196 protein-coding genes, 1 tRNA gene and 1 pseudogene (2 of these 198 cut by a window edge) are annotated in these 229,808 nt (G+C 61.7%); 93 read left to right on the top strand and 105 right to left on the bottom strand.

Features of this window, described 5'->3' with window-relative positions:
- Positions 1-1,231, top strand: partial view of a glycoside hydrolase family 28 protein gene (locus E4631_RS11195; RefSeq protein WP_133655326.1) — the 3' portion only. It extends 329 nt beyond the left edge of the window; 1,231 of the gene's 1,560 nt are visible here — the last part of the coding sequence; its start codon lies off the left edge, out of view; its stop codon occupies positions 1,229-1,231.
- A 129-nt stretch (positions 1,232-1,360) separates the two neighbouring features.
- Here E4631_RS11195 and E4631_RS11190 read toward each other — a convergent pair whose 3' ends face one another.
- Together E4631_RS11190 and E4631_RS11185 are read right to left on the bottom strand one after the other, a co-directional pair.
- Positions 1,361-2,797, bottom strand: coding sequence for a DEAD/DEAH box helicase (locus tag E4631_RS11190; protein WP_133655327.1), 1,437 nt, complete (start codon positions 2,795-2,797; stop codon positions 1,361-1,363).
- An 80-nt stretch (positions 2,798-2,877) separates the two neighbouring features.
- Positions 2,878-3,822 carry a YihY/virulence factor BrkB family protein gene (locus tag E4631_RS11185; RefSeq protein ID WP_133655328.1) on the bottom strand — a complete coding sequence of 315 codons (945 nt, stop codon included), beginning with the start codon at positions 3,820-3,822 and terminating at the stop codon, positions 2,878-2,880.
- A gap of 133 nt (positions 3,823-3,955) precedes the next feature.
- On the opposite strand from E4631_RS11185, the gene E4631_RS11180 reads away from it, so the two are divergent.
- Positions 3,956-4,519 (top strand): DUF2062 domain-containing protein, encoded by a 564-nt coding sequence (locus tag E4631_RS11180; protein WP_133655329.1) that lies wholly within the window; start codon positions 3,956-3,958, stop codon positions 4,517-4,519.
- A 130-nt stretch (positions 4,520-4,649) separates the two neighbouring features.
- Here E4631_RS11180 and E4631_RS11175 read toward each other — a convergent pair whose 3' ends face one another.
- The 4 genes from E4631_RS11175 to E4631_RS11160 all read right to left on the bottom strand — a co-directional run bounded on the left by E4631_RS11175 (position 4,650) and on the right by E4631_RS11160 (position 7,531).
- A complete protein-coding gene (locus E4631_RS11175) occupies positions 4,650-5,621 on the bottom strand; it encodes an enhanced serine sensitivity protein SseB C-terminal domain-containing protein (protein ID WP_133655330.1) in 972 nt (323 codons plus the stop codon).
- Positions 5,622-5,825: 204 nt separating this feature from the next.
- The gene (locus E4631_RS11170) at positions 5,826-6,269 is read right to left on the bottom strand and encodes a cytochrome c (protein WP_133655331.1); all 444 of its coding nucleotides are present in this window, start codon (positions 6,267-6,269) and stop codon (positions 5,826-5,828) included.
- A 17-nt stretch (positions 6,270-6,286) separates the two neighbouring features.
- Positions 6,287-6,988 carry an SCO family protein gene (locus E4631_RS11165; protein WP_240734827.1) on the bottom strand — a complete coding sequence of 234 codons (702 nt, stop codon included), beginning with the start codon at positions 6,986-6,988 and terminating at the stop codon, positions 6,287-6,289.
- Positions 6,989-7,093: 105 nt separating this feature from the next.
- Entirely contained in the window at positions 7,094-7,531 is a 438-nt protein-coding gene (locus tag E4631_RS11160) for a hypothetical protein (RefSeq protein WP_133655332.1), read from the bottom strand.
- A gap of 90 nt (positions 7,532-7,621) precedes the next feature.
- Here E4631_RS11160 and E4631_RS11155 point away from each other — a divergent pair, with 90 nt between their 5' ends.
- The 6 genes from E4631_RS11155 (at position 7,622) to E4631_RS11130 (ending at position 12,199) form a co-directional block, all read left to right on the top strand.
- A complete protein-coding gene (locus E4631_RS11155) occupies positions 7,622-8,620 on the top strand; it encodes an aldo/keto reductase (protein ID WP_133655333.1) in 999 nt (332 codons plus the stop codon).
- Positions 8,621-8,862: 242 nt separating this feature from the next.
- Entirely contained in the window at positions 8,863-9,633 is a 771-nt protein-coding gene (locus E4631_RS11150) for a prolipoprotein diacylglyceryl transferase (RefSeq protein WP_133655334.1), read from the top strand.
- Positions 9,634-9,658: 25 nt separating this feature from the next.
- Positions 9,659-9,916: a hypothetical protein gene (locus E4631_RS11145; RefSeq protein ID WP_133655335.1), complete on the top strand. Its 258-nt coding sequence runs from the start codon at positions 9,659-9,661 to the stop codon at positions 9,914-9,916.
- Complete coding sequence (locus E4631_RS11140) at positions 9,897-10,334, top strand: putative toxin-antitoxin system toxin component, PIN family (RefSeq protein ID WP_133655336.1); 438 nt, start codon at positions 9,897-9,899, stop codon at positions 10,332-10,334. Before E4631_RS11145 ends, E4631_RS11140 begins: the two co-directional genes overlap by 20 nt.
- 156 nt (positions 10,335-10,490) lie before the next feature.
- The gene (locus E4631_RS11135) at positions 10,491-11,897 is read left to right on the top strand and encodes a radical SAM protein (protein WP_133655337.1); all 1,407 of its coding nucleotides are present in this window, start codon (positions 10,491-10,493) and stop codon (positions 11,895-11,897) included.
- Positions 11,894-12,199: a hypothetical protein gene (locus E4631_RS11130; protein ID WP_135318606.1), complete on the top strand. Its 306-nt coding sequence runs from the start codon at positions 11,894-11,896 to the stop codon at positions 12,197-12,199. Before E4631_RS11135 ends, E4631_RS11130 begins: the two co-directional genes overlap by 4 nt.
- A gap of 92 nt (positions 12,200-12,291) precedes the next feature.
- On the opposite strand, the gene mutM is transcribed toward E4631_RS11130, so the two are convergent.
- Entirely contained in the window at positions 12,292-13,119 is an 828-nt protein-coding gene (mutM, locus tag E4631_RS11125; protein ID WP_133655339.1) for a DNA-formamidopyrimidine glycosylase, read from the bottom strand.
- A gap of 87 nt (positions 13,120-13,206) precedes the next feature.
- Positions 13,207-14,172, bottom strand: coding sequence for a membrane-binding protein (locus E4631_RS11120; RefSeq protein WP_133655340.1), 966 nt, complete (start codon positions 14,170-14,172; stop codon positions 13,207-13,209).
- A gap of 156 nt (positions 14,173-14,328) precedes the next feature.
- Between E4631_RS11120 and E4631_RS11115 the strand changes: the two genes are divergently transcribed.
- The gene (locus E4631_RS11115) at positions 14,329-15,153 is read left to right on the top strand and encodes a polyphosphate kinase 2 family protein (RefSeq protein WP_133655341.1); all 825 of its coding nucleotides are present in this window, start codon (positions 14,329-14,331) and stop codon (positions 15,151-15,153) included.
- A gap of 151 nt (positions 15,154-15,304) precedes the next feature.
- Here the strand turns inward: E4631_RS11115 and E4631_RS11110 are convergent, their stop codons facing one another.
- Together E4631_RS11110 and E4631_RS11105 are read right to left on the bottom strand one after the other, a co-directional pair.
- Positions 15,305-15,553, bottom strand: a complete 249-nt coding sequence (locus E4631_RS11110; protein WP_133655342.1) for a hypothetical protein — start codon at positions 15,551-15,553, stop codon at positions 15,305-15,307.
- A 246-nt stretch (positions 15,554-15,799) separates the two neighbouring features.
- Positions 15,800-17,140 (bottom strand): DUF5103 domain-containing protein, encoded by a 1,341-nt coding sequence (locus E4631_RS11105; protein WP_133655343.1) that lies wholly within the window; start codon positions 17,138-17,140, stop codon positions 15,800-15,802.
- A 29-nt stretch (positions 17,141-17,169) separates the two neighbouring features.
- Here E4631_RS11105 and E4631_RS25905 point away from each other — a divergent pair, with 29 nt between their 5' ends.
- Positions 17,170-17,346, top strand: a complete 177-nt coding sequence (locus tag E4631_RS25905; RefSeq protein ID WP_167797032.1) for a hypothetical protein — start codon at positions 17,170-17,172, stop codon at positions 17,344-17,346.
- 167 nt (positions 17,347-17,513) lie between these two features.
- Positions 17,514-18,416, top strand: coding sequence for an alpha/beta hydrolase (locus tag E4631_RS11100; RefSeq protein ID WP_133655344.1), 903 nt, complete (start codon positions 17,514-17,516; stop codon positions 18,414-18,416).
- A 202-nt stretch (positions 18,417-18,618) separates the two neighbouring features.
- Here E4631_RS11100 and E4631_RS11095 read toward each other — a convergent pair whose 3' ends face one another.
- Positions 18,619-20,529: an ABC-F family ATP-binding cassette domain-containing protein gene (locus E4631_RS11095; protein WP_133655345.1), complete on the bottom strand. Its 1,911-nt coding sequence runs from the start codon at positions 20,527-20,529 to the stop codon at positions 18,619-18,621.
- Between the two features lie 221 nt (positions 20,530-20,750).
- On the opposite strand from E4631_RS11095, the gene E4631_RS11090 reads away from it, so the two are divergent.
- The gene (locus tag E4631_RS11090) at positions 20,751-22,127 is read left to right on the top strand and encodes a sigma-54 dependent transcriptional regulator (protein WP_133655346.1); all 1,377 of its coding nucleotides are present in this window, start codon (positions 20,751-20,753) and stop codon (positions 22,125-22,127) included.
- A gap of 60 nt (positions 22,128-22,187) precedes the next feature.
- Here E4631_RS11090 and E4631_RS11085 read toward each other — a convergent pair whose 3' ends face one another.
- Positions 22,188-22,499, bottom strand: coding sequence for a hypothetical protein (locus E4631_RS11085; protein WP_133655347.1), 312 nt, complete (start codon positions 22,497-22,499; stop codon positions 22,188-22,190).
- Positions 22,500-23,123: 624 nt separating this feature from the next.
- On the opposite strand from E4631_RS11085, the gene kdpF reads away from it, so the two are divergent.
- The 10 genes from kdpF (at position 23,124) to E4631_RS11035 (ending at position 37,734) form a co-directional block, all read left to right on the top strand.
- Positions 23,124-23,204: a K(+)-transporting ATPase subunit F gene (gene kdpF, locus E4631_RS27040; RefSeq protein WP_133655541.1), complete on the top strand. Its 81-nt coding sequence runs from the start codon at positions 23,124-23,126 to the stop codon at positions 23,202-23,204.
- Between the two features lie 167 nt (positions 23,205-23,371).
- A complete protein-coding gene (kdpA, locus tag E4631_RS11075) occupies positions 23,372-25,072 on the top strand; it encodes a potassium-transporting ATPase subunit KdpA (protein WP_133655348.1) in 1,701 nt (566 codons plus the stop codon).
- A 114-nt stretch (positions 25,073-25,186) separates the two neighbouring features.
- Positions 25,187-27,235, top strand: coding sequence for a potassium-transporting ATPase subunit KdpB (gene kdpB, locus E4631_RS11070; RefSeq protein WP_133655349.1), 2,049 nt, complete (start codon positions 25,187-25,189; stop codon positions 27,233-27,235).
- A gap of 90 nt (positions 27,236-27,325) precedes the next feature.
- Positions 27,326-27,880, top strand: coding sequence for a potassium-transporting ATPase subunit KdpC (gene kdpC / locus E4631_RS11065; RefSeq protein WP_133655350.1), 555 nt, complete (start codon positions 27,326-27,328; stop codon positions 27,878-27,880).
- A gap of 126 nt (positions 27,881-28,006) precedes the next feature.
- Entirely contained in the window at positions 28,007-29,110 is a 1,104-nt protein-coding gene (locus E4631_RS11060; RefSeq protein WP_133655351.1) for a porin, read from the top strand.
- Positions 29,111-29,126: 16 nt separating this feature from the next.
- The gene (locus E4631_RS11055; protein ID WP_133655352.1) at positions 29,127-31,103 is read left to right on the top strand and encodes a KUP/HAK/KT family potassium transporter; all 1,977 of its coding nucleotides are present in this window, start codon (positions 29,127-29,129) and stop codon (positions 31,101-31,103) included.
- Between the two features lie 139 nt (positions 31,104-31,242).
- Entirely contained in the window at positions 31,243-32,412 is a 1,170-nt protein-coding gene (locus E4631_RS11050; protein WP_133655353.1) for a universal stress protein, read from the top strand.
- A 196-nt stretch (positions 32,413-32,608) separates the two neighbouring features.
- Complete coding sequence (locus tag E4631_RS11045) at positions 32,609-34,375, top strand: ATP-binding protein (RefSeq protein ID WP_133655354.1); 1,767 nt, start codon at positions 32,609-32,611, stop codon at positions 34,373-34,375.
- A 199-nt stretch (positions 34,376-34,574) separates the two neighbouring features.
- Positions 34,575-37,037: a bifunctional YncE family protein/alkaline phosphatase family protein gene (locus tag E4631_RS11040; protein ID WP_133655355.1), complete on the top strand. Its 2,463-nt coding sequence runs from the start codon at positions 34,575-34,577 to the stop codon at positions 37,035-37,037.
- A 103-nt stretch (positions 37,038-37,140) separates the two neighbouring features.
- Positions 37,141-37,734: a PPC domain-containing DNA-binding protein gene (locus E4631_RS11035; protein WP_205704229.1), complete on the top strand. Its 594-nt coding sequence runs from the start codon at positions 37,141-37,143 to the stop codon at positions 37,732-37,734.
- Here E4631_RS11035 and E4631_RS11030 read toward each other — a convergent pair.
- Positions 37,731-39,914 carry a hypothetical protein gene (locus E4631_RS11030; protein WP_133655356.1) on the bottom strand — a complete coding sequence of 728 codons (2,184 nt, stop codon included), beginning with the start codon at positions 39,912-39,914 and terminating at the stop codon, positions 37,731-37,733. The genes E4631_RS11035 and E4631_RS11030 overlap by 4 nt on opposite strands.
- A 129-nt stretch (positions 39,915-40,043) precedes the next feature.
- Here E4631_RS11030 and E4631_RS11025 point away from each other — a divergent pair, with 129 nt between their 5' ends.
- Together E4631_RS11025 and E4631_RS11020 are read left to right on the top strand one after the other, a co-directional pair.
- Positions 40,044-41,045: a hypothetical protein gene (locus E4631_RS11025; RefSeq protein ID WP_133655357.1), complete on the top strand. Its 1,002-nt coding sequence runs from the start codon at positions 40,044-40,046 to the stop codon at positions 41,043-41,045.
- 162 nt (positions 41,046-41,207) lie between these two features.
- On the top strand, positions 41,208-41,747 hold the full coding sequence (locus E4631_RS11020; protein WP_133655358.1) for a 2'-5' RNA ligase family protein: 540 nt from the start codon (positions 41,208-41,210) through the stop codon (positions 41,745-41,747).
- A gap of 154 nt (positions 41,748-41,901) precedes the next feature.
- On the opposite strand, the gene E4631_RS11015 is transcribed toward E4631_RS11020, so the two are convergent.
- Positions 41,902-44,904 (bottom strand): putative LPS assembly protein LptD, encoded by a 3,003-nt coding sequence (locus E4631_RS11015; RefSeq protein ID WP_135318604.1) that lies wholly within the window; start codon positions 44,902-44,904, stop codon positions 41,902-41,904.
- Positions 44,905-44,998: 94 nt separating this feature from the next.
- Between E4631_RS11015 and E4631_RS11010 the strand changes: the two genes are divergently transcribed.
- The 5 genes from E4631_RS11010 (at position 44,999) to E4631_RS10990 (ending at position 50,665) form a co-directional block, all read left to right on the top strand.
- Positions 44,999-45,880, top strand: a complete 882-nt coding sequence (locus tag E4631_RS11010) for an N-acetylmuramoyl-L-alanine amidase (protein WP_240734825.1) — start codon at positions 44,999-45,001, stop codon at positions 45,878-45,880.
- Positions 45,881-46,018: 138 nt separating this feature from the next.
- The gene (locus E4631_RS11005) at positions 46,019-47,029 is read left to right on the top strand and encodes an MlaD family protein (RefSeq protein WP_166647907.1); all 1,011 of its coding nucleotides are present in this window, start codon (positions 46,019-46,021) and stop codon (positions 47,027-47,029) included.
- A 93-nt stretch (positions 47,030-47,122) separates the two neighbouring features.
- On the top strand, positions 47,123-48,751 hold the full coding sequence (locus E4631_RS11000; RefSeq protein WP_133655361.1) for an acyl-CoA carboxylase subunit beta: 1,629 nt from the start codon (positions 47,123-47,125) through the stop codon (positions 48,749-48,751).
- Positions 48,752-48,853: 102 nt separating this feature from the next.
- Positions 48,854-49,399 (top strand): transposase, encoded by a 546-nt coding sequence (locus E4631_RS10995; protein WP_133655362.1) that lies wholly within the window; start codon positions 48,854-48,856, stop codon positions 49,397-49,399.
- A gap of 108 nt (positions 49,400-49,507) precedes the next feature.
- Positions 49,508-50,665, top strand: coding sequence for a J domain-containing protein (locus tag E4631_RS10990; RefSeq protein WP_133655363.1), 1,158 nt, complete (start codon positions 49,508-49,510; stop codon positions 50,663-50,665).
- A 128-nt stretch (positions 50,666-50,793) separates the two neighbouring features.
- On the opposite strand, the gene E4631_RS10985 is transcribed toward E4631_RS10990, so the two are convergent.
- Genes E4631_RS10985 through coxB form a run of 7 tightly spaced genes read right to left on the bottom strand, consistent with a single transcriptional unit; the run spans position 50,794 to position 57,038 of the window.
- Entirely contained in the window at positions 50,794-52,185 is a 1,392-nt protein-coding gene (locus E4631_RS10985) for a cytochrome b N-terminal domain-containing protein (protein ID WP_133655364.1), read from the bottom strand.
- 13 nt (positions 52,186-52,198) lie between these two features.
- A complete protein-coding gene (locus E4631_RS10980) occupies positions 52,199-52,765 on the bottom strand; it encodes a ubiquinol-cytochrome c reductase iron-sulfur subunit (protein ID WP_133655365.1) in 567 nt (188 codons plus the stop codon).
- Positions 52,758-52,976, bottom strand: a complete 219-nt coding sequence (locus E4631_RS10975) for a hypothetical protein (protein WP_133655366.1) — start codon at positions 52,974-52,976, stop codon at positions 52,758-52,760. The genes E4631_RS10980 and E4631_RS10975 overlap by 8 nt, the downstream gene beginning before the upstream one ends.
- A 33-nt stretch (positions 52,977-53,009) precedes the next feature.
- Positions 53,010-53,855, bottom strand: coding sequence for a cytochrome c oxidase assembly protein (locus tag E4631_RS10970; RefSeq protein WP_133655367.1), 846 nt, complete (start codon positions 53,853-53,855; stop codon positions 53,010-53,012).
- Positions 53,852-54,424, bottom strand: coding sequence for a cytochrome c oxidase subunit 3 (locus E4631_RS10965; protein WP_133655368.1), 573 nt, complete (start codon positions 54,422-54,424; stop codon positions 53,852-53,854). The genes E4631_RS10970 and E4631_RS10965 overlap by 4 nt, the downstream gene beginning before the upstream one ends.
- The gene (gene ctaD, locus E4631_RS10960) at positions 54,399-56,108 is read right to left on the bottom strand and encodes a cytochrome c oxidase subunit I (protein ID WP_133655369.1); all 1,710 of its coding nucleotides are present in this window, start codon (positions 56,106-56,108) and stop codon (positions 54,399-54,401) included. The genes E4631_RS10965 and ctaD overlap by 26 nt, the downstream gene beginning before the upstream one ends.
- 3 nt (positions 56,109-56,111) lie before the next feature.
- Positions 56,112-57,038, bottom strand: coding sequence for a cytochrome c oxidase subunit II (gene coxB, locus E4631_RS10955; protein WP_133655370.1), 927 nt, complete (start codon positions 57,036-57,038; stop codon positions 56,112-56,114).
- 241 nt (positions 57,039-57,279) lie between these two features.
- On the opposite strand from coxB, the gene E4631_RS10950 reads away from it, so the two are divergent.
- Positions 57,280-57,681, top strand: coding sequence for an STAS/SEC14 domain-containing protein (locus E4631_RS10950; protein ID WP_133655371.1), 402 nt, complete (start codon positions 57,280-57,282; stop codon positions 57,679-57,681).
- A 139-nt stretch (positions 57,682-57,820) separates the two neighbouring features.
- Here the strand turns inward: E4631_RS10950 and E4631_RS10945 are convergent, their stop codons facing one another.
- Both E4631_RS10945 and E4631_RS10940 read right to left on the bottom strand, forming a co-directional pair.
- Positions 57,821-58,558 (bottom strand): SDR family NAD(P)-dependent oxidoreductase, encoded by a 738-nt coding sequence (locus tag E4631_RS10945; RefSeq protein WP_133655372.1) that lies wholly within the window; start codon positions 58,556-58,558, stop codon positions 57,821-57,823.
- 15 nt (positions 58,559-58,573) lie between these two features.
- Positions 58,574-59,896, bottom strand: coding sequence for a family 1 glycosylhydrolase (locus E4631_RS10940; RefSeq protein ID WP_133655373.1), 1,323 nt, complete (start codon positions 59,894-59,896; stop codon positions 58,574-58,576).
- A 343-nt stretch (positions 59,897-60,239) separates the two neighbouring features.
- Here E4631_RS10940 and E4631_RS10935 point away from each other — a divergent pair, with 343 nt between their 5' ends.
- The 5 genes from E4631_RS10935 (at position 60,240) to E4631_RS10915 (ending at position 63,637) form a co-directional block, all read left to right on the top strand.
- Complete coding sequence (locus E4631_RS10935; protein ID WP_133655374.1) at positions 60,240-61,103, top strand: ATP-binding cassette domain-containing protein; 864 nt, start codon at positions 60,240-60,242, stop codon at positions 61,101-61,103.
- Entirely contained in the window at positions 61,087-61,863 is a 777-nt protein-coding gene (locus tag E4631_RS10930; RefSeq protein ID WP_133655375.1) for a hypothetical protein, read from the top strand. The genes E4631_RS10935 and E4631_RS10930 overlap by 17 nt, the downstream gene beginning before the upstream one ends.
- Before the next feature lie 3 nt (positions 61,864-61,866).
- Positions 61,867-62,265 (top strand): GntR family transcriptional regulator, encoded by a 399-nt coding sequence (locus tag E4631_RS10925; protein WP_133655376.1) that lies wholly within the window; start codon positions 61,867-61,869, stop codon positions 62,263-62,265.
- Positions 62,255-62,977: a hypothetical protein gene (locus E4631_RS10920; RefSeq protein WP_133655377.1), complete on the top strand. Its 723-nt coding sequence runs from the start codon at positions 62,255-62,257 to the stop codon at positions 62,975-62,977. The genes E4631_RS10925 and E4631_RS10920 overlap by 11 nt, the downstream gene beginning before the upstream one ends.
- A 204-nt stretch (positions 62,978-63,181) precedes the next feature.
- Positions 63,182-63,637, top strand: a complete 456-nt coding sequence (locus E4631_RS10915) for a hypothetical protein (RefSeq protein ID WP_133655378.1) — start codon at positions 63,182-63,184, stop codon at positions 63,635-63,637.
- On the opposite strand, the gene E4631_RS10910 is transcribed toward E4631_RS10915, so the two are convergent.
- The 5 genes from E4631_RS10910 to E4631_RS10890 all read right to left on the bottom strand — a co-directional run bounded on the left by E4631_RS10910 (position 63,634) and on the right by E4631_RS10890 (position 70,504).
- Positions 63,634-65,772, bottom strand: coding sequence for a DEAD/DEAH box helicase (locus E4631_RS10910; protein ID WP_133655379.1), 2,139 nt, complete (start codon positions 65,770-65,772; stop codon positions 63,634-63,636). The genes E4631_RS10915 and E4631_RS10910 overlap by 4 nt on opposite strands.
- Positions 65,773-65,815: 43 nt before the next feature.
- Positions 65,816-66,160, bottom strand: a complete 345-nt coding sequence (locus E4631_RS10905) for a hypothetical protein (protein ID WP_133655380.1) — start codon at positions 66,158-66,160, stop codon at positions 65,816-65,818.
- Positions 66,161-66,336: 176 nt separating this feature from the next.
- A complete protein-coding gene (locus E4631_RS10900; RefSeq protein WP_133655381.1) occupies positions 66,337-67,650 on the bottom strand; it encodes an ATP-binding protein in 1,314 nt (437 codons plus the stop codon).
- Positions 67,644-69,041 carry a tellurite resistance TerB C-terminal domain-containing protein gene (locus E4631_RS10895; protein WP_133655382.1) on the bottom strand — a complete coding sequence of 466 codons (1,398 nt, stop codon included), beginning with the start codon at positions 69,039-69,041 and terminating at the stop codon, positions 67,644-67,646. The genes E4631_RS10900 and E4631_RS10895 overlap by 7 nt, the downstream gene beginning before the upstream one ends.
- Positions 69,041-70,504 carry a tellurite resistance TerB C-terminal domain-containing protein gene (locus tag E4631_RS10890; RefSeq protein ID WP_133655383.1) on the bottom strand — a complete coding sequence of 488 codons (1,464 nt, stop codon included), beginning with the start codon at positions 70,502-70,504 and terminating at the stop codon, positions 69,041-69,043. Before E4631_RS10890 ends, E4631_RS10895 begins: the two co-directional genes overlap by 1 nt.
- Positions 70,505-70,816: 312 nt before the next feature.
- On the opposite strand from E4631_RS10890, the gene E4631_RS10885 reads away from it, so the two are divergent.
- Complete coding sequence (locus E4631_RS10885; RefSeq protein WP_133655384.1) at positions 70,817-71,689, top strand: transglutaminase-like domain-containing protein; 873 nt, start codon at positions 70,817-70,819, stop codon at positions 71,687-71,689.
- 91 nt (positions 71,690-71,780) lie between these two features.
- On the opposite strand, the gene E4631_RS10880 is transcribed toward E4631_RS10885, so the two are convergent.
- Entirely contained in the window at positions 71,781-72,344 is a 564-nt protein-coding gene (locus tag E4631_RS10880; RefSeq protein WP_133655385.1) for a redoxin domain-containing protein, read from the bottom strand.
- Between the two features lie 63 nt (positions 72,345-72,407).
- Entirely contained in the window at positions 72,408-73,094 is a 687-nt protein-coding gene (locus E4631_RS10875; RefSeq protein ID WP_133655386.1) for a 4'-phosphopantetheinyl transferase superfamily protein, read from the bottom strand.
- Between the two features lie 190 nt (positions 73,095-73,284).
- Here E4631_RS10875 and E4631_RS10870 point away from each other — a divergent pair, with 190 nt between their 5' ends.
- The 10 genes from E4631_RS10870 (at position 73,285) to E4631_RS10825 (ending at position 85,191) form a co-directional block, all read left to right on the top strand.
- Positions 73,285-74,205, top strand: coding sequence for a WD40 repeat domain-containing protein (locus E4631_RS10870; protein WP_133655387.1), 921 nt, complete (start codon positions 73,285-73,287; stop codon positions 74,203-74,205).
- Positions 74,206-74,333: 128 nt separating this feature from the next.
- Positions 74,334-75,401, top strand: coding sequence for a DivIVA domain-containing protein (locus E4631_RS10865; protein ID WP_133655388.1), 1,068 nt, complete (start codon positions 74,334-74,336; stop codon positions 75,399-75,401).
- 158 nt (positions 75,402-75,559) lie between these two features.
- Positions 75,560-75,934, top strand: a complete 375-nt coding sequence (gene folB / locus E4631_RS10860) for a dihydroneopterin aldolase (protein WP_133655389.1) — start codon at positions 75,560-75,562, stop codon at positions 75,932-75,934.
- Between the two features lie 212 nt (positions 75,935-76,146).
- Positions 76,147-76,575, top strand: coding sequence for a BlaI/MecI/CopY family transcriptional regulator (locus tag E4631_RS10855; protein ID WP_133655390.1), 429 nt, complete (start codon positions 76,147-76,149; stop codon positions 76,573-76,575).
- The gene (locus E4631_RS10850) at positions 76,553-78,943 is read left to right on the top strand and encodes a M56 family metallopeptidase (protein WP_133655391.1); all 2,391 of its coding nucleotides are present in this window, start codon (positions 76,553-76,555) and stop codon (positions 78,941-78,943) included. The genes E4631_RS10855 and E4631_RS10850 overlap by 23 nt, the downstream gene beginning before the upstream one ends.
- A 128-nt stretch (positions 78,944-79,071) precedes the next feature.
- Positions 79,072-79,686 carry an RNA polymerase sigma factor gene (locus E4631_RS10845; protein WP_133655392.1) on the top strand — a complete coding sequence of 205 codons (615 nt, stop codon included), beginning with the start codon at positions 79,072-79,074 and terminating at the stop codon, positions 79,684-79,686.
- 66 nt (positions 79,687-79,752) lie between these two features.
- Entirely contained in the window at positions 79,753-80,655 is a 903-nt protein-coding gene (locus E4631_RS10840; protein WP_133655393.1) for a HEAT repeat domain-containing protein, read from the top strand.
- Between the two features lie 154 nt (positions 80,656-80,809).
- Complete coding sequence (locus E4631_RS10835) at positions 80,810-81,583, top strand: DUF4097 family beta strand repeat-containing protein (protein WP_166647908.1); 774 nt, start codon at positions 80,810-80,812, stop codon at positions 81,581-81,583.
- A gap of 44 nt (positions 81,584-81,627) precedes the next feature.
- The gene (locus tag E4631_RS10830; RefSeq protein WP_133655395.1) at positions 81,628-82,497 is read left to right on the top strand and encodes a DUF4097 family beta strand repeat-containing protein; all 870 of its coding nucleotides are present in this window, start codon (positions 81,628-81,630) and stop codon (positions 82,495-82,497) included.
- A 99-nt stretch (positions 82,498-82,596) separates the two neighbouring features.
- Positions 82,597-85,191 carry a DUF5916 domain-containing protein gene (locus tag E4631_RS10825; RefSeq protein WP_133655396.1) on the top strand — a complete coding sequence of 865 codons (2,595 nt, stop codon included), beginning with the start codon at positions 82,597-82,599 and terminating at the stop codon, positions 85,189-85,191.
- 8 nt (positions 85,192-85,199) lie between these two features.
- Here E4631_RS10825 and E4631_RS10820 read toward each other — a convergent pair whose 3' ends face one another.
- Entirely contained in the window at positions 85,200-85,850 is a 651-nt protein-coding gene (locus E4631_RS10820) for a YoaK family protein (RefSeq protein ID WP_166647909.1), read from the bottom strand.
- Positions 85,851-86,034: 184 nt separating this feature from the next.
- On the opposite strand from E4631_RS10820, the gene E4631_RS10815 reads away from it, so the two are divergent.
- Positions 86,035-87,459: a polysaccharide lyase family 1 protein gene (locus E4631_RS10815; protein WP_133655398.1), complete on the top strand. Its 1,425-nt coding sequence runs from the start codon at positions 86,035-86,037 to the stop codon at positions 87,457-87,459.
- Positions 87,460-87,557: 98 nt separating this feature from the next.
- On the opposite strand, the gene E4631_RS10810 is transcribed toward E4631_RS10815, so the two are convergent.
- On the bottom strand, positions 87,558-89,015 hold the full coding sequence (locus E4631_RS10810; protein WP_133655399.1) for a carotenoid oxygenase family protein: 1,458 nt from the start codon (positions 89,013-89,015) through the stop codon (positions 87,558-87,560).
- A gap of 75 nt (positions 89,016-89,090) precedes the next feature.
- Between E4631_RS10810 and E4631_RS10805 the strand changes: the two genes are divergently transcribed.
- Together E4631_RS10805 and E4631_RS10800 are read left to right on the top strand one after the other, a co-directional pair.
- On the top strand, positions 89,091-89,744 hold the full coding sequence (locus E4631_RS10805) for an MOSC domain-containing protein (protein ID WP_133655400.1): 654 nt from the start codon (positions 89,091-89,093) through the stop codon (positions 89,742-89,744).
- Positions 89,745-89,862: 118 nt separating this feature from the next.
- Positions 89,863-90,747: a DUF2806 domain-containing protein gene (locus tag E4631_RS10800; protein WP_133655401.1), complete on the top strand. Its 885-nt coding sequence runs from the start codon at positions 89,863-89,865 to the stop codon at positions 90,745-90,747.
- A 154-nt stretch (positions 90,748-90,901) separates the two neighbouring features.
- Here the strand turns inward: E4631_RS10800 and meaB are convergent, their stop codons facing one another.
- Entirely contained in the window at positions 90,902-91,885 is a 984-nt protein-coding gene (meaB, locus tag E4631_RS10795; protein ID WP_133655402.1) for a methylmalonyl Co-A mutase-associated GTPase MeaB, read from the bottom strand.
- A gap of 156 nt (positions 91,886-92,041) precedes the next feature.
- On the opposite strand from meaB, the gene E4631_RS10790 reads away from it, so the two are divergent.
- Positions 92,042-93,463, top strand: coding sequence for a DUF5723 family protein (locus E4631_RS10790; protein WP_133655403.1), 1,422 nt, complete (start codon positions 92,042-92,044; stop codon positions 93,461-93,463).
- 202 nt (positions 93,464-93,665) lie between these two features.
- Here E4631_RS10790 and E4631_RS10785 read toward each other — a convergent pair whose 3' ends face one another.
- Positions 93,666-94,604: an FKBP-type peptidyl-prolyl cis-trans isomerase gene (locus tag E4631_RS10785; protein WP_133655404.1), complete on the bottom strand. Its 939-nt coding sequence runs from the start codon at positions 94,602-94,604 to the stop codon at positions 93,666-93,668.
- Between the two features lie 87 nt (positions 94,605-94,691).
- On the bottom strand, positions 94,692-95,810 hold the full coding sequence (locus tag E4631_RS10780) for a YncE family protein (protein ID WP_133655405.1): 1,119 nt from the start codon (positions 95,808-95,810) through the stop codon (positions 94,692-94,694).
- A 221-nt stretch (positions 95,811-96,031) separates the two neighbouring features.
- On the opposite strand from E4631_RS10780, the gene E4631_RS10775 reads away from it, so the two are divergent.
- Positions 96,032-97,576 (top strand): SulP family inorganic anion transporter, encoded by a 1,545-nt coding sequence (locus E4631_RS10775; protein ID WP_133655406.1) that lies wholly within the window; start codon positions 96,032-96,034, stop codon positions 97,574-97,576.
- Positions 97,577-97,661: 85 nt separating this feature from the next.
- On the opposite strand, the gene E4631_RS10770 is transcribed toward E4631_RS10775, so the two are convergent.
- Positions 97,662-99,269 (bottom strand): glycosyltransferase family 39 protein, encoded by a 1,608-nt coding sequence (locus E4631_RS10770; RefSeq protein WP_133655407.1) that lies wholly within the window; start codon positions 99,267-99,269, stop codon positions 97,662-97,664.
- Between the two features lie 146 nt (positions 99,270-99,415).
- The gene (locus tag E4631_RS10765) at positions 99,416-99,610 is read right to left on the bottom strand and encodes a hypothetical protein (protein ID WP_133655408.1); all 195 of its coding nucleotides are present in this window, start codon (positions 99,608-99,610) and stop codon (positions 99,416-99,418) included.
- A gap of 40 nt (positions 99,611-99,650) precedes the next feature.
- On the opposite strand from E4631_RS10765, the gene E4631_RS10760 reads away from it, so the two are divergent.
- Positions 99,651-100,325, top strand: a complete 675-nt coding sequence (locus E4631_RS10760; RefSeq protein WP_133655409.1) for a DUF2461 domain-containing protein — start codon at positions 99,651-99,653, stop codon at positions 100,323-100,325.
- A gap of 140 nt (positions 100,326-100,465) precedes the next feature.
- Here the strand turns inward: E4631_RS10760 and E4631_RS10755 are convergent, their stop codons facing one another.
- The 3 genes from E4631_RS10755 to E4631_RS10745 form a co-directional block, all read right to left on the bottom strand.
- Complete coding sequence (locus tag E4631_RS10755; protein ID WP_133655410.1) at positions 100,466-100,972, bottom strand: DUF6702 family protein; 507 nt, start codon at positions 100,970-100,972, stop codon at positions 100,466-100,468.
- Between the two features lie 152 nt (positions 100,973-101,124).
- Complete coding sequence (gene rseP / locus E4631_RS10750) at positions 101,125-102,468, bottom strand: RIP metalloprotease RseP (protein ID WP_133655411.1); 1,344 nt, start codon at positions 102,466-102,468, stop codon at positions 101,125-101,127.
- A 99-nt stretch (positions 102,469-102,567) separates the two neighbouring features.
- Positions 102,568-103,743, bottom strand: a complete 1,176-nt coding sequence (locus tag E4631_RS10745) for a 1-deoxy-D-xylulose-5-phosphate reductoisomerase (protein ID WP_133655412.1) — start codon at positions 103,741-103,743, stop codon at positions 102,568-102,570.
- 135 nt (positions 103,744-103,878) lie between these two features.
- Here E4631_RS10745 and E4631_RS10740 point away from each other — a divergent pair, with 135 nt between their 5' ends.
- Complete coding sequence (locus E4631_RS10740) at positions 103,879-104,883, top strand: SDR family oxidoreductase (RefSeq protein WP_133655413.1); 1,005 nt, start codon at positions 103,879-103,881, stop codon at positions 104,881-104,883.
- A 165-nt stretch (positions 104,884-105,048) separates the two neighbouring features.
- Here the strand turns inward: E4631_RS10740 and E4631_RS10735 are convergent, their stop codons facing one another.
- From E4631_RS10735 to E4631_RS10720, 4 genes are all read right to left on the bottom strand, one after another.
- Positions 105,049-106,308, bottom strand: coding sequence for a pyridoxal phosphate-dependent aminotransferase (locus E4631_RS10735; protein WP_133655414.1), 1,260 nt, complete (start codon positions 106,306-106,308; stop codon positions 105,049-105,051).
- Between the two features lie 79 nt (positions 106,309-106,387).
- The gene (locus E4631_RS10730) at positions 106,388-107,353 is read right to left on the bottom strand and encodes a pectinesterase family protein (RefSeq protein WP_133655415.1); all 966 of its coding nucleotides are present in this window, start codon (positions 107,351-107,353) and stop codon (positions 106,388-106,390) included.
- Positions 107,353-108,171, bottom strand: a complete 819-nt coding sequence (locus E4631_RS10725) for a rhamnogalacturonan acetylesterase (RefSeq protein ID WP_133655416.1) — start codon at positions 108,169-108,171, stop codon at positions 107,353-107,355. Before E4631_RS10725 ends, E4631_RS10730 begins: the two co-directional genes overlap by 1 nt.
- Before the next feature lie 31 nt (positions 108,172-108,202).
- Positions 108,203-108,988, bottom strand: coding sequence for a rhamnogalacturonan acetylesterase (locus E4631_RS10720; RefSeq protein ID WP_133655417.1), 786 nt, complete (start codon positions 108,986-108,988; stop codon positions 108,203-108,205).
- Between the two features lie 277 nt (positions 108,989-109,265).
- Between E4631_RS10720 and E4631_RS10715 the strand changes: the two genes are divergently transcribed.
- Positions 109,266-110,570 (top strand): zinc dependent phospholipase C family protein, encoded by a 1,305-nt coding sequence (locus tag E4631_RS10715; protein ID WP_133655418.1) that lies wholly within the window; start codon positions 109,266-109,268, stop codon positions 110,568-110,570.
- A gap of 408 nt (positions 110,571-110,978) precedes the next feature.
- Here the strand turns inward: E4631_RS10715 and rplS are convergent, their stop codons facing one another.
- From rplS to E4631_RS10695, 4 genes are all read right to left on the bottom strand, one after another.
- A complete protein-coding gene (gene rplS / locus E4631_RS10710; RefSeq protein WP_133655419.1) occupies positions 110,979-111,359 on the bottom strand; it encodes a 50S ribosomal protein L19 in 381 nt (126 codons plus the stop codon).
- A 230-nt stretch (positions 111,360-111,589) separates the two neighbouring features.
- Positions 111,590-112,264: a tRNA (guanosine(37)-N1)-methyltransferase TrmD gene (trmD, locus tag E4631_RS10705; RefSeq protein WP_133655420.1), complete on the bottom strand. Its 675-nt coding sequence runs from the start codon at positions 112,262-112,264 to the stop codon at positions 111,590-111,592.
- A gap of 73 nt (positions 112,265-112,337) precedes the next feature.
- Positions 112,338-112,904, bottom strand: coding sequence for a ribosome maturation factor RimM (rimM, locus tag E4631_RS10700; RefSeq protein WP_133655421.1), 567 nt, complete (start codon positions 112,902-112,904; stop codon positions 112,338-112,340).
- A 185-nt stretch (positions 112,905-113,089) separates the two neighbouring features.
- Entirely contained in the window at positions 113,090-113,644 is a 555-nt protein-coding gene (locus tag E4631_RS10695) for a 30S ribosomal protein S16 (protein WP_133655422.1), read from the bottom strand.
- A gap of 287 nt (positions 113,645-113,931) precedes the next feature.
- On the opposite strand from E4631_RS10695, the gene E4631_RS10690 reads away from it, so the two are divergent.
- The 3 genes from E4631_RS10690 to E4631_RS10680 are packed head-to-tail and all read left to right on the top strand — an operon-like array spanning position 113,932 to position 117,804.
- Positions 113,932-115,527: a flavin monoamine oxidase family protein gene (locus E4631_RS10690; protein ID WP_174805423.1), complete on the top strand. Its 1,596-nt coding sequence runs from the start codon at positions 113,932-113,934 to the stop codon at positions 115,525-115,527.
- Between the two features lie 58 nt (positions 115,528-115,585).
- Positions 115,586-116,758, top strand: coding sequence for a histidinol-phosphate transaminase (locus E4631_RS10685; RefSeq protein ID WP_133655423.1), 1,173 nt, complete (start codon positions 115,586-115,588; stop codon positions 116,756-116,758).
- Positions 116,759-116,811: 53 nt separating this feature from the next.
- A complete protein-coding gene (locus E4631_RS10680; RefSeq protein WP_133655424.1) occupies positions 116,812-117,804 on the top strand; it encodes a hypothetical protein in 993 nt (330 codons plus the stop codon).
- Between the two features lie 77 nt (positions 117,805-117,881).
- Here E4631_RS10680 and E4631_RS10675 read toward each other — a convergent pair whose 3' ends face one another.
- The 3 genes from E4631_RS10675 to panB all read right to left on the bottom strand — a co-directional run bounded on the left by E4631_RS10675 (position 117,882) and on the right by panB (position 120,593).
- Positions 117,882-118,655, bottom strand: a complete 774-nt coding sequence (locus E4631_RS10675) for an acyl-CoA desaturase (RefSeq protein ID WP_133655425.1) — start codon at positions 118,653-118,655, stop codon at positions 117,882-117,884.
- A gap of 191 nt (positions 118,656-118,846) precedes the next feature.
- A complete protein-coding gene (locus E4631_RS10670) occupies positions 118,847-119,557 on the bottom strand; it encodes an RluA family pseudouridine synthase (protein ID WP_133655426.1) in 711 nt (236 codons plus the stop codon).
- A 220-nt stretch (positions 119,558-119,777) separates the two neighbouring features.
- Positions 119,778-120,593: a 3-methyl-2-oxobutanoate hydroxymethyltransferase gene (gene panB, locus E4631_RS10665; protein ID WP_133655427.1), complete on the bottom strand. Its 816-nt coding sequence runs from the start codon at positions 120,591-120,593 to the stop codon at positions 119,778-119,780.
- A 148-nt stretch (positions 120,594-120,741) separates the two neighbouring features.
- On the opposite strand from panB, the gene E4631_RS10660 reads away from it, so the two are divergent.
- Positions 120,742-122,220, top strand: a complete 1,479-nt coding sequence (locus E4631_RS10660) for a redoxin family protein (protein WP_133655428.1) — start codon at positions 120,742-120,744, stop codon at positions 122,218-122,220.
- Between the two features lie 167 nt (positions 122,221-122,387).
- Here the strand turns inward: E4631_RS10660 and E4631_RS10655 are convergent, their stop codons facing one another.
- The 7 genes from E4631_RS10655 to E4631_RS10625 form a co-directional block, all read right to left on the bottom strand.
- Positions 122,388-124,211 (bottom strand): lytic transglycosylase domain-containing protein, encoded by a 1,824-nt coding sequence (locus E4631_RS10655; RefSeq protein ID WP_133655429.1) that lies wholly within the window; start codon positions 124,209-124,211, stop codon positions 122,388-122,390.
- Between the two features lie 154 nt (positions 124,212-124,365).
- Entirely contained in the window at positions 124,366-127,275 is a 2,910-nt protein-coding gene (locus E4631_RS10650) for a TonB-dependent receptor (RefSeq protein WP_166647910.1), read from the bottom strand.
- Positions 127,276-127,297: 22 nt separating this feature from the next.
- Entirely contained in the window at positions 127,298-127,942 is a 645-nt protein-coding gene (locus E4631_RS10645) for an O-methyltransferase (protein ID WP_133655431.1), read from the bottom strand.
- Positions 127,935-128,408, bottom strand: a complete 474-nt coding sequence (locus E4631_RS10640; protein WP_133655432.1) for a YDG/SRA domain-containing protein — start codon at positions 128,406-128,408, stop codon at positions 127,935-127,937. Before E4631_RS10640 ends, E4631_RS10645 begins: the two co-directional genes overlap by 8 nt.
- Positions 128,409-128,416: 8 nt before the next feature.
- Positions 128,417-129,322, bottom strand: coding sequence for a YDG/SRA domain-containing protein (locus E4631_RS10635; protein ID WP_133655433.1), 906 nt, complete (start codon positions 129,320-129,322; stop codon positions 128,417-128,419).
- A 2-nt stretch (positions 129,323-129,324) separates the two neighbouring features.
- Positions 129,325-130,563 carry a pitrilysin family protein gene (locus E4631_RS10630; RefSeq protein WP_133655434.1) on the bottom strand — a complete coding sequence of 413 codons (1,239 nt, stop codon included), beginning with the start codon at positions 130,561-130,563 and terminating at the stop codon, positions 129,325-129,327.
- Positions 130,564-130,777: 214 nt separating this feature from the next.
- Positions 130,778-133,363, bottom strand: coding sequence for a M1 family aminopeptidase (locus E4631_RS10625; protein ID WP_133655435.1), 2,586 nt, complete (start codon positions 133,361-133,363; stop codon positions 130,778-130,780).
- Between the two features lie 16 nt (positions 133,364-133,379).
- Here E4631_RS10625 and pxpB point away from each other — a divergent pair, with 16 nt between their 5' ends.
- The 4 genes from pxpB to E4631_RS10605 are packed head-to-tail and all read left to right on the top strand — an operon-like array spanning position 133,380 to position 137,114.
- Complete coding sequence (gene pxpB / locus E4631_RS10620) at positions 133,380-134,147, top strand: 5-oxoprolinase subunit PxpB (RefSeq protein ID WP_240734822.1); 768 nt, start codon at positions 133,380-133,382, stop codon at positions 134,145-134,147.
- Positions 134,144-135,148 (top strand): biotin-dependent carboxyltransferase family protein, encoded by a 1,005-nt coding sequence (locus E4631_RS10615; protein ID WP_133655436.1) that lies wholly within the window; start codon positions 134,144-134,146, stop codon positions 135,146-135,148. Before pxpB ends, E4631_RS10615 begins: the two co-directional genes overlap by 4 nt.
- Positions 135,142-135,915, top strand: a complete 774-nt coding sequence (locus tag E4631_RS10610; RefSeq protein WP_133655437.1) for a LamB/YcsF family protein — start codon at positions 135,142-135,144, stop codon at positions 135,913-135,915. The genes E4631_RS10615 and E4631_RS10610 overlap by 7 nt, the downstream gene beginning before the upstream one ends.
- Positions 135,912-137,114: an NRAMP family divalent metal transporter gene (locus E4631_RS10605; RefSeq protein WP_133655438.1), complete on the top strand. Its 1,203-nt coding sequence runs from the start codon at positions 135,912-135,914 to the stop codon at positions 137,112-137,114. Before E4631_RS10610 ends, E4631_RS10605 begins: the two co-directional genes overlap by 4 nt.
- Before the next feature lie 117 nt (positions 137,115-137,231).
- Here the strand turns inward: E4631_RS10605 and E4631_RS10600 are convergent, their stop codons facing one another.
- The gene (locus E4631_RS10600; RefSeq protein ID WP_133655439.1) at positions 137,232-138,350 is read right to left on the bottom strand and encodes a glycosyltransferase family 9 protein; all 1,119 of its coding nucleotides are present in this window, start codon (positions 138,348-138,350) and stop codon (positions 137,232-137,234) included.
- Between the two features lie 88 nt (positions 138,351-138,438).
- On the opposite strand from E4631_RS10600, the gene E4631_RS10595 reads away from it, so the two are divergent.
- Positions 138,439-138,678 (top strand): DUF433 domain-containing protein, encoded by a 240-nt coding sequence (locus E4631_RS10595; RefSeq protein WP_133655440.1) that lies wholly within the window; start codon positions 138,439-138,441, stop codon positions 138,676-138,678.
- 220 nt (positions 138,679-138,898) lie between these two features.
- On the opposite strand, the gene mdh is transcribed toward E4631_RS10595, so the two are convergent.
- From mdh to tilS (E4631_RS10580), 3 genes are all read right to left on the bottom strand, one after another.
- The gene (gene mdh, locus E4631_RS10590; RefSeq protein ID WP_133655441.1) at positions 138,899-139,837 is read right to left on the bottom strand and encodes a malate dehydrogenase; all 939 of its coding nucleotides are present in this window, start codon (positions 139,835-139,837) and stop codon (positions 138,899-138,901) included.
- 104 nt (positions 139,838-139,941) lie between these two features.
- Positions 139,942-140,262: a hypothetical protein gene (locus E4631_RS10585; protein ID WP_133655442.1), complete on the bottom strand. Its 321-nt coding sequence runs from the start codon at positions 140,260-140,262 to the stop codon at positions 139,942-139,944.
- Between the two features lie 321 nt (positions 140,263-140,583).
- On the bottom strand, positions 140,584-140,727 hold the full coding sequence (gene tilS, locus E4631_RS10580; protein ID WP_133655443.1) for a tRNA lysidine(34) synthetase TilS: 144 nt from the start codon (positions 140,725-140,727) through the stop codon (positions 140,584-140,586).
- Between the two features lie 356 nt (positions 140,728-141,083).
- Here tilS (E4631_RS10580) and E4631_RS10575 point away from each other — a divergent pair, with 356 nt between their 5' ends.
- On the top strand, positions 141,084-143,624 hold the full coding sequence (locus E4631_RS10575) for a T9SS type A sorting domain-containing protein (protein WP_133655444.1): 2,541 nt from the start codon (positions 141,084-141,086) through the stop codon (positions 143,622-143,624).
- A gap of 87 nt (positions 143,625-143,711) precedes the next feature.
- Here the strand turns inward: E4631_RS10575 and tilS (E4631_RS10570) are convergent, their stop codons facing one another.
- Positions 143,712-145,040 (bottom strand): tRNA lysidine(34) synthetase TilS, encoded by a 1,329-nt coding sequence (gene tilS, locus E4631_RS10570; RefSeq protein WP_133655445.1) that lies wholly within the window; start codon positions 145,038-145,040, stop codon positions 143,712-143,714.
- Between the two features lie 76 nt (positions 145,041-145,116).
- Between tilS (E4631_RS10570) and E4631_RS10565 the strand changes: the two genes are divergently transcribed.
- The 8 genes from E4631_RS10565 to E4631_RS10535 all read left to right on the top strand — a co-directional run bounded on the left by E4631_RS10565 (position 145,117) and on the right by E4631_RS10535 (position 153,166).
- Complete coding sequence (locus E4631_RS10565) at positions 145,117-146,892, top strand: OstA-like protein (protein WP_133655446.1); 1,776 nt, start codon at positions 145,117-145,119, stop codon at positions 146,890-146,892.
- An 83-nt stretch (positions 146,893-146,975) separates the two neighbouring features.
- On the top strand, positions 146,976-147,824 hold the full coding sequence (locus E4631_RS10560; protein WP_133655447.1) for an outer membrane protein assembly factor BamD: 849 nt from the start codon (positions 146,976-146,978) through the stop codon (positions 147,822-147,824).
- 49 nt (positions 147,825-147,873) lie between these two features.
- Positions 147,874-148,212: a DNA-directed RNA polymerase subunit omega gene (locus E4631_RS10555; protein ID WP_133655448.1), complete on the top strand. Its 339-nt coding sequence runs from the start codon at positions 147,874-147,876 to the stop codon at positions 148,210-148,212.
- Positions 148,213-148,251: 39 nt separating this feature from the next.
- The gene (locus E4631_RS26945) at positions 148,252-148,836 is read left to right on the top strand and encodes a flavoprotein (protein WP_166647911.1); all 585 of its coding nucleotides are present in this window, start codon (positions 148,252-148,254) and stop codon (positions 148,834-148,836) included.
- A 69-nt stretch (positions 148,837-148,905) separates the two neighbouring features.
- Complete coding sequence (locus tag E4631_RS26940; protein WP_166647912.1) at positions 148,906-149,559, top strand: phosphopantothenoylcysteine decarboxylase; 654 nt, start codon at positions 148,906-148,908, stop codon at positions 149,557-149,559.
- Positions 149,552-150,463 carry a DUF4835 family protein gene (locus E4631_RS10545; protein ID WP_166647913.1) on the top strand — a complete coding sequence of 304 codons (912 nt, stop codon included), beginning with the start codon at positions 149,552-149,554 and terminating at the stop codon, positions 150,461-150,463. Before E4631_RS26940 ends, E4631_RS10545 begins: the two co-directional genes overlap by 8 nt.
- A gap of 126 nt (positions 150,464-150,589) precedes the next feature.
- A complete protein-coding gene (gene recN / locus E4631_RS10540; protein WP_133655450.1) occupies positions 150,590-152,263 on the top strand; it encodes a DNA repair protein RecN in 1,674 nt (557 codons plus the stop codon).
- A gap of 81 nt (positions 152,264-152,344) precedes the next feature.
- Positions 152,345-153,166 (top strand): enoyl-ACP reductase, encoded by an 822-nt coding sequence (locus E4631_RS10535; RefSeq protein WP_133655451.1) that lies wholly within the window; start codon positions 152,345-152,347, stop codon positions 153,164-153,166.
- Positions 153,167-153,258: 92 nt separating this feature from the next.
- On the opposite strand, the gene E4631_RS10530 is transcribed toward E4631_RS10535, so the two are convergent.
- The 4 genes and pseudogenes from E4631_RS10530 to E4631_RS10515 form a co-directional block, all read right to left on the bottom strand.
- A complete protein-coding gene (locus E4631_RS10530) occupies positions 153,259-156,492 on the bottom strand; it encodes an efflux RND transporter permease subunit (RefSeq protein WP_133655452.1) in 3,234 nt (1,077 codons plus the stop codon).
- Between the two features lie 177 nt (positions 156,493-156,669).
- A complete protein-coding gene (locus E4631_RS10525) occupies positions 156,670-157,821 on the bottom strand; it encodes an efflux RND transporter periplasmic adaptor subunit (protein WP_133655453.1) in 1,152 nt (383 codons plus the stop codon).
- A gap of 16 nt (positions 157,822-157,837) precedes the next feature.
- Positions 157,838-159,220, bottom strand: coding sequence for a TolC family protein (locus tag E4631_RS10520; protein ID WP_133655454.1), 1,383 nt, complete (start codon positions 159,218-159,220; stop codon positions 157,838-157,840).
- 163 nt (positions 159,221-159,383) lie between these two features.
- A pseudogene (locus tag E4631_RS10515) lies at positions 159,384-160,187 on the bottom strand (SDR family NAD(P)-dependent oxidoreductase).
- A gap of 185 nt (positions 160,188-160,372) precedes the next feature.
- Between E4631_RS10515 and E4631_RS10510 the strand changes: the two are divergent.
- Both E4631_RS10510 and E4631_RS10505 read left to right on the top strand, forming a co-directional pair.
- Positions 160,373-161,947 carry a M20/M25/M40 family metallo-hydrolase gene (locus E4631_RS10510; protein ID WP_133655455.1) on the top strand — a complete coding sequence of 525 codons (1,575 nt, stop codon included), beginning with the start codon at positions 160,373-160,375 and terminating at the stop codon, positions 161,945-161,947.
- A 180-nt stretch (positions 161,948-162,127) separates the two neighbouring features.
- The gene (locus E4631_RS10505; protein ID WP_133655456.1) at positions 162,128-164,332 is read left to right on the top strand and encodes a xanthine dehydrogenase family protein molybdopterin-binding subunit; all 2,205 of its coding nucleotides are present in this window, start codon (positions 162,128-162,130) and stop codon (positions 164,330-164,332) included.
- Between the two features lie 126 nt (positions 164,333-164,458).
- On the opposite strand, the gene E4631_RS10500 is transcribed toward E4631_RS10505, so the two are convergent.
- The 8 genes from E4631_RS10500 to E4631_RS10465 all read right to left on the bottom strand — a co-directional run bounded on the left by E4631_RS10500 (position 164,459) and on the right by E4631_RS10465 (position 173,353).
- A complete protein-coding gene (locus tag E4631_RS10500) occupies positions 164,459-165,316 on the bottom strand; it encodes a dienelactone hydrolase family protein (RefSeq protein WP_133655457.1) in 858 nt (285 codons plus the stop codon).
- 61 nt (positions 165,317-165,377) lie between these two features.
- On the bottom strand, positions 165,378-166,250 hold the full coding sequence (locus tag E4631_RS10495) for a helical backbone metal receptor (protein WP_317129129.1): 873 nt from the start codon (positions 166,248-166,250) through the stop codon (positions 165,378-165,380).
- Between the two features lie 69 nt (positions 166,251-166,319).
- Positions 166,320-167,390, bottom strand: coding sequence for a M42 family metallopeptidase (locus E4631_RS10490; protein ID WP_133655458.1), 1,071 nt, complete (start codon positions 167,388-167,390; stop codon positions 166,320-166,322).
- A 138-nt stretch (positions 167,391-167,528) separates the two neighbouring features.
- The gene (locus E4631_RS10485; RefSeq protein ID WP_133655459.1) at positions 167,529-169,103 is read right to left on the bottom strand and encodes an acyl-CoA carboxylase subunit beta; all 1,575 of its coding nucleotides are present in this window, start codon (positions 169,101-169,103) and stop codon (positions 167,529-167,531) included.
- A 155-nt stretch (positions 169,104-169,258) separates the two neighbouring features.
- Positions 169,259-169,942 (bottom strand): DNA-3-methyladenine glycosylase, encoded by a 684-nt coding sequence (locus tag E4631_RS10480; protein WP_133655460.1) that lies wholly within the window; start codon positions 169,940-169,942, stop codon positions 169,259-169,261.
- A gap of 41 nt (positions 169,943-169,983) precedes the next feature.
- Positions 169,984-170,655, bottom strand: a complete 672-nt coding sequence (locus tag E4631_RS10475; protein WP_133655461.1) for a metallophosphoesterase — start codon at positions 170,653-170,655, stop codon at positions 169,984-169,986.
- Between the two features lie 66 nt (positions 170,656-170,721).
- Entirely contained in the window at positions 170,722-171,993 is a 1,272-nt protein-coding gene (locus E4631_RS10470; protein WP_133655462.1) for a sodium:proton antiporter, read from the bottom strand.
- 328 nt (positions 171,994-172,321) lie between these two features.
- Positions 172,322-173,353: a low specificity L-threonine aldolase gene (locus E4631_RS10465; RefSeq protein WP_133655463.1), complete on the bottom strand. Its 1,032-nt coding sequence runs from the start codon at positions 173,351-173,353 to the stop codon at positions 172,322-172,324.
- Between the two features lie 171 nt (positions 173,354-173,524).
- On the opposite strand from E4631_RS10465, the gene E4631_RS10460 reads away from it, so the two are divergent.
- Positions 173,525-174,067, top strand: a complete 543-nt coding sequence (locus E4631_RS10460; protein ID WP_133655464.1) for a hypothetical protein — start codon at positions 173,525-173,527, stop codon at positions 174,065-174,067.
- A 61-nt stretch (positions 174,068-174,128) separates the two neighbouring features.
- Here E4631_RS10460 and E4631_RS10455 read toward each other — a convergent pair whose 3' ends face one another.
- Positions 174,129-174,650, bottom strand: a complete 522-nt coding sequence (locus E4631_RS10455) for a metallophosphoesterase (RefSeq protein ID WP_133655465.1) — start codon at positions 174,648-174,650, stop codon at positions 174,129-174,131.
- Between the two features lie 143 nt (positions 174,651-174,793).
- On the opposite strand from E4631_RS10455, the gene E4631_RS10450 reads away from it, so the two are divergent.
- Positions 174,794-175,489, top strand: a complete 696-nt coding sequence (locus tag E4631_RS10450) for an NUDIX hydrolase (RefSeq protein WP_133655466.1) — start codon at positions 174,794-174,796, stop codon at positions 175,487-175,489.
- Positions 175,489-175,980, top strand: coding sequence for a hypothetical protein (locus E4631_RS10445; protein ID WP_133655467.1), 492 nt, complete (start codon positions 175,489-175,491; stop codon positions 175,978-175,980). Before E4631_RS10450 ends, E4631_RS10445 begins: the two co-directional genes overlap by 1 nt.
- Positions 175,981-176,133: 153 nt before the next feature.
- Here E4631_RS10445 and pckA read toward each other — a convergent pair whose 3' ends face one another.
- Positions 176,134-177,750, bottom strand: coding sequence for a phosphoenolpyruvate carboxykinase (ATP) (gene pckA / locus E4631_RS10440; RefSeq protein ID WP_133655468.1), 1,617 nt, complete (start codon positions 177,748-177,750; stop codon positions 176,134-176,136).
- 365 nt (positions 177,751-178,115) lie between these two features.
- Here pckA and E4631_RS10435 point away from each other — a divergent pair, with 365 nt between their 5' ends.
- Positions 178,116-179,681: a peptide MFS transporter gene (locus tag E4631_RS10435; protein WP_133655469.1), complete on the top strand. Its 1,566-nt coding sequence runs from the start codon at positions 178,116-178,118 to the stop codon at positions 179,679-179,681.
- 150 nt (positions 179,682-179,831) lie between these two features.
- On the opposite strand, the gene groL is transcribed toward E4631_RS10435, so the two are convergent.
- From groL to E4631_RS10415, 4 genes are all read right to left on the bottom strand, one after another.
- Positions 179,832-181,478: a chaperonin GroEL gene (gene groL, locus E4631_RS10430; RefSeq protein WP_133655470.1), complete on the bottom strand. Its 1,647-nt coding sequence runs from the start codon at positions 181,476-181,478 to the stop codon at positions 179,832-179,834.
- Positions 181,479-181,535: 57 nt separating this feature from the next.
- Complete coding sequence (gene groES / locus E4631_RS10425) at positions 181,536-181,826, bottom strand: co-chaperone GroES (protein WP_205704228.1); 291 nt, start codon at positions 181,824-181,826, stop codon at positions 181,536-181,538.
- Positions 181,827-182,078: 252 nt separating this feature from the next.
- Positions 182,079-182,453 carry a preprotein translocase subunit SecG gene (secG, locus tag E4631_RS10420; RefSeq protein WP_133655471.1) on the bottom strand — a complete coding sequence of 125 codons (375 nt, stop codon included), beginning with the start codon at positions 182,451-182,453 and terminating at the stop codon, positions 182,079-182,081.
- Positions 182,454-182,467: 14 nt separating this feature from the next.
- A complete protein-coding gene (locus tag E4631_RS10415) occupies positions 182,468-183,598 on the bottom strand; it encodes a hypothetical protein (RefSeq protein ID WP_133655472.1) in 1,131 nt (376 codons plus the stop codon).
- 712 nt (positions 183,599-184,310) lie between these two features.
- Between E4631_RS10415 and E4631_RS10410 the strand changes: the two genes are divergently transcribed.
- Positions 184,311-185,777 carry a DUF4394 domain-containing protein gene (locus tag E4631_RS10410; protein WP_240734820.1) on the top strand — a complete coding sequence of 489 codons (1,467 nt, stop codon included), beginning with the start codon at positions 184,311-184,313 and terminating at the stop codon, positions 185,775-185,777.
- Positions 185,778-187,120: 1,343 nt separating this feature from the next.
- Here the strand turns inward: E4631_RS10410 and E4631_RS25900 are convergent.
- Positions 187,121-187,291 (bottom strand): hypothetical protein, encoded by a 171-nt coding sequence (locus tag E4631_RS25900; protein ID WP_166647914.1) that lies wholly within the window; start codon positions 187,289-187,291, stop codon positions 187,121-187,123.
- Positions 187,292-187,789: 498 nt separating this feature from the next.
- Between E4631_RS25900 and E4631_RS10405 the strand changes: the two genes are divergently transcribed.
- The 4 genes from E4631_RS10405 to E4631_RS10390 all read left to right on the top strand — a co-directional run bounded on the left by E4631_RS10405 (position 187,790) and on the right by E4631_RS10390 (position 192,073).
- The gene (locus E4631_RS10405; protein ID WP_133655474.1) at positions 187,790-188,974 is read left to right on the top strand and encodes a cytochrome-c peroxidase; all 1,185 of its coding nucleotides are present in this window, start codon (positions 187,790-187,792) and stop codon (positions 188,972-188,974) included.
- A 372-nt stretch (positions 188,975-189,346) separates the two neighbouring features.
- A complete protein-coding gene (locus tag E4631_RS10400) occupies positions 189,347-189,613 on the top strand; it encodes a hypothetical protein (RefSeq protein WP_133655475.1) in 267 nt (88 codons plus the stop codon).
- A 44-nt stretch (positions 189,614-189,657) separates the two neighbouring features.
- The gene (locus tag E4631_RS10395) at positions 189,658-191,589 is read left to right on the top strand and encodes a gliding motility-associated C-terminal domain-containing protein (RefSeq protein ID WP_133655476.1); all 1,932 of its coding nucleotides are present in this window, start codon (positions 189,658-189,660) and stop codon (positions 191,587-191,589) included.
- A 76-nt stretch (positions 191,590-191,665) separates the two neighbouring features.
- Positions 191,666-192,073, top strand: coding sequence for a hypothetical protein (locus E4631_RS10390; RefSeq protein ID WP_133655477.1), 408 nt, complete (start codon positions 191,666-191,668; stop codon positions 192,071-192,073).
- 175 nt (positions 192,074-192,248) lie between these two features.
- Here the strand turns inward: E4631_RS10390 and E4631_RS10385 are convergent, their stop codons facing one another.
- The 9 genes from E4631_RS10385 to E4631_RS10345 all read right to left on the bottom strand — a co-directional run bounded on the left by E4631_RS10385 (position 192,249) and on the right by E4631_RS10345 (position 204,791).
- Positions 192,249-193,727: a hypothetical protein gene (locus E4631_RS10385; protein WP_133655478.1), complete on the bottom strand. Its 1,479-nt coding sequence runs from the start codon at positions 193,725-193,727 to the stop codon at positions 192,249-192,251.
- 53 nt (positions 193,728-193,780) lie between these two features.
- Complete coding sequence (locus E4631_RS10380) at positions 193,781-194,971, bottom strand: FecR family protein (RefSeq protein ID WP_133655479.1); 1,191 nt, start codon at positions 194,969-194,971, stop codon at positions 193,781-193,783.
- Positions 194,968-195,714 (bottom strand): sigma-70 family RNA polymerase sigma factor, encoded by a 747-nt coding sequence (locus E4631_RS10375; protein ID WP_166647915.1) that lies wholly within the window; start codon positions 195,712-195,714, stop codon positions 194,968-194,970. Before E4631_RS10375 ends, E4631_RS10380 begins: the two co-directional genes overlap by 4 nt.
- Positions 195,715-196,052: 338 nt before the next feature.
- Positions 196,053-198,347, bottom strand: coding sequence for a catalase/peroxidase HPI (gene katG, locus E4631_RS10370; protein WP_133655481.1), 2,295 nt, complete (start codon positions 198,345-198,347; stop codon positions 196,053-196,055).
- Positions 198,348-198,519: 172 nt separating this feature from the next.
- A complete protein-coding gene (locus E4631_RS10365) occupies positions 198,520-199,179 on the bottom strand; it encodes an aquaporin (protein ID WP_133655482.1) in 660 nt (219 codons plus the stop codon).
- 650 nt (positions 199,180-199,829) lie between these two features.
- A complete protein-coding gene (locus tag E4631_RS10360; RefSeq protein WP_133655483.1) occupies positions 199,830-200,375 on the bottom strand; it encodes an LptE family protein in 546 nt (181 codons plus the stop codon).
- Positions 200,356-201,681, bottom strand: coding sequence for a sigma-54-dependent Fis family transcriptional regulator (locus E4631_RS10355; protein WP_133655484.1), 1,326 nt, complete (start codon positions 201,679-201,681; stop codon positions 200,356-200,358). The genes E4631_RS10360 and E4631_RS10355 overlap by 20 nt, the downstream gene beginning before the upstream one ends.
- Before the next feature lie 104 nt (positions 201,682-201,785).
- Positions 201,786-203,222, bottom strand: a complete 1,437-nt coding sequence (gene miaB, locus E4631_RS10350; protein ID WP_133655485.1) for a tRNA (N6-isopentenyl adenosine(37)-C2)-methylthiotransferase MiaB — start codon at positions 203,220-203,222, stop codon at positions 201,786-201,788.
- 153 nt (positions 203,223-203,375) lie between these two features.
- On the bottom strand, positions 203,376-204,791 hold the full coding sequence (locus tag E4631_RS10345; protein ID WP_166647916.1) for a DUF389 domain-containing protein: 1,416 nt from the start codon (positions 204,789-204,791) through the stop codon (positions 203,376-203,378).
- 648 nt (positions 204,792-205,439) lie between these two features.
- Here E4631_RS10345 and E4631_RS10340 point away from each other — a divergent pair.
- Positions 205,440-206,123 (top strand): haloacid dehalogenase type II, encoded by a 684-nt coding sequence (locus tag E4631_RS10340; RefSeq protein WP_133655548.1) that lies wholly within the window; start codon positions 205,440-205,442, stop codon positions 206,121-206,123.
- A gap of 56 nt (positions 206,124-206,179) precedes the next feature.
- Here E4631_RS10340 and E4631_RS10335 read toward each other — a convergent pair whose 3' ends face one another.
- Positions 206,180-207,346, bottom strand: a complete 1,167-nt coding sequence (locus E4631_RS10335; protein WP_133655487.1) for a TIGR03364 family FAD-dependent oxidoreductase — start codon at positions 207,344-207,346, stop codon at positions 206,180-206,182.
- Positions 207,347-207,485: 139 nt separating this feature from the next.
- Positions 207,486-208,061: a helix-turn-helix domain-containing protein gene (locus E4631_RS10330; protein WP_166647917.1), complete on the bottom strand. Its 576-nt coding sequence runs from the start codon at positions 208,059-208,061 to the stop codon at positions 207,486-207,488.
- A gap of 117 nt (positions 208,062-208,178) precedes the next feature.
- On the opposite strand from E4631_RS10330, the gene E4631_RS10325 reads away from it, so the two are divergent.
- Positions 208,179-208,916, top strand: coding sequence for an HAD family hydrolase (locus E4631_RS10325; protein WP_133655489.1), 738 nt, complete (start codon positions 208,179-208,181; stop codon positions 208,914-208,916).
- Here E4631_RS10325 and E4631_RS10320 read toward each other — a convergent pair.
- The 7 genes from E4631_RS10320 to E4631_RS10290 all read right to left on the bottom strand — a co-directional run bounded on the left by E4631_RS10320 (position 208,913) and on the right by E4631_RS10290 (position 219,784).
- Positions 208,913-210,184, bottom strand: a complete 1,272-nt coding sequence (locus E4631_RS10320) for an alkaline phosphatase family protein (RefSeq protein ID WP_133655490.1) — start codon at positions 210,182-210,184, stop codon at positions 208,913-208,915. The genes E4631_RS10325 and E4631_RS10320 overlap by 4 nt on opposite strands.
- A 30-nt stretch (positions 210,185-210,214) precedes the next feature.
- Positions 210,215-211,318, bottom strand: a complete 1,104-nt coding sequence (locus E4631_RS10315; RefSeq protein ID WP_133655491.1) for an alkaline phosphatase family protein — start codon at positions 211,316-211,318, stop codon at positions 210,215-210,217.
- 174 nt (positions 211,319-211,492) lie between these two features.
- Complete coding sequence (locus E4631_RS10310) at positions 211,493-212,596, bottom strand: sulfatase-like hydrolase/transferase (RefSeq protein ID WP_133655492.1); 1,104 nt, start codon at positions 212,594-212,596, stop codon at positions 211,493-211,495.
- A 65-nt stretch (positions 212,597-212,661) separates the two neighbouring features.
- Entirely contained in the window at positions 212,662-214,263 is a 1,602-nt protein-coding gene (locus E4631_RS10305) for a SusD/RagB family nutrient-binding outer membrane lipoprotein (RefSeq protein ID WP_133655493.1), read from the bottom strand.
- A 20-nt stretch (positions 214,264-214,283) separates the two neighbouring features.
- The gene (locus E4631_RS10300) at positions 214,284-217,574 is read right to left on the bottom strand and encodes a SusC/RagA family TonB-linked outer membrane protein (protein WP_133655494.1); all 3,291 of its coding nucleotides are present in this window, start codon (positions 217,572-217,574) and stop codon (positions 214,284-214,286) included.
- A gap of 43 nt (positions 217,575-217,617) precedes the next feature.
- Positions 217,618-218,211 carry a phosphonate degradation HD-domain oxygenase gene (locus E4631_RS10295; protein ID WP_133655495.1) on the bottom strand — a complete coding sequence of 198 codons (594 nt, stop codon included), beginning with the start codon at positions 218,209-218,211 and terminating at the stop codon, positions 217,618-217,620.
- A 304-nt stretch (positions 218,212-218,515) separates the two neighbouring features.
- Positions 218,516-219,784: an MFS transporter gene (locus E4631_RS10290; protein ID WP_166647918.1), complete on the bottom strand. Its 1,269-nt coding sequence runs from the start codon at positions 219,782-219,784 to the stop codon at positions 218,516-218,518.
- A gap of 467 nt (positions 219,785-220,251) precedes the next feature.
- On the opposite strand from E4631_RS10290, the gene E4631_RS10285 reads away from it, so the two are divergent.
- The gene (locus E4631_RS10285; RefSeq protein ID WP_133655497.1) at positions 220,252-220,710 is read left to right on the top strand and encodes a hypothetical protein; all 459 of its coding nucleotides are present in this window, start codon (positions 220,252-220,254) and stop codon (positions 220,708-220,710) included.
- 185 nt (positions 220,711-220,895) lie between these two features.
- Here E4631_RS10285 and E4631_RS10280 read toward each other — a convergent pair.
- Positions 220,896-220,969 (bottom strand) — tRNA-Asp (locus E4631_RS10280).
- Positions 220,970-221,255: 286 nt separating this feature from the next.
- Between E4631_RS10280 and E4631_RS10275 the strand changes: the two genes are divergently transcribed.
- From E4631_RS10275 to E4631_RS10260, 4 genes are all read left to right on the top strand, one after another.
- Entirely contained in the window at positions 221,256-222,203 is a 948-nt protein-coding gene (locus E4631_RS10275) for an acetyl-CoA carboxylase carboxyltransferase subunit alpha (RefSeq protein ID WP_133655498.1), read from the top strand.
- 87 nt (positions 222,204-222,290) lie between these two features.
- Complete coding sequence (locus tag E4631_RS10270; RefSeq protein WP_133655499.1) at positions 222,291-223,139, top strand: MBL fold metallo-hydrolase; 849 nt, start codon at positions 222,291-222,293, stop codon at positions 223,137-223,139.
- Between the two features lie 41 nt (positions 223,140-223,180).
- Positions 223,181-223,990 (top strand): patatin-like phospholipase family protein, encoded by an 810-nt coding sequence (locus tag E4631_RS10265; RefSeq protein WP_133655500.1) that lies wholly within the window; start codon positions 223,181-223,183, stop codon positions 223,988-223,990.
- 100 nt (positions 223,991-224,090) lie between these two features.
- Positions 224,091-224,663, top strand: a complete 573-nt coding sequence (locus E4631_RS10260) for a 1-acyl-sn-glycerol-3-phosphate acyltransferase (RefSeq protein ID WP_133655501.1) — start codon at positions 224,091-224,093, stop codon at positions 224,661-224,663.
- Positions 224,664-224,808: 145 nt separating this feature from the next.
- On the opposite strand, the gene E4631_RS10255 is transcribed toward E4631_RS10260, so the two are convergent.
- The gene (locus E4631_RS10255; RefSeq protein ID WP_133655549.1) at positions 224,809-225,477 is read right to left on the bottom strand and encodes a DUF4159 domain-containing protein; all 669 of its coding nucleotides are present in this window, start codon (positions 225,475-225,477) and stop codon (positions 224,809-224,811) included.
- Positions 225,478-225,505: 28 nt separating this feature from the next.
- Between E4631_RS10255 and E4631_RS10250 the strand changes: the two genes are divergently transcribed.
- Positions 225,506-226,219, top strand: a complete 714-nt coding sequence (locus E4631_RS10250) for a hypothetical protein (protein WP_133655502.1) — start codon at positions 225,506-225,508, stop codon at positions 226,217-226,219.
- Positions 226,220-226,243: 24 nt separating this feature from the next.
- Here the strand turns inward: E4631_RS10250 and E4631_RS10245 are convergent, their stop codons facing one another.
- A complete protein-coding gene (locus tag E4631_RS10245; RefSeq protein WP_133655503.1) occupies positions 226,244-226,951 on the bottom strand; it encodes a 16S rRNA (uracil(1498)-N(3))-methyltransferase in 708 nt (235 codons plus the stop codon).
- Between the two features lie 135 nt (positions 226,952-227,086).
- On the opposite strand from E4631_RS10245, the gene E4631_RS10240 reads away from it, so the two are divergent.
- The gene (locus E4631_RS10240; RefSeq protein WP_133655504.1) at positions 227,087-227,437 is read left to right on the top strand and encodes a hypothetical protein; all 351 of its coding nucleotides are present in this window, start codon (positions 227,087-227,089) and stop codon (positions 227,435-227,437) included.
- A 24-nt stretch (positions 227,438-227,461) separates the two neighbouring features.
- On the opposite strand, the gene E4631_RS10235 is transcribed toward E4631_RS10240, so the two are convergent.
- Positions 227,462-227,875 carry a hypothetical protein gene (locus E4631_RS10235; protein WP_133655505.1) on the bottom strand — a complete coding sequence of 138 codons (414 nt, stop codon included), beginning with the start codon at positions 227,873-227,875 and terminating at the stop codon, positions 227,462-227,464.
- Positions 227,876-228,078: 203 nt separating this feature from the next.
- Here E4631_RS10235 and E4631_RS10230 point away from each other — a divergent pair, with 203 nt between their 5' ends.
- Positions 228,079-228,894, top strand: a complete 816-nt coding sequence (locus E4631_RS10230) for a M48 family metallopeptidase (RefSeq protein ID WP_133655506.1) — start codon at positions 228,079-228,081, stop codon at positions 228,892-228,894.
- 535 nt (positions 228,895-229,429) lie between these two features.
- On the opposite strand, the gene E4631_RS10225 is transcribed toward E4631_RS10230, so the two are convergent.
- Positions 229,430-229,808, bottom strand: the 3' portion of a protein-coding gene (locus tag E4631_RS10225) for an LON peptidase substrate-binding domain-containing protein (RefSeq protein ID WP_133655507.1). The gene runs 254 nt beyond the window's last position; the window shows 379 of its 633 coding nt (coding positions 255-633); its start codon lies off the right edge, out of view — the gene reads right to left on this strand; its stop codon occupies positions 229,430-229,432.

Here is a 229,808-nt window from a genome sequence, read left to right as displayed (position 1 = left end):
TTTCACCGAAAACGCGGAAAACGTGACCATTACCGGCCAGGGCACCGTGGACGGCAACAACCCGGTATTCTACGATTTTACCCAGGCTAAGACGCTGGACAGCGTAACTACGCGCTACACGCGCCAGAAAAACAACTACCGCCACGTAGCCAGCGGCATCGGCGATGGCCCGGTGGTGCCTAAGGACCGGCCCCGACAAATGGTGGTATTTTCGGATTGCAAGCACGTGATGGTCAGCGACGTGTCGCTCATTAACTCGCCGTTCTGGACGATGCACTTTGCCGACTGCACGGGCGTGAACGTGACGGGCATCCGGCTGTACTCGGGTATTTTGGTGCCCAATGCCGACGGCGTGGATTTTACTGATTGCAGCAATGTAGCGGTCAGCAATTGCGATATTCAAGCCGGCGACGACGCGCTGGTGGTGAGCGGCTACAACCACCACTTCGAGATTGCGGGCTTTCATAACCTGCGCCGCATCTCGGAGAATATCGTGATTACGAACTGCAACTTGCAGTCGGCTAGCAGCGGTATCCGCATCGGCTACCTCGACCAGAACACCGTGCGCAACGTGACGGTGAGCAACTGCAATATCACCAATTCGACGCGCGGTATCAACATTTCGCTGCGCGACGAGGGCTCGCTTGAGAATTTAACTTTCGATAATATCCGCATCGAAACCAAGCTGCGTACCGGCGACTGGTGGGGCAACGGCGAGCCGATTCACATCTCCGCCATCCGGGGCAACGCCGATAAAAGCGTGAAAATGGGCCGCATCAAAAATGTACGCTTCAGCAACATCACCTGCCGGGGCGAAAATGGCATCTTGCTCTACGGCACCGCCGAAAGCCCGCTCGAAAATGTGGAGTTTCACAACCTCACCTTCGATTTCGTAGACAGTCCGCTCAACGTCGTGGCCGGCGGCAATGTGGACCTACGCGGCAACCTCGACCCCCGGTTCGGCCTCTTCGCCCGCGACATTCCCGGCCTGCTGGCCGAGCACGTCAACGGCCTCGCCATTCACGATTTCAAGCTGAACTGGGTCGGCGTGAAAGCACCGTATCTGTCCAATGGCCTTGAGGTCAACCACTTCACTAACTTGCGCATCAGTAACTTCCAGGGCACTGGCGCGCCCACCAACCCGAAAGCTGTATCAGTAGCGTTAGCCGATGGAACGGGGGTAGGGCTGGATGTGCCCAAGGGCCAGGTAACCCGTAAGAACGTAAAGTAACCCACGGCCCAAAATAGAAGGAACGTCATGCTGAGCTTGCCGAAGCATCTCGCTTGCGCCGTTTGATTACTAATCCAACGAGGCGGTAGAGATGCTTCGGCAAGCTCAGCATGACGTTCTTTTTACACTTTACGCCACTTCTGTCACGCGCACTTTCACGCCTTTTATCTTGGCGCCGTTCAGCTTTTCGAGGATTTCGGCGGCCTGTTTGCGGGGCACGGCCACGTAGGAATAGAAGTCGAATACCTCGATGCGACCTACGGTGTGGCGTTCCAGCCCGCCCACGTTGACGAAGGCGCCAACCAGGTCGTGGGCACTGACTTTGTGTTTCTTACCGGCCGTAACGTGCAGCGTGATGGTTTCGGGGCGGGGCAGCTTATTGGCGGCGTTGGCGGGGGGCATGGCCGGGGGCACCAGGCGTTTCCATTGTGCGCCCTGGGCCGAGGGCCAAGCCTGCACGCGGGCTTGCTCGGGGGGGGTAGCGAGCAGGTGGGCGGTGCCGGCTACGCCGGCCCGCGCCGTGCGGCCGGCCCGGTGCTGGAAGGTTTCAGCATCATGCGGCAGGTCGTACTGGATAACCGTGTCGAGGGCCGGTACATCGAGGCCGCGGGCGGCTACGTCGGTGGCTACCAGGGCCTGGGCCGAGTTATTGCGCAGCTTCATGAGGGCTTTGTCGCGCTCGGGCTGGGGCAGCTTGCCGTGCAGCACCTCGGCCGCCACGCCGCGCCCGCGCAGGAACTGGGCCAGCTCCTCCACCTTATCGCGCGTGTTGGCGAAGATGAGCGTCTGGCCGGTTTCGGGCTGTTGCAGCAAGTGGTAGAGCGCGGCGGGTTTGTCCTCCACGGCATTGAGCACGTGGCCGCGTAGCGTGAGCGAGGCGGGTAGGGCCGCGCCGGTTATCTCGCCGTTGAGGCCACCGGCGGCGGTGAGCATGCGGGGGCGGGTGAGGTAATCGCGCACCAGCGCCATCACCTTATCGGGCATCGTAGCCGAAAACAGCAGCGTCTGGCGCCGGCGTGGCAGGCGGCTGATAATAGTCGCCATCTCTTCCTGAAACTTGAGGTCAAGCAGCTTGTCGGCCTCGTCCAACACTAATACTTTCAATTGGTTAGGAATGATGTTACGCTTTTCGAGGTGGTCGAGCAGGCGGCCGGGGGTAGCCACCACCACGTGCGGCGTTTGCTGCAAGGTCTGCACTTCGTCGCGCATGGCGTGGCCGCCGTAGAGGGCCGCCACGCGCAGGCCGGGGGCTGGCATATATTTGCCCAATGCCTTGAGTGCGTCGCGCACTTGCAGGGCCAGCTCGCGGGCCGGTACCAGCACAATGGCCTGTACGGCCTTGGCGGCTGGGTCAACCTGGGCCAGAATGGCGAGGCCGTAGGCGGCGGTTTTGCCCGAGCCGGTGGGCGCCTGGCCGGCCACGTCCTGCCCGTCGAGGGCGGGCTGGAGCACGAGCGCCTGCACGGGGGTAGGCTGGGTATAATTCAGCTCGGCCACGCCTTGCAGGAGCTCGGGCGAGAGTTTGAAATCAGAAAATGAGGCCGGAGCGGCGGGGTCAGCTTGCATCCGGCAAAGGTACGACCGGCATGTAGGGTAAGCTTTAGCTTGCCGCCAGTAACTACGGCAAGCTAAAGCTTACCCTACCCTCACTCCGCCACATTCACCAGCCTATATCGCACGGCGGTTTTCTTAGGCCTAATATCCAGCCCCACGTGGTGGGCGTACACTTTGGTAAATGTGGCCCCGAAGTAGAAAATCATCGCCGAATAAAACACGAACAGCAGCACCAGCACCGAGCTGGCCGCCGGCCCGTAGATGGGCCCGAGGTCGCGGCCTACCAGCAGTTGGCCCAGCAGGTGCTCGCCTACCTCAATGAGCACCGCTGTGAGCAGCGCCCCGCGCCGCACGGCCCGCCAGGGCACTTTGGCCGCGCTCAGGGTGCGAAATACGAAGCCGCACCAGGTGGCCAGAATGAGCAAGCTCACCAAAAAATTCAGCACCCAAATCACGTAGAACGCAAACGTAACGTCGAAATCGGATACAAAATCGGCAAACAGCGCCAGGGCGCCATCGGCCGAAAAAGCCAGTACCGACAGCGCCGCCGTGGCCAGTAGCACCCCCGCCGAGCGCAGCCGCTCGCGCATGGCCACCGACACCTGGCTCACCTGCCGGCGCGGGCGTACGTGCCACAACTGGTTGAGCGAGTGCTGGATAACAGTGAATAGCGTGGTGGCTACAAACAATAAAAACACGAAGCCCAGCGCAGTGATGAGCCGCGTGCGGCCCGCGTGCGCCACGTTGTGCACCGTTTGGGCTACCAGGCCGGTGGCGGTGCTGCCAATCACTTCGCCGAGCTTGGTGAGCAGCATCAGGCGCGCGCCCCGCGCCGAGTAGAGCGAGCCCAGCAGCTGCACCAAGATGAGCAAAATGGGCGGCAGCGCAAACGACGTGAAAAAGGCCGTGGCCGCGCCCAGCCGCAGCGGGTCGTTGGCGGCCAGCTCGCGGGCGGCGCGGCGCAGCAGCAGCCACTGCTCAACCCACCAGGGCCAGTGGTGGGGCAGCGGAGGAGGGGGAGGGAGGGTTTTAGACATGAGAAACTTAACGCGGGCGCGACAACATTTTGCTCCCAATTGGGTACAATGGGGCGGCCGCCAGCAAGCCCGACTCTACGCCCGCCCAGCGGCGGGGCGCGCTACTAACAAGTATTCTCCCGGCTAGTTACGCATGACAGTTACTTCCATTTCCGCCACCGGGGTGCGGGCCGTTCCCGAAGCCCCGCCCCGCACCTGGATTCAGCGCCGCCTCGTCGACCCGTTTATGAGCTTGCTCAAGGCGGGCCTGGCCCCCAGCAGCCTGGCCCTCACGGCCGGCCTGGGGGTAGCGTTTGGGCTGGCGCCCACCTTTGGCATTACTACCCTCGTGAGCACGGCCGTGGCCCTGCGCCTCAAGCTCAACGTGGCGGCCATGCAGCTGGTGTGCCACGTGCTAAGCCCGGTGCAACTCATTCTGCTGCTGCCTTTTCTGCGTTGGGGGGCCACGCTGCTGGGCCAGGGCCGCGAAGTAACGCACCTCAGCCTGGACCAGATAAAGGGCATGGTTAAAACCGATGGCTGGGGCAGCGTGCTGCACCTGCTGTGGCGGGCCGAGTTGGGCGCCCTCATGATTTGGGCTGTGGCGGCCGTGCCGGTGGTGCTGGCGCTTTATTTTGGCCTGCTCCCGCTGTTTAGGCGCTTCATCAGCCGCTACGAAGAGGCCGAAGCCGCCCAGACCGCCTCCGTAGTCGGCTAATACTTCGGCAGACTTTACGGACGGTGCCTCAGAATAAATTTCGCAGCTTCACCCAAAACAGGAGGGGTAGGAACCACAAAGCTCAGTGCCTCGTGGGTTCCTACCCCTCCTGTTTTAAGCCGAGCTGCGCTTACGCCTCGTACAGCGGCTGCACGTCGGGCTGGCGGAAATACGGGTTCACGCCTTCGTCCGAGTTTGGGTCAATCAGCATCAGGTCCACGTGCTGAAAATCGCCGGTGCGGCCTTCCAGCGCGGGGCCGAGCTCCTGCATAAAATCGGGGTTCTGGTCGGTGGTGTCGAAGCCCAGCAACAAGCGTGGCGGCTGGCTCTCGTTGCCCAGTAGCTGCATCTGCGCCAAGTATATTTTGCGAATGCTGGGCGTTGCCGCGCCAAAATCGGTCAGCGATTCTACCAGGCCCTCGGGCAGCGCGGCGGGCACGCTCAGCGTCACCTGCGCATCGGCGGGTAGGGCGCTGCCGCCCCCGGCCAGCTGGCCTTCCAGCAGGGCCTGAATCTCGGCCGCCGGCAGCAGCTTGCCCGCCGGCGAGAAGGGGTTCAGCACGCAGTCCTGTCCCTGGGTCATGCCAAAAAAGGCCTGGCCCGGAATGGTCACCCAGCTCACGGTACTGGCATCCATGCCGCCGTCGCTGAGGCGCGCCTCGGAGGTGAAGATGGGCAGGCGGCCATCCTGCAATACTTGCAGCTGAATCTGCTGGCCCTCCGTGAGTTGCACTTCGCCCAGGCCGATGTTCTCGTCGGGCGCCAGCACCATCAGAATGTTCTCTTGCAGCAGCGCCTGGTAAAAGGCGGGGCGGGCATTCTCGTCTACCGGGGCCAGCAGCAGCAGGTGCTCCAGCACGTTTTGCGGCTCAAAAGGAAACTCCTGCATGGGCGGCGGCGGGGCCAGCGGGCCGAGGTCATCCTGGGTAGCCGGCAGGGGGGTAGGCACTGGCGCGGCCGGCACCACGTGGGCCGAGCCTTGGTAGCGGGGGCCGCTTTTGGCGGGCGCCGCCCCTTGGTTGGGGGTAGCAGCGGCATCGCTGGCCGGGGTGGGGGTAGGAGCCGACTCCGGCTTGTTTTTCAGAAAGTCAAAGAGACCCATAGAAATGATAGTTGTTGGTTGTCAGTTGGTAGCCGGCCGTTGGTCATTGCCGGGCAAGTGAGCCCTGGCGCCTGGCAACTGGCTGCTAACAGCTAAGTAGTCGTTTAAAAGTAAGCGGGTTGTCAGCTGCTGGTTGTCAGTTGTCAGTCAGAAAATCATTCAGTACTTAATAACTGACAACTGAAAGCCGAAAACAAAGGTAGGCTAGCGCTCGCTACAGGCGCGCAGCTCGGCCTCGGTGCCGGCGATGGTGCGCACGCCGGCGGGGCCGGGGTGGTTGCCCCAGTGGCTTTCCACAAAGTTGAGCAGGTTGGTAATCTGGGCCGGCGAGAGGTGGCGGTGGGTGGTTGTGTCCTGCACGCCCAGCATCAACTGGTTGTAGCTCACGCCATTCACCATAAGCGGCCCGCGCAGCCCCTGGCGCACAATGCACGCCAGCTGGCCAGCGTGCGGCGCCAGGTAGTCGGAGCCCGCCAGCGGCGGCACCAGCTGCCCAATGCCCTCGCCCTGCTCGCCGTGGCAGCTGGCGCAGTGCTGCCCATACAGCCGCTCGCCCTGGTGCCCCTTATTGGTGAAGCAGGAGGGTAGAGCCAGCAGCGCCATCGCCAGCAGGCTTAAGGGTAGATAACGAGAGCCCGGAGCAGCCATAATAGAGTGCTAAAGAGCTAGCGCTGAGCGGTGGCCGGCTGGCCCTGGCGGGTTTTTACCTCGGCCAGCAGCACGGGCAGCTCCTTTTGCAGGCGGGTTACCTCCTGCGGATTCAGGCTGTCGTAGAGGCCGCGCACGTGGCCCTGGTCGTCTACGAGGGCAAACGTGCCGCTGTGGGCAATGCCGCCGGGCGCCTTGGCATCGGGCATGGCGCCGGTGAAGTAGGCGGCGGCCAGCGCGTAGGCCGTGTCGCGGCTGGCACGCACAAAGCGCCAGCTGCTGCCGGGCGTGCCTACCCCCAGGCGGCGGGCGTAGTCGCGCAGTACGGCCAGGCTATCGTGTTCCGGGTCAATGGTTTGGGAGATGAAGCGCAGGTTGGGCGTGGTGCCGTACTGCTTATACACCTTCAGCATCTCGCTCTGCATTTTGGGGCAGATGCCGGGGCAGGTGGCGAAGAAAAAGTCGGTGAGGTAGACTTTGCCCGCCAGGCTTTGGTTGGTCACGAGCTGGCCGTCCTGGTCGTGCAGCCGGAAGGCCGGCACCGTGGCGTGCGTCGCCGCCGAGTCTTGGCCGGGCGCCGCCGGCTCCGAGTTGCCGATGTAGGGCAGGGTAGTGGAGGCATCGGGCTGGGCATCGCTGCCCATGTCGGCCGTGGGGCCGGTGCCGCAGCCAGCCAGCGCGAGCAGCGCAGCCAGGGGCAAAAATTTTAAACGCATCATAATCAATCCAAAAGCAAAAGCGACCGGCCAGGCACTAGCCCCGCCAGGTAGTAAACCGCTGGCGGCGCCTAGTCGTTCGCCAAAAAAGGAGGGGGTAGGGCGCGGCTAGCGGCCGGCCCGGCGCAGGGTGGCCTGGGCCGAGTCGATGGCCACGCGCAATTGCTGCTCAATGCTGTTGAGCTGCTGCTGCTGGTCTTTGAGGTAGGCCACACGCTGCGGGGCGGGCGCGGTGCTGTCGGGGGCGTGGTAGCTGTGCATCCAGGTCATCATGGCGCGGTCGGCGGTCTGCATGCGCGCTACTACGGGCGCGCTGGCGGGCACTTTGGCGGCCGTGAGCTGCGCTTTGAGGGCAAAAAGCTGCTCAGTCTGGCCCATTGCCACATCGTGGCGCGCCATCAGCGTGTCTTCGAGGGCGTGCGCCTGGCCGGAGAAATTAGTCGCTTCGGCAGTGGCCGTCGTCTTCGAGTCGGAGCCGCAGCCCGGTAGGCCCAGGCTTAGTAAGCCAAACGCCGCACCCAGCGGCAAAAGCAGCATTTTTTTCATGTCGCAAAGGTCGGGGGGAATGAGCAATGAACAGTGAACAATGAGCCCGCCAATTGTTCATTGCTCACTGTTCACTACTCATTGTTCCCCATGAATTCTCGCCAACTCGGCCGTTCCGGCCTCACTGTTTCCGCCCTCGGCCTTGGCTGCATGGGCATGTCTGACTTCTACGGCCAGCGCGACGACGACGAAAGCCTGCGCACCCTGGCCCGCGCCCTGGAGCTGGGCGTAACGTTTTTCGACACCGCCGACATGTACGGTCCCTACACCAACGAGGAGCTGCTCGGCCGCTTTTTCAAAGGCGATAAAACCCGTCGCGATAAGGTGGTGCTGGCCACCAAGTTCGGCATTGTGCGCGACCTCAACGACCCCAGCAAGCGCGGCATCAGCGGCCGGCCTGAGTACGTGCGCCAGTCGGCCGAGGGCAGTCTCAAGCGCCTCGGTACCGACCACATCGACCTCTACTACCAGCACCGCGTCGACCCCACCGTGCCCATTGAAGAAACCGTGGGCGCCATGAGCCGCCTCGTGGAAGAAGGTAAAGTTCGCTCCCTGGGCCTCAGCGAGGCCGGCCCCGATACCATTCGCCGCGCTCACGCTACGCACCCCATCTCGGCCCTGCAAACCGAATACAGCCTCTGGAGCCGCGACGTGGAGGCGGAAACCCTACCCCTGCTGCGCGAGCTGGGCATTGGCCTGGTGCCCTACTCGCCGCTGGGCCGGGGCTTCCTCACCGGCGAAATCCAGAAGTTCGAAGACTTCGCACCCGACGACTACCGCCGCCACTCGCCCCGCTTCCAGGGCGAGAACTTCGACAAAAACCTCAAGCTGGTGGGCCACCTGCGCGACCTGGCCCAGAGCAAAGGCGTTACTGCCAGCCAACTAGCCCTGGCCTGGGTGCTCGCCCAGGGCGATGACCTGGCGCCCATTCCCGGCACCAAACGCGTCAAATACCTCGAAGAAAACGTGGGTGCCGTAGCAGTGCAGCTCAGCACCGATGAGCTGCGTCACCTCGACGAGCTGCTGCCGCTGGGCGCCGCCGCCGGCACCCGCTACCCCGAGGCCATGATGGCTGCCGTAGGCCGCTAAGACCACTGATTGGCGCGGATTTAAACGGATTTCACGGATTTTGTAGACTATTAAAATCTTCGACGACGGCATTGGGCTGCGTATCTGTCCCGGCATTTTATGATTTCTGAAGATAATTAAAACGACAAAGACCGCCTACCGAGGCGGTCTTTGTCGTTTCTTTGAACGCCTAGGGTGGTGAAGTTGCGCAGACGCTAACCGTCCACAAAATCCGTGAAATCCGTTTAAATCCGCGCCAATCAGTGGTCTACCCCGTCGAGCTGGCCTGGAGCCATTTCCGCCTGCCCGTGCACCTGCTGTGTGAGGTGCTGGCCTACTCGCTGGGCTACCGCTTCTACACGTATCTGCGCGCCCGCACTCCCGACCGCATCAGCGACCAGGGCCGGCAGTTTATTTTCATTGGCGCGGCTGCAGGCGCGCTGCTCGGCTCGCGCCTGCTGGGCCTGCTCGAACACCCCGAGCTGCTGCTGCACCCGCCCGGCGGCTGGCTCTATTACACCACCAATAAAACGATTGTGGGCGGCTTCCTGGGTGGTTTAATAGGGGTAGAGCTGACCAAAAAACGCCTCGGCATCCGCAGCAGCAGCGGCGACCTCATGGTCTATCCCATCCTGCTGGGGCTGGCCATCGGCCGGCTCGGCTGCCACTTCAGCGGCCTCACCGATGGCACCTTTGGCACCGCCACGCGCCTGCCCTGGGGCATAGATTTTGGCGATGGCATCCATCGCCACCCTACTAACCTCTACGAAATAAGCTTTTTGGTACTGCTCGGTGGGCTGCTCTGGCTGCTGGGGCGCCGCCGCCCGCTGCCCGATGGCCGCCGCTTCGAGCTGTTTCTAGCGGGGTATCTATTGTTTCGCCTGCTGGTCGAGTTCGTAAAGCCCACGCCCGCGCTAGCCGGCCTGGGTCTCACAGCGATACAGTGGGCTTGCGTAGGGGGGGTAGGGTACTATGTTTGGGTGTGGTGGCGGGGCGGTACCCGTAGGACAACTGTGGCGTTGGAAGTACATTAGGCCGTTCAATTAATTAAGCAGCGATATGCAACCCATTCCTGAAACCTCGCCCCGCTTTAGTAACCTTCAATTAGAACTATTGCGGTTGTATTCACGCGATTTGCCGGAGGAAGAATTGCTAAAGATTAAAGACCTGCTAGCCGATTTCTTTGCTGAACGCGCTATTGCCGGTGCCAATGCTTGGTGGGAGGCCAACAACTGGACGGAAGCCGACGTGGAGCGAATGCTAACCACCAAGATGCGTGCGGGTAAAACAGAAGATAATGCCACGCTACGTCATTGATACGAACGTACTGCTCGTTTGTGTGTCAAATAAGTCGTCGTTGCACTGGATTTACAGCAGCTTTCGAACAGGCGCTTATGAGCTGTGCGTAACCACCGAGATTCTCGCTGAATACGCGGAAATATTGGAGCGACACATGGGGCCAGTAGTAAGCCGGGATGTTCTTAATTCACTCACTACCCGGCACAATCTTATTGAGATAGAGCCAACTTACCGCTTCAACCTGCTCAACGACCCCGACGACAATAAATTCGTGGATTGCGCCATTGCCGCCAATGCCGTGTGCATCGTCAGTCACGACCGGGATTTTTTGCCACTGCGGTCTATTGAGTTTCCGAAGGTAGTAGTAGTGGATACGGTGAAGTTTAACGAGTTATTATCGGCGCAAACCATTCAGCAAAAGGGTGAGGACAACTAAATGCTGCCTGACATAATCGTTAAATAGCAAGTGCCGAGCAATTAAAAATGCTTAGCCAGATTATTCATTTTGCATTAACTTATTGCTAATATGCTGTAGAATAAATAGTGGAGAATCTCAGAAAATAAAAATTAAAATACCTGCTCAATAGCGCATATGCCCGAACGCCTCTACACCTACTACGACTTCACCCTGAGCCTGTGCCCGCAGTGCCTGCGGCGCATTGAGGCCAAAATTGTATTTGAGGACGGCAACGTGTTCATGCTCAAGCGCTGCCCCGAGCACGGGCGGCAAAAGGTGCGCATCGCCACTGACATCGAGTACTACAAAAGCATTCGCAACTACGTGAAGCCTAGCGAAACGCCGCGCCGCTTCAACATGGCCACGCACTACGGCTGCCCCTACGACTGTGGCCTCTGCACCGACCACGAACAGCACTCCTGCCTCACCGTGATTGAGGTGACGGACCGTTGCAATCTCACCTGCCCCACCTGCTACGCCGAAAGCAGCCCTACCCATGGCCGCCACCGCACCCTCGAAGAAATTGAGGCGATGGTGGACCTGGTAGTGGCCAACGAAGGCGAGCCCGACGTGGTGCAGATTTCGGGCGGCGAGCCCACGCTGCACCCGCAGTTCTGGGAAATTCTGGACATGTGCAAGCGTAAGCCCATCAAGCACTTGATGGTGAATACCAACGGCGTGCGCCTGGCCAAAGACGAGGCGTTTGTGGCGCGGCTGGCTACCTACTCGGGCGCGTTTGAGGTGTATCTGCAGTTCGATTCGTTCCGCGAAAACGTGCTGCTGGCCATGCGCGGCCGCGACCTGCGCGAGGTGCGCCAGCAGGCCATTGCCAACCTCAATAAATATAACCTCAGCACCACGCTGGTGGTAACGCTACAAAAGGGCCTCAACGACGACGAGATGGGCGCCATCATCGACTATGCCTTGCAGCAAAAGTGTATTCGCGGCGTCACGTTCCAGCCCACCCAGGCCGCCGGCCGGCTCGATAATTTCAACCCCGAAACCGATTCGTTTTCGCTTACCGAAGTGCGCCAGGGCATCATCGACCAAAGCCCGGTTTTCACGGCCGCCGACCTGCTACCCGTGCCCTGCAACCCCGACGCGCTGGCTATGGCCTACGCCCTGAAGCTCGACGGCGAAGTGTTCCCGCTCACCCGCTATATCGACCCCGCCGACCTACTCCAGAGCGGCGGCAACACCATTGTGTACGAGCGCGACCCACGCCTGCGCCAGCATCTGCTCAAATTATTCAGCACCGCCAATACCGTCGATACGGTGGTGCCCGAAATCAACCAATTATTGTGCTGCCTACCCCAGGTTTCGGCGCCTAACCTGGGCTATGATAATTTATTTCGGGTAATTATTCTGCAATTCATGGACGCCTGGAATTTTGACGTGCGCGCCGTGAAAAAATCGTGCGTGCACATCGTGAGCAAGGACCTGAAAATTATTCCCTTCGAAACGATGAATATTTTTTACCGCGACCAGGAAAAACTGGCGCGGCTAGAGGAATTACGCGGCGAACGCCTCGGAATTATATGAGCGAGCCCCAGCTTCCGCCCCCCGCGCCTGAGGAGAAAAAGGCGGTTTCCTGGCCGTTGGTGCTTAATCTGGGCTTGCTGTTGGTCGTAGCTGGCTTCAGCGGCGGTGATGTAGGGGCAATTTCGAGCAGCGTGTTTGGGCTGGTAATTATCAACGGACTGGCGGCGCTTATCGTGAGTATTTCTGGTGGCCGGATGCACTATGTTATCGCCTTTGTGCTCTCGTGCCTAGCCCTGCTCCTTATTGGGTTGGGCGTGTGCGCGCTAATAATTTCAAACGCAGGTTTTGGTGGTGGTCATTAATTACCCATTTTACGCTGAGTTTGCGAATACCTTTTTGCAGCTGCTTTTATAGTGACTACACCTCGGTTTATAGGCAGGAGTAAGCCTGGTAATTAATTGCCTAGCGCCGGCTGGCATTTGGGGCAGATGTAGGTAGCCCGGCCACCCACGTAGAATTTCTCTATTTTTAGCTTCGGGTGGCATGGGCAAAAGGTATGGGCGTCGCTACCAAGGGTAGCTGAGTCGTCCCACTCTCGGGCGTGAATGAGAAACGATTTCGGGAAATGCCGGTAATTCGCCTCGTGCTGAATGGCAGTCGTCAACACTAATTGAATCGCCGTGTGCAGCGCCGTGGTTTCTTTCTCTAATAGCGAGTTACCCAGCCGCTCGGGATGAATTTTGGCCTGAAATAAAACTTCGTCCACAATCCAGTTGCCGAGGCCGGCGGTGAGGCTTTGGTCGAGCAGCAGCGGTTTCACAAATACCTTGCGGCGGCTAAGCTTCTGGTGCAGCTCAGCGGCGGTTATCTGCAGCGCGTCGGGCCCCAGCTTCTTGGCCTTTTGATAGGCTTCGGCGCTATCGGCCAGCCGGATACGGCCAAATTTGCGCGGGTCGATAAACGCCAGGTTCAGGCCCGAATCGCTGAGCTGCCAGGCCACGCGGGTGAAGCGCGGGGCATCGGGCGCGTCGCGGTAGGCGCCAATGTCGCCGGTCATGCCAAAATGCAGCACCAGCAGGCGGCCGTTATCGAGGTTCAGAAAGCAGTTTTTACCCAGCCGGCCGGTGCCGGTAATGGTGCGGCCAAGTAGGGCGGCGCGTAGCTCGTCTTCGGGCACGGCCAGCACATGCGCGTCGCGCACTTCGAGGCCGGTAATCGTCTGGCCCACGGCCACCTCATTGATGAAACGGCGGTAGGTTTCGACTTCGGGTAATTCGGGCATCTTTAATAAATGAGCAATGAATAATGAGCAGTGAACAGTTGAGCCCTGGCCCATTGTTCACTGCTCATTATTCATTGCTCACTGAAATTAGTCGTGCAGCTTGGCTACGCGCTGGCCGGCCTGGTCGTATACGTCGCCGCCCGGCGTCACGAACAGCGAGCGCTGCTGGCCATCTTCGAGCACGAAGGGAAAGGCCGCGTTGCCGGTGCGGCGCAGGCGGCCCACTACTTCGGCATCGCGCACGGCCTCGTCGTCGTCGGTGCTGCTTTCGTCGGCCAGGCGCACCACGTTCAGGGCGCTGGTAAGGTAAAAGGGCACATCGGGGTTATCGCGGAAAGTAAGCTGGCCCACTAAGCGCACGGGTGCCGTGCTGGCGCTGCGATTTGTGGTAGCGTACGTGGCTTCGGCCGCGGGGCGGGGGGTAGGGCGCGGGGCCAGCGCAATTGGCTGGGCCGAAGGTTGCGCGCTACCCGCCTGGCTGCTGGCCACAATCTGGGCCGTGGCGCGGCTCCAGCCGCGGCTGATGGCGGCCAGGCGCGGGGCCAGGCCGGGGTGGGTGGCCGAGCCTTCATCGGGCGATACGGCGGCCATAGCGGCCTGCGCCTGGGCTAGGCTGGCACCCAGGCGGCGCAGCACAAAGCCCGAAAACTCATCGGCCTCCAGCTCGTCCTGCGGCTGCGAGCCACCGCCGCGCAGCGTGTGGCCGTTGAGGTGGTGGCCCATCTCGTGCGCCAAGATGCTGATGCCCGCCCAGTCGGTGTGGCCCGCGCGGTTGATAGCTGCCAAAAACTGCGGGTTATAGAGCAAATAGCGCTTGCCGCCATACACCACGGCCGCGGCGTTATCGACCTGGTCGGTGGCGCGCAGCTCGAAGCGCGGCTGCAAGCCCACCGCGTTGGTGATTTCGCGGATAATGCCAGCCGCTTGGCTGGCTGGCATATCGGTGGAGGGGGTAGTCTGCGCAGTGGCAGGCCCGATGGCCAGGCCGAGCAGCAGCGTCGGCAGGCCAATAACAGCGGCCAGCCGACGAAAAAACCGGGGAAGAATAGTCATGGCGAGAAGCGGAAAAAGAGACGGCTGAAGAAGGCACTTTCGCCGCCGGAAAAACGGGCTGGCGGCGAGTAAAACTTTATGAATACAACGTTACCGACCACCTTTTTCGTTTAATAAATCTGCGGCCGCTGCTGGTCGTTTTTTTGTTCTTTTTCTATGGCATCTGCCACCGCCGCCACTACGCCTGCTGTGCGTGTTCAACCCCGCACACTCCTGCGCCTTTCTGACATCGACCCGGACGACAACAAGCCGTTCGACCACAAAAAGAAAGTTGAAAAGCGCCTCGATGACCTGCGCGAGCAACTCAGCGATTACCAGGAAAAGCTCTACGCCGAGCACCGCCAGAGCCTGCTGCTCGTGTTTCAGGGCATGGACACCGGGGGTAAGGACGGGACCATTCGGGCGTTGTTTACGGGCGTGAACCCGGCCGGCGTGGAAGTAGCGGCTTTCAAGCAGCCCAGCGCCGAGGAGCTGAACCATGATTTTTTGTGGCGCATTCACCGGCATACGCCCGGCCGGGGCCACATCGGCGTTTTCAACCGCTCGCACTACGAAGACGTGCTCGTGACGCGCGTACATGGCCTCATTCAGCCCTTCACCTGGCAACAGCGCTACCAGGACATCCTTAACTTCGAGCAATTGCTAACGCGTAACGGCACGCGGGTTATCAAATTCTTCTTGCACATTTCCAAGGAAGAGCAGGCCGAGCGCCTGCAAGCCCGCCTCGACAACCCCAAAAAGCGCTGGAAATTTGAGCCCGGCGACCTCAAAGAGCGTCAGCTATGGGACGCCTACCAAACGGCCTACCAGGAGGCGCTGGCCTCCACCTCCACGGCCGAGTGCCCGTGGTACGTCATCCCGGCCAATGATAAGCGGGCCCGCGACCTGGCCATCGCCGAAATCGTGGTAGCCGCACTGGCCGACATGAACCCCCAGCCCCCCGCCGCCACCTTCGACGTGGCCGCGCAGGTGATTGAGTAAAGAGGGCTAAAAAGCGTCATGCTGAATAAAGTGGCGCATCTTGGTCGAGTCATTGGAATACTAATCCCAACGCCTCACCAAGATGCGCCACTTTATTCAGCATGACGCGCTATCGAAACGCAACAAGGCAGCCTGGCGCGCCGAGGTCTTATTAATTCATCCAGAGCGTGGCAACCGGCTCGAAGCGGTGGGCGGCGAAAGCGCCGTAGGGGCGCTCGGCATAAAAGCCCAGCACGTGCACATGGGCTTTGCCGGTTTGGGCGTGGGGTAGCACGCGCACCGAGTACACGCGGCCAGCCGTGGGCCAGTCGCCAATGTAGCCCTTGGGGCAGGCCGTATCGTCGATGCAGCGGGCGAATTGCTGCACGGGAAGGGGGGTAGGGAGCTGTGTCTTACGCATGACCAAAGATACGAAAAAAAAGTATGATAAACTAAAAATTTTGGCAAAAAGAGTCGTGCGTAAAATCTCCCATTCAATGGCGCTAATGAGGTTAAAACAAAATGAGTTAGTTGCTTGTTGGGGCCCGCCCAAAGGTTACTAATATGGCTGGCTAACAATTGTTAGCCACGCAGGCTAGTTACGCGAAAACCATGCCGACCAGATTCAGGGTCAGCACGGTTTTTTTGTGCGCTGCACAACGGGCGCTTAGCGCTTGTTCAAATCCAGCGCCTGGTAGGCGATGAGCAGGTCGGTGCGGGTGCCCGGCGGGCGGTAGTACACCAGCAGGTCGTACTGGTTTTCGGTTTCCTGGTGGGTGCCTTCGAAGTAAATTTCGTCGGGCGCGGCACCGGCGCGCTTGGGGGCCACGGCGTAGTCGTAGTTGTAGTAGCCCTGCTTGAGCAGCGCGTGGCCGGTGTAGCGCTGCTGCAACGAGTCGTATGTCAGCCGAAACTCGTCCTTGAGCTGCCAGTCGCTGAGCGCGCCAAACACGTACACCGGGCCGGGCGCGGGCGTTGTGGCCTTCAGGTTGAAGGTGACCTGGGCATAGTCGCCGTTGTAAGCGCCGTTGCCATACTCGCGGTTTTCGAACACGCGCTGGCCGTTGGCGTCTACGTACTGGTTGTAGGCCAGGCCGTTGCGCGTAGTTTCTTCGAGCAGCTCGACCTGGGTAGGAGTAGTTTGGCGCAGCAGGCGCGCCACGCCCAGCCCATTGGCTTGCAGCGAGCGCGCGTCAAAATAACGGTACTCGCTGAGGCCCGCAAAGGCATTTTCGTAGTTGAAGTACTGGTATTCGAGCCGCCGCTCGGCGTCGCGCACAAACGTGGGGGTAAGGTTATAGTGCGCATTATCCCAGCGAAAATTCTGGCGCAGCACCACCTTCACCTCGGCGGCCGGGTTCACCAGCTCCACGGCGCTGTAGTTGATGTTGAAGTTGAGCTGCTGGTAGGCGTAGCGCGCATCGATGCCGCCGGCCAGAATACCCTGTTGCAGATTCGCAACTACCTGGCTCTCATATACCAACACGCGGCGCGAGAGCAGCGGCACGCCCGCCTGGTTTTGCACCACCAGCAAGTAGTTGCCGCTAAGCTTCACGCGCGGCACCTGCAAGGTGTAGTGGTAGTAGGGCATTTTGGTATTGACTGAGGTTTGGTAATTGGTGAGCGTGAACTCGTTTATCTCGCTCAAAAACTGCATGTCCGTGATTTGCGAGGGCGTCCAGTTCAGGTCGCAGTGAATGAGCTTGGCCGTGAGGCGCGGCGCCTGCTCGCCCAGCACGTCAAACTCCAGCGTCACGGGCTGCTCTTGGCTCAGCGGCACGATGGGCGGGTTAAAAATGGCGTTGGCCTGGCCCGTGGGCACGTAGCACTGCACGCTGCGCACGCTGGGGTCATAGATGTAGTCGAGGTAGCGCAGCGTGCGGTCGGCGTAGTATTCGGCCGGCTTTTGCTGGCTCACGGGCGCGTTGGGGTTCGTAATGGGGGTGCCCAGCGGCACACAGCCGGCCGCCAGCAGCAGGAAGGGGTAGGAGAGAGGGCGAAAGCGCATAAGGACGAAAGTACGGCCAGGCCTGCCGATTGAGTTGGGACAATGTTTGCGGCAGCCTGCAGGCACTTCCCTCTTTCTCTTCACCCATCATTCCCTCAACTTCCTTTATAGAAGAGACCCTACCCCCCAATCACAACGTGGTAACCCAAGACGCCATTATCTTCGGCGGCATCCAGTTTTTCAAGGGCGTAGCCAGCCTCAAATAAAGCGCCGTTGCCGCAGCGCGGCCGGTTAGGTTTTGAGCGCACGCAAAATAGGCGGGGGTAGCACGCAGAAATGTGCGCTACCCCCGCCTATTTTGCGTACCGTATGTTGCTTATTTGCCTGGTAAGTGGCTTTCTATTGCCAGCAATTAGCGTCAAAACTTCCCTTTATGAACAGAAATCTCCTTTCCCTCGGTCTATTCGCTTCGATGGCCCTGAGCTCGTGCTCCGTACAATTAGCTTCAGTAGCCGACAAGACTGCGGAACAAGTGCAAGCCACTTATAAGGTGACAAAAGATGTATCCTATGGCGCTGACAAAGAGCAGGCTATGGATATTTATCTGTCGTCGGCAGCCCAAAAGTTAAAGAATAAGGACTACACCATCGTCTTTCTGCACGGCGGCGGGTATTACATCAGCGACAAGTCGCGGGAGGAGCGATATATTCAGCCGTATTTGAAAAAAGGGCTAAATGTGGTGAATATGAATTACCGCATTAAGCGCGGTATTCCCATTGCCTCGGAAGATTTAACCTATGCGCTGAATTTTTTGAAAGCGCACAACGACACGTACCACCTGAATTTAGACCGAATAATTCTGACGGGCTTTTCGGCCGGCGCGCACATTGCCAGCCTGGTAGCAGTGACCGCCAACGATCCAACTTATGCCAACAAGCTAGCTGCGGGAATCAAGATTGCCGCAGTTGTCAACTTCTCCGGTCCCGTTGATGGGTTAGACGTAGTAGAGAAGGTATTTATGGGCAACGAGGTGCCAGTAATGAAGGCAATTGGCGTCGCATTGTTTCCCGAAACCACGGAGTATGCGCCCAAAGAATACATCCAGAAATTCGAGCCTATTACCTACTTCGACAAAAACGACCCGCCATTTTTCATCTGGCAAGGCGGCAAAGATGACCAGGTTCCACCCGTAACCTTCGAGAAATTTGTGGCGCTACTTAAGCAGGAACCGCAAAAAAACGAAGTGCTATTTGTGCCGGAAGGTCAGCACAGCCCAAGCGCGAGTGAACTGAAAGAGGCTTACCAGAAAATTTTTGATTTTCTAGATAAAAAGTAAGCTGATAGGACCAGTATTAAATTATTCTATTTTTGGGGTCCTAAGCAATCGGTCAAAAGTAAACGAATGCAAAATAGATAGCAAGTAAGCGGATTATTTTTGCGTGCTTTATATTGATGATTAACAGATAGTATGCCTAATAAAAAGCCTCTCCCAAAGCAATTGCTTCTGGAGAGGCTTTCATTTTCTCTGGCTTTCAGAACTACATCTCGGCCAGCATTTCCCAGCGGTCATTCTGGCGGGCCAATTCCTTTTTAGTTTGCTCAAATTTGAGCGTGGTATCTTTTAATTGCGAGGCGTTTTGGTAGATTTTGGGGTCGGCTAGCTGCTTTTCGTAGATGGCCAATTCCTTTTCTAATTTGTCAATGTTGGCTTCTACTTCGGCTATTTCGCGCAGGGCTTTCTTCTGGTCGGGTGAGGGCGTTTTGGCGGGGGTAGGGTCAGCTTTAGGCTCCGTTTTGGGGGCGGGCTTTGATGCGGAAGGGCTGGGTAGGCCGGCTTTTTTGGCGGCTTTCTCGCGGTCTTCCTGCCACTGCTCATACTCGGCGTAGGTGCCGGGATATTCTTTGAGCTGGAAGTCTTCGATGTACCAGATTTTGGTGGCCACGTTTTCTACGAAAAACCGGTCGTGGCTGATGACGATAAACGTGCCTTCGTACTGCTCCAGGGCCTGAATGAGGATGTTTACCGACACCATATCCAAGTGGTTGGTCGGTTCGTCAAGCAACAGAAAATTGGCTTCCGAAATCAGGGTTTTGGCCAGCGCTACGCGGCTTTTCTCGCCGCCGCTCAGCACCTTGATTTTCTTGAATACTTCCTCGCCGGTGAAGAGGAACGAGCCGAGCACCGAGCGCAGCTCCATGTCGTTGCGCTTCGAGCCGGCCTCACTCATCTCCTGAAGTATCTCATTGTCAAGCGTCAGGCTTTCGAGCTGGTGCTGAGCGTAGAACGACATGATAACGTTGTGGCCGAGCTGGTGCTTGCCATCGGTAGGGGCTTCGGTGCCGGCCACGAGGCGCATGAGCGTCGATTTTCCTTTGCCATTGGCGCCAATGAGTGCGATTTTATCGCCGCGCTCGATGTGCACGTTGGTATCACGAAAAATCAGCTTCTGGTCGTACTTCTTCGTCACGTGCTCCATGCGCAGCACGTGGCGGCCGGGCTCCACCTTGAAGGTGAATTTCATGTTGATTTTGGCCGCGTCCTGGGCCACGTCCTCGATGCGCTCCAGCTTGTCCAGCGCCTTCACGCGGCTTTGGGCCTGCTTGGCTTTGCTAGCTTTAGCCTTGAAGCGCTCGATGAAGCGTTCGGCCGCCCGGATTTGCGACTGCTGGTTCTCGAAAGCGCCTTTTTGGATGAGGTTGCGCTCCTCCTTTTCTTCGAGATAATACGTGTAGTTGCCAGCGTAGGGCACGAGCTTGCCACCCAGCACCTCCACGGTGGTATTGGTGGTGCGGTCCAGGAACTCGCGGTCGTGGCTCACGATAATCACCGCGCCCTCGTAGTCGGCCAGGTAGTTTTCTATCCACTTGATACTGGGTAGGTCCAGGTGGTTGGTGGGCTCGTCGAGCAGCAGCAGCGAGGGCTTTTGCAGCAGGATTTTAGCCAGCATCACGCGCATGCGCCAGCCGCCCGAAAACGACTTAAGCGGCTTTTGTAGCTCCTCGGTCGAGAAGCCCAGGCCTTCCAGAATTTCTTCGGCGCGGGCCTGCATGGTGTAGCCGCCCAGCGCCTCAAAGCGCTCCTGCAAGTCGGCCAGCTTGTTCACCAAATCGTCGGTGTAGTTGGTTTCAAACTCGACCAGAATCTCGTCGATTTTCTTTTGCAAATCCAGCGCTTCCTCGAAGGCTTGCAGGGCCACGTTGAGGATGGACTCGTGGGTGTCGTAGCTGAGCAAATCCTGGTTGAGGAAGCCCAGCGAGACTTCCTTGCTCATCGAGATGGAACCCCCGTCGGCCTTGTACTCGCCCACCATGAGGCGCAGCAAGGTCGATTTGCCGGTGCCATTCAGCCCGATAAGGCCGATTTTATCCTTGGGTTTGATGTGCAGGCTGGCCTTGTCGTAAAGGGTACGCGAGCCGAAATGAAAGTCGAGGTCAGAAATGGAAATCATGGCGGGGCCGGCAGGGGCCACTAAAAGCAAGTGAGGCGTGAAGCGGGGGTAGGGCGGAAATCAGCCGCTGGCCCGCGCACAAGTGGCAACGCAAAGGTACGGCCCAGCCGGGGCTGGGCGTAATACCTAACAACCGGAAGTAGGTCGCGTGTTCGCCGTTTGGCCAGAAAATAGGGGGTAGGGAACTGGGCCCTTGCCCCCGCCCGCCCGACCTTTGCCCCATGCCGCACGCGCCCAGCTCCGAAATCATCCTGCTCATCGACGACGAAAATCACCTGCGCGGCATCACGGCGCGGCTGCTGGAGCTGGAGGGCTACGCCGTGCTGCAAGCCCCCGACGCCTACCGGGGCCTGGCCCTGCTAGCCGAGCACGCCGACGATATTACCCTCATTCTCTGCGATGTGAAGCTGCCCGATGCCAACGGCGTGGAGCTGCTGCCGCGCCTCAAGCAGAAAGCCCCGCTGGCCGAAGTGGTGCTGCTGACCGCCTATGGCACCGTGCCCGACAGCGTGCGCGCCATGAAAGCCGGCGCCTTCGATTACCTCACCAAGGGCGACTCCGACGACCAGCTGGTGGTGGTAGTGGACCGCGCCGTGGCTAAGGCGCGCCTGCAGCGCCGGGTGGCCGAACTCGAAAAGCAGGTGGGCCAGCGCCATACTTTCGACACGATACTGGGCCACGCCCCGGCCCTGGAAGCGGCCAAGCACCTGGCCCGGCAGGTGGCGCCCACCGAGGCCACGGTGCTGCTCGAAGGCCCTACCGGCTCGGGCAAGGAGCTGTTTGCCGAGGCCATTCACCAGGGCAGCGGCCGCGCCGCCAAGGCGTTTGTAGCAGTCAATTGCAGCGCCTTTGCTAAAGATTTGCTGGAGTCGGAGCTGTTTGGCTACAAGAAAGGCGCCTTCACCGGGGCAATGGCCGACAAGAAAGGACTGCTAGAAGAGGCCAGCGGCGGCACGCTCTTCCTGGACGAGATAGGGGAGCTGGAGCTGAACCTGCAGGCTAAGCTGCTGCGGGTGCTCGAAAGCCAGGAGTACATCAAAGTGGGCGACACGCGCCCTACCCGTGCCAACGTGCGCCTCATCGCGGCCACCAACCGCAACCTGCGCCAGGAGGCCGCCGAGGGCCATTTTCGGCCCGATTTGTACTACCGTCTTTCGGTGTTTGTGGTGCCGGTGCCACCGCTTAGCGCCCGCCGTACCGACGTGCCCGAGCTGGCCGGCTTCTACCTGCAGTACTTCGCGGCCAGGCTGAAACGGCCGCCGCTGGCCCTGGCCCCCGAGGCCCTGGCCGCCCTGCAAGCCTACCCCTGGCCCGGCAACGTGCGCGAGCTGCGCAACGTGCTGGAGCGCGCCGCCATCCTCACGCCGCCCGGCCAGGCGGTGGAGGTGGCCGGCCTACCCCTCGAAGTGCAGCTGGCCGCCGCGCCCGGCCCCAGCGCCAGCCTGGCCGCCGAAGACGAGCGCAGCCTGCGCAACGCCGAAATGCAGCACATCCGGCGCATCTTGCTGGAAGTGGGCGGCAACAAGGCCGAGGCGGCGCGGGTGCTGGGCATCGCGCACACTACGCTGTACCGCAAAATTCAGGAGTACGGACTGTAAAACGGAGTGGCACTCCGTTTATCGTTGAACGAGTCGCATAGCCGGAAACGGAGTGACAGGCTAGCGGCTGACCGTGTGCGCCGGCAGGTCGCCGTTGAACTCGCCGTGGGCAGCCCACAGCAAGTAGGCGTCTACCGAGAGGCGCTCGGCCATGAAGGGGCGCATGGCGTAGCCCCGGCATTCGAGGCAGTAGCGCAGAAAGTCGGGCTCGGCCTGGCTGGTGATGAAGCCGCGCGCCAGCACCTCGGCTTGCCGGGCGTCGGGCAGCGCCCCCAGCCAGTCGTAGAAGTCGGTGGCCGTGAGGGGAAAGTCGTTGGTTTGGGCGTAGTACGCCTTGGCGGCGTGGGTGATTTCGGTGAGTAAATCGGGCATGGAACAGGAGGCCCCGGCTAGGGGAGGGGCTCGGCCTACCCTGCCAAAGCGGGGCCAACCGACCCAAAACCCGCCTGGCGGCCCTGTAGTGGCCCTGGCAGGCGGTGAGTGCCCTAGCACTTTGCACAGCACCCTAGTGAAACGCTAGTTGAGCGCCGCCGTGCCATAACTGATAGCCTGCGGCGCCCCGCCGACTACTACCTCGCCAACGCTAGTAATAACGCGTCCCGCCGCGTCCTACCCCTCCACGGCAGCCCCACCGGTGCGCACTAGTCCGCCAGCTTATGCCGGCCGGCCACTACCAGGCGTGCTGCCGCGCCAGGCTAGCGTTTTGCAAAGTGCCCTAGCAAAACGCTAGTCCCGACTGCGGGGTAGGGCTTGCTGAAAGCAACGCGAGTAAAAATTTACTAATTGACAATGAGTTAGTTGGCCCTTTGCTGTGCGGGGCGGGGGTAGGCGGGGCTGGGGTTTGCCAAGAGGAGGGCACACCCATTCATAACCCCTTTTCTTGCTGCCATGTCTGCTGCCCTTCTTGCCCCGCTGCTTGCTTCTGCTGGTATTGGCCTCTTCTGGCTCTGCTACAAGTCGGTTGATTTTTTCGATAACATCTAATCCCTTGCTGCCATGATGCTTGCCTTGCTATTGCTCTCCCTGGCCACGTTTGGCTACCTCAGCTATGTGCTGCTGAAACCGGAGAAATTTTAACGGATTTCGCGCTGCGCGAACCAATTGTCATTGCGAGCGCAGCGCGGCAATCGCACCAGAACGATGAACGAACGACTGGCGCAGGTTTCGTCCGGATGCGATTGCCGCGCTACGCTCGCAATGACAATTGGCGCTAATAAGCCATTCGTCCTCAAGCTACTACAACCATGAACAAAGAACTACTCGGTATTGGCGTCATTTTTCTGACGACGGTGCTGCTGGCCGTGCCGCTCGGCCGCTACCTGGCTACCATTTACCGGGGCGATAAAAGCTGGTCTGATTTCCTGCTGCCTTTCGAGCGGCTGCTCTACCGCCTAGGCGGCGTGCGCCCCGAGCGCGAGATGACCTGGCAGCAGCACCTACTGGCGCTGCTGGCCATCAACATCGTGTGGTTTGGCTGGGCCATGCTCGTGCTCTGCACCCAGGGCAGCCTACCCCTCAACCCCGACCACAACCCCAGTATGACGCCCGACCAGGCGTTTAACACGGCCATCTCCTTCCTGGTCAACTGCAACTTGCAGCACTACTCGGGCGAGTCGGGCGCTACGTACTTCTCGCAGGTGTTCTGCCTGATGTTCTTGCAGTTTGTGACGGCCGCTACGGGCATGGCCGCCTGCGTGGTCGTCTTCAACGCCCTGCGCGAAGGGGCCGGCGAGAAGCTCGGCAACTACTACGTGTACTTCGTGCGCAGCATCACGCGGGTGCTGCTACCCCTCTCGCTCATCGTGGCGCTGGTGGTGGCTTTCCAGGGCACGCCCATGACGTGGCTGGCCAAAGCGCCGGTGATTACTGTGCAGGGCGACAGCACCTTCGTGAGCCGCGGCCCGGCCGCCGCCATGATTGGCATCAAGCAAATCGGCACCAACGGCGGCGGCTACTACGGCGTCAACTCGGCCCACCCGCTCGAAAACCCGACCTTCCTCACCAATGCCGTGGAGAATGGCGCTATCGTGCTCATTCCCATCGCCATGGCCCTGGCTTTTGGCTACTACCTGCGCCGGCCCCGGCTGGGCTGGATGGTGTTTGGGGTGATGACGGCCGGCTACCTGCTGCTGCAAGTACCCACCGTGTACCTCGAAATGCACGGCAACCCCGCCATTACCCACCTGGGCGTCGACCAGAGCCTGGGCTCGCTCGAAGGCAAGGAAATGCGCCTCGGCGCGCCGGCCTCGGCACTCTGGGCCATCCAAACTACCGTCACCTCCAACGGCTCGGTCAATGCCATGCACGACTCCCTCACACCCTTATCGGGCATGAATACGCTGCTCGGCATGATGACGAACGCCTTCTACGGGGGGGTAGGGGTCGGCTTTCTCAACTTCTTCGTGTTCATCATCGTGGCCGTGTTTATCTCGGGGCTGATGGTGGGGCGCACGCCCGAGTTTTTGGGCAAGAAAATCGAGGCCCGCGAGATGAAAATCGCCATCCTCATTGCCCTGCTGCACCCGCTGCTCATCCTCACGGGTACCGCCCTGGCCGCCCACCTCTACACCGGCAACCCCACCGCCTACGCCGGCTGGCTGGCCAACCCCGGCTACCACGGCTTCTCCGAAATGCTCTACGAGTACACTTCCTCGGCCGCCAACAACGGCTCGGGCTTCGAGGGGCTGGGCGACAACACGCCCTGGTGGAACATTTCGACGGGGGTAGTGCTGCTGCTGGCCCGCTACCTGCCCATCATCGGCCCGGTGGCCATCGCTGGCATCCTGGCCCGCAAAAAGTACGTGCCCGAAAGCGCCGGCACCCTGCGCACCGACACCGGCACCTTCGGCATCATGGTCTTCTTCGTGATTTGGATTATCGCCGCGCTGGCCTTCTTCCCGGCCCTCGCGCTGGGGCCGCTGGCCGAGCATTTTACGCTGTATTAGTTTTTAAGCTGTTGGCTATCAGCTGTTAGCTGTTAGCCGTCGGTCAAATTATACAGCCCATTCCACTTGTTAAAAAGCTAACAGCTAGCAGCTAAAAGCTAACAGCTGATACCAATGGCAACCCAATCCCAATCTCTCTTCCAACCCGCGCTCGTGGCCGAGGCCACCAAGCAGGCTTTCGTGAAGCTCGACCCGCGCATCATGTTCCGCAACCCGGTGATGTTCACCGTGGGAATCGGCACGGTGGTCATGTTCCTCGTTACCATCGGCTTGCTGCTCAAGCCCGACGCGGCGCAGGGTAGCTTCGGCTACAACTTCACGGTGTTTATCGTCCTCTTTCTCACCCTTCTTTTTGCAAATTTTGCCGAGGCCATTGCCGAGGCGCGCGGCAAGGCCCAGGCCGACTCGCTGCGCAAAACCCGCCAGGACACCCCCGCCAAAGTGCGCCAGCCCGACGGCAGCTTCACCAGCGTCAGCTCGGCGCAGCTCCAGAAGGGCCAGGTATTCGTGGTCGAGGCCGGCGAAATCATCCCCACCGATGGCGAGATTATCGAGGGCTTGGCCACCATCGACGAGTCGGCCATCACCGGCGAGTCGGCCCCGGTTATCCGCGAGGCGGGCGGCGATAAGTCATCCGTGACGGGTGGCACCAAGGTGCTCTCCGACCGCATCGTGGTGCTGGTGACCACGGCGCCCGGCGAGTCGTTTCTGGATAAGATGATTGCGCTGGTGGAAGGCGCCTCGCGCCAGAAAACGCCCAACGAAATTGCCCTCACTATCCTGCTGGCCGGGTTTACGCTGGTGTTCGTGATTGTGTGCGTCACCTTGCAGCCCTTCGCCGAATACTCGCACACGCCCATCGCGGTGGCCTCGTTCATTGCCCTGTTTGTGTGCCTGATTCCGACTACCATCGGCGGGCTGCTCTCGGCCATCGGCATTGCGGGCATGGACCGCGCGCTGCGGGCCAACGTCATCACCAAGAGCGGTAAAGCCGTGGAAACGGCCGGCGACATCGACGTGCTTTTGCTTGATAAAACCGGCACCATCACCATCGGCAACCGCAAGGCGACCCACTTCTGGCCCGCGCCCGGCGTCTCGGAGCACGAGCTGGTGGAGGCCGCTACCCTCAGCTCCTTGCACGACGAAACGCCCGAGGGCAAGAGCATTGTGGAGCTAGCCCAGCAGGTGCGTCGCCTCGATAATACCGACCTGCAAAAGCGCGCCCAGGGCAGCGAGGCCATCAAGTTCACGGCCGAAACCCGCAGCTCGGGCGTGACGCTGGCCGATGGCGTGCGCATCCGCAAGGGCGCTTCGGATGCCATTCGCAGCCTGGCCAATGCCGCCAGCCAAGAGTTTCCGAACGAGACGACCCAGCAGGTGGCCGCGGTAGCCAACAACGGCGGTACGCCGCTGGTAGTGAGCCAGAACGACCGCATTCTGGGCGTGGTGGAGCTGCAGGACATCATCAAGCCCGGCATTCAGGAGCGCTTCGAGCGCCTGCGCCGCATGGGCATCAAAACCGTGATGGTGACCGGCGACAACCCCCTCACCGCCAAGTTCATCGCCGAAAAAGCCGGCGTGGACGACTACATCGCCGAGGCCAAGCCGGAGGACAAGATGAAGTACATCCGCGCTGAGCAGCAGGCTGGCAAGCTGGTGGCCATGATGGGCGACGGTACTAACGACGCCCCCGCCCTGGCCCAGGCCGACGTGGGGGTAGCCATGAACTCGGGCACCCAGGCCGCCAAGGAAGCCGGCAACATGGTGGACCTCGACAACGACCCTACCAAACTCATTGAGGTAGTGGAGATTGGCAAGCAGCTGCTCATGACGCGCGGCACGCTCACCACCTTCTCCATCGCCAACGACGTGGCCAAATATTTCGCCATCGTGCCGGCCTTGTTTATGGTGGCCATCCCGGCCCTGGGCGCGCTGAATATCATGGGGTTGAAGTCGCCGCAGTCGGCCATTCTCTCGGCCGTCATTTTCAATGCCCTCATCATCCCAGCGCTGGTGCCACTGGCCCTGAAGGGGGTAGCCTACACGCCGGTGGGCGCCTCGGCGCTGCTGCGCCGCAACCTGCTCATCTACGGCCTGGGGGGGGTAGTGGTGCCGTTCATCGGCATCAAAGTCATTGACCTGCTGGTGGGCGTGTTTTTGTAAAACGGAGTGGCACTCCGTTTCCGTCCGCGCCGGTAGCGCCTTGTTAACCAACGACAAACGGAGTACCACTCCGTTTTACATACTAATATCATGAAATCCCAATTCCTTCCCGCCCTGCGCCTTACGCTTGTGATGATGGTGCTGTGCTGCGGCATTTACCCGGCCCTGGTGTGGGCCGCTGCCCAGCTGGCCCCCGGCCACGGCGAGGGCGTGCAAGTGCACAAAAACGGCCGCCTCGTGGGCTTCGCCAACGTGGGCCAGCGCTTCGATAAACCCGAATATTTCAGCTCGCGGCCCTCGGCGGCCAGCTACCACGCCGATGGCTCCAGTGGCTCCAATAAGGGGCCCAGCAACCCCGATTATCTGAAGGAAGTGCAGGCTCGGCTCGATACCTTTTTGGTGCACAACCCCGGCGTGAAGCGCGCCGACGTGCCAGCCGAGCTCATTACGGCCAGCGGCTCGGGCCTCGACCCCGACCTCTCGCCCCAGGGCGCGGCGGTGCAGATTCCGCGGGTGGCCAAGGCCCGCGGCCTGGCGCCGGCCCAGGTGCGGGCCCTGGTGCAGCAGCACACGGAGCTGGTGCTTTTTGGGCCTGATAAGGTGAATGTGCTGGCCCTCAACCTGGCTCTTGATGCGCTGCGCTAAGCCCGTCTCCAACGGCAAAAATTATCTTTCGGCCGTAATATTTCGCGGCTGTTAGCGAATCACCAGTCACTTCGTGCGACAAACAAACGGGCCTTTACCGGTCGCCACGTTGGCGACCCGCTTCTCATGAAAAAACTACTTGCTACCGGGCTGCTGCTGAGCACGCTCGGCCTCGCCCACGCCCAGGCGCCTACCCCCCTCGATACGGCCAAGGCCGCGCCGGCGCCCAATCCGCTCAGCTACTACGGCTTCGTGGATGCCTACTACGGCTTCGATTTCAACCACGACAACACCAACGTGCGGCCCTACTTTTTGTACGCCCACAACCGCCAGAACGAGTTTACGGTGAACAACGCCGTGCTCGGTGCGCGCTACGACGACGGCCGCGTGCGCGGCAGCCTGGCCCTGCACGCCGGTACCTACGTGAGCGCCAACTACGCCAGCGAGGACCCCGTGCTCAAGCACATCTACGAGGCTTACGCCGGCTTCCGGCCCTTTAAGAAAGCCTGGCTCGACCTCGGGATATTTACCTCGCACATCGGGTTTGAGTCGGCGCTGAGCAAGGACAACTGGACGCTGACGCGCTCCATTATGGCGGAGAATTCGCCGTATTATGAGTCGGGCGCGCGCTTCACCTACGAGGTCGGGCCCAAGCTCACGCTCACCGGGCTGGTACTGAACGGCTGGCAGAACATTCGCGAAAACAACCAGGCCAAGGCCCTGGGTACTCAGATTCAGTGGCGGCCCACGGCGAAGATTTTGGTTAATAGCAGCACGTTCTACGGCAACGAGCAGCCTACCGACTCGCTCATCCGGCGGCGCTACTTCCACGATTTTTACATCACCTACGCCGCCGCCGAGCGCCTGAATCTGGCGCTGGTGTTCGACGTGGGCAAGCAGCAGAGCGCCGACCAGCACGGCTACGATACCTGGCACACAGGCTCGGCCTTCGTGAAATACAAGCTGGCCGAGCAGTTTTCGACCACCCTGCGCGGTGAGTATTACTACGCCCAGCGCGGGGTGTTTATCAACGGTATTTCGCCCGGCCTGGCCGATGCCGATTTCAAGGCCGGTGGCACCTCGCTCAACTTCGATTACCTGCCCACGGCCAACGTGGCCTTTCGCATTGAGGGGCGCTATTTGCGGTCGCAGAACGCTATTTTTCAGCACGACACTGGCCCGAGCCGCAACTACGGCAACCTGACGACCAGCGTCGCGCTCTCCTTCTAACCCCGTCTTTCCTGGCATGATTTCGCCCAGCCCTACCCCCGTACTCGGTGCCCACGCGGCAGCTGCCTCGGCCCACCAGCGCCTCACGGCGGCGGGCCTGCTGGTGGCGCTGGGCATCGTGTACGGGGACATCGGCACCTCGCCGCTCTACACCGTGCGCGGCGTGTTTGTGACGCAGCCCGTGACCGAGCCGGTGGTGCTGGGCACCATCTCGTGCATTATCTGGACGCTCACGCTGCTCACCACGGTCAAGTACGTGCTGATTGCGCTGCGGGCCGACAACCACGGCGAGGGCGGCATCCTGGCGCTATACGCCCGGCTGCGGCGGCTGCCGCTGCGCCGCCTCTACCTGCCGGCCATGGTGGGGGCGGCGGCGCTGCTGGCCGATGGCCTCATCACGCCGCCCATCTCGGTGGCTTCGGCCGTGGAGGGGTTGCGCATCCTGAAGCCCGACCTCGATACGGTGCCCATTGTGGTGGCGATTCTGGTCGGGCTGTTTGCATTTCAGCAGTTTGGTACCCAAATAATTGGCAAGCTGTTTGGGCCGGTAATGACCGTGTTTTTCGCGATGCTGGCCGTGCTGGGCGTGGTGCACCTGGTGCAGGAGCCCAGCATTTTGCGGGCGTTTAGTCCGCACTACGCCATCATGATGGTGACGCGGGTGCCGGGGGCATTCTGGCTGCTGGGGTCCATTTTTTTGTGCAGCACCGGGGCCGAGGCGCTGTATGCCGACATGGGCCACGTGGGCCGGCAGAACATCTACGGCTCGTGGGCTTTTGTGAAAACCTGCCTCATTCTCAACTACCTGGGGCAGGGAGCCTGGCTGCTGCGCCACCTGGGGCCGCCGCTGGGCGAGCAGAATTTGTTCTTCCTGCTCATGCCCAAGTGGGCGCTGCTGCCGGCCATCGGGCTGTGCACGCTGGCTACTATTATTGCTTCGCAGGCCCTCATTTCGGGTTCGTTTACGCTTGTTATTGAGGCGCTGCGGCTGCGCTTCTGGCCCAAGGTGAAGGTGCAGTACCCCACCGAGCTGCGCGGCCAGGCCTACGTGCCCAGCCTCAACTGGCTGCTGTGCGCCGGCTGCGTGGGGGTAGTGCTGTACTTCCGCGAATCGGGCCGCATGGAGGCGGCGTTTGGGCTGGCCGTGACTATAACCATGCTCATGACCACGCTGCTGCTGGGCTACTACCTGCGCCTGCGCCGGGTGGCGGGCATCTGGATAGCGCTGCTGGTGGGCACCTACGTGCTCATCGAGGGCTCGTTTTTGGTGGCTAATCTGGCCAAGTTCACCCACGGCGGCTGGCTGAGCGTGCTGCTGGCGGGCCTGCTGCTGCTGGTGATGCTGAGCTGGGTGGCCGGCCAGCGCATCCGCAATGAGCTGACCGAGTTGGCGCCCCTGGCCGAGTGGCTGCCGCTGCTCCAGCGCCTCAGCCACGACGAAACGGTGCCCAAATACGCCACCCACCTGGTGTACCTCACCAAGTCGGAAAACCCCCAGCAGGTCGAGAACGCCATCGTGCACAGCATCTTCCGCAAGCGCCCCAAGCGGGCCGACGTGTACTACCTGGTGCACGTGACGACCACCGATGAGCCGTATACCCGGCGCTACCACGTCACGCACGTGCTGCCCCACGAGCTGGTGCGCATCGATTTCTACCTGGGCTTTCGGGTTGACCACGCCCTCAACTACATGTACCGGCAGGTGGTGGCCGACCTGGTGCAGCGCGGCGAAATCGATATTACCTCGCGCTACGCCTCGCTGCGCGGGCAGGACATGACCGGTGATTTTCAGTTTATTATCCTCAATAAAACGCTGCCCTACCAGTACCTGCTACGCGGCTGGCAGCGCCTGGCCCTGCGCCTGCACGACGGGCTGAAGTGGCTCGGCGCCTCCGAAACCGAAAGCTTTGGGCTGGACAACAGCACCTACGTGGTCGAAAACGTGCCGCTGCAAATGCCCCCGCGCCCCGAGCTGCTGCTCACCCGCGACTAGGGCGCGTGGCCCGGTCCGCCGGCGGAGCCGGCCGACCGATTGACTCTGCTAAGCCCGCGCCGCTATTGTGCAACGACAACCGGTCGGCCGGCTAGCGCCGGCGGACCGGACCAACGTCCTAAAATTTCTCCCTACCCCCATGCCTGCCGCCGAAACCGACCTGCGCGACCAATCTGCCGAGCGCTTCCTGCGCCTGGTGCGCGAGAAGCGGCGCGGCACGCTCAAGGTGTACCTGGGCCTGGCGGCGGGGGTAGGGAAGACCTTCCGCCTGCTGCAAGAAGCTCATGACCTGCACCAGCAGGGCGTGGATGTGCTGCTCGGCTACGTGGAAACCCATGGCCGGGCCGGCACCGTGACCCAGCTACGCGACGTGCCGCTGCTGGCCCGCAAGCAAGTCTTTTACAAGGGCCACGCGGTGGAAGAAATGGACCTCGATGCCATTGAGAAGCGCCGCCCGCAGGTGGTGATTATCGACGAGCTGGCCCACTCCAACGTGCCCGGCTCGCGCCACGCCAAGCGCTGGCAGGATGTGGAGGAGCTGGTGAAAAGCGGCATTTCGGTGATAACCGCCGTGAACGTGCAGCACCTGGAAAGCCTGCACGACCAGGTGCTGAAAATAACCGGCACCGACGTGACCGAGCGCATTCCGGACCAGCTCTTGCGCGAGGCTGACGAGGTGGTGAACGTGGACCTGACCGTGGGCGAGCTGCGCACCCGCCTCGAAGAAGGCAAAATCTACGACGCGGCCAAGGTGCCCACCGCGCTGGCCAATTTCTTCCAGCCCGAAAACCTGCTGCAATTGCGCCGGCTGGCCGTGCGCGAAGTGGCGCAACTGCTGGGCCGCCAGGTCGAAACCGATGCTGGCGGCGCGCTGGCCATCGCTACCCCCCGCCGCAACGACGACCGCCTGCTGGCCTGCATCAACTCCAACTCGGATGCGGCCAAGGAGATAATCCGCAAGGCCTCGCGCCTGGCCGACCGCTTTGGGGCCACGGCCTGGTACGTGCTCTACGTGCAGACCGGCCGCGAAAGCGCCGACCGCATCGGGCTGGCTACGCAGCGGCATTTGCTGAATAATTTACAATTGGCAGTGGAGCTGGGTGGGCAGATTCTGCGGGTGAAGGACGACGATATCGTGGCTGCCATCCGGCGGGTGGCGCAGGAAAAAGCGGCCACGCTGCTCGTGTGCGGCATCACCCGCGAGAAGGGTGTGTGGCAGCGCCTCAGCCGCGGCGGCGTCACGCACGACCTGCTCACGGCCGTGGCCGGCGACGGGAGCGACGTGGATGTGTATTTGGTAACGTATTGAATTTAAGTTGAAAATGTTGCGCTGACGTGGCGCCTCACCCCCTAGCCCCCTCTCCGAAAAGGAGAGGGGGGACTAGTCTTTAGTTTTAGATTTAGTTGTTTGTTAAAGCGAAGACTAAAGCTAGAAGCTAGTTCCCCCTCTCCTTTTCGGAGAGGGGGCTAGGGGGTGAGGCGCCCGCCAGAACGAGCCCCTACCCATGAACCTCAAAACCAAAATTACCCTCGGCTTCGTGGCCATGCTGGCGCTGCTGCTCAGCATCGGCGGCTACGCGTTCTACACGGTGCGTCAGCTCGATGAGAAGTCGCGCAATATCTTGAAGGACAACCTGTACTCGGTGAATCTGGGCCAGCAGATGCTGCGTGGCCTCGATGCGCTGGGCCGCGAGCCGGGCAGTGTCGCCGGGCTACGCCTCTTTCGGGAAAGCCTGACCAGGGAGGCAGGCAACATTACGGAGCCCGGCGAGCGTGAGCTGGTAGATTCGCTTACGCAGCAATCGGCTGCTTATGAACGGGATATCAGCCGCGATGCCCGCGCCCTACCCCCCGCCTGGACGCCCTTGCGCGCCCAAACCCTGCGTATGATGGAGCTGAATACGGCCGTCCTCATTCGCAAAAACAACCTGGCCAACCACTACGCCGAGCAGGCCAACCGCAACCTGGTGCTCTGCATCACGCTGGCCGCGCTGCTGGGGCTGGGCTTTGTGGCCAGCGTGCCCGAGGCGGCGGTGCAGCCCCTGCGCAAGCTAAGCGCGGCGCTGGCCCACGCTACGGCCCGCGATTTTGCAGCCACCATTCCGCAGGAAAGCCAGGACGAGTTTGGGGCGGTGGCGCAGGCATTTAACAAGATGCTGAGCGAGTTGCGCGCGTACCGTAGCTCCACGGCTGCCGAGCTGCTGACCGCCCGCAACCGCGCCGCCAGCATCATCAATACCCTGGATGAAGGGCTGCTGGTGCTCGATGAAAACCGCCACATTCTGCTGGCCAACCCCGTGATGTGCGAGCTGCTCGGCCTACCCCCCGATAAATTGGTGGGCCGCCCGGCCGCCATTGTGCGCCTCGAAAACGACCTGTTTCAAACGCTGCTTCAGCCCCTGGATGCGCCCAACCGCGAGCAGGCCGTGGCCGAGGCGCCGGTGCTCACCATCACGCAGCGCGGCGAGGAGGCGTTTTACCGCCTGGCGGTGCAGGACCTGGTTTCCTTCAACGAGGCCAGCGACAAAACCGAGCTGGTGGGCCAGCTGCTGACCCTGCGCAACGTGTCGGACTTCAAGAAGCTCGACCAGGTGAAGTCGAATTTCCTGGCCACCGTGTCGCACGAGTTTAAAACGCCGCTTTCCAGCATTAACCTCAGCCTGAAAGTGTTGCAGAAGGACAACCTGCCACCCGAGGAGCGCCAGGATATTACGGTGGGTATTCAGCGCGAAACCCAGCGCCTCCAGCGCCTGGTGAGCGAGCTGCTCGACGTGTCGCGCCTCGACTCGGGCCAGGGCATTCAGCTCAACTTTGTGCCCACCCAGCTCGCCGACGTAGTGCATTTTGCCGAGGCCACAGTGCAGGCCCAGCTGGCTAATAAGCAGCTCACGCTGCACCTCGCCCTACCCCCCGACTTGCCGCCCGCCCGCGCCGACGTGGAAAAAACCACCTGGGTCCTCATCAACCTGCTAGCCAACGCTATCCGCTACTCGCCAATCGGTGAAAGCATCGGGGTGCGGGCCGCCCGCGCCGGCAAATTTGTGCAGGTGACGGTGCAGGACCACGGCCCCGGCATTGCGGCTGAGCACCACGACAAGATTTTCCAGCGCTTCGCCCAGCTGCCCGATAAGGCAGGCTACACCGGCGGCTCGGGCCTGGGCCTGAGCATTGCCCGCGAATTCATCACTACGCAGGGCGGCCGGCTGTGGGTGGAAAGCGAGCTGGGCAGCGGCAGCGCGTTTCACTTCACGCTGCCGGTGGTGGTGGGATAGCAGTGAGCAGTGAGCAAAAGAACGTCATGCTGAACGCAGTGAAGCATCTCGCCAGGGGTAGTAATTCAATCGTTGGGTACTGCTGCCCGCGAGAGGCTTCACTGCGTGCAGTATGACGTTTTTTACAGCACTTCACGACTCCCGGCGGAGTTAACCTAGGCGTAACCCAAAACTCACCCGGCAAGCAGACCTTTGCGGTATGCTGATTTTTACCCGAATCGTGATGAAGCGCCTGCTGGCCGTGGCTGCCCTCAGCCTGCTGGCCGGCGCCGCCCAGGCCCAGCGGCCGACTAACAACCTGCACGCCGAGAAGATACTACTCCCCAACGGCTGGAGCCTGACGCCGGCCGGCCGGCCGCTCCAGCTCGGCGACCTGCCCCTGAACATGCAGCTCGCGCCGGGCGGCAAGATGCTGGCTGTCACCAACAACGGCCAAGGTAAGCAGAGCATCCAGCTCATCGACCCCGGCACCGAGAAGCTGCTCGATGAGCGGCCCATTGGCAAGGCGTGGTACGGGCTGGCGTTTGATGCGAAGGGCGAGCGGCTCTACGCTTCGGGCGGCAACGATAACATCATCTTGAGCTATCCCACGGCCGGGCGCAAGCTTGGCGCGCCTGATACGCTGCGCCTCGGCCGGCCCTGGCCCAAGGCCAAAATCAGCCCAACCGGCCTGGCCGTGGACGCGGCCGGCCAGCGCCTCTACACCGTCACCAAGGAGGACAGCGCCCTCTACGTGCTCGACCTCCAAACCAAGCGCACGCTGGCCAAGGTGAAGCTGGGCGCCGAAGCCTACGGCTGCTTGCTGTCGGCCGATGGCAAGCTGGTGTACATCACGCTGTGGGGCGGCGACAAACTGCTGGCCTACGACCGCGCCACCGGCCGCCTGCGCCCCGCCCTACCCACCGGCAGCCACCCCAACGAGGTGATTGAGAGCAAGAACGGCCGTTACCTGTTCGTGGCCAATGCCAACGATAACTCGGTATCGGTCATTGATGCGAAGAGCTGGAAGGTGCTCGAAACCATCTCGACCTCGCTCTACCCCACGCGCCTCACGGGCTCCACCACCAACGGCCTGGCCCTGAGTGCCGACGAAAAAACGCTCTACATCGCCAACGCCGACAACAACTGCCTGGCGGTGTTCGACGTGAGCCAGCCCGGCCGCAGTGCCAGCCGGGGTTTCATTCCTACAGGCTGGTACCCCACCTGCGTGCGCGTGCAGGGCAATAAAATACTGGTAGCCAGCGGCAAAGGCCTCACCAGTCTGGCCAATCCCAACGGCCCGCAGCCGGTGAAGAAAAAAGACGACAGCGGCTACCAGCTGGGCAGCGCCGAGCAGCGCGAGGTGCAGTACATCGGCAGTCTGTTTAAGGGCACGCTGCTGTTCATCCCGACGCCCGACGCGGCCCGCCTCAAAGCTTATACGCGGCAGGTGTACGACAACACGCCCTTCACGCTGGCGCGCGAAAAGCTGGCGCCCGGCGAGGCCGGCAACCCCGTGCCGCGCCGCGTGGGCGAGCCGTCGCCCATCAAGCACGTGTTCTATATTATCAAGGAAAACCGCACGTATGACCAGATTTTGGGCGATGTGCGCGCGGGTGAGGGCGACACGGCGCTGTGCATTTTTGGCCAGAAAGTGACGCCCAACCACCACGCGCTGGCTGCCGAGTTTGTGCTGCTCGACAACTTTTACGTGAATGCCGAGGTGAGCGCCGACGGCCACAACTGGAGCACCGCTGCCTACGCCACCGACTACGTGGAGAAGTCGTGGCCCATCAGCTACGGCGGCCGCGGCGGCACCTACGACTTTGAGGGCACCCGCAAAATCGCCTACCCCCGCGACGGCTTCATCTGGGACTACTGCCAGCGCGCGGGCCTGAGCTACCGCACCTACGGCGAGTTTGCGGACTACGCCAAAACGTCGCTCAAGTCGCTGCGGGGGCACGCGTGTCCGCGCTCGCCGGGCTTCGATATGGACATCCCCGACCAGGAGCGGGAGCGCGCCTGGGCCCAGGACTTTGACTCGCTGCTGGCCCTGAATGCGGTGCCGCAGCTCAGCACCATCCGCCTCAGCAACGACCACACCAGCGGCCAGCGCCTGGGCAAAGTGAGCCCCACGGCTGCCGTGGCCGACAACGACCTGGCCCTGGGCCGCCTCATAGAGCACCTGGCCAACAGCAGCATCTGGGGCGAATCGGTGGTTTTCGTGCTCGAAGACGACGCGCAAAACGGCTCCGACCACATCGACGCCCACCGCTCACCGGCCTTCGTCATCGGCCCGCACGTGCGCCGCAATTTCGTGGACCACACGCTCTATACCACGGCCGGCGTGATGCGCACGATAGAATTGCTGCTCGGCCTACCCCCCATGAGCCAGTACGATGCCGCCGCCCGGCCGCTGTTCGGCGTGTTCCAGCCCGCACCCAACCTGACGAAATACCAGGCCAAGCCCAACCAGATTGCGCTCGATACCCGCAACACCGCCTGGAACCACAGCGCCGAGCGTTCGGCCAAGTTCGACTTCGCTCACGAAGATGCCGTGCCTGATTTGGACCTGAACGAGGTAGTCTGGAAGTCGGTGAAGGGCGAAAATTCGACCATGCCCGCGCCCCGGCGCGGCGCGTTTTTGCAGCTCACCCCCAAGCGCAAGGACGACGACGACTAGCGCCGTAGCGCTACGGTGTAAAAAATGCTTCTGGGGTATGCCCTACCCCCCGCCGGTTCCGTAAACGGGGGCGGCTGGGGGTTATCCTTAGTCACCCTAGCCCATGCGTTTCCCTCTCCTTTTCCCGCTGCTGGCGGCCGGCCTGGGGCTGCTCCTCAGCCCCGCTGCCCACGCCCAAACCAAAAAAGTTATGCACGCTATCGAGTATCAATCGCCCGACAAGCCCGTGGCCAAGGGCCAGGCGCCCGGCCTGCAATCCAAGCTGCTGAGCGACCAGAACGGCGTTAAAACCTACCTGCTCGTCTTTGCCAAGGGCGACGAGGTGCTGAGCGGCCTCAGCGACTTTGTGGCGGCGCAGCAGGTGCAGGCGGCCCACTTTTCGGCCATTGGCGCGTTTTCGAAGGCGACCACGGCGTGGTTCGACCCGCAGAAAAAGCAGTACCGCCTCAACCACGTGGCCGGCCCCATCGAGCTGGTGTCGCTGCTCGGCGACGTGGCCCTGTCCGATGGCAAGCCGGTGGTGCACGCCCACCTGGCCGTGGGCTATCCCGATGGCCGCGTGGAAGGCGGCCACCTCATCGAGGCCTACGTGTTTCCGACCGTCGAGCTGGTGCTAACGGTCTATACCACGCCGCTTTACAAGAAAGCTGACCCCGAAACCGACCTGCACCTCATCGACCCCGCCGCCACCCACTAGCGGGCGCCGGCGGGGGGTAGGGGCGTGGGGTCCGACGACTGGCTGAACTGCTGGGCCAGCTTGTCGGGCACGCCCACGCTTTGCAGCAGCCCGCACAGCAGCCCCTGCCGCCAGGCCGTGAAGGTCGAAAACTGCAGCTCGCGCTTGGAGGTCATCTGGCCCACTACGAAGCGCCCGCCGGGCCTCGGGTTCTGGTCGCGAATGACCAGGCTATTGACCAGCCCGCTCTTAATACGGTTGAGAAAGGTCTTCTTTACCTGCCCGTCTTTATAGCCCAGGTAATTGATTTTCAAATCAGTATACGTGGCCCGAAGGGGGCCGCTGACGCGCTGCCGGTCGAGGTGCTCATCAAACGTGATGCGCTGCACCTGGCCGCTTTTGAAGGTGATGAGGCGGGTAGGGGTGACGATGGAATTGAGTAGGCTGAGCGGGGCCGCTTCGAAGCTGCCCCACAGGTGCTGCCGCCCTTGTGGGTCGAGCAGCGAGGTAGTGAGGTGAAGCTGCGTCCGGCACTGGTTCTGTAAGTAGCCGGTGGCCTCGCCGGTGAGCGGGTGGGCCAGGCTCATGCGCTGCGGGTCGTTGCTGACGTTGTGCAGCGTGGCGTTCAGGCGGTTGATGACGAAGGTGCCCAGCAGTGGAGTGCGCGGGCTGCGGTACACCGCCGCGATGGTGCCGTTGCGCACGTCGAGCTGCCGCACGTCGAGGTGGGCCCGCAGGCGGCGCATGGCCTCGGGCGTGAGAATAGACGGCGTTTTATTGATGGGCCCGCGGCCGTCGCTGCGCGCTTCGAGGTAGGGCCGCTCGGCCACCACGCGCGCAATCTGGATGTGGCTATCGTCGGAAAGACGGTAAAAATCAAAGCCTTCCGCCCGCAGCTCCGGCATCAGCACGCGCAGCTGCGTGGTTTGGTAGCCGCTGCGGCGGTTGAGTTGGGCCGCCGACAGCGTGGGCCGCAGCGCCAGTCCGGTAAAGCGCAACGACTTTTTATCCGTATTCAGCAGCGCGTGCTCGATGCTGGTGGGGTACACCGGCGCCTGAAACGTGGCCGTGATGCGCCCGGTGTGCCCCATCCAGTTGCGGGCGTAGAGCACGCGTTTCGCCCCCGGATGTGCCGCCGCCGAATCGATGCGTAGGCCCCGTGCCACTCCATACATGTGCCGCACGGCCGGTTTCTCACTCACGCCCACCACGGCCAGGTAGCCGTCGCTGATGGCCAATTGCCGCACATCGGCCTGGTCAAACAGCGGCTGCAGCAGTTTCCAGACCGGCGGCGGCGCCTGCGCGGGCGGCTTAAATGTGAGGTGAGGAGTAACGAGCAGCGCCGAGTCGGCGCGCAGGCGGTGCAGGTGCTGCCAGGCCGCCGCCCGCAGCCCGCGCACCCACAGGCCGGGCATCGTAAACGACACCTGCACCGCGCCCGGCTTGCCCTGGCCGGCCGCGGGCGGCACAATGCGCAGCGAGTCGAGCCCAAAAAACTGCCGGTCGCTGGAAAAATCAACGAGCTGCGCCGTAATGGTATGCCCGCCCAGCTTGCCCATGGGCTGCCGCAGCACCGCCCGCCACCCCGCCGCGAAGGCCAGCCGCTGGGTATCGGTTGCGCCCGCGCTGGTGAAAAGCAGGTCGCGGGCGCTCACCGTGGCCTCGCGTAGCTGGCCCGTGGGCGCGCCGGCCGGGCCAAAGCTGCCGCCCGCGTGGCGCAGCGCCAGGTAGCCCAGCCGCAGCGGGCGTTGCTGGTAAAAAGGAGGGGTAGGGTGCGGCGCGGGCCGCCGGGCCAGGGCCGCCACGTCGAGGCGCAGCGAGTCGAGGGTGAGGCTGTCGATACCGGCGGTGCGGCCGCGCAGCAGCGCCAGCAGGCCCACGCCACTCAGGTCGAAGCGGGCCAGGCGGGCCGTGAGGCGAGGCAGCGTATCGGCCAGTTGCTCAGTGGAAGGGCGTAGCACAACGCCCCGCAGGTGCAGGCTGCGCGCCAGCAGCTCGGTGCGCAGGCCGGCCACGTGCAGCGCGTACTGGCCGTGGGTTTGGGTGGTTACCGTTTTTTCCAGCTTGCCACGCAGCCAGGGGTCAAGGCCCCATTTCAGCCAGCCCAGGGCGGCCAGCACGAGCAGCGCTAAGCTGAGCAGCACCCAGCGGCCCCAGTGGTGGGTAGCAGGCGAAGTAGGAGGGGTAGGAGAGTCAGACACGGTGCCAGGTTGAGCCATTCCTAACGGAAAAGCGGGGGGTAGGGGTTGCCCAACGCCCAACCCTGCCCCCCTGGCAGCCCGTACAGGAGCCAGCTTCAGCTGTTCTTAATCTACCTAATTTCTTTTTCCATGCGATTCTTCTCCCTCTCTCACTTCACCTGCCTCGGCTTGCTGGGTGGCACCCTGGCCCTCACGGCCTGCGACAAAGACAGTGATACCACACCCGCGCTGCCGGCCGCCATCACCTTCACTCAGGCGGGCCTCTACCCCGAAGGCACGCAGTACGACGACCAGCAGGCGCATTTCCTGGTCAGCTCCCAAACCGCCGGCCGCATCGGCCAGGTCATGGATGATGGCACCTACGCCAGCTTTGCCGACGACCCGCAGCTGATTTCGACCATCGGCCTCAACCTCGACGCGGCCCGCAGCCGCCTGCTCGTGGCCGTGTCCGACCCCGGCTACAACGCCGCCCGCACCACCGCCGCCACCAAAGGCAAGCTGGCCGCGCTGGCCATCTTCAACCGCAGCACCGGCGCCAAAACCGGCTACGTGGACCTCGGCGGCCTGCGCCCCGCCTACGCCGCCCACTTCGCCAACGATATCGCCGTTGATGACCAGGGCAATGCCTACGTTACCGATAGCTTCGCGCCCATCATCTATAAGGTTGATGTCCAAGGAGTAGCCACGGTTTTTCTGGAAAATGCGGCCCTGGCCGCGCCGGCCGGCAAGTTTGGCCTCAACGGCATCGTGTACCACCCCAATGGCTACCTGCTGGTAGCCAAGTCCGACGAAGGCGCCCTCATCAAGGTGCCGCTGGCCAACCCTAACAGCTTCAGTAAAGTGACCCTCACCGGCGTAGACCTCACCAACGACGACGGCCTACAGCTCCTTGATAATACAACCCTGCTGGCCTCCTGCAACTCGCAGGGCAAGGTGTACCGGGTCGTCACAACTAATGATTTCAGCAGCGTGAGCGCGTCGGGTAGCTTCGCTACCGGCGCGGTGTACCCCACTACCCTGGCCCGGCGCGGTGGCGTGGCCAGCTACGTGCTCGCCTCGCACCTCGACGCCCTGCAAGCCATGCAAACGCCGCCCGTGGCGCAGTTTGCCCTTAGCAAGGTTGCGTTTTAACGATTTTTGCGGGGGTAGGCGGCAGTTTTTAGCTTGTTTGGGGTGCGAGCTACGTACAAGCCAACGCGCCGCCTACCCCCAAACAATGGTTGAGCTACGTAGCTTTAGGGCTGGTAGCTCCGGCTGCGCCCGCGCCCCTCTTTTCGCCCCGTCCTTCGCGTCATGCTTGCCATCACTTCGCTGCTGCCTTCGCCGGCTTCCGACCACATCAATGCCCTCATCAAAAGCCTGGAAACGGAATTCGGCCTGACCGATGTGCAGGCCACGCCCGAGCCGCACCTCACCTACCAGATTGTGGAGCCCACCAATATGGAAACGCTGAAGGCGGCCCTGCGCGACATCGCGGCTACTACCCCCCCCTTCATCGCGCACACCACCGGGCTGGGCATGTTTCCGGGCGACAGCCCCGTCATCTACATCCCCGTGCTGCGCTCCGACGCCCTCAACGAGCTGCACCACCAGATATTCAACATCGCCGGCCCGCTGTGCTCGCGCACCGACAAGTTCAGCGCCCCCGACCTGTGGCTGCCCCACGTGTCGCTGGCCCTGCACGACACCACGCCCGAGCTGCTGGGCCCGGTGCTGCAATTCCTGAATAACCAGACTTTTAACCTGGAATTAGCCATTAATAACCTCGCTATCCTACGCCCCGAAGGCGACATGTTCGTGCGCGAAGACGTGTTCGAGTTCGGCGGGAAATAGGGGGGTAGGGAATCTGGCTGAAGGGCCAAAAGAACGTCATGCAGACCGAAGGGAAGCATCTCGCTGGCATCGTTGGATTACTACCCTACGATGCCAGCGAGATGCTTCCCTTCGGTCTGCATGACGTTCTTTTTGTTTCTAGAGTTCTCCCCGCCTACCTATTCAGAATCGTCTTGTTCCGGTTCAGCTTCAGGTCTTGCAGCAGGCTGCTCTTGGCGGCGATGGTGAAGTTGTAGCCCCGATACGGCCCCACGGGTATCCAGAGGCCCGAAATCTGCCAGCAGTGCAGGTCGCGGGTGAAGTTGACGGTGGGGTACACCAGCGTATTCTGGGTGAAGTTGTAGTTGAGACTGGTACTCAGGCGCAGGTTGGGCGTGAGCTTGACCGAGCCGCTGGCCGTGACGGAGCTGCCCGAAAGCAGCGGCAGCGAGCCGTATAGAATGGGCCGAATGGGCGCATTGGCCGTGTTGTAGCTGGCCGTGTACTGCAGGTTGGCCTCCCACGGAATGTCAAAGTCGAGGTAGTCGGCGTAAATCTGCTGCTGCAAGGGTGAGCCCAGCACCGGGTCGTTGCTGGGCGCCGTAGCCCGCGGAATGTTGGCCGCGCTCTTGGGCCGGGCGGCGGGGTTAAACTGGTAGCCCAGGCTCAGGTTGGCGTTGAGAATACGCGCCAGGCGAATGTTGCGCACGCTCTGCTGCTGCTCAAACAAATAGCGGTTGAGAATACGCCCGGTCGAGTCGCGCTGGTAAAACGAGAAGGTACTGCTCACCACCACATTCAGCTTTTTGGCAATCTGCACGCGGTAGCCCAGGTTCAGGTTCGAGAGCTTAAGCGAGTCGGCCGCGAAGTTGTAGCCCAGGTTCAAGTCGATGCCGTCGGCCAGGCTCACCTTGCGGTAGGGGTCGGTGCCGGTGGTGTCGCGGTTGTTGCGCACCTTCATCTCGATGCTGTTCTGAATACTCAACGACACCTGGCTCACGCGGGCCGAGGCCGAGTTATTATACGCTCCCTGGTAGCGCGTAAACTGGCGCGGGTCCAGAAACTGCGTCGAGTAGGCGCTCTGCAAGTTGGTGTAGTCGGCCTGGGTGGCAAAGGCATCGTACTGCGTGCGCGTGGCCAGGTCGGGCGAGTAAGCGTAGCTCAGGCTGGGCGTCACTTTGTGCCGAATGGCCTTCACGTAGTGGTCGCCCTTGAAATTGAGCTGCCCATAAAAGTTAGTAGTCGCCGACAGGTTGGCCGAGTACGAATACGCCCGGCTGAAGCCAAACGTGGTATCAACCCGCACCGCATTCACCGGGGCTCCCACAAACGAGTATTTCAGCTGCTGCGAATACCAGGTTTCGCCGTAATTCACCGAGGGCGTAATCTGGATGTGGCGGCTCAGTATCGCCGCCGAGGGCAGCGTTATCTGAAACTGGTGCTGCATCCCGTTCTGGGCATTGCGCAGCAGCTGATTGATATTCTGGAAATTGACCGGAATATTATAGGCCGTGCTACTGCCGCCCAGCAGCGGGATGTTGCCGGCGAGCGAGCGGGCCGGCACCAGGCTGCTGATGCGGTTTTGGGCCACCAGGTTGTAGCTCACCGCAAACTGCTCGTACCAGGCGCCCGTCGATTGCTTCTTAAATAGCTGGTACGGGTACTGCCGCGCCAGGCCCACGTTCACCGAAGGCAGCGTAAAATCCATCACGCCCGTTTGCACGTTCTGGCTCTGCGCCAGCTGAATGGAGTAGTTGATGGGCAGCCGCCGCGAGGTTTTGCTGTAGCTGACCGTCGAGTTGAACGTGGCCGACAGCAGCTGGCGGGCGTTCAGCGTATTTACCTTGTTATACGAGCTGCTGCCCGCCTGCACGCTGGCCGAGAACACGCCGCCGCCCGGCAGGGGGGTAGGCGAATGGCTCCAGCTTATCCAAAACGTATTGATGGAGTTGGAATACAAATAATCGCTATTCGCAATAGTCGTGGTGCTGAGAATGGGCGAGACCGGCTGCTGCGCATACGTAAACCGGAAGCTGCCCTGGTACTTGTAGCGCTTGCGGTAGGTCAGCTCCGACGATAGGCCCCAGCCGCCAAAGCGGTCGGCGTTGCCGGCGTAGATATCGCCCGTCACGCGCAGCCCGATGTAGTCGTTGGGCGCCCAGTAGTAGCCGCCATTCGTGAGCGAGTAGCCCCGTTGCGCTCCCTGCCCAAACGTGGGGATGATGAAGCCCGACCCGCGCCCCGCGTGGGGGGTAGGGAAGTAGCCAAACGGCAGCCCGATGGGCAGCGGCACGTCGGCAATGACCATGTGAAACGGCCCGGTAATCACCTTCTGGCCCGGTACCACCTTCATGCGACCCGCCTGAATGTAGAAGTGCGGGTGCTCCAAGTTGCAGGTAGTGTAGCGCCCATTCAGGCCGTAGAAGTCGTTGTCGGGCAGCTTCTTCACCACCTCGGCGTGAATGTAGCCCTCGCCCTGCTGGGTTACTACCTCCGCAATTTTGCCCTTCTTGGTTTTGAAGTTGTAGTTAATCTTACCCGCCGAGTACGTGCCCTCCGCGTCCTTAAACAGCGGCTGGTCGGCCATCCGGTTCTTCACCGAGTCGCGGCGGCCCACGGCCTGCACCGTGCTGTTGCCGTAGTTCACGGTAATGAGGGCGGCCTTGATGCTCATCTGGCCGTAGTCTATCGCCGCCTTGTTGTACAGCTTGGCAACCTTCTCCGTCACGTCAAACTGAATCGAGTCTTTGGCCACGTACTTCACGGTGGTTTCGACCTGACTGCGGCGGCGCAGCACCACCAGGTTCAGCGAGTCGCGCACGCGGCGGCTGGTGTCGGCCAGCAGGCCGGTACTGTCGGGCGTAAGGCTGGGCGCTGGCTTGCGCGACACGCCCGGCATGGAGGGCTGGCCGGGGTTGGCCACGCCGGGCGGCGGCGGGCTCTGGGGCGCGTTGCGGTCGTAGTTGAGGTTACGCAGCGGCTGAGTCGGCACCGAGCCGGGCCGCCGGGTATTGCTCGGGTCGATGCCCGGCGAGCTGGTGGGGGTAGTGGTTTGGGCCAGGGCCGGCGCCAGGCCGGCCAGCAGCCACAGCAGCAGCCCGGCCACTAAGCCCGAGCGGCCGCGGCAAAAAAGACCCGAAAACAGCGTGTTGAAGAAAAGCAAGTTACCTAAAGCCACCGAGTGAATTACTTTTGAGGCTTACTACAAAGATAAGAGGCCGCCTACCCTCCCAAGGGTTGCCAGGGGCCTGGTTTTTTCCCCAACGACCAACGTGCGAATTATTGCACCCTTCCTGCTTGCGCTGGGCTGCCAGCTGCTCGCCGCCAGCTCACCCGCTGAGCGGCCAGCGCCTGCCCAACGGCAGCTCCCCCAAACGGTGCAGCAGGATAGCGCGCTCAACCAGGAAGGCACTCCCGATAGCCTGCCTGGCTACGACCGCAATCGCTACCGCCTGCGCACCGTGGTGCTCGATGCCGGCCACGGCGGTAAAGATATTGGCTGCAACGGCGCCGACGCCCACGAGGCCGACGTGGCCCTGGCTATTATCAAGGACCTGGGCCACCAGATTGAGACGAGTATGCCGGGCGTGCGGGTTATCTACACCCGCAAAACCAACGTGTTTATCGAGCTCGATGAGCGCGCCGCCATCGCCAACCGCAACCACGCCGACCTCTTCATCTCGGTGCACTGCAACGCCGGCCCCCGCGGCTCGCGCGGCACCGAAGTCTGGACCATGGGCCTGCACAAAACCAACGCCAACCTGGGCGTGGCCCAGCGCGAAAACTCGGTTATTCTGCAAGAAAAAAACTACAAGCAGCGCTACGACGGCTTCGACCCGCGCTCGCCGCAGTCGCACATCCTGTTTTCGCTTTTTCAAAGCGCCTACATCACCAACTCGCTGCGCCTGGCCCAGCGCATCGACCGGCAGTTTCGCACCAGCGTGGGTCGCAACTCGCGCGGCGTGAAGCAAGCCGGCTTCCTGGTATTGTGGAAATCTACTATGCCCTCCGTGCTGGTCGAGGCGGGCTTTCTGACCGACCCTTCCGAAGAGAACTACCTGAATAACAGCACTGGTCAGCACGCTATTGCCAATGGCATCTACCACGCCTTTCGCGAGTATAAGCGCGACCTGGAGGGCACGCCGGCCGGGTAAGCTACGGCTGGGCTTACTTATTGCCCCAACATACGGGCGCAGTTTGCCGTTAAGGGCAATATTCCGCGCGCCCGCTGCAACCATCCGGGCCGCCCATCCATCCGTAAGTGGCTTACATCAGCTTAAATCTACCTTCCTGTGTCTAAAGAAATAAAAGTCGGCCTATTGGCCGTAGTGGCACTTATCGCCCTGGCTATAGGGTTTAACTTTCTGCGGGGCAGTAACTTGCTATCCAGCGACCGCACCTACTACGCTATTTACCCCAAGGTCGATGGGCTCAATGTGGGCGCCCCCGTTATCCTCAATGGTATTAAAGTGGGCCAGGTAAAAAACCTGGAGCTACAACCCGATAAGAATAATTCTATTAAAGCATCGCTGGAGCTGGAAAAAGGTATTCAGCTCGGCGATTCTACCAAGGCGGGCCTGAGCGGCTCGCTGCTCGGCTCTAAAACCATTACCCTGATTCTGGGCCCCAACTCTAAGGAGTTTAACGGCGGCGAAACACTGAAAACAACCACCGCCGTGAGTATTACGGACATCGTGCAGCAGCGTGCCCAAAGCGTGCTCGACACCGTGAACGCCACGCTCTCGAACATCAACGGCTTCCTGAATAAAGATGCCCAGACCAACATCCAGGGTACGCTGGTGGGTGCCCGCGAAAGCACCGTGGCCTTGCAGCACCTCATCGTTGCTAACCAGGCCAATATCAATCAGATTACCCGCAACTTTGCTCAAATGAGCGCGGCCCTGAATAAGACTACCGGCAAGCTCGACCGCATCGTTAGCAATTTCGGGCAGCTTTCCGATTCGCTTAAGACGGCGCCCGTGGGCCCGGCCTTGCGCAACCTGAACACGACCCTGTTAGAAGCCCAAACTTCCCTGAAAGGCGTGAGCACTGCCCTGAACGACAAAACGGGCTCGCTCGGCAAGCTTATCAACGATACGTTGCTCTATAACAACCTCAATGCCACCGCCGCCAGCTCCAACGCGCTGATTTCGGATATGAAGGCCAACCCCAAGCGCTACGTGCACTTTTCCGTATTTGGCGGCGGCAAAGACAAAACCAAGAAGGAAACCACCAAGAATCCCGATGGCTCGGTAACTACCGAAACCAAAAAGGTGACTACTACCCCCGCCATCACCAACTAGGCGGTCAGTTGGCCCACCTAGTATCTTTGAAACCCGCCCCGTCAGGGGCGGGTTTTTTGTTCTCCCTACCCCTCCCCACCCAGCCTACTGGTTATGAATATCGAGTTTAATCGCAACGAAGACCACCTCAAGCAGCTCACCTACCAACTAGGCCAGAAGCTGGCCCGCGTATCGCTCGGCGGCGGTGAAAAACGCATTGCCGCCCACAAGGCTAAGGGCAAGCTCACCGCTCGCGAGCGCATTGATTACCTGCTCGATAAGGGCGCGGCGCAGGTCGAAATCGGCGCCTTCGCTGGCGAGGGCATGTACCAGGACGAAGGCGGCTGCCCCGGCGGCGGCGTGGTCGTAATAATAGGCTACGTGCAGGGCCGGCAGTGCGTGGTAGTGGCCAACGACGCCACTGTGAAGGCGGGCGCCTGGTTTCCCATCACCGCCAAGAAGAACCTGCGGGCCCAGGAAATCAGCCTGGAAAATAAGCTGCCGATTATCTACCTCGTCGATTCGGCGGGCGTGTACCTGCCCATGCAGGACGAGATTTTTCCCGATAAAGAGCACTTCGGCCGCATCTTCCGCAACAACGCAGTGATGAGCAGCCTGGGCATTGTGCAGATTTCGGCCATCATGGGCCCGTGCGTGGCCGGCGGCGCCTACCTGCCCATCATGAGCGACGAGGCCATGATAGTGAGTGGTACGGGCTCGGTATTCCTGGCCGGCTCGTACTTGGTGAAGTCGGCTATCGGCGAAACCATTGATAACGAGGCGCTCGGCGGTGCGGCCATGCACTCGGAAGTGTCGGGCGTCACGGACTACAAGTTCGATACCGACGAGGAAGCGCTCGACCACATCCGCAACATCTTCGACAAGCTGGGGGCGCAGCCCACCGCCGGCTTCAGCCGCAAGGCGCCTACTCCCCCCGCGCTGCCCGAAGCCGAGCTCTACGGCCAGCTGCCCGCCGACCGCGCCAAGCCCTACGACATGATGGAAATCATCAACCGCTTGGTCGATAACTCGGAGTTTGAGCCCTACAAAGACCTCTACGGTCAGACGCTTATCTGCGGGCTGGCCCGCATCGACGGTTGGGCCGTCGGCATTGTGGCCAACCAGCGCAAAATCGTAAAAAGCAAGAAAACCGGCATGCAGATGGGCGGTGTCATCTACTCCGACTCGGCCGACAAGGCCGCCCGCTTTATCATGAATTGCAACCAGAAGCGCATTCCGCTGGTGTTTCTGCACGATGTGTCGGGTTTCATGGTGGGCTCGGCCAGCGAGCAGGGCGGCATCATCAAGGACGGCGCCAAGATGGTCAACGCCATGGCCAACTCGGTGGTACCCAAGTTCACGGTCATCATCGGCAACAGCTACGGCGCGGGCAACTACGCCATGTGCGGCAAGGCCTACGACCCGCGCCTCATCGTGGCCTGGCCCAGCGCCCAGCTCGCCGTGATGAGCGGCGCCGCCGCCGCCAACACGCTGTTGCAAATCCAGGTCGCCTCGCTCAAAGCGAAGGGCAAGGAAATCACGCCCGAAGCCGAAAAGGAGCTGCTGGATACCATTAAAGCCCGCTACGAGGAGCAATTATCGCCCTACTACGCGGCGGCCCGGCTGTGGGTCGATGCGGTGATTGACCCGTTGGAAACCCGCAAGGTTATTTCGGAGGGCATAGCGGCGGCGAACAATGCGCCGATTGAAAAGGCGTATAACGTGGGGGTTATTCAGGTGTGAGATGCCGTGCTGCTGGCCGCCGTTGCGCGCTGCGCGCTAAACGGCGGCCAGCAGCACGGCAGGCTAGCTTTAAATAGATAGCGGCAGCATAGCTTTGTTGCTATGGCCTACCCCATCCGCGACCAGCAGGGCTTGTATTTTCTCACCTTCACTGTGGTGGAGTGGCTCGATGTGTTTACTCGGCCCCTGTACAAGGACATCGTGCTCGACAGCCTGCGCTATTGCCAGCAGCACAAAGGGCTGGAGCTTTTCGCCTACTGTTTGATGACCAATCATTTGCACTTGATAGCGCGGGCCGCAGATGGCCATGAGCTGTCTGATATCGTGCGCGACTTCAAGAAATTTACCGCCCGGCGGGTATTTGATGCTATCTGTACCAATCCGCAGGAAAGCCGTCGGCAATGGATGGAGTGGACCTTACGCAAGCAAGGCGAGTTCAACCCCAAAAACACGTTTATACAGCTCTGGCAGCAGCGCAGCCACGGTATTGAGCTGAAGACGGCAGCCGTGACGCAGCAAAAGCTAACCTATATCCACCAGAACCCGGTGCGGGCAGGTATTTGCTACCGGCAGGAAGACTACGTGTATTCAAGCGCGTCATTTTATGCTGGGCTGGAAGCAGTGTTGTCGGTGAGCCTGTTATTTTAATTCGTTTTGCGAATCTGGCAATCTGCCGCGTAAGCAATTTTATGCCCGTAGTAAATATTTTTGCGGGCGACCAAGCATCAACGACGATGCGGTCGCTGATATAATTCGATGGCTAAAAAGAAGCCCGCTGCTCCCAAGCCCCAACTCGTGCACATTGCCGCGGCTGGTACCGACAACTCGGCGCTGTCCAAGGCGCAAAAGGAGTTTAACCGCCTCACCAAGCGCATTGCCAAGCGTGAGCAGGAGGTGCATGAGTTTCGGGAGGCGGCGACCCGGCTGCGGCAGCGGGTGCAAACCGAATACCGGCCGCTGCAAGACAAGCACAATAACGTGCGCGCCGACCTAGTGCGGGTACTCGACCACGCCCACGACACCTACAAGCTGACCAAGGGCGAGCGGGCCAAAATCGTGTCGCTGCTGCTCGATGGCTGCTACGACCTGCCCCAAAAAGGCCACCCCGAGATTCAGGCCATCCTTGACAAGTACGAGGAGCCCGAAACGGCCGAGGAAGCCGCCGCCGCCGATGCCGAAACGGCCGAGATGATGAAGCAGCTGTTTAGCCAGCAGTTCGGTATCGAGTTCGATGCCGACGCCGACGTGAGTACGCCCGAAAAGATGCAGGCCTACCTGCACCAGAAAATGGCTGCCGAGCAGGCTGCCTACGAACAGGAAGCCGCTCAGCAGGCCGAGCGCCGGACCCAACGCAAAAAAACGCCCAAACAGCAGGCGGCCGAGGAGAAAAAGCAAGCCGAAGAACAGAACATCACCCAGGCCGTGCGCACGCTCTACCGCGACCTGGTAAAAGCGCTGCACCCCGACTTGGAGCCCGACGAAACCGAGAAAATCCGCAAAACGGAGTTGATGAAGCAGGTCACGACTGCCTACGAGGCCGGCGAGCTGCTAACCTTGCTGCGCCTGCAGTTGGAGCTCCAGCGCATCGACCAAAGCCACCTCGAAAACCTAGCCGAAGACCAGTTGCGCTACTACAACAAGTTGCTCAAGGAGCAGGCCCGCGAGCTGGACGAGGCCATGTTTCGAGAGCAGGAAATCCTGTCGGGCTTTACTGGTAAGTCGTATTACTACATGCCTACCCCTGCCGCGCTGGACTACGATTACCGGCTGCAAAAGCAGCAGCTGGAACATAAAATCAAGCAATTAGCCGCCGAAGTGCTGGCCTTCGAGCACGACCCGGCCGCAGTGAAGGCCTTTTTGAAGACGTATAGCGTGCCAAAGGCGGGGCCAGGACCCATGTTTATCCAACTGTAGGGTAAGCTTTAACTTGTCGCAGGGGGGGTAGGGAAGGTTGCGCATTAGCCTAATGCGCAACCCCAACCGTTCAACGACGAGGCGCAAAATAGTGCGTTTCTACCCCCCATTCTGCTGCGCAAACCACGTTACTTGCGCGTTTCCAGAAATGCGATAACGGCCGCCAATTCCTTTTCCGAAATCACGCCGCCGTAGGCGGGCATGTTGCCGCCGCCATTCACGATGCGGATGCGCAGCTCGCCGGGCGTGAGGCGGCGGCCTACTTCCGTAAGCTCGGGGCCGCGGTGGCCGCCGTGGCCATTCACGAGGTGGCAGTAGAGGCAGCCTTTATTGGCGAAGAGGCCAGCGCCCTTTAGTACCAGCGGGTCGGCGGAGTGGACGAGGGTAGGGGGCAGGGCTTTGGCGTCGAACTTGGGCGACCACGGCGCCTGCAGGCCCAGCCGCAGCAGCGCCACCATAAACACCACCACGCACACCGAGCCAAACACCGCCCAGGGTCGCCGCAGGGGGCTGCGCTCGCCGCTACTGGCCATAAAGGGCAGCGCCAGCAGCACCAGCACCGTGAGCACCGGCCCCACAAAAATGACCACCGACTCAATTTTGGCCGGCATCAGGGCAAACAGCGCGAACACGGGCAGCAGGTACCAGTCGGGCGCGGGATTGGTGTAGATGGTGGCCGGGGAGGGCGGCTGCGTGAGCTCGGGCGGACCATAGATGAGGGCCAGGCCGATGATGGCAATGATGGTGGCCGACCCGAACAGAATGTCGCGCCAGGCCGCGTAGGGCCAGAACGGCACGCCCACTTTCTTCAGCATGGCCTGGTACTGCTGGCGGTAAGTTTTGGGGTCCACGAGGCGGCCGGGCACCGGCGGCTCCGACACGCCGTTGCGCAGCACCAGGTACAGGTGAAAGCCCACCAGCCCAAACAGCAGCGCCGGAAATAGCAGCGTGTGGTACGAGTAAAACCGGCTCAGCGACTGCCCCCCGATGGTGTCGCCACCCAGTAGCAGCCGCGCCGCGTAGGTGCCGATAACCGGGACGCGCCCCACCTGCTCGGCCGCCACCACCGCCGACCACACGCCGTTGGAATCCCAGCGCAGCAGTTGGCCCGTGAAACCCATCGCCAGGGTCAGAAACAGCAGGAAAACCCCGCTAATCCAGCTCATCTCGCGCGGAAACTTGTACGAGGCCGTGATATACACCCGCAGCATGTGGATGCCCACCATCAGCACCATGCCCGACGCCCCAAAGTAGTGAATGGCCCGCAGCGAGCGCCCAAAAACCGCCTGGTGGCTAATGAATTGCAGCGACTTATACGCCTCCGACGAGGTGGGCTGGTAGAGCAGCGTGAGGGCTACCCCCGTCACCACCTGCAGAATGAGGCAAAACAGCGTGGCGCTGCCAAACACGTAGCTCCACTTGGCCCCCGGCGGCACGGGGTGGCGCGCCAGCGGCAGTAGCGTATCCGAAATACCCAGGCGGTCGTCGAGCCAGGCCCAAATACTGCGTAAAATCTTCATCGGACGGCGGGGCTCAGGAGGTAATATTGGTAATTGGAATTGGGGCCGTCAGCAGCTCCACGTCGTGGGGGCCGTTGACCCGAATCTTGTATTGCGTAAGGCCCTGCGGCGGCGGTCCGGCGGCCACCGAGCCGTCTTTATAGTAGATGCCGCCGTGGCAGGGGCACATAAACAGGCCGGCGCCCTGCTCCCAGCGCACTGGGCAGCCCAGATGCGAGCAGTTGACCGAAAACGCCGTGAACGTCGTCTCCGAGTCGCGCCGCAGCCACGCCGCCGACTCGCTCGACACGCCCGACCACGCCACCGGGTCGGCATTCTCAAACTTGACCAGGTGCGTGGAGCCCACCGGAAAATCGGTGAGCGTGCCCACCTTGCGCCAGGCTTGCGGGTTCTTTTGCAGCAGCGGCGCCAGCACGGCGCTCACCACTGGCACGCCCACGGCCAGGGCCGCCACCCCGCCCAGCCCCAGGCTCAGCTTGATGAGAAAGTCGCGCCGCGGCTCGTCGGGCACGTGGGCTTCGGCCGCGTCGGGGGGGGTAGGGGCCGCGTCGGGGGCGGCCGCGTTCGCCTCGTTACTCATGGCGCAAAATGTTAATCCAGCCCGCGAGGGCCACGGTGAAAATAAGGCCGCCCGCCGCCAGGATAATCCAGGTCGTGAGCAGCCCCCAGAACATAAACGCCAGCCCCACGGCCAGAAAAAACGGCCAGTACGTGGGCTTGGGCAGCTTTTCGGGGCGGGCCTTGGGCCAGTGCAGCGGCGGCGGCGGTGCCTCGGGTTGGGGAACGGACATGGGGGTAGGAGATTAATAAATTAACCAGGCGGGTCACCTCACGGGCTCCGTGAGGTGACCCGTTTGCGCCGAAGCAGAGACAACATCCGGCGCGCCGAAGTAGCGCGCCAGCAAAAACAGGCAGCCGCTGAGGTAGATGAAGCAGCCCGGCACCCACATCAGCAGGCCCGCCACCTGCTGGTCGTCGGCTAGGCTGAGGTGCCAGGGGTTGGCGGCGTAGTCGGGGGCCAGGCTGGGGGTGCCGCACCAGGCGGCGCGGGCGTAGTGCTGGTAGGTATCGGCCGGGGCAAAGGTGATGAGCAGGCCCAGCAGCGAGCAGCCCACGCAGGCCGTCACGAGGTAGATAACGCCCGTGAGCGGGTGCAAATGGTAGCCCGGCACCGGCCCAAACAGCGGCCAGCTAAACAGCGCGCCCGCCGCCAGCATGGCCCCCGCGTGCAGCGCCGGCAGCGGGCTGAAGCCCGCGTGCGCGCTGGCCAGCGCGGCATCGAACACGGCCGGCACGTGCAGCAGCCACATAATGCCCACACCCGCCGCCCAGGCCAGCCAAGTGCGCCCGCGCAGCCAGCCCGAGAAGCCGCCCAGCAGCCGGGCGGGCGTCGGGGCCAAGTGGGGGGGTAGGCCCAGCACCAGCAGCGGCCCGCTCAGCAGCAGCACCACGATGTGCCCCACCATGTGGGCGCTGAATAATTCGTGCGTCCCCAGATAGTGCAGCGGCGACAGCTCGGCCAGCGCAAACAAAGCCAGGCCCGCGAAGTAGGCGCCGCCCCGCGCCTGCCAGCGCCCGCCCGCTAGCCAAAAATAGGGCCCCGCCAGCCCCGCCAGCAGCAGCAGCAGGGCCGGGTCGGCATTCCACGGAAGACGAAGGAGCGCGCTCATGAGCCAAAGTGCGTAAAGTGAGGCAGCACGTACACCACCGAAAAAACCACCGCCCACACCACGTCCACGAAGTGCCAGTAGATGCCCACCGCGCTCAGCACCGAGGAGTTGGGCCGGTCGCGGTCAAAATCGCCGGCGAAGGCCATCGCCGCCAGAATGCCCAGCACAATCAGCCCCACCAGCACGTGCAGCCCGTGAAAGCCGGTGAGCGTAAAAAAACTGGTGCCAAACGTGTTGCTGGCCAGGTCGATGTGCCGCGCAAACAGCCCCCGAAACTCGCGCGCCTGCCCCACCAAAAACGCGCCGCCCAGCCCGATGGTAGCCAGCAGCCAGCCCTTGACCCCGCCCGCCGCCCCGCGCCGGTAGCTGGCCTCGGCCCGCGCGTAGGTGAAGCTGCTGGCAAACAGCAGGAGCGTAAACAGGCCGGTGGTGCGCAGGTCGAGTGCCGCCAGCTGCTGCGCCCGGAAGCCCGGCGCCAGCGAAAAGTACACGAAAGCCAGCAGTAGCGACCCGAAAAAGAAGGTTTCGGTCACTACCACCAGCTTAATCAACAGCTTGTTCTCGCGCATGATAGCCTTGTTTTTTACCCGGTTTAAGCCAGTCCGCGTCGTTGGGGCGCTTGAGGTCGCGGAAGGGGCGGGCGCTGCGCACAGGCACCACGCGGTCGAAATTTTGGAGGGTAGGGGGCGAGGTGGGCGTGCTCCACTCCAGGGTGTAGGCGTCCCAAGGGTCGGCCGGGGCGGCGTGGCCGCTGCGGATACCCTTGATAATAATATACAAAAGCAGCAGCGTAGCCGCGCCCATCAGAAAGCCGCCGATGCTCGAAATCATGTTCAGCGTGCCCCAGCCGGGCAGGTCGGGGTAGGTGTACACGCGCCGCGGCATGCCCAGCGTGCCCAGCACGTGCTGCACCAGAAAGGTGGCGTTGAAACCGATGACGAACAACCAAAAAAACCAGTTGCTCAGCCGCTCGTTCAGCAGCCGGCCGCTCATCTTCGGAAACCAGTAGAATAAGCCCGCCAGCAGCCCGAACAGCGTGCCGCCAATGAACACGTAGTGGATGTGCGCCACCACGAAGTAGGTGTCGGTCAGCTGCAAATCAATCGGCACGATGGCGAACGCGATGCCGCTGAGCCCGCCAATGGTGAACTCGACCAAAAAGGCCACCGCAAACTTCATGGCCGTGCTGAAACGCAGCGAGCCGCCGTGCATGGTGGCCAGCCAGTTGAAGATTTTGATGCCCGTCGGGATGCCGATGAGCATGCTGCTGGCCGAGAAAAACCCGTTCACCACGTTGCCCAGGCCCACGGCCAGCATGTGGTGAATCCAGACGCCAAACGCCAGAATACCAATGGTAATACCCGAGCCCACGATGAAGGCGTAGCCAAACACCGGCTTGCGCGAAAACACCGCGAACACCTCCGACAAAATACCGAACGAGGGCAGAATAAGAATGTACACCTCAGGGTGCCCAAACAACCAGAACAAGTGCTGCCACAGTACCGCCGAGCCGCCCGCCTGCGTATCAAAAAAGTGCGCGTGCAGCTGCCTATCCAGCAGCAGCATGGCCAGCGCCGCGTTCAGGGCCGGGAAGGAGGCGATGATGAGAAAGGCATTAATCAATATCATCCACACAAACACCGGCATCTGCTTGAGGCCCATGCCCGGCACCCGGTAGCGCAGAATGGTGACCACGAAGTTGCACGCCGCCGACACCGTGCCGATACCCGCCAGCAGCAGCCCCGCGCAGTAATAGTCGATACCCGGCTGAAAGGAGTAGTTGTACTGATTCAGCGGCGCGTAGTTGAACCAGCCCGCATCGGGCGCGCCGCCCGCCAAAAAGCTGAAATACAGCAGCAAGCCGCCAAAAAACGTCAGCCACAAGCTCAGCGCGTTCAGCTGCGGAAAGGCCATGTCGTTGGCCCCAATCATGAGCGGCACGAGGTAAGTCGCGAAGCCGAAAATGGCCGGCATGGCCACGAAGAATATCATCGTGGTGCCGTGCATGGTAAAGAGTTGGTTGTAGACCTCGGGCCCCAAAAAGGTGTTATTGGGCACCGCCAGCTGCACCCGAATGAGCAGGATTTCGACCCCGCCCACGAACATGAACAGCATCGACATCCACAGATACATCAGGCCAATCTGCTTGTGGTCGACCGACGAAATCCATTGCAGCAAGCCCTGGCTGCTGTTGATGTCGAGGTCGGGGAGGGCCTCCTGGGGTTCGGGAACGAGTACGGGGTGCGCCGCCATAGTCTACTTGAGCTGCGTGAGGTAGGCCGTGAGGGCCCGAATGCTGTCCTGCCCGAAGATGAAGCGCGGCATGTGCGCGCCCGGCTTCACAGCCTGCGGGTCGGTGAGCCAGCGGTTGACGTTGGCGGGCGTGTTTTCGAGCAGGCCGGCCAGCATGGTGCGCCGGCTGCCAAAGTGCGTGAGGTCGGGCCCCTGCTGGCCCATGGCCGCCGTGCCCCGTATCTGGTGGCAGCTGCTGCAGGCGTAGTGCGCAAACAGCGCGCCGCCGGCCAGGGCCTGGGCCTCGGTGGGGGGGGTAGCGGGCCGGGCGGCGGCGGCCAGCCAGCGGGTGTAGTCGGCCGGCGTCTGGGCCACCACCCGAATCCGCATCCAGGCGTGCTGCTGCCCACAGAACTCGCTGCACGCGCCTTCGTAAATACCAGGTTTTTTAATAGTTATCCACACGTGGTTGCGGCGGCCGGGTATCACGTCCATCTTTTCGCCAAAGGCCGGCAGCCACCAGTCGTGAATCACGTCGGCCGAAGTGCCCACGATGAGCAGGCGCTGGCCCACCGGCAGGTGAATCTCGTTGGCCGTCTTCACCTGGGTGCCGGGGTAGGCGGCCTCCCACCACCACTGGTGGCCCGTGACCACCACGGCCGGCGTAGTTTCACCGGCGGGCGGCAAAATGGCGCTGCTGGTGCGAATAGTCAGGAAGAAAAAGATGACGACCAGCACCGCCGGGCCACCAATCATCAGCATCTCCAGCGATAGGTTGGTCGATTCCTGGGGCGGCTCCACGCCGTCGCCCTTATCCCGATACTTGAGGGACGTGTACACCACCAGGCCGGCCACCAGCAGCAGCACGGCCAGCGCCGCCAGCATGAAGTAGAGGTCAAGCGCGTGCAGGCGCTCGGCCTCCAGGGTAGCCGACGAAAAAATGGAGCGCATGGGCAAAAAAGGGAAAAACGGACGGGCTGGCCTAGGGGCCGATAGCCGCAGCAGCCTGAACGTTTGCTACCCCGTTACTACGGCAAGATAAGCCGTAAGTATTCACTATCAATTGATTAAGTTTTGATGAAGACGGGTAGTATCCTGGCATTCAGGCAACCCGCGGCGGCCAGGTGGGGTATGAAAAAAAGCGAGGCCCGAGATTGGGCCGCCAGATTTTTCTTTTCCTACCCCCCTCTCTATGTTCAACGCTGTTGATTATCCCGACCAAAACCTGCTGAGCCTCACCATCGCCGGGCACCTCACCAAAGAAGACTACGCCGGCGTCGAGCCAACGCTCGCCGCAAAAGTGAAGCGCTACGGCAAGGTCAACGTGTACCTCGAAATCGGCAAGATGGACGACGCAACGCTGCCTGCCCTCTGGGAAGAAATTAAGCAGGACGTCAAGCACTTCACTGATTTCAACCGGGCCGCCATCGTCAGCAATGGCAATGCGCTGCTCAAAGCCGCTGCCGGCGTCACCAATACCCTCACACCCGCCGAAGTCAAGCACTTCACCGAAGACCAGAAAGCCGAAGCCCTGCGCTGGGCCCTTGGCGCCGACCCCACGCAGGAAGAAACCAAGCAGATTTATAATTCTTGATTTGTAAGCACAAACAGAGCCGTCTGTCATGCTGAGCTTGTCGAAGCATCTTGGCCGCTTCATTCAACGATGCGGCCAAGATGCTTCGACAAGCTCAGCATGACAGACGGCTTTACGTTAAATAATTCAGTACAAAGCTCTACAAGTGGTCGAGTCGGCCGCCGTCCACGCGTAGCTCGGCGCCCTGCACAAATACCGAGTCGTCGGAGGCCAGGTAGGCGATGGCGGCGGCCACGTCTTCGGGCTTACCCACGTCGCTGGGGTTGATTTTTTCGACGCCCGACTTTACGTTCGGGTTGTCCCAAAGCATGGGCGTGTCGATGGCGCCCGGTAGCACGGCGTTGATACGGATGCCCTTGGGGCTGCCCTCGATGGCGGCCGAGCGCGTGAGCGACAGTACCGCGGCCTTGGCCGCGGCGTAGGGCGTCACGAGCGCCTCGGTTTCGATGGCGTGAATGCTCGATACATTCACGACCGTGCCGCCGGGCTTCATGTGCAGAAACGCCTGCTTCACGAAGTAGAACGCACCCAGTAAATCCACGTTCAGCACCCGCATCCAGTCGTCGCCGGTCAGCTGTTCCAGGGCCTTAAACTGCATGAGGCCCGCGTTATTAATAATCGAATCGAGGCGGCCAAACTTGTCGAGCGTGGCCTTCACGGTGGCGATAACGTCCTCTTCCTTCGCCACGTTGCAGATGGTGGGTAGCACCTCGGGCGCGCCGGCCTTCTGCACTTCCGGCACGGCCTGGTTGAGGTTATCCTGGTTGATGTCGGCCAGCACCACGCGGGCACCTTCCGAGGCCAGGCGCTTGGCCGTGGCTAGGCCGATGCCGCTGGCGCCACCGGTGATAATGACGACTTTATCCTGAAAACGCATGGGGTAGGAAGGGGGTTATTGGTTGTCTTGAAGCGGCGTGTTAGCCGTGGTAGCCGAGGGTTTGCGCAGGGTGGCCTTGGCCTCGGCCTGCTTTATCTGTGCCCATTCCTTGTGGCTGTCCTGGGGCATCACGAGCGGCATTTGCAGGCAGGCGGTCTGGGTCGGTAGCACCTGCTTCCACTGGCTGATGAGCTTCTTGTAGGCCTCTCCCACGGGCCGGATGTTGCGGTTTAAGTCGTAGAGGCCCAGGGGGTTCAGATTGCCGTGGTTTTCGCGCAGGGCGGTGTCCCAGTCTACCTGGTCGGTGAGCGAGTACCAGGTAAAGCCCACGATGGGCACGCCGTCGTTGCGCACGCGCAGCACGTTGGCCCATTCCTTCCAAAGCCAGTTTACGGCCTCGTCGCCGTTGGGGCCCTGCCAGAGGTTGGTTTCGGTGTGCATCACGGGCAGCTGGTAGCGGTTGTGGTATTGCGTGGTAATGACGTGGTAGCCAAATATTTCGCCCGAAGCCACGGTGCTGCCGTCTTCCCGCACGCGGTGCTCGTTGGTGCGGTAATAATCGTTGCCCATGATGCACTGGTGGCGCACGTCATTTTCCAGAAAAAAATGATACTCGGCGCGGGTCATGCCCCCGTCCATCAGGTATTCGTACATGTCCGAATCTACCCGCCGGCCGTAGTTCAGGTCCAACGACAGGAAGCGCCGGGCGTTCAGTAGCTCGGCGGGCTTAATGGCGGCCGGGTTCGAGGCGTGGAAATACTCGCTGCTCTCGCTCTGAATAAACAGCGCGTCGGGCCGCACCGCCAAAATGGCGTGCATGGCCAGCACGTTGGCCTTCACGATATACTTGAGCGCCGTCACAAACGCCTTGTCGCTGGCCAGCTGCTCGTTCCACCAGCCATACAAAGCCGAAAACTCGGCGCAGATGTACATCTCATTCACCGGCGTGTAGAGCTGCACCCACGGAAAGCGCTTGGCAAAATCGCCGGCGTACTGCGCAAACAGCACCGGAAAATCAGGATTCTGAAAATTGCCCAGCCAGTCGGGCACTCCAAAGTGGCACAGGTCCACGATGGGCATAATGTTGCGCTTCAGCAGGTCGTTGAACGTAGCATCGGCAAAGTCCCAATTGTAGGTGCCCGGCCCCGTCCAGGTGGTGTGAATGGGCGGGCCGTAGCGCAGGTACTCAATGCCCAGCTCCTGCACCAGGTCAAAATCCTTCTGCCAAAACTTGTAGTGGCCGCATTTCTCCATCTCGTCCTGGCGCACGGTGCCGTTCTGAATGGTCGGGTAACTGTTTTCGATGCCGGTGGCAAATAAGAATTGGGAAGCAGCCATACAAAGTGAGCAGGTGGAAGAAGAAAGAGCGAAGCCAAAAACCGGCGTGCGCCGACGCGAAAAACCAATGGGTAAGTCATACGATAACTTGCGGGGTAGCGCCGACTAAAATCGCGCTTTTCTTTGCGTATGAAGCCTTTATGAGCATGCGTGGGCCAGCTGGCGGGTGGGCTGCTTACCAGTAAAAGGCTTCAGTAATAAGAAGAAAGCCGCGCTGGCAAGGGGGTAGGAAACGGCCTTGCGCAAAAAAAACAGGAGATTTTCTGCTCAGCTATTGTGCGGGCCACTGCGGCGTATACATTTGTAGTGTACTAGTTTAGTAATACACTAAAACGCCTGCCTCATGGTCCGCATCCGCAACCTGCATTTTGGGTACTCGCGCCGGGTACTTCAGTTGGAAAACCTCAGCCTGGACCTGCGTCGGGGCCGCATCTATGGCCTGCTGGGCAAAAACGGCGCGGGCAAGTCCACGCTGCTCAAAAACATGGTGGGGCTGGCCTTCCCGCTCAGCGGCACCTGCGAGGTTGAGGGCTACGCGGCGGCCAGGCGCCGGCCCGCCACGCTCGAAGACCTGTTTTTTCTACCCGAAGACGTGCAGGTGCCGCCCGTATCGGCCACGCAGTTGGCGGCCAGCACGGGCGTGTTCTACCCCCGTTTCGACGCGGCAGCCTTCCACGAGTACCTGCGCGAGCTGGAAGTGCCGGCGCTCACCAAGCTCACGGCGCTCTCCTACGGCCAGCAGAAAAAGGCGCTCATCGCCTTCGCCCTGGCCACTAATACTGGCCTGCTGGTGCTCGACGAGCCCACTAACGGCCTCGATATTCCGAGCAAGGCGCAGTTTCGCAAGCTGGTGGCCGGTGCGCTGGGCGAGGACCGCTGCGTCATCATCTCGACCCACCAGGTGCGCGACCTCGACAGCCTGATTGACACCGTGTTGGTGCTGCACCAGCGCCGCATCGTGCTAAATGAAACCATTGATAACCTGGCCGAAAAGCTCCACTTCGGCACCGCGCCGGTGGGCGCCGCCGTGCCCGAGGCGCTCTACGCCGCCCCGTCGGTGCGCGGCCAGCAGGTTATCCGCCCCAGCCACGGCGAGGGGGGTAGCAAAGTCGATTTGGAGCTGCTGTTCAACGCCCTCACCGGCCCCGATACCACCCTGGCCACCTACCTCACCCAACTTCAGCTGCAACATGAGCCAGTACTTTAACCTCGTGCGCTTCGGGCGCTTGTTGCGCAAGCACGCCGCTGAGCACGCCCGCCGGTATTTGCTGGGAATAGCCGTGCTGGGGGGCGGCATTCTGGTGGTATTGGGTGGCCTGAGCTACTTGATACACCGGCCACTGGACAACGAATTGCAAACGGTGCTGCTGCTAGCTGGCTTGCTCACGACGGGCCTGCTAGCCACGGCCACGGCTTTTACTGACCTCGGCGACGTGCGGCGGGCCGCGCCGGCGCTGCTGCTCCCGGCGTCACACCTCGAAAAATACCTGGTGGCCTGGCTGTTTTCGCTACCGCTGTTTCTGGTGGTGTACCTGGCGTTGTTTCTGGCCCTGGATGCGGTGGTGTTGCAATGGGCCAGTCATAGTCACCCGCAGTTGCCGCATGCGCTTCTGGACCTTACCAGCAGCGCCCGGCCACTCCTCACGGTGGTAGCCAGCTACGCCCTGATTCATGCCTTGGCGCTGTTCGGCGCTGTTTATTTCCGCAGCCTACACATCATCAAAATCAGCTTTGCAGTGTTCGGGCTGGTTGCGTTGGTGCTCGTGCTCAACTCCCGGATGTGGAAGCTACTGGCGCCGGAACTGCGGCCGTCGGTACCCTTTGGGGACGTATTTGTGGCGGGGAAGGACCAGCTGGCCAGGGTCGAACTGCCGCACCAGTTGCAATTGCTGGCGGTATTGCCGCTGGCCCTGGCCGCGCTGCTGTGGGTGGCGGCCTACGCCCGCCTCACCGAAAAACAGCTCTAGCGCATGGAATTCAATGATAACGAGGCCATCTACCTCCAGATAGCCAGCTACGTGGGCGAACAGGTGCTGCGCCAGCAGTGGCCGCCCGACCAGAAAATCCCGTCGGTGCGCGAGCTGGCCGCCGAGCTGCAAGTGAACCCCAACACCGTGATGCGCACCTACGAGCTGCTGCAAAGCCAGGGCGTGGTGTACAACCGGCGCGGGCTGGGCCTGTTTGTGGCGCCGGCGGGTGCCGAGCAGGTGCGCGCCGTGCGCCGCGAGCGGTTTTTGCAGCACGAGCTGCCCGCGTTTTTCAACACCATTTCGCTGCTCGATATCAGCCTGGCCGAGCTGGCCCAGCGCTACGAAGCCTTCAAAACCGCCCAAGCCGCCACCCTGGCGCCTACCCCCCATGAAAACTAGCACCACCCTTTTGCTGGCCGCCCTGCTCGTGCTGCTGGCCTCGCTCACGGCCTACAACATGGCCCTGCGCGCCGAGTATCGCTCGGGCACCTACAAAGACCCGCTGCGTAACTACCAGACCCTGGCCTTGCGCAACTTCGATGCCGTGCGCGTGCCTTCGGCCAGTGGGCTTAATGTTAAAATTGTGGCTGGGCCGTTTGGCGTGCATGTTGGTAAGCAAGCAGCTGCTTACGTGCGTATTACGCAGCAGGGGCAGCAGCTGCGCGTAGCGCTGGCGTACCCGCAGCAACCCGAGCCGCTGGGCCGGGGGGAAACGGTGATTATTTCCTGCCCCCAACTCGCGGCCCTCACGATTGAAGGCACCTATTCGGTAGCTGGCAAGCCCCAGTTCAACCAGCTTCAGGCGGGCGGCACGGTGCTGGTGCAGGGTTTTCGGCAAGACAGCCTGGCGCTGCGGCAGGACCAGAGCAACCAGATTCGGCTGGCGGGCAACACCCTGAACCAACTGCGCGCTTTAGTGGGTACCCAGGCCGGCAGCAGCCCGGAGTTGGAAATTGGCCCCGACAACCGCATCCAGGCGGCCAGCCTGACGGTGAATCACCAAGGGCGGCTCGACCTGAAAACGGTCATTCCGCACCTCCGCTACCACTTTTCGGATAGTGCCACGGCCGTGTTTTCGGGCCCAGCCACTCGCCGCCTGAACGCCGAGTAAACCGCTTGATTTTTGTAGTCCGGTACTATGAGCTACGACGCGCTAAGGCAACGGTTACTGCCCCAGTTGTTCATCATTTATACCCGTTACCTGCTGGGGGGCGCGTTCGTATTTGCCAGTATAGTTAAGATAAAGGGGTTGCGGTTTACGAGCCTAAGCGGAACTGATGCAGCCATTCACAGCCCCCTGCACTTTTTCGAAACCATGTACCAGTCGGGGCTCTACTGGCAGTTTATTGGGGTAGCGCAGTGCGTGGTGGGGCTGCTGCTGCTCACGCAGCGCTATGCCACGCTGGGGGCGGTGCTGTTTCTGCCTATTATGACCAGTATTTTCGTCATCACCATTTCCTACGACTTTGCTGGCACGCCCATCATTACGGGCCTCATGCTGCTGGCCAATCTGCTGCTGCTGGCCTGGGACTGGCCCACGCTGCGGGTGTTGGTCAACCTGCCAGTCCAGGCTGTGCCCGCGCCGCCGCGGGCCACTACCCGGCTGTGGGAGGGGGTAGGGGCAATGCTGTTTGCCTACACGGCGGGCTACCGGGTTTACACCGAGGCCTACAATTTTTTGGTGTGGGCGGGTATTTGTGCGCTGGTGGGTGGGCTGGGGCTGCTGACGGCCTGGTGGCTGCGCCGGAATGGTGGCCAGCACCAGGATTAAACCCCCGGCCACACCAGCACAGTATCGCGCAAAAACTCCTTCGCTGCCTCGAAATCAAAATACCGCTCTTTCAAAATTTCGCACTGGTAGGGCAGGGGTAGGGCCACGCTCCACTTGGCAAAATCCAGCAGCGCGGGCGTTTCGGCCACGGCGGTTTGCAGGTGAAAGTCAACGTCTTCGGCATACAGCCGCAGCTGCTCGAACAGCGCCGGTAGCAGCGCCGGCTCTACGGCCAGCGTGAGGCTGCTCTCGGCCTCGTCGGCCAGAAACTCCACGTCGAGGCAGCGCAGCAGAAACACCAAGCTGCGGTTGAGGCGCGTGCCGGTGAAGGTGTAGAGTATCAGTTTATTGTCCTTGACGACTACGGGGCGCTCGGGGCCAGGCAGGGGGGGTAGGGCAAAGCCGGCAAACTCGCGGCGCAGCTGACGCAAGACTTCCTGGCTGGCGGCGTCCAGCTCGGGCGCGGGGCTGCCATCGGCCAGCAGGCGCAGCATCTCCTCTCGGATGCGCGGATGCACCACACCGCCGCCGCCGAAAAAAAGCGGCTTCTTGCCATCATTAGCGGGCACTACCTCGATGCGCTTGGCGGCCAGGTCCACAAACTGAATTTTCCAGGTGCGAGCCGCCAAAAACAGGTTTTCGCCGTCCTGCACCTGCGGCGAATACGGGATTTCGCCGACTGTTTTGCCCGCGTGCACCACCTTGAACGCCGGCTCCGACCGGAACACGCTGTAAAACTCCCGTGAATTTACCGTAAACTCGCCTTCAACCCCGATAATTAGTTCGTTGCCAATTACTTCCACCCAATTAAGCTGAAGTAGCTCGGTCAGAATATCATCGGCGGACGCCGGCGCTATTTCGCTGAACGCGGCGTTGCGGTGCAGCTCCCGCAGCAGCGCCGCGCGCGCAATGCCGCCGCGCTCCTTCACGATGGACAGCGCCTGGTGCAGCAGTAAGTCGTAGGGCTGCCGGGCCTGCCGCAGCGGCTCCACGAAGCCCTCCTGGTAGAGCCGCCAGCAGGCCAGCGATTGCAGCAGGCTCCACGGATTGGTGGCATAGAGCAGCAGCTGGCTGGCCGCGTCGTCGCGCCGGCCGCTGCGCCCCACCCGCTGCACCAGTGCCGCCACCGACTGCGCCGCGTCAATCTGCACCACCTTATCGACCGAGCCGATGTCAATGCCCAGCTCCAGCGTGGAGGTGCAGGCAATGCAAAACGGCTGGCGCTCATTGGTTTTAGCAAAGTGCTCCACGTATTCGCGCACCTCCTTGTGCACCGATGAGTGGTGCGAAAAGTAGTTGGCGTGGCCGTTCACGCGGTCGGCAATCAGGCGCAGCTTCACGGCCACCACCTCGGCCAGCCCCCGGCTATTGGGGAAAATGAGGGCCTTGCTCCGGCTGGTTTGCTTGTATAAGTCCTTGAGCAAATCGAGCGGTAGGTCGCTGCCGATGCGGGCCGCCGGAAAGTACCGGAACTCCGCCTCGATTTCCTTATGGGCCTTGTCGAGCAGCACCTTCGTGCGGGCCGCGTCGCCGGTAAAGCGCTTGGCCTCCGCATAGTCACCGATGGTGGCCGACAGCCCCACCACCGCAAACCGCCCTCGATTGACCCCCGCCAGCCGCGCCAGCAGCGACATCAATTGCACGCCCCGGTCGGTGCCCAAAAAGGAGTGAATCTCGTCAATCACCACATATTCTAAGCTGGCAAACAGCGCTTTCACGCTGTAGGGCGAATGCACAAACATGGCTTCCAGTGACTCGGGCGTGATGAGCACGAGGCCCTCGGGCTGCTGCACGAGCTTCTTTTTGTCGGCCCGGCTGGCCTCGCCGTGCCACTTGGTCACGCGCACATCGAGGTACTGGCACAGCGCCTCGATGCGCCGAAACTGGTCGTTAATCAGCGCAATGAGCGGCGACACGTACAGCACCCGCACGCCCGGCCGCCGAAAATCGACCTTCGACAAAATGGGCAAAAACGCCGCTTCCGTCTTGCCCGACGCCGTGCGCGAAGCCAGAATAAAGTTGTCGTCGCTGGCCAGCACATGCTGAATCGTCGCCGCCTGAATGGGCCGCAGCGCCTCCCACCGCTGGTCGCGCACGTAGCGCCGGATAGGCTCAGCTAACAGGTCAAAGGCCATGAAGTAGCGCGGACTTTCAGTCTGCGAGGGGGGTAGGAGGATGTCACAAGTTGTCTTTTGCGGAGCCGCTTTTCGAAATATAGCGGTCATAAAAAGCGCCGGTCCCCTTGGCATCCAGCCTCCCCACAATTACTTCCACCGAACTATTACTAATGTCCAGGCAGGGTCGTAGAGAAACGTGTTCTCGTGCGCCAAAGGGCAGGGCCGGTAGCTCGTCTTGCTTGAGTTCAGCTAGTCGGAGCAAGAGCCGTGCAAATGATTTGAGGCCCTCCGAATCACCATGTATCAAGAGGGTTTGCCATTTTTCGGTTGCCCCTCCGAACTCATCTTCATTGTCCGCAGTGAAGAAGTCCAAATGCCCGGTGATTTCTGATTGATACGGTTTCATAATTATTGGTGCCTTTGAGCCGGTCACAAGGCACCTGTTACTGCTACGTTCCGATTATAAAACGGAAAAGTAAGTAAAGCAAAGCCCTCTTATATGTTATGAACCACTATGTTGTAATGCGTGGAAAGCTTGTCTCGTAAGCCCAATACCTCCTTCGCGGACTCGCAGAATCAGCGCTACAGCACCTCAATCGCATCCACTGCCGCCTCATCGGGCCGCTCGTCGCGAATTTGCACCTCGCTGAACAGGCGGCGTTTGTCGAGCCCAGGGTTTTGGCGCAGCAGACTCAGGATGTTGAGGAAGTCGCGGATAACCTCGCGGGGCGTAAGGAACTCGCTGGCCCCCGGCTTGTTAAACATCTCCTCCATGAAAGCCTGAATGTCGGCCTCCGAGATGTCGAGCTGAGTTTTGTAGTTGAAATCGAAGATTTCCTTCAGCTTTTGCAGCAGCACGAACACCTCGTTGTGCGAAAGTGGGTGCAGCCGGATAACGGGCTGCGCGAAGTCACGCAACTCGCTGGTTTCAAATTTGTTGGTTTCAAGCCGCGATTTCAGCGCCTGGTAGCTGAAGAGGCCCCGTCGCTCGTTTTCGAGCACCTCGCGGGTGCCGGCAAAGTTGAGAAAGAAGTTACTGATTTTGCCCTGCAGGCAGTCGTTATAGATGCTCAGAATCTTCTCGTAGTTCTTCTCGCGCATCGTCGAGGTCGAGATTTTATACAAATTGATGGCCTCATCCAGGTTCACCATAAACCCGCTGTAGCCCATGCTCACAAACAGCCGGCAGAAGTTCTTGAGCATGTCGTAGTAGTTGAGGTCGTTGATAACCTCGCGCACGCCCAGGTCCTGCCGGGCCTCGGTTTTGGTACGGTACTCGCCCTTGAGCCACTTCAGGGCATTGCGGCGAAGTATGTCATTTTCAGTGATATATCCTTCGTAATACTTCATCACCACCGTGCCGAAGTCGAAGCCGCCCACGTCAGTCAGCTCCTGAATGGTAGCCATGATGGCAGCCTGCACCTTGGGTAGGTGCTTTTCGTCGCGGATGGCGGTGAGCGGAATCTGCTGCTCCTCGGCGGTTTTGGTAAGTACCTGTTCAATCCATTTTTCGAGCAGCGTGGCCAGCGCGCCACCTTCGGGCTTGGTCTGAATCGCGATATTATCCATAATGGCCGCGTAGAGCGCTACCCCCTTGCCGTCGTTGGCATACAGGCGGTTGTCGGGCGTGAAGTCGGCGTTGGCCACCACAAATTTTTGCTTGAGCGCCACCGTATTCAGCAGGTGCAGCATAAACGACTTGCCCGAGCCAAAATCGCCAATCCAGAACTTGACCAGGCTGTGGCCGTTCTTCACCTCATCGAGCGCCTGCACGAAGGCCGCAATCTCGGGCGAGCGCCCCACCGTGATGTGCTGCACGCCCAGCTTGGGCACCACGCCGCCCAGCAGCGAGTTGATAATAGCGGTGGCTTCCTTGGGTTTAACGTTGTCTAGCATGGGGTAGCAAGTCGCTGGTAATAAGCTTCGTAAATGGTGTAGTCGTCGCCGCTCTCCTCAATCAGCACGTCATCCAGCAGCGCGTAGCACGCCTCGTTCAGCCCGTCGATGAGCTGGTTGCGCAACGTGCCGTGGGCCTTGGCGAAGGCTTCGACTTCTTCCTGCGGTAGCGTCAGCGCTCGCTCGCTAAAGAGCGCCAGCAGGGCCCGCTGCGGAGGGGTAAGGCGCAAGGCTGGCGCAAAAGTACTGGCCGCGCCGGCTGTAGCAGCGGGCGCGGCTGCCGGGCGCAGCAGCTCCGGCACCACGGTTTCAGGCGTTTTGGGGGCCGGAGCCAGGCGTTCGGGCGCGTCCTGCAAGTACTCATTCAGCAGCTCTACGGTGCCGGCGTGCTGCTGGCGGGCGGCCCGCACGGCGGCGGGCTTCAGCTCAATTTTGCGCCGCTCGCGCTGCCATATGTTAGGCACCCCCTCGCTAGCCGAGGCCAGGTCGCGGCTACGTAGCAGCTCCCGGCTCAGGATTTCGAAGCGGGCCAGCTGCTCGGGCAGCGGGAAGAGCTTCTTTTGTAGGCGCTTAAGCAGCGGCTTGGGCTTGAAGGAGTGGCGGTACTTGATGCCGTAATACAGGTAGTTGAAGTAGAGGCGCACCACCGCCTCGGGGTCGTGGCCCAGCTCGGCCAGCAGCCGGTGCGCCTCCAGATACAGGGGCGCGATGGCGGGGTTGCGCTCGTTGAGGCGGCCCAGCGCCAACACGCCGCTGGCGAAGCCGGCCGGGTCGGTGGGCAGCAGGGCTTGCAGGGCTTCGTAGCGCGGCTCCCAGCGGGTGGTTTCAAACTGGTTGAGGGCTAGCTCGGTGGCCTCGTCGGGCGGTGGGATGGCTGCGACCAGCGGCGGCAGCAGCTCGCGCAGGTAGTCGCCAAAATAGGTGTCGAACGACTCGTCGGCATCGGCCAGGACGGTGAAGTAGCTGTCGGGTACCTCTGCCATATCGAAGCGCTCGCGCACGGCATTTTGGCAGCGCTCAAAAATGGTGTAGTACACCGTGGCCCCGGCCCGGTGGCCCGCCAGGCTGCGGCTGGCATAGCGGCCGCCCCAGCGGTGGTGGTAGGCATATTCCTTGTCCAGGCTTTCCAGGGCCTTGGCATCTTTGGGCAGCGTCGAGCCGGCAACCTTGCTTTGGCGCTCCAGCTCGGGCAGCACGGCCAGGTAGAGCCGCACCACGGCATCGCGGGCCACCGCGAGCTGCAAAAAGTGCGTATACGGCGCCTGAAACTTGTTGAGCCAGCTTACCTCTTTGGGCTGCAAGCCGCCCCATTGCTCTTCATAAAAGTCACCCAGCCGCGAACGGTTGTACTGATACGACTTGAAGTAATCGGCAGTGAAATACCCGGACATTACTGGCTGATTTTTTGATAATAGGCTTCGTAAATCGTGTAGTCGTCGTCGCTTTCCTCAATGAGCACGTCATCCAGCAGCGCGTAGCACACCTCGTTCAGGCCGTCGATGAGCTGGTTGCGCAGCACGCCGTGGGCTTTGGCTAAAGCCTCGATTTCGGCCTGGGGCAAGGCCAGCGCCCGCTCGCCAAACAGCTGTAGTAGCGCCTGCTGCGGGGCAGTGAGGCCCAGGCCGGGGGCAAAGGGGTAGGCGGCCGGGGCTGCTGGATTGAGCGCTTTGGCGGGCCGGGCCGCCTGAGGGCGGCGGGTAGCTTTGGCGGGCTTGGCAGTGGGCGGGGGGGTAGGGGCCGGCGCATCCTGCAAATACTCATTGAGCAGGGCCACCGTGCCGGCGTGCTGGTCGCGCACGGCGTGAATGGCGCTCCGGTTCAGCTCAATTTTCTTGCGCGGCTGCACGTACACGGTGGGCACTTTGGCCAGGGTTCCGTCCAGGTTTTTATAAAAAGCCAGCTCATTCACCAGCCCCTGAAACCGCGCGGCCTGCTCGGGCAGCGCAAACAGCTGCTTGTGCAGGGCCTTGGGCAGCGGCTTGGCCTCGGCAAAGCGGGCTTGCAGCTGGTGCAGGTAGCGCAGGTGGTAGCGCAGCGCCTCCTCGCGGTTGGTGGGGGCCAGCCGCCGGGTGGCCTCCTGGTAGAGCGCCCCGAGGGCTGGGTTGCGGGCATTGCGGGCGGCCAGCGCGGCCAGGGCCTTTTCGAGAGCGGGGCCAGTGGTGGTCAGTTGTTCGAGTTCGGCTTTCCAGCGGCCGGTATTCTGCTCATTGAGTAATAGCTCAGTTTTGTGGTCGGGCGCGGGCACCAGGGCCAGCAGCGGCGGCAGCAATTCCTCCACCCGCCGGCCCAGCAGCTCCCGAAACACGGGTGCCAGCTCGGCCAGCGCGCCCCCAAACACGCTGCTCATCTTGCGCTTGTGGCCAAAGCGCTCACGCACCGCATTTTCGCAGAGCCGGAAAATAGCTAAGTAGGTATCGGCCCCGGTTTTGGGCGCCGCCGGGGTATACCACGAGGTATTGGCGTAGTAGCGCAGCGACTTGGCGCGGCTATCCAGGGTTTTCACCGTTTGGGCCAGGGTGCTGCCCTCGGCCTTAAGCTGCTGCTCCAGCAGGGGTAGCAGCGCCAGGTAGAGGCGCACCGTGGCCTCGCGGCCGGCCTCCATCGTATCCAGAAACGAGTTGGTCGGCAGCGGAAAGCGGTTGACCCAACTCACCTGCCGGGGTGTCAGCCCAAGCTTTTCGCGGTAGATTTTGCCCAGGCTCGGCGGCTCGTAGTCGTAATAGGTGTACGTTGACGCGGGCGGCGTGGTGGGCCTGGTAGATGGCAGGCTCACTATCTCTCTTTCGATGGCTCGCTTGAGCTTAAAAAACAAGCCGGTTACGTCAATAATGGAGTCGTCGGCGGAATCAGGCATACAAGCAAAAACGAGTAGTGAGCAGCGGTTGGCAGCTACAAATTACGGCAACGCTTCTTGTAGCGCCGCCCGCTGCTACTGCTTCAGCCCGGCGTTAATGGTCAGCAGGTGTGGTAGAGCTGCATTGGCGGCGGCGGCCTGCTAGGAGGTTTAGCCACTGCCAGGCCACGATGCTAACCCGCCCGCAATCAGGGGGGTAGGGCCTGGCTGGCGCTTAAAAGCGCGCCGGCCGGGCCATTTGGCTGAACAAAAAGCCGTTTGGCGGGTGTTAAATTTAGCCCCGGTACCTGCCCTGGGGCCTCTTTTACCCGCATGACTACCAACGAAATCAAAGCCCTCATCTCGCTGCTCGATGACCCGGAAATTGCCCCCCAGATTCAGGGCGAAATCCAGAACCTGGGCGAGGCCATTATCCCTTTTCTGGAAGAGTCGTGGGAGGAAACCCTCGACCCCCAGCAGCAGAGCCGGCTCGAAAACCTCATTCACCAGCTCCAGTTTGAGGGCTTGCAGCAGCGCCTGCGGGTGTGGCGCGACTCCGACGAGCCCGATTTGCTGGAAGGCATGTGGCTGCTGAACTCGTACCAGTACCCCGATGCTGACTTACAGGCCCTTAACCGCGCCATTGAGCAGCTGCGCTTTGAGGCCTGGACGCTATTGCGCCCCGAGATGCACCCCGCCGACCAGGTGCAGGTGCTCAACCACGTTATTTTTCGCAACCATAAGTTTTCCGCTAATACCCAGCACTTTCACTCGCCAGCCAACTCGATGCTGCACCGGGTGCTCGAAACCAAGCGCGGCAACCCGTTGTCGCTCTGCGTTATCTACCTGCTGGTAGCTCAGCGGCTCGATTTGCCGGTATTCGGCGTGAACCTGCCCAACCTGTTTGTGCTGACGTACCTGGTGAAGAAGGACGATGACGACCAGGCGGTGCTGCCGTTCTACATTAACTGCTACAACCGGGGCATCATCCTCTCCAAATCCGATATTGAGCACTACGTCGGCCAGCTCGGCATTACTTCGCAGGATAGCTTTTACGAGCCCTGCACCCACCTCGACATCATGCGCCGCGCTATGCGCAACCTGCAAGTAGGCTTCGAAAAGCTTCAGGAACCCGCTAAGGCCGAAGAAGTTGCGCAGCTATTGGCCATTTTGCTAGAGAAGGGTGAGGCGGGGGATGAGGAATAGTTTGAAATAAGAATAGAATAAAAGAAAAGAACGTCATGCTTCGACAGGCTCAGCATGACGTTCTTTTTTACTCAACTACTCACTTACCCATTTACCGCTTAATGAGGCAGCCGGCGGCGCGCTTGTCGGCCACGCCGGCGGGGCGGCCAGCCAGCACGTTATCGAGTACCTGCTGGAGGTAGTGCTGCTGCACGCCGCTGGCAATCTGGGGGTTATCGTCGATGGCACCGCGGTAGCGTACCGCGAAGCCCGAGCCGGCGGGCTGGAGCACCACGGCCTCGGTGGTTTTGCTCACGCCGAGGGCCGCGCTGGCCGCGCCGTCGTCGGTGAAAGTGGCCAATGAGCCGCCGCTGCCCTCGGCCGCATCGAGGTTGATGGGCACGTTGACGAACATAAACTGCACGCCCCGGCCGCCGTAGGCACTTTGCAGGGACGCCAGGCGCTCCTGGTAGAGGCGGGTGTAGGCGCAGGCGGGGTTCATAAACACCACTACTACTGCTTTTTGGCCATTGTAGGCGCTGAGCGAGGTGCTGCCGCCGCCGGATTTTTGCACGGTAAAATCACCCACCGTGCCCTGGGCGCGGGCGATGCCCAGCGTAACGGTAGCCAGCAGCAGGGCGGCTGCCAGCAGAACCGGGAGTTTGCGAAAAGACATGGCAAGGGTAGAAAAAACCAAGGAAAAAGGCGGGTCGGCCCGCTGGCTGGAAGTACGTAAAAACTAGTAGCAGTAGGTGAGCACGTAGCCCGCTACCGGCCGAAGATAGCAAACCTGGTGCCGGGAACTGCTGCCTGCCAGGTGCAGCCGCGCAGGCAGCGTGCCGGGCTGGGGCCAGGTGCCGGAAGGCAGGTCGAGCAGCAGATTTTCGCGGAAGAGGATGCCGCGCCGGCCGGCCAGCTTAAAGAGCGTTTCCTTGGCGCTCCAGAGCAGGCTGAACAGCTCGTGGCGCGGCTCGACGCCAGGCAGGGGGGGTAGGGATGCGTATGCTATATCAGTTAATTCCCGCTCGTTGAGAAACTTGCGGGCAATGCGCTGGGCCTTATCGCGCACTACTTCTACGTCAATGCCCAGGGCCGTGCCGGGCGGGGCCAGCAGCGCCGCCACCCACTCGCCCGAGTGCGAGAGCGACACGGCCGGCGCGGGCCCTACCCCCTCCAGAAAGGGCCGGCCGGCCTCGTCGTTGCGTAAGCGCAGCGGGGGCGCGCCGGCCGCGGCCAGCAGCCGTTGCACCAGCAGCCGGCCGGCCAGCCACTGCGCCTGGCGCGGGCCATCGGCGCGGGCGGGCAGCAGCGGGGCGTAGGTGGGCGCATCGGCGAGCTGGGGCCAGAGGGCGGCGGGCGTTTCGGTGAGGTGCCAGCGGCCCAGCGTGACCCCGCCGGGCAGGGGCGTGAGAGAATGAAGCGGCATGGGGTGTGCGGGATGCTTTAGCTTGCCGGGTGGGGTAGGCTTTAGCCTGCCGCGAGGCAGTTTTTAGTACGCTGGATTACCCTGCCTCGCCCGGTGCCGCAAAGGTCGGTACTACCTTCGTCTCTTTCGGCAGGCTAAAGCCTACCCTACGCTGTTCACGGCAAGCTAAAGCTTACCGCACTTTTTTACTATGCTCCACCGTCCCACCGCTACTCGCCTCGGCACCTTGGCGGGCCACTCCGACGCGGTGTACGCGCTGGCTGGCCGGCCCGGCGCCGACCAGGTTTTTTCGGGTAGCGCCGATGGCATGGTAGTGGCCTGGGACAGCACCCGGCCCGAGGCCGACGGGGAATTGCTGGCGCGGGTCGAAAACTCGGTGTATGCCCTGCGTGAGCTGCCGGCGCGTGGGCTGCTGCTGCTGGGCCACAACTTCCAGGGCGTGCAAGCCATTGACTTGCAGACCCGGACGCTGGCTTTTGCCACGGCCCTACCCCCGGTCGCCATCTTCGACCTGGTATACTCCGAGAGCCGGCAGCGCGTGTACTGCGCCCTGGGCGATGGCACGCTGGCCGTGCTGCACGGCGATGATTTTCGGCTCGAACACCTGCTGCGCCTCAGCGACAAAAGCCTGCGCTGCCTGGCCCTGCACGAGAGCCGGGGCGAGCTGGCCGTGGGCGCGTCGGATTGGAAAACCTATATTCTCGACCTTGACTCGCTGCTGGTTAAAACGACGCTCACCGATGCCACCAACTCCGTTTTTACCGTGGCCTACTCGCCCGATGGCCAGCACCTGCTGGCGGCGGGCCGCGACGCCCACCTGCGCCGCTACGCCGCCCACGACGGCTACCCCCTCCTCGACAGCGTAGTAGCGCACATGTACGCCATCAACCACTTGGCCTTCAGCGGCGATGGGCGCTACCTGGCCAGCTGCTCGCTCGATAAAAGCATTAAAATCTGGGACCCCACCAGCCTGGCGCTGCTGCGCGTGCTGGACAAGGCGCGGGCCGCCGGCCATGGCACCTCGGTGAATAAGCTGGTTTGGCCGGGCACCCAGCAGCGGCTAGTTTCGTGCAGCGATGACCGCAGCCTGGCCGTGTGGCAGGTTATTTGAGCCATTAGCTGTTTTAAGCTATTAGCTACTAGCTGTTAGCTTTTTCGTTCAGACGTAGCATTCCGGTCCGCTTTCAATTAATTCAAAAAAGCTAACAGCTAGCAGCTAATAGCTAACAGCTTAAGACAATGAAAATCACCGCCCTCGATATTCGGCAGAAAACATTTGAAAAGTCCTTCCGGGGCGTGGATAAGGACGAAGTGCAGGCCTTCCTGAACATGGTGTCGCAGCAGTGGGAGCGCATGGGCGATGAAAACCGCGAGCTGCGCCTCAAGCTGGAGCACGCCCAGCAGGACGTGCAGAAGATGCGCGAGGTGGAATCGTCGCTCTACCGCACCCTCAAAACGGCCGAGGATACCGGCAACGCCATCACCGAGCAGGCCCAGCGCGATGCCGACCTGCGCCGCCGCGAGGCCCAGCTGCTGGCCGAGCAAACTCTGGCCGAAGCCCGCCAGCGCTCCCGCACCATCGTGGAAGAAGCCTACCAAACGGCCGAAAAAACCGTGGCCGACATGCAGAAGGAAGTCACTGGCCTGGGCCAGGAGTGCCAGCGCCTCGAGCAGCAGCTCGATACCCTGGTGCGCGACCTGCACCACCTGGCCTCCGACGCGCTGGAAAAAGTGGAGCGTGCCCGCGCCCGCCCCAAAAATGCGCCGGCGGCCATCCTTTCGCGGGCCGCGAGCGTACAGGTAAAGCGGCCGGCCGATGCGCCGGCGCCCGAACCTAGCCCCGCCCCCGCCATGAACGTCACCACCGATTCTGCCCGCTCTACGGCCGCCGCCGTGGCGCCTACCCCCCCTGCCGCCGCCAATGGCTCCGCGCCCGCGGCTCGCACCGCGCAGCCTACCCCCGGCGCGGCCACCAGCCCCACCGCCTACAACCCCAAGCCCGGCCAGCAGCCCGACCCCGGCCAGTCGCCCACGCCCGATATCGAGCGCCCGCAGGCTCCGCGCGAAAACCCCGGCATCGCGCCCGCTCCGCACATCGACCAGCCCGGCCCCGAAACGGTACCTTCGCCGCCCGCGCCCTATGTGGAGCCCACGCGCCCCGAGATTCAGCCCATCGGCCCCAGCCGCCCCGAAATTCAGCAGCCCGAGCCCATGACGCATCCCGGCATGAAGGCTCAGGCAGCTCAACCCACTCAATCTACTCAGCTGGAGCCGGTAGGAGAAAAATCATTCTTTGACGAAATCTAGACCGCGGATTTATCGGATTAACCGGATTCGTCGGATTTTGGAGACGTAGAAAGGGCTGCCCAGCGGGCAGCCCTTTACTTTTACGGCCTACTACGGCAAGCATTCGTCCCCAAAATCCGATTAATCCGACGAATCCGATAAATCCGCGGTTTAGACAAATGGGACAAATTGCACTTGAAGGACTGGAGTTTTTTGCCTTCCACGGCTACTATGATGAGGAGCAGAAAATCGGCAATAAGTACGGCATCGACCTTCATCTTAAGACGGACCTGCACGCCGCCGGCGCCTCCGACAAGCTGGCCGAAACCGTGAACTACGAGGTGCTCTACCGCATGGTGCTCGAAGAAATGCAGCACCCCGCGCGCCTGCTTGAGCACCTGGCCCACCGCATTCTCGACCGCGTGATGCAGGAGTTTGGGCAGGTGCGCCGGGCTGAGGTGAGCGTGTCGAAGTTCAATCCGCCGCTGGGCGGCATTTGCCAGCGGGCGCGCGTAACGCTGGTGCGCAAGCGCAAAGTGGGGGTAGGAGCTTAAGCCGCACGTAAGAATTGGAGCGCCGCGAGGGGTCGCGACTCTCCAATTTGTATGTCAAGCTAGTGAGACGCAAATAAAAATAATTTCGCTGACTACTAGGAGTTTGCGTCTTATTACGATAAATTTCGTACATTGTTTTTGCAATTACGAAGTCTCTCGTATAACCTTTGGTCTACGAAATAATTCGTACTGAACTTTTCCTCGCCTGACTCATGCCTAAAGCGCCCCCAAAACCTACGGATTCGGAACTGGAGATTCTGCACGTGCTCTGGCAGCACGGCCCCGCCACGGTGCGCACCGTGAACGAGCAGATGAGCCAGCAGCGCGAAATCGGTTATACCACGACCCTAAAAATCATGCAGCTGATGCTAGAAAAGGGCCTAGTGAGCCGCGACGACGAAGGCCGCAGCCACGTGTACCGGGCCGCCGTGCGCGAGCAAGACACCCAGGGGCTGCTGCTCGATAAGTTCGTGGCCGCCACCTTCGGCGGCTCGGCCCTGAAGCTGGTGATGCAGGCGCTGGGCAACCGCAAAACCTCGGCCGATGAGGTGGCCCAGATTCGCCGCTTGCTCAATGACATTGAGATTCAGAATGCTAACTCTTCACCTTCTCCTTCCGATGACAACGCTCCCGCTGTTTAACGATGTCGTATCGCCCGCGCTGGTGCGGGGGGTAGGGTTTGCGCTGCTGCATTCGCTGTGGCAGGGCGGGGTGCTGGCGCTGCTGCTGACGGGCGTGCTGCCGCTGCTGCGCCGCCAGCGCGCCGAGCTGCGCTACGCCGTGTCGGCCGGCGCGCTGGGCACGCTGGTGCTGGCTGTGGGGCTCACGTTTAGCTGGTATTACTACAGCGCGCCGCCCGTCGGGGCCGCGCCAGTGGCCGCAGCCTACGCGGCGAGCCAGCCGGCTGCGGTCGTTACGGAGGGGGTAGGGGCGATGCCCGCCGCCGCAACGTACGCCAGCAGCACGCCAGCCAAGTCGCTGGCCTGGTTGCAACTATCTGGCAGTAAGATAGAGCGTTACCTGCCCATGGTAGTAATTGCCTGGCTGCTGGGTTTGCTGCTGATGAGCGGCCGACTGGCGGGCGGCCTGCTCTACGCGGGCCGGCTGCGCCGGGCGGGTACCCAGGCGCTGGGGGCCGAGTGGCAGCAGCGCCTGGCGGCGCTGGCGAGTCGTGCGGGCCTGCGCCGGCCGGTGGCTTTGCTGGAATCGGCGCGGGTGGCGGGGCCGTTGGTGCTGGGGCACTTGCGCCCGGTAATTCTGCTGCCGCTGGGCGCGGTAGCGGGCCTCAGCCCGAGTTTGCTGGAAGCGCTGCTGGCGCACGAGCTGGCCCACATTGTGCGGCGCGACTATTTGCTGAACCTGGGCCTGGCGGTGGCCGAGGTGCTATTTTTCTACCATCCGGCGGTGTGGTTTATGGCGCATTGCCTGCGGGCCGAACGCGAAAACTGCTGCGATGACCAGGCCGCGGACCTCTGCGGCGGCGACCGCCTGCGGGTGGCCCGCGCCCTGGCCGCCCTGGCCGAACTCGAAACGGCCGCTACCTCGGTGCCGCGCCTGGCGCTGGCCGCGGCGGGTGGCGGGCGCGGCTCGCTGCTGGCGCGGGTGCGCCGGCTGGCCCTCAACCGGCCCCAGGCGCCCACCTTGAACGAGCGGCTGCTGGCCGGCTCGCTCACGCTACTGGGCTTGCTAGGCCTGAGTACCGGAGTAGTGCTGGCGGCTCGCCCCGCCCAAACGGTGCCCAACCAAACAGTACCGGCCGCTAGTTCGGCCGATACGGCGCGCCGCGTGGTGGTGCTGCCGCCGCTGCCTCCCGCGCCCCCGCTACCTCCCGCGCCGGCCGACGCGCCGACGCGCCTGGAACGCACGGTGCAAGTGGAAGTAGATGATGCCGCCTCGGCGCCGCGTCTGCGCCGCCTGCGTCCGGTACCTCCGCGCCGTGGCGAGGCTAGCACAGTCGTTATGGAGAAAGACAAGAAAGGCCGCATCGTGCGCCTGACTGTGGACGGCCAGCCCATCGAAACCGCTACCCCCGGCAAAAAAGCCAAGCGTGCCAAGGCCGTGCGCACCGTAGAAGTAGTGCGCGTACCTGAGCGCCCGGAACGCATGGAGCGACTAGAACGCATCGAAATGTCCGAACGCCCCGAGCGTCCCGAGCATCGGTCATTCAGCTTTAATTTCTCCGCGACCGGCCTGGACGGCGAGGCGCGCCGGGCCGCTGAGCAGGCCCTGAACGAAACCTTGCGCGACCCCAACCTCAACGCCGAGCAGCGCCGCGAGATAGAGCGGGAGCTGGCGCGCGTGCGGAAGCAGGGCGTGAAAGTAGATGTGCGCCCCATGCTGCGCGAGCTGCACCTGGATATTGATGGCATAGCCGATAATGACCGCAACACCGCTCGCCGCCACGTGCGCTACGATGTGCAAGCCCGGGTGGTAACCAGTGGCGCCGCCCATTCACCTCATCCCCGTTTTTATATAAAAAATGGCAAGATGAAAGTCTATAAGTCAGATTCTCAGGAAAGCGCCGAGGCCGACCGGGCCGCTGAGCAAGCCGACCGCGATGCTGCCCAAGCCGACCGCGCCGCCGAGCAGGCCAACCGCGAGGGCGACCGCGCCGAGCTAGCCGCCCGCCGCGCCGAGCTGCGCGCCCGCTTGGCCGCCGATGCCGCCGAGCTGCGGGCCCTGGAGCGCAGTGAGAGCCGGGGCCCCCGCCTGCCTACCCCCCCTCGCGCCCCGCGTGCGCCATTGGCGCCAATGATGCCGCAGACGCCGCCACCCCCACCGGCCCCGGCCGCTCCCAAAACGGCAGAGCTACGCGCCGCGCTGCGCAGCGATGGGTTGATTGGCAAGAACGACCGCAGCTTTTCTTTCCAGCTCACCGACAAGGGGGGCAAGGTGAATGGCCAGGCCCTCACGCCGGCCCAGGTGGCGCGCTACCGCCAGCTGCTGGACCAGCCGGCCAGTGGCAAGGGCAAAACCTCGACGTTTAACATTACTGTGAATGAGAATTAACTGATTGGTTGCTAGGGTAATGAATTGCGGGTTGGTCGTCTGGAAAGCAGATGGCTGGCCCGCTTTTTTGTGCCCGGCGCGGCCGTTTATTGTCTTTTTGTAAATTATTTTACTCCCCAATGTAACGTATGGCCACCCCGCCGGTACTCCCTACAAACCCCCTTACTACCGACCACCTTACCGCCGCCCGGATGCCCGCCGTCTCCGCCCCCACGTTCAGCGATGAAGCCCTGATGGCCCAGGTGCAAGCCGGCGACCTCGACCAGCTAACCGGGCTGTTTGAGCGCTACCACGGGCCGCTGTTTGGCTTCCTGGCCCGCCTGGCTAATGGCGACCGCGACCTGGCCCAGGACCTAACCCAGAACGTATTCGTGCGGGTGCTGCGCTACCGTACCAGCTACCAGCCGGGCCAGCCGTTTCGGGCCTGGGTTTACCAGATGGCCCGCCACGTGTGGTCCGACCACTACCAGCGCCAGCGCCCCACCGCCGACCTGGAAGAGGTCGAAAAAACGGCCAGCCACGGCCGCGCCGCCCACGCCCAGCGCGCCGCCACCGACCAGCACCAGGCCCTGCACGAAGCCCTGGCCCTGCTGCCCGCCGCCCAGCGCGAGGTGCTGGTGCTACACCGCTTCCAGGGCTTCGACTACGCCGAAATCGGCGAGCAGCTGGGCTGCACCGCCGGCGCCGCCCGCGTAAAAGCCCACCGCGCGCTGGATGCCCTACGTAAGATTTATTTGAGCTAAACAATTAACAATTAACAATTAACAATTAACAATTAACAATTAACAATTAACAATTAACAATTAACAATGAGCTTCTCTAACAATCTTCCACCCACCGACCCGGCTTGCGCCGAGCTGCGGCTCTGGCTTCCCGAGATGGCCGAGGGCCAGCCACTGCCGCCCGCGGTGGCCCACCTGGCCGCGCACCTGCCCACTTGCCCCGCCTGCCAGGCCGAGCTGGCCGAATTGCGCCAGCTCTTCAACGACCTCGACGCCCTACCCCCCGAACTGCCGCCCCTGGCGATGCGCGACGACTTCCAGGCCATGCTGGAGCAGGAAAAGGCGAAGCTGGCCGCAGCTTCGCCCACCGGCCTGACCATGCAGCGTGGTGCGCAGCCGCTACCGGTGGTTACTGCGCCACCAGCCACCAGCCACGCGCAGCCCACAACGAATAGCGACCAACGCGCTACGTTTACCTGGCTCCGCATTGCGGCCAGCGTGGCGCTGGTAGCCATTGGGGCGGTGCTGGGGCTGCTGCTGCGCGGCGGCCAGCCCACCGCGCCGCTGGCCCAAAATACCCCGGCGGAGCAGCCAACGCTCTCCATGAAGCTGGCCGCCGCCCGGCAGCAGCCGGCCACGGCCAGCCAGCGCCTGCAACTGGTGAGCCAGGCCCCGGCCCTGGTGACGGAGCCCAACGACCCGGCCGTGCTCACCCTCATCCACACCCTCGACACCGACCCCAACCCCAGCGTGCGGCTGGCCGCCTGCGAGGCCCTGGTGCGCCTGCGCGCCGACCCCCGCGTGGGCCCCGCCCTGGTAGAAGCCCTACCCCTCCAGACCGACCCCAACGTGCAGATTACCCTCATCGACGCCCTGGTGACGCTGCGCGAAAAACGCGCCGTGCCCGGCCTCGAACAGCTGGCCAAAAAGCCCGATGCGCTGCCCGCCGTGCGCCAGCAGGCCGAGAGCGGCTTGGGTCAGTTGATTTAATGAATGCCAGGAGGCGATTGTCATGACGAGCGAAGCGCGGCAATCGCCCCAGAACGACACCCACGCCGCTTGTTCGTCCATCGTTCGGATGCGATTGCCGCGCTTCGCTCGCCATGACAACCTTCTATTACGCCCGCTTTGCCTTCGTCTTATTATGAAAAAAATAGCTCTTCTCCTCCTGCTGGCCCTGCCGGCCGCCCTGCGCGCTCAGGAATTCAAAATGAAATTTACCAGCGCGACCAACCGTAAAGTGGTGCTCGACATGCGCGGCTCCGACGTGACGGTGGAGGGCTATGACGGCGACGAGCTACTGATTCGCGGCTCGGGCCACTACGAGGCACCGCCGGCCCTGGCCAACGGCCTGCGCGCCATCTACAGCGGCGGGGCCAGCGACAATACCCGCCTGGGCGTGTCGGTGGTGCCGGGCGATAATAATACCATTCGCATCACGGGCCTCACGCACGGCGACGACCGGTACACGGTGCGCCTACCGCGCCAAACCGACGTGTCGTTTGAGCAGATTACTTGGGGCGGCTCCGACGACCTGACGCTGCGCGACCTGGCCGGCCGCATCGAGGTTAGCCTCAAATCGGGCGATATCCGGCTGCTGAACGTGAGCGGCCCGGTGGTGGCCAACACCATCAGCGGCGATATTAAGGTGCAGTTTAGCGCCACGCCGACGCAGCCCAGCGCCGTGACTTCGGTGAGCGGCGACGTGGACGTGACCCTACCCCCCTCGGCCAAGGTGAGCCTCTCGATGCGCTCGATTTCGGGCGAAATCTACACCGATTTCGACCTCAACCTAGGCGGCGGCAACGGCCTGCGCCACGTGGGCGGCCAAACGGTGGAGGGCCGCGCCAACGGCGGCGGCGCCACCTTCTCGCTCAAGACTATTAGCGGCGACATTTTTGTGCGCAAAGCCAAGTAAATCAGTTAAATAAAGTCTTTAAATTCAGTTTAACGCGCTTTTTTATGAACCGCTTTTTACTCGCCGCCGGGCTACTGCTGGGCAGTTGGACTTCGGCCCAGGCCCAGCGCCTCGTGACCCAAACCGCTACTTTGGCTGCCGGCCAGGGCGTGTTTCTAGACCTAAAATTTGCCCACACTATCCGGGTGCGGCCGGGGGCCAGCCTAAGTGTGCAGGCCAAGGTCAGCATCAACGACAACCAGCAAAACGACCTCTACAACCTGGCGCTGGAAAAGGATGGCGCCGAGCTGAGCGTGGTTGAAAAGCTGGACGAAGACAAGCTGCGCGAAAGCCACTATACTGGTGATTGCGAGGGGGGTAGCCGCAATAACTCCGGCGGCGGCGTGCACGGCGGCTACACCCGCTCTAGCAAGACAGGCGGGATGCGGCCCACCGTGAGCTACCACAAAGGCGAGTACAGCTATTGCATGAAAATCGACTACGAGGTGACGGTGCCCGCCGGCGCGGCCCTGCGCATCAACACCCTCAGCGGCGACATCGACCTGAGCGGCCTGAGCGGGACCATCGCGGCCAAAACCGTGAGCGGCGACCTGCTGCTGAGCGCCCTTGCCGGGGCCGTAACGGTGCGCAGTGTGAGCGGCGACGTGAAGCTGAATAACCTCAGCGGCAATGCGATAGAAGCCAAAAGCGTGAGTGGTAACGTGGACCTGACCTGGCCCCCCGCCCAGGCCGCCCGCCTGAGCCTGCACACCGTGACGGGCGAAGTGTACGCCGACCCGGCCGTGAGCTTCAGCAACCTGAAGCAGCGCACCTACGTGGGCTACGAGCTGCACGGCAGCTACGGCAATGGCACCGGCCCGCTCGTAAAGCTGGAATCAGTGAGCGGTGACGTATTTTTCAGGAAAGATAAATAGGACGTAGAGAAGAATAAAAAAATAGTCGCGGAGCTAGACAACGGCTGGCATTGGCCAAGCGTCTATGGCCCGATTGTGCTTCTGCTTCACCCACCCATCATGTTGTTTGTTCAAGCTAAGCGGCTGCTTTTTGGCCTGCTGCTGGGCTGCCTCTACCTGGCCGGCCCCCCGCGGGTAGTCGCCCAAAAGAGCCTGACCGGCGCGGCGGCTGCCACCGCCATGCCGCGCCGCCAGCTGGCAGCCCAGCGCCCCGCTACCCCCCTCAAAATCGACGGCCTGCTCGACGATGCGGCCTGGCAGGCGGCCCCGGTAGCCAGCCAGTTCATTGAGCGGCGGCCCAGCCCCGGCCGGCCCGAGCGCCTACCCACCGAGGTGCGCGTGCTCTACGACGACGCGGCTATGTACGTGGGTGCCAAGATGATAGAAACAAGGCCCGACAGCATCAAGCGGGAGCTGACGCAGCGCGACAACGTGGGCAATACCGACTTTTTCGCGCTGTTTCTGGACCCGTACCGCGACCACCTCAACGGCTACGGGTTTTTCGTGATGAGCACCGGCGTGCAGATGGACACCCGCTACTCGCCCGCCAATGGCGAAGACGGCGCCTGGAACGCGGTGTGGGAAAGCCATGTGGCCCCGCTGCCCGACGGCCGAGGCTGGAGCGTCGAAATCCGGATTCCGTACTCGGCCATCCGGTTTGCGCAGGCGCCAGTGCAAACCTGGGGCGTCAATTTTATGCGCCAGCGTAAGGCCAGCAACCAGCAGTTTTTCTGGAACGCTATTCAGCCCAGCGTCGATGGCTTCGTGAACCAGTGGGGCGAGCTCACCAGCCTCGAAAACCTGCACCCGCCGCTGCGCCTTTCGCTCACGCCCTACGTGAGCGCCTACGCCAACCACTACCCCTACGACCTGGAGGGCAAGCGCAACACCAGCACCAGCTTCAACGCCGGCGCCGACATCAAATGGGGCATCAACGAGAGCTTCACGCTGGACGCCACGCTGATACCCGACTTTGGCCAGACTATCAGTGATAACCAGGTACTTAACCTGTCGCCCTTCGAGGTGCAGTACCAGGAAAACCGGCCATTTTTCACCGAGGGCACCGAGCTGTTTAACAAGGGCGGCTTGTTCTATTCGCGGCGGGTAGGGGCGCAGCCGCTGGGGTTTGGCGACGCGGAAGGGCAGTTGGCCAAGGGCGAGTTTCTGTACCAAAACCCCGGCGTGACGCGGCTCATTAATGCCACCAAGGTGTCGGGCCGCACCAGCAAGGGCCTGGGCATTGGGGTGTTCAATGCGGTGTCGGCGGCCAGCTACGCTACCCTGCAAGACTCGGCCAGCGGGCGCCAGCGCGAGCTGCTGACCCAGCCGCTGACCAACTACAACATTGTGGTGCTCGACCAGAGCCTACCCCACAATTCGTACGTGTCGCTCATCAACACCAACGTGACGCGCGTCGGCACGGCCTACGACGCCAACGTAACGGCCGGCCTGTTTCGCTTTGTGGATAAAAAGAACCAGTATGCCTTCAACGGCCAGCTCAACTATTCGCAGCGGCGCGGTAAAAACCTGTACTCCGAAACGCCGGTGAGCGACCAGAACGGCTACAAGTACTACCTCAACTACGGCAAGATTTCGGGCAACTGGACCTGGAACGTGGACCACGGCATCGAGTCGGATACCTACAACCCCAACGACCTGGGCATCCTGTTTGGCAACAACAACGTGAGCCAGTCGGCCACCGTCAACTACAACAAGTACGAGCCCTTCTGGAAGGTGAACAACCTCTACACCACGCTGGGCGCGTACCAGTCGCTGCTGTTCCGGCCGCTGCTGTATCAAGATGCGGGCATCTACGGCAGCCTCAGTACCACCTTCACCAAGAGCTTCTTATCGACCGGGTTTAACCTAAACCTGGACTTGGCCAAGCACGACTACTACGAGCCGCGCACCGCGCCGCTGGGCGGCTACTTCGTGCGGGTGCCCACCAGCTTCAACCTAGGCTACTACGCCTCGTCGGACTACCGCAAGAAGCTGGCCTACGACGTGAACATCGGCATCCGGCCCTACGCCCTCGACGACCGTTTTGAGCGCCCGCGCCGCTACGGCTTCGGCCTTACCCTGAGCCCGCGCTACCGGGTGAGTGACAAGCTGAACTTTCGCTATTCGTTTGATTATAGCCTGAAGGTGAATCAGATAGGCTACGTAAACGATGGCTTCGACCTGAGCCAGCCCATCGACCAGCTCTACAGCGACCTGCTGGGCCCCGACGTGCTGCTGGGCCGCCGCCGCGTGTCCACGTTCACCAACACGCTGACTACCAACTACACCTTCACCAACCGGCTCTCGTTCACGATGCGCGTGCGGCACTACGTGAGCACGGTGCACTACCTCGACTTTGCCCGCCTGCACCCTGGCGGGGTCGAGGAGCTGCTGCCCGGCTACCAGCGCAGCCACGACACCAGCTTCAACGCTTTCAACGTGGATGCCGCGCTGGTGTGGTGGTTTGCGCCCGGCTCGCAGGTAAGCCTGGTGTATAAAGACGCCACCGCCTCGTACCTGCTCGGCAACGAGGCTACCCCCCTCTATTTTGATAACCTTACCAACGTGGCCAACACGCCGCACAATAATAACGTGTCTATTAAGGTCTTGTATTACCTTGATTACCTGAGTCTACGGGCGCGCAGCAGGGGGTAAGACCCCGGCTACCGCACGCCGCCCACGCGCCGGGCCACCGTGGCCAGCGCCAGGCTGAGGCCAGCGGCGAGGGGTAGGGCGCCCGGCAGCCAGTGCAGCCAGGCTGCGCCGCCGCCCAGCGTCCCAGCCCCAAATGCCAGCCACAGCGCCACGGGCCACAGCCAGTCCTGGGCCGGGGCGGCGCCACTGAGCCAGTCGGCCAGGCCCGTGCCAAAGCGCACGAGTGTGCCCGTCACGAAGGTGAGGCTGACTTTGACGCTCCCCACCTGGTGCACGCTGGCATTGAGTGCGCCCATGGCCAGCACGAGGCTGGCGATGGCGGCGGGGGGTAGGAAGTGGGCCAGCAAGAGCAAGGCGGCTATTAAAATCAAAATCAGGGTATTGCCCCACGCGCCGGCGCGGCGGTGCAGCAGGCTGCCCCCGGCCACGCCCGCCACAAACAGGGTTATCACGCCGTCCACTTCGCCGGCCTTGGCGGCGTTTTCATGAGCCACGGCCACGCCCAGCGCCGTGGTGTTGCCGCTCATAAACGACACGAATAACCCCGCAAACCGCAGGTAGCTCACGGCATCGACGTAGCCGGCCAGCGCCACCAGCGCCAGCGTAAAGCTGAGCGCCGGCAAAGGAAGCGCAGGCGGGGTAGGAGCGGGGGTAGGCATGGGGCGAAAGCAACAAACCGGCGCGGACGCTCGGCAACGTTGCCGACAACGATTGCGCAAAGAAAAGCGCGGGCACGGGCGCATTGGCTGCGCAGGCGGGGCATATTTGCGGCTTCCCACCCTTTTTGTTCCGAATTGTATGCTGTTAGGTTTTGGACTGCGCCACGCGTTTTTATTAACCACAATGGCCACTAGCTGGGCCCTGCACCCCGGCGAGCCGGCGGCACCCGCGCCATTGCTGGCCTACCCCGGCGCCGAGGGAGCAGGGCGCTTCACCACGGGTGGGCGCGGCACGGCGGCCATGCCTACCACGGTGCTCGAAGTCACGAATCTGAAAGATGATAACCTGCCCGGCAGCCTGCGCTACGCCGTGCAGCTCAGTGCCAAAAAAGCCCCGGCGCGCACCATCGTGTTTCGGGTGGCGGGCACCATTCACCTGCTTTCACCGCTGACTATCAATAAGCCCAACACGACTATCGCGGGCCAAACGGCCCCCGGCGGCGGCATTTGCCTGGCCGACTACCCCGTGACGGTGCACGCCAACAACGTGATAGTGCGCTTCGTGCGGTTTCGCATGGGCGACAAGAACCAGAACCAGGGCTTCAAGGATGGCGCTGGCGGCGACGATGCCTTCGGCGGCAACCGCAACCATCAGCTCATCATCGACCATTGCTCGATGAGCTGGAGCACCGACGAGGCGTTTTCGGTGTACGAGGGCGACAGCACGACCCTGAGCTGGAACCTCATCGGGCCGCCGCTCAACTACTCGTATCACTTTGAGGAAGGCGACAAGGATTATGAGCACCACGGCTACGGCGGCATCTGGGGCGGGCAGCACAGCAGCATGCACCACAACCTGTTTGTGCACTGCAACAGCCGCACGCCGCGCTTCAACGGCAGCCGCTACACCCACCCGGCGGGCTTCGAAAACTGTGACTTCCGCAACAACGTCATTTACGACTGGGGTGAGAATAACGTGTATGCTGGTGAGGGCGGTAACTACAACATTGTCAACAACTACTATAAGCCCGGTCCCAGTACCAAGCCCGCCGTGCGCGCCCGCCTGCTGAACCCCTACAAGCTCGAAAAAGGCAGCAACCCGCTGCCCTACGGCAAATTCTACGTCACCGGCAACTACCAGGAGGCCAGCGCCGAAGTAACCGCCCACAACTGGCGCGGCGTAGACATGAACGACGGTACCCGCGCCGATACGGCCCTCTCGAAAGTCACCACGCCTTTTGACCTCGGCCCCGTCAGCACCCAGCCCGCTCAGGAAGCCTACAACCTGGTGCTGGAGAAAGCCGGTGCCAGCCGCCCCCTGCGCGACACCCTCGACCAGCGCATGGTGCGCGAGGTGCGCACCCGCACTGGCCGCATTATCGACGTGCAGGGCGGCTACGCCCACGGCACGCCCTACGAAGTTTCGCAAAAGGCTTGGCCCGTATTGAAAGCCGGCCCTACCCCCCCCGATACCGACCACGACGGCCTGCCCGACGCCTGGGAAACCGCCCACAAGCTGAACCCTAAGGACGCGGCTGACCGCGGTAAAATTGGCCCCGGCGGCTATCCTATGCTGGAAGTGTATCTGGCTGAATTGGCGGGCCAGTAGCGTAGACGGTTCGCCATTCGCGTTCACCTCACCCCCTATCCCCCTCTCCCGTGGAGAGGGGGATAGGGGGTGAGCGGCTGCGCTGGAAAGGCAATAACTTATCCCTTCTGCCACAGCCCATGAAAGCCCAGCGGAATATTATGCGGCAGCCGCAGCCGGGCCAACGTGCGCAGGTCGGCGGCGTCGGCCACGAGTAGGTCGGTGGTGCTGGTGCTGGCATCGAAGCGCAGGTAGGCCAGGTAGCCGTCGTCCTCGCGGGTCGAGCCGGCACGCGGCACCACCACGGGCTCGCTGCACAGCGTGTCGGGCGCGTGGGCGTGGCGCACCTCGCCGGTGTGCACATCGAGCTTAAGCAGGTGGTCGAGCAGGGGTAGGGGCGAGCTGGCGGGCCGCCCGATGGTCCAGGTGTAGCGGTAGGGCTGGCCCAGGTGGCCGGGGTGAATCTCGGGCAGCTCGCCCTCGCAGTCGCCCAATGATTGCCGCGTCACGGCGCCAGCCACCAGGTCGAGGCGGAAGCGCACGAACCGCGCCTGCGGCTGGTCGTCGGGCAGGTTGCCGGCCAAGTAGGCCTTGATGGCGGCCGAATCGGGGTAGTTGCCGAGCAGTAGCGCATCGACTACCAGCGTGCCGTCGGCGTCCTGGTAGCCATTCACGAAGTGAAAGGCGAAGCCAAACGCGGTGTGCAGCCGGTGCACGGTGCCGTCGGGGGCCACCACCACAATCTGGGTCGGCTGGCCCGTATCGACCTTAATGGAAGCCGCCGGCGAGGTCAGCCCCGCGAAAGCCCGAAACACATCAAACGCCACTGGCGTGAGGAAGAAAATCTGGTGCCCGCTGGCCGTCAGCACAAAGTCGTGGGCGAAGTGAGCGTCGGCCAGTGGCAGCACGTGGGCCACGCGCGCCGCGCCGGCCGGGCTCACTTCGTAGAGCACCAGCCGGTGCTTGCTGCCCGCCACGGTGCCGAAGTTGTGCAGCACGCCGGTGGTGGGGTGCACCTTGGGGTGGGCCGAAAAGGGCATTTCGGGCGTGATGCGCCGGTCGAGCCAGCCAAACGGATTGCGCAGCACCCCGCCGTAGTCGAAGCGGCCCAGCGTGGCCAGCGACTCGGGGTCGAGGGCGTGGGGTAGGCCGCCTTCCCACAGCGCCAGCAGGTGGCCGCCGTGCTCGATGAGGCTGGTATTGGCAGTATTTTTAAACTGCGTTTTGCCAAAATTGGCCCGAAGCCCGCCCGGCAAATTGGTGCCGAAGCTGCGGTAGAGCATCTTGTCGGCGGCTTCTTCGGCCACAAACTCGTCGGTGCGCACGTAGCGGTTGCGGTAGGTTACGCGCTGGCCATCAAAGCGAAACCGCGCCACCATGCCATCGCCATCGAAGAGGTGGTCGTAGAGCACGCCGTGCTGCTCAAAGTGGCCGTTGCCGTTGCGCAGCAGCGTGCCCACCAAATCGGGAGGTAGGGCGCCCTCCACCAATTCCAGCGCCACATCATCAAATTCGGGCGTGCGGCGGCGGTTGCCTTCCAGGTAAGTGAGCAGGGTAGGGTAGTGGCGAACGGGCATTGGGCGCGGGCTAGGGTGCGCGCAGCTAACGAGCGCCGGCCGCAATAAGTGACACCCGCGCCCGTACTTCGCGCCATGCAGCTCATCTCCGTCAATACCGCCCTGCCGCAAGATGTGGCGTGGCAGGGCAAAACCATCCGCACCAGTATCTTCAAGCAGCCCGTGGCGGGCCCGGTAGCCATGCTGGCCCAGCACCTGGCCGGCGATGGCCAGGCCGACCTGCGCGTGCACGGTGGCCCCGACAAAGCGGTGTACGCCTACCCGCAGGAGCATTGGGACTACTGGCGGCAGCTCCTACCCCCCGCCCAGCTAGTACCCGGTGCCTTCGGCGAAAACCTGACCACGCGGGGTTTGCTCGAAACGGAGGTGCGCGTGGGCGACTGCTTCCAGCTCGGTACGGCAGTGCTCATGGCTGTGCAGCCCCGCCAGCCCTGCTTCAAATTGGGTATCCGTCTGGCGCGGCCGGGCATCGTGCGCGAATTCGAGCTGGCGCGCCGCAGCGGCATCTACTTTCGGGTGCAGCAGCCCGGCACGTTGCAGGCCGGCGATGCTATTACGCTGGTGCAGCGTTCAGCCTTTGCGGCTACCATTCAGGATATGGCGGACTGCCTCGCGCCCGGCCCGCATGATTTGGAGAAGGTACGGTCGCTGCAGGCCACGCCTTATTTGTCTGCTTCCTGGCAGCAGCGGCTAAGTGCTCTGTTGACCAAGTCTACTCCGCTAGACTAATAGCCGGGTGGGATAGGAAAGGGTTCAATACCTCTATAGACTGACTGCATTTTCTTTTAGTTTGCTGGAAGATTACATCTGCGTGATAACTTGCATGAAGTAATGTAATCGCATATTTATGACTCCAACTGAGGGAATCTTAGGCTTGCTCACAGCTGCCGTGGCAGGTAATCCGGCATCCGTGTTTATAGAGAAAGTTTCTGCCGCAATTGAAGGTGGGCTAAAACCGTGGCAACTCCGCAGAGTAGCATCAGCAGAGATGGATGCTTCTGTAATTAAGGCCGAAGGAGATGGAAAGATTGCCGAAATACAGCAGCGAGCTGCACTTCGTGTCGCTGCTGAAGAGGTGCGTAATCAACAAAATATTGAAGCAGCAATAATTAAAGCATTACCAAATATTAAAGCGGATGCTAAACCGGAAGAAATGGACAATGATTGGCTTGCCAATTTTTTTGATAAGTGTCGATTAATTTCGAATGAAGAAATGCAAAAACTCTGGGCGCAGGTGTTGGCGGGTGAGGCTAATAGTCCAGGTTCTTTTTCGCATAGAACTATAAATTTTCTATCTTCTATGTCTCAAAAGGATGCTGAAGATTTTAGGCTATTATGTTCATACGGTTGGTATAATGAAAATGGAAGTATGACCCCTGTAATATTTAAGATAGAAAGCGAAGATTTACCCATAAAAATATCATTCAACCAATTTCAACACCTTGAAGACATTGGATTGATAAAATTTCAATCAGGAATGTTTAGCAATAGTTATTCATTGCTGAAAAATTGCAATACTTTCTCATATTTAGGAAGAGTATATGAAATAAAATGTAAGTCTGATTCTGATGCTAGCGAAAAGGATAGAGGAGTTTCAATTGGTAAAATTATTCTCACAAAATTAGGCGATGAATTGGCTTTAGTTTGCCAGCCAGTGCAAGATGAAAAAGTAGTAGAATATACTTTCAAAGTGTGGGAGCATAATCATATAATAACAGAAGTTATAAAATAGTTACTTAATATTCAGCAATTCAAAACTTATCCCCGAAGATTCCTTTCAGTATTAGTTCTTTCGCCTCTATAAGATTTCTTTAAAAACAAGCTAGCTAAAATAAAGGCATTAGCTAAGCTCAGATGCTAATTAATTACCCCGATTTAGCTAAACCCTACCCCCGCCCCAGCAGCTGCCCCGCCGCCGCCCACGGCGTGAGCTGCCCCGCCGCCACCGCCGCCCGCACGCCCGGCAGCGCACTTTGCACGCCCGTCCGGCCGTAGAACTGCGCCTCCAGCGCCTGGCGCACCGCTTCTTCCAGCCATTGGAGCTGCTGCTGGGCGCGGCGCTGCTGCCAGTAGCCGCTGGCCTGGGTTTGGGCGGCGTACTGCTCCACCAGTGCCCAGGCCTCGGGCAGGCCCGCGCCGCTGAGGGCCGAGCAGGTGCGCACGGGCACCGTCCAGCCCGAGGCGGCGGGCGGGAAGAGGTGCAGCGCGCCTTCGTAGTCGCGGGCGGCGCGGCGGGCGGCCTGCTCGTTGCCGGCGTCGGCCTTGGTAATAAGCAGGGCATCAGCCATTTCCATAATGCCGCGCTTCACGCCTTGCAGCTCGTCGCCGGCGCCGGCCAGCATGAGCAGCAGGAAGAAATCGACCATGCCGTGCACGGCCACTTCGCTCTGGCCTACCCCCACGGTTTCAACGAAGATGACGTCGTAGCCGGCCGCCTCGCACAGCAGCAGCGCCTCGCGGGTGGCGCGCGCTACCCCCCCCAGGCTGCCCGACGCCGGCGAGGGCCGAATGAACGCCCGCGGGTGCAGCGTAAGCTGCGGCATCCGAGTTTTATCGCCCAGGATGCTACCGCCGCCGCGCGGCGAGCTGGGGTCCACGGCCAGCACGGCCAGCTTCTTGCCCAGCTTTTCGACCAGATGCAGCCCCAGCGCCTCAATAAAGGTGCTTTTGCCCACGCCCGGCACGCCCGTGATGCCCAGCCGCAGCGCGCCGCCGGTGTGGGGCAGCACCGCTTGCAATACCTCCTGCGCCAACGCCTGGTGCGCAGGTAAGGTACTTTCTACTAAGGTGATGGCGCGGGCCAGGGTGCCGCGCTGCCCGGCAGCGAGGCCCTGGGCGTAGTCGGCGGCGGAGAGAGGGGGAGCAGGCACGGCCGCAAAATACGCATTGCCCCAAGCTTAGGCCAGCGAGTGGGGCGGGCCGCCGGGGTAGTAAATGGTGCCGTTGGGAGATAAATTGTGTTTTGGGAAGAAGGGTGGCCCTGTCTTTGTCTACGCCTGCCCATTCTACCGGCTTTTCTTATTTCTGTGAAAAAGTATATTTCCTGGCTGCCTGCGGCGCTGGGCCTGCTGGCCGCCACGCCCGCGCTGGCCCAGAACGAATTGAGTAATTTCTCGGCCACCGGCCGGGGCGGGGTCGTCAACACCTTTGCCACCGACTACCAGGCGCTGGGCATCAACCCGGCCAACCTGGGCCGGCAAAGTACCAGTCTGGTAGCCTTTACCGTGGGTGAGGTAGGGGCCGGCGTGGGCTCGCAGTCGCTCACCAATAGCCAGCTCAAGCAGCTCATCTTTCACCCTAACGCTACCCTCCCGGCCGCCGAGCGCACCGCGCTGGTAGCCAACCTGAATAGCCCAAACGCGTTGAATATCAACGTAGATGCCACGGCCCTGGGCCTGGCCTTCACGCTGCCGCCCGGCCTGGGCAGCGTGGCCGTGTCGATGCACCAGCGCCTGAGCGGCCACCTGGCCCTCAACCAAAACAGCGCCGACCTTATGGTGAATGGCCAGAACGCGGCCCTCGTGCAGCAGTACTACGACGCGGCTGGCAACCCGCGCCGCGGCACTACGCCGCCGCTGCTCTCGGCCGCGCTCGACGGCACGGCCATGCAGCTGGCCCTCACCAACGAGTTCAATATTGGCTACGGCGTGGAGGTGCTCGACGTGCCGGGCGTGCTCACCGTCACGGCCGGGGCGGGCTACCGCTACCTGCAGGGGGTAGGGATTGCCGACGTGCGCAGCAGCGGCGGCAGCCTGTCGGCGTACTCGTCGCTGTCGCCGATTTTCAGCATTAACTACGGCACCCTGGCTGGTAATTCCAATTTTAACTACCAGAATGGCAGTGGCTTGCAACCGGTGGGCCACGGCAATGGCTTCGACCTGGGCCTGGCTGCCGAAGTGGGCAAGGTGGTGCGTCTAGGCGTATCGGTAACGGACCTCGGCTCGATGACCTGGACCGGCAACGTGCTCACGGCCACGGACCAAAACCTGGCCTACCCCCAGTACAGCGGCCTCACGACCTACAACGTGGTGCAAAACGTCGTCAACCAGTTTGGCGACGCTGGCCAAACACTTCTCACCTACCAAACGGCGCAGGAACGCCGCGCCGACCTGCCCACCAAGCTGCGCCTGGGCGGCGGCGTGCGCATCTCGGAGCTATTTGAGGCGGGCCTCGACGTGACGGTGCCGCTCAACCAGGTGGCCGGCAACCTCCCTACCCCCTTCGTGGGCGCCGGTCTCGACTTCAAGCCCGTGCGCTGGGTGCGCCTGAGCACCGGCGTGAGCGGCGGCGCCGGCTACAACGTGAGCCTCCCGCTGGGCATCACGTTCGTGACGCCGGTGTGGGAAGCGGGCCTGAGCACCCGCAGCGTGCTCGGCTATTTCTCGGAAAATAACCCGTATGCCTCAGTGGCGCTGGGCTTTCTGCGCTTTCGGGTCGGTAAAAGCTAAACTTTTTCAATCATCAATTATCAGTCATCAATTATCAATCATCAGAACGCCTGTCATCCTTAATCTGGTGTCCGCTCACGAAGAACCTTGTCACGCCCGAACGACTCGTTCACGGGCAAAAGGTCTTTCGCAAGCGGACGCCAGACAAGGATGACAGGCGTTCTGATGATTGATAATTGATGACTGATAATTGAATTAAACCCTACTTCACGTCGGTCACTTCCACATCGAAGCGCAGCACGGAGTTGGCTGGTACGCTGGTGCCCGCGCCGGTGAGGCCGTAGGCGAGGTTGGAAGGAATGAGCAGCGTGGCTTTATCACCCTTGTGCATCAGGGCAATACCTTCGTCGAAGCCAGGGATAACCTGCTTGGGCGTGGCGCCTACGACAAACTGCAGGGGCACATTGCCGTGCTGCGACGAGGCGTCGAACACGGTACCGTCGAGCAGCTTACCGGTGTAAAGCACCGATACCGTTTTGCCGGTCGTGGTGGCGGCCGTGGCATTGGTGATGCCCGGCACGAAATACAGGCCCGAGGCCTGCTTCTGGGCCGTCGTGATGGAGTTGAGGGCTATGTAATTCTTGATGAGCTTGTCGTCGGTGAGGGCGAAGTTGATGTCCGTCAGCTTCACGTTGAAGCGCACCACCGAATTGGCCGGAATGGCCGAACCACCGCCGTTGGGGCCATAGGCCAGGCCTGACGGGATGATGAAAATGGCCGAGTCGCCGAGGTGCATGAGCGCGGTACCCTCATCAAAGCCCGGAATGACCTGCCCGGCCCCGAGCTTAAAGCTAACGGGCACATTGTTGTGCAGCGAAGAGGCGTCAAACGTGGTGCCGTCGAGCAGCTTGCCGGTGTAGAGCAGCGATACTGTGTTACCGTCCACTTTGCCGGCCACGGGCTTGGCGGCCGAGGCATTAGTCACCAGCGGCACGTAGTACAGCCCCGAGGTTTGCTTCTGGGCGGTAGTTAGTGAGTTGGTGGCCAGGTACTTGGTGATGGTCGCGTCGTCGGTCGCGGTATAGTCGGGGGTAGCGGTGGTATCGTCCTTCTTGCAGGCCGTAGTGAGCAGGCCGGCAGTCAGCAACCCCAGCAGCGCCACGGGCAAGCGGCGCAATTTTCCCGAAAAAAATGTTTTCATACGTGGTTTTTTTGTGCAAAACTAACTCCGCCGGGCTGCAGGTTCCGCAGTTGGTCAAATAAAGGTTGCCCAAACTAACGCCCTACCTTATGGCTCGGTGATGAAGGCGGGCAGGCCAAGCTTGCTGCGGCGGCCGCCCAGGTTCAGGCCGTCGTCGACGTAGTTACAGGCCGGGCCGCTGGCATTGGGGCTTTGAATGACGCCCAGGAAGGAGTTATCCTCGCGGGCCACGTAGATTTTGCCGTCGGGCGCGCGCTGCAAGGCCCCGATTTTGTGGTTGGAAGAATGGCCCACTACCTCGGCTTTCTTGGTTTTAAGGTCGATTTGGATGAGCTGGGTTTGGCTGGCTTTGGCCTGGCCGATGGCCCCGGCGCTGTTGCCGTTGCAGGTGCCGTAGAGCTTGGTGCCGTCGGGCGAAAACTCGACGCCGTAGGCCTCGGCGTAGGGCCCGAAGCCGCGCGGGTTGCTCACTTTGCCGGTGCTGCGGTCAAAGTCATAGACCTCAAACTTGTTGTTGTCGCGCCAGAGCGCGGCGGCCAGCTTGGTGCCGTCGGGCGAGAATTTGAGGGCCCCAATAGCGTTGCCGCCGGGGCCGGCGTTCATGCTGCCCACGTTGCTGAGCAGCGGCTTGCCGGCCTGCACGCCCTCGGCCGTGACGAGGTAGCTCACGAAGGCGTTGGAGTTCCAGCGGTGGGCCACCACCCACACGTCGCGGCCGTTGGGGTGGCGTACGGCGGCCAGCTTCTCGGCTACCGGCGTCAGCAGTAGAATGTTAGCGCGGGGTACGTCGCCCATGCCATCGGCGCGGGTCATGTCCACTACCGAGTAGCGCAGGCCGTCGTGCCCGCCCTGGGCAGCCACCGTGAAGACGTAGAAGATATTGCCCGAGCCGGGGTCGGGCACGATGAGCGCCGACTGCGTGCTGCTGCCGCTGCCCATGAGGTGGCGGCCGCTGGGCATGGGCTGGTGCAGGCGGTTCCACACGGTTTGGCCGTCGGTGTAAAAAAGCAGCTCGCCGCGCTTGGTGGTGGCCACGGCGCAGCCCTCGTAGGTGGTCATCTTGCCGTTGAGCAGGGGGGTAGGGGCACCCTCGGCAAAGCTCAGGCCGGCTTGCTGTCCAAAATACCAGGCGTCGGTAGGCCGCTGGGCAGCAGCGGGTTGCAGCAGGAAAAGGAGGGCGAAGAACGCCAGGAAAAGACGGGACATAAGCGGAAGAACAAGAGGGTAACGCCCCCCTAAACGAAAAAACCGTGCCGATAGCATGGGCGCCTTCCTTCCAGGCCGCCGTACCTTTGCGGCCACGTATGCCCCTCTTTTCCCCCTTCATCTTCCAGCTCACCCCACCCTGAGTATTGGCCGGAATACCGTTTGCCGCCGCTTCCTGCCGGGAGCGTGCGGCTTTTCTTTTGCCTTTACCTCAGTTAGTTATGCAGTTTTCGCTTGCTTATTTCACTCAATATAAAGTCAACGTTAAAGATGAGGTGCTAGCCGGCCTCACCACGGCGCTGGCGCTGGTGCCGGAGGTGGTGGCCTTTGCGCTGCTGGCCCACATCAGCCCGCTGGTGGGCATTGGGTCGGCGTTTATTATTTGCCTCGTCACGAGCGTGGTGGGGGGTAGGCCGGGTATGATATCGGGCGCGGCCGGCTCGGTGGCGGTGGTTATCGTAAGTCTGGTGGTGCAGCAGGGCGTTGAATACCTGTTTCTGGCCGTGGCCCTGATGGGCATTATTCAGGTGGCGATTGGGCTGCTGCGGCTAGGTAAGTTTATCCGGCTGGTGCCGCAGCCAGTGGTGTATGGCTTCGTCAACGGCCTGGCCGCCATTATTTTCATGGCGCAGCTGGAGCAGTTCAAAACGCACGATGCGGCCGGGGCCGAGCACTGGCTCACGGGCTCCGCGCTGCTGATAATGAGTGGGCTGGTGGCCCTCACGATGGCCATCGTGTACTTCCTGCCCCGCCTCACCAAGGCCGTGCCGTCGTCGCTGGTGGCCATTGCGGTGGTGTCGGCGCTGGTTATTGGCGGCGGCCTGCAGACCAAGGCGGTGGGCGATATCGCCTCCATCGCGGGTGGCCTGCCCACGTTTCACCTGCCGCAGGTGCCGCTGAGCTGGCACACGCTGGCCGTGGTGCTGCCCTACGCCTTCATTATGGCGCTGGTGGGCCTCACCGAAAGCCTGCTGACCCTGACCGTGGTAGACGAAATGACCGACACCCGCGGCCGCGGCAATCAGGACTGCGTGGCCCAGGGCCTGGCCAATATTGCCTCGGGCCTGACCGGCGGCATGGGCGGCTGCGCCATGATTGGCCAAACCATGGTTAACCTCGAATCGCGGGGTAGGGGCCGGCTCTCGGGCGTGGTGGCGGCGGGGGCGCTGGCCCTGTTTGTGGTCGCCGGCTCGGGGCTGATTGAGCGGCTGCCGCTGGCGGCGCTGGTGGGCGTGATGTTCATGGTCGTTATCGGCACCTTCGAGTGGGCCAGCCTGCGCATCCTGCGCCGCATGCCGGCCTCCGACGTGTTCGTGATGCTGCTCGTGACGCTTGTGACCGCCATCTCCCAAAACCTGGCCCTGGCCGTGCTGCTGGGGGTAGTGGTGTCGGCGCTGTCCTTTGCCTGGGAAAACGCCAAGCGCATCCGGGCCCGGCATCACCTCGATGCGGCTGGCGTGAAGCACTATGAGCTGTACGGCCCGCTATTTTTTGGCTCGGTGCAGGCCTTCGGCGAAAAGTTTGACGTGGCCAACGACCCGGCCGAAGTTATCCTCGACTTTCGCGAAAGTCGGGTGGCCGATATGTCGGCCCTCGATGCCCTGCACAAGCTCACCGAGCGCTACCACCGCGCCGGCAAAACCCTGCGCCTGCGCCACCTCAGCCCCGACTGCCGCCACCTGCTGGGCCGCGCCGGCGCCCTGGTCGAAGTCAACGTGCTCGAAGACCCTCTTTACACCGTGTCCGGCGCCAACGTGGCGTATTAACCTGTTAACCTGGCGCACTAAAAAGGCCTCCCTACCCCCAGCTTCAGCTCGAAGTAGGGGGTAGGGAGGCCTTTTGTTGATGCACTTAGGGCCGTTGAAAGACGGACAAAATCTTGACGCCGCCGGCCCGGATGGCAAATACCTCGTAGCCCACGCTATCGGCATAGGGCACCCCCAGGCTGCGGTAGGCCGTGATGAAGTAGCGGCCGGGCGCGCGCGGCGCTATTACTAGGCGCGCCCGGTCGGCGGGTGTCAGCCAGGCCTCGTTGTTTCGGAGTGGCGGCAGGTGCGAGGCGGCGAGGTAGATGGGCCCCGTAGGCTGGTGTGCCACCAGGTATTCAAGCCCCCGCCGGTACGACAGCGCCCAGTAGTCGCGCTCAAATGAGCGCTCTATCACCCGGCTCGGCAGGTAGCTGAAATAAACCTGCTGGTATGGGTGCATGGCCACCATGCGCCCGGCCGTGAGCACCAGCTCGGCCACCGCCAGCCCGCCCAGCGCCAGCGCTACCCGGCGCCAGGTGGTGCCCAGGCGGCCTAGCCGCGCCACGGCCCGCCCGCCCTCCACGGCCAGTAGCAGCAGCGCGGGGTAAATAAAGTAGAGGTGCCGCCAGCCGTCGTAAAGTACCGATTGCAAGCCCATTACCAGTGCCACCGGCACCAGTAGCCAACCTGCCACCAGAAAGTCAAAGCGGCCCGTTGCCGTGCGCAGTTGCGCGCCGGGCTGGCGCAGCAGCTGCACCGCCACCACGCCCAGGCCCACTAGGCCCGCCAGCTGGTAGGCCACGGGGGTAGTAATGCTAATCCACACCAGCGGGTAGTGCCAGGGTAGGTCGGTGGCCTTAACGAGCTGGCCCATGTATAGCACCACGCCCGGCCACTTAAAGTGGCCCAGGCTCACGAATACCTCGGCCAGGTGCCGGTGCGGGTGCTCCCAGAGGTAGGGCCAGCCGGCCAGCATGCCCGCCGCCAGGGCTGGTAGGTAGGCCAGGCCGGCCCGCACCAGCGGCCCGCGCGGCTTGGAGGCGTCTTGGCCAGCAGCTTGCAGCGCCAGCAGCGTATAAGTGAAGGGTAGCAGCAGCAAGCCCAGCACGCGTACATCGGTGGCCGCGGCCGTTACCAGGCCATGCACGGCGGCCCGCTGCCACGAGGGGCGCTCCAGCAGCCGCACCAGGGTATAGATGCCGAGCGTAAAAAACGCTACGAATACCAAATCCTTCCCGTTGTAAAACGACTCGGCAAAAAAGCGGGGCGACAGCACCAGCAGCGCCGCCGCCGCCAGCCCCAGGCGCTCGTCGCGGAAGCGCCACGTGCCCAGCCTGAACAGCGCCCACACCCCCAGCAGGCTCACCAGGTAGGTGGCCGCGTGCCGCACCAGGTAGTAAGTGTGCGGGTCGTGGCCGGGCCGCAGCACGTCAAACAAGGCCAACGGCAGCTCAAACACTACCCCGTGGTCGTTGTCGGGGTGGCTGCCCAGGGCGGGCACGTGTTGCAGCAGCGGCTGCCGGGCGCCCCAGTCGGGGGCAAAAATGTGCGCCGCATAGTTCAGGCTCACCAGGCCATTGAGGCGGTCGATGGGCTCGTCCCAAGAAATGCCATAATCGGCGAATAGTAGGCCGCCCAGTACGAGTAAAAAGCCGAAAAATAGCCCGACCACATAGCGCGGAGCCCGGCGAATAGAAAGTGAAGCATGCATGAGTAGCGCAAAGCTAATTCCATGAAGCTATTGCTCTGCTGTAGTCTTCAGGGCATAATGCATTTCAAAATATACGTAAAACGCTGGTAGCGAGCGTCAAAATGCTAGGTGTGGGTTGCCAGAGCGCTTGCCCAGCGCACTTTCAGTTAGCGGAAAGGCGAAGATGTGCCCGCCGATGCCGGCCTGCCCAGCCGCGTCGCCACGGCCGGCAGATATGCTTCCTCAATGCCCGCGTCGGGGAGGGGTAGGCGGCCATCCAACGCGTTGGCGCCGGGCAGGAAGATATTGCCGTCGGAGTCGGCCAGGCCGGTAGCCAGACTATGTATAGGAAAAAAATACACAAGCAGTTGAGCCCGCAGGCCCCGCCGCATCTTTGCGGCTATGAACCCCGCCGCCCTCCTCACTTTCCTCGAAAACCTGGCCCAGCACAACGAGCGCGACTGGTTCCAGGACCACAAAGCCACCTACGACCACCTGCGCGCCGACTTCGAGCAGGACGTGGCCTACTGGCTGCGCGAACTAACCGCAGCCGAGCCCGCCCTGGCCGGCCTGGAGCCCCGCAAGTGCATATTTCGCATCTACCGCGACGTGCGCTTCTCCAAGGTGAAGGTGCCCTACAAAACGCACTTTTCGGCCTATTTCGCCGTGGGTGGCAAACAAAGCGAAGGCCCCGGCCGCTACATACAAATTGGCCCCAATGGCCAAACAATAGTAGCCGGCGGCATCTACGAGCCCACCAAAGAGCAGCTGGCCGCCATCCGCCAGGAAATCGACTATGCGCCCGACGGCCTGCACACGCTACTGGCCACGCCAGCAGCCCGGCAGTTTTTCCCTCGCGGCCTGGCCGGCGACCAGCTCAAGAAAATGCCGCCCGGCTACGACGCCGCTCACCCCGAAGCCGGCTGGCTGCGTCACAAGCAGTTTTTGCTCCTGCACAGTATCCCCGATGCCGAGGTGCGCCACCTTTCGCCCGAGGCCTTGCGAGCGCACATCCTGGCCGCGCTGCAAGCGCTGGGGCCGTTTTGCGAGTGGCTGACTGCCACAAATGACAGGTAAGTGGTTGACACATTAACCGAAAGGACGGCATTCCGAGCTTGCCGAGGAATCTCGTCCGCGTCGTTAGGTTACTACCCTTCACGGCGCGAGCGAGATTCCTCGGCAAGCTCGGAATGGCGTTCTTTTGGTGCTAAATAAGCCTAGAAATTCAGTACTTCCTCTTCGTGGCCGTTGCGCAGCAGCGCGCTGATTTTCTTGCCGTTGCCCTCGGCGTTCACGATGTTCATCTGGTCTGAAAATACCTCCAGCAGCATTCCCTGGTTGATAAGAATTTCTTTTGTGGGATGGGGTAGGGGCACTTTAGCATAGAGCCAGTAGGCATCTTTTTCGGCTTGCAGGCCCACGAACTGCACGTCGAGGGGTAGGCGCGGCTGGTGCGGCCCCGCCGGAATGCTGAGCTTAAGGTGCTGGTGCAGATACAGCTCGGCCAGCGGTAGGGAGCTGGGCTGCTGCAAGTCTACGGCCTTGGGCCGGCCCTGCGAGAGCGCCCGGCTGAAGTCGTCGGTAAATATCTTCAGGGCCAGCTCTACCTGCTGCTGCTGGGGGTTGAGCTTGAGCTCCAGAATGCTGGTGTGGTAGGCGTGGCGCGTGCCCGCCACGCCCGGCAGCCCCAGCAGCAAAAGAGAAAACAGGGTGAGGTGACGCATCGTATTAGCTAAGTAGAGAAGTCTTAAAAGGCGTTTGTCATTGCGAGCGAAGCGCGGCAATCGCACCAGAACGATGCCCAAACGACTCGTTCTGGTGTGATTGCCGCGCTTCGCTCGCAATGACAAACGATTCGGGATAGCAAGCAAATAGCTTAAAACAGCTTCATTACCTGCTTAATGACAATGACATACGCCATCAAAGCCAGGATAAGGACCGTGCCCACGCGCTGCGCGCCTTCGAGGAATTTCTCCGATGGCTTGCGGCGCAAAATCATCTCGTAAAGCAGAAACAGCACGTGCCCGCCATCGAGAGCCGGAATGGGCAGCAGGTTCATAAAGGCCAGCACCATGCTCAGCGTGCCCACCAGGGTCCAGAAGTGCGGCCAGTTCCAGACGCCGCCAAACTGCTGGGCAATCTCGACCGGGCCGCCGAGGCTTTCCGAAGCCGAAGCCTCGCGCTTCAAAATCTTGCCAAATGCTTTGGCTTGCAGCGAGATAACGCTGAATGCCTGCTTGGTGCCCTGCGGCACCGACTGGCCCAGGCTATAGTAGCGAGTGCTGAAATTCAGCTCGGGCTTGGGGCGCACGCCGATTTTGCCGGCCGCGCTCACTGCCACGGGCAGCGTTTGGGCCTGGCCGTTGCGCTCCACCGTAATGGGCACCGTCTGGCCCTTGAAGCGGGGTAGGGTGCGCAGCAGCTGGTCGTAGTACTTGATGGGCGTGCTGCCAATCTGGGTGATACGGTCACCAGCCTTGATACCCGCCTTGGCGGCCGGGTTGCCGGCCACTACCTCGGCCAGCGTAAAGGGCGAGCGCGCCTCCACAAACAGGCTGTCGCCCTGGTGGTTGAGCTGGTCGAAGAACGTGCGCGGCAGCTTGGGCAAGTCGATGAGCTGGCCGCCGCGCTCCACGGTGTAGTAGCTCTCGTTGCCAAGCAGCACGTCGGGGTTGTACACGTCGTTGAACTCGGTGAACGGCCGGCCGTTGATTTTCACAATCTGGTCGCCATCGCGGAAACCGATGTCGCGGCCCAGCTTGGTCGTTACCACGCCGTAGCGGGTTTCCGAGGCGGGCAAGTAGCTCTCACCCAGCTTATAAGTAAGCGCGGCGAAGATAACGATGCCCGTAATCACGTTCATGATAATACCGCCCAGCATTACCAGCAAGCGCTGCCAGGCTGGCTTGGCCCGAAACTCGTCGGGCTGCGGCGGGCCGGCCAGCGCGTCGGCGTCCTGCGTCTCATCCACCATGCCGTGAATGGCCACGTAGCCGCCCAGCGGAAACCAGCCAATACCATATTCCGTCTCGCCTACTTTCTTCTTAAGCAGGCTGAAGTTCCAGACGTGGGGTAGGGGGAAGAGGAAGTCAAAAAAGATGTAAAACTTCGTGACTTTTATCTTAAACAGCTTCGCGAAGGCAAAGTGTCCAAACTCGTGTAAGCCAACTAGTAGCGATAGACCCAGCACTAGCTGGCCAATCATAATGAGAATTTCCATGCGTAGGGTAAGCTTTAGCTTGCCCGGTGAAGTGTGAAGTAAAAAGTACTGCAACCCGTAACGTACTGGCTGCGGACGACCGGCAAGCGAAAGCTTACCTTACAATAACCCCGCCGCCACGCGCCGCGCTTCGGCATCGGTAGCGGCGTAGTCGGCCAGGGTTGGGGCTGCAAGATACGGCACCCTTTCCAGGCTCTCGCCCACCACGTCGGCCATGCCCAGGAAGCTCACCTTATCCTGCAAAAACGCCGCCACCGCCACCTCGTTGGCCGCGTTGAGCACGCAGGGGGCAGTGCCGCCGCGCCGCATGGCCCCAAAAGCCAGCGGCAGGTGGCGAAACGTATCCAGGTCGGGCGCCTCAAAGGTGAGGGTGGGGTAGGCTAAGAACGAAAACCGCGGAAATTCATTCCGCAGCCGGTGCGGATAGCCCAGCGCGTACTGAATGGGCAGCTTCATATCGGGCAGCCCCAGCTGCGCCTTCAGCGAACCGTCCTCGAACTGCACCAGCGAGTGCACGATGCTCTGTGGGTGCACCACCACGTCAATCTGGTCGTTGCGGAGGTCGAACAGCCACTTGGCCTCAATCACTTCCAGGCCCTTGTTCATGAGCGTGGCCGAGTCGATGGTGATTTTGGCGCCCATCGTCCAGTTAGGGTGCTTCAGCGCCTGCGCCTTCGTAATGTGGGCCAGCTCGGCGATGTTGCGCCCCCGAAACGGCCCGCCCGACGCCGTGAGAATGACCTTCTCAATCGGGTTCAGCTCTTCGCCCGCCAAGCACTGAAAAATGGCCGAGTGCTCTGAGTCGACGGGCAGCAGGCGCACGTTGTATTCCTGCACGAGCTTGGTAATCAGCTCGCCGGCTACTACCAGCGTCTCCTTATTGGCCAGCGCAATGTCTTTGCCGGCCTGGATGGCGGCCACCGTGGGGGGTAGGCCGGCGTAGCCGACCAGCGCCGTGAGCACCACGTCCACGTCGGGGCGCTGCACCACTTCGAGCAGGGCGGCGTCGCCGGCCAGCACCTGGGTTTCGGGCTGGCTGGCCAGGGCGGCCCGCACTTCCTGGTAAAACTCGTCGCCGATGACCACGGCCGCCGGCCGAAACTCCTGGGCCTGCTGCACCAGTAGCTGCCACTGTCGCCCGGCCGTAAGCACTGCCACCCGAAACCGGCCCGGCTGCTCGCGCACCACCTCCAGCGCCTGCGTGCCGATGGAGCCCGTGGAGCCCAGCAGCGCCAGCGATTTTTGCGAAGTATCAGGTAATAAAGAATCCGTCATCAAGCAGGGTTGGGAATAGAGCTGTAAAGGTAGCGCCGGCCCGCCGGGCCTAACCTGCGCCTTATCCATTCGGGCGGCTAGCTCGTACAGTCAGGCCCGGCGTGACCGGTTATTCTTCTCCCTACCCCCTTTTCCATGTCCATCAAGCTCAAACCGCTCGACCAGCAAATAATCGTCATCACCGGTGCTACCAGCGGCATTGGCCTCGCCACCGCCCAGGCGGCTGCCAAGGCCGGCGCCCGCCTCGTGCTGGCCGCCCGCTCGCAGGCCGACCTCGACACCGTGGCCCGGCAGCTCGGCAACCACAATGTGGCCACTGTGGCCGCCGATGTGGCCGACCCCGCCGCCGTGCGCCGTATCCACGACGCAGCCCACGCCCACTTTGGCGGCTTCGATACCTGGGTCAATAATGCCGGGGTAGGGATGTGGGGCAAGCTGGAACAAGGCAACCTCGAGGACTTTAAGCGCCTCTACGACACCAACTTCTGGGGTATTGTGAATGGGTCGCTCGAAGCCATCAAACACCTCAAGAAGCACGGCGGCGCGCTCATCAACCTGGGCAGCGTGGTATCGGACGTGTCGGTGCCCATTCAGGGCATGTATGCCTCCAGCAAGCACGCCGTGAAGGGCTTTACCGATGCCCTACGCATCGAGTTGGCCGATGAGAAAGCGCCCGTATCGGTCACGCTCATCAAGCCGGCCGCCATCAACACGCCCTTCCCCGAGCACGCCCGCAACTACCTGCCCGAGAAGCCTAAGCTGCCCCAGCCCGTGTACGCCCCCGAGGAAGTGGCCAATGCCATTCTGCACGCCGCCACTACCCCCATGCGCGACATTTTCGTGGGCGGCGGCGGCAAGGTGATGAGCAGCATCAATAAATACATCCCCGGCGTAATGGACTGGATGGAGGCCAAAACCGGCGTAGCCCAGCAAAAACAAGACGGCACCCGTGCCGTGGACCCCGCCGGCTCGCTGCACCGCCCCAACGGCCCCCACGCCCAGGTAAGCGGTCACAACCCCGGCCACGTGATGCAGACCAGCCTCTACACCCGCGCCCGCCTCAATCCGCTGCTGGCCGGCGTAATAGCCGCGGCTAGCCTAGGCGCCACCATCGCGCTGCTCACGGGCAAAAAGCAATAGCGCAAGGTCTCGCGCAGATATGAATAAGTAAAAAAGAACGTCATTCTGAGCTTGCCGAAGAATCTCGCTCGCGCCGTAAGGAGTAGTAATCCAACGGCGCGGGTGAGATTCTTCGGCAAGCTCAGAATGACGTTCTTTTTTAGTCAATCGCCTATAAATGACCGCTTACGTGAGCTTATCCAGCGCCGCTTTCAAACGCGGCAGCGCCGCCTGAATGGAAGCCAGCGACTCGGCTCCCACCGATAGGCGGAACCACGGGTCCGTAGCAGCCGTGCCGAAGGCGCTGAACGGCACCACCGCCAGCCCGGCCTCGGTGAGCAGGTAGGACGTGATTTCCTTGGTCGTGGCCAGTACCTCGCCGGTGGCCGTAGTGCGGCCCAGGGCGTCGATTTTGGCGGTGAGGTAGATGGCGCCGGCCGGCACAATGGCATCGACGGGGTAGCCCTGGGCGCGTAGGTCTTTCAAGCCGTCGTAGGCAGCGTTGAGGCTGGCTTGCAGGCCGGTTTTGAGGCCGGTGAGGTAATTATCTACGGCGGTTTGCTGAGGTAGGAGCTTGGCGGTGGCTACCTGCTCGGCCTTGGGAGCCCAGGCGCCGATGTGGCCCAGCAGCGCTTTCATCTTATCAAGCACCACTTTGGGGCCGAAGGCGTAGCCCACGCGCACGCCAGTGGCGGCAAAGCACTTCGAAATACCGTCGATGTACACCACGTAGTCGCGCAGGGCGGGCCGCAGGCTCACGGGGTCATAGTGCTGGGTTTCGCCGAAGGTCAACAGCCAGTAAATCTGGTCGTACAGGATATAGAGCGGCTTCTCATCGGGCCCACGGCGCTGGTTTTCGGCCAGCACCAGGTCGCAGATTTCTTCCAGGTCTTTCTTGGAAAATACCGTGCCCGTGGGGTTGAGCGGCGAGCACAGCGCCAGCAGCGTCGCGCCCTTGAGCTGCGGCGCCAGCTCGGCGGCGGTGGGCATAAAGTCGTTTTCGGGCTGGGTCGGCACCATCACCGACTCGGCGCCCGAAAGGTGGCAATAGTGGTTGTTGTTCCACGACGGCACCGGGAACACCACGCGGTCGCCGGGGTCTACCAGCGCCAAGTAGGCGGCGTAGATGAGCGGGCGCGAGCCGCCAGCTACGAGAAACTCATCGTTGGGCGAGTAGCTGAGGCCGAGGCGGTTCTTCAAGAAATCGGCGGCCGCCTGGCGCATGTCGGCGATGCCGGCGGCGGGCGGATAGTTGGTCTGGCCGGCCTGGTAGGCGGCTATTACCCCGTCGCGCAGCTCCGCCGGAATGGGGAACAGCTTGGGGTCAAAATCGCCAATAGTGAGGTTGCAGATGGTTTCGCCCTGGCGAATCTGTTCGCTCACGGCATTGCCAATTCGGATAATTTCGGAGCCGCTCATCTGGTCGGCCAGCCGGGAAATACGCATGGGGTAGGAGGTAGGGGGAGAGAGCACTAAAGACCCCCAAAGGTACCAATTGTTGCAGTGGCGGGCCGGTTTATCGGTGCTAGCGCTTCGGCTCCCAGGCTTCCCTACCCCCAAAAATCTGCTTCAAGGTGTACTTTTTGGCCTCCTGCGTTGTGAGCTGGTGGCTCCACGGCACGCGGGCCGCCGGGTTGGCGCCGGGGCCGGTAGACTTATACTCAGCGTAGAAAGCCGTTTTCTCGTTCTCCGCGTTCTTCCAGTTGTCCCAGCCGGCCGGCACAATGTGGCCGCCCAGCGCGCAGCGCAGGTACACCACCTGTGCATTGGGCCGCCAGGGCCGGCCGAGGTACACCTTTTTGGCCAGGGCAGTGTCGGCTACCAGCTGGCAATCCATAAATACAAAGCCAAACGCCTGCCCCGCCGGCGTGGAAGCGGCCGTCACAAACGAGTTTTTCTTGCTCTTAATCACGCAGTGGTCGAAGACACCGGTGCTGGCCCCGAAAATAAAATCGGTCGTGCCCTCGATGTAGCAGTCCTGGTAATACTGCCGGCTGCCGCTGGTGGCCAGCAGCAGCACGTCCTGGTTGCCCACCATCCGGCAGTGCCGGAAAATGGCCCGGTCGCCCTCCACGTTCAGCGCCACCGCCTGGCCCGCCGTGTAGCCCGCCGCATTCTCAAACGTTACATTCTCCGCCGTAAAATCAGTGGCCTGTACCAGTACCGAGTACGAGGTGGGGGTAGTGATGCCGGGCATCCCCACGTGGTCGCTGTAGGTGATAATCGTGCCGGCTGCCTCGCCCGTGCCGCGCAGCACAAGGTGCGTTTTCAGGGTCGGCACCGTCACCTTTTCGTGGTAGGTACCCGGTTTGAGCTGGATAACGACCGGCCGTTCCGACTGATTAGGCGCGGCATCAATGGCCGCCTGCACCGTGCGGAACTGCCCGCTGCCGTCGGCCGCCACCACGAGTGGACCGGTGGGCGCAGTAGTTTGGGCCTGGCTAAACAATGCGCCACCGCTCAGGCCGAGGAGTAAAAATAAGGTTTTCATCAGGGGGTAGTGGGTTGGGCCGCAGCGCCGGTGGGCGTGGCTACGGCGTTCTTAGGCAATGGTTTAGCCAGATGTTCTTCAACCAGCGCTACGTGTTGGGCTTGTAGGTTGTGGATGACCAGCTGCGCCATCAGGCGGGCGCCCAGCTCGTTGAAGTGCGTGTTGTCGTTGCGGCCCAGCGGGTAGTTGGGGTGGTCGCCAGGCGCGAGCTGCATAAAAAGGAGCTTTGATTTCTCGTCGCCCAGCTTTTGCAGCAGCGTGCGGCTCAGCTCGTCCATGTCTACCAGCAGCACGTTGCTCGCCTTTGCCACTGCCCGCGTGGTGGCCGAGTACGCCACGTGCGTTTCCTTGATGCGCCCGTCCTGGTCAAAATACCGGCGCGAAACCGGCGTCAGCAGCACCGGAATTCCCTTCTTGCCGCGCGTCTCAGTCACGAATTTGACGAGGTTTATGCGGTAGTCCTCGGGCGAAGCATAACGCTCTGGGTTAGCCACCGACTCGTCATTATGCCCAAACTGAATGAACACGTAGTCGCCGGGCTGCAAGGCCTGCACCACCGGTTGCCAGCGATTCTCAGCCAAAAACGTCCGGGTGCTGCGCCCATTCTGCGCCCGGTTATCCACGACTACCGTCGAGTCAAAAAACGTTACCAGCGGCATTCCCCAACCCGTTTCCGGGAACGTCGCCGGAATCTTCCGCGCCATTGTCGAGTCACCGATGAGGTAAACCTTGGTCTTGTGCGGGGGGGTAGGGGGCACCGCGGCCAACCAGCCCAGCAGGGCTAGCGGCAGGGCTTTGGTCAGCAGAGAAAATACCATGGAGTATAATTAAGAAGCTAATAGCCAGGTGCTAGCGGGCCTGTGCATCCACAGTAGCCTTCACCGTGCCCCGCACAATGTGGTCGGCCAACCCCAGCTTCAGGGCCCGAATGTCGGCCAGCACCAGCTCGGCCATGCGGCGTGCGCCCAATTCGTTGAAGTGCGTGTTGTCCTCGCGGCCGTCGGGGTAGTTGGGGTTTTCACCGGGCGCCAAGTGGTTGAATAGCAGCTTAGAATTTTCCGGGCCAAACTGCTGAAGCAGCGCCTGGCTGCTGCGGTCGAGGTCGATGAGGGGGGTAGCAGTTTCGCGGGCCACGGCGCGCACCAGCTCGGCGTAGGCGGCGTGGGTTTCCTCCACTTTGCCGGCGGCGTCGAATTTGCGGCGGGCCACCGGCGTCAGCAGCACGGGCTGGGCTTGGTGGGCGCGCGTTTCGGCCACGAAGCGCTTGAGGTTGGCCGTGAACTCGGCCTCGGGCGTGTAGGTCTTTTTGGTCGGCACCTCGTCGTTGTGCCCAAACTGAATGAACACGTAGTCGCCGGGCTGCAAAGCGCTGGCTATGGGCTGCCAGCGGTTTTCGGCAAGGAATGATTTGGTGCTGCGTCCATTCTGCGCCCGGTTGTCCACGGTTACCGCTTCGTCAAAAAACGCCGTAAACGGCATTCCCCAGCCCGTTTCGGGGTAGGCTTTCACCTGCTTTATCGACACGGTAGAATCACCAATCAAGTACACGTTGAGCTTGGCGGGGGCGGCGGGCATAAATGCCAGCAGAGCCCCCATACTCAGCGCCGCCACGGCGGCGGCTAGTCGGGATAACATTGGGAAGCGGGTGGGGAAGGTGGTAACTGCTGGGGCGCCGCATACTCGCTGCCGCCCCTCGAAGAGGCAAACGTACTGGCCAGGCTGCGGCGGCACCAGGTTTTTCTACGCAATCGTTGCCGACCTTCGGCCGCGCCAACTGCCTGATGCAGTCGCGCCCAGCCTATTTAGCAGGGGTAGGGAAAGGGCTGGCTTGCCCACATAAGTTGCGGCCAAGCCAAACGGCCCGCCGTTTATTCCGTTGACTGCTCAGCTTTATCTCCGAGTTTTTTATTTCATGCGCTTTCTCCTCCAGGCCATCCTTGTCATCGTGTTACTTGTGCCGGCTGTGCCGGCAGCGGCCTATTCGGTGCTCACTCACCAGGCCGTTATCGACTCGACCTGGGATAAAACCCTGCTGCCGCTGCTCAGCCAGCGCTACCCCGGCGCTACCCCCGCCGAGCAGGACGACGCCAAGAGCTACGCCTACGGCGGCGCCATTATCCAGGATATGGGCTACTACCCGCTGGGCGCCGAGTTCTTTACCAACCTCACGCACTACGTGCGCGCCGGCGACTTCGTGCGCAACCTGCTGCGCCAGGCCCACAACCGCAACGAATATGCCTTCGCCCTGGGCGCGCTGGCTCACTACGCCTCCGACAACTTGGGCCACCCCGAGGCGACTAACCTCATCCTGCCCGACGTATACCCCAAGCGCAAGGCCGCCTACGGCCCGGTCGTGACCTACGAGCAGGCGCCCATCAACCATACCGAGGTCGAATTTTCGTTTGACGTGGTGCAAATCGCGGCCGGCCGCTACCGCTCGCAGGACTATCACAAGTACATCGGCTTTCGAGTAAGCAAACCGGTGCTGGATCGTGCCTTTCTGCAAACCTACGGGCTGGAGCTGGGCCAGGTGCTATTCAATGTGGATGCGGGGGTAGGGGCTTTTCGGTTGGCTGTCAATCAGTTGCTGCCAGCCGCTGCCCGCGCCGCCTGGGTCAATAAGCGCAAGGAGATTCGTAAAATAAGCCCCAAGGCTCGCCGCCGCGACTACGTATTCCGCATGAGCTCCCGCGAGTACCGGGAGGAGTTTGGCGAAAACCACGAGCGGCCGGGCTTCGGTGCGCGCATCCTGTCGGGCATCCTCAGCATTCTGCCCAAGGTCGGGCCCCTCAAGCCCTTCGCCTTCAAAGTGCCTAGTGCCGCCGACGAGGCCAAGTTCCGGGCCAGCTACCGCGATGCCTTGGTGCGCTACAGCACCCTCGCAAAACGCCAGCACACCGACACCACGGCCGCGCCGTCCTACCTGCCCAACACCAACCTCGATACCGGCCGCCCTACCCACCCCACCGACTACATCTTGGCCGACCAAACCTACGCCCGCCTCCTGCGTGAGCTGCGCGACCATAAGTTTGAGCACCTGACGCCCGCTCTGCGCCAGAATATCCTGGCTTTCTTCGCCGCCGGCCCACCGCCATCCGCGCCGCCCGCCCGCTTCACCGAGGCCACCGAAGACGCGCAGAAAGACTCTGCTAAAAACCGCAAAAAGCGGCAGGAAGCGCAAGAAGCCTTTGAAGCGATAAAAGCCAGGAAATTCTAGTGCAATTCCCAAGTCAGAGGTCAAGGTACGTGCGCCGGTCCGACGGCGAAGCCGTCCGACCGGTTGACGCTGAAACGAGGACTGAACGACTGGCCAAACGGCGCGCCCGGCAACCGGTCAGACGGCTCCGCCGTCGGGCCGGCGCACGTACCCTGACCTGGGAACCACTGTAAGTTGAGAGTTGCTAATAGTTAACTGTCCGCTCTTTTCTTTGCGAGAACGAGCGGCGAGAATGAGCGGCGCGAACGACGAGCGAACAGCCGGCTCAACGCCGGCAGCCCGCACCAGCCAATCTGCACACGGACTTGGCCTCCGCTCTGAGTGACCACCTAACCCGAGCTAAACCAAAAAAAGCCGGCTTCCCACGTAGGGAAGCCGGCTTTTTTAAGCTATTTGGGAAAGCGCAGCTTATGCAGCTACTTCCTTCACGATTTCGCGACGACGCTCTTTGATACGAGCAGCTTTGCCCGACAGGCCGCGCAGGTAGAACAGACGGGCGCGACGCACCTTACCGCGACGGATTACTTCGATTTTGTCGATGTTAGGCGACAGCAGCGGGAAAATCCGCTCGGTGCCTATCTGGTTCGAGATTTTGCGCACGGTGAAGGTCTCACCGTTGCTGCTGGGGTTGCGACGCTGGAGAACCACGCCTTGGAACTGCTGAATGCGCTCCTTGTTGCCCTCGCGGATTTTTACGTGCACGTTGATGGTGTCACCGGCAGCAAACTTGGGAAAGCTGGCGCGGCGCTCCTGGCCTTCGGCATTGATAAAGTCGAGTAGTACGCTCATGGCGAAAAAAAGAATTACAAAGTGGACAGCGCCGCTGCCCGCTGATGGGTATTTTGCGAAACGGAGCGCAAAGATAGAAAATTAACCGCGCAAATGCAAACGCGGGTAGTGGTAATCAAGTTAAAAGAACGTCAGGCTGCGCTTATCGAAGCATCTCGCGTGCTGCCAAGGGTGGTTTACCTGTAGCACGTCATGCTCCGCGGGGCTCAGCTTGACGTGCTACAGGGTTATTACCCCAGCAAGTCGGGTCGGCGGGCCTGCGTGCGGGCCAGTGCCTGCTCGTGGCGCCACTCCTCAATCAGGGGCGTATTGCCCGAAAGTAGAATCTCGGGCACGGCCCGGCCGCGCCATTCGGCGGGACGGGTGTACACGGGCGGCGCCAGCAAATCATCCTGAAACGAGTCGGACAAAGCCGATTCTTCGTTGCCTAGCACGCCGGGCAGCAGCCGCACCACGGCATCGACGAGTATTGCGGCGGCCAGTTCGCCACCGCTCAGCACAAAGTCACCCACGCTTATTTCGTGCGTCACGTACTGGTCGCGAATGCGTTGGTCTACCCCCTTGTAATGGCCGCAAAGCACGATAACGTTGCCCAGCAGCGACAACCGGTTAGCCAGCGGCTGGCGCAGCGTCTCGCCATCGGGCGTGAGGTAGATGATAGCGTCGTAAGGCCGCTGCGCTTGCAGCTCGTCAATCCAGGCCGCGATAGGCTCGACGCGCAGCACCATGCCCGCCCCGCCGCCAAACACGGCATCGTCAATCTGGCCGTGCTTGTTGATGGCCCTATCCCGCAGCTGGTGCAGGTAGATTTCAACTATACCCTTGTCCTGCGCCCGCTTCACGATGGAATGGGCAAACGGGCTTTCGAGCAGCGCCGGCTGGCAGGTAAGAATGTCGATACGCACCGCAGATTTAACGGATTAAACGGATGGAACAGATACGCCCGCCGCGCGGGCTGGCTAGGGTAGTGAACCGGCGCTAGTCGGCGTTTGGGTTTTTGTGCGCGCCGGGGTTCAGGTAGATGTCCAGCAAGCCCTCGGGCATGTTCACAAAAAGCTGCTTGGCTTCCATATCGGCGTGGCTCACCAGCTCATCAACCACCGGCAAGAGCACCTCCTGGCCTTTGTAGCGCATGGCCAACACGTCTTGCTGCGGTAGCTCGTAGAAGTTCTCCACCACGCCCAGCGCGCCTTCCTTCTCGTCAATAACCTGGAAGCCAATGACGTCGTGGAAATAAAACTGGTGCTCCTGCAGCTCCGGCAGCTCGCTCAGCGGCAGCCACAGCTTGGCGCCCCGCAGCGGCTCGGCCTCCTCAATGCGCTCGATGCCGCGCAGCTTGAGCAGCACGCGCTGCCCGACCTGTGGGTTCACACGCTCCACCTGGTAGGCGGTGAGCTTGGTGGGCGCGGTGGCCAGGGCCAAGTACACCGTCTTCAGCTTATCGTAGGTGGCGGCGTTGTCCACATCAAGTTGGGCCGTCATCTGGCCTTTCAGCGCGTGGGGCTTCACAATGAAGCCTAGCTCAAAGCATTCGTCAAGCGTCATGGGGTAGGGATGCTATGATTAAAGAGGAAACTAAAAAAGAACGTCATGCTGAACCTGTCGAAGCATCTCTACCGCGTAACTAACCTCAGTAATTGAGTTTACTACCCGGTAGAGATGCTTCGACAGGCTCAGCATGACGTTTTTTAAAGCCAAATCAGGCGTTAGATAGCCTGATTGCCCGAAAACTACGCGGCAGCTTCGGCCGAAGTTTCGGCGGTTTCCGTCGAGCCTTCGGTAGCTTCCTCAGCTGCCGGAGCGGCGGGGGTAGCGGCGGCCAGGGCGGCAGCCTGCTTCTGCGCCAGGGCAGCAGCGCGGGTTTCCTTCACTTTGGTTTCGGCGGCAAGCTGCTGCTTGCGCGTCTCGGCCTTAGTGTCAACCAAGCCAGTCTTCTTAGCTTCGATTTTAGCGTCTTTCTCGCTCAGCCAATCCTGGTAGCGCTGGTCGGCCACGTCCTGGGTCAGGGCGCCTTTCGTAACGCCAAGCTGCAGGTGACGACGCAGCAATACGCCGCGGTAAGCGAGCATAGCCCGTACCGTTTCGGTAGGCTGTGCGCCATTCATTACCCAGTAAAAAGCGCGGTCACCATCGTATTGAATGGTGGCGGGGTTGGTATTGGGATTGTAGGTACCGAGCTTCTCGATGAAGCGGCCATCGCGGGGAGCGCGGGCGTCGGCTACTACGATGTCGTAAGTCGCGGCCTTTTTGCGGCCACGGCGGGCGAGGCGGATTTTAACTGCCATAAACCTTGGGGGTTGTGCGACGCAACTCGTGCGTCTGGTGAAGTAGGATTTCGGGCCGCAAAGGTACGGAGAAAGTAAGGCAAACCACCCAGGAAGCTTAACTATTTGCTGGAAGCAGGTAGATGACTTCTGCTCAAGCTGATTAAATGCCTTGTCAATAAAAGGGGGGTAAGGAATAATTTTACTAAAGAATTCGACTTAGTACCCTTGTCTGAATAGTCAAAATTCCAAAAAGTGCTTGTTTTACGAAAAATTAAGCTTAAATTTTGGGGTCATATTCTGGTTTGATGAAAAACGTTATCTCCCGCCGGGGCTTCCTGGCCAAGAGTGCCACCCTGGGAGCCGGAGCTTATCCGGCTATGCTGGCCCTGAACCTGTTACCCGCCGCGCCAGTCCATGCGTTCGATTTGCGGCCGGGTAGCGGGCAGGGTAAGCACGTCGTTATTCTGGGGGGCGGGCTGGCGGGCCTCACCTCGGCCTATGAGCTACGCAAGCTGGGTTACCGCTGCACCATTCTGGAGGCGCGGGAACGCAGCGGCGGCCGTTGCTGGAGCGTGCGCGGCGGCGCCACCACCGCCGAAACCACCAACCTGCGGCAAACGGCGGGCTTTGACAAAGGGCTGTATTTCAACGCGGGGCCTTCGCGCATTCCGCATCACCACCTGCTCACCATGCACTACTGCAAGGAGCTGGGCGTGCCGCTGGAGGTGTATAATAACGTGAACGAAGGCAGCTACTACTTTGCCGAGGGCAAGGGGCCGCTGTCGAACAAGAAGGTGCGCGCCCGCGAAATCCACAACGATATGCGCGGCTACATGAACGAGTTGCTGGCTAAAGCCGTGAGCCAGCAGCAGGTAGATACCGCCCTCACGGCCGAAGATGGCGCCAAGGTGCTGGAATACCTGCGCGCCGAGGGTGGCCTCGATATCGATAAGCTCTACAAGGCCTCGGCGCGGCGCGGCTACGTGGAAGCGCCGGGCGCGGGCAACCAAGCTGGCAAGCTCACCAACCCGCACCGCCTGGCCGATATCGTGAGCTCGGGCCTGCTCGACCCCGATTTCTACAACGTTGCTGAATACACCTATGAGCTACAAATGACGATGTTTCAGGCCGTGGGAGGCATGGACCGCATTGCGCAGGCGCTGGAGCGCCGCGTGGCCGATTGCCTCAAGCTGGGCGCGCAAGTGACGACCATTCAGAACCAGCCCGACGGCGTGAAGGTCATTTATACGGACCAGCAGGGCACGCACGAGCTGGGCGGCGACCTGTGCATCTGCACCCTGCCGCTGCCAGTGCTTAGCAATCTGAGCCACAACTTCTCGTCCGATGTGAGCCGGGCTATTGATTACGTGCCCTACATCCAGGTCGGTAAAATCGGCTTGCAGTTCAAGCGCCGCTTCTGGGAGGAAGATGAGCAGATTTACGGCGGCATTACGCACACCAATAATGAGTTGACGCAGATTTTCTACCCCTCCTACGACTACCTGAGTCCGAAAGGAATTCTCATTGGCTACTACAATTTCAACGAGAAGGCCCAGCGCGTGGGTGAGCTTACCTACGCGCAGCGCGAGCAGCTGGCGCTGCAAAAGGGCCAGCTCATTCACCCACAGTACCCGAAGGAGTTTGAGCAGTCGTTTTCGGTGAGCTGGCACAAGCAGCCTTACAGCCTGGGCGGCTGGGCGCTGTACTCGCCCGAGGAGCGCCAAACCATTTACCAGGCCCTGCTCAAGCCCGAGCACAACGTCTATTTCGCCGGCGAGCACACCACCTACCTCACCGCTTGGATGGCGGGCGCTTTTGAGTCGGCGCGCAGCACGGTGGCGGCCGTGCACAACCGCCTGAGCGCGCAGCGCGTGGTCTATCCCACCGTCAAAAACAATTAACAACGAACAGTGAGCAATCAAACAATGAGTAACCTTTAATCAATAATCCCTACCCCTCATGAAAACTCTGATGAACCGCCGCAACTGGCTGAAATCGGGTGCGTTGCTGGCCGGCAGTGTATCGCTGCTGCCCACCAGCCTGCCCGCCCTGGCCGCCCCGCGCCCGCCGGCCCCCGCCGCGCCCCTACCCCTGGCCAACGGCCTGACCGATGAGGAGGTACTACGCGCCGCGCCGGTGCAGCTGCGCGCCCGGCTCTCGGCCAACGAGAACCCGTTCGGGCCCTCCGACAAGGCCAAGCAGGCCATTACGGAGTCGATGGCGAGCTGCTACCAGTACCCGATGCAGGCCAGGGACCTGATTCAGAAAATCGCCGATTATGAGGGGCTTACGCCCGAGCACATCATGCTTGATGCGGGCTCTAGCCCGCTGCTGCTGGCGGCGGCCATGCACTTTGGGCAGCAGGGCGCCATTATCACCGGCGACCCGTCGTACGCTGACCTGCCCCGCAAGGCAGAGAAGTTCAAGGCGCCCATCGTGGCTGTGCCGCTGACCGCCGACTACAAGCTGGACCTGGAGGCGATGGAGAAGAAAATTGACAGCCGCACGGCGCTGGTGTACCTCTGCAACCCCAACAACCCAACCGGCACCGTGCTCGATACGGCCAAGCTGAAGGCATTTACGGCGCGGGTTTCCCAGAAAACGCCCGTCTTTATCGACGAGGCTTACATCGACTACCTGCCCGACCCGCGCGGCACTACTCTCATCGCGGCCGTGAAGCAGGGCCAGAACGTAATGGTCGCCCGCACCTTTTCCAAGCTGTACGGCTTCGCGGGGCTGCGCGTGGGCTACCTCGTGGCCCAGCCGGCCATGATAAAGACGCTGAGCCAGTACGCGCAGGGGCCGATGAGCATTTCGGCCCCGGCCATTCGGGCGGCGGTGGTGAGCTACCAAGACCAGGCTTTTATGCAGGATGCGCTCAAGAAAACACTGGCTTCCAAGCAGTTTCTCTACGATACGCTCAAGCGCGAGGGCTACGAGCCCATTCCGTCGGTGACCAACTTCGTGATGTTTCCTATCAAAATGGACGGCAAGCGCTTCGTGGAAGAAATGGGTAAGCGCGGCGTAAGTATTCGCAACTGGGAGTTCAATAACCAGCACTGGTGCCGCGTCAGCATCGGGCGCATGGATGAGATGCAGGCCTTTGCCGAGGCCTTTACGCAGGTGTCGTAGGTGGATGATGATAAAATTCTAACAATCAACACGTAGCAATCAACAATCACCCAATGCGAAATTCACTGCTTACCGCAGGCCTATTCCTGCTGGGCAGCGGCGGCGCGCTGGCTCAAACCAACCCGCGCCCGCTTACCCTCGACGAATACCAGAAAGCCAAAGGCTTTCAAATCAAGGACCTGGACACAGAGAGCTACGTCAAGTTTGACAACGCCTACATTCTCGACCGCTACGAGGCCCGCAAGCCCTACTTCATCACCGGCGACGATGGCCTGAAAAAGCGCATCGACCTCTACAAGCTGGTGGCCAAGACCGGGATGCAGGAAATCGGCACCATGATTTTCTACACCACCGAGAAAGGCAAGCGCTACCAGGCCCTGCTGCCCGACTTCACGGCCGATGGCAAAGTGTGGGAAAAGTACTTCGAGGACATTCACGCCATCGACAAGGAGGAGAAAAACTTCGTGCTGAAGCTGTCCTACGTGCTCTCTAAAGAGATGAGCTTCCAGCAGTTCAAGAACCTGAACCAGGGCAAAGACCTGCACGCCGAAGCCGGCACCTACGGCAGCGATATCTGCTTTCCGGGTTACCAGCTGGTGGCGCTGGCCGCGGGCGGCCACAAGCAGCTGCGCGACATTCGGCCTGGCGACCAGCTCACTACCCTCGACCTGGCGACCCAACTGCCCGCCACGGCCACCGTGCAGGAGCTGGTGGTACACGCCGCCCAGAACTACGCCCTCACGCGGCTCGATGTAGTGGCGGTGCGCGAGCAAGCAGGCCCGGCCGCCACCCACGCCCACCTCATCAGCCAGGTGCTGGAAGCCACGCCCAACCACCCCATGCATACTGCCACCGGCCCCCGGCCGGCCGGCGAAGTGGGGGTAGGCGAGCAGCTGCTGTGCCTCAACCCGCACACGCAAGCCTACGAAGCATACACTGTGCTGCGCACCCGCGCCTACGCGGGTGGTGAGCAGGCTGTGTACAACGTGGTGACGGAGCAAGGCAACCCATTTCTGCTGAATGGGGTGGTAGTGCTCCAGAAGTAGCTTACCAATTACGACGCAAAAAGAAAGGGTATCCTCGGCCGAGGATACCCTTTCTTTTTGCGTCGTAATCGGTCGGTTTAAGCTGCTTGTGCCAGCTTTTTGCTGCGCTGCTTGGGCTGCACGTTTTTGCGCTTAATCTTGATAATGCGGGCCTTATCCAGCGTCCAGATGGCCACGTAGGTCGGGTCAAACTCCCACCACTTCACGCCGAAGTTGACGCGCATGGGCAGCTTGTGGTGATTATTCTGAAACAGCTCGCCGAATGCCAGAAAGTCCAGGGCCAGCGTGTTCTTGCTCTTGTCGTGGTTGTCGAAGTTCTGGTAGCCGTATTTGTGGCCGCCCCAGTTCACGATAGCGCCGTGAATCGGGCCCATCAGGAAATGGATGGGTAGGAGCAAATACTGCCACCAGGCGGTAGCAAAGCCGATGTAGAACAGCACGTAGGCCGTGCCCCAGCCCAGGCGCGAGTACACGGTGCCGCCAAAAGTCTCCAAGGCTTTCCACTCCGGAATGTCGCCCTCAAAGCGGGTAGCCAACTCGTGGCGGTCGTTCACCACATCGTTGTATATATTCTTGGTCTTCCACATCATGTCGAACGCATTGTTCGAGAAGTGCGGCGAGTGCGGGTCCAGCTCCGTGTCGGAGTAGGCGTGGTGCATGCGGTGCAGCAGCGCATAGGCGCGCGGCGACAAAAAGCTGCTACCCTGGCAGATGTAGGTGAACAGGAAGAAAAATTTCTCCCAGAACTTGTTCATTGTAAACATCTTGTGCGCCGCGTAGCGGTGCAGGTAAAATGTCTGCGTGAAGAGCGACAGGTAGTAGTGCGCAACGAAGAAAACCAGGATGGCCATTCAGAAATGAAATAAGCGTGAGGATTGCGCTGCCCGCACAAGTTATTCCTGTGGGGCATAGTTCACCGTTAAGACAAAATTACGGCCGTTGTTTAGCCAAAATTGCCCCAGAGTTGCACAATGCCATAATGTTACACCGGTGGTGAATGAGTAGCTGAGTAAGGTATTCACTTACTCAGCTACTCATTTACTCACTTGCTGAACGCCCGTGCCGCGTCCCAGTGCTGGGCATCGGGGAGGGGCGCCACTAGTTTCAGCGCTTCTTTCGTGACGGGGTGCTGCAGCTCCAGCTGGCGGGCGTGCAGGGCAATGCTCACGTCGGGCAGCGGGTTGAGGAAACCGTACTTTACGTCGCCCACAATGGGCGTGTGCAGGCCGGTAGCCAGCTGCACCCGAATCTGGTGCGGCCGGCCCGTTACGGGGTTCACCTGCAGCAGGTAGCGGTTGGCCGCCGGGCCCAGCAGCTCGTAGCTCAGCTCGGAGCGCTGGCCCTGGCCGTGCTTATCGGAGTAGGCCTTCGTCACGTTGCGCATGGGGTCTTTCACCAGCCAGTGCACCAGCTTGCCCTGCTCGGGCACCGGCGGCTTGCCCGTAAGCGCCCAGTAGGTCTTCTTCATCTGGCCATCCCGAAACATCTCGTTCAGGCGGCTTAGGGCCTTGCTCGTTTTGGCCAGCACCACAATGCCCGACACCGGCCGGTCGATGCGGTGGCACACGCCCACGAAGGCCGCGCCCGGCTTTTTGTACTTGAATTTCAGGTACTCCTCGGCTTTTTTGGAAAGCGGCTCGTCACCGGTTTCGTCGCCCTGCACCAGGATGCCAGCGGGCTTATTAATCACCAGCAGGTGATTGTCTTCAAAAATAATTTCCTGGCCTTCGGCCCACAGGTTCGGACGATTCACGCAGCAAAAGACCCGCAGCGCACGCTGCGGAAAAAGTAATTCTAATCACCAAAAAGCAAGTAGCAGCCTGGCCCGCGCCAAGGCGGGCGCGTTCAGCGCCGGTGGCAGTACCCGAACGATTTAGCTGGCTGTCGGCGAAGGTAAGGCCGCGCGCCCAAAGCACCTGGCCGGCGAGCAGGGGGGTAGGAAAGGTAATTTGCGTTAATTAGCTGGCTAGCAATTAATAGCCTTCTTCCTTGCTGGGAAAATCTCGGCTCTTCACGTCGGCCACGTAGTGCTGAATGGCCTCCGTCATGATATCGTGCAGCTCGGCGTAGCGGCGCAGGAAGCGCGGCTTAAACTCCTTGGTGATGCCCAGCACGTCGTGTACCACCAGCACCTGGCCGTCTACGTCGGGCCCGGCCCCGATGCCGATGACCGGAATGGTCAGCTCCTCGGCCACACGCTTGGCCAGCGTGGCGGGTATTTTCTCCAGCACCAGCCCAAAGCAGCCAATCTCCTGCAGCAGGTGGGCATCTTCAATTAGCTTCTGCGCCTCGGCTTCCTCCTTGGCTCGCACGTTGTACGTGCCAAACTTATAGATACTTTGGGGGGTAAGGCCCAGGTGGCCCATCACCGGAATGCCAGCCGTGAGAATGCGCACGATGCTGTCTTTAATCTCGGCGCCGCCTTCCAGCTTTACGCCGTGGCCACCGCTCTCTTTCATAATGCGGATGGCCGAGCGCAGCGCCTCGCTGCTGTTGCCCTGGTAAGAGCCAAAGGGCATGTCGACCACCACAAAGGCCCGCTTCACGGCCCGCACCACGCTCTGGGCGTGGTATATCATCTGGTCGAGCGTGATGGGTAGGGTAGTCTCGTGGCCCGCCATCACGTTGGAGGCCGAGTCGCCCACGAGCAGCACATCGACCCCGGCGCCATCCAGAATCTGTGCCATCGAGAAGTCGTAGGCGGTGAGCATGGAGATTTTCTCGCCCCGCTGCTTCATGGCCAGCATCTGGTGGGTAGTAACGAGTTTGACTTCTTTGTGCTGCGACATCGGGTCGAAATAAAGGATTGGGGCCGCAAAGCTGGCAAGAAATTTGGAAATGCCTACGGTTTTGGAACGGCTGGGGCCGAAATGACGTATCCTAGAGCGGCAGTTAGTAACTTCGCCGCCAGGTTGCCCTTTCCCTTAACCCTTCTGAATGAAAGTACTACCTCTCTGGCTTACAGGTCTTATTCTCTTGGCCGGACCAGCAACTGCGCAGACTACTGCCAAGCTGCATGGTCACTTAGTAAATACGGGTACCGAAAAGCTGCTGGTAAGGTGGTGGGGGCAGCCCCTTGCCACGCATGAGCAGCAACGTGCCGTGCACGTAACGCCCGAAGGTGAGTTTGACCTGACGGTGCCCGTTACCCAGCCCACGCTGGCGCAGCTAAGCTACGGCGATGAGGAGCTGACCGTTTTCCTGGAGCCCGGCGATGTGCTCGACCTGCACGGCGATGCCCCCGACTTGGTTGCCACGGCCAAGTTCGACTCGGGCGATGGTGCGGCCCACCGCCCCGCCGCCGCCGCCAACAACTACTTGCAGGAATACAGCCGCCGGTTTGTTAACAACGACGACTACCAGATTCTGCCCGAGAACATTAAGCTGCTGGAGAGAGGCTTCCTCACTTTTCTGGACTATCGGCGCGACCGCGAGCACGCGTTGCTCAAGCAAGCCGACCGCCGCGGCAACCTGACGCCCACCTTTCGGGCCTACGCTGAGGCCGATATTGCTTACACTTACGCCGAAGACCGTCTCACCTACGCCGACCTGCGCGAGCAAACGGTAGCTGGCCAGCCCCGCCTCCAGCTATCGCCGGAGTACTATAGCTTTTTGACGGAACCCGGTTTGCTGCCCGGCAATGAAGTAGCCGTTACGAGCCCGCACTACCAGGATTTTTTGCTCGACTACGTGCACTACCAGGCCCGTGCTAGTGGCCAGCAGCCCACCAGCCCCGCATATTTTCCGACCTGCTACCACCTGGCCGACAGTCTGCTGCACGCCGAAGCCCGGCCCGTAGTGCTGGGGCGCATTGTGCTCGAAACTATCCGGCAGGGCCACGTGGCCCACGCTCAGGCTTTGCTGGCTACCTACGCCGCCACTGCTAACGCTCCCGCCAACTGGATAGCCCTATTGCGTACCGACCTGGCCGACCACCAGTCGTTTGCCATTGGCAGCCCGGCGCCCGAACTGCCGCTACGCCTAGCCAACGGCCAGCCCCTGACGCTGGCCAGCCTCCGGGGTAAGCTGGTGTATATGATGTTTTGGGACAGCCGCTACCCCGCTGGCCAGCGTGAGATTCCCTACCTGAAAGAATTAACTGCTGCTTTAGCCAACAAGCCCGTAACCGTGCTGATGGTAGCGCTGGACGAAAACCTCTCCACCTGGCAGCAGACCGTGGCCGGCGCAAGCCCCGCGCTCACGGGCGTGCAGGCCTACCTGCCCGCCAGCCACCAGGCCGAAGCTCGCCAAGCCTATGGCATCGACCGGCTGCCCGCCGCCGTGCTGCTGGCCGAAGATGGTACGCTGCTCGACCTGCACCCGCGCAACATTAGCAGCCGCCCCTTGCAGGATGACCTGAAGGCCGCCATTGGCCGGGCCGCTGCCTACCGCGCCGTGGCCCTCAACAAGCTCTAAAAGAGGGGGTAGCAAGCAACTAAACAAGAGGGCCGCCGACGCTAGCTAGCGTCGGCGGCCCGCTTGTTTTTGTATTATAGGATAGTTCGTATATTACTCACGAAGTGCCCTGTAAAAAGAAAGTCATTCCTTAGCAAGCCTGGAATGACCTTCTGCTCGCAACCCGCTTATTGCAGCGGCACGCGTAGCGTTTCACCCACATGCAGCGTCATATCGGGGCGGTCATTGTGAGCCAATAGGGCCGTTACGGTGCAGCTGTAGCGGCGCGCGATGCTATAAAACGTATCGCCGCGCGACACTACATAGGAGCCGTTGGGCGCATCGGCCAGCACTGGCTCGGCGGCAGGCGGGCTCAGGTGCAGGGCCTGGCCCGCCCGCAACGGGGCCGTGGGTGGCAGGTTGTTCCAGGCCGCCAGCTCGGCGGGCCGCACGCCTACGCGCCGGGCCAGGGCATACAGCGTTTCGCCGGGTGCTACCAGGTACGGGTGCGAAAAGTCGGGGCTAACCCGCGCCGGGGGGGTAGGGGCCGGGCGCATGGGCACCGGCGGCACGGCTGCCGGCCGCGAGGGGTAGGCTACCGCGGCCACCACGGGCCGGGGCGTAGGGAGGCTTTGCACCGGCGGGCCAGGCACTTCAGTAGGTAAGTCGTTTATTCTGGCCAGCTCCTCCGCAGTAGTGTCTTCTTCGGCCGCTGGCGGGGGGGTAGGGCGGGCCGGCGCGGGGCGCGGGGCCGCCGCCATGGGCCGGGAGGCAGGCACCGATTGGTACTCGGCCGCCACGCTGCGCGGGCGCACGTGGCTGAGCCATAGGACCAGGCCGGGCTGCACGGCCTCATCGTCGGCCAGGTGGTTATACTGGCGCAGGGCGTGGCGCAATACGCCGTAGTGCTGCGCCACGGCGGCCAGCGTCTGGCCGGGGGCTACTACGTGGTAGTCCTCGTCGCACGTTTCCTTCTTGCGCTGGAAAAAGTAGGGTGCGCCGGGCTGCAGCACCTCGTTAGTGGCCAGCTCATTTACTTTTTGAAAGAAGCCCAGGCTGGCCCCACCGCGCCGGGCCAGGCCAGCGGGCGTTTCACCGGGCTGGGCCAGCAAAGCTTTTATCCCGTTGATGCGCAAATAAGTAGGGGTAGGGAGCGCCGTTGCTGGCAGCGTGGGCGTATAGGTTGCGGCCACCGGCGCGGCCCCGGCCAGGGGCACCAGCAGCGTGTAGCTGTGGCCATCTTCGGGCACCGTGCGGGCCAGCAGCCAGGGGTTGAGCTGGGCCACAGCCGCCGGGTCGGCGGCCAGCGCGGCGGCTTGCTGCGCCAGGGTTTGGCCGGCGGCGGCGGGCACTTCGCGCCACGGCACGAAGGCCACGGCGCGCTGGGCGCAGGCCGGCTCAAACACGACCTTCTGGGCCACAAAATCCAGCAAATACTGGCTGGTGCGGCGCGTAAAGTGCATGTCATGGGCATCGGCGTCGGCAGCCTGGATGTAGGGGCGCACGCCGCCCAGGCCGGTGTTGTAGCTCAGCAGGGCGTTGGCCCAATTGTGCAAAGTCGCGTTGTTGCGGTTGAGGTAGCGGGCGGCGGCGCGGGTGCTGGCCGTGAGGTGGCGGCGCTCGTCGATGCTGCCGTTCACGGTCAGGCCCAGGCTCAGGGCTGTTTCGCGTTTGAGCTGCCAGTAGCCCACGGCCCCGTGGGCACTCTCGGCATTGCCCTGCAGCGCGCTTTCCTGCAGGGCCAGGTAGCGAAAATCGCCCGGTAATCCTTCCTCAGCCAGCACCTGGTCGATAAGCGGAAAGGCTGCCTCGGCCAAAGCTACGCGTGCATCTAATGAGGCTTGGTGGCGGCACAAACTGTTCACTTTGGCTTGCACCAGCTGCCGGGCATCTTCATCAAGCGTGAGGCGCAGGCCCACCATTTCGAGCGTGGCAGGCACGTTGGGCGGAGTGGCCGTCAACCCCGACCGGCCGGCTAGCCCCAACAGCAAAGCCGGGAACAGTTTTTTCATAACGAGAAGCCAGTCAAGGTTTTCCTGAGGCGCACGGTGGCAAGTTAGTCCAGAAAAGTGAAATATTACCCGAACACCGGCTTCAAGCAGTTAGCCTACTGGCTTCGCCAGGCTGGTATTATTCCCTCTTTTCTCCAGGCTTATTCGGCTGTGCCTAGCCGCCGGGCGGACCACCAAAGCCGCCCCCGCCACCGGGCCTGCCCCCGCCGGGTGGGCCGTCGAAGCCACCGCGCCCGCGCCGACCTTCTTCGGGCGCGGTAGGTAGGGCCGTCATATTGGCCGAGCGGATATTATAGGTAAACATGAGCATGACATACTGCTGAAGCACGGTGGTTTGCACGTCCTCGTAATAGGCCACGTTCACGTTGCGCTGAATGGCGCGGTTCTGCTTGAGGATATCAAACGCGTAGAGCTTAATTTCGCCGCGCTGGCCGGGAAAAATCTTCTTGCCAATCGAGGCGTTCCAGAGCACGTAGTTCTGGTTGTAGGCGCTGCTTAAGCCGCGGTACAACTGGTGGGCTACGTCGGTCTGAAACGAGATACCCGGCCCCACTATCCAGCTCAGGCGCAGGCGGGTGAGCTGGTTGAAGTAGTTGTTGTTCAGCTGCGTGCTGAGCGTATTGCGCACGTAGCTCTGGGTCGAGGTCGACGACAGCGTGAAGTCGAACTGCGGGCTGATGTTGCTGCTCAGCGTGAGGCCGCCGGTCAGGGCTGGGGTGCGGGCGTAGTTGAGCGCATCGTTCACCAGGCCAGGGTTTTGGCTGAACGTAGCGCCGGCCGACACGTTCACGTTCGACTTGATGAAGGTGAGCGGCCGCCCGTAGTTGGCCAGCGCCCGCAACGTGTACTGCTCCTGCAGGTTAGTCGATTGCGTGAGCTGCGCGCCGGCGGGTAGGCGCACGGCCCGGTCGGTGCCGGTGGGCACCACCGTGGTGTCGCGGATAGCTACCAGCGTGCGATTCGAAATCGGGTTTTGAGTATAGCTGCCCGAGAGCAAGGCGAAGAAATTGCTGTTCTTATCGGCGCGGGCGGCCGTGTAGCGGGCCACCAGGTTGTGGGCGTATTCCTGGCGCAGCGCCGGGTTGCCGATGGTCAATTGCAGCGGGTTCGAGTTATTCACTACGGCCTGCAACTGGTTGATGCTCGGCGCGTTGGTGCTGGTGCGGTAAAACAGCCGCACGTTGTGCGAGCGGTCGGGCCGCCAGGTCAGGTTGGCCTGGGGCAGCACATTCCAGAACGTATAATCCACCGGGCCGGGGCGCGGAAACGTTTGGTCGCCCTGCAGCCGCGCCACCTGCGCGCTGGCCCCGATGGAGGCCTGCAACGTGCGCGTGTTGTAGCGGTAGCTCAGCCCGCCGCCCTGCGTGAGGTAATAGTTATTGAACACGTTACTCAAGGCCGTGTCGAGGCGCGAGTAGCGCTGGTCGCCGGTGTTGAAGTCGTAAGTGCGCTTGTCCGAGTTGTTGGGCGCGTAGCTCAGCGAGTAGTTGGCTTGCAGCTGGGCATGCTGGCCCACCGGCTCAGTGTAGGCCAGGTTACCGGCCAGCGTGCTGCTGTGCTGGGTCAGCAGCGACTGCTGGTTGAGGTTGGTGCTGGTGCCGCCCACGCTGGTCGTGTTCAGCAGCGAGGTGCCGGTGCGCGAGTTGTACGAGCCGTTGAGGCTCAGCGAGAGCGTGCGGCCGGCGCGGCGGCCCACCTTGCGGCGCAGCAGCAGGTCGCCGGCCGGGTTAACGGCTTGGTTGTTGGAGCCATATAAGGTGTTAATCTGGCTCTGCGTCAAGCCCTCGCGGGCCGTGAGGCCGTTCAGGGTTTGGCTGGCGTCGTTTTGCTGCCACGACAGCCGGGGCCGGAATAGCACCGACGTCATCGAGTCGATTTTCTGGTCGAATCGGACATTCGCCCGGTGGTTGATGTTGGTGCTGCCCGAAAGCGAGTTTTCGCTGTACGTGGTATTGCTCTGGGAAGGCAATACGTACTGGCGAAAAGTATTGCTATTGAGCGTGTTATTAGAGTGGTTGAAGAAGTAGCTGCCCGTCAGCTCGGTCTTTTTATTCCAGGTGTTGGAGTAGTTGAGGCCCGCCGCCGTGGTCTTGCTGATGCCGCCGTTCTGGCTCACCAGAAAGTCGCCGGGATTCGAGCCCGAACCGCCACCCCCGCCGCCGCCCCGGCCGCCCCTACCCCCCCCGCCGGGGGCCGAGTTGCCGATGACGCCCAGCAGGTCGTCGGTGCCGAAGTTCTGCTCGTTCACGTTGTTGCTCTGGGCCAGCACCGTGGTGCGCCGGTCGCCGTGAAAGTCGTTGAGGTTCAGGCTCGCCTTGTAGCGCTGGGGCCCGGCGCCCACCACGGCCCGCCCAAACTGCCCGTTGCGAAACGAAGGCTTGGTAATGATATTGAGCGTCTTCTGGGTGTTGCCGTCGTTGAAGCCCGAGAAGCGGCTCTGCTCGCTCTGCTGGTCAAATATCTCGACCCGGTCGATGGCGTCGGCCGGCAGGTTTTTGAGTACCGCGTCGGGGTCGGTGCCGAAGAAAGGCTTGCCATCCACGAGCACCTGCTGCACCTGCTCGCCCTGGGCCTGTGTCTTGCCCGAGGCATCGACCGAAATGCCCGGCATCTTGCCAATAAGGTCGCCAGCCGTGGCATCAGGGTTGGTTTTGAAGGCTTTCGCGTTGAGGCTGGTGGTGTCGCCACGCTGCACCACCTGCACCTCCTGGCCCGTTACCACCACCGTTTTCAGGGCCACACCGCCGGTTTGCAGGGCCACGTTGCCCACCGTCACGGGCGCGCCGCCCTCTGGCACGGTCACCGGCTGGCGCTGGTCCTGGTAGCCGAGGTACGACGCCACGAACACGTAGCGGCCCGGCGCCACCTTATCCAGCTGAAAGCTGCCATCGGGCCCCACCGCTGTGCCCGTGCGCACCGAGTCGGGCAGGTGAATGAGCACTGCGTTGGCCCCGATAAGCGGGCTCTGGTCCTTGCCATCGAGCACCTTGCCGCGCACGGCACTTTGCGCAAATGCGCTGAAGGTCAAGAGCCATGCTAGGCCGGTAAGGAGTAAAAAGCGCATAAGTTGTAAAAAAAGCGAAAGTCTAATTTTTGCGGAGCAGCAGCAAGCCATCGCGCACGGGCAGCAGCAGCGGCACCACGCGCGGGTCGCGTTGCACCTGGTCGTTAAAGGCGCGCACGGCCCGCGTATCGTGGTCGTTGGCCTTGAGCGGATAAGTCGATAGTGCCTTACCCCCCCAAAGTACATTGTCCACGATGAGCAGCCCACCCGGCCTCACCTGGTTGATTACGAGTTCAAAGTACCGGCTATTGTTGATTTTATCCGCGTCAATAAAGACTAAGTCCCACACTTCGCCGACCAACCCGGCCAAACTATCGCGTGCGTCGCCGAGGTGCAGCGTTACGCGCTCGGTGAGCCCCGCCGCCGCCACGTAGCGCCGGATGCGCGCCTCGCGCTCGGGGTTGATTTCGAGCGTGTGCAGGTGCCCGCCTTCGGCCATTCCCTCGGCCAGGCACAGCGTAGCGTAGCCCGTAAACGTGCCGATTTCCAATATCTTATGCGGCTTTATGAGGTGCGAAAGCATACTCAGCAGCCGGCCCTGCCAGTGGCCAGTAGCCATGCGCGGCATCAGCAGCTGCAAGTGCGTTTCGCGCCAGAGCTGGTGCAGCAGCGGCGGCTCGGGTTCGGAATGCTGGTCGGCGTAGGCCTGGATGTCGTCGTCAATCATAAGAAAGGGGGGTAGGGGCCGCCGGCCACGGCTCCAGCCGAAAGCGATACACCCGGAAGCCCGATTTGCCAGTTACGTACGCGTGCGCCACCACGCGCCACAGCCCTTCGTAGCGAAACTGCCACGGCGCGGGCGCCACCTCAATGCGCCGAAATACCCGCACCGGCCGGCCGGTTTCCTGGCTGCGCCGCAAGCCCTGGTTGCGGTAGTCGAGCTGCTGGTCGGCTACCTGGCGGCCGGTTTTAGCCGCGCGCCCGCCGTGGCCGGCATACCAGAAATAGTCCGCGTGAATTTCATCGTCTTCGTACTGGTCGGCCAGAATAATACTCTCCGCGCCGTGCGCCATTGTGGCGCACACGCCCGCCCGCCGCGGCCGGTGCTGCCTAAGCAGCGATAATTCCAGCCGCGAGTGAAACAGGTCGCCCGGCTGGGCCAAGCCCACGTGGCCAAAGGGGGGTAGGGGCATGGTAAAACTCAGCGCTGGCTAGCTGCCAGCGGCCGGTAAATATGTTGCCGATGGTAGGCTAGCTGGCCCATGTCAGGCTGGTGATTGGCCTGGGTGCGCAGTTGGCCCGGCAAGCCAAGCAGCGCGTAGTTGTCGGCAATACCAAAGCTGCCAAAGTCGAACAAGGCGTGGTGGTTGGGGCACAGGCACAGCACGTTGTCTAAGGTGTCGGGGCCGTGGTGCGGCGCGCCCAGCGGCCTGATGTGGGCAGCTTCGGCGTAGAAGCCGCCTGGGGTAGCCAGCTGCTCGCCGCACACCTGGCAGCGGTAGCCGTGCAGGGCTTTTACCTGGCGGGTGACCGCCGTATCGCGCACCAGCCGCGACACGGTGGCTTCGTAGCGCGGCGTTGGCTCGGCGGCTTCGGCCGGCCGGTCAAATAAGCCGGGTTGGGCGTAGGGCCGCGCCGGGATTGGCGCCTCCACCGTGGCTATTATGGGCTCTAATCGAAAGAGGAACACCAAAAAACCCGAGCGTCCCGGCCGGCAGTCGCGGCTTACCACCCGAAATAAACCTTCGTAGCGAAACGCCTGGCTGCCGGCCGGGGCGGTGACTTTGCGAAAAACGCGCACCGGCAAGCCGGTTACCTGGCTGCGCACCAAGCCTTTGTTGGCCTTAGTCAGGGTTTGGTCGGCTACCTGCTGGCCGGTTTCCTCGCTGCGGCCCCCGTGGCCGGTGTAAAGCAGGTAGTCGTCGTGCACCTCATCGTCTTCATACTTGTCGGACAGCACAATGCTTTCGGCGCCCTGCTCCTGCGTGGCGCAAATGCCAGCCTGCAACGGCCGGTGCTGCCCACGCTGCGCCAGCTCGGCCCGCGAGGCGAATAAGTCGCCGGGCTGGGCCGAGCCGACGTGGCCGAAAACCGGGGGGGTAGGCATGGCTACTTTTCTTCCGGCACGTATTGCAGAATGCTCAGGTTGTCCTCGGTCAGCACCTCGTTGGCCAGCTCGCGCAGCTCGGCGGCCGTAACGCGCTCGATTTTGCCAAAAATCTCGGCCAGCGGCTCCACGCGGCCCAGGTCGAGGGTGCTCTTGCCCAGCAGCTGCATCAGGCCCGAGTTGCTTTCCTCGCTCATAGCGAGCTGGCCCATGAGCTGGTTTTTGGCCACGTGCAGCTGGCTGGTGGTCAGCTGTTTGTCGCGCAGTAGCTTCAATTCTTTCTGCACCAAGCCCAGCGTGCGGTTGAGCTGCTTGGCCTCGGTGCCGAAGTAAATGCCAAACAACCCCGTGTCGGTGTAGGGCGAGTACGAGCTGTCGATGGTGTACACGAGGCCGTACTTCTCGCGCACGGCCAGGTTGAGGCGCGAGTTCATGCCGGGGCCGCCCAGGATGTTATTGAGCATAAAAAACGGCACCCGTCGGTCGTCGGTGAGGGGGTAGGCGGGGCCGCCCACCAGGCAGTGCGCCTGCGAGATGGGCCGCATTTCGGTGCGGTCGCGGCGCACGTAGCCGCTGAACGGCAGCCGCGCCCGCGGCCCCAGCCGGGCCGGAATGGGCGACAGAAACCGGTCGGCCAGCCGCTTCACTTCCTTAAACGGCAGGTTGCTGACCGAACTGAAAATCAGCCGGTCGGTGCGCACGTTCTCGTCGTAAAAAGTGTGAAAATCAGCCGTTTGGAAGCCGCTTACGCTCTCGCGGGTGCCCAGGATGTTGATGCCCAGCGGGTGCTCGCCATATATCACGGCGTCGAAGTCGTCGATGATGGCATCCTCGGGCGCGTCCTGGTACATGCTCATCTCTTCGAGAATTACGCCGCGCTCCTTTTCGACCTCCTTTTCGGGAAATATCGAGTTGAAGGTCAGGTCAGTAAGTAGCTCAAACGCCCGCTCGAAGTGCGTGCTCAGCAGCGTGGCGTAAAAGCAGATTTTCTCCTTGGTGGTGTAGGCGTTCAGCTCGCCGCCCACGGTTTCGAGACGGTTGAGAATGTGAAACGACTTGCGCTTGTGCGTGCCTTTGAAGGCCATGTGCTCCCAAAAGTGGGCCAGGCCCTGCTGGTGCGCCTGCTCATCGCGCGAGCCGATATCGAGCAAAAAGCCGCAGTGCGCAATCTTGGTATGCGGCACTTCCTTGTGCAGTAGGCGAATGCCGTTGGGATATTCGAATTGGTGGTAATCAGACATGGATGCTATAAATCAGAAACTGGCTACAAAGTTCGCGCAGACGTGGCGGGCGCTGGCCGCCGTTTAGCGCGCAGCGCGCAACGGCAGGCCAATGAGTGAGGTGAGTCTCCAGACTCACTTGATGGAGCCTAGTTCATTACGCGAGTTTGGAAACTCGCACCATTCAGCAGCCTGCCGTTGCGCGCTACGCGCTAAACGGCGGCTAGCGGTGTTGCTACATTGCCAGCTTCTCGGCCCGAAACAGGTCGTCGGCGGCTTGCAATAGCTTGGCGCGCAGCTGCGGGTTGTAGCCGGGGGTAGGGTGGGCGGCTAGAAACTCGCGCACCACCCGCGCCGCCGCCGGCGACTGGTAATAGCCGAGTGTACTCTGCAGCCACGAGGCCGGGAAAAAGATGTCGCCCGTCAGTTGAATTTCGGCCAGCAGGTCGAGGCTTTCGGGTAAATATTGTTCCGATGTGGCCTGGCGCAATGGATGATGCAGGTAGCCGAGCGCGGCCGTGACCCAGGCCTCTTTTTCGCGGTTCTTCTCGTCTTTGAGCGCGGCAAAAAAGGCGTCGCGGGTGGCCACATCGGGCGAAAGCGCGGGCATCATAAATTGCAGGCGCTGGCGGCGGTCCACGTTAGTAATGCGCGCTAATTGCTGGTTCAGAATAGGTTGCGGCGCGGCGTAGTCGCGCACGGCCATGGCCAGCGCCAGGCTGGTGTAATCATCCTCGGTCAGCTTCACCAGGCCGGGCGCTCGTTGCGAAAGCCAGATTTGGTAAAGACGTTTTTGCGCTTCGGGCGTGAGCGCAATGTTTTGGTAGGCTTTGAAATAGAGCTTCTGCTCGCCGGGGCGCGGCTGGGTTTGCATGGCCTGCCAGAGCGCTTTTTCCATAGCCGGGGCCAGCGCCACGCGCTCGGCGGGGGGTAGGAACTTCCAGAAAATATCGCTCAGCTGAGTGGTCAGGAGCTTGATGTTGAGGTCGTTGGTTTCGTGGGCAGTTTGGGCCAGGTAGCGGTCGAGCAGCGGGCGCGGGGCCAGGCCGCGGCCGGCCAGCATGTTCTCGTAGAGGGCGATGTAGGTGCTGGCCCGCGCCACCGGGTCGGCGAGGCTGGCGAGGTGGTCGGCCGCAGCCGGCGCCACCGGAAACACGCCGTAGCCGAGGCCCTGCGCGTTGAGCAGCACGTAGCTGGGGGCGGCCTGGCCGGCGGGCAGCGCCACGCGCACCTCGCGCTGGGTCATGTTCACGGTCAGCTCCTTGGGGCCGCCGGGGTACATAGCCGTCACCTCAAACTGCTGGGGCCAGAGGCGGTCCGAGCCATCCTCGGCGTGCTGCCGGATAACGAGCTGGTTGGTTGCGGATTGCAGCTCGTAGTCGAACACCGGGCGGCCGGGCTGGTTCACCCACACCTGGTTCCAGGCCACGAGGTCGGCGGGCGTGTGAGCGTCCAGAATGGCGATGAGGTCGGGCCAGGTGGCGTTGCCGTGAGCGTACTTCTGGAGGTATTCCCGGATGCCGTCCTGGAAGGGTTTCTCGCCCATCAGCCGCTCCAGCTGGCGCATCATAATGGGAGCCTTGTGGTAAATAATGTTGCCGTAAAGCGAGCCCGCGTCCTGCAGATTTTCGAGCGGCTGCCGGATGGGGTTGGCCCCGGCGGTGCGGTCCACGGCGTAGGCGGCGGGGTAGTGGTCGGTCACGAACTTGAGCAGCTGCGCCGGGCCGGCCGACGCCTCGGGGTTCATCTTATCGGCCATGAAATTGGCGAATACCTCCTTCATCCACACGTCGTTGAACCACTGCATGGTCACGAGGTCGCCAAACCACATGTGGGCCGTTTCGTGGCCGATAAGGTTTTGGCGGGCCAGTAGCTGGTCCTTGGTCGCGCCCTCGTCCAGAAACAAGCTGGAAGCCTTGTAATCAATGTTTCCCACGTGCTCCATGCCGCCGTACTGAAAGTCGGGGATGGCCGTAAAATCGAACTTCTGGAAGGGGTAGGGCAGGCCCGTATAGTTCTCCAGAAACGCCAGCGCCTCGCCGTGCAGCCGGAAAATAACCGGCATACTGAGGCGGATTTTGGTCGAGTCCGTTTCGCGGTGCAGGAAACTCATCGGCCGGCCATTCACCGGCTTCGCCACCCGCGTAAACCTGCCCGCCGCGAACGAAAACAGGTAGGTGCTGATGGAATCGGAAGGCAGAAAATGATAGGTCGTTTGCCCTTCGGTGCGCAGCGAGTCGTGAAGCGGGCCATTGGCCACGGCTTGCCACGCCGCTGGCACCGTGAGCGACAGTGTAATGGTCGCTTTCAGATTGGGCTGGTCGAATACCGGCACCACCGTGCGCGCCCGGTCGGGCACGAGCAGCGTGTAGAGGTAATCGGGATTGCGATTCAGCGATAAGTCACCGGCATCCAGGTCAATATGCACTACGTTGTGGCCAACCCGCAGCGCGGCGGCGGGTAGCACCAGGTGCTCCTGACGGTGGTCGAGGGCGGCGGGCTGGCCATTAATCGTGAGGCTACGCAGCTGGCTGGCCTGGCCCTTGAAGTCGAGCTGCACCGGGTTGCGGTTATCGCGCAGCTGAAAGCTGACGACTTCCTCGGCGCGCACCGGGTCGGCCTTGCTGGCCGGCACGGTCAGGCTCAGGTCGTAGGCCACGCGGCTAATAGTTTGCTTGCGAAACTCGGCCAGCTCGCGGCTCACGCCGGTCACCACCGGTGGCGCGGGGACCATGGCAGCTGTGGTGGGGTAGGCAGCGCGCTGGCAGGCGGCGGCCAGCAGCAGGCCGCTGAGCGCGGCGTAAGTAGGGAGCGAAGGCATAAGCAGGGAGAATATTATGCGCAATTTCGCCCTGCGCGCGCAACCCCACCGCAACTTTCTCCGCATGGCCGACCCTACCCCCCTCATCCGCCTCTACCCGCTCGGCGACGCGGCCGTGGTGCTGGAGCTGGGCCACAGCATCGCCCCGGCCACGCACCAGCTCCTCCAGGCGCTGGCCCGGCTGCTCGACCAAAGCCCGCCGCCCGGCCTGCGCGAGTACGTGCCCGCCTTCACCACGCTCACCGTATATTATGACCCGTGGGAATTAAGCCAAAATAGTGAGGTGCCGCCCTACGAGCAGGTAGCCAGCTACTTGCAAGGCTTGCTACCCGCCGCCCAGGCCGCCACGGTCGACTACGTGCCCGGCCCGCTGGTGGAAATTCCAGTGTGCTACGGCGGCGAGTTGGGCCCCGACCTGGCGGCCGTGGCGCAGCACACGCAGCTAAGCGAAGCGGAAGTAATTCAACTCCATTCGGTGGCCGAATACCTGGTTTATATGGTGGGCTTCGCGCCCGGTTTTCCCTACCTCGGCGGGCTGGATGCGCGGCTGGCTACCCCGCGCCGCGCCGTGCCCCGGCCGTTGGTGCCGGCCGGGGCGGTGGGCATCGCGGGGCTGCAAACGGGTATTTATTCGCTGCCCACGCCGGGTGGGTGGCAGCTCATCGGCCGCACGCCGCGCCGGCTGTTCGATGCCGGCCGCGCTCAGCCCAGCCTGCTGCAAGCCGGCGACCGGCTGCGCTTCGTGCCCATTTCGGCGGCTGAATTTCATCGTCTGAACGCATGAGCATCCGCGTTCTGAAACCCGGTCTGCTCACTACCGTGCAGGACCTGGGCCGCTTCGGCTACCAAAAAACAGGCCTTGTAATAAGCGGCGCGCTCGATGCCGTGGCCCTGCGCACCGCCAACCTGCTGGTGGGCAATGCCGAAAACGCGGCGGGTTTGGAGTGCACCCTGCGCGGCCCTACCCTCCGTTTTGAGGCCGATGCGCTGCTGGCCCTCACCAGAGCCGACCTGGCGGCTACTATCAATGGCCAGCCGGTACCGCGCGGCCGGCCGGTGGCGGTGCGGGCCGGCGCGGTGCTGGCATTTGGGGCCGCGCCGGCCGCCGGCCGGGCCTGGCTGGCGGTGGCGGGCGGCGTAGCCGTGCCGCTCGTGCTGGGCAGCCGCGCCACGTACCTGCGCGCCGCGCTGGGCGGGCTTAATGGCCGGGCTTTGCAAGCCGGCGACGCGCTGCCAGTGGGCGAGTGGTCGGCCCTGAGTCGGCGGCTGTTTGCCCAAATTGCTCCAGCGGAAGCTGCCGGCTGGGCCGCCGCGCCGTGGCGCACCGCAGTGGCCCCTACCCCCCAGCCGGGCGCCGAAGTGGTGGTGCGCGCCCTTCCTGGCCCCGAATACGCACAGTTTACGCCGGAGAGCCAGCGGGCTTTTGGGGAAGAAATTTTCACCGTGACTACCGAGGCCGACCGCATGGGCTGCCGGCTCAGCGGCCCGGCGCTGCGCCGCGATTCGGATACGGAGCTGCTGTCGAGCGCCGTCACCTTCGGCACGGTGCAGGTGCCGGCGGGCGGGCACCCCATTGTGCTGCTGGCCGACTGCCAAACCACCGGCGGCTACCCCCGCCTGGCGCAGGTAATCGCTGCCGATGTGGGCCGGCTGGCCCAGGCGCTGCCGGGCACGCGGCTGCGCTTTCAATTGGTGGCAATGGCCGAGGCGCAGGCGCTGTATCTTGCGCAGCAACAGCGCCTGCGGGACTTGACGCGCGCGGTTGACCTGAAATCACTATGCTAAAACCACCCGCTACCGTCGATTTAAACTGCGACATGGGCGAAAGCTTCGGCGCCTGGACGCTGGGCCAGGACGCCGACCTCATGCCCCTCATCACCTCCGCCAACGTGGCCTGCGGCTTCCACGCCGGCGACCCTGGCGTGATGAAGCAAACGGTGCGCCTGGCCCTGCGGCAGGGGGTAGCAATTGGCGCGCACCCCGGCCTGCCCGATTTGGTGGGCTTCGGCCGCCGCAACCTGGATATTTCGCCCGAAGAAGCCTTTGATATGACGGTCTACCAGCTCGGCGCGCTGGCCGCCGTGGTGCGCGCCGAGGGCGGCCAGCTCCACCACCTCAAGCCCCACGGCGCGCTCTACAACATGGCCGCCACCAACGCCCAGCTAGCCGAGAGCATTGCCGAGGCCATCTATAAGGTGCAGCCCGAGCTGACGCTCTACGGCCTAGCCGGCTCCGAATTGACCCGAGCTGGCGAGAAAATCGGTCTCAAAACCGCCCACGAAGTATTTGCCGACCGCACTTACCAGGCCAACGGCACGCTCACGCCGCGCCGCCAGCCCGATGCGCTCATCACCAGCGCCGAGGTGGCCATTGCCCAGGTGCTGCGCATGGTGCAGGGCGGCTGGGTGCGCACCCAGCAGGGCCAGGAGGTAGCCATCCGGGCCGATACGGTGTGCCTGCACGGCGACGGCGCGCACGCCCTCGACTTTGCGCGGCAGTTGCGCACGGCCCTAGCCAGCGCCGCCGTGGACGTGCGCGCCACTGGCTTATGAGCGCGCCTACCCCCGCCAAAAATTGGGGCGTGCTCCTCGGGGCCGCTTTTCTGATGGCCACTTCGGCCGTTGGCCCCGGCTTCCTCACCCAGACCACCGTTTTCACCCAGCAGCTCGGGGCCAGCTTCGGCTTCATTATTCTGGTGTCGATTGTGATTGACCTCGTGGTGCAGCTCAACATCTGGCGCGTGATTGTGGTGGCCGAACGCCGGGCGTCCGACATTGCCAACGCGGTGCTACCCGGCCTGGGCGGCCTCGTGTCGGGGCTGATTGTGCTGGGCGGCCTAGCCTTTAACATCGGCAACGTGGCCGGCGCGGCGCTGGGCCTGAACGTGCTATTTGGCCTGGCGCTGCCGGTGGGCGCGCTGCTCACGGCGGGCGTGGCCATCGCCATTTTTCTGGTGAAAGAAGCCGGCCGGGCCATGGACCGCTTCACCCAGGCCATGGGCGCGCTCATGCTGCTCGCCATTGTGTACGTGGTAGTTACCTCGCACCCGCCCGTGGGCGAGGCGCTGCGCCGTACGGTGCTGCCCACCCGTATCGACCTGCTGGCCATCATCACGCTGGTGGGCGGCACGGTGGGCGGCTACATCACGTTTGCCGGTGGCCACCGCCTGCTTGATGCCGGCGTGCGCGGGCCAGCCGCCGTGCCGCAGGCCACGGGCAGCGCCATTATGGGTATTTCGGTGGCGTCGGTTATTCGGGTGCTGCTGTTTCTGGCGTCGCTGGGGGTGGTAAGCCAGGGGCTGGCTATCGACAAGGCTAATCCGCCGGCCTCGGTGTTTGGGCTGGCGGCCGGGCCGTTGGGTTACAAATTGTTTGGGGTCGTGATGTTTTCGGCGGCCATTACGTCGGTTATCGGCTCGGCCTACACGTCGGTGTCATTTATGAAGTCGCTGAGCCCGGTCGTCAGCCGACAGGAGCGGCTTGTTACCCTCGCTTTTATCCTGGTTTCGACGCTGATTTTCATCACCATCGGCAAGCCAGTCAGCCTGTTGGTACTGGCCGGCGCGCTCAATGGCTTCATCATGCCGCTCACGCTGGGCCCTATTCTGATTGCGGCGTATCGGCCGGGTATCGTGGGCAGCTACCAGCATCCGTGGTGGCTGGCCGCGCTCGGTGGGGTAGTGGTGCTGGGCTTGGCCTGGCTGAGCTTGGTGGTGTTCCGCGAGCAACTGGGCGTATTGTTGGGTTCATAAATCGGCGGGCGCAAATTCGGCTGTCCTTGCGAGCGAAGCGAAGCAATCGCATCCGCACTACACCCGAACGACTTGTTCTGGTGCGATTGCCGCGCTTCGCTCGCAAGGACAATGATTTTAGACTGCCTCCGCCCGCCACGCCCGGGCCTCGGCCAGCGCCGCCAGCAGCTGCGGCGTCTCTATCTCCAGTGCGCAGCGGAAATGCCCCAGTGGGCAGCGGGCGTGCCCGTGCAGCCCGCACGGCCGGCAGGCCAGCGGCCCCGGATGCTCGACCACCCGCGAAAACGTGCTCAAGGGCCCAAACCCAAACCGCGGCACCGTGGAGCAAAAAATAGCGCACACCGGCGCATCCACCGCCGAGCATAAGTGCAGCGGCGCCGAGTCGTTGACGTAGTTCAACAGCGCCCCGCGCATCAGCGCCGCCGAGGCGGGTAGGGATAATTTGCCCGATAAATTAACCAGCCCCGGCCGGCCCGCCGCCTGGGCCAACTGCTCGCAGGCGGCCGTGTCGGGCGGCCCACCGAGCAGATACACTGGCAAATGGGGGGGTAGGGCGGCCAGCAGCTCCAGCCATTTTTCCTCGGGATATTGCTTGGTAAACCACACCGACGTGGGCGCCAGGCAGATATACTCGCCCACGGCCGCGTAGGGCGCAGCGGCTGCTTCATCGGCCGGGGTAGGGTAGAGACAGGGCTTGGTTGAATTAAAAATTAAAAAGGAAGAATTAAAACTTTTGCCTTTACCACCAGCGATAATAGAATTATTATTATCACCCACTGGCTCATTTTTGCTTTTTAATTTATCATTTTTAATTAAAGATAAATTTCGCTCTACCTCGTGCGTGCCATCGCCAATAACGTGCGGCTCGCGGCGCGTAAAAAACCGGCTGAACGGATTCTCCGCAAACCCTACCCGCTCTGCCGCGCCCGAAAAGGCCGTGAGAAACCCCGTGCTGGCAAAGCGCTGCAACGTGACGACGCGCCCGTATTTCGCCTGTCGAACCTGCCGCAGCAGGCGCAGCAGATTCGGGTATTTCTTATCCTTCTTATCCCAGATTAAAACCCGCCGAATGTGCGGGTTGCCGGCCAATAAACCTTCGTTGCCGCGCCGCACCAGCACATCGAGTGGCGCACCAGGCTCGTGGGCGGCTAGGTATTCGACCAGCGCCGTGGCCAGGATAACGTCGCCGATGAAGGCGGTTTGAATGAGCAGGGTGGCGGGAGCAAAAGCAGGCATGGGGGGCTTCAAAGGTAGGCTAAGCCAGTAAAATTGCCGAAATAGCGAAGTGCGCGGTTGTCGCCTGAAATTCGTGAATTCGTGCCGTATGAATTACCTCGAACGTATCACTGTAAACCCGGAAATCTGCCACGGAAAGCCAATTGTGCGCGGTATGCGCTGGCCAGTAGTTGTACTGCTGGATTTACTGGCTTCGGGGCTGACAAACCAGGAAATCCTGGAAGACCACCCCGAGCTAGAGCGCGAGGATATCTTGGCCGTGCTGCAATACGCGGGGCTGCTGGCTAGCGGGCGGCCCTTGGGCGAAGTATTGGCCCGGCCTCAATGAAGGCACTCTGCGATGTGCACCCGTCGATGCGGCTGGTAAAGTTTTTGGCGGCCAACGATATCGATGCCCAGCATTTAGAGTAACTAAAGCAGCTTGACAAGTGCACCAGTTTCTACCTCGAAATGAATGCGCAACAGCTAGCCGTTATCATGGTGACTTAACGCAAAAAGGCCCGCTAGTAACAGCTAGCGGGCCTTTTTGCGTTAAGCATAAACCACGGCTACGCCGCGGCGCTCATCTTATCCAGCGCGTCCATCACCTCTTTCACGTGGCCGCGCGAGGTTTCGAGCATCGCTTTTTCTTCGTCGTTGAGCTGCAGTTCAATCACGCGCTCCACGCCGTTTTTGCCCAGGATAACCGGGGCACCGAGGTACACGCCGTTGATGCCGTACTCGCCTTGCAGCTCCAGGCACACCGGAAACACGCGGCGCTGGTCGCGCACGATGGCCTCCACCATTTGCGCAGCCGCCGCGCCGGGCGCGTACCAGGCCGAGGTGCCCATGAGCTTCACCAGCTCGCCGCCGCCGTTCTTGGTGCGCTCCACGATGGCGTCGAGTTTAGCCTTGTCAATCAGCTCCGTAACCGGGATGCCGCCCACGGTAGTGTAGCGGGGTAGGGGCACCATAGTGTCGCCGTGGCCACCCATAAGTACTGCCTGAATGTCTTTGGGGCTCACATTGAGGGCCTCGGCCAAAAAGGCGCGGTAGCGGGCCGTGTCCAGGATGCCGGCCATGCCGAATACCTTTTCGCGGGGCAGCTTGGCGGTGAGATGCGCCTGGTAGGTCATCACGTCGAGCGGGTTGCTCACGATGATGATGATGGCGTTGGGCGAGTGCTTTACTACCTGCTCGGTTACCGATTTTACGATGCCGGCGTTGGTGGCAATCAGGTCGTCGCGGCTCATGCCGGGCTTGCGGGGCAGGCCCGACGTAATAACCACTACCTCCGAGCCGGCGGTGCGGGCGTAGTCGTTGGTGACGCCCACGGTGCGGGTGTCGTAGCCGATAATGGGAGCTTTCTGCCAGATATCGAGGGCTTTGCCTTCGGCGAAGCCTTCCTTGATGTCAACCAATACAACTTCGTTGGCAATTTCACGGGTGGCGAGCACGTCGGCGCAGGTAGCGCCCACATTGCCAGCCCCAACTACGGTAACTTTCATGGGGTAGGAATGAAGGTAGGAGGGAACATTGCCAGTAAGTCTGGCGCGGTAAAAGTACACCCGAAAGTCGGGCGGCATACCTTAAATTGGCATGAAGCGCGGTTTTACAGCGAGAGCCGCACTAGGGCCAGCACCTGTGCCGGCCGCAGCTGGTAGGTATTCTGCACCAGCGCAAACTGGCTCACCGAGCCATACTGATATTGCCGGGTGTCAAAAATATTATTCCAGCGCACCTCCAAATCGATTTTGCGGGCCGTGGGCAGCGTGTAGCGGTAGGTGAGGTCGGCAAACACGGCCCGCACCGGCGCGGCCGGCCCCCGGCTGGCGTAGTAGTCGGCCGCGGCCGTGAGGGCGTGGCGGCCCACCGGAAACACGCTCACGCTGGCGTGGTGGTCTTGCAGCACGGCCAGCGGGGGGCGGGCCATTCTCCACGGTGCTGCGCAGGGCCGTGAGCGTGGCGCTGTAGTCGAGGCTACCCCAATCAAAAGCCGAGCATCTTGTAAATATCGTAGTGAAATCGGCTGTGTGGTATCGCCAAGGACTGCTGCCAGAGAAGGTCTGAAGTTTCCTGGTTGAGTGGCATTTTATGCGCCTCAACAAGCAGCGAGTCACTAAGCTGCTCGCCTTAACTATGAAACTGCGACAGCGTTTTACCCAGTAGCAAGTACGTAATTTCCGAGCGCGGGGCCGGGTTCGTAGAGTCGGGCTAGTAGGTGAGGCGATAGGGGCCCACCAGCACGGTGGCTTTAGGCCTCGTCCTTGAGATTGAGGGGCGCTTTTTGGCCGATGAGGAAGTAGCTGAGCAGTTTTTTACTTTTCAGGCCGCGCGGCATAAACGAGTCGCCCGCCTGCCAGCGGCGCAACGTGAGCGGAAACCGGAGCTTGTCCATAGCCAGTGCCGCTGGCGGAAACAGTTGGCCGGTGCAAGTAAGGTGAGCGTTTGATTAAGATACTGTAAAATAAGGGGATAGGGCATAAGGAGGGCTAGCATATGCAGTGATGCCGATAAATTTATTAAGGGCTTGCGGAAGGTTAGTATAAGCTCAGCATTAACTACTACTACTTAACTCTTAATGTTACTATTATTGATTCAAAAACAGCATTTTCAGGCTGCTGAGAACAAGGCGGCTTGCCAGGCATCAGCACGCGCAGTCTCTTCCCATTTAAAGTTTCCTCTTATTTTCACGGAGGTGTCAGCGCATGCTGATACGCAAACCACTTTTCCCACCCATCTCAACATTTCCACATGAAAAAAAATGACGCATTCTGGTGCGCTGCACTACTGGGCGCGGGCCTTGCCGCCGGCCCGGCCGGTGCCCAAACCGCTCCTGCCTACACCTGGAAAAACGTGAATATCCAGGGGGGCGGCTTCGTCTCGGGCATCATCTACAACCCCGCGCAAAAGGATGTGGTGTACGCCCGTACCGACGTGGGCGGGGCCTACCGCTGGAATGCCGTGGCTCAGACTTGGATTCCGCTCAACGACGACATCTCGCGGGTCGATATGAACATGATGGGCATTCGCAGCATTGCGCCCGACCCTTCGGATGCCAACCGGGTGTATTTGGCTACCGGCACCTACACGCAGACCTACGCTGACAATGGCGTTATTCTGTCTTCCAACGATAAGGGTGCCACCTGGGCCCGGTCTAACCTAACCTTTCGGCTGGGGGGCAACGAGAATGGGCGGGGCTCGGGCGAGCCGCTGCAGGTAGACCCCAATCTAGGTACTACCCTGTTCTTAGGCTCCAGCGTCGATGGGCTCTGGACGAGCACCGACCGGGCCGTTACTTGGGCGAAGGTTGCCAGCTTCCCAGTAGCTACTACGCCCATTGGCAGCAATGGTATCAGCTTCGTGCTGTTTGATAAAAGCAGCAGCCCGGCCGGCACGGCCACCAAAACTATCTATGTGGGGGTGCTGCGCACGGGCGCGCCTAACCTCTACAAAACCACCGACGGCGGGGCTACCTGGGCGCCGGTGGCCGGGGCTCCCACCAACCTGATGGCCCACCACGCCGCCCTGGCCGCCGATGGCACGTTGTACCTGGCCTACAGCAACGGCCCAGGCCCCAACGACGTGACCGTGGGGGATGTGCTGAAATACGTGCCTGCTACCGGGGCTTTTACCAGCATCAAGCCCACGCTACCCGGTACGGAAGCGGCCGGGGGCTATGCCGGGCTGTCGCTCGACCTGCTGAAGCCGGGTACTATTTTCGTGAGTACCATTGACCGCTACGCCAGCGGCGATGAAATATTTCGGAGCACCGACGGGGGTGCCACCTGGAAGGCCATCCTGAACTGGCGGGCCACCAACAAGGCCAACCTGGACCACTCGCTTTCGCCGTCCAATGCCGCATCGGACCCCCACTGGCTGGCCGATGTAGACGTGGACCCCTTCGACTCGAACAAGGCTTGGTTCGTGACGGGCTATGGGGCCTTTTCCAGTGCCAACGCTACCGCCGCCGACCTGGCCACGCCCACTACCCCCACCTGGAAGTTCAACAACCAAGGCCTGGAAGAGCTGGTAGCCCGCGGGTTGATATGCCCGCCCACCGGCGCCCCGCTCCTGAGCGTGGTGTATGACCTGGATGGCTACCGGCACGATAACCCCGACGTGGTGCCCACCACGCGCTTCATGCCGTCGCACAGCAACAACCTAGATATCGACTTTGCCGAGCTGCAGCCCAGCTTCATTGTCCGTTCGTACGGCGTCAGCTACCAGACCAACGTCATTAAAATGGGGGCCTACTCCACCGATGGCGGCACCACGTTCACCGAATTTGCGGGTTTGCCGCCCAACGCCGCCACCGGCGGGTCAATAGCCACTTCGGCCGATGGCAGCCGCATTCTGTTGCAGCCGGCCGCCGCCAACAACGCCGCGAGTGGCCTGTATTACTCCACCGACCGGGGCGCGACCTGGACGGCCTCGACGGGCATTACGGCCAACAACGTGCCGGGTAGCCTGCGCCCCATCGCCGACCGGGTAAACCCGCTGAAATTCTACGTGTACGACGCTATGAATGGGCAGGTGTTGGTCAGCACCAATGGCGGGGCGGCCTTTACTGTTGCCACCACGGGCTTTATTCGCACGGATGGCTACTTGGTTGGCGATGCGCAGCTCGGGGCCGTATTCGGCAAAGAAGGCGACCTCTGGCTGACTTGCCCCGGCGCATACCGCAATGACCCCAACGCGGGCCTGTACCGCTCGACCAACTCGGGTACTTCTTTTCAAAAAGTGACGGGGGTAGATGCCATTGCCGTAGGCTTTGGCAAATCCGCCACGGCTACCGGCTACCCGGCGGTTTACATCATGGGCAAGCAGAACAACGTCTTTGGCTTCTACCGCTCCGACGACACGGGTGCCACCTGGAAGCGCATCAACGACGACAAGCACCAGTACGGCTTCGTGGGTATCATCGCCGGCGACCGCCAGACCTACGGCCGCGTGTACCTTACTACCGGGGGTAGGGGCATCATCTACGGCACCGACCAGAGCGTGGCGCTGGCCACCACCCAAAGCAAAGCCGTGGCGGCGGGCCGCAGCATCAGCGTGTACCCCAACCCGGCCGGCCCCGAGTTTGTGCAAGTCGCCCTGGCTGGGTTTACGCCCGGTACGCTCCTCAAAATCAACGTGCTGACGCTGCTGGGGCAGCCTGTTTACCAAGGCACTGCCACCGTCGGCGCTACTGGCACTACCCGCCTCACGCAGCGCCTCAAGCCCGGCGTGTATCTGGTGCAGGCCGCCGACCAAACGGCTACGATTACCACCCGGTTTGTGGTGCAGTAGCCGTTGGTTTGCCAGGCTTATCGGGGCCGGGAAGCAAGTTGCTTCCCGGCCCTTTGTCTTTGCTAGAGGGGGTAGTACTACGCGCACTCACAGCCGCTGCACAGCCAGCACGCGGGCGGTTTCCTCGTCCACCTTGAAGCGGTCATCGACGCGGAAGCCCACGACCCAGCAGATTTTGCCGTCGGCCGAGGTTAGCACGCGCACATCATCCTTGAGGTTGAGGGGCACTTTCTGGTCGATGAGGAAGTCGCTGAGGTGCTTCTTACCCTTCAGGCCGAGTGGCATAAACGAGTCTCCCTCCTGCCAGCGCCGCAGCGTGAGCGGAAATTTTAGCTTGTCCATATCAAGTGCCGCCGTGCTGCGCGAGCGCGGAATTTCGTAGCCTGCGCCCTCGTGCTGGCTGGCGCGCAGGCGCAGGCCATCGGCCAGCAAGTCTTCCTGGCCCTCAGCCAGCTGAAAGGTACCGTACTGGGCCAGCCGGCGCGGGGTAATCACGAGCTGGTCGCGGTCCTTCACCAGGCGGTGGGTAGGCGAATCGAACTGCTTGCCCGACAGCCCCTTAAAGCTGGCCACGACTTCCTTGGTCACGGGCCACGAGAAGCCGAAGGGTCGCAGCAGCTCGTGCAGCACCAGGGTAGTGGCGGCCGTGTTTTGCAGCAGTCCAATGTTGAAATACGTGGCCTCGGGCGCGTCGCGGCGGGCCTGGGCGGCGGTGTCTTCCACGTAGCGGCGTACTATTTCTTCGGCGCCGCCCACGCGCTCGGCGGTGGCGGCCAGCGTGTTGTCGAGGTTGGGATTAATCTCGCGCAATACCGGCAGCACCTGCTGGCGCAGGCGGTTGCGCTGGTACACGGGGCTGTCGTTGCTGGCATCTTCGCGCCAGATAAGGCGGTTTTCAACCAGGTAGTCGTAGAGGTCGTCCTTGGCCTGGGCCAGCAGCGGGCGCACTACCCGGTCGTTTTTGGCCCGAATGCCGTGCAGGCCGGCCAGCCCGGTGCCGTGGGTGAGGTTGAGCAGCATGGTTTCGGCCTGGTCGCGGCGGTGGTGGCCGGTGGCAATGGCGGCGTAGCCATTCGTATCGCGCACCTGCTCAAACCAGCGGTAGCGCAGCAGCCGGGCCGCCATCTGAGTCGAAATACCCTCGCGCTCGGCAAAGGCCTTGGTCTGGAAAAACTCGGCGAAATAGGGCACCTCGTACTGCTTGGCCAGCTTGCGCACAAACTGCTCGTCGGCATCAGCCTCGGCGCCGCGCAGGCCAAAGTGGCCGTGCGCTACGGCCAGCTTGGCACCCAGCCGATGCAGCACATCGAGCAGCACCACCGAGTCGAGGCCGCCGCTCACGGCCACCAGCACGGTGTCGGCTTCGAGGTCAAAAAGATTTTCCTGGATAATAAATTGGCGAACCTGGTCGAGCATAGCAAATAGGAGAGAAGGGCACTAGCTTACAAAGATGCGCGTTAGGCCCCGCCCACCGCCGTAACTTTGGCCCCGAATGCCGCTGCTCCGCTTTTTCCTGCTTGTCCTATTACTGCTGCCCCTGGGGGCTCTGCGCGCTCAAAACCGGCCTGCTGCGGCCCCCAAGCCGCCTACCCCCGGTGCCCGCGCCCAACCCGTGAAGGGCACGCCCGTGGAGCTGCTGCACGCCGACGAGCTACGCGGCGGCGACTTCAATGGCGTCAAAATCCGCAAATTGCTGGGCAACGTCTCGTTCAAGCAGCAGGACGTGCTGCTGTACTGCGACTCGGCCTACCAGTATACCGAGCGCAATGAGATTGAAGGGTTTAGCAACGTGCGCATCGTGCAGAGCGACACGATGACCATCACCGGCGACCACGGCTACTACGATGGTAATAAGCGCCTGGCCCGCATGACCGGCCAGAGCGTGGTGATGCACGACCCGCGTATGACGCTCACCACTACCGCCCTCGACTACGACCTTACCCGCCGCACGGCCTTCTACACCGTCGGCGGCCACATCGTGGACCCCAAAAATACGCTGGATAGCCAGCAGGGTTTTTACGACACGAATAGTAAAGTCTTTGTCTTTAAGCGCGATGTGCACCTGGTTTCGCTCGATGAGCAAGGGGCAGCTACCGACCTGCGCAACGATACGCTGACGTTTAATACCATCTCCAAAATCGCCTACTTTGACGGCCCTACCCGCATCAAAAGCATGCAGGGCGACCTGTACGCCGAAAAAGGCACCTACAATACGGTAACGCGCGTGTCCAACTTCGCCCGCAACGCCAAGATTGACACGCCCGGCTACCTGCTCGGCGGCGACGCGCTGGTGTATGACCAGGTGAAGCTCTACGGCGTGGCGACGGGCCACGTGTCGCTCATTTCGAAGAAGGATAATGTGGTGCTGCGCGGCGACCGTGGCCTGTACTGGCGGGCGCTGGGCCGCACCAAGATTTTTGGCGACCGGCCGGTAGTGCGCAATATCTCGGGCAAGGATACCCTCTACCTGGCCGCCGATACGCTGCTGAGCGTGGAAACCCGGCCCGGCCGCGCCGTGCAGCGCCCCGTTATCTACGCCTGGCCTAAGGTGCAGATTTTTCGGGGTAAGATGCAGGGCCGCTGCGACTCGCTCACCTACGACCGCCAGGACAGCATCATCTACCTTAACCGCGACCCGGTGGTGTGGCAGGCCCGCAACCAACTCACCTCCGACTCGATGAACCTGCGCTTTAAGCACGGCCAATTGGAGCGGGCCAACCTGTTTTCCAACGCCTTTGTCATTCAGGAAGACACCGTGCAAGACTACAACCAGGTGAAGGGCCGCAATATGGTGGCCTACTTCCGGCGCAGTCAGATGGCCCGTATCGACGTGCTCGGCAACGCCGAAAGTATCTACTTTACCCTGGATGGCGACTCCACTATGAGCGGCCTCAACAAGTCGGTATCGGCCACCATGCAGGCGCGCTTCGTCGATAATAAAATCAAGCAGCTCAGCTGGCTCACCAACCCCGAGGCCACCTATACGCCAGTGCACGAGATAAAGCCGGAAAATAAAGAGTTGAAGGGTTTTAAGTGGCGGGCCACCGAGCGCCCTACCCGCCGCATTGTCTTCGGCAAGCACTTCGCCAGCGACATCAAAAAGGCCAAACCCAAGGCGAAGGCCAAAGCCAAGCCCGGCACCCGCCCCAAAACCCGACCCAAACCCAAGGCGAAAACGAAAGTCCGCCCGCCCGCAACCAAGGCTCCGGCGCGGCCGCCTACCCCCCCCGCCGCGGCCAAACCCGCCGCCGTTGCAACCCCGCGCTAGCCCCGTGACTCTTAGCCTAGCGCGGCCAGCGGCGGAACTACCTGTGGCGCGGCCGCCGTTTTACTTGTACCTTTGCCCTTTATATGCGATTTCCTCGTCTGATTACTGCGGTTCTGCTTACCAGCACTCTTTCCTTAGGGTCCTGCACGGGCTATCAAAAGCTGCTTAAAAGTGCCAACGTCAATGAGAAGTACGAGGCGGCCATCAAGTATTACGACAAGGGCGACTTCTTCCGCTCAGGTACGTTGCTGGAAGAGCTGATTCCGCTGCTTAAGGGCCGGCCCGAGGCCGAAAAGGCGCAGTTTTACTTCGCCAACACCAATTACAAGCAGCGCAATTACGTGCTGAGCGCGTATTATTTCAAGCAGTTTATCGACACCTACCCCAACTCGCCGCTGGTAGAGGAGGCGTCGTTTCTGCGGGCTAAGTCACTGTTTCGCGACTCGCCCGGCTACGAGCTGGACCAGACCAACACGGTAACGGCGCTGGAAACGATTCAGGATTTCCTGAATACCTACCCCACCAGCCAGTTCCGCACTGAGACGGACGCCATGTCGCAGGAGCTGCAGAAGAAGCTGGAAAACAAGGCGTTCCAGAGTGCCAAGCTCTACTATGGCCTACGCTACAACCAGGCGGCCGTCACGTCGCTGGGCAACTTTACTACCCAGTATCCCGGCTCGGCCTACGGTGAGCAGGCCGAATATATCCGCCTGCAAGCGCAGTACGAGTGGGCCAAGGAAAGTATCGAGAGCAAGCAGCGCGAGCGCTTTTTGGATGTCGTGGCGTTCTATCAGCACTTCATCGATACCTACCCGCAGAGCAAGAACATCCGCACGGCCCAGGCCATGTTCGACGAGAGCCGCGCCGAGCTGGAGCGCCTCAAGAGCGTTCCGGAAGCTAACCCGACTCCGACGGCGACAACCGTTAATTAGCTCAACGGGCTACCCCCTCTTTTTTTGAAAACCGTTTAATTTCGTGATAATGAAAACCCCCGCTTCCGCTTCCATCGTTACCCGCAACCTGGCCGACATCACGACTGAAAAAAACAACGTGTACGAGGCGATTTCCATCATCTCGAAGCGCGCCAACCAGTTGTCGGTGAAGCTGAAAGAAGAGCTGACCGACCGCCTAGCCGAGTTTGCTACCACCGTCGATAACCTTGAAGAAGTGTTCGAAAACCGCGAGCAGATTGAAGTTAGCAAGCAGTACGAGCGCCAGCCTAAGCCTACCAGCCAGGCTATTGAGGAATTCATTGCCGGCGAGCTGCACTACGAAACTCCCGAGGCCGCGCCTGTTATCATTCCCCGCGAGCTATTCTAAGGTTCCTGGTTCCCAAGTTTGTTGTTCTCTTTTTGAAAAATGGCCGAACTTAAAACCAGGAACCAAGAGCCAGGAAACCTGCATAACCGCCGTATTCTGCTGGGTGTGAGCGGCAGCATTGCCGCCTACAAAGCCGCGCCGCTGGTGCGGCTGCTGGTGCAGGTCGGGGCCGAGGTGCAGGTGATTCTCACCGAAGCCGCCGCCGCCTTCGTTACGCCCCTCACGCTGGGTACCCTCTCCAAAAAGCCCGTCCTGACGGGCTTTTTGCGTGATGCGGCCAGTGGGCAGTGGCACAACCATGTGGAGCTGGGCCTGTGGGCCGAGGCCTACGTTATTGCTCCGGCCAGCGCCAACACGTTGGGCCAGCTGGCCCAGGGCCTGTGTCCTAATCTGCTGAGCGCTGTGTACTTATCGGCGCGCTGCCCCGTGTTTCTGGCCCCCGCCATGGACCTGGATATGTACGCCCACCCGGCCGTGCAGCAAAATATTCAGCGCCTGCGCTCGTTTGGCAACCACGTGTTCGACTCGCCCGCGGGCGAGCTGGCCAGCGGCCTCAGCGGCCCCGGCCGCATGCTGGAGCCCGAGCAGATTGTGGCCGAATTAGGGCGTTTTTTTGTAGGGTAAGCTTTAGCTTGCCGTTTTTCACCCCGGCCAATTAGTCCAGACGGCAAGCTAAAGCTTCCCCTACACGTTATGCGCGTTCTCCTCACCGCTGGCCCCACTTACGAGCCCCTTGACCCCGTGCGCTTTTTGGGCAACCGCTCGACGGGCAAGATGGGCTACGCCCTGGCCGAAGCCTTTGCCGCCACGGGTGCCACAGTCACACTCATCAGCGGGCCGGTGGCCCTACCCCCCCCCGCCAGCCCGCTCGTGACCACGGTGCGCGTCGAAACGGCCCAGCAGATGTACGAGGCCGCTGCCCAGGCCGCACCGCTGGCGGATATCTGGGTGTTTGCCGCCGCCGTGGCCGACTACCGGCCTGCCACCGTGGCCGCCGAAAAGATTAAAAAAGCGGGCGAAACGCTCACGCTGGAGCTGGTGAAGAACGTGGATATCGCCGCCACCCTCGGCCAAAGCAAGCGCGCTGAACAATTTGCCGTCGGTTTTGCGTTGGAAACTACAGACGAGCTGGCGCACGCCCAGGACAAGCTGCACCGCAAAAACTTTGATTTAGTAGTGCTCAATTCCCTACGCGATGCCGGGGCGGGCTTCGGCCACGACACCAACAAAGTGGCCGTGCTCGACCGCGCCGGGCAGGTGCTTAACTTTGAGCTACAAGCCAAAAGTGAGCTGGCGCACGCGCTGGTGGCCCTTATTTTGAACCGTTATGCTGCTGTGTATGCGTAAGTTAATTGCCTTGCTCGCGTTGCTGCTGCTGGGGGGGGTAGGGGCCCAGGCCCAGGAGCTGAATGCCCAAGTGACTGTAACGCTCGAAAACGCGGTGGTTACCGATGGTGCCCTCGTGCAGCAGCTGCAAAAGGACATGACGGCCTTTTTGAACACCCGCACCTGGACCAAGCAGACCTACCGGCCCGAAGAGCGCATCAAGCTGCGCATGTTTGTGGGCATTACGGCTATTCCGCAGAATGGCACCTACCAGGCCACGATGCGCCTTATCGCTACCCGCCCGGTGTACGGCACCAGCTACGAAACTAACTTGTTGAACATCAACGACCGCAGCTTCAATTTCAATTACACGCCCCAGACACCGCTCGACTTTGCGGCCAACAACTTCGTCAATAATCTGTCGTCGATATTGGCCTTTTATGCCTATCTGGTGATTGGCAGCGACCAGGACTCTTTTGCCCGGCTCGGCGGTTCCATTTACTACGACCAAGCGCGGGTGATTATGCAATACTCAAGCAGCCAGACGACTACTAACGAGTCGGACCCCGGCTGGACCGACGCTAGCCCGCGCAACCGCTACTGGCTGCTCAATAACCTCACCGACCCGCAGCTCGAAGCTTTCCGCACCGGCCTGTATGCGTACTACCGACAGGGCATGGATATTTTTATCGAAAAGCCCGACGAGGCGCGTACTTCCATCATGGCCGCGCTCACCGGCATTCAAAAGGCTAATTCGGTGCGCCCCAATACGTTATTCCTGCGCGCCTTCTTCGATGCCAAGGCCGATGAGATTACCAATATCTTTCGCACCAGCACCGATATCCAGCAAAAGCAGCAGCTCGTGGCTCTGCTCACCGACGTGGACCCCGGTAATCTGGCCAAGTATCAAACCGTTATTAAGTAAAAACACGTCTGTCATTGCGAGCAACGCGAAGCAATCGCACCCGAACGAAACTCGTATAACTCGTTCTGCCAGATAGTTTTGATGCGATTGCTTCGCGTTGCTCGCAATGACAGTAAGTAATAGGATATGTTAGTCGATTTACGCATTCAGAATTACGCGCTCATCGAGCAATTAGAAATGCGGCCCTCGCCGCTGCTCAACATTATTACCGGCGAAACCGGGGCGGGCAAATCCATTATGCTGGGCGCCATCGGGCTGCTGCTCGGCAACCGGGCCGACTCGCGCATGCTCTTCAACACCGAGCGTAAGTGCGTGATTGAGGGGCAGTTTGACATTACTAACTACCAACTCCAGGATATTTTCGACTCGGAAGACTTGGACTATGATGCGCAGTGCATCCTGCGGCGCGAAATTAGTCCGTCGGGCAAGTCGCGGGCCTTCGTGAACGATACGCCCGTGACGCTGGACGCCCTGCGCAAGATTGGCGCAAACCTCATGGACATCCACTCGCAGCACGATACGCTGCTGCTGGGCGATGCCGTGTTTCAGCTCAACCTGCTCGACCTCTACGCCAACCTCGTGCCTACCCGCACGCAGTACGGCAACGCCTACCGCCAGTACCGCAAACTCGAAACTGACCTCAAAGCGCTCGAAGACCAGTCGGTGCAGGCCAGCAAAGAGCTGGATTACAATAGCTTTCTGCTGAGCGAGCTGGAAGAGGCCGACCTCGACAAGGAAGACCAGGACGCGCTGGAGCAGGAAGTAAAGCAGCTCGAAAACGCGGAGGAAATCAAGTACAAGCTGAGCCAGGCGCTGCACGGCCTGCGCGACAGCGAGAGCTGCGCCACCGGCACCATGAAGGACGCTTCGACGCTGCTGGGCCAGGTAGCAAATTACTCGGAGAATTTCCGCGAGCTGCGCCAGCGCCTCGAAAGCTGCCTGATTGAGCTGCACGACATTGCCGACGAGGTCGAAACCGCCGAGCGCCGCACTGAGGGCGACCCCGCCCGCGCCGAAGAGCTGCAAGCGCGCCTCACGGTGCTCTACAACCTCCAGCGCAAGCACCAGCGTCGCGATGTAGAAGGACTGCTCGAAGCCCGCGAAACCCTGCGCCAGAAAGTGGGCTCGGTGCTGAATCTTGACAAGGAAATCACGCGCCTGCGCAAAGATTCCGACGCCGCCCTCAAACAGGCTACCACCCAGGCCGCCAAGCTTTCCGACAGCCGCCGCAAGGCGTTCCCGAAGTTCGAAAAGGAGCTAAGCACGCTGCTCGCCGACCTGGGCATGCCGCACGCCCGCATCGTGGTAGAGCACAAAACCGGGCCGCTCGCCGCCAGCGGCTCCGATGTGGTAAGCATTCTCTTCACCGCCAACAAGGGCGCCCAGCCCCAGACGCTGAGCAAGGCCGCGTCGGGCGGCGAGTTTTCGCGCCTGATGCTGTGTATCAAGTACATGCTGGCTGATAAAACGGCTTTGCCCACGATAGTATTCGACGAAATCGACACCGGCATCAGCGGCGAAATCGCGGTGAAGGTGGGCCGCATGATGCAGCAGATGGCGCACAAGCACCAGCTGGTGGCCATTTCGCACCTGCCGCAAATGGCGGCGGCTGGCGACACCCACTACTTTGTGTACAAGGAAGACCGCGCCGACCGCACCGTGAGTCGCATCCGGCAGTTGAGCCCGGAGGACCGCATCAAGGAGATTGCGCATATGATTGCGGGGGCCAAGCCCAGCGAAAATGCCTTGCAGAGTGCCCGCGAGCTATTGGCGCTGCGTGGGGAAGAAGTAGTGGGGTAGGCGTTAGCTTACCGGGCAATTGCCTACTTTTGCTTATTGGTTTCGCCTATTGGCGGCAAGCTAAAGCTTACCCTACACTTTATGTCCTCTAACCTCCTCGCCGGCAAAGTCGGCATCATCTCCGGCGCGCTCAATTCCCAATCCATTGCCTGGAAAGTAGCGCAGAAAGCCCACGCCGAAGGCGCCCGCATCGTGCTCACCAACGCCCCGCTAGCTATGCGCATGGGCGAAATCAAGGCGCTGGCCACTGAGATTGACGCCCCCATTATCCCGGCCGATGCTACGTCAATGGAAGAACTGGGCACGCTGTTTACCGAGTCGCAGACGCACTTTGGAGGCAAGATTGACTTCCTGCTCCACTCGATTGGCATGAGCGCCAACATCCGCAAGGGCAAGAGTTACGGCGACCTCGACTACAAATTCTTCCAGCAGACGCTCGACGTGTCGGCCCTGAGCCTGCACAAGATGCTGGCCGTGGCCGAAAAGCAGGACGCCTTCAACGAGTGGGGTAGCGTGGTGGCCCTCAGCTACATTGCCGCCCAGCGCGCCTTTCTCGACTACACCGATATGGCGCAGGCCAAGGCGGTGCTCGAAAGCATTGCCCGCAGCTACGGCCAGCGCCTGGGCCACCTCAAGAAGGTGCGCGTGAACACCATTTCGCAGTCACCGACCAAGACTACGGCCGGCACCGGTATCGCGGGCTTCAACGCCTTTTATGAGTACGCCCAGAAGATGTCGCCGCTCGGCAACGCGCCCGCTGAGGCCTGCGCCGACTACTGCGTGTCGCTCTTCTCGGACCTCACGCGCTACGTGACCATGCAAAACCTCATGCACGACGGCGGCTTCAGCAGCACCGGTATCTCGCAGGAGCTAGCCGATTTGATGGAGAAGGCGGGCGAGTAAGCTCCCCTTAATTTGATAAAACAAGAGAGGCCCGGCTGCAAAGCCGGGCCTCTCTCGTTTTTAAGGTAATTGAAACTGCTGAAGCAGCTGCGCTAGGCCGGAACTGGTGTGCCCGCGGGTGCCTGGTCGTGCGGCGGCTCGCCGTCTGGGTTGGGGCCGCCGTGCTCGTCGGGCTGGTAGTTTTTCTCCAGCTCGGCCAGCTTTTCCTTGCCGTAGGCGAAGCGGGTGATGATGACGTAGAGCACCGGCACGATGAAAATGCCCAGGCCGGTGGCCGCCAGCATGCCGCCTAATACCGTCCAGCCCAGCGTTTGGCGGCTCTGGGCGCCGGCGCCCGAGGCAAACACGAGGGGTAGGATGCCGAGGATAAACGCCAGCGAGGTCATGATAATGGGCCGCAGGCGCTGGCGCACGGCGTCGAGCGTGGCGTCGACCAGTGGCATGCCCTTGTCTACGCGCTCCTTGGCAAACTCCACAATCAGGATGGCGTTTTTCGCTGATAGGCCAATGAGCGTCAGCATCCCGATTTGGGCGTAGACGTTGTTGGTAAGCTTGGGCAGGAAAAACAGCGCCAGAATGGCCCCGAAAATGCCTATTGGTACTGCCAGCAGTACCGAAAACGGCACCGACCAGCTTTCATACAGCGCTGCCAGAAACAGGAAGACGAAGATGATGGAGAGCGCAAACACGTAAATCGTCTGGCCGCCGGCCAGTAATTCTTCGCGGCTCAAGCCCGAGAACTCGAAGCCGTAGCCCTGGGGTAGGGTTTGCGCGGCGGTTTCCTGCAAGGCCTTGATGGCGTCGCCCGAGCTAAAGCCGGGGGCCGGGTTACCGTTGATTTCGGCCGCCCGGAACAGGTTGTAGTGCGAGATGAGCGGGGCGGTTTCGGTGCGCTTATAGGAGGTGAGCGTGCTCAGGGGCACCATGCCGCCGGCCGTATTGCGCACGTAATACTGGCCCAGGTCGGAGATGTCGCCGCGATACGACGAGTCGGCCTGCGCCACTACCCTAAACGTGCGGCCGTAGAGCGTGAAGTCGTTAACGTAGGCGCTGCCCAGGTAGGTGCGCAGCGCGTTGCCCACCTCCGTGATGGATACGCCCAACTTCTTGGCTTTCAAGCGGTCAATATCCAGCTTGTAGCCCGGCGTGCTGGCCGTGAAGAACGAGAAGCCCGTCGCGATTTCGGGGCGCTTGCGAATGGCAGCCAGAAATTTTTGCAGGTTGGCGTCAAATACCTTGATATCGCCCCCGGCCTCGCGCTCCTGAAAGATGAAGGAAAAGCCGCCCGTATTGCCCAGGCCTGGAATGGCCGGCGGCGAAATCACGACCGTGGTGGCTTCCTTAAAGCGGCCCATGGTTTGTTGCAGGCTGGCCATCAGGCCTTGCAGCTGCAAAGCCTTGTCGGTGCGGTCGTCCCAGGGGTCGAGCTGGCAGAAGATGGTGCCCGAGTTCGATTTAGAGGAGAAGTTAACCGCGTTCAGGCCGCCAAGCGCCGCGAAGTGGGCAACGCCTTTGGTGTGCTTCAGCTCATCCATCATGCCTTGAAGCACTGCCACGGTGCGCTCGGTAGAGGCACCTTCGGGCAGGTTGAAGGTGATGAAAATACGGCCTTCATCTTCGGTCGGCAGGAAGCCGCTGGGCTTGCCGCGAAACAGCAGCCCGGCGCCTGCCACCAGGCAAACCAGGATAATGACTACGAAGCGTGAGTGTTTGATGCCCCGCTGCACGCCGTGGCCATACTTCTCCGTGACGCGGCCAAACCAGTCGTTGAATTTCTTGAAGCCCTTGTTGATAAAGCCTTTCGACTCCTGGCCTTCCTCGTGGGGCTTAAGCAGCAGCACGCACAGCGCCGGCGTGAGCGACAGGGCCACGAAAGCCGAAATCAGCACTGAGATGGCAATGGTAATGGCAAACTGCTGGTACAAGCGCCCCGTGATGCCCGGGATGAAGCCGACCGGCACAAATACCGCCGCCAGAATGAGCGCGATGGCGATAACCGGCGCCGATATCTCGCGCATGGCCTCCAGCGTGGCATCGACGGGGCTCATCTTGCGCTCGTTGATGTTCACTTCCACGGCCTCTACCACCACAATGGCGTCGTCGACCACGATGCCGATGGCCAGCACGAAGCCAAAGAGCGTGAGCGTGTTAATCGTAAAGCCCAGCGGAATAAACGCAATAAACGCGCCCACAATGGACACCGGAATGGCCAGCACCGGAATGAGCGTGGTGCGCCAGCTTTGCAGGAAGATGTAAACTACCACGATTACCAGCAGCAGCGCTTCGCCCAACGTCTCTACTACCTCGCGGATAGATACCTTCACTACGCTCGCCGACTCGAAGGGTACGATGTAGTCGAGGTCGGCCGGGAATTGCTTCTTAAGCTGGTCCATGGTGGCCAGCACGTTGTCGTAGGTTTCGAGGGCGTTGGCGCCGGGTGCTTGATAAACAAGTAGGTAGGCGGCGCGCTTGCCGTCCACGTACGAGTTGTTGGCGTAGTTGAACTTACCCAGCTCGATGCGGGCCACGTCCTTGAGGTACACCAGCGAGCCGTCGGTGGGCCGGGTTTTAATTATTACATCGCCAAACTGCTGGGTGGTGGCCAGGCGGCCCTGCACCGTCACAATGTACTCGAACGACTGCCCGCGCTGGGCGGGCGGCGCGCCCACCGAGCCGGCCGCAATCTGCGCGTTCTGCTCATTGAGGGCGGCCTGAATGTCGCTGGCCGTCACGCCCAGCGCGGCCAGCTTATCGGGCTTGAGCCAGATGCGCATCGAAAAGTCATCGGCCCGCGACACAATGTCGCCTACCCCCTTCGTGCGCAGCAACGCGTCTTTGATGAATACGTTGGCGTAATTATCGAGGAAAGTCGTGTTGTGGCTGCCTTTGGGGGCAAACATGGCCACCAGCATCAGGATGCTGGGGTTACGCTTGCGCACCGTGAGGCCCAGGCGCTGCACTTCTTGCGGCAGGGTAGGGGTAGCAATGCCCACGCGGTTCTGCACGTCGAGGGCCGCAATGTTGATATCGGTGCCCACATCGAAGTTCACCGTCATGCTCATCTGGCCGTTGCTGGTGCTGTTGCTCTGGAGGTAGGTCATGCCGGGCGTGCCGTTTACCTGCACCTCCACGGGCGTAGCCACGGTCTGCTCCACCGTCTGGGCATCGGCCCCGATGTAGGTGCCCGTCACCGACACCGTGGGCGGCGTGATTTCGGGGTACTGCCCGATGGGCAGGTTCAGCATGGCCAGCGCGCCCACCAGCACTATCACCAGCGAGGCGACAATGGCTGTGACGGGCCGGCGAATAAAGGTTTCTGCAATCATAGGGTGCTTGTGCTAATCATTCAACGAAGCGCCTCACCCCCCGGCCCCCTCTCCGAAAAAGAGAGGGGGAGCCACGGCGGCACTTTTGCTTGTTACGTCTTCAATCGTTAGGCTCCCCCTCTCCTTTTCGGAGAGGGGACCGGGGGTGAGGCGCACGCCAGAACGACTACTCTCAATCTACTTGCCCGCCGCTGGCCCGGCCGGGGCGGCCACCGCCGCACCGGGTGCGCTAATCTGAATTTTACCGCCGTCGCGCAGCTTCTGCACGCCGTCGGTCACTATTTTGTCGCCGTTCTTGATGCCGTCTAGAATGACAATCTCATCGCGCAGGCGCGGACCGAGCTGCACTTTCTGCTGCTTGGCGCTGTCGCCGCGGGCCACGTACACGAAGTTTTCGCCCATCTGCTCCACAATGGCTTTGTTGGGAATTACCAGGCGGCTGCCTGACTTGGTATTGAGCACTTTAAGTACGCCGCTGAGGCCATCCTTGAGTTGGCGCTGAGGGTTGGCAAACTGCACGCGCACCGTGATGGTGCCAGTCTGCGAATCCACGCCCCGGTCAATGGTCTGAATTTTTCCCGGCTGGTTATACGGCTGGCCATTGGGCAGCACGAAGCGCAGAATGGAGTCGCCTACCCCCCCTTTTTTACCCTGCAAGGTTAGGAAGCGCGAAATATCCGTCTCATTCACCGCAAAGTCCACCGCAATCGGGTCTTCGGTCGAAATCGTGTTTAGCACCGTAGTGCCGGCGCTCACCTGCGTGCCCAGCCGCACCTGCGAGATGCCAATGCGCCCCGCAAACGGCGCCTTGATGGTGGCAAACGCCAGGTTGGTGCGGGCAATGCTAACGGCGGCCTGGGCGGCGGCCACTTGGCTGCCGGCCGTGCTGGCAGAGGTTACGGCGTTTTCGGCTAGCTGCCGGGCCACGGCATCCTGCTGCAGCAGGCGCTGGTAGCGGGTCTTGTTCACGTCGGCATTCTGGGCCGAAGCCTGGGCGCTGCGCAAGTTGGCCACGGCCTGCTGGTAGGCGCCCTGAAACTGGCGCTTATCGATTTCATACAGCACCTTGCCGGCCGGCACCAGGTCGCCTTCCTGAAAGTTCAGGGCCGTGATAAAGCCCGTTACCTGCGAGCGCAGCTCTACCGACTTGAGGGCCACCACCGTAGCGGGGTACTGGTCATAATACACGGCGTCGGTGGTGCGGGCCGTTACCACGCTCACGGGGGTAGGGGGAGGCGGGGCGTTTTTCTTATCGTCGTCTTTCTTGCCGCACGCGGCGCTGGCAGCGAGGCCCGCAATGGCGCACAGGGCCAGGTAGTTAGTCTTCATTAGGCGAAGGCGGAATTTAATAAGTAGTGGGCAGTGTGCCCTGCGTGCGCAGTAACTCAACCTTGCTGGTAAGTACCTGAAAGAGCGCGCTGTAGTAATTGAGCTGCGAGGTGCGCAGCGTAGTTTGGGCCACCAGCAGGTCGAGGTAGGCCTTGATGCCTTCGCGGTACTGCAAGTCCACGACCCGGTACACTTCCTTCGACAGGTCCAGGTTGTGCCGGCCAATGACGTAGTCGTTGTAATAGCCCTTGTAGTTGGCCAGCGCGGTGGCGTATTCGGTGGTCACCTGGTTGCGGGTGTTGAGCAAGTCCTGGTCGATGCGCTGGTCCAGGATGCGCGCCCGGCGCAGGTTGTAGGTGCGCCGGAAGCCCGTGAAAATCGGCAGCCCCAGCTGCAAGCCCGTGTACGAGTTGGGAAACCGCTGGCTATACTGGTCACCCAGGGTATTAGCCTGATACACCGAGTTGTAGTTGCCAAACGCCGACAAGGAGGGTAGGAAGCCGTAGCGGTAATAATCGATGTTGAGCCCTTGCAGCGACTTCTGGGTCAGCACCTGCTGCAGCTCGATGCGGTTGGCCGGGTTAAGGTGCTCCAGCGTGTCTACCACGGCTTCCTGCTCCAGCTGCAGCGTATCGTATTTCAGGCTGATGAGCTTGTCGGCCGCCAGCCCCATCAGCTGCTGGAGGTAGGCCGTTTTGGCCTTTACCGCCTCAAACGCCTGCTTGCGGCCCGCCACCGAATTGTTGAGCGAAATCTCGGCCTGGAGGTAGTCCGTTTTGTCCACGATACCGGCGTCGTAGCGGGCGCGGGCATCCTTGTAGTTGCGGCTCAGGCGCCGAATATCCTCGTCGAACACCGCGAGCTGGCGCTGCGACAGCAGCACGTCGTAAAACGCCTTGCTGGCGTCCGACACGGTCGCGATTTTGGTGTTCACCGTGTTCTGGCCCGCCGCCAGCCGCGTAAAGCGGGCCTGGCGGGCCGCCAGGTTCACGTCGTTATTGTAAATAACCTGCGTGCCGCTCAGGCCCAGGGTCGTCACGTTCTTCACGCCCAGCTGGCGTGGCGTGCTGATACCCGTGGTAGGGTCCGGAAACACCGTGTACGGCAGCCCGAAATAGTGCTGCGCGGTGCCCGTGAGGCCCACCTGCGGCAGCCAGGCCGCCAGCGCAATGCGAATATCGGCCTCATTGCTTCGCTCGTCGAGGCGGGCTTGCTGCACCAGCGGCTGGTAGGCCAGCGCGTAGCTCAGGCATTGCTGGAGGGTAAGCGGCCCGTCGGGTGGTGGAGGGGGGGTAGGGATGTTGGCCGGATTCTGGGCCCAAACCCGACCCGACCCCAGTAGAAAACACGCGAACAGAGCCCATAAATAGCTCCGCGCGGCGCGGCGTAAAATCTTCATAAGCGCTTACAACCGGCAGGTCCGGTAAATGTTGAGGTTGCTTGCTCCGAGTGCCTTTTTTAACTGAGCACTTCACCCAAACGGATGCAAGCGCCTTTGGTTAAACAAAAAGCCCTGCCTTAAGACAGAGCTTTTTGCTTGTTAAGCAATTAGTTGTGCGCAGCTACTTTTTATTGTCCCCTACGGGTACACTCTCGTTGTGCACTTTGGCCGCCACCAGCGCATCGGGAATAATGTTGCTCATCGTTACCTGTACTTTGTTCATAAAGCCGGAAATCACGCGCTTTTCGCCCGCTTTTAGCGCCTCGTAGCCGTCCTTGGCCACGTCGGCCGGGTCGGCTGGGTTGCCTTCGGCCACGTTCTTGGCCTGCGTCATATCGGCCTTGCGGAAGAAGTCGGTATCGGTCAGGCCCGGCTGCAAGGCCGTAATTGTCACCTGGCTGTCCTTGTTTTCTTCCTGAATGGCCTCGGTGAAGGACAGTACGGCCGCCTTGGTGGCGTGGTAAATGGCTTGCAGCGGCCCCGGCAGCTCGCTGGCAATGCTGGCTACCTGCAAAATCTGGCCTTCGTTGCGGGCCAGCATCTCTTTGAGGTAGAGCTTGGTAAACGTGACGTAAGCCCCAATGTTGAGCTGAATAATATCCAGCTCGCGGTTGATATCAGTGTCTTTAAACTCGCCATACTGGCCCTGGCCGGCGTCGTTCACCAGCGCGTCAATCTGGATGCCTTTGGCCTTGATTTCGTCGTACACGTCGAACGGCGCTTGGCGCTGAAACAGGTCCTTGGCGATGGTCGTGACTTCCACGCCATACTGTTGCTGCAGCTCACTGGCGGTTTAGGTCAGCTCGTCCTGGCTGCGGGCCACGATAACGAGGTTATACTTGTCTTGGGCAAAAAGCTTGGCCAGCTCGCGGCCGATACCGCTGGTTGCGCCCGTAATGAGCGCGGTTTTTTGTTGGTCTGCCATTAGAAATGGGTAGAAAGAGTGGAAAAGGGCCTTTTTCAACGGGAGAGCCCCGGCTTCGGTTATGGCCGGGCTTACTCCAAAAACCGGGGGTAGGGCCCGTTAAGCCCAACGCAACGCGGACCTATTGGCCGGTGTCTTTTGCGATTATCTCCTTGCTCTTTCGCTAAACCAACCCAACTTTCCGAATGCAGAAAATCTTCTTTACCCTCGCTGCCGCTGGCTTGCTGGCCGCTCCCGCCTTCGCCCAAACCGCCGAAAAGCTGGACCCCGCCGCCCTGGCCAAAATCAAGGACGAAGGTCTGAACCGCTCCAAAGTGATGGAAACGGCCTTTTATCTCACTGATGTGTGCGGCCCGCGCCTGGCCGGCTCCGAGGGCCTGGCCCGCGCCAACGCCTGGACCAAAAAGCGCCTCACCGACTACGGCCTGGCCAATGCCAACGTGGAAGCCTGGGGCGACTTCGGCCGCGGCTGGGACATCGACAAGAGCTACGTGGCCCTGACGGCGCCCTACTACCACGCCATGATTGGCGTTCCCAAGGCCTGGACGCCCTCCACGCCCGGCAGCCTGCGCAAAGCCGTGGCCTACGTGAACGTGAAAACCGCCGCCGACCTCGATAAATACAAGGGCCAGCTGCGCGATAAAATCGTGATTTTGCCCGTGGCCACGCCGCCTACCCCCAACTTCGAGCCCGATGCCAAGCGCCTGAGCGCCGAGGACTTGCAGAAAATGGCCGATGCCCCCGCTGGCGGCGCGCCCACCGCCGCCAACCGCCCCGCCGAGGCCAACCCCGAAGCCCGCCGCGCCGCCATGCTGGCCGCCCGCGAGCTGCGCCAGCAACTGACAGATATGCTGCTGGCCGAAGGTGCCGCCGCCGTGCTCAGCCCCGGCCGCGGCACCGATGGCACCGTGTTCACCACCAATGGCGCGCCCTACGCCGCCGACGCCAAGCAGGTGCTGCCCGAGCTGGAAATGTCGGCCGAGGACCAGCTGCGCCTCATTCGCCTCGTCGAAGCCGGGATTCCGGTCGAAGTGGAGCTGGAAACCAAAACCCATTTCCAGACCCAGGACCTGAAAGGCTACAACGTGGTGGCCGAAATCCCCGGTACCGACAAGAAGCTCAAAAGTGAAGTGGTGATGCTCGGCGGCCACCTCGACTCGTGGCACGCCGCCACCGGCGCCACCGATAACGCCGCCGGCTGCGCCGTGATGATGGAGGCCGTGCGTATCCTGAAAGCCAGCGGCCTCAAGCCGCGTCGCACCATCCGCATCGCGCTCTGGGGCGAGGAAGAAGAGGGCCTGCACGGCTCGCGCAACTACGTGAAAAACCACTTTGCCGACCCCGCCACCATGCTCCTCAAGCCCGACCACGAGAAGCTGGCGGCCTACTTCAACCTCGACAACGGGGCGGGTAAAATCCGGGGCATCTACGCCCAGGGCAACGAGGCCGTGAAACCCATTTTCACCGCCTGGCTGACTCCTTTCTCCGACATGGGCGCCACCACCGTGACGCTGCGCAACACCGGCAGCACCGACCACGTGGCCTTCGACGCCGTGGGCCTGCCCGGCTTCCAGTTTATCCAGGATGGCCTCGACTACTTCGCCCGCACTCACCACTCCAACCAGGACACCTACGACCGCCTCGTGGCCGACGACCTCAAGCAGGCCTCGGTGGTAGTGGCTTCGTTCGTGTATAACGCCGCCATGCGCGACCAAAAGCTGCCCCGCAAGCCGCTGCCTACGGCAGTGAAGCCGCAGTAGGGGGGTAGGGAATTTTTAGAAAATCGCCCCGCCGAGCTCAGCTCGGCGGGGCGATTTTTTGTCTGTCATGCTGACGAAGCAAGCATGATAGCCGTCTTTCAGGGATAAAATATAAGCTCCTCCGAAACGTGCTGGCGCAAATTCGCGTCTTTACCGGGCGTCAATTCCTTCGAAGTAGCTATGCAAACTCCCGCCATCGGCCAGCCGCGTTCCCGCGTAGATGGCCGCCAGAAAGTAACCGGCCAGGCCCGCTATGCTGCCGAGCACGCCGTGCCGGGCTGCGTGCACGGCGTGCTGGTAACCAGCACTATTGCCGCCGGCCGCATCACCCGCCTCGATACGAGCGAAGCCGCCAAAACGCCCGGCGTGCTGGCCATTGTTTCGCACCTGAACTCGCCCAAGGTGCCGGGCTATGAAAACCCGCAGCCCGACAAGCGGGTGGAAGGCCAGCAGCTACGGGTATTTTTCGATGATAAAATTCACTTCAGCAACCAGCCCGTGGCGCTGGCCATTGCCGGCACGCTGGAGCAGGCGCAGCATGCCGCCACGCTGGTGCGCGTGCAGTACGAGCAAGCGCCGTCGCAAACGGATATTACCAAAAATTTAGCGAACAGCTTCAAGCCCAAAAAAGCGGAAGACTACACCCGCGGCCAGCCCCAGGCCTACCAAACGGCCCCGGTGCAAATAGCCCACGAGTACCAGACGCCCCTGCAAGTGCACAACCCGATGGAAACGCACGCCGCCATTGCCGCCTGGCAGGATAACCAGCTGACGGTATGGAATAAAACCCAAGCCCCCACGCTGGCCCAGCAGGACCTGATGAAGCTCTGGAACCTGCCCCAGGCGAGCGTGCGGGTGCATTCGCCGTTCGTGGGCGGGGCGTTTGGGGGCGCGTCGCGCATCTGGCCGCCCGAGATGGCCGCCATTATCGGCGCCAAAGTGGTGGGTAGGCCGGTGAAGGTGGTGAACCAGCGCGAGCAGGAATTCAACATGGTGGGCTACCGGCCGCGCTCGGTGCAGCGCGTGGCGCTGGGCGCGCAGGCCGACGGTACGCTGGTGGGTGTAGCGCACGACGCGTTTGGCATGACCTCGCGCTACGAGCAGTTTACTGAGCGCACGCTGCACCCCACCAAGTCGGGCTACCGCTGCCCCAACGCCGCGCTGGCTTACCACCTCGTGCCACTCGATATGAGCACGCCCTGCTGGGCGCGCGGCCCCGGCGAAACCACCGGCTCGTTTGCCCTCGAATCGGCGATGGATGAGCTGGCCTACGCCCTCAAAATGGACCCGCTGGCCCTGCGCCTGAAGAATTTTGCCGACGTGGACCCCGAAGGCGACAAACCCTGGAGCAGCAACTACCTGCGCGAATGCTACGCCCAGGGCGCCGCGCAATTTGGCTGGGATAAGCGGAGCCCTACCCCCGCCGCCACCCGCGACGGCGACTGGCTGGTGGGCCAGGGCATGGCCATGGGCATCTACCACGCCTCGCGGGCCACGGCCAGCGCCCGCGCCCGCCTGCTGCCCGACGGCAACCTGCTGGTGCAAAGCGCCACCGCCGACGTAGGCCCCGGCACCGCCACCGTCATGACCCAAATCGCGGCCGACGCCAGCGGCGTGGCCTCCGAAAATATCCGCTTCGAGCTAGGCGACTCGTCCCTACCCCCCGCGCCGGGCCAGTTCGGCTCGCACACCGTGGCCTCGGTGGGCGCGGCCGTGCACGACGCCTGCGTGGCGCTCCGGCAGCAGCTGGTCAACCTGGCGTTTAGTATGCCGAATTCGCCCTTTGCCCAAGCCAAACTCACTGACCTGGTGGCCGCCGATGGCACCGTGCAGCTAGCCGGCCACCCCGCCACTAGCTGCCGCTACGGCGACGTGCTACGCCAGGCCGGCCAGCCCGCGCTAGAAGTCCTGCACGAGTCGCCCGAAGTGCCGGAGAAGGGGGAAAGGTCGAGTAAATCTTTCGGGGCCTGCTTTATAGAAGTACGCGTGCACGCCCACACCCACGAGGTGCGCGTGAGCCGCATAGTGTCAGCCATCGACGCGGGCCGCATTCTAAACCCCCAAACTGCCCGCAGCCAGGTGCACGGCGCCCTCACCTGGGCCATCGGGCTGGCGCTGATGGAAGACGCCGTGCTCGACCACCGCTTCGGCCGCATAACCAACGCCGACCTGGCCAGCTACCACGTGCCTACTAACGCTGATATACCCTTAACTATCGACGTGATTTTTATGGATAAGCCCGATACGTACCTCGACCCGATGGGTGCCAAAGGGCTAGGCGAAATCGGCATCGTGGGCGTCAGCGCCGCCATTGCGAATGCGGTATTCCATGCCACTGGTAAGCGGGTAAGAGATTTGCCGATTACGCTGGATAAGTTGGTGTAGCTAACGCGTTTGTCATGCTCATCTGGCGTTCGCTTGTCGAAGCATCTCGCTCGCTTCGTTGCTTCCGCTGGGTATTGCCGCGCCATGCGATAGACTTCCCTATGTTCAACATCACGGGCGTGCTCGTTACCCCAGCTTTTCCTTGAATAACTTCAACGTGCGCTCCCAAGCCAGTTTCGCGGCTTCGGCATTGTAACGGGCGGGCGAAGTGTCATTATTAAAGGCGTGATTAACGCCTTCATACACAAACAGCTCGTAGGGAATGTGGTCTGCCTTCAACGCCGTTTCATAAGCCGGAATACCGGCATCAATGCGCTGGTCGAGGCCGGCGTAGTGCAGCATGAGGGCCGCTTTTATCTGGGCAACATCTTCGGCCTTGGGCTGCTGGCCGTAGTAGGCCACGGCGGCGTTGAGCTTGGGGTCGTGTACTGCCAGCTGGTTAGCTAGCCCGCCGCCCCAGCAGAAACCCACGCAGCCGGTGCGGTCGTTGCACTCGGGCCGGGCACGCAGGTAGGTGAGGGCGGCCAGATAGTTGTTCAGGTTTTTCTGCGGGTCGAGCTGGCCGATAAGCTCGCGGCCCTTGTCCTCGTCGGCCGGCGTGCCGCCCACCACGCTCAACGCATCCACGCCCAGCGCGAGGTAGCCGGCCTGCGCCACGCGGCGCGTCACGTCCTTAATATGCGGCGTGAGGCCCCGGTTTTCGTGAATTACGACTACTGCGCCGCGCTTTTTCTTGCCTTTCGGGTGCACTAAGTAGCCGCTTACGGTAGCACCGTCTCCGGGCCAGGTTACGGTTTCTTCCACCAAATCCTCCGCCAGGGGCGAGATGGTAGCCGCCTGTGCGTAGCCGGGCTCTAGCACGGAGAGCGCCGTAGTGGCCAGAGCCGCGCTGCCCACCAACACCACCAGCCGGTCCAGAAATTCTTTGCGCGAAAGCGGGCGGTGGGTGTACTCGTCGAAGAGGTTGATGATGCGCTGGTCCATAGGGGGTAGGGATGAGGGAGCAAGATAGCCAACCTTGCTTTTCGCGTAGTGTTTCGCAGTGTTAAGCCGCAGTGTTTCGCAGTGGGTTATCGCGCAGCAGCCGGTTGAAATAGGCTGCTGACAACCTCAAGCGGCTGCCGTACCAGCTGAACAATTCACCATCCACAAGCTGGATTTTTGCGGCCGGGCAAATTTCCTGCAATTCGGCCACGTGCTTTTCGCCGAAAGGGTAGGGCTCCGACGATAATAATATGCGTTCCGGCGCGGCAGCGCGCAACTGCTCGGACGTGATTTCCGGGTAGCGACCCAGGCCGGCAAACACGTTGCGAAAACCGGCCCGGCTGAGCATGTCGTTGATAAATGTGCTGCTGGCCGCTACCATGTAGGGCTTGCGCCAGATAAAATAGGCGGCCGGAATAAGCGGCTGCGGTGCTGTCAGCGAAGCAAATGAGGCCGTAATTTCTGTTGCCATGTCTTCGCCGCGCTCTTTTTCGCCCGCGATAAAAGCTACCCGTTTAATCATATCCAGCGCCTGCGGCAGCGTGCTGATATCACTCAGCCACACGGGGTAGTGCGCGGTTAATTCTTCAATTCCGGCCTGATAATTCTCTTCTTTATTTCCAATAATTAAATCGGGTTTTAAAGCCTTTATTTTATCAAAATCGAAGTTCTTCGTGCCGCCAATTATTGTCGCAGTTTGCCGCGCCTCGGGCGGGTGAATGCAGAACTTCGTAATGCCTGCCACGCGGTTACCTAGCCCTAAATCGAATAATAACTCCGTTTGTGAGGGTACCAGCGACACAATGCGTTGCGGCGGGAAGGGCACAGCCACACGGCGGCCCAGCTGGTCGGTAATTGTTAGCGGTAAGCCGGAATAATTCGGGAGGCGCATATAAAAAGTCAGCCTGAGTTTGCAAAGAACTCTATCGCGCAAAACCTATTTGTTCTGGCATGATAAGGTCCTTCGCAAACTCAGGCTTACAGGAGAGTTAAAGGCTAAGTATTACGAGAAATACCGGAAATCGTGGCCGTCCTCAATGCGCAGCAGCGTTTCATAGATGAGGCGCGTCACGCTGTCCACGTCGTCTTTGTGCACGGTTTCGACAGTGGTGTGCATGTATTTGAGGGGTAAGGAGATAAGCGCGGCGGCCACGCCCGAGCCTGAGTAGGCGAAGGCATCGGTATCGGTGCCGGTGGCGCGGGTGGCGGCGGCGCGCTGGAAGGGAATATCCGTTTCCTTAGCCGTGTTAATAATTAAATCGCGCAGGTTATTCTGCACGGCCGGGCCGTAGGTAATTACCGGGCCTTTGCCGCACGAAATATCGCCGGCGGTTTTCTTCTCGTACATTGGCGACTGGCTATCGTGTGTCACGTCGGTGATAATGGCCACGTCGGGGTTGATGCGGTGGGCCACCATTTCGGCGCCGCGCAGGCCAATTTCTTCCTGCACCGCGTTCACGATGTAGAGGCCGAAGGGCAGCTTTTTGCCGTTCTCTTTCAGCATCCGGGCCACTTCGGCCACCATGAAGCCGCCCACGCGGTTATCGAGGGCGCGGCCCACGTAATATTTGTCGTTGAGCACGGTGAATTCGTCCTCAAACGTCACTACGCAGCCGACGTGAATGCCCATTTCGGCTACCTCATCGGCATTGCTGGCGCCGCAGTCGAGGAAGATGGTTTCGATGGTGGGCGCTTTGTCCTGCTCCACCTTGCGCACGTGGATGGCGGGCCAGCCAAAAATGCCTTTTACGACGCCTTTTTCGCCGTAGATATTTACCCGCTTGCTGGGCGCTACTAAGGCATCGGAGCCGCCGTTGCGGCGTAAATACAGGTAGCCTTCCTTGGTAATATAATTAACGAAATACGAAATTTCGTCGGCGTGCGCCTCGATAACTACTTTGTATTTCGCCTCGGGATTAATGACGCCGACTACGGTGCCGTAGGTATCCACGAAATACTCGTCAATGTAGGGCTTAATGTATTCCAGCCACAGTTTCTGGCCTTCTTTTTCGAAGCCGGTGGGAGAGGAGTTATTCAGGTATTTTTCGAGAAATTCGAATGATTCGGGACGCATTTTATAAGGAGTGTCATGCTGAGCTTGCGAAGCAGCTTATCACGTTCGCAACGCTCGGGTTCGGAATAAATGCTGAGTAAAAGCAGCCGTGATAAGATGCTTCCTTCGTCAGCATGACAAATAAGAAAGATTCGGGGTTTACAGCGGAATATTCCCGTGCTTTTTGCGCGGCAAGGTGTCCACTTTATTCTCCAGCATTTTGAAGGCGCGAATTAATTTCTGGCGGGTTTGCGAAGGCAGAATTACTTCGTCCACGAAGCCGCGGTGGGCGGCGCGGTAGGGGGTAGCAAATTTTTGCTGGTACTCGTCTACCTTTTCCTGCAATTTGGCTTCGGGGTTTTCAGCCGTCGCGATTTCGCGCTTGAAGATGATTTCGGCTGCCCCTTTGGCGCCCATGACGGCGATTTCGGCAGTGGGCCAGGCGAAGTTGAGGTCGGCGCCGATGTGTTTGCTGTTCATCACGTCATACGCGCCGCCGTAGGCCTTGCGGGTAATGACGGTGATGCGCGGTACGGTAGCCTCGCAGAAAGCGTAGAGCAGCTTGGCGCCGTTGGTAATGATGCCGCGCCACTCCTGGTCGGTGCCGGGCAGGAAGCCGGGCACGTCTTCGAGCACCAGCAGCGGAATATTAAACGAGTCGCAGAAGCGCACGAAACGGGCGGCTTTGGTGCTGGCATTGATGTCGAGCACGCCTGCGAGCACGGCCGGCTGGTTGCCCACGATGCCGATGCTGCGGCCCGCCAGTCGCGCAAAACCCACCACGATATTCTCGGCAAAGTTCTGGTGCACTTCCATGAAGGAGCCGGCATCAATCAGACCATCAATGACTTCACGGATGTCGTAGGGCTGGTTGGCGTTGTCGGGGATGAGCGTGTCGAGCACCGGGCGGCTTTCGTCCTGGCCGGGGGGGTAGGGCAGGGCGGGCGCGGTTTCCTCGCAGTTCTGGGGCAGGTAGCTCAGTAGCTGCTTGAGCTGCTGAATAACCACCACCTCGTTGGCCCCGGTGAAGTGCGTGACGCCGCTCTTGGATGAGTGCGTGCTGGCGCCGCCCAGCTCCTCGCTGGTCACGTTTTCGTGGGTCACGGTCTTCACCACGTTGGGGCCGGTCACGAACATATAGCTCGTGTTTTCGACCATCAAAATGAAGTCTGTAATGGCCGGCGAGTACACCGCGCCGCCCGCGCACGGCCCCATAATGGCCGAAAGCTGCGGCACCACGCCGCTGGCCAGCGTATTCTTGTAGAAGATGTCGGCGTAGCCGCCAAGGCTCACTACCCCCTCCTGAATGCGCGCGCCGCCCGAGTCGTTGAGGCCGATAACGGGCGCGCCGTTCTTCATGGCCAAGTCCATGATTTTGACGATTTTCTCGGCGTGCGTTTCGCTCAGCGAGCCGCCGAAGACCGTAAAATCCTGCGAGAACACGTACACTAGGCGGCCGTGCACGGTGCCGTAGCCCGTCACTACGCCATCGCCGAGGTAATATTCTTTGTCGAGGCCAAAATCTTTAGCGCGGTGCATCACAAATTTGCCAATTTCTTCAAAAGAGCCTTCGTCGAGCAGTAGGTCGAGCCGTTCGCGGGCGGTGAGCTTACCTTTTTTGTGTTGGGCATCGATGCGGACCTGGCCGCCGCCTAGCAGGGCTTCCTGGTTTTTGGCGGCGAGCAGCTCGGTTTTGGAAAGGGCAGGGTGGGCGGCTACGTGGGGGTCGGCCATCGGGGGTAAGGCGGGGAGAGGTTAGGGTAACTTTTAGTTAATGCCCAAAGATAGGCCTGGGCTGTAGAGACGCGACCCATCGCGTCTCCCTGCGGGGAAGTCTTTCAACGCTCACATGCCAGCAGGCGCGGGGGGGGTGCTGCTGCTACGGTTGCTTAGCTATCCCAGCCCATTTCCTGACTGGGAGCCGCGGGCGCATCGAGCGATTTCCACAAGTACTTGCAGGCCAGCGAGCGGTAGGGCCGCCAGGGCTCGGCCAGCAGCAGCATTTTTTTCTGCAAAGCGCGGCCGGTTTCCTCCAGGCCGTAGTGCTTGCGCATGGCGTTCTGGACGCCCAGGTCACCTTCACTGAATACGTCGGGCTGGTCGAGGGCAAACATCTGGAGCATCTGGGCCGTCCAGCGCCCTACCCCCCTTATGGCGGTCAGGTGGGCCGTAAAGGCTTCTTCGTCGAGCTGGCTGAGGTGCTCGTAGTCGAGCAGGCCGCGCTCCTGGTAGTCGGCAATAGCCTGCAAGTAGCCCGCCTTCTGGCGCGACAGGCCGGCCTCGCGCAACTCGTCTTCACTCAGGCGCAGCACTTCGCGGGGCTCGGGGTAGCCATCGGGCCGGAAGAGCGCCGTGAAGCGCCGCCAGATGGCCGCCGCCGCCTTGGTCGAAATCTGCTGGCTCACGATGGCGCGCAGCAGCGCCAGGTACAGGTCTTCGTGGGCGGCGGGGCGCACCGGACCGGCCACGCGGGCAATGGCCTGGGCCAGTATGGGGTCGGCTTGGCGCAGGTGGGCCAGGCCGGCGGCGTGCCAGTGCGGTTCGGCGTCGAGGAGGGGGGTAGGGGCAGGCATGAAATAGCGAAACTATATTACTGGCGAACTTGGGCCAGCGGTCAGTGAATTTTGTCGACCAAGCGGATATCCTCCGGTGCGGTCGGAATAGCAACAGTTTCGAACGACTCGCCGGTTTCACTCAGGCGCAGGCCGGTGAGGCAGGCGCCAAGGGCGGCCCCGGTATCGAGGTAAATGGTATCGGAGGCTTCCACGTACTCGGGTTGGCGGCTGGCCGTAACGGTGTGGCCAACTACCTGGCGCATACCCAGGTGGCGCAAGGCCCCGCGCCGCCACAGCACGCCGTTGTTGCTGTTGGGGTCGAGCGGGTCGTCCACATCGGCAAAGCCGGCGTGGGAGAAAATGAGGTGCTCGTTGCGCCAGTATAGCGGCCGCTGGCCGAGCCAGGCGGCGTGCTCGGCCAGCCAGCTGCGGTGCCGCTGGTACTGCTGCAAGGTGCCCCTACCCCCCCAGTCCAGCCAGGCGCGGTAGGGGCCATTGGGGCCTATGTGCTCGGCCATTCCCCAATCGTGGTTGCCCTGCAAAAAGATGGTTTTCGTCGGATAATCCTGGCTGAGCTGGCGGCACAGCTCCACGGTTTCGGGCGAGTAGTTGCCGCGGTCTACGAGGTCGCCGAGCTGCACCAGCGTTTCTTCGGCCGGGCGCCAGTGCGTAAGCAATTCGCGCAGCGTGTGCAGGCAGCCGTGGACGTCGGCAATAACAAAAAAGCTCATAAACAGGGCGGCGCAACGGAGCCCCAGGCCCGGCCGCACCAATCAGTCGTACCCGTCTGCTTACGCTTACTCCTCGTCGTGGGATGTCTTCGACAGCCCCAGGTAGCGCACCAGCGGCCCGATAGTGAGGCCCTGCCCCACAATGCTGAACACCACCACCACGTAGGTCATGCCCACCAGCAGTTCGCGGGGCATGGTATCGGGCAGGCTCAGGGCCAGGGCCACGGCTAGGCCGCCGCGCAGGCCACCCCAGGTCAGCATCTTCACGGTGTGCCGGCCCGAGCGGTAGCGCTTGCCTACTTGCAGCAGCTTGAGGGGCACGGCCACGGCCACTACGCGCACCAGCAATACCACCACGATGGCCACCAGCCCGGCCAGAATGGTGCTCAAATGCAGGGGTAGGATGAGCATTTCCAGGCCCATCAATACGAAAAGCATGGCATTGAGAATCTCATCAATCAGCTCCCAGAACTTATCCACGTAGTCCTGCGAGTGATTAGACATAATGGTGCCCTTGCGGCTGAAGTAGCCCACCAGCAGCCCGGCCATCACCATGGCCAGCGGCCCCGAGGTATGCAGGCGCGCGGCCAGCGCCGTGCCACCCGTTACCAGGGCCAGCGTTATCAGCACTTCTACCTGGTAGTTGTCTACGGTGCGTAGCAGCCAGGCCGTGCCCAGGCCCAGCGCGGTGCCCAGCAGCAGCCCGCCGCCGGCCTCCTCGGCAAAGAGCGTGGCCACGTGGCCCGGCGTTACATTGGCGGTGCCCATTTCGGCCACCCGCAGCAGGGTAATGAAAATAACCACGCCTACCCCGTCATTAAACAGCGACTCGCCCACGATTTTCAGCTCCAGCGAAGCCGGCACGTTGGCCTTGGTAAGAATGCTGAGCACCGCCACCGGGTCGGTGGGCGAGATGAGCGCCCCAAATAGCAGGCAGGGCAGCAGCGGCACGTGCAGCCCCAGCAGCGGCAGCAGGTAAAAAAGCCCGGCCCCCACCAGCCCCGTGCTCAGCACCGTGCCCATGGTAGCCAGGATGCCCACCGGCCAGCGCAGCTCGCCCAGCCGCCGCGCATCCACGTTGATGGCCCCCGCAAACAGCAGAAAACTCAGCATCACCTGCATGAGTAAGGTGCTGAAATCCAGGCCATCCACGAGGCGCGCAATGGCGATTACCGGCTTAAAGCCCGTTTTGCCCAGCTCCAGCAGCACCAGCGACGAGAGCAGGGCCAGCACCATCAGGCCAATGGCCATCGGCATTTTCAGGAAGCGGTGGTTGAGGTAGGCAAACGCGGCGGCGGCGACCAGTAGCAGCGCCAGGGCATCAAAGAGTACGGGCATTCTATCAAATAAGGGATGGCAAAAAAGTGAGGGGGTAGGGCAGCGCCCCGGCGCAAAGGTCAGGCTTTTGCCTGATTTTGCGCCGGGCTATTCCAGCAACCCACAGCTGCGTCGTCGTTTGAAAGCAAACGGGTTACCACTTGTCAGTTGCTGGTCAGTGCGTTGCAACACGACTAACAGCTGGCAAGTAGCAATCGGCAACTTGATGAGATGCAAGCAGTTGCTGCCCACCACTGCTGGGTATACGGGTAACTACCGCCCAACGCTCAGTTTTCCCGGTTTTCCTGGCTTGGGCACCGGCTTGGGCCAAGGCCAGCACAACCGCCACCTACCCCAGTGCCGCCACTACGCGCGTCACCATGGCATCGTCCACGTCGAGGTGCGTCACGAAGCGTACCCAGCTGCCCCCAAAGCCGCTGGCCTTGATACCCTGCGCTTCGAGCCGGGCCAGGAAGTCGGCCACGGTCAGGCGGTTTTCGTCGAGCCGGAAAATCACCAGGTTGGTTTCGGGCTCCAGAATTTCGGCCACGTAGGGCAGCGGGCGTAGTGCCTCGGCCAGCTGAGCGGCACGGCGGTGGTCGTCGGCCAGGCGCGCCACGTTGTGCTCCAGCGCGTAGAGCCCGGCCGCCGCCAGGTAGCCCGCCTGCCGCCAGCCGCCGCCCATGAGCTTGCGCAGCCGCTTGCAGCCCTTGATAAAATCGGCCGAGCCCACCAGCACCGAGCCCACCGGCGCGCCCAGCCCCTTGCTCAGGCACACTGAGATGGAGTCGAACAGCCGGCCGTAGTCCTCGCTACGCTGGCCAGTGGCCACCAGCGCATTAAAAATGCGCGCGCCGTCGAGGTGCAGCGCCAGGCCCTGCTGCTTGGCCAGCGCGGCAATGGCCTCCAGGTCGCTCCACGCATAGCAGCTGCCGCCGCCGCGGTTGTGCGTGTTTTCGAGGCACACGAGCCGGGTAGTGGGGTAGTGCACATTGTTGGCGGGCCGAATGGCGGCCTCCACCTGGCCCGCCGTGAGGCGGCCGCGGTCGCCGGGCAGCAGCGCCACCGAGGCGCGGGCCAGGTGCGCAATGCCACCCACTTCCCACAGGTATACGTGGGCCGTGGCCTCGCAAACGACTTCCGACAGCGGCGGGCAGTGTGCCTGAATGGCAATTTGGTTAGTCATCGTGCCCGAGGGGCAAAACAGGCCGGCTTCCATGCCAAAGCGGGCGGCCAGCGCTTCTTCGAGCTGGCGCACGGTGGGGTCTTCCTCATACACGTCGTCGCCGACGGGCGCAGCTAGCATAGCGGCCAGCATGGGGGGGGTAGGGCGCGTCACGGTATCGGAGCGCAGGTCGATTATGGTTGCTTCAGCGGACATAGGGTAGGGAGGCGGGGGCTCGTGGCGGGCGCTCGTGGAACACCGGTTTTTCTCCGCAAAGAACCGGTACGGGGCTGCCAAAAGCCAGCATCGGAAATAAGGTTTGGGATTTCAAAAGTAAACCCGTATTTTTGCACCTCATTTGCCAGAAATCTCATTTCCCCGGAAATCATGTCCGTTACCCGTCTAAAGCGCAAGCACCGCAAAAACATTGCCCGTGCCAACAATGAAGTGCGCAAAATCAAGAACTTGCTGCGTACGCCCGTGCTGAAAAACGTGGACCTGGACGAGCTGAAGTCGAAATTTGGCCAGGCTACCCCGCCCGATGTTGCTGCTGAGAGCAACGTGCCCGCCGCCCACAAAGCCGATAAAGCGGCTGCTAAAACCGAAGCCAAAGAAGAAGGCCTGCTCGCTAAAGTAGCTCACGCTGCCTCGGCTGCTGCCGATGCTGTGAAGCACGCTGCTACCGATGCCGCCGATGCCGTAGCGCACAACAGCCTCGTGGAGAAAGCTACTGATGCCGTGCAGGAAGCCGCCCACAACCTTGTGGAAGGTGCCAAGCACGTGCTCGACAGCAAAAGCCCTGAAGCCAACCAGGCTACCGAAGCCAACCAGACCGGCACCACCGGTTTTGACGCTGCAGAAGCCGAAACCAAGCCTGTGACCGAAGAAGGCCAGGCTGGCGAGCACCCTAAGCCCGAAATCGCGCTCTAGCGTCTCGTGCTACCCTTGTCATAAAAAGCGCCTGGTACTCGTTGCCAGGCGCTTTTTGTATCTAGCGTGCAAGGTCCTGGGAGGCCGTGCGTGGGCCCAGCTCTATGGCGCGCAGGTCCAGCACTTTGCCCTTGTCGATGCTAAAGCGCAGCAGCGTGCGCACCCGGTGAAAGCCGTGCCGGCCGGCCGCGCCGGGGTTCAGGGCCAGCAGTCCAAGTTTGGGGTCGGGCATAATGCGCAGGATGTGCGAATGCCCGCAAACGAAGAGGCCCGGTCGCGCCTGCGTCAGCAATTGCCGGGCCGCCGGGGCGTAGTGCCCTGGGTAGCCCCCAATGTGCGTCATCACCACGCGCAAGCCATCTACTGTAAAATCCTGAACCAAGGGCTCGGTGCAGCGCACGTCGGTACCATCGATATTGCCGTATACCCCCCGAAAAACCGGCGCCAGTCCCGTTAATTGCAGAATTAGCTCAGACGAGCCAAAATCGCCCGCATGCCAAATTTCATCCGTCTCGCGCAGGTGGTAGGCAATGCGCTCATCGAAGTAACCGTGGGTATCCGAAAGTAAACCAATCCGCGTCATATCTTCGGCAAAGATGCAACACTACCTGGTTGCGTCGTAAAAATCCGGGCCGCCCGTATCTTGCAGCGCTCCCCACGGTATGGGGCCGCTGCTAGTGCAGGTGCCAGTTTTTGGTTACCCCTTCTTTCCTTGAATTTTTTCCGATGAACGTCTTCATCAACGACGTGCCGCTGATTATTAAGAATTTCAGCGACAAAGTATACAAGCATAAGTACGACCTCGTGCTCGGGGCCACCGACGATTTTACCAGCAAAGACCTGGTAGGCGATGTGCTTGTACGCGATGCCACCGCTGCATTTCTGGACCGTCTGCTGCGGCTGATGGAAGTGAAAAAGCTCAAAAAGCTGGATTCGCTCACCATGCTGGTTCGCAAAAAGAAAAATCTTATTCTGCACCTGAAGGACCAGTTTAAGATTGCCAAAGCGGCCGGTGGGCTCGTGGTAAAAGACGGCCAGGTGCTGATGATTTACCGTCTGGGTAAGTGGGATTTGCCCAAGGGCAAGCTCAAAAGTGAGGAAGATGTGGCCCTCGGCGCCATGCGCGAGGTAGAAGAAGAGTGCAACATCAAGGTGGAATTAGGCGAAAAACTGCCGAGCACCTGGCATTCGTATGCCTACAAAGGCAACAAAATGCTCAAGAAAACCAGCTGGTTTGTGATGAATTGCCTCGACGACTCCGTTATGCGGCCCCAAACCGAAGAATATATCGAGGAAGTCCGTTGGATGTCGCCTCAGGACGCCCTGGCCCGCCTCGAAGAGTCGTATGCTTCCATCACGCTGGTAGTGCGCCACTACCTGAGCGAAATGGCCGGCAAGCCCGCCAAGGCAACCTCCGATTAATGCGTAGCTGGGCCCAAAATCTGCTGGTGCACTGCTACCGCCCTAGCTGGCAGCTGGCAGCCTGCTGGGCGATAGCCGGCTGCTCGGGCACGCATGAGCCCGTCCAAACTGCGCCTACCCTCCCCCGCGCCAGCGTAGCGCCCACTGCCAACGTGCCAGCGATGCTGGGCAAGTCCATTGATAGCTTGCGCAGCCAGCTGGGCCCGGCGCAAGCTCTGCCAGCCAACTACACCGACCCGCTGACAACCATTAGCGCCGCGCCCACGACCGATTCCCTGGCGGCCTTCCGCACCGGCGGCCTCACCATAGTAGCTAGCTACAACGCCCAAACGCGCCGGGTCCGCGACCTTCTGGTGCTGGGGCGGCACGAAGACAGCCTACTGGCGCGGGCGTCGCTGCGAGCCAGTGCGCACAACTACTTGATTATGCCGGTCTTCTTTGCCAACAAGCCTACTCACTTGTTGGGGCTGCGCATTATAACTACCAAGTAATAGCTGCCAAACAGACTTAAGGAACAAGTTTGATTGCTTAAAAGGTAATTCCGAGCTTGCCGAAGCACCTCGCGTGCGTCGTTGTAACGATACACGCGAGGTGCTTCGGCAAACTCGGAATTACGCTTTAGTAGCTTTTGTGGCGCTTACACCTTACACTTCGACCGCAACTTTCGGCGCCCCCGCCAGGATATCCGCGTTGGCAAACTCGGCGTATTTCTCAAAGTTCTTGATGAATTTTTCCGCTAGCTCGGTGGCTGTGCGGTCATACGCGTCTTTGTCGCGCCAGGTGTGGCGCGGGTCCAGAATTTCGGTAGGTACCCCAGGCACGGCGCCGGGCACGGCCACCCCAAAAATGGGATGCGTCCGGAAGTTTACTTCGCTGAGAACGCCCGAAAGCGCGGCCGCAATCATGGCGCGAGTATGGGCCAGCTTCAGGCGCTGGCCAGTGCCGTAGCTGCCGCCCGACCAGCCGGTATTCACCAGCCACACCTGTACATCGGGGTTTTCGTCCATCTTCTGGCCCAGCATCTCGGCGTAGCGGGTGGGGTGCAGGGGTAGGAACACCTGCCCGAAGCAGGCCGAAAACGTAGTTTGTGGCTCCACAATACCCATTTCGGTACCCGCCACCTTGGCCGTGTAGCCGCTCAGGAAGTGATACATGGCGTGGCTGCGGTCGAGCTTGCTAAGGGGGGGTAGCACTCCAAACGCATCGGCCGTGAGGAAGAAAATATGCTGCGGCGCGGCCCCCACGCTCGGCACCACGGCATTCGGGATAAAATGGAGGGGGTAGGCGGTGCGCGTATTCTCGGTTACGCTCTTGTTGGCGTAGTCTACGGTGTGGGTGCCGGGCCGGAAGCGCGTGTTTTCCACGATGGCCCCGAAGCGAATAGCGTCCCAGATTTCGGGTTCCTTGGCCGGGTTTAGGTCAATAACTTTGGCGTAGCAGCCGCCCTCAAAGTTGAAAATGCCCGCCTCGGGCGTCCAGCCGTGCTCATCATCGCCAATGAGCCCGCGCGCCGGGTCGGTGGAAAGGGTCGTTTTGCCCGTGCCCGACAGGCCGAAGAAAATGGCCGTGTCGCCCTGCGCGCCCACGTTGGCCGAGCAGTGCATGGGTAGGGTTTGGTGCTGGTGCGGCAGCAGGTAGTTGAGCACCCCAAAGATGCCCTTCTTCATTTCGCCCGCGTAAGCCGTGCCGCCAATGAGAATGAGCTTCTCCGTGAAGTTGATAATGGCAAAGTTTTTCTGGCGGGTACCATCCACGGCCGGGTCGGCCTCGAAGCCGGGCGCGCAGATAATGCTGAAATCGGGCGCCCAAGTGGTATCGGCCTCGGCCTCGGGGCGCAAAAACAGGTTGTAGCAGAAGAGGTTATGCCAGGCCAGCTCGTTCACTACGCGCAGCTTGAGCTGGTAGTCGGGGTTGGCGCCCGCGTAGGCGTCGCGCACAAAAATCTCCTTATCGGCCAGGTAGGCCACCATTTTCTGGTGTAGCTGCGTGAACTGGGCCGGCGCGAAGGGAATATTGATGTCGCCCCACCACACGCTCTCGGCGGTGCCGGCATCCTGCACAATAAACCGGTCTTTGGGCGAGCGGCCCGTGAATTGGCCGGTGTCGCACATGAGCGCGCCCGTGTCCGTTAGCTGGCCTTCTTCCCGGCGCAGGGCATGCTCCACGAGCGCGGCGGGCGGCAGGTTGAGGTGCGCCCGGGGCGGCGCTTGCGAAAAACCGAGGGGAGCCAAGCGTGCTGCGACAGCTTTGTGGTCAGCCATGTAAAAAGAGTGAAATGAGTAAAAAAAATGGGTGGGAGCAGGGTAGGAAAAGACGAAGCAGGCAACCTGGCTGCCGCAATGGGCAAGCGCAGTCAGTTGCGAAAAATAGCTGAGCTACCTGCGGTAGCAGGTAGCGTAGGCATGCACGGGCAGCAGCACTCGGATGAGTTCAGTACAAAGGTATGTATGATTAGCGAAAATTCGCTGTACCTGGCTATTCGCTAGGCTTGTGTCGAGCATAAGTGGCTACTCGTTGAGCTTGCCTGGCCGTCATTACCCCAAAGTTTTCTTAGCTTTACCCACCCCCGGCCCGTCGTGGCCTGGGGGCTTTTTACATTCTCTATCCTTACCCCTTCATTACCCACATGCAACCTGCTACCGCCAGCCTGCGCCCGCAACCGCCCCAAACGGCCTCGGGCAGCCACCCGCGCGGCCTCTACCTCCTGTTTGCCACCGAGATGTGGGAGCGCTTCAGCTACTACGGCATGCGCGCCGTGCTGGTGCTGTTCCTCATCGATGCCATGCGGATGGACAAAGCCTTCGCGTCGAAGTTCTACGGTGGCTACACTAGTCTCATCTACTTAACGCCCCTCATTGGGGCTTACATCTCGGACCGGTACTGGGGCAACCGGCGCTCAATTCTCACCGGTGGGCTGCTGATGGCGCTAGGGCAATTCACGCTCTTTGCTTCGGCCAGTATTTATGGTGGTGTTCAGGACCATCCCCTTAGCCATTGGCTGCTGTACCTGGGCCTGGGGGCCATGATTGTGGGCAACGGGTTTTTTAAACCTAATATTTCGTCGATGGTGGGCTCACTCTATACGCCGGGCGACAAACGCAAGGATGCCGCCTACACCATCTTCTACATGGGTATCAACCTGGGCTCACTCATCGGTAATACTATTACCAGCCTGCTCGGCGATACTGGTCGCTCCCAGGATTTTCGGTGGGCTTTCCTGGCCTGCGGCATCGCCATGACGTTCGGCACGCTTGTCTTCAACTGGGGCAAAGGCAAATACCTGCATACTCCGGAGGGCCAGCAGGTAGGCCTCACGCCCGCTCACTCTACCACGGTTAAGGGCATTTTTGCCCTTTTGCCCGTGATACTGGTGTTGATACTGGGTATTCTGTATCTCGACTCGGCCAAGTTTCCCACCATCGCTCCACTGCTGCTTATCGCGGTGGTTGGCATTGCCTTCATGATTTTCAGCGATAAGTCGTTGTCAAAAGCTGATATTCAGGGGGTAGTCGTCATTTTCGTGGTGTCGTTCTTCGTGGTGTTTTTCTGGGCTGCCTTCGAGCAGGCACCGGCCTCGCTCACTTTCTTCGCCAAGGAAAATATGGACCGCACGCTGTTCGGTATCACCTTGCCGCCCAGTATCTTCCAAAATCTGAACGCCTTCTTCGTCATCGCTGGAGCCCCCCTCATGGCCCTGCTGTGGACGGCCCTGGGCCGGCGTGGCAACGAGCCTCCCTCCCCCGTGAAAATGGCTATTGGCCTGGCGCTTCTAGCCTTGGGTTACCTGGTTATGTGCTTTGGGGTGAAGGACTTGCAGCCGGGTGTTAAGGTCAGCATGTTTTTCCTGGTGGCGCTGTATTTCTTCCACTCCATTGGCGAGCTGTGCTTGTCGCCCATTGGCTTGTCGCTGGTCAATAAGCTGGCTCCGGTCAAGTTCGCCTCGCTGCTAATGGGCGTGTGGTTTTTGGCCAACGCCGCCGCCAACTACCTAGCGGGCTACATGAGCAGCCTCTACCCCGACCCGCAGTCGAAAGCGCCTGCCCCGGTGCTGTTCGGCTACCAAATCAATAACCTGTACGATTTCTTCATGGTCTTCGTCGTTTCGGCCTCAGTAGCTGCCGCTATCCTGCTCGTTATCAGCCCTAAGCTGGTAAATATCATGAAGGCCCGCGAAGCCGAAGCTGTGGTATAGCTACCAGCTACACCCCACAAAAAAGCCCCGCCGGACCAACGTCCGGCGGGGCTTTTTTCAAATATTCAAACGGACTATAAGCAAACTTCGCGCAGTCAGCCGCTTCAGCGGCGTATCCACGAAATCAGTTAAATCCGTTTAATCTACGGTCTACATCATGCCGCCCATGCCACCCATACCGCCCATGCCACCATCACCGTGGCCAGCACCAGCAGCTTCCTTCTCAGGCTCGTCCGAGATAACGGCTTCGGTCGTCAGCAGCAAGCCGGCGATAGAAGCAGCGTTCTCAAGCGCTAGGCGAGTTACTTTGGTCGGGTCGATGATACCAGCGGCCGTCAGGTTCTCGTAGCGGTCCTCGCGGGCGTTGTAGCCGTAGTCGCCTTTGCCATCGCGCACCTTCTGCACTACTACCGAGCCTTCGCCACCGGCGTTCTGCACGATGGTACGCAGGGGAGCCTCCAAGGCCGTGCGGATGATGTTGACACCGGTCCGCTCGTCGCCGTTCAGGGTAACAACGTCGTCCAGAGCCTCAATAGCGCGCACCAGAGCTACGCCACCGCCGGGTACTACGCCTTCCTCAACGGCGGCGCGGGTAGCGTGCAGGGCATCGTCTACGCGGTCTTTCTTCTCCTTCATTTCTACCTCCGTGCTAGCACCGATGTAGAGGATGGCTACGCCACCGCTCAGCTTAGCCAAGCGCTCCTGCAGCTTCTCCTTGTCGTAGTCGGAGGTAGTGGTTTCCATCTGCGCCTTAATCTGGTTAATGCGCGAGGTGATGTCTTCCTTCTGACCTTTGCCATTGACAATCGTGGTGTTGTCCTTGTCAATGATGATTTTCTCGGCGGTGCCGAGGTAATCCAAAGTAGCGTTCTCCAGCTTGTAGCCGCGCTCTTCCGAAATCACCGTACCGCCCGTGAGGGTGGCGATGTCTTCCAACATAGCCTTGCGACGGTCGCCGAAGCCGGGAGCTTTAACAGCAGCAATTTTCAGCGAGCCACGCAGCTTGTTTACTACCAAGGTAGCAAGGGCCTCGCCATCAACATCTTCCGAGATGATGAGCAGGGGCTTGCCAGTCTGAAGCACTTGCTCCAACACGGGCAGCAACTCCTTCATGGTGCTCACTTTCTTGTCGTAGATGAGGATGTAGGGGTTCTCGAACTCCGTCTCCATCTTCTCGGGGTTGGTCACGAAGTAGGGCGACAGGTAGCCGCGGTCAAACTGCATGCCTTCTACCGTCTTCACTTCGGTTTCAGTGCCACGGGCTTCTTCTACCGTGATAACACCTTCTTTACCAACCTTATCCATGGCATCGGCAATCATTTTGCCGATTTCCGCGTCGTTGTTGGCCGAGATGGTACCAACCTGCGCAATCTCCGCGCTGTTGGCAATCGGCTTCGACTGGGCCTTCAGGTTGGCCACGACGGCGATAACCGCCTTGTCGATGCCGCGCTTCAAATCCATCGGGTTAGCGCCGGCGGCTACGTTCTTAGAACCAGCCGTGTAGATGGCTTGGGCCAGTACGGTAGCGGTGGTAGTACCATCGCCAGCCTGGTCGGCCGTCTTCGAAGCCACTTCCTTCACAAGCTGGGCGCCCATGTTCTCGATGGGGTCGCGTAGCTCGATTTCTTTGGCTACGGTTACGCCATCCTTCGTAATGGAAGGAGCGCCGAACTTCTTGTCAATGATGACGTTACGACCCTTGGGGCCGAGCGTTACTTTAACGGCGTTCGCCAGTTTATCCACGCCGCGCTTCAAGCGGTCGCGGCCTTCGGTATCAAATTGAATGTTCTTAGCCATTGTGGTGGGCAAGTTAGAATAGTAAAGAGGGGTAGGGAGCGCCGAAGCGCCGGGGCTTTAGAGAACGGCTAGAATGTCCTTCTCCTGCATGATGAGGTAGTCCTCACCATCCACGGTGATTTCGGTGCCGGTCCACTTGCCGTACAGTACCTGGTCGCCAGCTTTTACCTGGGGCTTGATGAGGGTGCCGCTGTCAGCGGTGCGGCCTTCGCCCACGGCTACAACTTCACCGCGCTGGGGCTTCTCCTTGGCAGTGTCGGGGATGATGATGCCAGACTTGGTAGTGGCTTCGGCGGCGGCGGCTTTGATGACCACGCGGTCGGCCAGCGGTTTAATGCTCAGTGCCATTGGTTGAAATGGGAAATGGATGTTTTGGATAATGAAGAAGTTGGGAACTCCTGTGGCGGGGGTTGACATGAAATGTGCCAACCGCCCAAACCTGACAGAATGCGCGCCGTAGCTGGCCGGATTGGCAGACGCGCCTGCCGTAACTGGTAGAAACGCCCGGCAAAAACGACGTAAAGCACAAAGCCAGCGGCCCGTCCTTAAACGAAAGCCGCTGGCTTTGTGCTAAATTTTCTGCGAAGAAAAGCTCGTGGGTTACTGAGCTGGCTGGGGCTGCGGAACCGGCACGGTGGAAGGTGCCGGAGCGCCAGGCGCCGGGGCAGACGCAGGAGCCGGTGCCGAGGCCGGCACTACAGCCCGCTGGGCGGCTTGCTGGTTCACGCTGCGAACCGGCCCGTTGCTGCCGCTGCTCAGCATGTGGGTAGCGAGCGTAATTACAATCAGGCCAATCGCGAAGCCCCAGGTGAGCTTTTCGAGCAAGTCGCCGGTGCGCTTCACGCCCATCAGGTTGGCTGCGCCACCCGACCCAAACTGGCTGCTGATGCCGCCCCCTTTCGGGTTCTGAGCCAGTACGATGAGCGACAGGAGAAAGCAGATAACCAGGATGAAGATGACTAGTGCGAAGTACATGAGAAAAGAAATAGCTACGCCGATGGGCGCAATGAGTCAATTTGAGCTGCAAAGTACGCCATTTTTTCCGGCTGTTTCACCATCAGGCGCTCATAAATTGCAATGGCGCGGTCAACTTTTCCCTGCCGTGCCAATATTTTGGCTAAGCTTTCAGAAGCTAAATCGGGCTCGGCACGGGTGCTGCGCACCGACAAGTCGGCTTGGGCTTCCTCATCGAGGGTAGGGAGGGCCCGGCGGCGCGACGCGGCCGGGGCCCGCTGCAAGAAGCTGTTGATGAGGTCGAGCGGGCGGGCCTTGGGCGCCTCGGGCTGCTGGGCCGCCACGTGGGCCAGTAGCAGCGCGTCGGGCGCGAAAAACTCTCCGGTAGGGGGTAGGCCAGTAGCGGGCATCCCGTCGCGGCCCGCCGCTGGCAGCAGGCAAAAGCCCAGGCGGCTCCCCTCGGTAGGGGCATACGCCACATCGGCCACGCCCGTAAAGGGGGGTAGCAAGGGGGTGCCAACGGGCCGAGCCGGTGCCGGGTTTTCAAGCAGCCCAGCTAGCTGGTAAGCCGCTAGCTCAACCGGACTTTCGTAGGCCAGCCCAAACTCTGTGCTGGCCACCGCCGCCTCGGCAGGCGGCCGAATGGGCGGCGCCTGGGGCGGCAACTCCGGCTCTGGCGTAGGTTCCGGCTCCAGCGTGGGCGCTAGCTCAGCCGGGCTGCTGGCTACCGGCACCAGCTCCTGCTCGGGAACATCAATAAGCAATTCATCCCTTTGCTCATCAGGTAGTTCAGCCGTTTCGGCGGCGGTGTCGCCTACGGGAGGAGCTGGCTCGTGCAGGGGGGGGTAGGGGGCGGTTACCAGGTCGTTAGTGGCCTGGTGGGCCGCCGGGACTTCGGCCAGCACCAGGGGGGGGGGCGCTACCGCCACGGGCGCGGGCAGCTCGATGAGCTGACGCAGTAGCGTGCGGTCGGCGGCGTAGGTGGCCGCGCGGCGCAGGCGCTGCCCGGCCAGCATCGACCCCTGGTCGTGGGCCGCTTTGGCTAGCAGCAGGTGAGCCGTTTGGCAGTAGGGGAAGGCCTCGGCCAACTCTTCCAGCGCCCGCACATCGGCCCCGGTGAGGGCTGTGGGCTGGGCGAGCAATTGAAGTAGGGTGGCGCGGGTCAACGTGAAGTAGAAAGTAAGCGGTATGGGCCGGGCAAGTTACGCAACAGGTCGCTGCCGAAAAGTCAAAGTATAAGGCATAGTGCCTGCCAAGTACCACAAGCAGTTTAGTACAAGATGATTACCGATAAACAGCCGCGTGGGTGCCTGCTCGCTGGCCCGCAGTAAAAACGCGTGAAAAGCGAAATGCCGCCGCCATAGCAACGGGTGAAATGCTATGACAAAGTGACAAAAAACGCCTGCCTGCCGCCGCGCCCAGCTCTATTTGGTAAGAGCCTGGTTGCCGCTGCCCACAAGTGAGCGGTAGTACCTACTATTGGCCTAAGCACCTGGTAATAAGGCGGGATTCACTGATGAGCTACTAACAGGTTTGGCCCACTTTGCCCGCTAGCGCAAGGCAGGATGCGCAACGAGTGAATCACGTATTACTCAACTAGTTTCCGTTTGTACGTTGGTTCTCCATCCGTTCCTTCTCGGATGCAGATTCGCCTGCTGTTCTGCGCACCGACGACTCGCTAGGATAGCCTGGATGCGGAGCAGGTAGCACGACTGCTTTATTCTTTTATGGACTGATAATCAGTAATTTATTGTATTGTCGCTAGGCCATCCAATCTGACCAGCAACTGAAAATCGTAAGCAAGGGAAATTCACTAAAAATTCATCCTGTATGAAATTTTCGTTGCCTCCCTATTTTAGCTCTGCCCTTTTGCTGGGAATGGGCCTTTTGTTTACCGCCTGTGATAAGAACGACGATACTGTTCCCATTAGCAAGGTTGACTTGACTTTCCAGGCGCTGTCCAGTACGAATCAGCTGCTCCAGTTCAACGCCAATAATGTGACGGCGGCACCTACGGCTGTGGCCATTACCGGCTTGCAAACCGGAGAGCGCATCCTGAGCGTGGACTACCGCCCCGCCACTGGCCAGCTATACGGCCTGGGCAGCACCAGCCGCCTCTACGTTATCGACCCGGCCACCGGTGTGGCCCGCCCCATAGGAGCTGGCCCCTTCACGCCGGCCCTGAATGGCACTACCGCTACCATCGACTTTAACCCCACCGTCGACCGGCTGCGCCTGGTTAGCAACACGGGCCAAAACCTGCGGCTGAACCCGGAAACCGGCGCCGTTATGACCACCGATGGCGCCATTAATGGTGTGACGGGCGCCGCTATCTCGGCCGTGGCTTATACCAACCCAGTGGCGGGAGCCAGCACCACGGTGCTCTACGACATCGACCCCACTACCGACAAGCTGTACCGGCAAGACCCGCCCAACGATGGCACCCTGGTGGCCATTGGCGATTTGGGCGTTAACGTAACGGGGCTCGCGGGCTTTGACATTGCCGCCGCTGACAACAGCGCTTTTGCCGCGCTAACGGTGGATAACCAGGCGGGGCTCTATAAAATTGATTTGAGTACGGGCCGCGCTACGCGCTACGATAATTTCCCGGCCAACACGACTATCATTGGGGTAGCCATTCCGACCAAGGCAGTAGCCTACGGTGTTGATGCGGATAATAACTTTGTGACCTTCAACCCAAGTACTCCCCAAACTCAGGTAACCAAACCCGTTACCGGCTTGCAGAGTGGCGAGCGCCTCGTAGGCCTGGATATGCGGCCGCTCAATGGGCAGCTCTATGGCCTGGGCAGTACCAACCGGCTCTACACGGTTAACCTCTCTTCGGGGGCCGCAACGGTAGTAGGCGCCGGCACGCCCCTCGTTTTGACGGGCACCAATTTCGGCTTCGACTTCAACCCCACGGTGGACCGCATCCGCATTGTGAGTGACACTGGCGTGAACCTGCGCGTGAACCCCGCCGATGGTATTGCCCTGGTAGATGGCACCCTGAACCCGGGTACGCCCACCATAACGGCCGCTGCCTACACAAACAATTTTGCGGGCGCGACGACAACGGTACTCTACGACATTGATTCCAACACCGATATGCTGTATCGGCAAGACCCGCCCAATGTGGGCACACTCGTTTTGGTGGGTGCGCTGGGCGTGAATACAACTGGGGTAAATGGCTTTGATATTGGGGGCACCAGCGGCACGGGCTTTGCCGTGCTGACGGTGGGCACCGCCGCCAGCGTCTACACGATTAACCTGGCCACGGGAGCTGCGACCAAGGGAGGCGACCTGCCGCGGCCCTTACAGGCAATGGCCGTAGGCTTGGGCTTCTAAGCGTTCCGCGGCCACCTTGCTCGCCGCAGCTCAGGAAGTACGGGCCTGCTACTTCAAGGAAGGCCCCACTACTTGTCTTTACCCAAAACCCGAAAAGCGCTGGCCGACTGGTCAGCGCTTTTTTTGTGGGCCGGCGGGTATGCGCACTTCAATACATTTTGGCGAGGCGCCGTAGCGGGGCTGGATTGGGCGACTTCCGCCACCAGCGGGTGATGCGGCAAGCACAGCCTCGGTTAAAAGTTTGGCCTCAAGGTTAACGTTGACTTAGTAGCCAGTTCCTTCAGCATTAAGTACTCGACGGTAATTGGTTGATGTTTACAAAAGGCGGTCATGCTCATCTGGCGTCCGCTTGTCGAAGCATCTCTACCGCGTAACTAACTCTAAACGTTGAGATTACTCTCGTGGTAGAGATGCTTCGACAAGCGGACGCCAGATGGGCATGACGTTCTCGATATAATAAGCTAATTAGCAACGGGTACTTATAAATAATTGGCTATGAGTAAATACAATTCTTGATACCTGCCTGCGTCAGCAGGGGGGGGTAGGGGGCATACCAAAAGGCTGCTGCCAACAAGCCTCTCCGGTAATCTTTGGACCAAGCTTTTATACTCGTCACGAAGTGGGCGGAAGTAGAGGCACACTTTGAGACGAGTATAACCAAAGCCAGGAAGACCAATTGCCTCAAGCAGGGGTAGGACCTGATGGTATCTCAGGCACGTCTTCTTCTACGCAGGCAAACTTAATCCTGGGCCCCGCCCTACTCTCTCACGCCGCAGTTGGAGCTATCGGCCACGCCGCTAGAATATGCACCTGGGTGAAAACTACGGCAGCTTTAGAAATCGCTTATTTTGGAATGCGCTGGTCGGTGTGAACTACACCTTTGGCCAGTAGTGGTTTAAGGTCGCCACTTGAGCATCGCGCGCAGTGGCCCATGAACCCGGGCCACTCGCGGTAGTCCAGTTCTTTGGCTTTAAGGCAGAGGCCAGAGGCGTTGGACCTAGGAATTATCGCAGCCCAGCGGGCCTAACTCTGCGAGCGCAGCGCTCGCAGAGTTGGGCCCGCTGGGCGTTGCCGCAATACTGGCGCCCGCGGTCAGCATACACGGGTAAGCAGCGGCGGGCTGCTGGGTAAGGAGAGCCCGCCGCCAGGGATTCGTAGTGTCGAAGATGCCCGGGCAAGGCTGCAAGCAGCACAGCCGGCAGGGATGAAAAGCGGTAAGTCCGTGAGAGTAGCAGATAAGGTGGCATGGGCACCGCGCCGCGCAAAGTAGGCGTCACGCCCACCATTTTGCCCCCGTTGTGGGTGTTGGCAAAGGTAAAATAATGGCCGGCATACCGCAATTCTCAACTCCCCATGAGGCTGGGTGTGCCCAGAAAAGTAAGGCAGCAGTTGCCGGCCCCAAACGTGCCGGCCCGGTTGGTAGCAGTGCCCTGGTAGCCATCGGCGGCCAGGCCGCCTGCCAGCTCGCTATAGTCCTCGTTGGGTACACCGGGTGCCAGCACGGCAGCAAGCATGGCTTGGGCGGCGGCCAGCTGCGGGGCACTGACGGAGCCCCAGCGGCCGCGAGAACAACTGCGGAAAATTCGACCACTTGGGCGGCATCCACTCTGGCGTAGGGCAGCGGAGGCTCGCCGTGCTGGCTAGGGTTGAGAGTAGCCTTGAATGCCTCGGCCAGGCACACCACCTGCGTAGCCGTTGACTTATGCGCTGGCCAGGGGGGGTAGGGCAGGTAGTTTTTTGCCCGCCTGCTGCTGGCTCGATGGCTGACCACGCTTACTGGGTAGCGGCCGGCCAAAATAAATGAGTCGCCCGCGTGGGGGTAAGGGCAGCTTCGCGTCTCTTCCTGCTAAACGGCCCACCTGCGAACGCCCCGCCAAGGGGGCGGCGCTACCCCCAACCTATTCGATGAGCTACGGAGCGCGCCCTGGGTACCCGCGGGCCAAGCGCTGACGAGCTGGCGCTTTGTGAGTAAAATACTGTCCATTAATAAGTTAATCTTCTGCTATCTGCTAATGGCGACTTCCGTTACTACTCAGCTTACCTCGCTGCTTGCCGCGGCGGCCTTGCTTGTTGCGGCGGTGGCCTGCCAGCAGCGGGCCGACTCGCCTACCCCCGCCGGCACGCTGGCTACCAGCACCCTGGCCGCCCTGCCGCTGGAAGCCCCGGCTCCGGCCACTAACCTCACTAGCTCGGCGAAGGTCAGCCTGGGCCGCACCCTGTTCTGGGACCCGGTGCTCTCGGGCGGGCGCGATGTGAGCTGCGCCACTTGCCACCACCCGGCCACCGCCTACGCCGACGCCGTGGACTTAGCCATCGGCGAAAACGGCCAGGGACTGGGTGCGGCCCGCCACTTCCGGAGCCCCAATACCATTCCCTTCGGCCAGCGCAATAGCCAGACCGTGCTCAATGCGGCTTTCAACGGGTTAACTGCCACTGGCGCGGCAGACCCTACGGCGGCCCCTATGTTTTGGGACAGCCGCGCCAGCTCGCTGGAAACCCAATCCTTGCTCCCCCTGGCGACGCTCGAAGAGATGCGCGGCCACCAATATGCCGAAGGTGATGCCCCCGACTCGGTGGTGGCGCGGCTGCGCCGCATCCCAGCCTACGAAGCTTTATTTAAAATGGCCTTTGCGGAGACTATGCCCATCACGGCCACGAACATCGGCAAAGCATTAGCCTGCTTCGAGCGAACCCTGCTAGCCACCGACTCGCCCTTCGACCAGTATATGCGGGGAACTACCTCGGCGCTGACGGCGCAGCAAGTGCAAGGGCTGCAGGATTTTGTGCAGAGCGGCTGCGCCAAGTGCCACGGCGGCCCCATGCTCAGTGATTATCAGCTGCACGTGATGGGCGTGGCCGATAATAGCAAGAACGCTATTTCTGATGCGGGGGCGAACGGTACCTACGCCTTCCGCACGCCCAGCCTGCGCAACGTGGCCCTGACGGCGCCCTACATGAGCAGTGGTGCGCTGCCCAACCTCCAGGCCGTGCTCGATTTCTACGACTCCGGCCGCGGCGGCGCACGCTCGGCCAACCCCCATGTGGCCACGAGCCGACTCGACCCGCTTTTCCCGACAAACGTGACCAACAAGCAGGCCATCATGGCCTTCCTCAACTCCCTCACGGCTACGACCTACGACCGCACCGTGCCCGCTACCGTGCCCAGTGGCCTGCCGGTGGGTGGCAATGTTAACTAGTGCCTACCGCGGTTCCCAGATTAGGGTACGTGTTCCGGTCCGACGGCGGAGCCGTCCGACCGGTTGACGAGTGCGCCGCTCAACCAATCGTTCAACCTTCGTTCCCACGACAACCGGTCGGATGGCTCCGCCATCGGACCGGAACACGTACTCTGACTTGGAAATTACCATAATACCTGAAAACCAGTAATTTACGAAGGAGTAAGTTGCGTCGTTAAAATAAAATGCGGCGGTGCGTGGGGGTAGCGCAGCCCCCGCGCATCTTATTGCTGAACCGCCCCTGATGGCCGTAGCCTGGGGGTAAAAAACCATTGTTTTGGGGTATTCTGCTTCCGCACGCCACTTCTGCTCATCATTTATTTAGTTGCCTATATGCTACCAGGCCAAAGCCAGCCGCTGCTAATGCTTTACTGGGCCGCGGCCTACCACCAGGCGCAAGCCAGCGCCCAGGGCCGGGAGTGGCACGACGAGCTGGCCCGGTACCAAGCCATCTACGAAGAGCTGCTCACCAGCCCCGAGTGGGCCGGCGAACCCGGGCAGCTCTTCCGCCCCGACCAGCAGCCCCTGTCAGTGCGCGCCCTCACCCGCGACCTGGCTGGCTGGAGCCCGCCGCAGTGCGGTGCGCTAGCAATAGGGTAAAGCATAAGCTACTTGAAACCAGCGGCATTAGCCATTCTAAAATCGTGCACTACTTCGTATCTGTCCTGGCCGTGCGGGCGCGAGCCTGGGCTGTGCTCAGCACCTGGCTGCTGGTGTTGCTAGCTGCCGCGCCGGCTCGGGCTACCCACATCGTGGGCGGAGAGCTCGACTTGCAGCACCAAACCGGCAGTACCTACACGCTCACGCTCACGCTGTACTTCGATGCCATCAACGGCAACGCGGCAGCGCTCGACCAGGCGCTCACCGCCGGTGTTTTTGATAAAGCCACCAACCGGCAGTTGCAGAGCGTGGTGCTGCCGCTCACCAGCAACACGTTTGTGAGCTACACCAATCCGGCCTGTGCCGTGGGCTCGCTCAGCACCCGCAAGCTGGTGTATAGCAAGAATATCACCCTGGATGCCGCCACCTATACCAGTGCCAGCGGCTACTACGCGGCCGTGGAGCGCTGCTGCCGCAACCTGGCTATCAGCAATATCACTACCCCCGGCGGGGCGGCCCAAACCTTTTACCTGGAGTTTCCGGCTGTGGTGCGGAGCGGGGCCACTTTTGTGGACTCGACGCCGCGCATCTTCCCGGCCCTGGGCGACTATGCCTGCCTGAACAACCTGTTTTACTATGATTTTGGGGGGATAGACCCTGACGGCGACTCGCTGGCCTACGACATGGTGACGCCCCTCAACGGCCACTCGACGGCCGCTAACCCTAGCCCGCTGCCCACGGCGGCTCCCTACTCTACCGTGACCTGGACCGCTGGCCTCAGCACCACCAACCAGATTCCTGGCGCCCCGGCGCTGGGCATCGACGCGCACACCGGGCGCCTCACGGTGCGGCCCAGCCGGCTAGGGCTGTTCGTGTTTGGGGTGCGTTGCGCGGAGTACCGGAAGGGCGTGAAAATCGGTGAGACGCGCCGCGACTTCCAGCTCTACGTGCTGAACTGCCCCAGCAATAATCCGCCCGTGGTGACGGTGCAAGCCAATGGCCGCGCCTACCAGGCTGGCCGCGACACGGTGCGCCTGCTGCCGGGCGGCGCGCGCTGCCTGACTATCTACTACACCGACCCCGACCCGAACTCGACGCTCACGCTCACGACGCAGCCCGTCAACTTCACCGATGCGGCCACGGCCCCGAGCTTCACCACGCGCACCAGCGGCACCGTGCACGCGGCGGGCCAGCCCGATACGCTCACGGCCACGCTCTGCTTCCCCGAGTGCGCCGACACCAAGGGTAAAGTGTACCGGCTCAACGTATTGGTGGCTGACAACGGCTGCTCGCTGCCCAAGCGCGACACCGTACAGGTGGCTTTCATAGTTGCCCCGCTGGCCCCGACCACGCCGGTTTTTACAACCTCGTTTCCGGCTGCGCGGGTGCCCGAAACGGCACCCACTGTGGTGCGGGTGGCCCTGGGCCAGCCCTACACGGCCACGCTGCTCGGCACCGATACGGTACCCAACCCGCTGGCCCTCACCGCTACCGGCGAAGGCTTCAGCCTGGCCACGGTGGGCATGGGCTTCAGTGCGCAAAATGGCACGGGCCGCGCCACCGCCACCTTCAGCTGGCTGCCGGCCTGCGGCCCGGCCACCGCCAGCGACAGTGGGCTAGTGGTGCATTTTGTGCTCACCCAAACTGCGGTGTGTAAGTCGCAAACGCTCACGCGCACCATCCGCTTTGTAGTGGCCCGGCCCACCGACTCGCTGGCCTTTCGCCCGCCCAACGTGATTACGCCCAACGGCGACGGGCTCAACGAAGCCTTCACCCTCGACCAGGCCCTACCCCCCGATTTCTGCGCCAGCCAGTTTGCGGGTGTCAGCATCTTCTCGCGTTGGGGCCGGCTCGTGTACCAGTCGCCCGCCCGCAGCTTTAGCTGGGCTGGCGGGGGGGTAGGGGGCGTCTACTACTACCTCGTCACCTTCACCGATGGGCGGCGCTTCAAAGGCTGGGTAGAGGTAATGCCTTGATGGGCTACCCCATTTCAAATTCGATTCCCCTGCTAAGTACCCCTTTTTCAACTCACCCCTTTTCAACCCCTTCTGTATGAAACGTTTTTCTTCCCGCCGTGCGGCCTTCGCCACACTAGCGCTCTTTAGCCTGGGTTCCAGCACGCTACTCACGAGCTGCTTTGATAAAGATGGCGAAAAGGGCAGCTGCACCCCCAAGGGCAGCACCTGCAGCACAGCCGTCACGGTCGTGGACCTCAGCAAAACGACTGGTTGCGGCTTGGCGCTGCACCTGGCCGACAGCACCTATGTAGTGCCCACGGGCGCTACCTGGACCAACTTCCATGCAAAGGCCGGCGATAAGCTATTGGTGGGCTACACCACCCTCAAGAAGCACAACTGCAGCACCGACAGCACGAAGGCCAGCTGCACCGCGGGCCCACTGGTAGAGCTGGGCTGCATCAGCGCAAGCACCACTGCTACTACCAGCACCGGCGCCAACTAAGCCAGCAGGCCAGGTTAACGAAAGGCGTGTTCGGCAAGCTGCCGGACGCGCTTTTTAGCGCAATTTCTAACTCAAAGAACTTGCTCTGGGAACCGCTGTCGTACTCTATTTGGGAAATCGTCAGCATGACCGGCTGACGACTTGCAAACAACTAGCCGCAAAGGCGGAGATTGCGTTAAAACCGCACGCCCAGCTGCACGCCGGGCCACAGCCGCAGCAGCGACTGCGGGAAGTCGGCATCGAGCCAGCGCCACTGGTCCTGGCCCAGCTCCCAGTGGGGAGGGCCTGGCTCGCGGTGGGCAGTGGCCAGGTTGAGGGTAGGCCCTCCCACGAGCTGCCAGCGGCTGCCCTGCTTAAGCTGCCAGGCCACCATGGGCCGCAGTTGGGTGAGCTGACTAGCCGGAGCCTTTTTATCATTATCATTGCTCAGCAGCCACAGCAGGAGGTCTAAGCTAGGCGTGAAGCGGCCCCGAGGCCGGCCAGCAGTGCCCACGCCTACCCCCCAGGCCGCGCCCGATTGGTGGTCAAAGGGGCCGGCGGCCACCCCCAGTACCAGGTAAATGTGGGGGATGCCCAGCTTAACGGCCACGTTGAGCGGCAGGCTTTCACTAGCCCACGCCTCCCCGTGCAGGTAGCTGCGTTGCAGCAGGCCCGCCCGCACCGGCGATGTGTGAATGGCGGAATCGGCGGTGGGGGCCGGGGCGCGTAAAGCCAAGCTGGCCGGTACCTGGCCGGGCGGGAGCGTATCGCCGGGCTCAAAAACCTGCGCTGGCAAAACCAGCAGGGTAGGCAGCAAGGTGAGCGAACGCTGTGGCTGACCTACTTGGGGTTGCGGTGGCCCCGCGTCGCGCACAGGGTGAGGCAACCGGGTAGCAGCAGCTGCCTTCGTAGCCGCCAGGTCATGGCTGAGGGGGCGGCTACGAAAGCGGCCCGGATGGGGCAAAGTGGCTCCGGATATTTCGTCGGGCCCCTTGGCAGTAACCTGCTTAGCGGCAGCGGCCATACCCGGATGCCGGCTTTCAGACCTCGAACGCCGGGCCTGGCCCGGCTCATGCCTATCAGTAGGAATAGAAGCCGCAAGGCCAGCGTGTAGGCGAGTAAGGGGTGGTTTGGCAGGAGCGGTAGGGGCCTTGCTCCGCTGGCCAAGGGTAGAGCTTGGCGGTGCTCCTTGCCCGCGCAGGGGGGTAGGTTGGGTAATGAGGTAAGCGTTTGCAGCCGCTGGTTTGGCGCTTGCTGCTACCCCACTTGCCGTGGGCGCCGCCGCAAAAGGCACGGGCGCGGGCAAAGAAACAGGCCGGACCACTGGCGGAAGGCCGCCATTTACTGCCGCAACGCCCAAAGGTGCGGCTACGCGGTCGGGCCAAAGGACCAGCTGCCCGTTCAGCAACCCATACGACAGGTGCTCGGCAGCTACTATTTCGCGCAATACCGCGCCTAGCGGTCGGGCCGGGCCGGGCCGCAGCGTGCACAGGTGCGCCACTGGCACCAGCGAGCTGCTATAGCTGAAAGGTAGCTGGCCCTGGCGGGAGAGCTCGGCGAGTACTACCCCCAGCGGGCGGGTGCCCGGCTTAGGCTGCACCAGGCGGGCCAGCGCCGGAGCACCTGCCTGCCCCCGGGCCTGCCCAACGGCCAGCCAGGACCAGAGCAGTGCCATCACGAGCCCCGACCAGGTTCGCCAGCTAGCGGGCCGGGGGGCACCCAGCGCCGTCACGGGCGGGGCATGCGGGGGGCCGGGGCCGCTGCCGGGGGCTGGAGCGAGGGGGTAGGGGAGGCGCAGCCGGGGCCTTGCAGCTGGTAGCCGCCGCTCCCGTCGGGCGTGAGGCGGCTGACCGTGGCCGCCGCCAGCACGGCCAGCACCTGGGCCGGCCGGGGATGGGGGAAGGTGCCGGTAAAGCGGCACTGCGCCAGCCCTGGGCTGCTCAGCTGCACGGCCGTGCCAAACGTGGCCCGCAAGGTGCGGGTCACCTGGGCCACCGATGCATCGGTGAAGCGCAGCGTGTCGGTTTGCCAGGCCCGGAAGTTGGGGTCGGCGGCGGGGCTGCTGCGCAGGCGGGCGGCTATCCGGCCGGGGGCATCGGTGGCGTGCAGCGCCGCCCGGGTGCCCGCCGCGAGCAGCACGCTATCCGTAGGCGCAATATGCGTCAGCCACACCTGGCCGTGGGTCACGCTCACCTCTACGGAGTCTTCGGCCGCGTAGGCGCGCACGTTGAAAGCGGTGCCCGTTACCCGCACGCGGGCCGTGTTGGTGCTCACCACGAAGGGCCAGTCCGGGTTATGTTGAACTTCAAAGTACGCTTCGCCGGTTAGCTGCACGGCCCGCACGCCGCGGGCCGGGGCTTGCCCTACCCCCACGTAGCGCAGCCGCGAGTGCGCATTGAGCCACACGGTGCTGCCATCGGGCAGCCGCACCAACTGGCGGTTGGCGGCGCTGGCATAGGTTAGCACCAGCTCTTTCGGTGTGAAAAACCAGGTTTTCGCCAAGGCAAAACCTGCGCCCAGCAGCAGCGCCAGGCCCGCTGCCAGCTGCCAGCGGCGGGCAGCGGCCTGCCGCTGGCCGGGCCACAGCGGCCGTACGGCCGGCGCCGTGAGTGCTGGCTCCACGGGGGGCGCTACCAGTGGCTGAGCTGCTGGGGCCGCCGGCGCGGCTGCGGCCATTAGCGGCCGGAAGCGCTGCCAGGCGGCCTCCACGTCGGCCGGGGTAAACAAGACGGGCCCGGCCGCGGCCTCGCCGGCCCGCTCCCAGGCGCGGGTAACGGTAGCCAGGATTTGCAGGTGGGTAGGGTCGGCTTGCACCCAGGCGCGCAGCTCGGCCCGCTCGCCCGCCGTGGCGTCGGCGGCCAGGTGGCGGGCCAGCAGCGCCCAGGGGGCATCGGCTGGGTCGGGGTAGCTATGCGTCATATAGGGTTTGGGCCAGCAGATGTACCCGGCATGAATAGTAGATACGCCAGCGCAACGTTACCCCCACGCCGCTTCGCAAAATAGGTTGTGGGCGGGCCTTGAAGCCGCACCTGCGCCCTGGCCTCAACCGGGAGCACCTGACCGGCCCAGCGTGCCACGCCGCAGTAAAACAGCAGCCAATAGAGGTTTTTCAACACCCCCGCCAGTTCGCGGCGGAGAATGCGCAGGGCTTTGCCCATTTGATTCTCCACTGTTTTGGGCGAAATTTCCAGGGCGTCGGCTATTTGCTGGTAGCTCAGCTCCTCATAGCGGCTCAGCTCGAATATAACCCGGCACTGGGGCGGCAGCTGCGCCAGGGCCGCCGCTACGGCAGCGGCGGTTTCGGCCGCGTGCAGGCCGGCCAGGGCATCGGGCGCCACCGGGGCAGCAGTGGGCGGGGCATCGTCCCAGGCTACCTGGCGCTGGGCCCGCTGCTGGGAGCGCACGGCCGCGTTCAGGGCCATGCGGGTGAGGTAGGCCCGGTACGACTCAATTGGTGGCAGCGTGGCCAGCCCCTGCCAGAGCCGCAAAAAAACGTCCTGCAACAGGTCTTCCACTATGGCCCGGTCGGGCACCACACGGTATGCCACGGCACCCAGCGGCGCATAAAAAGTATTAAAAATCAGCTCCATAAATGCCGCCGGGTCGGTCTGGCGCAGCAGCGTCAGGCGGGCATTTAGCGTAGCGTCATCGGAAATAGCCATTAAATAACTTAAAGCAGGGCAGTTGGTAGTCGCGGTGGCCAACCCCATTTTGCTGGCACTTATCCCCGGGCCAGATGCTGCGCCGGCGGGGAAGTTAACTGGATTTCCTGCAACGGCTTTTGACCGCAGGCTGGTCAGGCTTCCTCATCACCCAAGCGGGGCTAGCTTCCAGCAGGGGGTAGGGCCTAAAATCTTGGTATTGAATTAACCCGACCCAACTTACGCAAAGAAGCTCCGACCTGCTGGCCGAAGCTTCTTTGGGTTGTGAATATGCTTGCTTCTGAGAGTTGACAACAATCAAAACCACGCGCAATTTCTGGGCTCACCCACTAGCAACCTCAGACTTTCACGTCGTAGCGGTCGAGCATCATCACCTTGTCCCACGCTTTTACAAACGCTTTCACGAAGCGCTTGTGGCCGTCGCTGCCGGCGTAAACCTCCGCCACCGCGCGCAGTTGGCTGTTGGAGCCGAACACGAGGTCAGCCCGGGTCGCCACGAAGCGGCTTTCGCCCGTCGCGCGGTGTTCGAGCGAGAAGGTCATGCTTTTCATGTCATCCTTCTTCCAGTCGTATTCCGTGCTCGTGAGCACCGTGAAAAAGTCGTTGGTGAGCACGCCTACGCGGTCGGTGAAGATGCCGTAGGGCGAGCCGTCGTGGTTGGCGTTCATGGCCCGCAGGCCACCGGTCAGCGCCACCCACTCGGGTGAGGTAAGCGATAGAAGCTGCGCCTTATCGAGGAACATCTCCTCCGGAGCCACGCCCTGCGAAATATTCTCGAACCCTTTGTCGAGGTAGTTGCGGAACCCGTCGGCCACGGGCTTCAGCCACGTAAACATCTCAATGTCAGTAAGGTCCTGCGTGGTGTCGCGGCGACCCGGCGTAAAGGGTACCTCAGTTGCAACGCCCGCATCGGCCGCTGCTTTTTCGAGCGCAGCGCAGCCACCCAGTACGATAAGGTCGGCGAGCGATACCTTCTTCCCCCCGGCCTGCTGGCCGTTGAATTCCTCCATCACCGTCCGCAGGGCCGCGATGACTGGCACCGTGCGGCGGTTAACCGCCCAGTCCTTTTGCGGGGCCAGCGCGAGCCGCCCGCCATTGGCGCCACCCCGCTTGTCGCTGCTGCGGTGCGTAACCGCCGCCGAAAAGGCGGTGTACACTAGGTCAGACACGGAAATGCCCGAAGCCAGAATTGACTGCTTCAGCGCCGCGATGTCGGCCGCGTCTACCAAGGCATAGTCGGCCACCGGGATGGGGTCCTGCCACAGCAGGTCGTTCTCGTTGCGCTTCTCAGCGCCGAGGTAGCGTTCGCGCGGGCCCATGTCGCGGTGGGTCAGCTTGTACCAGGCCTTGGAGAAGGCTTGGGTGAAGGCGTCGAAGTCGTTGAGGAATTTTTCGCAGACGGCGCGATACTCGGGGTCCACCTTGAGGGCGATGTCGGTCGTCATCATCATCAGGGCGTTCATCTGGCCGGCGATGTGCGCATCGGGCGTCTTGGGCGCGTTTTTGTCAACCGGGGTCCACTGCAACGAGCCGGCCGGGCTCTTGGTCTGCTCCCATTCAAATTTGAACAGGTTGACGAGGTAGTCATTGTCCCACTGGGTCGGGTTCGGCGTCCAGCTGCCTTCGATGCCGTTGGTCATCGTGTTTTCGGCATTGCCCTTGCCCTTGGGGTTGTGCCAGCCCAGGCCCATCTCTTCCATCGGCGCAATCTCGGGCTGTGCCCCGATTTCGGCCGCCGGTACCATGCCGTGGCTCTTGCCGAAGGCGTGGCCGCCGGCAATCAGGGCCACGGTTTCCTCGTTGTTCATGGCCATGCGGGAGAACGACGTGCGGATGTCGCGCGCCGCGCCCATCGGGTCGCCCTTGCCGTAGGGGCCTTCGGGGTTCACGTAAATCAGGGCCTGGTGCGTGGCACCGAGTGGGTTTTCCAGGTCGTAGTCGGCATCGCCGTTCTGGCCGCGCCAGCGCTTGTCGCGCGTCACCATTTCGTCGGGCGTGTGTTTCTTATGCCCGTCCCACACCTCGGGGCCCCAGTAGGTGCTGTTGTCGGCCTCCCAGGCGTCGTGGCGGCCGCCGGCAAAGCCGTAGGTAGGGAAGCCCATGATTTCCAGCGCGCAGTTGCCAGTCAGCACGATAAGGTCGGCCCATGACAGCGAGCTGCCGTACTTCTGCTTGATGGGCCAGATGAGCCGCCGCGACTTATCGGTGTTGCCGTTATCCCACCAGCTGTTGATAGGCGCGAAGCGTTGCAGCGCCTCCCCGGCGCCGCCGCGGCCGTCGGCAATGCGGTAGGTACCGGCAGAGTGCCAGGCCATGCGAATCATCTGGGGGCCGTAGTTATGGTAATCCGATGGCCACCAATCAACCGAAGAGGTCAGGAAGCCTTTGATTTCCTGCTTCAGCGCCTCCAGGTCGATGGCGTTGAACGCCTCGGCGTAGTTGAAGTCCTCGCCGAGCGGATTGGCGCCCGGGGCATTGTGGTGCAAAAGCTCTACGCGCAGCCGGTTGGGGTACCAGTCGGACAGCGTAGGCGACGACCCTTCCGCGCCGCCGATGCGGTCGCCGCCGAAAGGGCATTTGCCGCCCATTTCGAAGGTTTTAGTGTCAGTCTTATCGTGGCTTATGTTGAGCATTGTGATTTCCTATGAATTGGGTTTTGTTAAATAAACGCAGGTTCTATTCTAACTGTTCTGCTAATCCTTTAGCAACTAGCTTTTCTACTTCTATGACATTGGAAAGGCACTTTAGTCTTGTTCATTTTTGCCTTTTCCCCTCACACCGCCCGCTTCTATGACGAGGTACCCCTTATTTCGAATCGTCGGCCTGGGCTTTGGGGGTATGCACCGGGCCGTCTTCTACTTCGGCGGGCTTGGTGCGCTCGATGACGGAGAATATCAGGCTGAATACCACGGCGCTCAGCAGCGTGGCCCACATTGCCGGCGAGGTAGCCAAGCCCATTGCCAGGGCCACGGCGGGGTTTAGCACCCCGTGGCTGACCAGCAGCCCGGCCAGCAGCGCGCCGCCTACCGCAATGCCACTGCCCGCCTTGGCTACCTGCTTCTCGGTGGTAGCCGCCACTGTTATCATGAGAATGCCAAAGCCCACAAACTCAGCGGCGGCGGTGCCCGCCTGGTAGCTGTGGCCCAGCTCACCCACCAGCCCGGCCCCGGCCACCACGCGCGCCAGCAGGGCCCCGGCCACCTGGGCCACTATATACAGCAGCCCGTGGGCGAGCGGAAAACGCCGGCTGGCCATCAACCCTATGGTGACGGCCGGGTTGAGGTGCGAGCCCGACAGGCTACCCACCGCATACACGAAAACAAGCAGCGTGAGCCCCACCGCGAAAGGCGTAAGCGGTGCCGCTACCGTAAGGGCGGCCAGGGCTAGAAAAAAGGTGCCCAGCAACTCAGCCAAAGCCGACCGCAAGGCTTCGCTACCCAACGGATTAGCAGCGGTATCACTCATAAAAGAAAGCGTTAAGGAACTCGCAAAATCAGCGTTATGCCTGCCCGCTGGCCGCCACGCGGCTGTTATAGCCACCCCTTACGTAAAGGGCTGACTTATAAATCTGACTGCGAACTGAATACTCAGCTTAAACGGCCCTATGGCTTAAGCCCAGCTTAAGGGGAGCTTAAATTCTAGTTAAATTACTGCCAGCCGATTTTTGGTGAGTTGTTACGCGGGTAGCCTCCCTACCCCCATCCTGCCACCGGAAAGCCCCGGCGCCGGCCTTGCTAGCGCTACAGCAAGGGCAGTCCTACCCGGCTGTTGGCCGGCAGGTGGGGGCCAATTAGAATATGCTGGCGCAATGGGCCAAAGCCAGGGCCTGGTGGTGCTCAACCCCTTTTCCTACAACGTGCGCTTTCGCGTCGTCTGTTTTAATGCGCACCCCCGGCTTGCGCTCGGCGACGTTGTGCCGGGCCTAGCCCGTAGCCCGGTCTGTATCAGGTGCGGACCCGGCGCACGAAGCGGGAGCATACCCGGTTCAGGCAGCAGCTGGCCTCCCGCTACCCCAGACCGAAAAACCTGCCTGGGGCAGAACAATCTCAACCCCCACACCTTGAGGATGCGCTAGGACTGCCTACCCCCCCGTGCTACACTCAGCAACGGGCAACCTACCAGTTGGCCACCGACTTGTTGAACATGTCGCTGATGATGTTGCGGGTAATCTCGCGCACTGAGGCCAGGTCGTTGTTGACCGTAGCAATATCCTGGGTTGATGGGAAGTCCTTCTGGCTCTGGAAGGTCTGTTCGAAATCCTGCTTGTTATTCTTCGTATTCGTGAAGCGCAGCTGCACCTGGACGGTGAGGCGGTTGGCGCCTGCCCCCGGCAGCCCGCCCGCCTGCTGAATGGCCGCCGGCGCAAAATCGTAGGCCGCGATGGTGCCTTCAAACTGCAGGTCGCCGTCGCGCGGCACCAGCTTCAGCGTCGTGTTGCGCTGAAAATAATCTTTGATATCCTCCGTAAAGCGCTGCGAGAGGTAGGCCGGCGCATTAGGCGCGGTGTTCTGGAACGTCTGAATGGACAACGTCTTCACGGCCGGGTCAATGTTGGTGCCGTTGAAGGAGTAGATGCCGCAGCCGCTCAGCGCCCCCAGCAGGGGTAGGGCCAGCAAGCCCAGCGCGCGGCGCCGCCCCTGGTTAAGCCGATTCGAGGTCATATTGCTTGAGCTTGCGGTACAAGGTGCGCTCCGAAATACCCAGGTCCTGGGCGGCGTACTTGCGCTTGTTGTGGTGTTTCTTCAGCGCCTTCATAATCATCTCTTTCTCAATAGCATCGAGCGAAAGAGTCTCTTCTTCCGTTTCGTGCGAGATGTCCTCCGTCTGGTCGCTGTCGTCATCATCGGCGTAGCCCGCCGAGGCCATATCCACGCGTAGCGGCGCGGCCGGGCCACCGGGCAGGTAGTAGCCGTTGGGCTCGGGCTGGCCGTCGGTGGGGGGGTAGGGCGAGGCTTCGCCTAAGTTATTGAACAGGTGGCTGTTCTGGCGCAGCAGCTCCTGGGTTTCGGCCGGGGCCGGGCGGTTGCCGGTGGCCAGCTCCAGCACCACTTTTTTGAGGTCCGTCATGTCGCGGCGCATGTCGAACAGCAGCCGGTACAGGATGTCGCGCTCCGAATACGAGCCAAAGTCGCCGCCCGCGCCGTGGCCCGGCAACAGGGCCGGCAGCAGCGACGTTTGGGCCGTGGGCAGGTAGGTAGTGAGGCGGGCGCCATCGACCTCGCGCTCCATTTCCAGCACCGAAATCTGCTCGGCTAGGTTCTTGAGCTGCCGGATGTTGCCGGGGAAGCGAAACCGCGTCAGCAGCCGCACCGCGTCGGGCGTCAGGCTGATGGGCTTCACCCGGTGCTTCTCCGAAAAGTCGGCGGTAAACTTTCTGAACAGCAAATAGATATCGTCGCCCCGGTCGCGCAGCGGCGGCACCGTAATCGGCACCGTATTCAAGCGGTAGTACAGGTCCTCGCGGAACTTGCCGGCCTGCACCCGGTCGAGCAGGTTCACGTTGGTAGCGGCCACCACGCGCACGTCGGTCTTCTGCACCTTGCTGCTACCCACCCGAATAAACTCACCGTTTTCCAGCACGCGCAGCAGGCGCGCCTGGGTACCCAGCGGCATCTCGGCAATCTCATCCAGGAAAATGGTGCCACCGTCGGTCACCTCAAAGTAGCCCTTGCGCGCCTCGTTGGCACCCGTGAAGGCGCCCTTTTCGTGGCCAAAAAGCTCCGAGTCAATCGTACCCTCCGGAATGGCGCCGCAGTTGATGGCGATGAACTGCCCGTGCTTGCGGGGCGAAAGGGCGTGAATAATCTTGGAAAACGACTCCTTGCCCGAGCCGCTTTCGCCGGTAATGAGCACCGTCATATCCGTCGGCGCCACCTGCGCCGCCACCTGAATGGCGTAGTTCAGCGCCGGCGCGTTGCCGATGATGCCGAAACGCTGCTTGATGGATTGTATTTCTTGATTAGTCAATCTCTTGCGTAATGCTTAGCGCAGACGGCTGTGAGCGCCTGCATTTTACTTGGTGACTACTTGGCCAAACGGCGCCTACCCAGTGGTAGACGCAGCCGCGTTATCTATACCGCTTTGCCTAACAGCGAACCCCCCGTATTGGTATGCACCAATACGTTAACGTAGTCGCCCTTCTGGAAATTACCCTTCGGGAAAATCACGACTTGGTTCTGGCTGTTGCGGCCGCTGAGGTCGTCTTTCGAGCGCTTCGAGAAGTTCTCGACCAGCACCTGGTGCACGCGCCCTACCCCCCGCTCGTAGCGCCGGCGGCTGTGGGCGTGCTGGCGGTCAATGATTTCCTGGAGGCGGCGCTTCTTGGTTTCCAGCGGGATATCGTCGGCGAGCTTGCGGGCGGCCAGCGTGCCAGGGCGCTCCGAGTAGAAGAACATGTAGGCCATGTCGTACTGCACGTGGTCGAGGAGGCTGAGCGTGTCCTGGTGCTCCGCCTCGGTTTCGGAGCAGAAGCCGGCAATCATGTCGGTCGAGATGGCGCAGTCGTCGCCCAAAATCCGGCGCACGGCCGCCACGCGGTCCTCGTACCAGGCGCGGTCATAGGTGCGGTTCATCAGCTCCAGCACCCGCGAGTTGCCGCTTTGGGCGGGCAGGTGCAGGTACTTGCAGATGTTGTCGTAGCGGGCCATCGTGTGCAGCACCTCGTCGGTAATGTCTTTGGGGTGCGAGGTCGAAAAGCGCACGCGCAGCTCGGGGCTGATGAGCGCCACGCGCTCCAGCAATTGCGCGAAGTTGACGCGCTCGGCGCCGTCTTCGCTACCCCACTTGTAGGAGTCCACGTTCTGGCCGAGTAGCGTAACTTCCTTGTAGCCAGCGGCCACCAGGTCGCGCGCTTCCTGCACAATGCTGTGGGAATCGCGGCTGCGCTCGCGCCCGCGGGTGAAGGGCACCACGCAAAACGAGCACATATTGTCGCAGCCCCGCATGATGCTGATGAAGGCCGACACGCCGTTCGAGTTCAGGCGCACGGGCGTGATGTCGGCGTAGGTTTCCTCGCGGCTCAGCAGCACGTTCACGGCCTTTTGGCCGCCATCGACCTGCGCGATGAGCTGCGGCAGGTCGCGGTAAGCATCGGGGCCCACCACGAGGTCCACGATTTTTTCTTCCTCTAAAAACTTGCTTTTGAGGCGCTCGGCCATGCAGCCGAGCACGCCCACCAGCATACCGGGCCGGCGCTTTTTGTGCGAGTTAATCTGCTTGAGGCGCATGCGCACCGTCTGCTCGGCCTTCTCGCGGATGGAGCAGGTGTTGAGCAGCACGAGGTCGGCGGTGGCCAGGTCCTCGGTGGTATCAAAGCCCTCGCCAGCCAGGATGCTGGACACGATTTCGGAGTCCGAGAAATTCATCTGGCAGCCGTAGCTCTCAATGTAGAGCTTGCGGGCGCCGCCCGTACCGTTGGCCGCGCTCACGCGCACCTCATTGGGTAGGGCCGCTGCCTCAGCAACGGGCGCTTTATCGAGAAAATCTAACGTAATGAGCGGTTGAGACATAGCAGGCAAAGTGCCCAGGCAAGCCGCCGGGCTGGTAGCAAAGATACGAATGAGGGTTGGGAAATGACAGAATGGCAGGTAGGGAAGAGAACTAGTTAGCCCAGTGGGTTCAGGCCCGGCAGTTTGGGTGGTCTGGTAAGCGCGCCTGTGCTGCTAGCGCCGCTTACCCCGCCGTTGGGCCGGCTTGCGCGCCGGCGGCGGAGCCGGAATATTCTGGCTGTCGACCAGCAGGCGCAGTGCCTGCCGGCTGCCCGCGCGCAGGCTCAGCCAGGCGGCTAGGCGCTGCTCCTCGGCGGCGGGGAGCGGGCGGCGCGTGCGCACGGCTACCAGCACGGTGGTATCGGCCCGAAGCGAGTCGGTGGCGGGGCGTACCAGGCGGCTCAGGCCCAGCTGGCGCACGGTGGGGTGCTCTACCTGCACTTCGCGCAGCAGGGCCGCCGCGCCGGGCAGGCCAGCCGTGAGGCTGTCGGGGTGAGATAATAGCTGTTGGAGCTGCGCCAGGCGGCCTTCGTAGCCCACCAGGGTTTGCTCCTGGCGGCTGCGCACGTCTTCGAGCACGCTGCTGCGCAAGGCCTGCGTATCGGCCGAGTCGAGCCGGGTCAGGCCCTGACGCACGGTAAGCATGGCATTGTCCAGGCGGTAGCGCGGTAGCTGGCTGCGGGCTGCGCGCAGCTGGGCGGCGGTGAGACGCTGGCCAGCCAGCAGCACGTTAATCGTAAAGGCACGGGGCTGAATGCGGCTGGTGACGACAAACGTGCCGGGCAGGTTCAGCTGCTCGTCCACGAAGCGCTGGGCGTTGTGGGTGAAGGTGCCGTTGCGCACGATGCCGACGGCCAGGTACACGCTGGGCGCCGCCGTGAGCAGGGCCAGGGCCCAGATAACGAGCCGCACGTGCCGGGCCCGCCGGTCGCTGTCGAAGGTGTGGCGGGGTAGGGGCAATATGCGGCACACCAAGAAGGTAGACAGGGCAATAAATACGCAGTTAATTGAAAACAGGTACAGCGACCCGAACAGAAATGACCAGTGCGCCGTGGCCAGCCCGTAGCCGGCCGTGCACAGCGGCGGCATCAGGGCCGTGGCAATGGCCACGCCCGGTACGGCATTGCTGTGCTCGCGGCGGGTGAGGGCTACCCCCCCCGCCGCCCCGCCAAACAGGGCAATCAGCACGTCCCAGGTGGTGGGCGTGGTGCGGGCCAGCAGCTCGGAGCCGGCATCGGTGAGGGGGGTGAGGCGGAAGTAGAGCGCCGAAACCATCAGGCTCAGCATGCTGGCCGTGAGCAGGCTTTTGGCTCCGCGCTGAATCAAGCCGATTTCCATGGTGGCGGCCCCGTAGCCGATGCCCACGATGGGCCCCATGAGCGGCGAGATGAGCATAGCCCCGATGATAACGGCCGTGGAATTAACATTCAGCCCCACCGATGCGACCAGGATGGCGAAAATCAAGACCCAGAGATTGGTGCCCCGAAACGCAATGCCCGCCTCCACGTCGGCCTGAATCTCGGCCGCCTCCGCCATGTCGTCGGTGAGTAGAAAGCGGGCGCGCAGGAAGCGGAGTAGAACGTTAACCATGGGGTAGGCTAGTGGATAGCTCAGGGAAGTGGCCGGCGCCGCAGCGGGGGGCACAGGAAATAAGCAGGTAGCAGCTTCGAGCACGGCCGGCGGCAACGGGTTACCAACCATGCGCTCGAACTAGGCTAACGCGCGGGCGCCGGGGTGAGGAAGAACCAGATAGGAATGGGCAAAGGTGCAGGTATTTTCGGTGGCGCTCCGCTCAACGGACTTTACTGCCGGCTAAGGCTACGAGTTGACGCAGGCGGCCATGTCCCAGGCCTGCTCATCCGCAAGCTGAGGGTGGTTGGTCGAAGGTGGCGCCCGAGGGCCTGGCCGGCCCGCGCCGTCAGCCATCCCTAGCGGCGCCCTGCCTGCGCCGCTGACGAGCCAAAATAATGCCGCCAAGCCAAGCGCCGGGGGTATCGCTCTAGTTGGCGATAACGATGAGCTGCCCGTTGCTGGGTTTGAGTTGGTTGTGCCTGAGGTCAGGCGCGTAGCAATCACTGTCTAGCGGCATAGCTCATGACCCAATCATCAAAAAAAACTGCCTGGGTTGCCCTGGTGCCTGGTAGCTGCGTAAGCAGGTAGGTGATTACCCGCCGCGCTGCGCTATCCTCCCTTGCCCTGGCCACTGCGGCCGTGGCCCTACCCCCCTCCTTATCCGCCATGGCTTCTGCCCCCGACCGCCCCAAGCTGCTGATTTTCGACGTCAACGAAACCCTGCTCGACCTGCGTAAGCTGCAGCAGGCCGTCAACCAGGAATTCAAATCCGAAACGGCTTTCAAGCAGTGGTTTGCGCTGCTGCTGCAATACTCGCTGGTCGATACCGTAACCGGCAACTACCACCCCTTCGGGCAAATTGGCGACGCCGCCCTCGACATGCTGGCTCAGGCGCTGGGGCAGCCGGCCCGCCCGGCCGTCCGCAAGAAAGAGCTGCTCACCCTGCTCACGGAGCTGCCCCCGCACCCCGACGTTATTCCCGGCCTCACGGCCCTGCAAAAAGCGGGGTTCCGCATGGTCACGCTCACCAACTCGCCCGATGCCACGGTGCAGAAGCAGATGGCCTACGCCGGCCTCACGGGCTTTTTTGAGCAGCTGCTCAGCATCGATTCGCTCAAGCGCTACAAGCCTCACCCCGATACCTACCTTACCACCTGCCAGCAGCTGCAGGTGGCGCCCGCCCAGGCCATGTTGGTGGCCGCCCACGGCTGGGATACGGCCGGGGCGCGGCTGGCAGGCCTGCAGGCGGCCTTCATTGCCCGCCCCGGCCAGCAAGCCTACCCGCTGGCCCCCGCGCCCACCCTCACCGGCCCTACGCTGCCTGACATTGCCCGGCAGCTGGTGGGGTAGGCCGCCCGGCGCGCCAGCGGCTTTTAGTAACCTTGGCAGTACTGCCGGCGCACCGGTCAGCCTCGTCTTTCCAGCCCCAACTGCGCCACATGGTGGGCCGCAAAGCCGCACGCCGACGTCATGCCCTTACCCCCAATGCCGGTGACGATGTGAATGCGCGGGTGGGGCGAGTGCTGGAATACTTCCCCCGATTTGCTTTGCGTGTAGTAGCCATTCCAGGCGCGCTGCATGCGCCAGTCGGGCAGGTCCAGGATGCGGCGCGCTTCGCCTAGCATCAGCTGGTTGAGGTGGTCGTAGTTGTTGAAGTCCAGGTTGTCGGCCTCAGCCAGGTCGGCATACTCGTGCGTATCGCCCACGATGATGGAGCCGTCCAGGGCTTGCTTGAACAGCAGGTGAATGCCCCACTGCCGCAGGTCAGCATCCATCGGCTCGGCCAGCAAGTGCGCGAAGGAGGGGCAGTCGTGAAAGGCGTGGTACCGCCGGATGCTCAGGCCCGTGAGCACCGAGCCCGGCAGCTGCACCTGGGGTAGGGGGTAGGTGGCCAGCATCTGGAGCTTGACCAACTGCAAGTCGCTCTGAGCAAACACGTCCGGAAACAGCGCCCGGCAGTCGCGGCCGTTGCAAACCAGCACCTGCGCGGCCCGGTAGCGCTGGCCGCGCACGTCGGCCACCTCGCAGCCGGCCGCGTTGGCCGTCACGGCCAGCACCGGCGTAGCGGGGCGGTAGTCGAGCTGCCAGCGCGCCACCAGATAGGCCAGCAGCTTATGAATCAGCAGGTCGGGCTCGGCCGTTACTTCCTGCTCAAACAGCAAACCGCCCACGCAGTAAGTGTCGCGCACGGCCGGCAGGCGCTGCCGGCACTCGGCCGCCGTGAGCAGCCGCGCGGCGTAGCCGAGGGCCGCGTACTGGGCGTGCTTCTCGGCCAGCACTTGCAGCTCCAGCGCGGTTGAGGCCAGGTAGAGCGAGCCATTTTGCCGAATGGAAATATCGCATTCGGCCTGAATTTTCTGGTAGGTTTCGAGGCTCACGCGGGCGTAGTCGAACCACTCGCCCGTGGCCATGCCGGAGGTGATAATCTGGCCAAAGTTGCGCACGGTGGCCTCCATCGGGCGGGCGTCTTTCTCCAGCAATAGCACCTTCAGGCCGCGCTGCAAGGCAAAGTAGGTGTGAAAAGCACCCAGCGCCCCGGCCCCCACCACAATCAAATCAAACGAGTTTTCCATAAGCCTGGCCGAGCTACCTGCCCCGGCCCGGCAAACTTACTGGTTGTTGCCTCATAGGAAACAACGCCCACCGTTACGAATACGTTATTTCTGAGTCGGGCGGGCTCTGTGCAATTCGCCCTACCCCCTTGCCGGGCGGCTAATCGGTGTGGCGCAGCAGGTACACCTTAAACAGCCGCGCGCGCTCGGGCGTGTCGTTGCGCACCGAGTGCGCCAGAATGCCGTCGAAGTACAGCGTGTCGCCGGGCCCCAGGGCTACCTCCTCGTCTTTGAAGCCGTAGCGCACCGTGCCTTCCAACACGTGCACTAATTCCAACGCATTAGTGGAAAGCGGCTTGCGATAGGTGTCGGGGCTAATGATGACCTCGTTGACGCGCAGGCTGTAGCCGGCCAGGTCCTGCGAGAGCAGGTAGTTGTAGAGCAGGCCCTTGGAGTCGTCGCGCTTTTCGGGGCGGCCCGCGTCGGCACGCACCAGCAGGTAGGGCGCGGCCGCGTCGCCGTTGATATTCTTAACCAGTGTCGAAACATCGACATCCAGCGAATTGGCAATCTCAACCAGCACGGACAGCGAGGGTACGGTGCGAAAATTCTCGATTTTGGAGAGCAGGCCCGCCGAAAGGCCGCTACGCTTGGCTAGCTCGCGCAGGCTCATTTTTTTCGCTTTGCGCATTTCCAGGATGCGCAGGCCGATTAAGCTCAGCTTGTCGTGTTTCATGCGGGCAAGTTGGGGACGAAAAACGTAACGCAAAGTTGAGGTAGCGGTGATAACGGCTGGCCGGGTAGGCGCGTATTTTTGTTGCATATTTGTAAACAAATCAGTCGCCCGTCTCCTATGCCTGTTCCCCAGCTCATCGTATTTGATATGGCCGGCACCACCGTGCGCGACCAGCACGAAGTAGAAGCCTGCTTTGCCCAGGCCGCCGCCGCCACGGGCCTGCACGCGTCGGCCGCCCGCATCCTGGCTGTGCAGGGCCAGGCCAAGCGCTTCGTGTTTGAGCTGCTCTGGCGCGAGCAACTGGGGGCCGATGCCCCCGCCGCCGAGCTGACGGCCCGCGTAGACCACTCGTACCAGGTGTTTCGGCAGGTGCTGGAGGCCCACTACCGCACCGCGGAGGTGCAGCACACCGAGGGCTGCCTGGAGCTGTTTGCCTTTCTCAAAAGCAAGGGCATCCGCATTGCCCTCACCACCGGCTTCTACCGCGAGGTGACTAACCTTATTCTGCGCCGCCTGGGCTGGCACGCGGGCCTCGACGCCCAGCACCGGGGCAGTACCGACTCCGTTATCGACTTATCCATTGCCAGCGACGAGGTAGCCGAGGGCCGCCCCGCCCCATTTATGATTCAGCGCGCCATGCACACGTTCGGCATCACCGACCCGCGGCGGGTCTGGAACGTAGGCGACACGCCTTCCGACCTCGAATCGGGCCGGCGCGCCGGGTGCGCCCGCAGCCTGGGCCTCACCAACGGCACACACTCGGCGCAGCAGCTGGCCGCCTACCCCCACGACGGCCTGCTAGCTTCGCTAACCGAGCTGCAGCAGCAGCTGCGCGCCGAGCTGGTGCCGGCCTAGTTGGCGCCGCTGGGTGGGGGCGGTCCGGCGGGTATCAGCCAGGTATTCACGGTATTGTGAGTGCCTTCGAGCACTATTTTGTAGTACGGAGCGGGGTAGGCCGCCCGGCTGAGGGCCAGGCGCTGCCGGGCCAGTGGCACGGTAGCCAGCAGCACGTAGTCGTCGGGGCCGCCGGTTTTGAAGTGGTTGGTCGTTGTGGCCCACACCTTCACCGTTGTAGGCTGGCTGACCAGGGCCGTCCAGCTAATGCGCAGGCTATCGGGGCCGGCCACTACCTGCGGCGCGGCCAGCGATACCGGCCCCAGGAGCGGCACGCCATCCAGCTCGCGCTCGGTGGCGGGGGGTAGGGCTAGCCGCATAAACCGGGCAATGGTAGGCAGAATATCCACAATGGCCACGGGCGCGCGGCGGGCGTAGGAGTTGGTGTTCTTATCGCTGAGCACCACCCAGGTAGCGCGCTCGCGCGCCGATTGCCCGCCGTGGTTGCGGCCAGTGGCTGCGTCGCGGCCGTGGTCGGTGGTGAGCACCAGCAGCCAGTCTTCGGCAAAGTGCTGGCGGCGGTAGGTTAGTGCTTGCTGCAGCTGGCCAATCTGCGTATCGAGGTAGCCCACGGCCGTGCGCAGCTCGGGGCTGTCGCCGTGGCGGTGGCCCATGTCGTCGGTGTGCTCCAGGTACACCCACGACAGGTCGGGGCCGTTGTCGCGCAGGCACTGGGCAGCTTCGGCCACCACCTTATCGTCGATGGCGTGGGTGTACAGGCTGCCCTTATCGTGGGGGTAGGCCACAGTGTCGAGCTCGTAGCCATCGGCCTTGTAGTCGAAGCGCAGGCTGCCGGTTGCCGGCAGGCCCTCGCCCACCAGCTTGGTGCGGTTGTCGAGCCAGGTCGAGAAGATACCGATTTTAGCGGTCGGCCGCGCTTCCTTCAGCAGCCTAAAAATGGTGGGGTAGTGGTAGTTGGGGGCCTTAATGGCGTTGCCCCACACATTGTGCTTGTAGCCCCAGGTGCCGGTGAGCAGGTCGTTGTAGCCGGGCGCCGAGATGGTGGGCGTCTGCGTATAGGTGCCCAGGTCGCCGCCCACGTGGGCCGGCAGGTAGGTGCCGCTGGCAATGAGCTGCTTGATATTCGGCGTGTTGGCCGCTTCCAGCACATCGGCCGGAATACCGTCGGCAATGACAAAGACGACCTTGCGGGCGCGGGCCGGGGGCTGCGCGGGAGCCAAATGGGCTACGAGTAACCAGCTCAGCAGCAAGCAGTAGGTTTTTTTCATAAGGAAGTAAGTGGAGATACGCGGGTGGCCCTACCGGCCGCCGGGGCCCAGGGCCGAAGGGGCGTTGGCTATCGGGGCCAGCTGCCTCAGCGGCTCCTCGCCCGGCGCCAAAACGGCCCTGATGGGTGCTCCCAGGGGCTCACCAAGGCCGTAGTGCAGGCCCAGCAGCGCGGCCAGGGTAGTGGCCAGCTGGTTTTGGTAAAGCTGAGCGGGGCCCTGCTGCTCGCCGGTCGGGGGCGTGTCGGGGCCGAGCACGCCCAGCCAAATCTGGTCCGAGCCGGCCAGCAGGCGGCTATGGTGCGCCCAGCGGCCCCAGCTGCTGCGGCCCCGGCCGTGGTCGGTGGTGATGACGAGCGTGGTTTTGCCGCGGTAGCGCGGCGTGGCCTGCACGTAGGCCCAGAGCTGCGCCAGAAACTGGTCGGCGGCGTGGGCCGCCGCCAGGTACTGCCCATATTCTCCCCGGTGGGCAAATTCGTCGGTGTCGCCCAGGGCCAGGTACAGCACCCTGGGCTGCTCGCGCTTAAACGCCTCAAACGCGCAGCGAAACGTGAGCGAATCGGGCCGCGCCGTGCCCAAAGGGCCGGCCGAGGACTGCCTGCCCGCGTTCACTGGCAGGTCGTGGCGCGGCGCGTTGAGAATGAAGGCAAATGTTTCCCAGGAAGCAAACACCCGCACCTGGCCCCGGTAAGCGGGCTGCTGGTTGATGAAGGCCAGCACCGTCTCGTTGGGATTACACACCTTGGCATTGCTGCGGATGCTGGCCGAGGTGCGGCCGGTCAGCAGCTCATTATAGCCGGGGTAGGAGAGTCGCTGCTTATTGGTCACATTCAGGTAGTTGCCATAGGCCCGGTTGCCATGCAGCTGGCCTTTGCTTGCTACCGTGCGCCACAGAAATGGCAGCAGCGCCTGCCGGCGGTGCGCGGCGGTGGCCGGGCTTCCGGCTGGCCCGGTGGGCGTACTAAAGCCGGGATGCCGACGGCGCAGCAGCACCGAGTCGGCCCCGCCGAATATTTCCTGCCAGCGCACCCCGTCGATGGTCACCAGAATCAGGTTCTCCGTCTGGCGGTCGGGAGCCTGCGCCTCGGCGCGCCCCAGCGTAGCCAGCAGCAGCAACGTCAACAGGGCCTTACTCATACGGTCAGGTAGTTAGGGGTCCGGTAGCTTTGGAGCTAAAACGGGTAGCGCGCTGCGAATGATACTGTTGCCAGGTTATCAAATTGCGTTGGCGGGCGCGTTTCGGCCCTTTTGGCCAAGCGTATGCGCCGCGCAAAGCCGCGCCGCATTGGCCAGCGGTGGGGGGGTAGGGACCTACTTCGCGCCCATAACCGGGCCGATGGGCTTGCCGGTGGCGGGCGTGGGCGCGTAGGCCTGGCCCAGCAGCCGGGCCAGGGTAGCGGCCACCTGGTTTTGGTAAAGCTGGCCGGTGGTGGCCATGCCGGTGGCCGGCGTGTCGGGGCCCAGGGCGGCCAGCCAGATTTGGTCAGCGCCCGCCACGTCGCGGCCGTGGGTTTGCCACTGCGTGCCGGCTACGCCCCGGCCGTGGTCGGTGGTAACGAGCAGCGTGGTTTTGCCCCGGTACTGCGGGTCAGCTTGCAGGTATTCCCAGAGCTGGCGCAGAAAGGTGTCGGTATACTGCGCCGCGTGCAAATACGCGCCATACTCGCCGGCGTGGGCAAAGTCGTCGGTATCGCCAAAGCTGAGGTAGAGCACGCGGGGCTTCTTCTTCTTCAGGTACTCCAGGGCGAAGCCGTAGGTCAGGGCATCGAGGCGCTCTTCCCCAAAGGGGCTGGGCGTGGCTACTTCCAGCTGGTTAAGCAGCTGCTCGCCGGGCGTGAGGCCGGGGCCGGGCGCCAGGCGCTGCCCGGCATTCACGGGCAGGCCGCTGCGCTTCTCGTTCAGAATGTACGGAAACGCCTCCCACGAGCCAAACGCCGCCACCCGGCCCCGAAAAGCGGGCTGCTTATTCAGCACTTCCAGCACCGAGGCGTTGGGGTTGTCGAGCGGGTCGTTGCTGTGAATGCGCGCGTCGTCGGCGGCCCCGGTCAGCAGCTCGTTGTAGCCGGGGTAGGAAAAGCGCATCGTGTTGGTCACGTTTACCAGGCTGCCCGCATCGCGGTTGCCGTAGAGCTGGCCTTGCCGCACCACCGTGCCCCACAAGAAGGGTAGCAGCACCTGCCGACGCTGCTCGGGCGTGCCCTGGCCAAAGTCCTTTTGCAGGGCCTTGCGGTCGGCGTAGTAATACTTGCTCTGGCGAAACAGCGCCGAGTCGGCGCCGCCAAATACTTCCTGCCAGCGCATGCCGTCGAGGGTGACCAGCACCACGTTTTCGGTGCGCGGCTTAGGCGTTTGGGCTGCGCTGGCCAGCGCCAGGGCGGCCAGCCCCGTGGTAAGTAAACCAGTGAATAGGTGCATACTAAAAGTTACAGTAGTGAAGCGCCCCCGGCCGCCAGCCCGCGCCGGCGGCCGGGGGTAGCGGCTTATTTCAGCCCGTACATTACCCCGTTTATATCGTCGTTGCCGCCGTACTGGCTGGCCAGCGCCGCCTGGTAGTTGGCCGTGTTGGCCGTGCGCTCCGACGCCGGGTATTTGAAGCGTAGCGCTATGCGGCCGCCATTGCCGGTGCCCGGCCCGGTGGTGAAGGTGGGCACGCCCGTGCGGCGGTAGTTGTAGTACGCCTCCAGGCCCGAGTGCCGAAACAGGGCCAGGTATTTCTGCTGCAAAATCTGGGTCAGGCCAGTGCCGCCGCCGGCATATTTCACGGCCGGCTGCGCGTAGTACGTAGCGTAGCTGACGGGGATGTTATACGTGTCGTAGTTCGAGGCGGCGGTCACGTCCGTTGAGCCCGGCCGGTAGAAATACGCCGGGTAGGTGCCGCTGGCGGGCAGGTCGTAGAAAGCCATGGAGGCCTGAATGCCGGCCGTGTAATAGGTTTCGGCACTGCTGGGGGCCCAGCCGCGGTTAATACCTTCGGCGATGTTGAAAGCCAGCTCGGGGTAGCCAATCTGGATGGTTGGCTCGCCGGTGAGGGTCGAAAAGTAGCGCTTGCGGTTCAGAAAAGAGTACTGCTGCAAGCCGGCATTCACGTACATCACGCCCAGGTCGAGGCCGGGGTCGGCCCCCACAAACGACGCAAAATCGGTCGGGCTCTGCTTTTTGGTATCAACCAGGCTGCGGGCTGGTTCGCAGGTGGCAAATACGCGCGGGTCCTGCAGGCTGGTGAGCAGGCCCACGTAAGTAGAAGCCATGTTCTTGCGCGAGCCGTCCTGGCCAAAGTTGCGGTTGTTGTTGGGGTAGAAGTTGTTGGTGGCCGCCACGTAGGTATACTGCATGTTGTCGGCCGCGCTGGTCATGAGCGGGTACTTGGTGGGGTTGCCCACAATGGCCGCAAACTGCACGGCCACGTTCAGGTCAGCATCGGCCGTTTTCTTGCTCAGGTTCAGCAGCAGGCGCACGCGCAGGGTGTTCACCACCTTTTGCCACTGCCGCAAATTACCAGCAGGGTAAAGATTCGCATTACTGAAATAGATATCACCTGCGAAGCTCGTGGCACCGTTTGCTATCGCGCTGGCCAGGTCATTATTAGCGCTCTCCAACCATTTGAACGCCTGCACAAACACGGCTTTCTGCGGGTCGTAGCCAGGCGTTAGGTTGCCCAGGCCTTGCAAAGTTTGGGTCAGCGGAATATCACCCATTTCCAGGCTCATGCGGGTGAAGAGGTAGGCCCGGAAGAAGTTGCCCAGCGCCCCATAAACTTTGGGCGCGGGGGCGGCTTCGGTCAGGGCCTGGGCCGTCATCAGGTCTACGTTTTTGAGGGTGGTGTAGTAATCTGCGCCGTTGCTGAAATCGTAGCGGTTGTTGCCGTAGTAGTCGTAGTTGTTGAGGTAGTACTGGTCCCAGGCCTCATACTGGCCGTTGGGGGCCTCGTAGGCACTGTTTAGAACGCCGGTGAAGAGCACCGAGGCGGGCACGGCATTGGGCTTGTTCTCGTTGAGGGTCAGCTCATCGAGGGTTTTGTTGCAGCCGGTAGTGGCCAGGGCGAGGGTTAGGAGCAGCCCGCCGGTGGTGAGGAGATGTTTCATGCGAAGAAGCGGCGAGGCAATTAAAAAGTGGCTTTCAGATTGAGCCCGTAGCTGCGCACGGTGGGCGACTGCAGGCCCGTGACAGAAACGGCGCCGTTGTACTGGTCGAGGTCCACATCCTTGAAGCGCTTGTCGGCGTAGAAATACAGCAGGTTGCGCCCAATCAGCGACACCGATACCTTCTGGATGAACGAGCCGGCCAGCAGCGAGCCGGGCAGCTCGTAGCTGATGATTACCTGGCGCAGCTTGCCGTAGGTTTTGCTCATCAGGTTGGATTCCTGCACGTTGTAGTACTTGCTCACGTAGTCCTGCACAAAGGCCACCTGCGTGTTGGGGCTGTACTGCAAGGCCTCGGGGTTCAGGATTTTGCCGGTCTGCGAGTCGTAGTTGATGCTGGCGCCGTTGTTGATTACTACCCCCTCGCCCACGTACGAGCCCTTGTAGCCAGCCACGCCGTAGTTCTGCCAGTCCTGGTAGCGGGCCGCGCCCAGCGCCCCCTCGGCGGTGAGGGAGTTGCGACCGCCGCGCATGGTTTTGTTGAACATGTAGTCGGTAGTCACGCCACCCACCGCGCCGTCAAACTGAAAGTTCAGCCCCACCGACTTGTAGTGGAAGTCGTTGAAAAAGCTCCAGGTGAAGGTCGAGTTCAGGTTGCCCAGGTTTTGCAGCACCGGGTTGGTGAGGGGCTTGCCGGCCGCGTCGTTGATAATCTGGCCGGCGGCGTTGCGCACGAAGGCCGTGCCGTAGAACTTGTCGGTGCGGTCGCCCTGGGCAAAGAAGGTCTGGTAGAGGCTCTGGCCGGCCGGCAGCTCGTTATACACCTCCTTGTAGGTGGCGTAGTTCACGAGCACGTCCCAGCTAAAGCCGCTGGGCGTGCGCACCGGCGTGCCGGTCAGGCTCACCTCGTAGCCGGTCTTCTTGGTTTTCAGGGCGTTGATGTACTCCGTGGTGAAGCCCGTGGCCGTCGAAATCGTATTGGGCAGGATGCGCGGGCCGTCGATGTATTGGAAGGCGGTGGCGCTCAGGCCCAGGCGGTTTTGCAGAAACTTGATGTCCACGCCTTCCTCGTAGTTCACGCGGGTGGTCGTCTTCAGGTTCTGGGCAAACAGGTTGTCGGAGCCGGAGCCGGCCGCCTGGTTGTTATAAGGCTTGCCAACGGAATAGAACGATTGCAGCGAGTAGTCGGGCCCGTTGTAGGGCGAGGCGTACACGTTGCCGTAGCCCAACGGGTTGTAGAAGAGGGGGTTCGTGCCGGGGCTGTTGGCCAGGGTTTGCCCGCTCAGGGCCGTAATCGAGTTGAACGGGGCCGGCCCGATGGTGGCCGAAGTGGCATCGGCCCGCACGTTGGCGTAGGAGCCGCGCACCTTCAGAAACGAAATGGCCGTGGGCAGGCTGATGTAGTCGGATAGCACGGCCGCCACCGACACGCTGGGGTAGAAATAGGTGGTAGGCGTCTGGAAGGCCGACGACCTATCGACGCGGCCCGTGGCCGACAAGGTGGCATATTTGCCCAGCGCGGCATCGAGCGAGTAGTAGGCGCTCAGCACCCGCATCTGCGAGTTGAAGCTCGTGCTCTGCACCGGGTTGAGCGAGTTGCTGAAGGCGTACACTTCCGGCACGGTCAGGTAGTCGGTCGAGGTCCAGTTCGAGTTGTAGGTCATGTTGCGCACGTTGGCGCCCACCAGGCCACTCAGGCCCAAAAATCTGCCTACCTGGTAGTTGTAGCTCAGAAAGCCCTCGGCGTTGTTGTCGAACAGGTTGCGGCGGTCTTCGCGGTAGTCGCCCAGGTTGCCCTCGCGGCCGTAGGGGTGGGCCGAATACGGCATCTTCTCGGTGCGCAGCAGGCTGTAGGTGCTGATTTGGGTGCGCAGCGTCAGGTTCAGGTGCTCGTCTAGCTTGTAGTTGCCGGTGAGGTAGCCGTAGGTGTCGTTTTTGTAGTGGCCGCGGGTCCACTTCTCCACCATCAGCCAGGGGTTGTGGTAGCGCTGGTACTCAGCAAACACCGACTGCGTGCCCACCTTACCCGGCTGCCAGATGCCCCGGATGTCGGGCGCGTTCACGTCCCAGTCGGCCCCGGTCCACACGGCCGAGCTATAAATCAAGCTGTTGGGGCCGTAGTCTACGTCGGGAAAGTTGTCGGTAAACTGCCGGTTGAAGTTCAGGTTGGCCTCAATCTTGAACCGGGGGGTAGGGTTGAACGAGCCGTAGAGGTTGAAATTGACGATGTTCAGCCCGTTGTTGGGGATGTAGCTATTCTGCGTTTGCTGCGACACCGAGAAGCGCGTGGTGTAGTTGTCGCCGTTGGCGCTCAGCGCAATGTTATTATTGGTCTGAAAGCCCGGCCGCAGGAAATTCTTCAGGTTGTTGGCCCCGCGCGCCACCCAGGGCGTGCCCTGGCGCACCCCGTTCACCACCGGCGAGTCGTACTGCGGAATGAGCTGGCCGTTGAAGTACGGGCCCCACACGTCGTAGTCGCCATCTACGCCGCCCGGCGCGCCGCCCTTGCCATCTACGAAGGTGTAGAACGTGTTTTCGCCCGGCCCGTAGGAGTCCTGCAGGCGCGGAAACGCCAGGAAGCCCGATTGAATGACGTTGCTGCTGTTGAGCTCCACCGTGAAGCCCTTCTTGTTCAGGTTGCCCTTCTTGGTGGTAATCAGAATGGCCCCGTTCTGGGCACGGTTGCCGTAGAGGGCAGCCGCGGCCGGGCCTTTCAGCACGGTGTAGGTTTCGATGTCGTCGGGGCTGATGTTCCAGGTATCGGTATCAATCGGGAAGCCATCCACCACGTAGAGCGACAGCGTGTTGCCGCGCAGCAGCACGTTGGGTGCCCGCAGCAGCTCGGCCGACGGGCCCACGCTCAGGCCGGCCACCTTGCCCGTAAGGCCCGAAATGGGGTTGGGGTCGCGGGCCTGGGTGATAGCCGCGCCGCTCACTTCCTGCACCGCGTAGCCGATTTTGCGGGTTTCCTTTTTCACGCCCAGCGCCGTCACCACCACCTCATCGAGGGCCTTGAGGTCGGTGCGCAGGGCCACCGTCAGCGCGCGCTGCTCGCCCACCGGCACGTCCTGCGTGGTCGAGCCAATCATCCGGAATTCGAGCACCTCGCCGGGCTTGGCCTCGATGTTGAAGCGGCCGTCGCTGCCGGTGGTGGTGCCGCGGGTGGTGCCTTTTACCAGCACCGTCACGCCGGGTAGGGGCTGCTTGGCGTCGTCCGTTACTACCCCACCCAGCGGCGCGCCTTGGGCCAGGCCTAGCCGGGGCGCCATCCCCAGCAGTGCCAGCACGGCTAACTGTTTGTAACTGTTTTTCATAATCAGGAAGAAGGTGAAGGAGAGAAAAATGAATAAGCCGGGGCTAGGCAGCCGGCGGCGCCTGGCTTAGCAAGTGCCGCAGGGCCAGGGCCTGCAGGTGGGCGAGGCTGCCCACGGGCCGCTGCGCCTCCTTAGCCTGCTCGTCCCACTGCCGCAGCTGCAGTATCTGGTCCATATCGGGGTCTTGCTCAAAGGCTTCGGCTTCGGCCGCCGTCATCACGCCGCCCTGAAAAGCGAGGGTAGCCTGGCTGGCGGCCGAGAGCTGCTGCCGGTAGCTGGGGTACCTGTAGGTGAGGTAGCGCTTGGCCTGCACGTGGCTCTCGACCAGCCGGGCCACGCGCGCCGAAAAGCCCCGCGCCCGCAGGTAGTCGGCCCCCAGCTTTTCGTGGTTGACGGCCCCGAAGCCACCCATCGAATCGGCGGCCTCGTCGGGGGCGCACAGGTGGCCCAGGTCGTGAAAGAAGGCAGCCAGCACCACCTCGTCGTCGGCCCCTGCCGCCTCGGCCAGCGCGGCCGCCTGCCACATGTGCTCCAGCTGCGACACCGGCTCGCCGATGTAGTCGGCGTGGCCGCGCGCCTGGTACAGGCCAAACACTTCGGCTACCGCAGCCTGCTGCTTATCAGGTAATAAAGCCATTGAGGGGAAGGTTATAAAAGACAAGGCGCTGCCAGGCCCACGCCAAAACAGGTGCGGGTGCGGGCGGGGCCACTGCCGCCAGGCAGTAGCGCAGAGCTGTGGAGAGCTACCCCAGGTGTAGGGGGGTAGGGGCCAGGTCAGGCGAGGAGAGTAGTGGGGAACGAGCTACTTGGCGCGGGAAAATAGTCCTACTTTATGTTGACAAAGTTCTGGGCAGCCGGCCGCGCGGCAAGTCTCCTTATTTCATCAAATCGTTACCTAATCGCTACCAAATTTTTCATATAGGTAAACAAGCAGCGCCTCCTCACGCCGCCGGCGTGCGGGCCTGCACCGCCGGGCGGCGCTCCTGCGTGCGGTAGAACACCAGGGCCGCGCCAGCCGTAGCCACCGCCAGCGCGGTCAGCGCCAGAAACGCGTGGCCCCAGCCCTGGCGCTCGGCTAGTACGCCCGTGAGCCAGAGCGCGCCCGTGCCGCCCACGTAGCCCACGGCATCGACCAGGCCCGAGGCCGTGGCCGCGCCCTGCCTACCCCCCGCATCGAGCGACATGGCCCCGGCCAGAAACGAGTAGGGCCCCAGCAGCAGCAGCCCCACCAGCGAAATGAGTACCAGCGGCCCCAGGCTGCCGGTGGCGGGCCGCGTCATGGCCAGCAGCACCGGCACCAGCCCCAGGCAGGCAGCTAGGATGAGTGGCCCGCGCTGCCCCCGTAGCCAGGCGTCGGAGAGGTAGCCCGCCCCCAGTATCGACACCATCCCGAACACGGAGTACAGCGCACTGTATTCCGAGGCCGCGCTTTCCGACAAGTGCGCCGCCTGGACTAGGTAAGTAGGCACCCAAAAGCTGAACGCCTCGCGCAGCGCCGTGAGGCCAAACGAGAGCACCAGCATCAGCAAAAAAGCCGGGCTGCGGAAGTAGGGCCGCAGCAGCGTGCCCAGCGAAGCCGGCTGGCTTTCGGCTGCGTCGGCGCCGGCAAACAGGCCCACCGGGCTGGCCTCCGGCACCGGCAGCCCCACCTCGGCCGGGCTGCTGCGCAGGCCAAACCAGTTGAGCAGCGCTACCGCCGCCAGCGTGGCCGCCGCCACCATAAACAAGCCGCGCCAGCCCACGCCCAGCGCTAGCAGCTGCCCCAGCGCCAGCTTGGCCACGATGTCGCCCACCAGGTAGCTCAGGCTCAGCAGCCCCATAATGCGGCCGTAGGTGCGGTACGAAAACCAGTTGGCCGTAATCTTCACCAGCCCGGCCCAGCCCATAGACTGCACCAGCCGGTTGGCGGCCCACGCGGCAAAAAAAATCCCTACCCCCTGTCCCAGCCCGAAAACCACCGTAGCGGCCACGGCGCCCACCATCCCGAGCAGGAAAATCTTCTTACCCCCCAGAAAGTCGCCTAGCACGCCGTTCACCACTTTGCCCGCTGCATAAAACAGCACGCCCACGGAGGCAATCTGCCCCAGCACTTCCTTGTTGAGGCCCCGGCTGCCAAACTCGCGCAATAGCAGCGGCGCGGCCACCGCCAGGTTGGAGCGGCAGAGGTAATACGCGCTGTAGCCCACGAATAGGCTAACTGTGGTGCGCACTTGCCAGCGCTTTAGTGCACTCGCAGACTGGGTAGCAAACATAACCGGGCCTCTGGCATACGTAGCCGCCGCCGCTCATTCAGGCCGAATGCTAAGCGCCGCACCTGCTGCTGCCTCCTTAAAACAGCAGGATTTGCGCTGCAAAGTTGCGGGCGACAAAGGAGCTCAATGTTGCGCCCCCGTTATCATTTGTTGACAATTTAAAGACATCAGTTTCCTATAAGGCAACAGTGGTAGTGAGCGCTTTTACTGCTGAGCTGTGAGCGTTTAATTTTTGCTTCCAGCCAGTCCGGTAAAGGGCAGAGGTCACCCGGTTAACCCATTTTGGGAAAATAGTAATTATTTTCTCCATGTATGTTGCAAGCGGCCTCACTTAAAAAATGCCAGTAGCCTTGGCCTACTCTTATGTAGTAACCGGCGGCCCAAGTGGATGCGGGGAAAAACCAGTTGCTCCCACCGTAGGGACCATGGAGACGACTATCCTGCCCGCTGGGCAGGTAACGGCCGTCCTGACGACTGCTGCCAGCGGCCAGATGTACTCCGTGGCACCAGATGCGAACACGAAAACGTTTTGGTTCACCACGTTGCCAGCGGTCATCTACGTGCTATCCACCACCACGACAACGGTTTACAAAACGCCCGTGCCCGTACAAGTTGCCGTAACGGCGGGAGCCACTACAGCCCCGCAGCTCTCCCCCCTTACCCAGGACTGTACCCTACGGGGCGTGGGCGGGCAGGAATACCCGTTTGCTTCCTATACTTATACGCCTGGCCAGGATATGTGGAAGTATTTTAAGCCCTATACCGGAGGTGCTACGGGAAAAGGGACGATTACGCGCCACGATACAAAGGCCTTTGCGATTGCCGGCACGTTTGAATTTGAAGCGCAGCCATTCAGCACCCCAACGGGTGCACCGGAACGGTAAGACTCACGCAGGGCAGCTTCCCCCTAACGTATTAAAGGATGCAGGTGGTGGCTCCCATGCATAAGTATCCTGATAGGGTAGGGGAAAAGCCGCCACCAGCCTTAGCATCCTACTGCGCTTCTATTCCTATTAAATCGAAAAGGCCCTTCTTGCTACCAAGAAGGGCCTTTTCGATTTAACGGTTGCGGTCTGGACGGGACTCGAACCCGCGACCTCCGCCGTGACAGGGCGGCATTCTAACCAACTGAACTACCAAACCGTTTACCAAGCCGGAGAGCGATGTGCTTTTCCGTTTTGGTGATACAAAGGTAGGGCAATAAAATCGGCGTATGCAAACATGGGGCCGATTTTTCTTGCTTACCGAGGGCAAACGAGAGCTTGCACGTTGTTTCTCAAGCTGAAAAATTTTCGTAAAGCGGGCTGCTGGGTTTGGGTTTACCTTTGTCGCCCGGCTTTTGAGAGGGGGTAGGGGCGCTATAAATCGCCTTCACCTTTTTCAAATACGGCCTTTTTATTCCCAAAACCAGGAATTCCCTCCCTGAATTATGCTGCTTGATTTTGAACAACCCATTGCCGCCTTGGAAGGCAAGCTGCAAGAAATGCAGAAGCTGGCCGCCGATAGCGAGGTGGACGTAACGGAGGCGGTGACGGCCCTGGAGGCCAAAATCAATTCCCTCAAGAAAGAAACTTACGCCAACCTCACCCGCTGGCAGCGCGTGCAGCTGTCGCGCCACCCCGAGCGGCCTTATACCCTCGACTACATTCAGGGCATGGCCGAGAAGTTTGTGGAGCTGCACGGCGACCGCACCGTGGCCGACGACAAGGCGATGGTGGGTGGCTTTGGCGAGATTGACGGCCAACCAGTCATGTTTATTGGCCAGCAAAAGGGCCACAACACCAAGCAGCGTCAGTTTCGCAACTTTGGGATGCCCAACCCCGAGGGCTACCGCAAGGCGCTGCGCCTGATGAAGCTGGCCGAGAAGTTCAACGTGCCCATCGTGACGCTCATTGACACGCCCGGCGCATTTCCGGGCCTGGAGGCCGAGGAGCGGGGGCAGGGCGAGGCCATTGCCCGCAATCTCAAGGAGATGTTTATGCTGAAGGTGCCTGTTGTCTGCGTCATCATTGGCGAAGGCGCGAGTGGCGGCGCGCTGGGCATCGCTATCGGCGACCGGGTGCTGATGCTTGAGAATACCTGGTACTCCGTTATTTCGCCCGAGTCGTGCAGCAGTATTCTGTGGCGCTCGTGGGACTACAAGGAGCAGGCTGCCGAGGCGCTCAAGCTGACCGCGACCGACATGAAGGGCGCGGGCCTCATCGACGGCATCATTCAGGAGCCGCTCGGGGGCGCGCACACCGATGCGCCGCGCATGATTGAGACGCTGAAACAGACGCTGCTCGCTACGCTTAAAGAGCTTGCCGCCATGCCGGCCGAAGAGCGCATTTCGCAGCGCATCGACAAGTTCTCGGCCATGGGGGTAGTGGTGGAATAAGTAAGGGACTGTTAGCTTTTAGCGGCTGGCTATTAGCTTTTTGCAGAAGAAGCTACCAGCCAGCCGCTAAAAGCTAATACCTTACCAATGAGACTGCATTCGATTGATACCGGCTTATTTAAGCTCGATGGCGGGGCCATGTTTGGGGTAGTGCCCCGGAGCATGTGGCAAAAGCTGAACCCGCCTGATGCCAACAATATGTGCACCTGGGCCATGCGCTGCCTGCTGGTGGAAGACGGCAACCGGCTGGTGCTCGTGGACAACGGCATTGGCGAGAAGCAGGACGAGAAATTCCGGGGGCATTTTTACCTGCACGGCGACGATACGCTGGAGAAGTCGCTCCGCCAACTGGGCTTTAGCAGCTCCGATATCACGGACGTTTTTCTTACCCACCTGCACTTCGACCACTGCGGCGGGTCGGTGCAGCGGCGGCCCGACGGCGCCCTGCAAACGGCCTTTGCCAATGCTACCTACTGGAGCAACGAGGCGCACTGGGACTGGGCTACCCACCCCAACCCGCGCGAAAAGGCCAGCTTCCTGCGCGAGAATATTCTGCCCATTCAGGAGAGCGGGCAGCTCCGGTTTGTGGACCCGGCCCAGGGCGTGCCCGCCGCCCTACCCCAGTTCAGCGACTTGCTGTTTGCCGATGGCCACACCGAGAAGATGATGGTGCCAGTGCTGCAGTACAAGGGTCGCACCCTGGCCTACATGGCCGACCTACTGCCCAGTGTGGCGCACTTGCCGCTGCCCTACGTGATGAGCTACGATGTGCGGCCGCTCATCACGCTCAGCGAAAAAGAAGCGGTGCTGCGCCGCGCTGCCGAGGAAAACTGGGTGCTCCTGCTGGAGCACGACCCCCTGCACGAGGCCTGCACCGTGCAGCTGACCGACAAGGGTGTGCGCCTGGACCAGACCCTGCGCATCAGCGACCTGTAGGGGGGTAGGGCCCCGCATAGTTGAAAACAGGACGAACCGAAATGACTATTTCTGCAGAGCCGACAGCTACTCCTACCCCAGCCGCTACGCTCAGCCTGGCCCTGTCGGGCGGCGGCGCGCGGGGCATTGCGCACCTGGGCGTGCTGGCGGCGCTCGATGAGCTGCAATTGCCGGTGGGCGCGCTGTCGGGGGCTAGCTCGGGCGCTATCGCGGCCACGTTTTACGCGGCGGGCTTTACCCCGCGTGAAGTGTTAAAGCTGTTGCAGGCCACGAGCATTCCGCGGCTCACGCGGCCGCTGTTTGGGCGCAATGGGCTGCTGGGCCTGGAGGCCGTGGAGCAGCTGCTGGCCCGGCACCTGGGGGCGGCGCTGCGCTTCGAAGACCTGCGCCTACCCCTCACGCTGGTGGCCACCGACCTGGAAGCGGGCGAGTCGGTGTATTTCAGCCAGGGACCGCTGCTGCCGCCGCTGCTGGCGTCGTCGGCGGTGCCCATCGTGTACCGGCCGGTCGAGTACCAGGGGCGGCGCCTGGTGGATGGCGGCCTGCTCAACAACCTGCCCGTGGAGCCGCTGCTGACGCTCGGGGCGCCCATCGTGGGGGTGCACTGCAACCCCATCAACCGCGAGGCCAAGCTCCCTACCCTGCGCCGCGTGATGGAGCGCACGCTGCAGCTGGCCCTCAGCGCCAACACCACGGCCCGCAAGGCCCAGTGCACGCTGCTGCTGGAGCCACCGCAGCTGCAACAGTATCGCCCGCTCGATTTTCGCAAGGCTAGCGAGCTGTTCGAGATTGGCTACCGGCACACGCTGGAGCAGGCCGCCGCGCTACGGGCATTAGTGACGAATGACTAGCGACAAGTGGCGAATGCCGTTCCGGGTGTCAAACGGCATGCGTCACTTGTCATTCGTCACTACCTACTAGCTTTGGGGTTATAAAATCTGCTTTGCATACATGGCCGCCCGCAAAACCTCTACTTTCTGGTATTACATCGCAAAAGCCATCTTTGGCGTAACCGGCTGGCGGCAAACCGGCCAGGTGCCACCCGAAATCAAAAAGTGCATGATGATTGCGGCCCCGCACACCAGCAACTGGGATATCATCATGGCCCGCGCCGCGTTCTACATCATGGACGTGGACGTGCGCTTCACGGTGAAGAGCGAGTGGACCGAAAACCCGCTGCTGGGCTGGCTGGTGAAGGCCATCGGGGCGCTGCCCGTCAACCGCAGCCGCAACAACAGCCTCGTCGATGGCATGGTCAAGCTCTTCGACCAGTACCAGGAGCTGGTTATCCTCATCACGCCCGAAGGCACCCGCGCCTACCAGCCCAAGTGGCGCAAGGGCTTTTACTACGCCGCTGTGGAGGCCAAGGTGCCCATCCTGCTGGGCTTCCTCGACTATAAGAACAAAGAAGCGGGGGTAGGGCCAGTATTTTGGCCCACTGGTGATTACGAAAAAGACCTCGAAGAAATCAAAGCCTACTACCGCACCAAAACCGGCCGCTTCCCGGCGCAGGGCGTGCGATAGCCTCAGGTAGTTGAATGAAAAAAAGAACGGTCATGCTGAGCTTGTCGAAGCATCTCTACTGCGTAACTAACTTCTAACGTCAGAAATTACTTGCGCGGTAGAGATGCTTCGACAAGCGGACGCCAGATGAGCATGACCTTTTTTATTAATCCTGCGTGAGGGCATACGCCACCAGGTTGGCGCCCATGCGCAGCGCAGCGTCGTGCACGGCAGGCTTGTCTTCGGGGTAGGTGCCCACGTCTTCCCAGCCATTGCCGAGGTCGCACTCGTAGGTGTAAAAGCACACCAGGCGGCCTTTGTAGACCAGGCCGAAGCCTTGCGGGCGCTTGCCGTCGTGCTCGTGTACTTTGGGTAAACCCCTGGGGAATTGATACTTCTCGTGGTAGATGGGATGCGAGAAAGGCAGCTCCACAAACTCCAGCTCGGGGAACACCTTCTTCATCTCGGGCCGGATAAATTTATCGAGCCCGTAGTTGTCATCGATGTGCAGAAAGCCGCCGCCGATGAGGTAGCGGCGCAGGTTCTGGGCCTCGGTGCTGCTGAAGCTCACGTTGCCGTGGCCCGTCATGTGCACGAAGGGGTAGGAGAGCAGCTCGGGCGAGTCGAGCTCCACGGTGGCCTCGTCGGGCGCAATGTTGGTGTGCAGCGTCTGGTTGCAGAAGCTGATGAGGTTGGGTAGGCTCGTTTTGTTGGCGTACCAGTCGCCCCCGCCGCCGTAGTGCAGCTTGGCCAGCTGGAAGCTGGGCGCCACCGGGGGGGTAGCCGCCGTGGTGGTGAGTAGGAGGGTAGCAGCGAAGAGGATATTTTTGAGCATTATATTCATTACTTACCCCTGATTAGCAGTGAAACAGACGTTACGCAGTTTACTATTCTTAAGTGGATTTTGCCTTCTAAGTTGTTCTCATGAGCAGGTAGACCGGACAGCGGAAGACCAAACAACACTGTATAAACGAGCTCGTTCGCAGTCAGTAAAAGACTTTTGGGGTTGGTTTCAGCGTAAAAAACAACTTTTCGAAACGATGGATGATAGTACGCGAGATGAGCGCCTCAATATGGTGCTGGAGCATCTGCATCTTGTAAGTGAAGGTTTAGCTATCGAGGTGTCAAAAGAGTTTCATGGAGTGCGTGATATAATTATTTCAGCTGATGGGGATAAGAATAAATCCCTTATAGTTAAAGAGATAGTTTCAGAAGCCCCTAAAATTCCTGGCTGGACAGTGACGGCATTTAGACAAAAGGCCAAAGACGAATTCCTATTAAGATACCGACATCTGGAATTTGACCCTGCCAAAATGTTCTTTCATTCAGTTGTTAGCCACGATTCATTAGACATAATTGTATACTCCGATAGTATCAAGTATAAAAATCAGGACGAGGTTATAAAGTATGGCTTAATTACTATGGATAACGTGCTAGGGGAGTGTGTTGCGACTTTAAAAGTTAGAACATTCGACTTTCGAGATATAAGTGATGCCGAAAATAAAGACGAGTTACAGAAAATGAATAAATTACCAGAATTTGTAGATAGTTTTTATGCTAAAAACCACTCTAAATGATAATTGAGTTAGTAACTCATCTCTCTACAACGCCCGCACTACCTGCGCCGTGAACACGGCCGCGAGCGCCGCCGTTTCGGTGCGCAGCCGCGACTCGCCCAACGTGACGGGCCGGATGCCGCGTTCCAAGGCCAGCGCAATCTCGGCGGGGGAGAAGTCGCCCTCGGGGCCGATGAGCACGCAGCAGCGCGGCGCGGCCCCGATAACCTGGGCCAGGGCAGTGCGCTCGCCGGCTTCGAGGTGGGCGATGAAGGTAGTAGCGGGCGTAATTTCTTGAATAAACTTGGGGAAATCAATCAGCTCGTCGAGCTGGGGTAGGTAGGCCTGGCCCGACTGCTTGAGGGCGCTGATGGCTATTTTCTCCAGGCGCTCCAGCTTCAGCTCGCGGCGCTCGGAGTGGGCGCAGCGCAGAAACGTGAGGCGCTCGATGCCGACTTCCACGGCTTTTTCGACCAGCCACTCCATGCGGTCGAGATTTTTAGTGGGGGCCACGGCCACGTGGGTGTAGGTGGCGCGGGGCGCAATAACTTCCTGGCTGGCAATGTGCAGCGCGCAGCGCTTGGGGTTGGCATCGGCCACGGTGGCGGCATACACGGTGCCGCGGCCGTCCACGAGCGTGACGGGCGCGCCGGGGGGTAGGCGCAGTACGCGCACGGCATGCTTGCTTTCTTCTTCGGAGAGCGTGTAGGTGGGCTGGCCGGGCAGCAGGTCGGGGGCGAAGCAGGTAAGCATGGCAAAAAATAAGCGGGCCACGAAGGTAGCAGCCACCGCTAGGCGCAACTAAACGGAACTATTGCGCGTGGGAGCGTAGTTTGCGTCGTGGCTGGTAAAATTCCAAGGCCGGACTGCACATTACCTATATCCTGTATGCCCACCGCTGCTTACTTACTTTTGCCGCTGGCTTTTTTGCTGACTACCGTAGGCCACGCGCAAACCGTGTCGCCCCAGACCGTAACGGAAGAAACGCGCGAGATGACCACGCGCCTGCGCCTCAATGAAGGCCAATACGTCAGGCTGTTATCGCTGAACCGCACGCGGCTGAGCCGGCAGCGCGAAATTGAGCGCGCCACCCCCACCGATATGGCGGCCCGCAACAGCCAGCTGGCCGAGCTGCAAGACCAGTACGAGCTGGAATGCGGCCGCATTATGTCGCCCACGCAGCTCAGCCAGCTGCAGCAGGTCGAAAATCCCGGCAGCACGGCCGTCGGCAACGGCTAAAGTGTATAGTCCTCGCCAGCGCGTTTAGGGGAGGGGTAGGGGGTCCGACTGTACTTCCGTAACGGTGCCCAGTGGCCCAAAGTGGATGCTCAGGCGCGGAGTGGCCGCGTGCGGATGCCGGGGCCCACACTGCGCGCCCGGCACCAGGTAGTAGTGATATACTTTTTCGGTTTGGGCCAGCAGCTCTTCCTCGTCGGGGCGGCCGAGCACGGCCGTCACATCGTTGGCCCGCGCTTCGTAGAGGCGCGAGCGGGCCGCCAGAATAGGGGGTAGGAGCGCCGCCCGCTGGCCGGCGCAGGCATAGCGGTCGGCGCGCCAGGCGGCGGCCTGAAGGCCCGGAATGTCGGGCAGCGCATGGCCACAGCCGGCCAGCGCCAGCAGGCCCGCCAGCGAAAGTTGCCGATAGGAGGCCGGGCTGCGAAAAAAAGAGAAAATCATAGCGTACTAGGGCGAGTTGCCCGGCCGCGCGGCGCTTGCCCCGTGGCCAGTGGCAGCGAAGCTAGGGCCAAAAGCCGGCTTCAACGCCCAGTGGTGGGGTAGGCGGCATAACCTACCTGGCAGCGGTCCGTTACAGGGCGTTGGAATAAGCCGAGCTACTCCTCATTCTTCTCCTTCTCTCACACACCTTATTCTCACTTCTCATGCGACTAAATCTTCGCGTTATCATTGGCCTTGTTATCGCAGTGGTCACGCTTCTGGGCTATTTTTTTAATACCTCGACCAACCCCGTGACCGGCGAGAAGCAGCACGTCAACATGAGCGCTCAGCAGGAAATTGCCCTTGGCGTGCAGGCTGCCCCCGAAATGGAGCAGCAGTATGGCGGCGAAAGCAGCGACCCGCGCGCCACCGCCGCCGTGCAGCAAGTGGGCCAGCAAATCGTAAAGGCCAACAACCTCGACCAGAAAACCCAGTACCAATACCGCTTTCACCTGCTGGCTGATGACCAGACTATCAACGCCTTTGCCCTGCCCGGCGGCCAGGTGTTCATCACCCAGGGCCTGCTCAAAAATCTGACTACCGAAGGCCAGCTGGCCGGCGTGCTGGCCCACGAGATTGGCCACGTGGTGGCCCGGCACTCGGCCGAGCAGGTGGCCCAAAGCCAGCTGACCCAGGGCCTGACCGGCGCCGCCGCCATTGCGGCCTACGACCCCAACAGCCCCGGCAGCAGCGTTGCCCGTGCCGCCGCCGCCGCCATGATTGCCAAGCTCGTGACCCTGCGCTTTAGCCGCAACGACGAGCTGGAGGCCGATAAGTTTGCCGTGAAATTTACCCCGGCCGCGGGCTACAACCCCACTTCCATGATTAACGTGATGCAGATGCTTGATAAGGAGGGGGGTAGCGGCGGCCAGCCCGAGTTTCTAAGCACCCACCCTAACCCCGGCAACCGGATTGAGGAGCTGCAAAGTGATATTAAGCAAGTATATCCGCAGGGTATGCCCGCCGGCCTGAAGCAATAGCGCTGGCTTGGCCCACCGGCGGAAATAGTTGTGCCTGTACTCGCCGAAATGACATTTTCTGTCACCAGCCTCGCGTGCGGCATAGAGAAGTCGGTAGCTATACTTCAAGTTCATAAGAAAGCCCCGCTGGAACTCAGCGGGGCTTTCTTATGAACTTGAAGTATGAGTCAATAATACTGTGACACTAAATAGTTTATGTTAAAAAATAGGCTGCCAGCTGAGCATGACGGCCTTTTCCAGCAAACCCAGGTTGCGAGGCATGCTCCCCGGTCCGCCGGCGCGAGCCGGCTGACCGGTTGTCGTGGCGTGGGCCGCATCTGTCAACGACAACCGGTCGGCCGGCTCGCGCCGGCGGACCGGCCAGGCGGGCCCTCCAGCTAAAACTTTCCCCCGCAGCGAGCTGGTCTGCAACTTGGGTTAGCAAGCTACTTTGCAGTGGGTGTTTGAAGTAATTATAGTAAATATATAATTACTAATTTTTTACCTGTTTGGCTGGCCAGTGCCGGGAGCCAGACGAAGCCAATCCGCCTACCCCCTAAAACTGCGGCGGCTGCAAGTGTTTGAAGTGCCCGTTCTGGCGCACGCGCTCCTTGAGGCGCTCGGCCTCCAGCACGGCAGGTAGCAGGCGCTCCAGGTGCTCGCGCACCATTTCCTGGCGCTCCTGCTCGGCGGTGGTGCCCAGCAGTTGGTACTCCTGCTCGGTGCTGAGGCCGATGTGGTGGGCCACGTCAAAAATCCGAAACTGGGGGTCTAGCTCCAGCAGCAGCTTGCGTAGGCCCAGCGCCTCGTAGAGCTGGCGCACCTGCCCGGCTATTACCTGGCGCAGCATCGGGTCGGGCTCCTCATCCTGCACCACGTCTTCGACCTGGCCAGCGGCGTAGAGCTTGCCCGGTGCCTGGCGAAAAAACTTCTGC

This window comes from Hymenobacter sp. UV11 (assembly GCF_004684095.1).
Lineage (GTDB): Bacteria > Bacteroidota > Bacteroidia > Cytophagales > Hymenobacteraceae > Hymenobacter.
This window is presented reverse-complemented; position numbering and strand designations above follow the sequence as displayed.

Coding starts and splice junctions, on each gene's coding strand:
- E4631_RS11190 (WP_133655327.1), bottom strand. CDS start 2,797: ATGCAAGCTGACCCCGCCGCTCCGGCCTCATTTTCTGATTTCAAACTC.
- E4631_RS11185 (WP_133655328.1), bottom strand. CDS start 3,822: ATGTCTAAAACCCTCCCTCCCCCTCCTCCGCTGCCCCACCACTGGCCC.
- E4631_RS11180 (WP_133655329.1), top strand. CDS start 3,956: ATGACAGTTACTTCCATTTCCGCCACCGGGGTGCGGGCCGTTCCCGAA.
- E4631_RS11175 (WP_133655330.1), bottom strand. CDS start 5,621: ATGGGTCTCTTTGACTTTCTGAAAAACAAGCCGGAGTCGGCTCCTACC.
- E4631_RS11170 (WP_133655331.1), bottom strand. CDS start 6,269: ATGGCTGCTCCGGGCTCTCGTTATCTACCCTTAAGCCTGCTGGCGATG.
- E4631_RS11165 (WP_240734827.1), bottom strand. CDS start 6,988: ATGATGCGTTTAAAATTTTTGCCCCTGGCTGCGCTGCTCGCGCTGGCT.
- E4631_RS11160 (WP_133655332.1), bottom strand. CDS start 7,531: ATGAAAAAAATGCTGCTTTTGCCGCTGGGTGCGGCGTTTGGCTTACTA.
- E4631_RS11155 (WP_133655333.1), top strand. CDS start 7,622: ATGAATTCTCGCCAACTCGGCCGTTCCGGCCTCACTGTTTCCGCCCTC.
- E4631_RS11145 (WP_133655335.1), top strand. CDS start 9,659: ATGCAACCCATTCCTGAAACCTCGCCCCGCTTTAGTAACCTTCAATTA.
- E4631_RS11140 (WP_133655336.1), top strand. CDS start 9,897: ATGCCACGCTACGTCATTGATACGAACGTACTGCTCGTTTGTGTGTCA.
- E4631_RS11135 (WP_133655337.1), top strand. CDS start 10,491: ATGCCCGAACGCCTCTACACCTACTACGACTTCACCCTGAGCCTGTGC.
- E4631_RS11130 (WP_135318606.1), top strand. CDS start 11,894: ATGAGCGAGCCCCAGCTTCCGCCCCCCGCGCCTGAGGAGAAAAAGGCG.
- mutM (WP_133655339.1), bottom strand. CDS start 13,119: ATGCCCGAATTACCCGAAGTCGAAACCTACCGCCGTTTCATCAATGAG.
- E4631_RS11120 (WP_133655340.1), bottom strand. CDS start 14,172: ATGACTATTCTTCCCCGGTTTTTTCGTCGGCTGGCCGCTGTTATTGGC.
- E4631_RS11115 (WP_133655341.1), top strand. CDS start 14,329: ATGGCATCTGCCACCGCCGCCACTACGCCTGCTGTGCGTGTTCAACCC.
- E4631_RS11110 (WP_133655342.1), bottom strand. CDS start 15,553: ATGCGTAAGACACAGCTCCCTACCCCCCTTCCCGTGCAGCAATTCGCC.
- E4631_RS11105 (WP_133655343.1), bottom strand. CDS start 17,140: ATGCGCTTTCGCCCTCTCTCCTACCCCTTCCTGCTGCTGGCGGCCGGC.
- E4631_RS11100 (WP_133655344.1), top strand. CDS start 17,514: ATGAACAGAAATCTCCTTTCCCTCGGTCTATTCGCTTCGATGGCCCTG.
- E4631_RS11095 (WP_133655345.1), bottom strand. CDS start 20,529: ATGATTTCCATTTCTGACCTCGACTTTCATTTCGGCTCGCGTACCCTT.
- E4631_RS11090 (WP_133655346.1), top strand. CDS start 20,751: ATGCCGCACGCGCCCAGCTCCGAAATCATCCTGCTCATCGACGACGAA.
- E4631_RS11085 (WP_133655347.1), bottom strand. CDS start 22,499: ATGCCCGATTTACTCACCGAAATCACCCACGCCGCCAAGGCGTACTAC.
- kdpF (WP_133655541.1), top strand. CDS start 23,124: ATGATGCTTGCCTTGCTATTGCTCTCCCTGGCCACGTTTGGCTACCTC.
- kdpA (WP_133655348.1), top strand. CDS start 23,372: ATGAACAAAGAACTACTCGGTATTGGCGTCATTTTTCTGACGACGGTG.
- kdpB (WP_133655349.1), top strand. CDS start 25,187: ATGGCAACCCAATCCCAATCTCTCTTCCAACCCGCGCTCGTGGCCGAG.
- kdpC (WP_133655350.1), top strand. CDS start 27,326: ATGAAATCCCAATTCCTTCCCGCCCTGCGCCTTACGCTTGTGATGATG.
- E4631_RS11060 (WP_133655351.1), top strand. CDS start 28,007: ATGAAAAAACTACTTGCTACCGGGCTGCTGCTGAGCACGCTCGGCCTC.
- E4631_RS11055 (WP_133655352.1), top strand. CDS start 29,127: ATGATTTCGCCCAGCCCTACCCCCGTACTCGGTGCCCACGCGGCAGCT.
- E4631_RS11050 (WP_133655353.1), top strand. CDS start 31,243: ATGCCTGCCGCCGAAACCGACCTGCGCGACCAATCTGCCGAGCGCTTC.
- E4631_RS11045 (WP_133655354.1), top strand. CDS start 32,609: ATGAACCTCAAAACCAAAATTACCCTCGGCTTCGTGGCCATGCTGGCG.
- E4631_RS11040 (WP_133655355.1), top strand. CDS start 34,575: ATGCTGATTTTTACCCGAATCGTGATGAAGCGCCTGCTGGCCGTGGCT.
- E4631_RS11035 (WP_205704229.1), top strand. CDS start 37,141: ATGCGTTTCCCTCTCCTTTTCCCGCTGCTGGCGGCCGGCCTGGGGCTG.
- E4631_RS11025 (WP_133655357.1), top strand. CDS start 40,044: ATGCGATTCTTCTCCCTCTCTCACTTCACCTGCCTCGGCTTGCTGGGT.
- E4631_RS11020 (WP_133655358.1), top strand. CDS start 41,208: ATGCTTGCCATCACTTCGCTGCTGCCTTCGCCGGCTTCCGACCACATC.
- E4631_RS11000 (WP_133655361.1), top strand. CDS start 47,123: ATGAATATCGAGTTTAATCGCAACGAAGACCACCTCAAGCAGCTCACC.
- E4631_RS10995 (WP_133655362.1), top strand. CDS start 48,854: ATGGCCTACCCCATCCGCGACCAGCAGGGCTTGTATTTTCTCACCTTC.
- E4631_RS10990 (WP_133655363.1), top strand. CDS start 49,508: ATGGCTAAAAAGAAGCCCGCTGCTCCCAAGCCCCAACTCGTGCACATT.
- E4631_RS10985 (WP_133655364.1), bottom strand. CDS start 52,185: ATGAAGATTTTACGCAGTATTTGGGCCTGGCTCGACGACCGCCTGGGT.
- E4631_RS10980 (WP_133655365.1), bottom strand. CDS start 52,765: ATGAGTAACGAGGCGAACGCGGCCGCCCCCGACGCGGCCCCTACCCCC.
- E4631_RS10975 (WP_133655366.1), bottom strand. CDS start 52,976: ATGTCCGTTCCCCAACCCGAGGCACCGCCGCCGCCGCTGCACTGGCCC.
- E4631_RS10970 (WP_133655367.1), bottom strand. CDS start 53,855: ATGAGCGCGCTCCTTCGTCTTCCGTGGAATGCCGACCCGGCCCTGCTG.
- E4631_RS10965 (WP_133655368.1), bottom strand. CDS start 54,424: ATGCGCGAGAACAAGCTGTTGATTAAGCTGGTGGTAGTGACCGAAACC.
- ctaD (WP_133655369.1), bottom strand. CDS start 56,108: ATGGCGGCGCACCCCGTACTCGTTCCCGAACCCCAGGAGGCCCTCCCC.
- coxB (WP_133655370.1), bottom strand. CDS start 57,038: ATGCGCTCCATTTTTTCGTCGGCTACCCTGGAGGCCGAGCGCCTGCAC.
- E4631_RS10950 (WP_133655371.1), top strand. CDS start 57,280: ATGTTCAACGCTGTTGATTATCCCGACCAAAACCTGCTGAGCCTCACC.
- E4631_RS10945 (WP_133655372.1), bottom strand. CDS start 58,558: ATGCGTTTTCAGGATAAAGTCGTCATTATCACCGGTGGCGCCAGCGGC.
- E4631_RS10940 (WP_133655373.1), bottom strand. CDS start 59,896: ATGGCTGCTTCCCAATTCTTATTTGCCACCGGCATCGAAAACAGTTAC.
- E4631_RS10935 (WP_133655374.1), top strand. CDS start 60,240: ATGGTCCGCATCCGCAACCTGCATTTTGGGTACTCGCGCCGGGTACTT.
- E4631_RS10930 (WP_133655375.1), top strand. CDS start 61,087: ATGAGCCAGTACTTTAACCTCGTGCGCTTCGGGCGCTTGTTGCGCAAG.
- E4631_RS10925 (WP_133655376.1), top strand. CDS start 61,867: ATGGAATTCAATGATAACGAGGCCATCTACCTCCAGATAGCCAGCTAC.
- E4631_RS10920 (WP_133655377.1), top strand. CDS start 62,255: ATGAAAACTAGCACCACCCTTTTGCTGGCCGCCCTGCTCGTGCTGCTG.
- E4631_RS10915 (WP_133655378.1), top strand. CDS start 63,182: ATGTACCAGTCGGGGCTCTACTGGCAGTTTATTGGGGTAGCGCAGTGC.
- E4631_RS10910 (WP_133655379.1), bottom strand. CDS start 65,772: ATGGCCTTTGACCTGTTAGCTGAGCCTATCCGGCGCTACGTGCGCGAC.
- E4631_RS10905 (WP_133655380.1), bottom strand. CDS start 66,160: ATGAAACCGTATCAATCAGAAATCACCGGGCATTTGGACTTCTTCACT.
- E4631_RS10900 (WP_133655381.1), bottom strand. CDS start 67,650: ATGCTAGACAACGTTAAACCCAAGGAAGCCACCGCTATTATCAACTCG.
- E4631_RS10895 (WP_133655382.1), bottom strand. CDS start 69,041: ATGTCCGGGTATTTCACTGCCGATTACTTCAAGTCGTATCAGTACAAC.
- E4631_RS10890 (WP_133655383.1), bottom strand. CDS start 70,504: ATGCCTGATTCCGCCGACGACTCCATTATTGACGTAACCGGCTTGTTT.
- E4631_RS10885 (WP_133655384.1), top strand. CDS start 70,817: ATGACTACCAACGAAATCAAAGCCCTCATCTCGCTGCTCGATGACCCG.
- E4631_RS10880 (WP_133655385.1), bottom strand. CDS start 72,344: ATGTCTTTTCGCAAACTCCCGGTTCTGCTGGCAGCCGCCCTGCTGCTG.
- E4631_RS10875 (WP_133655386.1), bottom strand. CDS start 73,094: ATGCCGCTTCATTCTCTCACGCCCCTGCCCGGCGGGGTCACGCTGGGC.
- E4631_RS10870 (WP_133655387.1), top strand. CDS start 73,285: ATGCTCCACCGTCCCACCGCTACTCGCCTCGGCACCTTGGCGGGCCAC.
- E4631_RS10865 (WP_133655388.1), top strand. CDS start 74,334: ATGAAAATCACCGCCCTCGATATTCGGCAGAAAACATTTGAAAAGTCC.
- folB (WP_133655389.1), top strand. CDS start 75,560: ATGGGACAAATTGCACTTGAAGGACTGGAGTTTTTTGCCTTCCACGGC.
- E4631_RS10855 (WP_133655390.1), top strand. CDS start 76,147: ATGCCTAAAGCGCCCCCAAAACCTACGGATTCGGAACTGGAGATTCTG.
- E4631_RS10850 (WP_133655391.1), top strand. CDS start 76,553: ATGACAACGCTCCCGCTGTTTAACGATGTCGTATCGCCCGCGCTGGTG.
- E4631_RS10845 (WP_133655392.1), top strand. CDS start 79,072: ATGGCCACCCCGCCGGTACTCCCTACAAACCCCCTTACTACCGACCAC.
- E4631_RS10840 (WP_133655393.1), top strand. CDS start 79,753: ATGAGCTTCTCTAACAATCTTCCACCCACCGACCCGGCTTGCGCCGAG.
- E4631_RS10835 (WP_166647908.1), top strand. CDS start 80,810: ATGAAAAAAATAGCTCTTCTCCTCCTGCTGGCCCTGCCGGCCGCCCTG.
- E4631_RS10830 (WP_133655395.1), top strand. CDS start 81,628: ATGAACCGCTTTTTACTCGCCGCCGGGCTACTGCTGGGCAGTTGGACT.
- E4631_RS10825 (WP_133655396.1), top strand. CDS start 82,597: ATGTTGTTTGTTCAAGCTAAGCGGCTGCTTTTTGGCCTGCTGCTGGGC.
- E4631_RS10820 (WP_166647909.1), bottom strand. CDS start 85,850: ATGCCTACCCCCGCTCCTACCCCGCCTGCGCTTCCTTTGCCGGCGCTC.
- E4631_RS10815 (WP_133655398.1), top strand. CDS start 86,035: ATGGCCACTAGCTGGGCCCTGCACCCCGGCGAGCCGGCGGCACCCGCG.
- E4631_RS10810 (WP_133655399.1), bottom strand. CDS start 89,015: ATGCCCGTTCGCCACTACCCTACCCTGCTCACTTACCTGGAAGGCAAC.
- E4631_RS10805 (WP_133655400.1), top strand. CDS start 89,091: ATGCAGCTCATCTCCGTCAATACCGCCCTGCCGCAAGATGTGGCGTGG.
- E4631_RS10800 (WP_133655401.1), top strand. CDS start 89,863: ATGACTCCAACTGAGGGAATCTTAGGCTTGCTCACAGCTGCCGTGGCA.
- E4631_RS10785 (WP_133655404.1), bottom strand. CDS start 94,604: ATGAAAACATTTTTTTCGGGAAAATTGCGCCGCTTGCCCGTGGCGCTG.
- E4631_RS10780 (WP_133655405.1), bottom strand. CDS start 95,810: ATGTCCCGTCTTTTCCTGGCGTTCTTCGCCCTCCTTTTCCTGCTGCAA.
- E4631_RS10775 (WP_133655406.1), top strand. CDS start 96,032: ATGCAGTTTTCGCTTGCTTATTTCACTCAATATAAAGTCAACGTTAAA.
- E4631_RS10770 (WP_133655407.1), bottom strand. CDS start 99,269: ATGCATGCTTCACTTTCTATTCGCCGGGCTCCGCGCTATGTGGTCGGG.
- E4631_RS10760 (WP_133655409.1), top strand. CDS start 99,651: ATGAACCCCGCCGCCCTCCTCACTTTCCTCGAAAACCTGGCCCAGCAC.
- E4631_RS10755 (WP_133655410.1), bottom strand. CDS start 100,972: ATGCGTCACCTCACCCTGTTTTCTCTTTTGCTGCTGGGGCTGCCGGGC.
- rseP (WP_133655411.1), bottom strand. CDS start 102,468: ATGGAAATTCTCATTATGATTGGCCAGCTAGTGCTGGGTCTATCGCTA.
- E4631_RS10745 (WP_133655412.1), bottom strand. CDS start 103,743: ATGACGGATTCTTTATTACCTGATACTTCGCAAAAATCGCTGGCGCTG.
- E4631_RS10740 (WP_133655413.1), top strand. CDS start 103,879: ATGTCCATCAAGCTCAAACCGCTCGACCAGCAAATAATCGTCATCACC.
- E4631_RS10735 (WP_133655414.1), bottom strand. CDS start 106,308: ATGCGTATTTCCCGGCTGGCCGACCAGATGAGCGGCTCCGAAATTATC.
- E4631_RS10730 (WP_133655415.1), bottom strand. CDS start 107,353: ATGAAAACCTTATTTTTACTCCTCGGCCTGAGCGGTGGCGCATTGTTT.
- E4631_RS10725 (WP_133655416.1), bottom strand. CDS start 108,171: ATGGTATTTTCTCTGCTGACCAAAGCCCTGCCGCTAGCCCTGCTGGGC.
- E4631_RS10720 (WP_133655417.1), bottom strand. CDS start 108,988: ATGTTATCCCGACTAGCCGCCGCCGTGGCGGCGCTGAGTATGGGGGCT.
- E4631_RS10715 (WP_133655418.1), top strand. CDS start 109,266: ATGCGCTTTCTCCTCCAGGCCATCCTTGTCATCGTGTTACTTGTGCCG.
- rplS (WP_133655419.1), bottom strand. CDS start 111,359: ATGAGCGTACTACTCGACTTTATCAATGCCGAAGGCCAGGAGCGCCGC.
- rimM (WP_133655421.1), bottom strand. CDS start 112,904: ATGACGCTTGACGAATGCTTTGAGCTAGGCTTCATTGTGAAGCCCCAC.
- E4631_RS10695 (WP_133655422.1), bottom strand. CDS start 113,644: ATGGCAGTTAAAATCCGCCTCGCCCGCCGTGGCCGCAAAAAGGCCGCG.
- E4631_RS10690 (WP_174805423.1), top strand. CDS start 113,932: ATGAAAAACGTTATCTCCCGCCGGGGCTTCCTGGCCAAGAGTGCCACC.
- E4631_RS10685 (WP_133655423.1), top strand. CDS start 115,586: ATGAAAACTCTGATGAACCGCCGCAACTGGCTGAAATCGGGTGCGTTG.
- E4631_RS10680 (WP_133655424.1), top strand. CDS start 116,812: ATGCGAAATTCACTGCTTACCGCAGGCCTATTCCTGCTGGGCAGCGGC.
- E4631_RS10675 (WP_133655425.1), bottom strand. CDS start 118,655: ATGGCCATCCTGGTTTTCTTCGTTGCGCACTACTACCTGTCGCTCTTC.
- panB (WP_133655427.1), bottom strand. CDS start 120,593: ATGTCGCAGCACAAAGAAGTCAAACTCGTTACTACCCACCAGATGCTG.
- E4631_RS10660 (WP_133655428.1), top strand. CDS start 120,742: ATGAAAGTACTACCTCTCTGGCTTACAGGTCTTATTCTCTTGGCCGGA.
- E4631_RS10655 (WP_133655429.1), bottom strand. CDS start 124,211: ATGAAAAAACTGTTCCCGGCTTTGCTGTTGGGGCTAGCCGGCCGGTCG.
- E4631_RS10650 (WP_166647910.1), bottom strand. CDS start 127,275: ATGCGCTTTTTACTCCTTACCGGCCTAGCATGGCTCTTGACCTTCAGC.
- E4631_RS10645 (WP_133655431.1), bottom strand. CDS start 127,942: ATGATTGACGACGACATCCAGGCCTACGCCGACCAGCATTCCGAACCC.
- E4631_RS10640 (WP_133655432.1), bottom strand. CDS start 128,408: ATGCCCCTACCCCCCTTTGGCCACGTGGGCTTGGCCCAGCCGGGCGAC.
- E4631_RS10635 (WP_133655433.1), bottom strand. CDS start 129,322: ATGCCTACCCCCCCGGTTTTCGGCCACGTCGGCTCGGCCCAGCCCGGC.
- E4631_RS10630 (WP_133655434.1), bottom strand. CDS start 130,563: ATGTCTGATTACCACCAATTCGAATATCCCAACGGCATTCGCCTACTG.
- E4631_RS10625 (WP_133655435.1), bottom strand. CDS start 133,363: ATGCCTTCGCTCCCTACTTACGCCGCGCTCAGCGGCCTGCTGCTGGCC.
- pxpB (WP_240734822.1), top strand. CDS start 133,380: ATGCGCAATTTCGCCCTGCGCGCGCAACCCCACCGCAACTTTCTCCGC.
- E4631_RS10615 (WP_133655436.1), top strand. CDS start 134,144: ATGAGCATCCGCGTTCTGAAACCCGGTCTGCTCACTACCGTGCAGGAC.
- E4631_RS10610 (WP_133655437.1), top strand. CDS start 135,142: ATGCTAAAACCACCCGCTACCGTCGATTTAAACTGCGACATGGGCGAA.
- E4631_RS10605 (WP_133655438.1), top strand. CDS start 135,912: ATGAGCGCGCCTACCCCCGCCAAAAATTGGGGCGTGCTCCTCGGGGCC.
- E4631_RS10600 (WP_133655439.1), bottom strand. CDS start 138,350: ATGCCTGCTTTTGCTCCCGCCACCCTGCTCATTCAAACCGCCTTCATC.
- E4631_RS10595 (WP_133655440.1), top strand. CDS start 138,439: ATGAATTACCTCGAACGTATCACTGTAAACCCGGAAATCTGCCACGGA.
- mdh (WP_133655441.1), bottom strand. CDS start 139,837: ATGAAAGTTACCGTAGTTGGGGCTGGCAATGTGGGCGCTACCTGCGCC.
- E4631_RS10585 (WP_133655442.1), bottom strand. CDS start 140,262: ATGGCCCGCCCCCCGCTGGCCGTGCTGCAAGACCACCACGCCAGCGTG.
- tilS (WP_133655443.1), bottom strand. CDS start 140,727: ATGGACAAGCTCCGGTTTCCGCTCACGTTGCGCCGCTGGCAGGCGGGC.
- E4631_RS10575 (WP_133655444.1), top strand. CDS start 141,084: ATGAAAAAAAATGACGCATTCTGGTGCGCTGCACTACTGGGCGCGGGC.
- tilS (WP_133655445.1), bottom strand. CDS start 145,040: ATGCTCGACCAGGTTCGCCAATTTATTATCCAGGAAAATCTTTTTGAC.
- E4631_RS10565 (WP_133655446.1), top strand. CDS start 145,117: ATGCCGCTGCTCCGCTTTTTCCTGCTTGTCCTATTACTGCTGCCCCTG.
- E4631_RS10560 (WP_133655447.1), top strand. CDS start 146,976: ATGCGATTTCCTCGTCTGATTACTGCGGTTCTGCTTACCAGCACTCTT.
- E4631_RS10555 (WP_133655448.1), top strand. CDS start 147,874: ATGAAAACCCCCGCTTCCGCTTCCATCGTTACCCGCAACCTGGCCGAC.
- E4631_RS26945 (WP_166647911.1), top strand. CDS start 148,252: ATGGCCGAACTTAAAACCAGGAACCAAGAGCCAGGAAACCTGCATAAC.
- E4631_RS26940 (WP_166647912.1), top strand. CDS start 148,906: ATGCGCGTTCTCCTCACCGCTGGCCCCACTTACGAGCCCCTTGACCCC.
- E4631_RS10545 (WP_166647913.1), top strand. CDS start 149,552: ATGCGTAAGTTAATTGCCTTGCTCGCGTTGCTGCTGCTGGGGGGGGTA.
- recN (WP_133655450.1), top strand. CDS start 150,590: ATGTTAGTCGATTTACGCATTCAGAATTACGCGCTCATCGAGCAATTA.
- E4631_RS10535 (WP_133655451.1), top strand. CDS start 152,345: ATGTCCTCTAACCTCCTCGCCGGCAAAGTCGGCATCATCTCCGGCGCG.
- E4631_RS10530 (WP_133655452.1), bottom strand. CDS start 156,492: ATGATTGCAGAAACCTTTATTCGCCGGCCCGTCACAGCCATTGTCGCC.
- E4631_RS10525 (WP_133655453.1), bottom strand. CDS start 157,821: ATGAAGACTAACTACCTGGCCCTGTGCGCCATTGCGGGCCTCGCTGCC.
- E4631_RS10520 (WP_133655454.1), bottom strand. CDS start 159,220: ATGAAGATTTTACGCCGCGCCGCGCGGAGCTATTTATGGGCTCTGTTC.
- E4631_RS10510 (WP_133655455.1), top strand. CDS start 160,373: ATGCAGAAAATCTTCTTTACCCTCGCTGCCGCTGGCTTGCTGGCCGCT.
- E4631_RS10505 (WP_133655456.1), top strand. CDS start 162,128: ATGCAAACTCCCGCCATCGGCCAGCCGCGTTCCCGCGTAGATGGCCGC.
- E4631_RS10500 (WP_133655457.1), bottom strand. CDS start 165,316: ATGGACCAGCGCATCATCAACCTCTTCGACGAGTACACCCACCGCCCG.
- E4631_RS10490 (WP_133655458.1), bottom strand. CDS start 167,390: ATGCGTCCCGAATCATTCGAATTTCTCGAAAAATACCTGAATAACTCC.
- E4631_RS10485 (WP_133655459.1), bottom strand. CDS start 169,103: ATGGCCGACCCCCACGTAGCCGCCCACCCTGCCCTTTCCAAAACCGAG.
- E4631_RS10480 (WP_133655460.1), bottom strand. CDS start 169,942: ATGCCTGCCCCTACCCCCCTCCTCGACGCCGAACCGCACTGGCACGCC.
- E4631_RS10475 (WP_133655461.1), bottom strand. CDS start 170,655: ATGAGCTTTTTTGTTATTGCCGACGTCCACGGCTGCCTGCACACGCTG.
- E4631_RS10470 (WP_133655462.1), bottom strand. CDS start 171,993: ATGCCCGTACTCTTTGATGCCCTGGCGCTGCTACTGGTCGCCGCCGCC.
- E4631_RS10465 (WP_133655463.1), bottom strand. CDS start 173,353: ATGTCCGCTGAAGCAACCATAATCGACCTGCGCTCCGATACCGTGACG.
- E4631_RS10460 (WP_133655464.1), top strand. CDS start 173,525: ATGTCCGTTACCCGTCTAAAGCGCAAGCACCGCAAAAACATTGCCCGT.
- E4631_RS10455 (WP_133655465.1), bottom strand. CDS start 174,650: ATGACGCGGATTGGTTTACTTTCGGATACCCACGGTTACTTCGATGAG.
- E4631_RS10450 (WP_133655466.1), top strand. CDS start 174,794: ATGAACGTCTTCATCAACGACGTGCCGCTGATTATTAAGAATTTCAGC.
- E4631_RS10445 (WP_133655467.1), top strand. CDS start 175,489: ATGCGTAGCTGGGCCCAAAATCTGCTGGTGCACTGCTACCGCCCTAGC.
- pckA (WP_133655468.1), bottom strand. CDS start 177,750: ATGGCTGACCACAAAGCTGTCGCAGCACGCTTGGCTCCCCTCGGTTTT.
- E4631_RS10435 (WP_133655469.1), top strand. CDS start 178,116: ATGCAACCTGCTACCGCCAGCCTGCGCCCGCAACCGCCCCAAACGGCC.
- groL (WP_133655470.1), bottom strand. CDS start 181,478: ATGGCTAAGAACATTCAATTTGATACCGAAGGCCGCGACCGCTTGAAG.
- groES (WP_205704228.1), bottom strand. CDS start 181,826: ATGGCACTGAGCATTAAACCGCTGGCCGACCGCGTGGTCATCAAAGCC.
- secG (WP_133655471.1), bottom strand. CDS start 182,453: ATGTACTTCGCACTAGTCATCTTCATCCTGGTTATCTGCTTTCTCCTG.
- E4631_RS10410 (WP_240734820.1), top strand. CDS start 184,311: ATGGGCCTTTTGTTTACCGCCTGTGATAAGAACGACGATACTGTTCCC.
- E4631_RS25900 (WP_166647914.1), bottom strand. CDS start 187,291: ATGCTTGCTGCCGTGCTGGCACCCGGTGTACCCAACGAGGACTATAGC.
- E4631_RS10405 (WP_133655474.1), top strand. CDS start 187,790: ATGGCGACTTCCGTTACTACTCAGCTTACCTCGCTGCTTGCCGCGGCG.
- E4631_RS10400 (WP_133655475.1), top strand. CDS start 189,347: ATGCTACCAGGCCAAAGCCAGCCGCTGCTAATGCTTTACTGGGCCGCG.
- E4631_RS10390 (WP_133655477.1), top strand. CDS start 191,666: ATGAAACGTTTTTCTTCCCGCCGTGCGGCCTTCGCCACACTAGCGCTC.
- E4631_RS10385 (WP_133655478.1), bottom strand. CDS start 193,727: ATGGCACTGCTCTGGTCCTGGCTGGCCGTTGGGCAGGCCCGGGGGCAG.
- E4631_RS10380 (WP_133655479.1), bottom strand. CDS start 194,971: ATGACGCATAGCTACCCCGACCCAGCCGATGCCCCCTGGGCGCTGCTG.
- E4631_RS10375 (WP_166647915.1), bottom strand. CDS start 195,714: ATGGCTATTTCCGATGACGCTACGCTAAATGCCCGCCTGACGCTGCTG.
- katG (WP_133655481.1), bottom strand. CDS start 198,347: ATGCTCAACATAAGCCACGATAAGACTGACACTAAAACCTTCGAAATG.
- E4631_RS10365 (WP_133655482.1), bottom strand. CDS start 199,179: ATGAGTGATACCGCTGCTAATCCGTTGGGTAGCGAAGCCTTGCGGTCG.
- E4631_RS10360 (WP_133655483.1), bottom strand. CDS start 200,375: ATGACCTCGAATCGGCTTAACCAGGGGCGGCGCCGCGCGCTGGGCTTG.
- miaB (WP_133655485.1), bottom strand. CDS start 203,222: ATGTCTCAACCGCTCATTACGTTAGATTTTCTCGATAAAGCGCCCGTT.
- E4631_RS10345 (WP_166647916.1), bottom strand. CDS start 204,791: ATGGTTAACGTTCTACTCCGCTTCCTGCGCGCCCGCTTTCTACTCACC.
- E4631_RS10340 (WP_133655548.1), top strand. CDS start 205,440: ATGGCTTCTGCCCCCGACCGCCCCAAGCTGCTGATTTTCGACGTCAAC.
- E4631_RS10335 (WP_133655487.1), bottom strand. CDS start 207,346: ATGGAAAACTCGTTTGATTTGATTGTGGTGGGGGCCGGGGCGCTGGGT.
- E4631_RS10330 (WP_166647917.1), bottom strand. CDS start 208,061: ATGAAACACGACAAGCTGAGCTTAATCGGCCTGCGCATCCTGGAAATG.
- E4631_RS10325 (WP_133655489.1), top strand. CDS start 208,179: ATGCCTGTTCCCCAGCTCATCGTATTTGATATGGCCGGCACCACCGTG.
- E4631_RS10320 (WP_133655490.1), bottom strand. CDS start 210,184: ATGAAAAAAACCTACTGCTTGCTGCTGAGCTGGTTACTCGTAGCCCAT.
- E4631_RS10315 (WP_133655491.1), bottom strand. CDS start 211,318: ATGAGTAAGGCCCTGTTGACGTTGCTGCTGCTGGCTACGCTGGGGCGC.
- E4631_RS10310 (WP_133655492.1), bottom strand. CDS start 212,596: ATGCACCTATTCACTGGTTTACTTACCACGGGGCTGGCCGCCCTGGCG.
- E4631_RS10305 (WP_133655493.1), bottom strand. CDS start 214,263: ATGAAACATCTCCTCACCACCGGCGGGCTGCTCCTAACCCTCGCCCTG.
- E4631_RS10300 (WP_133655494.1), bottom strand. CDS start 217,574: ATGAAAAACAGTTACAAACAGTTAGCCGTGCTGGCACTGCTGGGGATG.
- E4631_RS10295 (WP_133655495.1), bottom strand. CDS start 218,211: ATGGCTTTATTACCTGATAAGCAGCAGGCTGCGGTAGCCGAAGTGTTT.
- E4631_RS10285 (WP_133655497.1), top strand. CDS start 220,252: ATGGAGACGACTATCCTGCCCGCTGGGCAGGTAACGGCCGTCCTGACG.
- E4631_RS10275 (WP_133655498.1), top strand. CDS start 221,256: ATGCTGCTTGATTTTGAACAACCCATTGCCGCCTTGGAAGGCAAGCTG.
- E4631_RS10270 (WP_133655499.1), top strand. CDS start 222,291: ATGAGACTGCATTCGATTGATACCGGCTTATTTAAGCTCGATGGCGGG.
- E4631_RS10265 (WP_133655500.1), top strand. CDS start 223,181: ATGACTATTTCTGCAGAGCCGACAGCTACTCCTACCCCAGCCGCTACG.
- E4631_RS10260 (WP_133655501.1), top strand. CDS start 224,091: ATGGCCGCCCGCAAAACCTCTACTTTCTGGTATTACATCGCAAAAGCC.
- E4631_RS10255 (WP_133655549.1), bottom strand. CDS start 225,477: ATGCTCAAAAATATCCTCTTCGCTGCTACCCTCCTACTCACCACCACG.
- E4631_RS10245 (WP_133655503.1), bottom strand. CDS start 226,951: ATGCTTACCTGCTTCGCCCCCGACCTGCTGCCCGGCCAGCCCACCTAC.
- E4631_RS10240 (WP_133655504.1), top strand. CDS start 227,087: ATGCCCACCGCTGCTTACTTACTTTTGCCGCTGGCTTTTTTGCTGACT.
- E4631_RS10235 (WP_133655505.1), bottom strand. CDS start 227,875: ATGATTTTCTCTTTTTTTCGCAGCCCGGCCTCCTATCGGCAACTTTCG.
- E4631_RS10230 (WP_133655506.1), top strand. CDS start 228,079: ATGCGACTAAATCTTCGCGTTATCATTGGCCTTGTTATCGCAGTGGTC.